Origin of the sequence: Paenibacillus sp. FSL H8-0457 (genome assembly GCF_038051935.1) — a bacterium.
Taxonomy (GTDB): Bacteria; Bacillota; Bacilli; order Paenibacillales; family Paenibacillaceae; genus Paenibacillus_AQ; species Paenibacillus_AQ lautus_A.
On sequence record NZ_CP150293.1, the window covers coordinates 1,812,501 to 2,043,186 of the forward strand.

A 230,686-nucleotide genomic window follows, 5' to 3' on the forward strand; every position below is an offset into this window, starting at 1 on the left:
ATCCTTGAAAACTAGATAACGAAACGAATTTGCGCAATTAGAAATATCCTTTTAGCTGAACTTGTGTCAAAACAAGTTTTAATAAAAGTAGCAGCGAAGGTTTTGGGATCATCGATCCTTTGGAAGTTTCGTTTCTACCTATTGACTCGTTTAATAGATCAGGAAACAAACGAACAACAGAGCGATGAGCGCAATAACCGGAGCAGTTGGTTAAGCTACTAAGAGCACACGGAGGATGCCTAGGCGCTAGGAGCCGAAGAAGGACGTGGCGAACAACGATACTGCCTCGGGGAGCTGTAAGCAAGCTTCGATCCGGGGATGTCCGAATGGGGAAACCCAGCTAGTGTAATAGCTAGTTACCCGTATCTGAATACATAGGATGCGAGGAGGCATACCCAGGGAACTGAAACATCTAAGTACCTGGAGGAAGAGAAAACAAGAGTGATTCCGTCAGTAGCGGCGAGCGAACGCGGAACAGCCTAAACCAGAGAGCTTGCTCTCTGGGGTTGTGGGACGTCTCACATGGAGTTACAAAGGAACATATTAGGCGAAGAGGTCTGGAAAGGCCCGCTATAAGAGGTAAAAGCCCTGTAGCCGAAAGTATATTCCCTCCGAGACGGATCCCGAGTAGTGCGGGGCACGTGAAACCCCGTATGAATCCAGCAGGACCATCTGCTAAGGCTAAATACTCCCTAGCGACCGATAGTGAAGCAGTACCGTGAGGGAAAGGTGAAAAGCACCCCGGAAGGGGAGTGAAATAGAACCTGAAACCGTGTGCTTACAAGAAGTCAGAGCCCTATTTATGGGTGATGGCGTGCCTTTTGTAGAATGAACCGGCGAGTTACGTTCCCATGCAAGGTTAAGGCGAGAAGCCGTAGCCGCAGCGAAAGCGAGTCTGAATAGGGCGACTTAGTATGTGGGCGTAGACCCGAAACCGTGTGATCTACCCCTGTCCAGGGTGAAGGTGCGGTAACACGCACTGGAGGCCCGAACCCACGTATGTTGAAAAATGCGGGGATGAGGTGGGGGTAGCGGAGAAATTCCAATCGAACTCGGAGATAGCTGGTTCTCCCCGAAATAGCTTTAGGGCTAGCCTCGGAATGAAGAGTCGTGGAGGTAGAGCACTGATTGGGTGCGGGGCCCGCAAGGGTTACCAAGCTCAGTCAAACTCCGAATGCCATAGACTTATATCCGGGAGTCAGACAGTGAGTGCTAAGATCCATTGTCAAAAGGGAAACAGCCCAGACCATCAGCTAAGGTCCCCAAGTGTGTGTTAAGTGGGAAAGGATGTGGAGTTGCACAGACAACCAGGATGTTGGCTTAGAAGCAGCCACCATTTAAAGAGTGCGTAATAGCTCACTGGTCGAGTGACTCTGCGCCGAAAATGTAACGGGGCTAAACACACCACCGAAGCTATGGCTTGATGCGTATGCATCAGGGGTAGGGGAGCGTTGTATGTAGGTTGAAGGTGTACCGTAAGGAGCGCTGGACAGCATACAAGTGAGAATGCCGGTATGAGTAACGAAAAGATCAGTGAGAATCTGATCCGCCGAAAGCCCAAGGTTTCCTGAGGAAGGCTCGTCCGCTCAGGGTAAGTCGGGACCTAAGGTGAGGCCGAAAGGCGTAATCGAAGGACAACAGGTTGAAATTCCTGTACCACCGTAAACCGTTATGAACGATGGGGTGACGCAGGAGGGTAGTGACGCGGACTGATGGATGTCCGTCCAAGCAGTGAGGCTGATGTGTAGGCAAATCCGCACATCGATAAGGCTGGGCTGTGATGGGGAGTGAAAATTACAGTAGCGAAGGTCATGATCTCACACTGCCAAGAAAAGCCTCTAGTCAGGTGAAGGTGCCCGTACCGCAAACCGACACAGGTAGGCGAGAAGAGAATTCTAAGGCGCGCGGAAGAACTCTCGTTAAGGAACTCGGCAAAATGACCCCGTAACTTCGGGAGAAGGGGTGCCTCGGTAGGGTGAATAGCCCGAGGGGGCCGCAGTGAAAAGGCCCAAGCGACTGTTTAGCAAAAACACAGGTCTGTGCGAAGCCGTAAGGCGAAGTATACGGGCTGACGCCTGCCCGGTGCTGGAAGGTTAAGGGGAGCGGTTAGGGGTTAAACCCGAAGCTGTGAACCGAAGCCCCAGTAAACGGCGGCCGTAACTATAACGGTCCTAAGGTAGCGAAATTCCTTGTCAGGTAAATTCTGACCCGCACGAATGGCGTAACGACTTGGGCGCTGTCTCAACGAGAGATCCGGTGAAATTTTAATACCTGTGAAGATGCAGGTTACCCGCGACAAGACGGAAAGACCCCATGGAGCTTTACTGCAGCTTGATATTGGATTTGGGTACGATCTGTACAGGATAGGTGGGAGCCTAAGAAGCATGAGCGCCAGCTTGTGTGGAGGCGACGTTGGGATACCACCCTGATCGTATCTAGGTTCTAACCTGGTACCGTAATCCGGTACGGGGACAGTGTCAGGCGGGCAGTTTGACTGGGGCGGTCGCCTCCTAAAGAGTAACGGAGGCGCCCCAAGGTTCCCTCAGAATGGTTGGAAATCATTCGAAGAGTGCAAAGGCATAAGGGAGCTTGACTGCGAGACCTACAAGTCGAGCAGGGACGAAAGTCGGGCTTAGTGATCCGGTGGTACCGCATGGAAGGGCCATCGCTCAACGGATAAAAGCTACCCTGGGGATAACAGGCTTATCTCCCCCAAGAGTCCACATCGACGGGGAGGTTTGGCACCTCGATGTCGGCTCATCGCATCCTGGGGCTGAAGTAGGTCCCAAGGGTTGGGCTGTTCGCCCATTAAAGCGGTACGCGAGCTGGGTTCAGAACGTCGTGAGACAGTTCGGTCCCTATCTGTCGTGGGCGTAGGAAATTTGAGAGGAGCTGTCCTTAGTACGAGAGGACCGGGATGGACGTACCGCTGGTGCACCAGTTGTTCCGCCAGGAGCATGGCTGGGTAGCTACGTACGGACGGGATAAGCGCTGAAAGCATCTAAGCGTGAAGCCCCCCTCAAGATGAGATTTCCCAATTCGTAAGACCCCTTGAAGACGACGAGGTAGATAGGTTGGAGGTGGAAGTGCAGCAATGCATGGAGCTGACCAATACTAATCGGTCGAGGGCTTATCCAAAAACACCCCAAAAAGCGAAGCTTTGAAGCAACGCTGAATACTTTTCGGGGACCCCGATACCACATCGGGTAAATGCTACGGATTCTAATCAACGCAAATATCGTTTCGTATCTAGTTTTCAGGTGATCAAAACTGAATTGTAAGTGTACAAGCTATGCTTGCAAGGAGGATGGTCACGGCATTTGGCGATGCCGTATCCTGAATATACGTTTGGTGGCGATGGCGGAAGGGTTCCACGCGTTCCCATACCGAACACGACCGTTAAGCCTTCCAGCGCCGATGGTACTTGGACCGAAGGGTCCCGGGAGAGTAGGACGTCGCCAAGCGGTACATATTCCCTGATAGCTCAGTTGGTAGAGCACTCGACTGTTAATCGAGTTGTCACAGGTTCGAGTCCTGTTCGGGGAGCCATACGGAGAGGTGTCCGAGTTGGCCGAAGGAGCACGATTGGAAATCGTGTAGGCGCCAAAAGCGTCTCGAGGGTTCGAATCCCTCTCTCTCCGCCAGCAAGGACTTTATATACGGCCCGTTGGTCAAGGGGTTAAGACACCTCCCTTTCACGGAGGTAACAGGGGTTCGAATCCCCTACGGGTCACCACTTTCTTTAACGCATGTAACAATCCAGATGGAGGCTTAGCTCAGCTGGGAGAGCATCTGCCTTACAAGCAGAGGGTCGGGGGTTCGATCCCCTCAGCCTCCACCATATTTCATCCCCATAAAGTGAAGCTCACGCTTCGCAGGTAATTCCGATTACTTTTCGGGGACCCCATATAAGCAACCCTTTTAATGACGCGGGGTGGAGCAGTTCGGTAGCTCGTCGGGCTCATAACCCGAAGGTCGTAGGTTCAAATCCTGCCCCCGCAACCAATTTATATCGCAATTGCGATAATGCCTCTTGGAACTGTGGTGTAGAGGCCTAACATGCCTGCCTGTCACGCAGGAGATCGCGGGTTCGAATCCCGTCAGTTCCGCCATTCTTATTAGCTTCAGGGATGAGAATCCATATTGGGTTCGTCGGAGCTTAGCTTCGTTAGCATAGACTTCGCAGTCTCGAACGTAGTGAGAGTATCCCGTCAGTTCCGCCATTCTTTAACTCTTAGTAATAAGAGCCATTAGCTCAGTTGGTAGAGCACCTGACTTTTAATCAGGGTGTCGAAGGTTCGAGTCCTTCATGGCTCACCATCTTTACCAAGAGAGCTGGAAACGGAATACATATCATATTTGCGGACGTGGCTCAGCGGTAGAGCATCGCCTTGCCAAGGCGAGGGTCGCGGGTTCGATTCCCGTCGTCCGCTCCATTTTGCGCCCTTAGCTCAGCTGGATAGAGCGTTTGACTACGAATCAAAAGGTCGGGAGTTCGAATCTCTCAGGGCGTGCCATTTTTACAATCAGATGCTTAACTTATGAAATTTCTTTGTGCCGGTGTGGCGGAATTGGCAGACGCGCGCGACTCAAAATCGTGAGGGAAACCGTGGGGGTTCGAGTCCCTTCACCGGCATTAATTAACGGGATGTAGCTCAGCTTGGTAGAGCACCTGGTTTGGGACCAGGGGGTCGCATGTTCAAATCGTGTCATCCCGATTCAAACCGAAAGATCGCTTTCAGTATATCTGAAGGCGGTCTTTCTTTGTTATGGATAGAAATGATGCCAACGGCAAGAGCGGAACTGAATATTTTGACAGCATCCCGGTCACAATATGAAAAACATTGAATAGAAGGGGATAACCTTGAGTGTTTTTCATTTCTTCAAGAAACTGTTCAGAAAACGGTGGAGACGTTGGAGACGCGCGATTTGGTCTTGTTCGATCGTAGTGCTCGTAGGTGTCATGGTATGGTCCGGCCAGAATATAACCGATCAGATGAAGAGGCTGCTCACCGCTACTTTCGATGAAACGCCGCTGGCTGTTGAAACGATGCAATACCTGCAAATCGAGGATGATAAGCAGGAGGAACGCAGGCAGGATCAGAGGGAATTCATGCAGAAGCTGAATACCTCGAAGGGAAAGAAGCATGTTCATGTCCGCATCACGTATGTCTGCGGCATTGAAGAGCAGGATATGGGAAAGCTTACGGCGGACGGCATTTATGAACTGATGAATAAAAATCCTTTATGGCAGGGACGGTTGGATAATAAAGGGAATGTCTGGCTCGAGCAAACCGTATCCGACCTTTCACCCGCCTGCAAGCGGCAAGCCTATATGAGCATCGATGCCAACGGGAACTTAACGTTGTTTGACGGCCCGCCGGAAGAAGAGAAGGTCATGCGCACCTTCTTCCAACTGGATGTCGGCTCGATGGAATCCTCTTTGCCTAAAGACGTGATTCAGCAGCTTGAAGAAGGTATTCGAATTCAAGATATGGAAGAGTACAACAGTGTACTGTCAACCTTTAGCGACTATGCACGGGATATGGCCGAAAATGTCATGAGCCCTAGCCCTTGAAACATCCATGCTTGTCGCTTCATCACCAAAGCCGCAGCTGCCCGGAATTTTCCGGGCGGTTTTTTGGTGTTTAGCCGTTCCATCGGCGGTGCCGTCAGGGAAGATATAGAACTGTAGCTTATGGGATCAAAGTTTTTCCTCAATTGAGGCCGAACTTTTGTTATAATGGGAGAACGATACATATGTTCGCTTCATCAGAGGAGAGATTGGTTTGCGCATTTTAGGAATCGACCCGGGGATTGCGATTGTGGGCTTCGGGTTTGTCGATAAGGTTGGAAGCAAAGTCACGCCGGTCCAGTATGGCTGCATCCAGACGGAAGCCCATACACCGGATGAAGAGAGGCTGCATCACGTGTATGAAGGCATGCTGCAGCTTATCGATAAATATGAGCCGGAGGCCGTTGCGTTCGAGAAATTATTTTTTAACCGCAACGTCACCACCGCGATGTCCGTATCCCAGGCGAGAGGAGTTCTCATACTGGCGGCGGTCCAGCGCGGACTCCCGATTGCAGAATATACGCCTATGCAGGTTAAGCAGGCCATCGTCGGCTATGGCAAGGCGGAGAAGAAGCAGGTACAGGAAATGGTCAGGATGTTCCTGAAGCTTCAGAGCATCCCAAAGCCCGACGATGTGGCGGATGCTCTAGCCGTGGCAATCTGCCACGCCCATTCCTACACACTTAATTCCAAATTAAATGAGGTATTGCGAAAATGATCGATTTTTTACGGGGACAGGTTGTCCACTTAGAGAGTGAATATATTGTGCTGGATGTTCAAGGCGTAGGATACCGGGTGTTTTGTCCGAATCCGTATGCTTTTGCCAAAACGGAAGGAACCGTGACGGTCTTCACCCATCATCACGTTCGTGAGGATGCCATTCTGCTGTTTGGGTTTCCGACGCGGGAGGAGCAGAAGCTGTTCCGTAAGCTGATCGAGGTCTCGGGAATCGGCCCGCGCGTGGCGCTCGGCATACTCGGCGGAGGATCTCCGGATCATGTGGTTTCCGCGATCTATCAAGAGAATATATCCTTCTTGATCAAACTTCCGGGAATCGGCAAGAAAACAGCGCAGCGCATGATTTTGGATCTTAAGGATAAGCTTGAGGGCTTCGGGAATGCGAGCATGATGACCGGTCTTTTTGCCATCCAGGAGCCGGAAGCGGATGATGGCGGCTCGGCATGGTCCGAGGCTCGCGAGGGCCTGAAGGCGCTTGGTTATACGGATAGCGAGCTGGATAAAGTCTGGCTGAAGATCAAGGATTCCGGCGCAAGCGGCGAATCCGTCGATGTGCTCATGAAACGGGCACTGCAGCAGCTATTCGCTGGATAGATAGAGCATCGCTGCAAGAGAGGAGTTATATAGATGGATGATCGAATTATTTCTGCCAATCTGATGATGGACGAACAGGCTGTCGAACTTAGTCTGCGTCCTCGTTATTTGGCTGAATATATAGGACAGAATCAAGTAAAGGAAAATTTGAAGGTATATATCGAGGCTGCAAAAATGCGTAACGAGGCGCTTGACCACGTGCTGCTGTACGGTCCTCCGGGACTAGGCAAAACGACGCTGGCCAATATTATCGCCAATGAGCTTGGCGTTAATCTGCGGACGACGTCCGGCCCGGCCATCGAACGGCCTGGCGATCTGGCGGCGCTTTTGACCAATCTGCAGGAAGGAGACGTCCTGTTTATTGACGAGATCCACCGGCTGCACCGGACGGTGGAGGAAGTGATGTATCCGGCCATGGAGGATTTTGCGCTGGATATTATGATCGGGAAAGGGCCAAGCGCACGCTCCGTTCGCCTGGATCTCCCGCCGTTCACCCTAATTGGCGCGACAACCCGGGCTGGCCTGCTCTCAGCGCCGCTGAGGGACCGTTTTGGTGTGGTAAGCCGTCTGGAATTCTATACGGTAGATGAGCTGAGCTACATTGTGTCACGCAATGCCGATCTTTTGGGGATCGAGATATTGGGAGAGGCTGCAGAAGAGATTGCCCTAAGATCTCGGGGGACACCGCGCATTGCGAACCGCCTGTTGAAGCGGGTACGCGATTATGCGCAGGTTCGGGGCGACGGCATGATCACGCCAAGCATCGCGCAGGAAGCGCTGAAGATGCTCCAAATCGATCCGATGGGCCTGGATTTTATCGATCACAAAATGCTGAACGCCATGATCAAGAGCTTCCGCGGGGGACCTGTGGGACTGGATACCATTGCCGCAACCATCGGGGAAGAAAGCCAAACCATAGAGGATGTTTATGAACCGTATCTTCTACAGATCGGTTATTTGCAGCGTACGCCGCGGGGACGCGTCGTTACGCCTACAGCTTATCAGCATTTAGGCATTCCCTTTCCGGAGGATCGCCGCTAGCTGAAGGAATCATGACATTTATGCCATATACCATATCCTATTAGTTACGGGAGGAAAGACATACATGGATAGGAACTGGACGAAATCATTATTCGGTTGGACCACCAAAGGACTCTTGTCGCTGGCTGTTGCCGGAAGCTTATGGAGCGCGCCCGCCGTGCAAGCAGCCGCCCCTTCGTTAGATACGATTCGGGTTGCGATGTTCCTGGATCTGGGAAGCCAGTATAAATCGACGACGAATGCCGTGACGCTGAAATCCGCCGAGGCTCTGACCGCATCGCTGCTTGCCTCCAGTATTCATCAGACTCTGATGAGTATCCCTGCGAACCAGCAGGTCCGGATGAGCGTGGATACATACCGCGTTAAGGTGCTTGAGACAACGGATTGGAAAGCCGCTTCGGAAGCAGCGAAAAAGCTGCAGGCGACAAGTGACAAACCGATGCTGTTTGCGGATGGCAAGGTGTACAAGCTGTACGCCGGCATGTACGGTACAGAAAAAGCGGCCGCGGATGCGGCTGCGCGTACAGCGAAGACAGCGGCTGCATATTTGAATGGGCAAACGCCAGCCGTTAAAGGCGCGCTGCATCTGTCTGCCGGATCGTACGGATCGGAGACAGAGGCCGAGACCGTGCGTAAGGCGTACGCCGATGCCGGTCTGGATGCATTCAATGTTATGGTGCCGTCCGGGGAAACTTCGGCTTATGAGGTGTGGGTAGGCGAAGCGGCGAACACAGCCGATCTCGCTGCCGTCAAGAAAGAAGCTGCCAAAGTATCCGGCGGCCTGGTTGAACAGAACGCCAACACGCCGGGTCTTATCATAAGAAGTGACGTAAGCCTGAATCTGGCGGCTCCCCAAGAGGTGACGCATTACATGCTGTCAGGTAATCAATCCGTTCTGCGGGTTGACGGGAAATCAGGAGCGGGAACGAATGTGAAGGAGCGATCCGATCGCTCCTATCGGGGCGCTTTGGAGATCGGGCAAAAGAGCGGTCAATTATACCTCGTCAACGAATTGCCGTTCCAGCAGTACCTTTATTCCGTCGTGGGGGCGGAGGTGCCGTCTTCTTGGGGAACCGAGGCTCTGAAGGCACAGGCCGTGGCAGCGCGCAGCTATGCGCTCTTCCAAGGAAATAAGTTCGAAGTAGCGCATGTCGTGGACACCACGCTGAGCCAGGCCTACTATGGGACGGCTTATGAGTATCCAAGCATTATTCAGGCAGTGGATGCAACCGACGGCGAAGTCGTCATGAAAGACGGCAAAATCGTGGAAACCGTGTTTTCCTCCAACAGCGGCGGGATGACGGCGGACTCCACCGAGGTCTGGGGCAACCGTAACGATCTGTTTGCTGCGGTGGAAAGCCCTGGCGACTCCTCATCCCAGGCCGCGCTTAAAGCTTGGTATCATGTGCTTCTTCCGAGTGGCGTTACGGGTTACGTGCGTGAGGATAATGTAAAGGAAACCGGCAATGCAACATCGGCAGGGCTTCCTTATATGACCGTTACCGCGAAGGATACCAACGTGCGTCCGCTGCCGCTGATCCAATCGAACGTTGAGCCCGTAAGCAAGATGAATCCGGGAGAAACGGCCGTCGTCCTGGACAAAGTCGCGGAATCCAACAGCTTCGAATGGGTTCGTGGGCCTTATACTTCGGATCAATTGCTGGCCACTTTAAAAGGAAAAACCGCCAATAGCCTACCGGCCTCCATCACTTCGCTGGATGTAACGGAACGAGGCCCATCGGGGCGGGCTCTTACGGTGAAAGCCAACGGTCAAGTTCTGGACGTAAAATATCCGGATATGTTCCGGTCGGCTTTTAACGGTCTGCCAAGCACTTTGTTTGATATTGAATCGACCGGAAGTTATACTGTATTGAGCGCGAATGGTGCGGTATCAACGGTTTCGAGCGGTCAAACGGTATCCGTCATTTCCGGAAGCGGAAACGGAAACGTCAAAGGCTCCGGTACCGTGGTGATGAATGGAACGGGGACAGCACGCGTAATCGAAAGCTCTCCGGGCTTTAAATTTACCGGTAAAGGCTTCGGCCACGGACTGGGCATGTCGCAATGGGGTGCCAAAGGAATGGCTGACGAAGGGTATGATTATAAGCAGATACTCCAACACTATTACCGCAACACGACTATAACGAAGGACTGACCGACATGAATGTGGATTTGTATGATTTTGAATTACCCGAACACTTAATTGCGCAGACGCCGCTTCTGGATCGAAGTTCTTCCAGGCTTCTCACGCTTAACAAAAAGAGCGGACAGATCAGCCACCAGACGTTTGCGGATATCATAGACAGCCTGAATCCGGGCGATACGCTCGTTTTAAACGATACGAAGGTAATCCCGGCTCGATTGTTCGGCGAAAAGGAGGATACAGGCGCGAAAGCCGAGGTCCTTCTGCTGAAGAATATGGGAGAAGATCGCTGGGAAGCACTCGTAAAACCCGGCAAGAAGCTGAAAAAGGGAAACGTGATCTCCTTTGGCGAGGGGAAACTAAAGGCGGTCATCGAGGAGGAAGGAGAAATGGGTGCTCGCACCTTATCCTTCTCGTATAAGGGGATTTTCCAAGAAATCCTGGATGAACTGGGCCAAATGCCGCTCCCGCCTTATATTAAGGAAAAGCTGGATGATCGCGATCGTTATCAGACCGTATACGCGAAGCATGAAGGATCCGCAGCCGCGCCGACGGCCGGCCTTCATTTCACGGAGGCTCTCCTGGAACAAATACGTGCCAAGGGAGTCGACATCGCTTTTATTACATTACATGTGGGACTGGGAACTTTCCGCCCGATGTCCGTGGACCAGGTCGAGGACCATGTCATGCATGAAGAGTACTATTCCCTATCCCAGGAAACGGCAGACCTGCTAAACGAAACGAAGCGGCGCGGCGGCCGGGTTATCGCCGTAGGGACTACCTCCTGCAGAACGCTGGAGACGGTAGGCTCACAGTTAAAGGGCGAGCCTCTGCGCGAGAGCAGCGGCTGGACAAGCATTTTCATTTATCCGGGATACTCTTTTACCGTGGTGGATGCGCTGATTACGAATTTTCATCTGCCGAAATCCACGCTGGTCATGCTGGTCAGCGCGCTGGCCGGACGCGAACACATCATGCATGCGTACAAGGAAGCCGTAGACAAAGAATACCGTTTCTTCAGCTTTGGCGACGCGATGTTTATCTATTAATTTCGGAGGTTGGTTATTACCATGGCAGCAGCTGTTACTTACGAACATATTAAAACGTGCAAACAATCGGGCGCCAGGCTCGGCAGAGTGCACACCCCCCACGGCGTAATCGATACGCCGACATTCATGCCTGTAGGAACGTTGGCAACCGTAAAAACGATGAGCCCGGAAGAGCTTAAAGCGATGGATGCCCACATTATTTTGAGCAACACCTATCACCTCTTCCTGCGACCGGGACATGATATTGTGAAGGAAGCAGGCGGACTGCACAAATTCATGAACTGGGACCGGCCGATTTTGACCGATAGCGGCGGTTTCCAGGTATTCAGCTTGGCGGAAATGAGAAAAATATCGGAAGAAGGCGTACATTTCCGTTCGCATCTGAACGGAGATAAACTGTTCATCTCTCCGGAGGTCGCAATGGAGATTCAGAACGCGCTGGGATCTGATATTATGATGGCCTTTGATGAATGCCCGCCTTATCCTGCGGAGTATGAATACGTCAAACAATCCACCGAGCGGACTTCCCGCTGGGCTGAACGCTGCCTGAAGAGTCATGCCAGACCGGAAGACCAAGCCCTGTTCGCCATCGTGCAGGGAGGCATGCATGAGGATCTTCGCCGTCAGAGCGCCCGTGATTTGACTTCCATGGATTTCCCGGGTTATGCTATTGGTGGACTTAGTGTGGGAGAATCGAAGCAGCTAATGTATGAAGTGCTGGATTACACGGTACCCCTGCTGCCGAACAATAAGCCTCGCTATTTGATGGGAGTCGGATCACCGGATGCGTTGATCGAGGGCTCGATTCGTGGTGTGGACATGTTCGATTGCGTGCTTCCGACGCGGATCGCCCGCAACGGGACAACGATGACAAGTCAAGGCCGTCTTGTCGTTCGAAATGCTCAATATGCCAGGGATTACGGACCGCTGGATCCGGAATGCGACTGCTATACCTGCCGTAACTACTCGCGTGCTTATCTGCGCCATCTGATCAAGAGCGACGAAACGTTCGGACTGCGATTGACGACGTATCATAATCTGCATTTCCTGATCAATTTGATGCGGGGCGTGCGTCAGAGTATTATGGAAGACCGTCTGCTTGATTTCCGCGATGAGTTTTTTGATAAGTACGGCCTACACGATAATGAAAAAGGGTTCTAAAGCAAGATCATGGCCATCATGATAAGTTTGTGAAAGGGGGGAAAGAAATGTTTGGTTCATTTGAACTCGCAGCAGCGCAAGGTCAGGGCGGAGGCATTTTGGGATTGATTTTGCCTTTCGTTCTGATGTTCGTCATCTTTTATTTTCTGCTTATCCGTCCACAGCAGAAGAAACAGAAAACAAGAAACGCAATGCTTAGCGCCTTGTCCAAAGGCGATAAAGTGGTAACGATCGGAGGCCTTCACGGGACGATCGTGGAGATTACCGACGACATCGTGGTTTTGAAAGTGAACGACGTAACGAAGTTGACGTTCGACCGCAACTCGGTAAGCCATAGCGTGAATACGGATGCATAATCTCGTTTCACCTACATATGGAAAGTCATCGCTATAAACAAAGGCCGACTCCTTTTAGGAATCGGCCTTTGTTTTTTTATCACTGAGCGTGAAGTGCACCAAAGTCGTTGCAAGGTTTTATTTTTTTAAGTTAACCCCAAACATTCCCCCGATGGCGCCGGCAGCAAAAACCGTGGCAATCAGCGTCAAATCTCCGAGTGACAAGGAACTATCCAAGGCTAGAAAGCCGATGACGAGCAGCGTAATCCCATATACCAGCCCGGTCAGGCAGCCATAATACCAGCCTTTGTTACCTGCGCGTTTGCCGCTCACACAGCCCCCAATAAAGGCCGCGACGGCATGTACCAGAAACGTGTAGAACGATAAATCATCCTCGGCCAGTCCGCTGCCCCACAGCAGCAGGGATAGCGCCAATGCGCCAAGAAACATCCAGAAATAAGAATACAAGAGTCCTGAAAGAATCGGATTAGTGATCCTGAAAGTGAATACTCGCCGGATCGGTTCCATGAATCATCCCCCTTAACAAATCTTGATAATTCCATTGTATGGCCAAGCCTGTACATATAGTACAAACTGAACATTTTGCATCGGGTTTTGCAGGATTACCATTAATTAATCAATTGTAATCGAATGGGAAGACCTGCGGCAGGCCAGAATAGCTGTACATGAGAATGTTCGACAAGCTAGGGAGGGATTGTTTATGTCTCATATGACTATTCTGATTCTGCGGACCGTTCTGATGTATGTGGTCATCTTTGTTACCATGAGAATCATGGGCAAACGGGAAATCGGAAAGCTGTCTATCTTCGATTTGGTCATATCCGTCATGATCGCAGAGATTGCCGTTTTTGTCCTCGAAGATGTCCATAAACCGATTTGGGACGGACTAGCTCCTATCGCCGTGTTGGTTGCCATTCAGGTAGGACTTGCCTACATCGGCCTGAAAAATCGAAGCATCCGGCTGTTTGCGGACGGAAAACCCAGCATACTGGTATCCCGAGGCAAGCTTCACCGCAAAGAGATGTCAAAGCTTCGCTACAATCTGGATGATCTGATGCAGCAATTAAGGGGAAAGGACATCGACAGTTTGGCAGACGTGGAATTTGCGATTCTCGAAACTTCCGGCCAGCTCACCGTTATTCCAAAAGATGCGGATAACGGTTCGAACCGCTCGAATAGTTCATCAAGTTCTTCAAACGCCTCAAGCTCCACTCATTCTTCAGGTGCTTTATCCAAGGCCAAATCCGAAACAGGAAACCCTACCGTTGTTGATATTCCATACGATAAAATTACGTACGAAGGACTGCCCATTCCGCTTATATTGGATGGAAAGGTGCAGGACGAAAACCTTGAACTAATTGAAAAAACAAGGTTCTGGCTGAAAAACGAGATTCAAAACCACGGAGCCAAGGATTTTAAAGATATCTTCCTATGCTCCATCGACCATAAAGGACGTATTTACATCGACCGCAAAGACAGGGACTAGCGGCGGCTAAACTTGTTGAACCAGGTACCGACGACAGGGACGCGTTCCAGATCCCGGGGCGTTACCAGCTTGGTCATGAAAATCATGATGAAATAGACCAGAATGCCAACAACGATCGAGGTCCAAAACTGCAGCCAGGGGGTCGTCGAGAACGGAAGATGTCTATACCCGTAAAGAACGCAGGCACCCATAATGATCATGACGGCAGCGATTTTGACATAATCGAGCAGGCGGAAGCGAAAGCCGATCAGCTTGGAGAGACTAAAACCGTGAAGCAATGTAACCGCGATGCTGTTTACGATGATGGCAATGACGGCCCCCTTGATGCCGAAGGCGGGGTTGGATGCCAAATATACGATAAGGCTCATCTTGATGATCGCACCGAATAAGGTATTCAACAATGCCCGTCCCGGGCGGTCCAATGCTTGCAAGGCAGCTTGAAGCGGGGACTGCACATACAGAAACAAGGCAAAGGGCGCCATGATTTTGAGCATATCGCTAATCTCGGCGTTGTCGTAGAGCAGCAGGCACAGCGGCTCAGCCAGGACAAACATAATGATGGCAAACGGAGCTCCCGAGACAAGAGCCAGCCGAAGGGATTGATTCATTCGCTTATGGATGGTAGGCCGGTCGTTGCGGGCCGCTGCCTCCGATAGGGAAGGCACCAGGGAGATGGCCAGGGAAACGGTCAACGCACCGGGCAATAGCAGGAGCGGGATGATCATGCCTTGCAGAGCGCCGTATTGGGCGGTGGCCACGGATGTCGCGATACCTGCCATGGCGAGGCTGCGATTGGTCAGTATCGTTTCCAGCAGGTAGGAGAAGGACCCTACCATCTTTCCGCCCGTTACAGGCAATGCAATGCCGAATAACCGCTTCAGGATGCCTTTATTCGAAGAAGAGTCCGGCGCTTTTTTTTCAGATACGGCTTCTTGCGGCTTAGGTAAAAGTTTGTTCGTTCTTCGGCCCTCGCCGGAATATTGCAGCAGCAGCGCAATCATGCCAATCAGCTCGCCCACGGCTGTTCCAAGCATGGCCCCGGCTGCCCCGTAAGCGATGCCTTTGGGCATCAGGAGATGCGCAAACCACAACATGCATATAATTCGGACTATCGTCTCGATAACGGAGGAACTTGCAGAGGGGATCATATTTTGTTTGCCCTGGAAATATCCCCGGTAGACCGACGAAACGGCAATGATGATCATCATGGGCGTCATGCTGATGAAGGTTTGATATACACGCTCGTCCGGCAAAAGCACGCCGGTTACCCAAGGAGCAAGCAGCAGGCTGAGTCCAGTGAAGAGGGCTCCTGCCGTAATCGTCAGCATCAGGCTGACATGCAGAATTTGCTTGGAAGCATCAGGCTTCCCGGCACCTTCCGCTTCGGCGACCATTTTGGCAATAGCTAGCGGAATACCGCCCGTGATGATGGTCACGAGCACGATAAAGAAGGGGTACCCCAATTGGTAAATTCCGACACCCTCAGGTCCGATGATCCGGGGAAGGGCGATCCGGGGAATAAAACCGAGTAGGCGGTTTAATATGCCGGCTGCAAGTAAAATCAGCGTTCCTTTAATAAACGATTGCTTGTTCACTGTCCATCCCACTCCCTGGTTAAGGCTGAATACGTTGACACGACATGGCTATTCTTATGGATATGCCCTACCTGTCCCATCTGATGACTTTACTTTTTTTTCTGGACATGGTAGGAATAGAAGGAAAGCCATATGTCATGTCGAATGTAACTTAGGGACAACAGGGAGTCAGTGAGGAGGCCATATGCATGGAACTCGAGCAAATGAGCGAGGAAGAATTGATGAGCACCATTGAGATGGTATGCTTGAGCAAGGTTGAGGAAATGCATTTGATTGGGTACGAGTACGTGACGAGCAACGATATTTGGAACTGTGTCAGCAGCAAGTACGAAAAGGAAGGCGTTCCGTCCCTCCACCAATTGGTCAATGACATTCTGTCCTTGAAAGCAACAGCTTTGATGAACTATATGACAATATCAGCATATAAGGGATCTTCTTTCGATTAATCGAAGAGGTCCCTTTTGCCTTGCGGATATAAGGGTTCATCCATAAGCCCGACAAATTTTGATAAATTGACTGGGTTTTATGACATCGCTATAATAGGAATATTGAGTAAAAAGGGGGAACAAGGGACGGCATGAAGAGAATTATCAGTTTCGTCGGAACCGTGCTCGTGATCACTATTTTAATGGCCGTTACAACTCCAGGCTTGCTGAAAGACGTCCGTCTAGGTTTGGATCTAAAGGGTGGATTCGAAATCCTTTATGAAGCAGAACCGTTGATGGAAGGGCAGCAGGTTACCAAAGAAGCGCTGCAGGAAACCGCAAAGAGCTTGCAAAAGCGTGCGGATGCGATGGGAACATCGGAGCCTGAGGTTACGCCGGAAGGGGCGAATCGGATTCGCTTGAAGGTGGCGGGCGTAACGGATGAGGCCGAAGTTCGAAAAACAATGAAAGAACCTGCGAACCTCACATTCCGAAGCAATGACGGCTGTAAAGAAGGCGAGGAGTTCTGTAAAATAGAGCTCCGCGGCGACGATTTCGTCGAGAACGGCGCATCGGTAGCCTATGACCAGCTTAATCAGCCTATGATAGATATTAAAGTGAAGGACAAAGGGAAGTTTGCTGAAATTACAGAACGTCTTCTCGGTCAAGAGCTGGCTATCTTCATGGACGACCAATTGCTGTCAGCTCCGACGGTACGAGCCGTATTAACGGACGGTACCGCGCAAATTACAGGGAACTACTCGCTGGATGAAGCGAAACAGATCCGGGATACGATCAATCTCGGCGCCCTGCCGCTGAAGCTGGTCGAGAAATATTCGCAGAGCGTAGGGGCTACGCTTGGCATGCAATCTCTTACAAAAACTTTAGAAGCCGGTCTGATCGCTTCCGTCGCGATTTTGCTGTTCATGATTATCCGATATCGCGTACCGGGCTTGCTGGCAAGTTTCGCACTTATTTTGCACACATGGCTGCTGATCCTTATTTTCGTATGGGCTGACTTTACGTTGACGCTTCCAGGCATTGCGGCATTTATATTAGGTATTGGTATGGCGGTGGATGCCAACATTATCACCTATGAACGCATTCGGGAAGAGATCAAGACAGGCAAAAGCGTGCCATCTGCAGTGAAATCAGGCGGTAAATCCTCCCTGCGCGCCATTATGGACTCCAACTTGACGACGATTCTCGTTGCCGCTGTCATGTTCGGATTCGGTACCGGTGCGGTAAAAGGTTTTGCCCTTGTATTGATTTTGGAGATCATCGTTAGTATTGCCACGAACGTTTATTTCTCCCGTTTCCTGCTCAATCTGCTTGTGAATATCGGTTGGGCCCGCAAACCGAGCCATTATGGCGTAAAGGAGCGTGACATTCGTGAGCTTTAAGAACTTCGATTTCGTAGGCAAAAGCAGAATTTTCTACGTACTATCCATTGTAATTACGATTTTGGGCTTAGTTTTTCTCCTGACTCGCGGTCTTAACTATGGAGTTGATTTCCAATCCGGCTCGAACGTGGACATTTCACTCTCCAAACCGTTGACTACGGAGCAAATCAATACCGTATTAGAGGATGCCGGAATCGGGGAGGATGCGAGCGTTACTCCGGGTAATGACCGCGTCAACATCCGATTCAGCGAGGTGCTGACCGAGGATCAGGATCAGAAGCTTCGTTCCGGCATCGAGAAGCTGGACGAGAAGGCAACCTTCGAAATTAATACGGTTGACCCCGAGATGGCCAAAGAGCTGGGACGAAACGCAATTTATGCCGTATTGATTTCCTGTATCGGGATTATCATCTATGTCAGCATTCGCTTTGAATGGCGGTTTGCGATTGCAGCGATCGTAGCGCTCCTGCATGATGCCTTCGTTGTCATCAGTATCTTCTCCATCCTTGGATTAGAGGTGGACCTGACATTCATCATCGCCGTCCTGACCATCATTGGTTATTCGATCAACGATACCATCGTTATCTTTGACCGTATCCGGGAAAACCTGCGGTTTGCGAAGATTAAGAGGGTCTCGGATCTCAAGGATCTGGTTAACAAAAGTTTGTCGCAGACGATCGGGCGCTCGATCTATACGGCCTTGTCCGTATTCATCGCTGCATTCTTCATGCTCCTCTTGGGCGGCGAGTCGATCCAAATGTTCTCGCTGGCCATTTGTATCGGTTTGGCATTCGGCGCGTACTCTTCGATCTTTATCGCAAGTCCGTTGTGGCTCCTTCTTAAAGGCCGCAATGTGAGCAATAAACCGAATTCGCCGAAGCCAAGCAAAGATAAAATCGAAATTTAATTAAACCGCTGAAGGGCGTTTGCAGTCCAGATATCAGAAGATCCTATACAAGTGAAAGCCGCGTCGCAGGCGACGCGGCTTTCTAAAGTTAGCAGCAGGCAGCATGACGAGTACAGGATCGACAGTGACATTGAGGGGGGCCTCAAGTGAGCAATGAACGCTTGAATCATACGGAGACTGTCCTATGGACAGGCATTGTAACGGATTTGGCATTAGCCTTGTGCAAAGGGATAGCCGGTTACTTATCCGGCAGCAAGGCTCTCATCGGAGATGCCCTGCATTCTGCGGCGAATGCCGTAACTTTATTGGTGGACCGGTTGCCAAGCCTTGGCATATTCGGCACGAAAAGTCCGATGCGGGACAAACGGAACGTTTCGAGTACGACGGAGCCCGTCATATCGATCTTATTTGCCGTGTTATTGATCATGGGCGGCATTCAAATTGCGGTATCCGCGATCCAGACCATGGCATCGGATAACCTCGAGCCGCCGGCCACATCGGCGCTCCTTGCAATTTTCATATCGATGGCGGTGAACGAAGCGGTATTCCAATATCAAAGCTGGCAGATGAAAAGACTGCATGATCCCCGGTACGAAATGTTATCGGCTGATCATCGGTTTGCCTTATATTCATCGCTAACGGTATTGATCGGCGTGTCGCTATCCATGGCAGGCTCCTATTTTGAATGGTCGCCTCTATTCTACATGGATTCCATAGCGGCTCTTATCGTGGCTTGTCTCGTGGTCCGGAAAGGATATATACTCATCGTTCATTCCGTTTACGGCACGCTTGCGGAGGAGAAACGCCATGAACACGAAGCCGAATTCATGGATACGATTCAGCGGGTGCACGGCGTGATCACGATCGAGGAGCTGAAGGTTCAAGAATACGGACAGATTCGCCACGTGAACATCGAAGTGAAAATCACCGTGAATCCGAGAACGTCCGTATTGGAAGCTCAGGAAATTGCCGAGCGAATCCGGAAGCTGTTGACCCATCGATTTATTCAGGTTACGGATGCCAAGGTTCACGTTGTGCCTTATGAACCCGGTTACCCGTATAAATCGAACTATGACTTGATGGACAACGATATGCCGACACTGCCGCAATAAGGGCGGAGCTTTTAAGACAGCAGGAAATAGGCAGGAAAAGGAAGGTGAATCCCTGTGCTGTATTCCAAATATGAATGGAGAATACGAGAGGCAGCGTCAACGATCACCGAACGGCTGGCCCATGATTTGTCGCTGCCACCCATCGTGGCTTCACTCATGGCGTCCCGGGGGATACAATCAGCCGAGGCTGGCCGGGAATTTTTATATGGAACGTTTGAGCTGACGCACGACCCTTATCTCATGCAGGGAATGCGGGAGGCCGTGCCGCGCATCCGCAAAGCGCTGGAGGATCGGGAGCATATTCTGATCTACGGCGATTATGACGCGGACGGGGTTTCCAGCACATCATTGATGATTCATCTGATGCGTTATTTGGGAGCATCTTATGATATTTATATCCCTCACCGATCCAATGAAGGTTATGGCTTACATAATCATGCGCTGGATTGGGCCCATCAGCAAGGGGTCAGTCTGGTGATTACCGTAGATACCGGGATTAGTGCGGTCGAGCAAATCGCGTATGCCAACAGCCTTGGCATCGACGTCATCGTCACCGACCATCATGAACCGCCTGAGGTGCTGCCTGAGGCATATGCATTGATTAATCCGAAGATCCCGACATGCCCGTATCCCTTTAAGGGGCTGGCCGGCGTAGGCGTGGCTTACAAATTGGCACAGGCTCTCGTGGGTGACCCGCCGGAGGAATGGCTCCAGATCGTTTCGATCGGAACGATCGCTGACTTGATGCCGCTCACGGGGGAGAATCGGGTGCTTGTGAAGCACGGTATCGAATCGATGCGAAAAACGCGGTATGAAGGCATCCGCAGCTTGCTTGAGGTATCGGGAATTCATGTAGAGCAGGTGACGGCCGTTAACGTGGCCTTCTCCATGGCACCACGGATTAACGCCAGCGGCCGCTTGGACCATGCAGGCCGTGCCGTTACGCTGCTTACAACGGAGCACAGGGAAGAGGCAGAGCGCCTTGCTTGGGAGCTGGACGGGCTGAACAAGGATCGGCAGCAAGTGGTCGAAAACATCGTCCAGGAAGCGCTGGGGATGGTTCAAGACCGCTGGAGAGGGCAGGAGATCCCGCCTGTTATCGTACTGGCGGGCGAGGGCTGGAATGTCGGCGTGGTCGGCATCGTGGCTTCCAAAATCCTGGAGCGCTTTTACCGCCCCGTTGTAATTCTCGGGATTGATCCCGAAACGGGAAACTGTAAAGGCTCTGCCCGTTCGATTCCGGGATTCGATATCTATGCGGCTTTGCTTTCTTGCAAAGACGTCATGGACCACTTTGGCGGCCATCCTTCCGCAGCCGGCATGAGCCTCCATCGAGACCGCTTGGCGGCATTCGAACAGGGACTTCATCGATATGCGGAGGATGCGCTCGAAGCAGAGCATCTGATTGCCGTTTGCGAAGCGGACCTGGAAGCCAGTTTGTCGGAGGTATCCGTACCCATTCTGGAACAGATGGAACAGTTAGGCCCGTTCGGCATGGCGAATGCCGTACCGAAGATTGTTTTTCGGGACGTTGTCATCAAGGACGTCCGCAAGATCGGCAAAGAAGGGAAACATCTGAAGCTTCGTTTGCAGCAAAAGCGGGAGGTTATCGATGCGATCTCATTCGGCTGGGGCCATCTTGCCGATATTCTGCCGGTGGGTTCGGTTGTGGATGTGCTTGGCGAGCTTTCCGTCAATGAATGGAACGGGAGCCGTAAAGTGCAGCTCATGATTCAGGATATCTGCGCCCCTTATCAGCAGGTGTTTGATTACCGCGGGATCAAAGAACCGATCCGGGAGATCCAGAGGTGGAGAGCTGAACTGGAGCCGCATCTGCGGTGCCCGGCTGTCCGTTCCGCGGTGGTGTACGCAAAAGATTCACATCCGGAAATAAAAAGTCAATTGTATGATATGTGCCTTTGGGTATATGATAGGAATGCTGGCATCATGCCGGATAATGAAATCGCCGCGAGCGGCAGTCAAGAAGACATTTCCGTTTTGTTCGTACTGGATGTACCGGAGACGGCTGAGCAACTCGCTGCATTCATGTCAGCCTTCCATTCCGTTCCCAATATATTTATGTTACATCCGACCCGGAACCTGCGCGAACGGCTGCAAATTCCGGACCGGGAACAGTTTAAGAAGCTGTACGTATCACTCGCTGGACTGACGTCCGCTCCCATGCCGGAAAAAGAGGTCGTAACACGTCTACAGAAGCAGACTTCGTTGTCATCGCGCATGCTGGTCAAAGTACTGGATGTCTTTGAGGAATTGGCATTCATTCAGCGTGACCAGGGACAAATTACCTTTGTACCGAAGCCGGAGAAAAAACCGCTCGACGCATCCCGTCACTTCCGGGAATTAAGCGACTTGGCGGATATGGAGCAGCATCTGCTGCATGCCGGTACCGAACAGTTAACCCAGTGGATGACGTCCCGTACAAAAGGCGTATCTTAACCGCAACTATACAGGAGGAGATTATTTTGGATTTTAAAGATTATATTCGTGTCATTCCCGATTTTCCGCAAGCGGGGATCAGCTTCAAGGATATTACCACACTGCTGAAGAATGGTGAGGTATATCGCAAAGCCATCGAGGAACTGAAGGTCTTGGTTTCCGATCTCAAAATTGATGTGATAGCTGGTCCCGAAGCCCGTGGATTCGTCGTGGGTGCTCCGCTGGCTTACGCGCTTGGCGTGGGATTCGCGCCCATTCGCAAAAGCGGCAAGCTGCCTTACGAAACGATTGAAGTGGGATATGACCTCGAATACGGTAAAGATCGCTTGGCGATGCATACCGATGCAATCGAGAAAGGGCAAAATGTATTGATTGCGGATGATCTTCTTGCAACAGGCGGTACGATTGCGACTTCGGTTAACCTCATCCGTCAATTGGGCGGGAACGTTGTTGGCGCTGCTTTCATGATCGAGCTGACGGATTTGAACGGCCGCTCGAAGCTGGATGACATCGATGTATTTACGTTGATGCAGTACGAGTAAACGACACTATTCTTCCTGATTTTCCCGGGAAATAATAAATGCCCTGAGCAATCAGCTCAGGGCATTTTTCTGTTTAGCAATAAAGTTGTCGGTTCAATCCGGCGTTTTTTCCACGAGCGGTTCATCATTCTTTTCATTGGAAAGCCCGGTAATTTCGAAGAGTTTGAAGAGGACAGCCATTATGACACCTACGATGGTCGCCAATGCCATACCCTTCAGCTCGACCGTGTTAATCTTCAAGGTTACGCCGCTGATTCCTGTTACCAATACGATTGTAGCCAAGATCATGTTGCTTGCTTTGGAGAAATCCACCTTCTGCTCCACGAAGATCCGAAGGCCGGAAGCTGCGATTACCCCGAACAGCAAGAGAGACACGCCGCCCATAACCGGTGTTGGAATGTTCGCTACAACGGCGGAAAATGTTCCTGAGAAGGAAAGAATAATGGCAATAATGGCGGCGCCTCCGATGACAAACACGGAGTACACCTTCGTCAAAGCCATGACCCCGATATTTTCACCGTACGTTGTATTCGGCGTGGAACCAACAAATCCGGACAAGATGGTGGAAATACCGTTGCCAAGCAGGGAGCGGTGAAGGCCAGGATCCTTGGAAAGGTCTTTGCCCACGATATTGCTGGTTACCAGCAGGTGGCCGATGTGCTCCACGATAACTACGAGCGAAACCAGAATGATGGTCCAGATCGCCCCGCTATCAAAAACCGGGGTTGTCAGCTCCGGAGCCGACAGGAACTTCGCGTTAGCAATTTTCTCCGTGTCCACGACCCCAAGCGCGAAGGAAAGCGCATATCCGACAACGATCCCGATCAGGATGTGGATAATTTTGGCGAAGCCGCGGAACAAGATGGAACCCAACACCGTAACTCCGAGGGTAACGAGCGAGATGGTAATGATTTTAGGATCGATGGACTGCCCTTCTTCCGGCAAAAAACCAGCCATGCCTGCGGCAACCGGAACCAGCTCAAGCCCGATCATCGCAATAATGGCACCCATTACTGCTGGCGGGAATACGAAGTCGATCCATTTGGTTCCCGCATATTTGACAATGAACGCCACAATACAGAAGATGATACCCGTCACGATAAAGGCGCCCAAAGCTTTGCCGTAGTTGGCTTCCGGATCGCCTGCCAGTACGATCAGCACCGGTGAGATAAAGGCGAAGCTGGAGCCGAGGTAGGCCGGAATCTTTCCTTTACATAAAAAAATGTAGAGCAGCGTGCCGATACCATTCATCAGCAGGATCATGCCGGGATCCACGCCGAATATGTTCGGTACAAGCACCGTGCTTCCGAACATGGCGAACAAATGCTGCAGGCTCAGAAGGAACCCTGGACCAAACGGAAGCTTCTCATCTACTTGAATTTCACGTTGCAAACCATTTCACTCCTCTATAGGACTTTAAATATAGGACCGTTCGCGTACGATCTTTAATAGATTAAATACAATCGTTCGTTTTTTCAACAATAATTTTTACAGTTCGTCAAAATATTCAATTCATGTCATGTTTTGATGTCCCCGTGCAGGAAAAGGGCATACTATAAGTGACCGAACGCTCCACATGTTGACGTATAACGCCGCAAGCGTCATAATGATAGGAAAACAATCACGAGGGAACCTGCACGTTTTGACAAGGGCGGGTTCCATTTTATATAGAAAGGGAAGAGAAGGACTCCAAAATGGGCATAGAGCGATTACTCGAAAAGGCCAGCGCCTATATAAAAGAACCCGATCTTCTCCGCATCCAGGAAGCTTATGAATTTGCGGAGCAAGCCCACCACGGACAAGTGCGGAAATCGGGAGAACCTTATATTCTTCATCCGCTTGCGGTTGCAGACATCGTGGTGAACATGCAGATGGACACATTGTCCATTATTGCTGCATTGCTTCACGATGTCGTTGAGGATACAACCGTATCGCTCGAGCAGATCCGCGAGCGTTTCGGGGATACCTGCGCAATGCTGGTGGATGGTTTAACGAAGTTGGAACGCATCCAATTCCGATCCAAAGAAGAGCAGCAAAACGAAAATTATCGCAAGATGTTTATCGCCATGGCACGGGATATCCGCGTAATCGTCATCAAGCTGGCGGACCGGCTTCATAATATGCGTACTCTTAAGTACCAGTCCGAGGAGAGCCAGCGCCGCATTTCCTATGAAACCTTGGAAATCTTTTGTCCGATAGCCCATCGTCTCGGTATTTCCGCGATTAAATGGGAGATGGAGGACATTGCGCTTCGTTACTTGAATCCGCAGCAGTATTACCGCATTGCGAATTTGATGCACAAGAAGCGTGCGGAGCGGGAGCAGTACATCGACAACGTCATCGTCTGCATCCGCGAGAAGCTTGACGAGATGGGCATTCAAGCCGATTTGTCAGGCCGACCTAAGCATATCTACAGCGTGTTCAAGAAAATGACGGTGAAAAACAAGCAGTTCAACGAAATTTACGATCTCCTTGCAATCCGCATTATTGTGGACAATATCAAGGATTGTTATGCCACGCTCGGCATCATCCACACCCTGTGGAAGCCGATGCCTGGCCGCTTCAAAGATTATATCGCCATGCCAAAAACGAATATGTACCAGTCCCTCCACACAACGGTGGTAGGGCCTAACGGGGAGCCGACGGAGGTTCAGATCCGCACCTGGGAGATGCATCGAACGGCAGAGTTCGGTATCGCGGCACACTGGGCGTATAAAGAAGGCTCCGCAGGCAACGGGGGCAGCTTCGACAACAAGATGACGTTTTTCCGCGAGATATTGGAGCTGCAGCATGAAACGAAGGATGCGTCGGAATTTGTAGAATCTTTGAAAATGGACTTTTTCTCGGATTTGGTGTTTGTGTTTACGCCAAAAGGCGAGGTGATCGAGCTGCCTTCCGGCTCCGTTCCCCTCGACTTTGCCTACCGAATTCATACCGAAGTAGGAAACCGCACCATTGGTGCCAAGGTCAACGGAAGAATCGTTCCGCTGGATCATCAGCTCAAAACCGGCGATATCGTGGAAATTTTGACGTCGAAGCATTCCTACGGTCCAAGCCAGGACTGGCTGAAGATTGCCCAATCCTCGCATGCCCGAAGTAAAATCAAGCAGTGGTTCAAGAAAGAAAAGCGCGAAGAGAATGTCGAGAAGGGCCGCGAGATGCTGGAGCGCGAAATCAAGCGCCTCGGTCTTGACGTGTCCGAGTGGACGACGGACGATAAATTAATGGAAGCGGCCAAGAAATTCGCTTTTAATGATATCGAGGATATGCTATCGGCGGTCGGCTTCGGCGGGATCACTGCCGCGCAGATCTGTACGAAGGTGACCGAGAAGCTGCGCAAGGAGCAGGAGGAAGCCAACCAGCTTGAATTAACCTCCGAGATGAAGGAAATCAAGCCGGCCGAGAAACGCAGCCGCCCGACCAACGGCGTCCGCGTCAAAGGGATTGATAACCTGCTCGTGCGTTTCGCAAGATGCTGCAACCCCGTACCCGGCGATGATATTGTAGGTTATGTAACCCGCGGCCGCGGCGTATCGGTCCATCGTTCAGATTGTGCGAATCTGCCGACAACGGATGAGGGCGAGGATGCGGCACGCGTGATTGAGGTGGAATGGGAAACGGCCGTCGAGGCAAATTACAGCGTCGATATCGAAGTGACGGGACACGATCGCAACGGATTGCTGAACGAAGTCCTTCAGGCCGTCTCCGAGAGCAAGACGAACATTTCCGCCGTCACGGGGCGATCCGACAAGAACAAAATGGCCATGATCCACATGACCATCCTGATTCGCAATACGGATCATCTCCAATCCGTAGTGGAACGGATCAAGCGGGTGAAGGATGTGTATACCGTTCATCGGATCATGCAGTGACGGCACGATGCGCTAAGGGAATGGTCCCGGGGTTCTGACGAATCCCGGAGGATGATACAAATGCGGTCTGTTATCCTGAGGGAGACAGGCCGTTTTATTTTTGGAAGATGAAGGAGCTAAGCCTATGAGAGTGGTCATTCAACGATGCAAGAATGCGCAAGTCGCAGTGGATAATGAAATCGTCGGCAAGATTGAAGCGGGATTGATGGTGCTGGTCGGCGTGACGCATGAGGATGAAGAGAAGGATGCCAAATACCTTGCCGAAAAGGTAGCGGGGCTGCGGATTTTTGAGGATGAGCAGGGGAAAATGAATTTCAGCGTCCAGGACGTGGGCGGAGCGATTCTGTCGGTGTCCCAATTTACCCTCTATGGAGACACCCGCAAAGGAAAGCGGCCGAACTTTATGGCTGCCGCAAAACCGGACGAAGCGAATGCATTGTATGAGTCGTTTAACCGCGAGCTTTCGGCGAAGGGATTGCAGGTGGAGACCGGGGTGTTCGGAGCGATGATGGACGTGTCGTTGACCAACTGGGGACCGGTGACGCTAATTATCGACAGCCGGTCCTAACCTGCCTAAAAAGGACGGCAGCATGCATCATATTGGAGAGATGGGGCATCCTGAGTGAATAATCGAAGGTTGTTATTCGCAAATAAAGGAGCCGTACGATATGCGTCAATCCCCCAAATTTTCGATATGGAGCAGTTTGCCTGCGACGGTCGGAACCGGAGGCGTCAGGGAAGCAGCCAGCACGGAACGCATGGTTTCGGCGCCGGAAGAATCTGCACAGCTCATCAGCATCAAGGGAAATATGCGGAAGCAGCTGCCCCGATCGTAGATTCGGCACAGTTTCGTGTCATGAAAGCGGCTTTTTATAAGCGGAGCCTGAGATGATCTCAGGCTCTTTTTGGCGTTCGCGGATCATCGTCATACTCAAGCTTCCTTCGGGACAGACATCTGTTGCAGGCAAGCGCCGTTCTTTGGCCTTTTTCATGAATTCCGCTGTTATAAAAAAGAGATTCCAGGGTAATAACAAATCGAGGACATTTCAGGAAGGAGACATGCCAGATGAGTAAAGTAGCATTTCTACTAGCCGACCAATTCGAAGATTCCGAGATGAAAACTCCTTACGATGCCGTGAAGGAAGCGGGGCATCAGGCTGATATTATTGGATTGAAACAAGGACAAGAGGTAAAGGGCAAACAGGGCAAGGCTTCCTACACAACCGATAAAGCCATTGCGGACGTCAACATAAACGATTATGATGCGGTGGTTATTCCAGGCGGTTCTTCTCCGGAAAACTTGCGTCTGGATTCCCATATATTGCAGTTTGTTGCAGCAGCGGACAAGGCGGGTAAACCGATTGCCTCGATATGCCACGGGCCGCAAATTTTGGCAAGCGCCGACCTGCTGAAGGGGCGTACGATCACTTCCTATCCTCCGCTTCAGGATGATATGGTAAACGCCGGCGCCAACTTTAAGGATGAGGAAGTCGTCGTGGATCGGAATTTCATTACGTCCCGGACTCCGAAAGACGAGCCGGCCTTCGTGCGCGAGCTGTTAAAAGCGCTGTAGGCGCTAAATTAGCTGTATGGTTGTCCATGTAATACCGATCTTTCAAACACACGGGTTGAAAAAAAGGAGGAATGGACATGTCTAGACAAATTCAAGCTTATTTCAGGACGGAAGACGACGCTGAAGGCGCAAGGACGAGGCTGCTGACGTACAACACGGAACAGCTGGAGGTAGGACAGCTTCAGGATTCGGTCCGAAACGGAGGGAATATCCTGGTGCCGCTGGTGCCATGGGGCAATGCCGGCACGGGCGGTGCTACGGCAGGGGCAACAACGATGGGGGCTCCCGGCGGCGTAATCGGGGCTCCCGGGGTGATTGTGGGGGCAAGGGATACCGGCCGCGACATCGCCCAGGACCGGCCGGACAGCGATGATCTGCCCGGCGACGGATGGCGGGAAGCGGACGTGACCGACGGGGACTATGACGATCTCAGGTACACCTTGTCCGTTAAGGTAAGGGATGAGGACTATGATCAGATCGTGCATGAGTTGCGGGCGAATAACGCTTATGTGGAGCGATTTGATTAATGTCTGATTAGCGAAGAGACGCGGCAGGCGATGAGCTGCTAAGAGGGAGCTTATCATTTGCAGGGCTTAACCGCCGAAACGCAAAAAAAGGGCTGTTCCTTTGGTGGAGCAGCCCTTTTCAACTCTATGACATAAAAGCGCTTTCTTGCTTGTAATATAACTGTAATGTTTGTTCAATGTTTCTTTAATATTCCCTGTTTATAATAACAGCATGACCCCCTTTTTTATATAATATATGTTTTGGACCTACAACAGTGGTTTGTAGGTCTTTTTCTTTTTTCGGGAAATTTCTACAAAGTTTCTTGACTTTAGTGCGGCGGTTCATTAGAATCTAAAAATATAATGTTTTGGGTATACTATATTTATGAATAACGGATTTCATGACGGGAACAAGTACTCCATCCCCACAAGACCAGAGAAGAATCCCTTGGCTGTAAGGATTCGCTTGATGAGTGGACGAATGACCTCCCCGAGAACAGACGGCGAAGCAAGCACCGGTTAACCGGTGGGATAGACAGTAGCCGAACTGCGCGGCCGGGCGTTATACGGATGAAGCGGATGGTTGAACACATGTTAGGATGTGTCGCCGCCGGAATGTGGGTGGTACCACGGGTGATAAATTAAACATCTCTCGTCCCTGTTGTCTTAGGACAGCGGGACGGGAGATTTTTTAGTTTCACGGCTTGTTGAGAAATGACTCCCTAGGAGTTTTTCCATAGTTAAACAGATCTAGGCAATGGACATGTTCAAAAGGTGAGTATGTCATAGGACGCGGAGGGATGAAGATGGCAAACGAGAAATTCGAGAAACCGACAGGCACGCAGGACATCCTGCCAGGAGCCGTCGAGAAATGGCAGTTTATCGAGGAGAAGGCACGGGATCTATGCCGGAGGTACAACTACCGCGAAATTCGCACACCGATCTTCGAACAGACCGAATTGTTCGAACGCGGGGTCGGCGAAACGACGGATATCGTTGAGAAGGAAATGTACACGTTCAAGGACAAAGGGGATCGCAGCATGACACTTCGTCCGGAAGGGACGGCAGGCGTCGTTCGGGCTTACGTGCAAAACAAGCTGTATGGAGAGCCCGATGTCACGAAGCTGTACTATATGGGGCCCATGTTTCGCTATGAGCGGCCGCAGGCGGGCCGATACCGCCAGTTCCACCAGTTCGGCGTAGAGGTGTTCGGCACCGCGGATCCGGCTATCGATGCCGAGGTCATTGCGCTGGGGTACAGCTTCTACAAGGAACTTGGATTGAACGGGGTAAAAGCAGAGATTAACTCCGTGGGAACGCCCGAGGTAAGGGCAGCTTACCGCAGCGCGCTGCTTGCTTTCCTGGAACCGATGAAAGACAGCCTTTGCTCGGACTGCCAGTCGCGCATGGAACGCAACCCGCTTCGCGTGCTGGATTGCAAGAAGGACCAAGGGAAGTTCGGTGATGCGCCTTCGATCCTGGACAGCCTGGACGAGGAGTGCAGCACGCATTTCGAGAAAGTCAAAGGGTACCTGGACGCCATGGGCATCGAGTATGAAATCAATCCAAGACTGGTTCGGGGATTGGACTATTACACGCATACCGCCTTCGAATTCAAGGCCCAGGGCATCGGCGCGATTGATACGGTAGGCGGCGGCGGACGCTTCAACGGTCTCGTCGGCCAGATCGGCGGACCGGATCAGCCGGGCATCGGGTTCGGCATCGGCCTTGAGCGTATCCAATTGATTCTGGAGCATCAAGGCGTCAATCTGTCGGCCTCGAAGCCGCTGGACGTTTATCTGGTGGCGCTGGGTGAAGCCGCCGAACGGGAATTGGCGAAATTGATCTACGATCTCCGCAGCAAAGGCGTGTCCGCGGAGCGCGATTATCTCGGCCGGAAAATGAAAGCCCAGATGAAATCGGCTGATCGTCTGCAAGCCCGTTATACCGCCATTCTGGGCGACGACGAGCTGGCACGCGGCGAAATCGCGTTGAAGTCGATGGAGACCGGCGAGCAGCGAACCGTTAGGCTGGATAGCCTGGTCCAGGAATTTGTTTAATCGCCGTAAAGCGGCTTAATTATACTAAAGGGGAATGATAACCGATGAAAAGGACGCATCATTGCGGTCACCTGACAACCGCGAACATTGGAGAAACTGTAACACTGAATGGATGGGTACAAACCCGCCGCGACTTGGGCGGCGTGCTGTTCATCGATCTGCGCGATCGCAGCGGCATCATGCAAATCGTATTTAACCCGGATTTCTCCGGCGAGGCATTGGCCGTTGCCGATAAAGTCCGCAGCGAATTCGTGGTGGCCGTATCCGGGAAAGTTGTAAAGCGCGATCCGGAAACGTTCAACCCGAACCTGCCGACAGGCGAAATCGAAGTACAAGTAACCAGCATCGAAGTGCTGAACGCAGCCAAAACGCCTCCGTTCTTTATCGAAGACGGCGTGGAAGTGGACGAGCAGCTCCGCCTGAAGTATCGTTATCTGGACCTTCGCCGTCCGGAGATGCAAAAAACGCTGATGCTGCGCTCCAAAGCGTCGAAAGTATTCCGCGACTTCCTCGACGATGAGGGCTTCGTGGATGTGGAGACGCCAATTCTGACCAAGAGCTCGCCGGAAGGCGCACGCGACTATCTCGTGCCGAGCCGAGTACACGCAGGCGAATTCTTTGCGCTTCCGCAATCCCCGCAAATCTACAAGCAGCTCCTTATGGTGAGCGGGCTTGAGCGTTACTACCAAATTGCGCGCTGCTTCCGTGACGAAGACTTGCGGGCCGACCGTCAGCCGGAGTTTACCCAGGTCGACATCGAGACGTCCTTCATGGATCGGGAAGACCTGCTGAACATGATGGAGCAGCTGATGGTGAAGCTGTTCAAGGAAACCATCGGCGTTGAGCTGGCGACGCCGTTCCAGCGTATCAGTTATGCCGACGCCATGGGCAAATACGGCTCTGATAAGCCGGATCTCCGCTTCGGCATGGAACTGATCAAAATGAACGACATCGTTGCAAGCAGCGGCGTCAAAGTATTCTCTTCCGTCATTGAAAAAGGCGGCGAAGTGAAGTGTTTGAACGCTAAAGGCTGCGGCACCTGGACCCGTAAGGAAATTGACGATCTGGGACCGTATGCAGCCCGTTACGGAGCGAAGGGTCTTGCCTGGATTCAAGTGAAAGAGGGCGAATTCAAAGGGCCTATCGTGAAATTCTTCAGCGAGCAGGAAATTGAAGCGGTAAGAGAACGCACGGGAGCCGAAGACGGAGACCTGCTGCTGTTCTCCGCAGACAACAAAAAAGTGGTTGCCGACGTGCTTGGCGCGCTCCGTTTGAAAATCGGACGCCAGCTAGGCTTGATCAACGACAACGAATACAAGTTCGCTTGGGTGCTCGACTTCCCGCTGTTCAGCTATGACGAAGAGGCGAAGCGCTATGTGGCCGAGCATCATCCGTTCACCCGTCCAAAAGACGAGGATCTGGAATTGATGGATACGGATCCGCTTGCCGTACGCGCTGAAGCTTACGACATCGTTCTGAATGGATACGAAGTAGGCGGCGGTTCCATGCGGATTTACAAACGCGAGATCCAAGAGAAAATGTTTGCGGCTCTTGGCATGTCGCCGGAAGTGGCGCACGACAAATTCGGCTATCTTATGGACGCCTTTGAGTACGGCACGCCTCCGCACGGCGGAATCGCCTTCGGGTTGGACCGTTTGGTCATGCTGCTTGCCGGACGCACCAATCTGCGTGAAACGATTGCGTTCCCAAAAACGGCAAGCGCAACGGACCTGTTGATGGACGCTCCTTCCCAGGTGGACGGAGGACAGCTGGAGCAGCTGCATATCAAACTCGCCAAGAAGCCGGGCGACGAGAAAAAATAAGCCTGTTGTTCTTGATAAAGGAGGTTGCTTGAATTATGCTGCACCAATTTTCCCGAACGGAATTAGCCATCGGTCCCGAAGGCCTTGAAGTGATGAAGAACAGCACCGTGGCGGTGCTCGGTATCGGCGGCGTGGGTTCCATTGCGGTGGAGGCCCTCGCCCGAACCGGAGTCGGCCGCATCATTCTGATCGACAAAGACGTGGTGGACATCACGAACATCAATCGGCAGATCCACGCGTTAACGACGACGGTGGGTCAGAAGAAAGCGGATTTGATGGTCGATCGGGTCAAACTGATCAATCCGGAATGTGAAGCGATCGCCCTGAACATGTTCTACACCGAAGAAACGTATGAAGAGCTGTTTAAGTACGAGCTGGATTATGTGATCGATGCCTCGGATACGATTATTTATAAAGTGCATTTAATCAAGGAGTGCCTGCGTCGCGGCATTCCGATCATCTCGAGCATGGGCGCGGCCAACAAAATGGACCCGACGAAGTTCCAGGTGGCCGACATCTCCAAAACCTCCATGGATCCGATTGCCCGAATCGTGCGCACCAAGCTGCGCAAGGACGGCATCAAGAAAGGGGTCAAGGTCGTGTTCTCTCTGGAAGAGCCGATGAAGCCCCGCCAGGACGTGACGGAGAAAATCGTGCCCGAGAATGCTCCGGAAATCCGGAAGGCGAAGCAGCCGCCGGCAAGCAATGCATTCGTGCCGCCTGTGGCGGGACTGATCATGGTCAGCGTGACGGTGAAAGAGCTGCTCGAAAAAGGCGGCGTCTCGTTGTAACGGGGTGTCCGGACACATTTAAACTCGGATCAAGAAAACGATAGACAAAAGGAAGGCAGAAAGAAAGAACAGCCTTTCGGCAAAATTGAGCGTGGTTAACCAAACGCAGTGTCCAGCAATGGACGCTGCGTTTTTTGCTGCGGTGGACAAGCGATTCGAACAGCAAACCCAAACAATAAAATTCCTGTGACAGCGCTTTGCTAGTATATCCCGGCGAGTTGTGCTACAATGGAACTCCTTTTTGTGTCACGGCCCTAAAGCCAGACTTCGATACGAAAAAATATGTTCTTAGGAGGTAACTGAAAGTGTCAGAATCTTTTCAAAGTGCCTATCAAGAAGAAGAGTCAAGGCTAAACGAGGTTATCGTTGAAATTGACCGTCAGCTTGAACGGCTGCGCGGTATTCCGGTATACACGGGCCATGATTTTACGGAGCAGGTGCTCGAGGCAGGCCGGGAAGAGAAACGGCAGGCCCTCGCCAAAAGCTTGCCGGAGCCTTATTTCGGAAGGCTGGATTTTCAAGAGAACGGAACGGGGGCGAAGAAACCGCTCTACATCGGGAAGATAGGCTTCGACAAGGCGGACGCTGGTGATCACCCGATGGTGATTGATTGGCGGGCTCCGGTCGCGAGTCTATTCTACTCCTTTACGGGCGGTACCGATCCGGCTTCATTCGAAGCGCCCGAAGGAATCATCGAGGGGCTTGTGTATTTAAAACGAAACGTCGTGATCCGCAAGCAAATTTTGGAGCGGGTATCGGACACGTACAATCGGGAAAGCGGCGGACCTGCCGTATCCGATGAGTTTTTGGTCTACCGTCTCGGAGAGAACAAGGATAACCGGCTGCGGGATATCGTGTCCACGATCCAAGCGGAGCAGGATAAAATCATCCGGGCGGCCAAGAACACCGCCCTCATCATCCAAGGGGTGGCGGGAAGCGGAAAAACGACGGTGGCGCTGCATCGGCTGGCTTATTTGCTCTACCAGTACAAGGAGCAGGTAACGGCCGAGAAAATGATCATATTCGCGCCAAACCTCATGTTCCTGGATTACATATCCGATGTGCTGCCCGAGCTCGGAGTTGGTGATATTCAGCAGCGGACCTTTGGCGATTGGGCGGCGAAGCTGCTTGATATTCAGCTGTCCTCGGAGGATCATGCACAGACGCTTCATCAGTGGTTCGAGACGGAACCGGGCCAAGGGACGCCGGATATCGACGATAATGTGAGCGGGCGCTATAAAGGCTCCTTAAGGCTGATGGATATCGTGCGGCGGTGCGTGGAGTCCATCGAAGCCGCAGCCCTACCGGACGGGGATTTCTCTCCATGGGATGGAGCCGTGCTGAAACAGGAGACGATGGCGGAATGGTTTTACCAGGAATATAAGCCCTATCCGCTGGCGAAACGGAAGGAACGGCTGCTCGCCAGATTGCATCGCTGGGCCTTAATGGAGCTGAAGAAATCGCCATCGGCGGCCGTGCTGAAAGAACGGAAGAAAAAAGCGGCACAACGAGAAAAGGCTTATGCCAATCGCTGGCCGAAATTTGAACCGATTTCCCTATATAAGCAATTGTTTGGAGCGGTCAAGGCGGCTGGCTCCTGGGTCGAAGAGCTCTCCGCTCTTATTCCGCCGGAGGTACTGGCCGCAACGCGCAAAGATCTGAAGAAGAATGTGGTCCGGGAAGAGGATTTGCCTGCCCTGCTGTATTTCCACTGCTTGCTGAACGATATTTCCTCAGAGCAGCGGTTTGACCACATCGTCATCGATGAAGCCCAGGATTTCTCTCCGTTTCAGGTGGCTGTGCTGGATCTGTTCGTAAGAGGACATTCCTTCACCATACTAGGCGATCTGTCGCAGGGCATTCATGCGTATCGCGGCGTGCATGCGTGGGAAGAAATGAGCTCCCTGTTCAAGGAAGAGGAAACGGCTTATTTTGCGCTGACGCGCAGCTACCGTTCCACGATGGAGATCATTGAATTTGCCAATGGGATACTGGAGAAGGGGGTCGCAAGCGACCTGCTGGCCGTGCCCGTATTCCGTAGCGGCGATGCCGTTCGCCTCATTCCTTATGATGCCGCGAACGCCAGAAGGAAGGATTTGGAGCGGGCCATGGGTGCGCTCATTGCCAAGGAATACCGGACGGTAGCCATTCTCACCCGCACCTTGCGGGAAGCGAAAGAGCTGCATGAGGAGTTAAGCCCGTCCTGGCCGATGCTGAATCTGATCGATGGCAGCAAAGGAACGTATCAGGGCGGATATTCCGTGCTCCCCGTGTACTTGTCCAAAGGGCTTGAGTTCGATGCCGTTGTGGTGGCAGATGCGGACCGGGCGCATTACGCGGAGAAAGCTTGGGATGCCAAGCTGATGTATGTAGGCTGTACGCGTGCACTGCATGAGCTGTGGCTGTTGCACGGGGAGCCGCTGCCTTCGTATATCATGGCAGAGACATCAGAGATCATGGCGAGCGGTTGGCCAGCGGAGTAATCGTGCGATTGCGCAACGGCTGTCGGTTCCCGGAATGTCAATAGAGAGAATCGGAAGTCCCGCAGGGATTCACATGGCAGCATGTGTTAGCCTCTGCGGGACTTTTTTGTTGTGCAGGGGCTTGCTAGGGGTTTAACCAATCATTTGGTAGGAGGAGCCCAGATTTTCGATAAACCGGATCAAAGTCCAGACAGCAAGGATGGAACAGGCAGCGGCCAGAAGGATGAAGAGGGCCATTTTTCGCATAGGCTTTCGTTTCAATTCCATAGTCTCCCTTCGTGCATAGTGGTTAAGCGACACGCTTCATAACAAGACCTCGTCGTCGTCCTCACTCCGGATTCCCTGCCTGTACTCGTAAAGCATGATGGCTGAACGTATGAAGACATACAAGCCGAGCAGGAACTGCAGGATGAGGACGGCATACAGCAGGTTCATCGCGAGTCGCTCATCGTCGAAATATCCGGGACCGAATGTTTCTTTCAAAAGATGATGGGTACTGACATGAAGGTAGAGCCCCAGTATACTGATCGCCATATTTATTGCCGCGTTATACAATTTGCGTACGGATTTTTTGCGAGTCGTCATCACATTCTCCCCAGATCAGGCTTTTCAAACGTTTCCCTATTATATGAAACGCTTCCGGTTCGATAAAAGTTGGATATGATCAAAATCAGATGCAATATCCGAGCCATGGGACGAATGAAGCGTAGGAGAGGAACTTACCGCAGCGCAGGCACGGCGAATTCGAATATGATATGATAGAGCGTGATGGATTGGATTGAAACGACTTATTTTTGCATTGATATCAGACAAGGAAGTGTTGTCATGGATTTATTCAGTATCGGGCGTGAAGGGGACCGGGATTCCCGGCTGCTGGCCGATCGGATGCGCCCTTCGTCGCTGGATGAATATATAGGACAAGAGCATATAATCGGACCGGGCAAACTGCTCCGGCGGGCCATAGAGGCGGACCAGGTTTCGTCGATTTTATTGTACGGCCCGCCTGGTTGCGGCAAAACAACGCTTGCGCATATCATTTCCCAGCAAACGAAAGGGTATTTCGTTCGCCTTAACGCGGTGGAAGCCTCGGTAAAGGACGTCAGGGAAGTCATTGAGCAAGCCCAGAGCAACCGCAGCCTGTACGGCACCAAAACAATCCTGTTTTTGGATGAGGTGCACCGGTTCAACAGCTCCAGACAGGATGCGCTGCTGCCTGCCGTGGAGAACGGCACGATCATATTTATCGGCGCGACGACCGAGAACCCCTTTCATTACGTCAACGGAGCTTTAATGAGCCGTTCTACCTTGTTTCAGCTTCAGCCGCTGACCAAGGACCATTCCATGATTGCGATGCGGCGCGCGCTGATCGATCAAGACAAGGGTCTTGGATTCATGGATCTCATGGCCGATGAGGAAGCGCTGGAGCACATTGCAGCCATGGCGAACGGGGATATCCGGCGTGCACTCAATGCGCTGGAGCTGGCAGCGATGACGACGCCTCCGGATTCCACCGGTACGGTTCATATTACGCTCGAGGTGGCCGAGGAATCGATTCGCCGACCTACCGTGCGTGCGGACGAGTCCACGCAGTACGATGTGCTGTCCGCCTTTCACAAGAGCATTCGGGGCTCCAGCGATGCGGCGCTGTTCTGGTTTTTGTATGCGGTCGAAAAGCTCGGCATGGACCCGATGGTGTTCATCCGCCGCCTGATTGCTGCCAGCAGCGAGGATATCGGGCTTGCCAATCCCCAAGCCATGGTGCAGGCGGTAAGCGCATTGGATGCCTACCGGAACAACGGCTGGCCGGAAGCCAAGCTGAACATCGCTCAGGCGATCCTGTTCGCCGTGGAGAGCCCGAAATCCGATGGCGTTGTATCCGCTATATCCCGCGCGATGTCCGCCATGGATGAAGTGAAATCGGCGGAGGTTCCGCTGCATCTGCGCGATGCGCATTACTCGGGGGCGGTTAAGCTGGGACATGTCGGCTACAAGTACCCGCACGATTATCCGGGCCATTACGTGAAGCAGGAGTATTTGCCGAAGGAGCTCTCCCACCGGGTGTTCTATCAGGCCACGGAGCAGGGGAACGAAGCCAAGATCGCCCACAACCAGCGATTACGACGCGAAGAATAGGGTCGTACGGCGATAACGGGAATTACGGCCGCTAGCTTAATTAAATGGAGGAAATGAATGATGAAAACAGGGAAACAACGGTTTGTCATCCTGCTGCTGTCCGCCGGCCTTATGCTGAGCGGCTGTTCGGGAAAAAGCGCCCAGGAGCAGGTCGCAGGTGGACAGGCAGCCGAGGCGGCGCATGAGCACGGACATCAGACGCAGTTGTCCAACGGGGATATCCAGGAGGCGACGTCTTCGATCGATGAGCTGCCGACCTTTTTGAAGAGCCAGACCAGCGAGCTCCAAACGATTTATGCTTTGTCCGCGCAGGTGAGTGATGTCCTGAAATACATTCCTTGTTACTGCGGCTGCGGGGAAAGTGCCGGTCATGAGAGCAACCTGAACTGTTTTATCGATGAGATTCAGGAGGACGGCACGGTGGTGTGGGACGATCACGGCACCCGCTGCGGGGTGTGTTTGGACATTGCCGTGGAATCTGCCAAAATGAGCAGCGAGGGCATGAGCGTAACGGATATCCGGACCGCGATCGACGAGAAATACAGCACCGGCTATGCCAAGCCGACGCCAACCCCGATGCCGCCTGTGGAAAGTTAAATTGTTATCGGTCAAACAAGAAGGTACCCGATGGTGATCCAAGGATCGCCCGAGGTGCCTTTTTTTGTAGGGCACTATCCCCTTCGGGGTTAAGCGTAAGTGCAGCCCTATTCGATTTTAAAGACCGACCATCGTGACCTATATCACAGCATGAAACTATATATGGATGTAAATTAATGAAACAAAACTATATATAGTGTGTTAACGATAAGAAGAAGAGGAGTTGTTCCTATTCATGAAGGTCATGAAGAGAGACGGATGCCTGGTAAAATTTGAGACAAGCCGGATCGTGGAGGCGGTGGATAGAGCTTTTATGGCGGTGGAGGGTGTTTCCCGCAAGGATGCTTCCTTGCGGATTGGAGATGAGGTTGCCACTGCCACTGCGGGGATGGAACAAGTTAGCGTGGAGGAGATTCAAGATATCGTTGTGGAGCATTTGCAAAGCACGGGTTATCCCGAGGTAGCGGCTGCCTATCAACATTACAGGGAGGCCCGCGATCTGGAGCGGATGCGGCGGGGAGAGCTTTATAAGATCAGCAGGGATGTGATCGGGGTAACCGATTTGGACCTGCTGCGGGAGAACGCGAATCTGAACGGGGAATCCTTCAGCGGAAAAATGAGCCGGATCGGCTCCGAATACGCCAAATGGATGGCAAGCAAATTCATCCTGCCCACAGAGCTCTCGAGAGCGGTGAGGGATGGGTATGTATACGTTCATGACCTGGACCAGTATGCGCTGGGAACGACGAACTGCATCTTCATCCCGTTCGGCCGGTTGCTGGCCAAGGGCTTCAATACCGGTAACGGATCGGTCAGGCCGCCGCAGAGCATCATGACCGCCATGGCGCTGGTAGCCATCATCTTTCAATCCCAGCAGAACAGCCAATTCGGCGGCGTGTCCGGCAGCAAAATCGATTGGGATCTCGCGCCGTATGTCGGCAAATCGTTTCGTCGGCATTTTCGCAAAGGGCTGGCCTACTTCGGAGAAGCGGGGCTGGGAGAGGATCGGCCGTATGAACGAGCTCTTGAGGATCACGAAATATACATAGACAATGAGCAGCTGAAGGACACATATCCGCGAATATACCATTATGCCTATAATGAAACGGTGAATGAAGCAAAGCAGGCCGCGGAATCCTTGATCCATAATTTGAATACGATGAGCAGCCGGGCCGGCGGACAAATTCCTTTCACTTCGTTGAATTACGGCATGTGCACGTCAACCGAAGGAAGGCTGGTTTCCCACGCCCTGCTGGATGCCACAATGAAGGGGCTCGGCGGGGGAGAGACGCCGATATTTCCGCAGCATATTTTCCAGTGCAAGCAGGGGGTCAACCAGGCGGAAGGCGAGCCGAATTACGACCTGTTCCTGAAAGCCGTCGAGTGCTCCAGCCGCAGGCTCTACCCGAATTTCGTCAACGTGGACGCGTCGTTTAATCTCGTCTATTATAACCCGGGCGAGCCGGACACGATTATTGCCACCATGGGCTGCAGGACCCGCACGATTTCGGATCGCTTTGGGCGAAACCGCCTAAGCGGCAAGGGCAACCTGTCCTTTAATACGATCAATTTGGTCCGGCTCGGGATTGAACATGGCATCGTCCAAGGGAAGCGGGAAGTGACGGACCTGAACCGTTTCTATCAACAGCTGGATCATTATATGAGAATTGCGGTGGAGGGCTTGATTCACCGTTACGAGCTGCAGGCCGACCAACCGGCCAAAGCGTCCGATTTCATGATGAGGGAGGGCGTTTGGGAAGGCGGCGAGGCGCTGGCACCGGAGGATAAGGTGCGCGAGCTGCTCAAGCACGGCACCCTGGCGCTTGGATTTATCGGGCTGGCCGAATGCCTGAAGGCGTTGACAGGACGGCATCACGGCGAGGATGAGAACAGCCGCGGGCTGGGGATCGAAATCATCCGACATATGCGTCAATTCTGCGATGCGGCCAGTGAAAAATACGACCTGAACATTACGCTGTTTGCCACGCCGGCAGAAGGGTTATCCGGGAAATTCACGAAGCTCGACCGGCAGACCTTCGGGGTGATCGAGGGAGTGACTGACCGCGAATATTACACGAACTCTTTTCATATACCCGTGTACTATCCGATGGCCGCCTACCGCAAAATCCGTTCCGAAGCTCCTTTTCATGAGCTGTGCAACGCCGGAGCGATTTCGTATGTGGAGCTGGACGGCAACGCAAGGCAGAATACGGCTGCTTTCCGGGACATCGTGCAGTTTGCCCTGCAGCAGAACATCGGATATTTCTCCGTTAACCATCCCGTCGACCGGTGCCCGGCATGCAACTACGAAGGCATTATCGGAAGTGCGTGCCCTGGATGCGGCGCCTTGGAGGCGAATGGAAACTTCCAGCGGCTGCGGAGGGTAACGGGATATTTAACGGGCAATTATACGGAGCGCTTCAATTCGGCCAAGCAGGCCGAGGTTCGGGATCGGGTGAAGCATTTGTGAATGTGTGCGGATACATCCCCGAGAGCATCAATGAAGGCCCCGGACTTCGTGCGGTTCTATTCGTGAGCGGCTGCCGCCATGCCTGCGCCGGATGTTTTAATACGGATTCCTGGGACTTTGAAGCGGGGGAGCCCTTTACCGAAGAAATGTCAGCGGCGATACTGCAGGATATCCTGGACAATCCTTTGCTGGATGGCGTGACCTTATGCGGTGGAGACCCCTTCTTCTCCCCGGAAGAATGTGCGGCATTCGTACGCAGGCTCAGGACCCTCTGTCCCGCAAAAAACGTATGGGCCTACACAGGGTTCACCTTCGAAGCGCTGATGAGGCAGCCGAAGCTGCGCGAATTGGCCCTGCTGTGCGACGTCATCGTTGACGGCAAATTCGAGTTGGAGCGCAGGGATGTCTCGCTTCCTTTCAGGGGCAGCTCGAATCAGCGTTTCATCGATGTAGCCGCCAGCATGGAGCAGGGAATTGCCGTGGAGTATATTCTTCGCTAGCACGCAAAAAAAAGAGCACACGCTTTACGGAACATTCCGTATCAAGTGTGTGCTCTTCGCGTATCATTCAGCGGATTAATAAGGAACTTTATCCGCCGTTTCGATCGTTCCCCCGCCAAGGCATTCGTCCCCTTGATAGAAGACGACGGCTTGTCCCGGCGTGATCGCTTTTTGCGGCTTCGCAAACGCGACATGAACGGTTCCGTCTTCGCGCGGGGTTATGGTTACTTCCTGGTCCGGCTGACGGTAGCGGAATTTGGCGGTGCAGGTGTAGGCGTCTTTGGGCATAGCGTCTTGTCCTGCAATCCAATTTATTCCGGAGGCAACGAGTCCGGTCGAATATAAGCTCGGATGATCGCCTTGAACTACGTACAAAATATTGTTGGTCAAATCTTTGTCGGCTACGAACCAAGGCTCCCCGGAGCCGGATCCGCCGATCCCGAGGCCTTGGCGTTGCCCCAGCGTGTAGTACATCAAGCCGTCATGGCGGCCCTTTACTTCACCGGTGACAATGTCCACCATATCGCCGGATTGGGCGGGAAGGTATTGTCCAAGGAACTCCTTGAAATTCCGCTCGCCGATGAAGCAAACGCCGGTGCTGTCTTTTTTCTTGGCAGTATACAGCCCGGCCTCCTCAGCTAGTCGGCGGACTTCCGGTTTCGGCAGATGCCCGATCGGGAACATCGCCTTGGCAAGCTGCTCTTGGCTCAGCGCATTGAGGAAGTAGGTTTGGTCTTTGTTGCTGTCCACACCCCGCAGCAGCCGGTACTGTCCGTCCTCCTCGATGACGCGGGCGTAATGGCCGGTAGCGACGTAGTCGGCTCCCAAGTCCATGGCCTTGTTCAGAAATTCGCCGAATTTGATCTCGCGGTTGCACATGACATCGGGGTTCGGCGTTCTCCCGGCTTTATATTCATCGAGGAAATAGGAAAATACTTTATCGAAGTATTCCTTCTCGAAATTGACGGTATAGTAGGGAATGTCGAGCTGCTCGCACACGCGGCGCACGTCTTCAGCGTCCGCTTCGGCTGTGCAGTAGCCAAGCTCATCGGTATCATCCCAGTTTTTCATAAAGATGCCGATCACTTCATAGCCCTGCTGTTTGAGCAGGAGCGCTGTTACGGAGGAGTCGACTCCTCCCGACATGCCGACAACGATACGAGTGTTATGTTTTTCTTTTGACATCGTTATCACCATTTTCATATTGAATTGTGCCCATGGAGGTATTTTAACATATTGGAACAAGGTTCACACGCTTCATTTTGTCCACTCAGGGTGAACATTTTTCGAGTTTCCAGCTGGAATATTACCCATTGGGGTCCAGGATATGTTACGATAAGCTGAGGGTAATGATCGGAATACGGAGAAAAATACAGGATAAGCTGCTTTACTCATGGATTACGACGTATTTATCGCTCGCCCGCCACCTACAACTCATGTACAGGATGGACATAATATACAAATTACCGAAAGAGGTGTCACCTTTGAAGATATCAACAAAAGGAAGATACGGATTAACGATTATGATGGAGCTGGCCGCCAAGTTCGGCGAAGGGCCGACTTCGCTGAAGAGCATAGCCGAGAAGAACCAGCTGTCGGAACATTATCTTGAGCAGTTGATCGCGCCGCTGCGGAATGCGGGCTTGGTAAAGAGCATCCGCGGTGCATACGGCGGATACATCCTTTCCCGGGACCCGGCATCCATCACAGCAGGGGACGTCATCCGCGTGCTGGAAGGGCCGATCTCGCCCGTCGATTTTACGGAAGAGGACGATCCGGCGAAGCGTGACCTCTGGCTCCGGATCCGCGACAGCATCGCTGAAGTGCTGGATTCCACGACGCTGGACTACCTGATCAATTACCATGAACAGTCTGCTGCAGACAACTATATGTTTTATATTTAAGGGTGACGACGGAGATGAAATCAGTATACTTGGATCATGCCGCATCAACCCCGGTTCATCCGGAGGTCGCGGAGCGGATGATGAATGTCATGACGAGCCAATACGGCAATGCTTCGAGCGTCCATGCTTTTGGACGGGAAGCGAAGAAGATCGTGAACGGGGCGCGTGATCGAATAGCGTCTTTGTTAGGATGCCATTCGGACGAGCTGGTGTTTACCGCAGGCGGGACCGAGAGCGATAACCTGGCTGTTCTGGGACTGCTGGAGTCCTTGGGCGTGGAAGGCAGACATGTGATTACGTCAGCGGTGGAGCACCATGCGGTGCTCCACACTTGCCATGAGCTGGAACGGCGGGGCTGCCAGGTTACCTATGTCCCGGTGGACCCTACAGGGCGTGTTTCTGTAGAGGACATTGCGGGCGCGATTCAGGACAACACGGCGCTGGTGACCATCATGTACGGCAACAATGAAGTAGGCACCGTTCAGCCGATCGCCGAAATCGGCGAGTTATGCCGGAGCCGCGGAATCGTATTCCATACCGATGCCGTTCAGGCATTGGGCTCGGAGGCGATCAACTGCCGCGAGCTGCCGGTGGATATGTGGAGCTTCTCCGCCCACAAAATCAACGGGCCGCAGGGCGTAGGCGCTTTGGTCGTCCGCAGGGGACTCAGCGTATCTCCCCGTCTGTTCGGAGGGCTGCAGGAGAAAAAGCGCCGGGCCGGAACAGAGAATATGGCCGGAATCGCCGGTTTTGCGGCGGCAGTGGAATGGACCGTGCAGAATATGGAGACGCGGATCCAGCATTATCGCGAACTGAGATCGACCCTCCTTGACGGGCTTCGTCAGGAGATTGGCGAGAATTCTTTTGTGATCAATGGAAACCCGGAACATCACCTACCTCACATCCTGAATCTCAGCTTTCCCGGTGCCAATACGGAGACGATGCTGATGAACCTCGATATGGAAGGAATTGCGGCGGCAAGCGGCTCGGCTTGTACGTCGGGATCCCTGGAAATATCCCATGTACTCCGAGCAATGAAACTTTCTGACCCTGTTTTGCGCTCCGCGATTCGTTTTAGTTTCGGTTTGGGTAATACTACTCAAGAAATGGAGTACACTGCCCAAAAAATTGGAACCATCCTTAATCGGTTACGTAAATAGATGTTAAGGGATTTCTCCTTCTACGGATAGGGGGTATGCGTTCGTCCATTTCATCCTTGGAAATTGCCCGTCGGTCAGCTTTTTTTGGGAACCGCGGTTGATTTCAAACCATGAAGGATGAGGAGGTGTCCACGGTTATGAAACTTCAAGAAATGATCGGACTGGCTGTATTCGACGTGGAGAACGGTAAGGAAATCGGCAAAATCCACGATTTTATACTAGATGAGAACTGGTTGATTACCGGATTGGAGCTTGAAGGCAAGGCTTTGTTTTCCTCTCATGTGAAAAGCGTCTCATGGGAAGATATCGTAGCCTACGGGGAAGATGCCGTCATGATCCGGAGCCAAGAGGCTGTCCGCAAATTGGGCGCCAACGATATACCGCTTACGTACCTTTTGGGCAAACGCAAATTGAAAGAGATGCAGGTCCTGACAGAGGATGGTGTCCTGCTCGGTCGTATATCGGATGTTTATTTTGAGCAGGAACAGGGCAATACAATACTAGGGTTGGAAATATCCGATGGATTTGTCTCGGATTTGATCGAAGGTCGCAAATGGCTGCCTTGCACAGCTGAAATGGCTATCGGCGAGAGTGCCGTCATGGTACCCCCGATGAGCGAACAGCGTCTGGAAAAAGCCATTAATTCTGTGAACGGATAGGGTGAGGTAGGATGAAATGTCCAAACTGTAGTTCCAAAGATATCGGAAAAATCGGCTCCCACCAGTTTTATTGCTGGGGTTGCTTTATCGAATTGACGGTTAACGGAGAGAAAATGTCCGTATACCAGGTAGAAGAGGACGGCACGCTGAGCTCGCTGGATGATTTGTTCTTCGGCGATGACATGCAGCCGGATTTTCCTCAGATGCACGCGTCTTCCTGAAGAACGCGTACATAGCGTAAGATCAACGACTCCTTGCGTAAGGCCTGTGCGGCTGAATAGCAGGAGTCTTTTTCATTTTGGCCGGCGGAAATGTTAGTTTATTTCTGGAAGCTTGTACATATACTACAGGGTAGCTTTCGAAAAAAGGAGGGTGCCTGTGTGGAACAGCTGACCGAGAACAAATGGTTTCGGTTGTTGGTTTGGTTGATGCTTGGACTCATCTCCCTTTATTTTGTCTGGCTGCTGCGCCCGCTGTTTCTGGATGTCTATCGCTTTCTTAAGGCCGTACTGGCGCCATTTTTGGTTGCCATGATCATATCGTATGTGTTGAATCCGATTGTATGCACGCTCTCTGACCGCAAAGTTCCGCGGAGCATTGCGGTGCTGCTCATTTATGCCGTCTTCCTGACTTCGCTGGCCGTCATTCTGATCAATATGATTCCGATGCTGATCCGGCAGCTGGAGGAGCTCAACGAGCACTTGCCTGAATTATCGATGAACGCCCAAAGCCTGATGACCAATCTGGACAGCAGGCTGCTGCCCCCGGGAGTAAGGACAGGCGTCAACAGCTGGTTCCTGCAGATGGAGTCGAGGCTGGCCGGTGGAATTTCGGATTTCATGGACAATATCGGCAACACCATCAACATCCTGTTTAATGTGTTAATTGTTCCGTTCCTGATCTTCTACATATTAAAAGATTTTGAGGTGTTCCAGCGAACCGCCGTATCCTATCTGCCGCGGAGCCGCCGGAAGTCGATTGTCACGCTGCTGAAAGAGATCGACACGGCCCTCGGGAATTATGTCCGCGGACAATTTCTGGTATGCTTGATCATCGGCGTTCTCGCTTATGTGGGGTACATGATCGTGGGCATGCCGTACGCGCTGCTGCTGGCCAGCATCGTGGCGGTGTTTAACATCATCCCGTATCTAGGCCCCTTTCTCGGGGCGGCTCCTGCGCTTGTGATGGCATCCACGATTTCCTGGAGGATGGTGCTGCTGGTGGCGGTGGTCAATATGGTCTGCCAGACGCTGGAGAGCAATGTCATCTCGCCGCAAGTGGTCGGCAAGAAGCTGCATATGCATCCGCTTCTGATCATATTTGCGCTCCTTGTCGGCGGACAGGTGGCAGGAACCGTGGGTCTGATTCTGGCCGTACCGGTCTTTGCCGTCATCAAAGTGCTGCTGCAGCATGTTTTCGCTTATTATGTCAGGAAGAAATCCGGTTGACCCCTTCGGCCGATAACCAGGCATGTTCATGCATTGACAGATGGATTCCCCCTATATATACTTGAAATGATAAACCTATAACCGTTAAAATCGATGACAAAATCGAGTAGGCTTTGTGCACCTTGCCCAGAGAACAGGTTCCTGCCCGGAGAATTTCCGGCTGGCTGCGAGAACCTGGAAGCGTCCCTAGCCGAATGCTAATTTTCGAGTGTGATTCAAAATTCACCGGGCGGCTCCCGTTATCAAGCTGTTACGAGGCGATCGTCGTATTCGTTATCCAAGGAAGACATGCTGGAGGATGAATGGACGATAACCAGGGTGGTACCGCGAGAACATTCGTCCCTGAATTATATTCAGGGGCGTTTTTTGTGTTCGGATACAAATGATTGTATCCCTATATTACGACTGAAGGAAGTGTAGAGATGAAAGCTAGTGAGATCCGTTCCAAATGGCTAGAGTTTTTTGCAGAGAAAGGCCACAATATTGAGCCGAGTGCATCGCTTGTACCGCATAATGACCCGTCCCTGCTCTGGATTAATGCAGGCATGGCTCCGCTCAAGCCTTACTTCGACGGGCGCGTGAAGCCGGAAAATCCGAGAATTGCCAACTCGCAGAAATGCATTCGTACCAACGATATCGAGAATGTCGGCAAGACCCGCCGGCACCATACATTCTTCGAAATGCTGGGCAACTTCTCCATCGGCGACTATTTTAAAGAAGAAGTGATCACCTGGGCCTGGGAATTCCTGACGGACAAAAAGTGGATCGGCTTCGATCCGGAGAAGCTGTCCGTAACCGTGTATCCGGAGGACGAGGAGGCCTATAAACTGTGGAACGAGAAAATCGGTCTCCCGAAGGAGCGCATCATCAAGCTGCAGGATAACTTCTGGGATATCGGCGAAGGACCATGCGGACCTTGCACCGAGATTTTCTATGACCGCGGTAAAGGATACGACACGGAGGCACCCGAATCCGAAATGTTCCCCGGCGGCGAGAATGAACGCTGGCTTGAAGTTTGGAACCTCGTGTTCTCCCAGTTCAACCACAACAAGGACGGCAGCTATACACCGCTTCCGAACAAGAACATCGATACGGGCGCGGGTCTGGAGCGCTTTGCTTCCATTCTGCAAAACGTGGCTTCCAATTTCGATACCGACCTGTTCCAGCCGATCATTCAGAAGACGGCAGAACTTGCCGGCGTAAAATACAACGAGAAGACGGAATACGATATCGCTTTGAAAGTCATTGCAGACCACATCCGTACGGTTGCATTCGCGGTAGGCGATGGCGTGCTGCCTTCCAACGAAGGCCGCGGCTATGTCATCCGTCGTTTGCTCCGCCGCGCGGTTCGTTACGGAAAGGTGCTCGGACTGGACAAACCGTTCATGTATACTTTGACCGGAACCGTAGGCGATATTATGGGAGTATACTACCCAGAGGTCGTTGAGAAGCGCGCCTTTATCGAGAAGGTCATTGCGACGGAAGAGGAACAGTTCCATAAAACGCTCTCGGACGGCTTGAACATCCTGGCTGACGTCAGCGCCGAAGCGAAGAAGCAGGGCAAATCCGTCATCAGCGGCAGCGATGCGTTCAAATTGTATGATACGTACGGCTTCCCGTTTGATTTAACGGAGGATTATGCGTCCGAACACGGATTGACCGTGGACCGCGAGGGCTTTGATGCCGCGATGAAGGAACAGCGTGACCGTGCGCGCGCAGCCCGTCATGAAACGGAAAGCATGAAGGTCCAAGGCGGCGTTCTTTCCGATTATACGGTTAAAAGTGAATTTGTTGGATATAATGACACCGTCAGCGAGGCGAAAGTGCTCGCCATTGTGTCCGGTGACAGCTTTGCGGACAGCGTCAGTGAAGGCGAGACCTGTCAGGTCATTCTGGACGTTACCCCGTTCTATGCGGAAAGCGGCGGCCAGGTCAGCGATCAGGGGATTTTGGAAGGCGGATCCGTGCGTGCCCGGGTGGAAGGCCTCTTCAAGGCTCCGCATGGACAGCATGTGCATTTCGTAACCGTCGAGCTCGGCGAGCTCAAAGTGGGCGATACGGTCAAGGCGCAGGTCGACTCGGCCATGCGCAATGACATCGTCAAGAACCATACAGCGACTCACCTTTTGCATAAAGCGTTGAAGGAAGTGCTTGGCGATCATGTCAATCAGGCAGGTTCCCTTGTCGAACCGCAGCGTCTGCGCTTCGACTTCTCCCACTTCGGCAGCATTACGCAGGAGGAACTGGCCGATATTGAGCGCCGCGTGAATGAACAGGTATGGAAGAGCGTTCCGGTCGTTATCGAGCGCAAGGCCATTGATGAAGCGAAGGCGATGGGCGCCATGGCCTTGTTCGGCGAGAAATACGGCGATATCGTCCGTGTCGTTCAGGTCGGGGATTACAGCATCGAGCTGTGCGGCGGATGCCATGTGGACAACACGTCCCAGATCGGAATCTTCAAGCTGCTTGGCGAGAGCGGCATCGGCTCCGGCGTTCGCCGCATTGAAGCCGTAACGGGACGTTACGCTTATGAGCATCTGGAGGGCCAAATGGACCTGCTCAAGCAGGCTGCCGGCTTGCTGAAGAGCAATCTTGCGGACGTGCCGAAGCGGATCGAAGGCCTGAACCAACAGGTGAAGGATCTTGCCCGGGAGAACGAGTCCCTGCAAGGGAAGCTGGGAGCCATTGAAGCCAGCCAGCTGACCGACAAAGTGAAGCAGGTCGGCAACACGTCGCTGCTGGCAGCCGAAGTACAGGCCGGCAGCATGGACGGACTCCGCGGCATCGCTGACGAATTGAAGGGCAAGCTGCCCGAGACCATTCTTGTGCTCGGCTCCAAAGCAGGCGACAAGGTGAATTTCGTCGTAGCGGTTCCGCAGGAGCTGGTGAAGCAGGGCTATCATGCCGGCAAGCTGGTTAAGGAAGTCGCGTCGGTATGCGGCGGGGGCGGCGGAGGCCGTCCGGATATGGCCCAAGCCGGGGGCAAGGATGCTTCCAAGCTTGCCCAGGCGCTGCAGCATGCGGCGGACCTCGTAGCCCGGGGCGTGTAAACATGATTTGTCCGGATTGTGTACGGCAGGCGACCGTAAGCGGGAAGCGGCATTTGCTGTACACAATCCCGAATTTTTTGGAACACTCTCTAAATATTTCGCTTTGGATTTCCGTAGAGACTTAGGATTATGTTATGATATAACTAGATCAAGCTGGTAAATATTTATTCGACGAAGCATGGTAAACATGTTCTTTGAAGAAGCGAGGTGTGTCACACATGGACTCCATGGATAAGACAGTCAAGTTCAATGTAAAAGGTGATGAAAAGGAGGCTTCCGCCCAGGACATTCTACTTTCGGTATACGATTCGCTGGTAGAGAAGGAGTACAATCCGATTAACCAAATCGTAGGGTATCTTTTGTCCGGGGATCCCGCTTATATACCTCGGCACAATAATGCCAGAAGTTTGATCCGGAAAAAAGAGCGAGATGAATTGATTGAAGAACTGGTCCGGTTCTACTTAGCCAGTCACCGTTAGGAGCACACAGGGATGAAGAAGATCATGGGATTAGATTACGGGGACCGCAGAATCGGTGTTGCCATCAGCGACGCGTTCGGATGGACGGCCCAAGGGGTTGAAGTTATCGAACGCCGCCGCGACGAAGGCGAGCTGGACAGAATTGCCGCACTCGTCAAAGACAACGAGGTCGGCGAGATTGTGGTCGGCCTGCCTAAGAATATGAACGGCACGATTGGTCCGCGGGGCGAAATCTGCATGGAATTCGCAAACACGTTGCGAGAGTCCCTATCCTTACCCGTTCACCTTTGGGATGAACGGCTATCAACAGTATCCGCTGAAAGGACATTGCTTGAAGCCGATGTCAGCCGAAAGAAGCGAAAACAGGTTGTAGATAAAATGGCGGCAAGCTTGATTTTGCAAAACTACTTGGATTCTAAAAGGTAAAGGTGAGGGTGATTACAATGGCTAATGAGCATATTGGTATGGAAGAAGAACCGGAAATTATTTATATTCCCGACGATGAAGGCAACGAGGAAGAGTTCGAAGTCATCATGAAATTCGAAGTGGATGGCTCGGATGCCAAATATATGATGGTCGTACCAAGGGAGTCTGCAGAAGAAGAGACCGACGAGGTTTACGCCTTCCGTTATGAGGAAGACGGAGAAGACCTGAAACTGTTTATGATCGAAGACGATGAAGAATGGGCCATTGTTGAAGAAACCTTCAATACGCTCGTGGAAGAGCTGGACGGGAGAGACGAATGATGTCTGATTTTTCGGTTGAGAATATCGTATGGACCCAAGCCCTTAAGGAATCATTCGGTGAGAGTGTTGAGCTTGAGGACGATAAAGGCCATCTCGAGGTTTATGATATTGCCGCCGAATTTGAAGTGGATGGTCAAGGGTATGCCATTCTGGTTCAGCCGGACCGCACCGATGAGGAGTACGAGGTTCTCCGGATCGTGAAGAATGCGGATGGCGGATTGGAGCTGGCCACCATTGATGACGACGAGGAATGGGAGAATGTGTCCGAGCTCTACGATGAGCTGACGTTTCCCGAGGGAGACGAGGACTAAGCTCTCTCCTGCAGGAGCACATGCTTAATTTTCAAATGAAAGTTCAGGAAGGGGCGGAGCTGTCCGCCCCTTTTGGTGTGAAGGGATGAGTAGATTGAAGAAACTGGCAATAGCAGCACTGGTTCTGATCCTCATAGCAGGCGGGGCCGTATTCTACGTATGGAATGGTTTGCAACCCGTTCAGAGCTCGGAAACTCCCGTCGAATTCACCGTGGAGTCCGGCATGAGCACATCCTCTATCGCCGATCTGCTTGAGGAAAAGGGACTGATCAAAAATGCTCTCATACTTAAAGGTTATCTGAAGCTTAGCGGCGAAGGCAGCCGTCTCATGGCGGGCACCTATGAAGCAACGCCGGGCACTCCCTTCCAGGAGCTGTTATCCAAGATGAACAACGGCGAAGTGAAGCCTGAGGAAATGGTCCGTTTCACGATCCCCGAGGGATATACGATCCTTCAGATGGCGGAAACCATCGCTCGCGAGAGCGGCATCGACGAGAAGGAGTTCCTGGAGGTTGTGGACCAGCCATCCGGCTGGAATGTGCCCATAGCGGAAGAGATTCCCGCAGAAGCAAATCTGAGGCATCATCTGGAGGGCTACTTATTCCCGGCGACCTATGAACTGCCGAAGAAGGATCTAACGGCAAAAGGGATCGCAGAGACCATGCTGAAGGAAACCGAGAAGCGTTTGGCTGAAATTCCGGATTGGGAGAGCCAGCTGGAGGCGCGAGGCGTGACGTTCCATGAGCTCATGACCATCGCTTCGCTGGTGGAGCGGGAAGTGGTTGCGGACCAGGAGCGAGCCCTGGTAGCCGGCGTGATTTATAACCGGCTGGACGAGGATATGAGGCTTGAAATCGATGCGACCGTTCAATATCTGTTAGATAAGCCGAAGGAGCGGCTGCTTTACGCCGACCTGGAGGTCGAGAGCCCGTATAACACTTATCGTCAAAAGGGACTTCCGCCGGGGCCTATCTCGAGCCCGAGCCTGAAATCCATTCAGGCAGCCCTGAACCCGGAGAAATCCGATTATTTATTCTATGTGACGAAGAAGGACGGTACGCAGGAGCATCTCTTTGCCAAAACGTACAAAGAGCATTTAAAAAACATCGAGGCCAGCAAAAAGATGGCACAACAATAATATGACGTGTTCAGCAAGTCCGATTGCGGCAGGCAGGCGACGCCTCAATACTACGGCATGAAAGAGGCTTGTTGAACAACCTCTAATAGGGAGGAAATCATCATGAGTATCAAACCTGAATTATTGGCGGCAGCCGGCTCCGTGGCCGATGCTGCAGCTTACTTGGAAGCCGGAGCCGATGCGCTGCTTGTCGGCGAAGACCGCTTCGGCATGAGATTGCCCGGGAGTTTGACCCTGGACGAAATTGCGCAAGTCGTGCAGCTTGCTCACGGGCAAGGGAGCAAAGTGTACGTAAGCTTGAACAACTTAATGACCAATGATTTGCTGCCGGAGCTTCCCGCTTATGTTAAAGCGGTCGGAGACATCGGAGTGGATGCGGTGGAATTTAATGATCCCTCGGTGCTAACCACCGTAAAAGACTTGGCTCCGCAGGTAAAGCTCCACTGGAATGCGGAAATGACCGCCACCAACTATTCAACGGCCAATTACTGGGGAAGCAAGGGCGCCTCCCGGGTTATTCTGGCGCGTGAATTGAATATGGACGAAGTCACGGACATGAAGCCGCAGCTTCAGCTGGAAGCGCAGGTCCAGGTCCACGGCATGACCAACATCTATCACTCCAAGCGGCGCCTGGTGAACAGTTACATGCAGCAGCAGGGCAGACCGGTCAATGACGGCAGCCTGGGCAAAGAGCGAGGCCTGTTTCTCATCGAGGCCGAACGCCAGGACGAGAAGTATCCGATCTATGAGGATATCAATGGCACCCATATCATGAGTTCGGAGGATATCTGCATTCTGGAGGATCTGCATCTGCTGATGGCAGCAGGCGTGGACAGCTTTAAGGTGGAAACACTGCTGAAGCCGCGCCATTACAATGAGGTTGTAATTCGAACGTATCGTAAAGCGATCGATCTCTATGCTGCAGACGCTTCAGCTTATGCATTTCAGGAAGAGTGGATGGACGGAATCCGCGCGATTCAGGATCCGGAACGCGAATTGTCGTTTGGATTTTTCTACAAGGAACAAGTTTATTAAGGAGTGGACAGCATGGAAGCAATGGCACAGCCAAAATACAAAGGCAAACGCTATCGCCTGGACAAGCCGGAATTGCTCGCCCCGGCCGGTAATTTGGAAAAACTGAAATTTGCGGTGCATTATGGTGCCGATGCGGTATATATCGGAGGGCAGAAATACGGCCTTCGTTCGAATGCGGACAACTTCAGCTTCGAAGAAATGAAAGAAGGCGTGGAATTCGCCAAGAAATACGGCGCGAAGGTGTTTGTGGCCACCAACATTTATGCGCATAACGAGGACATCGAAGGCATCGAATCCTACCTGCGAAGCCTGGAAGAAGCAGGCATTGCAGCGATCATCGCTGCCGATCCGGCGATTATCGAGGTTGCCAAGCGCGCTGCGCCTAAACTTGAAGTACATCTGAGCACGCAGCAGTCCACGCTCAATTGGCAGGCCGTGAAATTCTGGAAGGACGAAGGATTGCCGCGGGTCGTACTGGGACGGGAGGCAAGCCTGGAGGAAATCGCAGCGATTAAAGAGCATGTTGACATTGAGATCGAAGCCTTTATCCATGGAGCAATGTGCTCCTCGTTCTCCGGTCGCTGCGTATTGTCCAACCATTTTACGGACCGTGATTCGAACCGGGGCGGATGCTGCCAATCCTGCCGTTGGAAATATGATTTGTTCGAGGATGGACGAGAAGAGCAGGGACATTGGGTGTCGGAAGAGCAGCAGCTGATGGAACAGCCTGCCCCTGCTCCATCCCCGTTCAAACCGGGCGTTACCCAGATCCCGCTGTTCCAGCCGGAAGATAATCAGTTTACGATGGGGTCGAAGGATCTCTGCATGTTGGAGCATATTCCGGATCTGATCGAGGTCGGAATCGACAGCTTCAAGATTGAGGGACGGATGAAATCGATCCATTACGTTGCGACCGTGGTCAATGTGTATAGACAGGCGATTGATTCTTACATGGCCGACCCTGACCATTATGTATTGAAGCCGGAATGGATCGAGGAAATTAATAAAGCGGCCAACCGACCGCTGAATACTGGATTTTTCTATGATACGCCGGACCATGAGGATCATATTTATGAACCGGAAGAGAAGGCGGTGCCTTATGATTTCGCCGGATTGGTGATGGAATATGACGAACACTCGGGAACGGCCGTCATCCAGCAGCGGAACCACTTTAAGCCGGGGGATCAAATCGAATTTTTCGGGCCGGAAGGGACCTTCTTTAAGCAGACGGTTGGGCCTATCCAGGATGAGAATGGAAGCGAACTGGATGCAGCTCGCCATCCCCTTCAGCTCATTCGCATGAAGGTGGATCAGCCGGTGCGTCATTTTGATATGATGCGAAAACGCAAAGGATAATAAAATATAGTTCTTAAGAACTACACAATTGAGAATCCGGGTCTGTGGATGGACCTTGGATTCTTTTTGTTTACAAAAAAATTAGGATTTAAGAATTATTTTTTTGCGAAAACCCAAAGGAAAACACCCCCAATTGTCGAAATAAAGAGTAACGAATACGTTTCAGGGGATTGGACCGACGTATTAATAATATGATTGTGGTAGGTGAACAGCTAATGTCAGAAGTTGAGCAGCATGATAAGAAACCGAAAAAGGACAAGAAGCCCGGGGGAAACAAAGAGAAAAAGAAAACGCCTTCGGCATCATCAGGGATACATACTGCCAAGTCGTTCGTTTCCAACATGGGAACGGCCATAAGCCGCATGCCGATGAACCCGGCAAAATCCGTCGGAATCCGGTTGTTCCTGATCTTTTTGTCAGCCATTGTATTTTTTGTGATCGTCCTGGGGTATCTGTCTTACAACAAGGCAAAGGACACGATTGAGAAGAATGCTGCAAACGGCAATCAGCAGACGATTATCCAAACCTCCGAGAAAATCGACATCATTCTGGATAAGTACGAGAATGCCGGCAGACAAATCTTCTATGACATTGAATTGCAGAAGTTGTTGTCCGAGTACACGGATAAGAAGTTAAGCGAGTACGATGCGTTTACGGTAGAGCGGACCATCCGCGATAAACTATCCAATCAGATTACGTCGGACTCGGCCATCAGAGCCATTTATTTGATCCCTTCCAAGGGAGAGAAGATCATATCCGCAGGACAATCCTCGGAATCCTCCAAAACCGTCCTTGAGCAAAGCTGGTATGCCGAACTGAAGGAAGGCGACAAGAAGATTATGTGGCTGCCAACGATGCAGAACAGCGGTGCTCCGTATTTCACGATTGCCCGCTCCTTGGGTTCCATGAACGACCTGACGTCTACGTATGTCGTCATGTTTGAACTGAACGCCTCGGTGCTGGATGCCCAGCTGAAGGGAATTAACCTTGGCGAGAACGGTCAACTGCAATTGATCAGTCCGGAAGGCATCGTTGTTTCCTCCAGCGATTCCTCCATCGTGGGTTCGGAAACCGCTTGGACGTTTGCGAAAGAGTTTCCGGCCGACACCAAAACGGATGACGTAAGAACGAAGGATGAGGAAGGAAGAAATGTACTGGCGGTTTACAATACGCTGAGCACGAACGATTGGAAGCTCGTAGGTTCTGTCCAAACCAGCGAGCTCACGAAGGATGCCTCCAGCATACTGGTCATCACGCTGATCGTGGCTGCGATCGACGTTATTTTTGCCATTCTGATCGGGATTTGGATGGTAAGGATGATTGCCCGTCCGATAGGCAAGCTGAACCTGCTGATGAAGGAAGGCGCTAAAGGGAATTTGAATGTTCGTACAGACCATAAGAGCCAGGACGAAATCGGTCAGCTCTCGGCCAGCTTCAACGATATGATGGAGCAGATTACCGGACTCGTGCAGCAAACGAGCAATACCGCCCAGGAAGTGCTTCGAACGGCTGCCGAATTAAGCGATGCCTCGAAGAAGACTGCGATTTCGGCCAAAGAAATTGCCGTGGCTACCGAGGAAATTGCGAACGGAGCCAGCAGTCTGGCAGTTGAAGCAGAGCGCGGCAGCGATCTGACCAACAACATCTCGAAGCAGATGCAAATCGTTGTTACGGCTAACGAAGAGATGGGCAAATCGGCCCGTCACGTAGAAAGCTCCAGTGAGCTGGGAACAAAGCATTTGAGCGACTTGCTGGATAAGACCCATCAGACCGAGGATATGACCCGCTCGATGATGCATAAGGTTGATGGCTTGAAGGAAACGACATCTTCGGTTGCCAAAGTGCTTGATGTGCTTCAGAACATCACCAAGCAAACGAACATCCTCTCCTTGAATGCAACGATCGAAGCGGCCCGTGCCGGAGCAGCCGGTAAAGGCTTCATGGTCGTGGCCGATGAAATCCGCCAATTGGCAGACCAATCCAGGCAATCCATCGATATGGTCAGCCAAATTACGGACCGCATCATGGCCGAGATGAACGAAACCGTGCAGGTACTGCTCGATGCGAACCCGCTCTTCAAGGGTCAGATGGATGCCGTTAAGGAAACGAACGATATCTTCGTATCCGTTCAACAGCAGATGGTAGAATTTATCGATCGCTTGGATTCCGTTACGCATTCGATTGATGAGCTGAATGAATCTCAAAATGTACTTTCGGAAGCGATGAGCAATGTGAGCGCGGTAGCCGAAGAATCCTCCGCAACTTCGGAAGAGGTGGCTTCTCTCTCCACAGAGCAGCAAAGCGTCAGCAGTCAGCTGGTTAATCTGTCAACACAGCTTGAGAATGTATCGAATGAGCTGAAAGAGACCTTGTCTCGTTTTAGATTATAGAAAGTTGTTTCATAGGCTGTTCCATCCGTTAAGCGGGTAGGAGCAGCCTTTTTTCTGTTACGGATAAAAATGGATTTCAGAGGGTATCATAACGGAGAATATGGTTGAAGGAGTCGAGGTCACATGAAGACGAAGCAGCCTGGCCAAACGCCTGAATTCCTGTCAACGCACCTAAAGGAAAACCTGGAAACATTAAGTCTGTTGCTCAATGACCCCAGCGACCTCACCACCAAAGTGCTTCAGGTTGGGGGCGTTTCATATACCTCAGCCATTGTCAGCTTGGAAGGATTATCCGATCAGTTGTTGATTAAGGAGCAGATTATCCAGCCGATTCAGCATAACCCGGAGCAATACGCGTCATCCATGAAGGATGTGCGGCATGTTCTCCATGAAATCGAGAATCGGATGATATCCCTGCAGATCACCAACCGAACGAGACGCTGGGATGAAGTCATTCCGGTCATTCTTTCGGGCGATACGATTCTTATGCTGGAGGGTACGGATGAGGTCCTGCTGATCAAAACCCGCAAATGGCCGGGACGGAGCATTGAGGAACCTCAAACCGAAGCGCTGGTGCGCGGCCCGAGAGTAGGATTTACGGAAAGCATCTACACCAACATCTCCCTGCTGCGAAGACATATTCGCGAGCCGAATCTGACGATCGACCCCCATACCATCGGCAGGCGATCGAACCAGTCGCTTGCGGTCGTCTATATTAAAGGATTGACGAATCCGGAGCTGATCGAAGAAGTCAACCGCCGGCTGAAGTCGCTGGATCTCGACTATGCCCCTGAATCCGGAACGGTGGAGCAATGGATCGAGGACAGCTTTTTATCGCCGTTTCCGCAGATCCTCAATACGGAGCGACCGGATAAGGCCACTTCCGCCCTGCTGCAGGGAAAAGTAGCGATTTTGCTGGACGGTACCCCTTTTGTGCTTCTGCTTCCGTTTACTTTCATTTCCCTGTTACATTCCCCGGAGGATTATTACGAACGATGGAGCATTGGCTCGCTGATACGTTTGCTGCGTCTTGTGGCCATCGGAATTACCTTGTTTCTTCCCGCGCTGTATATTGCCATCCTGTCTTTCCATCCCGGCATGATCCCGTTTAAGCTCGTATTCTCGATTGCTGCTTCACGGGAAGGGGTGCCCTTTCCTGCAGTGATCGAAGCCTTACTGATGGAAGTTACACTGGAATTGCTGCGCGAGGCGGGAATTCGGCTGCCGAAACCGATAGGTCAAACGATCGGTATTGTCGGAGGACTTGTAATCGGGGAGGCTGCGGTTCAGGCGGGGATCGTGAGCCCGATTATGGTCATCATCGTGGCACTGACAGCAATATCCTCCTTTGCCATTCCGTCTTACAGCGCAGGTATTTCTTTTCGAATGCTCCGCTTTGCGATCATGATTGCTGCAAGCTTTCTGGGACTGTATGGGATCGTGCTGACCTTTATCATGATCTGTATCCACTTGATGAGGCTGCATAGTTTCGGAATCCCTTATCTGAGTCCCATTGCCCCCTCTGTTCAGCACGATTGGAAGGATATGTTTATCCGCGTGCCGGTGACTTGGCTTACGCTCAGACCTTTATTTATGAAGCCCCAGGATATCCATCGGGCAAAAAAGCGGTGATTCGTAATGAACCTTAACCAACGAAGCAGTCAAACGATCGGCAGAAAAGAGATTGTCTACTCTGTCAGCAATATGATGATTGGACTCGGAATCCTCACGCTCCCCCATACGATTGCGAAGAAGACCCAGTTCTCGGATGGCTGGATGCCGATCGTTCTCGGCGGCATGATCGCATTTGTATTTGCTTGGGCCATCGGCGTATTGGCTTCGAGGTTTCCCGGTAAAAACTATCATGCAATGGCCTCGATGATTTTGAGCCGAAAAGCAGCCCATGTGCTGACGCTGTTAATGAGTCTTTACTTTCTGTTATTTGTCAGTTACCAAGTGCGCGGCGTTTCCACGATAACGAGGCTGTATTTATTCGATAACACGCCGGAGGAAATCATCGGGCTGGTTTACTTGCTGGTATTAATCTATGCCGTTGCCGGGCCAAGCATCGCTTTGGTGCGTTTGAACCTGATTTTCTTTCCCATCGTTGTCACGATTTTGCTGCTGATCGTCCTCTTGAATCTTGGAAGCTTAAACATGCACTTTCTGCTGCCTGTGTTTAAAACCGATTGGAGAAGAATCGTTGCCTCTTCGAAGGATACGGTATTCTCCTACCTCGGACTGGAGATCATGCTGTTCTACAACATCTATGTCGCTAGGAAAAGCAAGCTTCCAGGATCTATTTTACGCGGGTTGATGATACCGATCTGCATATACTTTGTTGTTTTTGTGTTTGTCATTGGCGTTTTTGGACCGGTGGTGGTCTCCAATACGCTGTATCCGTTAGCCGAATTGGCCAAAGAGGTTGAAGTCCCGGGAGGGATATTCGAACGGTTTGAATTTTTCTTTTTTGTCATCTGGCTGATGACGTTGTTCAGCACGAATGCGATGGCGTTTGACGTGGCATTATTGGCGCTGGAATCCGTATTCCCTAAACATCAAAGATTTACGATGATCCTTGTTCTGGCCCCGATCCTGTTCATCCTCGGTTTATTGCCGAGCTCGCTCCGAGAACTCAACGTATTTGCCGAATGGATCAGTTATATGGGGGTCGGATTCGCATGGGTGCTTCCGGCACTGCTGCTCTTGATCGCTAAAGTTCGGGGGGTGAAGGGGGATGGCTAGAAAACTCAGGATGTTATTGGCGCTCATGCTGTTATGGCCGACAGCCGGCTGCTGGGACCGCATCGAAATCGAGGAGCGCGGATTTGTAGTCGGCACGGCTCTTGACGCGGCAGAGGAAGGACAAATTAAGCTTACTTTTCAAATTGTCGTGCCTACGCAGATGAAAGGCTCCAGCGGCCAAAAGAGTGAGGGGGGGAGCCCTTTTATCAATCTGTCCTCGACCGCGAGCAGCGTATTCAAAGCCGCACGGAAGATGTCGAATGAGATCAGCCGCTCTCCTTACCTGGCCCATAATCAAGTGATCATTATCTCTGAAGCGCTGGCCGGAACGGAGCACATAGGCGATGTACTGGATTTGTTTGTCCGGGATCCGGAGAACCGGCGAGCTTCCAATATTATGGTCGCTGAGGGAGAGGCAAGCAAGATCCTGGAGATCCATTCAAAGATTGAAACCTTGCCTGTGCAGTACATTCGTTCGACGCAAGAAAATAAGGACAAAAGCGAATCCATCACGCCTCCAACGAATATGGGGGAACTGCATCATTTCCTGTTGTCCAAGTCGAGTTATGCGCTGCCCCGGGTATCGATCACGCAAGACGACAGAGTATCCACCAGCGGCGCGGCTGTGTTTAACGGCGAGAACTACAGGTTCATAGGATTCCTGGACAACGATGAAACCACGGGCCGGAACATGATGCAGGGAACGGTAAAAACCGCATCCCTGGAACTGGTCGTTCACGGCAAACAGCTCGTTTTTGAAGTCAGGGAATTCAACCGGATCATTCGAGTCCATCTGGACGATCGCGGACGTCCCGAGTTTGACGTTGAAATTTCGGTCAGAGGCAATATTGGGGAAGCTGAGCTGGAAGAGAGCGAAATCGTTCGCGAACTAAACGGGGAGATCAAACGCAAGGCGGAGGAACGGATCAAGGAAATCGCAATGGATGTCATTCAAAAGGCCCAGAACGATTATAAATCGGACTTTTTGGGCTTCTGGAAGAAATGCCAAGAGCAGGAGTACGAAACTTGGAACCGTTACAAGGACGACTGGGACCGAGGTCAAAACATTTTTTCGCAATGCAAGATCCATGTGCACGCAGACGCGAGAGTCCGAACCATTGGAACCATTACCGGGACGGAATAAGGAAGGAAGGTTGATGGAATTCATGGATCTTCGCTACGATATTTTGTTAAATCCGCTTGTCGTGATTGGTATACTGCTGCTCATCCTCGTACCGTTGACCTTATTCCAAACGAACCGGTATCTGCACAAATACGGGGATCCGCCCTGGAAGCAGCCGGAGAAACCGGATGATGGTGCAGAGAGAAGCGAACATGATTGAGTCAGGTTCCATATGGAAATAATGAGGAAACAAAGACTCAATTGGAGGAGCGGAACCATGAGGCTAATCCGCAATAAACGAATTACATACGGATGGCTGATTTTGACGATATTGATTGCTATTTTGACGATGCGCCTTGCCTGGGTGCAGCTCGTGATGAAGCATCAACGGGTCCCCGGAAGCCGGCATACAATGGTTGAGGCATCGCTTATCCAGCGGGAACGGGGCATCGTGCTGGATTCGGGCCGCGGACATTTTACGGATCGCAACGGAAAACCGCTCACAGGCAATTTGATCTGGACAGCCGTATTGTTTCCGGCCGGCGAGAAGGAGCTGAGGAGCGCCCATCATCAGGTTGCCAAGCTGGCCCGCATCTTGGGAACGGACACGAATCAGTTGCTGCAAATCTGGGGCAAGCTAAAGGAGCCGCAGCTATGGCATGGAGCGGATTCCCGCATTCCGCGTTCCTTGTCCAAGGAGCAGATCAAGCAGATTCGCGAGCTTGAGCTCCCCAAACTCAAGGTTCTTCCTTATGAGCAGCGGTACGGTAATCGCCAATCGGGCATGCAGTGGCTTGGTTTTGTATCCGGCCAGCGTAAGGAAAGCCTGTTCTTTCAGGATTATCCGGAGATTTCGGGAACCAGCGGCCTGGAGAAGACGATGGATTCGCTGATCCGGGGTGAAGGACCTACGGTCGTCTATTTTCCGGTAAACAGCACGAATGAAGTGATTCAGGATATGAAGCCGATGGTGAAGGCGCCGGACAATCGGTACTATCCGTTACGGGTATCCACAACGATCGATATCGATATTCAGCGGGGGATCGAGACCATCACGGAAAAAGCGGGCATGAAAGAAGGGGCGGTTGTCGTGCTGGATGCACGCAATGCCGATATCGTGGCGATGGTATCCAGACCGTTTTACAATCCGGAGCAGATACATCCGAAAGACGGTCAGTGGGAGAATCGCGGATTGAAAGCGGCCACGCCAGGCTCCGTGTTCAAGCTTGTCACGGCAGCGGCCATTTTGGAGAATGGTCTCAGCTCGCCAAACGAACATTTTCATTGCGATGGGGAATTCGGCAAGTTCGGATTGTCCTGCTGGAAAAAGGGCGGGCATGGAACGATTGATCTTCGCGAGGGCTTTGCGGAATCCTGCAACGTCGTATTTGCCACGCTTGCGGAAAGATTAACCCCACAGCAAATGACCTCAGCGGCATCCGCGCTGGGCTTTGGTCAAAGCGTAGGCTGGCAATCACAGCAGTTTTTAGGGCTTCGCTCATTTGCACCGTTGGATCATGAAGAGAAGGGGACGGTCTTTTCCGGCTCCGCAGATGCCTCCGATGCAGGCGTAAGAGTGCAGACAGGCATAGGCCAAAGAGACGCTGCCGTATCTCCGCTCCAAGCCGCTAATGCGATGGTGACGCTGCTTCATGGCGGGGTGAAGACCAAGCCGCGTATTGTGAAGCAGATTCGGTACGCGAACGGCCAGTTGCTTCAGGATACGAATCCGCTGTACGAACGCCCAGCAGGAAACGGTATTTCCCGGGAAACCTCTTCGATCCTGCTCGAATGGATGGAGGATGTCGTTCAAGAGGGAACAGGAAGCGCTTTGAATCATCGCAAATGGACCCTTGCAGGCAAATCGGGAACCGCTCAGGTCAAAGTAAAGGGCCGTGCCCGAAACAATCAGTGGTTTGTCGGGTACGGCCCGGTGGAGAAGCCACGTTATGCGGTGGCAGTATTGGTGGAGAATCGGAGCACGAACAGCAGCAATCAGGCAACCGAAATATTCGGTCAGGTCTCCGATTTCTTGGCCTCGGTTGAAGCGGGCTCCGGCTCCGCGTAAGAGCGGGACATATCCCAAGGGGACACATCGAATTCTTCGCTCGGCAGATGGATCCACTGCTTCAGATATCCCTGCGCAAGCAATTCCTTGATGAGAATCAGCAGGATGGGAGCCAGAATCAAACCGGCAACCCCAAATATCGACAGGGAGATCATCATAAAGGACAGCATCAGAAAGGCGGAGGATACGCCGATCGAGTTTCCCGTAATTTTAGGCTCGAGCAGCTGTCTGGAAATGACCACCACGGCAAGCAGAACGATCAAGCCGATTGCAAGCCCGGTGTTGCCTACAATGAACAAATAGGTGATCCACGGAATAAGAATAACGGGAACCCCAAGCAGCGGCAATACATCAAATACGGCGCAGATAAGCGCGACGGACAGGGAATTGCCCGTACCTAATATCAAGAGTCCTATGTATACAATGACAAAGGTGATGCTGACCAGCTTCATCTGGGCTTTAATATAAGAGCCGATTGCCTTGAATACATTGTCCTTCAGGAAAACAAAAGCCGTCTTAAGCGTCTTCGGCGTCTTGTCCTTGGCGATTCTCCGCCAGCTGCCGATTTCCGTGCTCAGGAAGAAAGCGAGGATAATCGCAACCCCGAAATTCGCGATGAACGAGGAGAACGACCCCATGAATCCAACGATGTAACGGAAGAACGACTCGGCAGCGCCCTGGGCAAAGGTGGTAATGTCTTGGAAGTAACCGTTCAGGCGGTCCGTCAGATCCGGCGGCAGCGCGTCGAGCTTCGTCTGCAGGAACATCAGGGTTTCCGAGAAATGTTTCTGGATCGTTTGGGTGTAAGCCGGCAAATTGTCCTGCAGGTTCATGAATTGCGATACGATGAGCGCTCCGGCTCCAAACAGGATGCCAAGGATGACGAGCAGGAAGAGCAGAACGGATATCGCGGCGGCGAAGGGCTTCGGAAGCCCCCTGCGGTGCAGGAATTTGGAGAAAGGCTCAATAATCAGGAAAACGAGGAAAGATAAAAACACCGGAGCCGCAATCTGGTAAAGCTTGCTGAATATGAGCATGATCAAGTAAACCGTAAGCACGATTAAACCTATATCGAAGGCGGTTCTCCAATATTTTTTATACAAGGGAAGCATAGTGGGATATCGGCTCCTTTATACTTTATTGATAGATATCATTGTACACGATTTGCGAAAAAAAAGCCTATTTCTTTAAGTGCTATGATAAAATAATAATAGTGTCTTCATTAGAAAAAGAAATAAAAAGCGGGGAGTTAGCATGCAAACGTTACTGCTATGGTTGTTTTACCTTTCATCTTTTTATGCATTCATTCCCGGCATCCTGACCCGGATATTCGGTTTTCGAGTATTTCGCAGGGGAACAGGCTTGGAAGACTTCGCCTTAACCTTTGATGATGGTCCTGATCCGTTCTATACACCAAGACTGCTGGATCTATTGAAGCGGTATAATATGAAAGCGACTTTTTTTCTGGTCGGTTCCCATGCCGAGAAGCATCCGGAGGTCGTCAAACGCATTCATAGCGAGGGTCATCTGATCGGGATTCACAACTATGTTCACAAGAGCAATTGGTTAATGCGACCCGTGACCGTCCGCAAGCAAGTCAAACGCACGGACGATATCATCTACGCCATAACCGGCGAGCGCTCGAGATATTACAGACCGCCTTGGGGAATCGTGAATCTATTCGATTTTGCCAAGAATACCGGCTGCCGCATCATCTTATGGTCCTCGATGTTTAATGATTGGCGAAGCAAGATCGGCGCTGACAAGCTGACTCAGCGTATGCTGGCCAAGCTGAACGGCGGCGAGGTTATGCTCCTCCATGACTGCGGTACGACGATGGGAGCGAACCCCGATGCGCCGGAGCAAATGCTGATTGCCTTGGAACGCGTACTGAAAGTCGCAGAGCAGAAGGGAATGAGAAGCATCCGAATCGACGACATGATGGCTAAGGAAAGCAAAGCGAAAGCGAAGAAGCTGTCTCCTCTCAAGCGGTTGATCGTCTCGTTGTGGCTCTTGTGGGAAAAAGCATTTCATGCGGTGTTCGCGCTTGAAACGGTTAATCCGGAGGATCCGATGCTGCATTTCCGAAAGCGTGCTTTCACCGGCAAAACGGTCGTGATGGAAGACGGCAGCCGGCTTGAGAAGGGAGACCAGGTGCTCGAGCTCCACTTTGACAACAAAAAATTGTTCGAGATCGGCAGCCGCTCCCGCTCGGAAGTGCAGCTTGCCATCAAAATGATTCGTGCCGTGCAGAAGGATTTGCCTTCTCTGGCGAACATGGTGCTGGACCGGCCCGAGTTTAAGGATATCAAAGGGTTGTATGCCGTAACCATGATTTCGCGTGGCCCCGAGCAATTCGGATTCCATGTGATGGATTTGCCTCGGGGGCTGTTCGCAAGCTCGTCCAGACTGTATCTGAAACTGCTGCTCAGCGTCATTCACCCGAAAGGGCAGGCCCGCCTGAAGGAGGGCACCCAGATGATGGAGCCGAAAATGCTCGTCATGCCGGTGGATGTTCTGATCGGACGTTATACGGAGAAGAAAACGCAGGTTTTGCCTCCATCGGAGGAACAGCAGGAAGTTCAACAGGAGCATGCGGGTGATCTGGCGGTTGCCAGTGTCTCGCAAGGCATGTAGTTCATCGAATCGATGGTTTCCGCCATTATGCATGGATTATCTCTTAGATGGTTTTGGTTATAAAAAAGGGGTTATCCCCGCAGGCTGCTGCAAATGCCTGCGCGGGATAACCCCTTTGCTTTATTAAGGATTAGATTTTCAATACGCCGCCAGAGCTGGCGTTGGTCACAAGCTTCGAGTAGCGGGCAAGGTAACCGGTTTTCACTTTCGGTTCGAACTCAACCCATTTGCTGCGGCGTACAGCCATTTCCTCTTCGGAAACGTCCAGCAATTGAATCGTCCGTTTATTCAGGTCCAGCTCGATGATATCCCCGTCTTCAACGAAAGCGATAGGTCCGCCTTCAGCCGCTTCCGGCGAGATGTGTCCGATGCTGATGCCGCGGGAAGCGCCGGAGAAGCGTCCGTCCGTGATCAGACCGACTTTGGCTCCAAGCCCCATGCCTGCAATCTGCGAGGTCGGCGCCAGCATTTCCGGCATGCCCGGTCCGCCCTTCGGCCCTTCGTATCGAATGACAACCACATGGCCTTCCTTGACCTTGCCGTTGGCAATGCCGCTAAGCGCCTCGTCCTGGGAGTCAAAGCAGATGGCAGGTCCTTTATGGTATCCGCCAACCGACGGATCGACCGCACCGACTTTGATGATGGAGCCTTCAGGAGCCAGATTGCCGTACAGTACCGCGAGTCCGCCGCGCTCGGAATACGGGGAATCGATCGGATGGATGACGTTCTCATCCTGGATTTCGCAGCCCTCTACGTTCTCGGCCAGCGTTTTGCCGGTTACGGTAATGCAATCCCCGTGCAATGCGCCCGGCTTCTTCAGAAGCTCGTGCAGAACCGCGCTTACTCCGCCTGCCAAATGCACGTCCTCGATGAAGTAATCCGAAGCCGGAGCCAGCTTGGAGATGTGAGGAACGCGGTCAGCGACTTCGTTGATCCGCTCCAGCGGGTAATCAAGGCCGGCTTCTTGGGCAAGCGCCAATGTATGAAGCACCGTGTTGGTGGAGCCGCCCATCGCCATATCGAGCGCAAACGCATTGTCGATAGCTTCCAGGGTTACGATGTCACGCGGCTTCAGGTCCATTTTGACAAGTTCCATCAATTGTTTGGCCGATTGTTTAACAAACTCTCTGCGCTCTTCGGCGATGGCAAGAATGGTGCCGTTGCCCGGCAGAGCCAGACCCAGCGCTTCGGCGAGGCAGTTCATGGAGTTGGCGGTGAACATGCCGGAGCAGGATCCGCAGGTTGGACATCCGTATTGTTCCAATTCCAGGAGCTCATCGTCATTGATTTTGCCGACCTGGTGAGCGCCGACGCCTTCGAATACGGAAGTCAGGGACAATTTGCGGCCTTTGCTGTCCACGCCGGCCTTCATCGGTCCGCCGCTGACAAACACCGTCGGGATGTTAACGCGCAGGGCGCCCATCAGCATGCCTGGCGTAATTTTGTCGCAGTTCGGGATGCACACCATGCCGTCGAACCAGTGGGCGGATACAACGGTTTCCAGGGAATCCGCAATGATCTCGCGGCTTGGCAGCGAGTAGCGCATGCCGATATGTCCCATGGCAATTCCGTCATCCACGCCGATGGTGTTGAACTCGAACGGAACGCCGCCGGCTTCACGGATCGCATCCTTCACGATCTTGCCGAATTCCTGAAGATGCACGTGACCCGGAACGATATCGATGTAAGAGTTGCACACGGCGATGAACGGTTTGCCGAAATCCTCTTCCTTAACGCCTGCTGCACGCAGCAAGCTGCGGTGCGGCGCCCGGTCAAAACCTTTCTTGATCATGTCTGAACGCATTTTTTTGGTTGTCATGATGTCGATTTCCCCCCAGATCTATTATAAAATTGTTACGCTTTAGCGCGGTCTTCCGGCAAAGCAGCCGGGTACCTGTAAACAGCGAATAGGTTTTAAATGAGTCTATCACAAAAAGGTAGGTTTTTCTACATGATATTAATAGGAAGCGATGGAAGGAAGGCTGTCGTGACGGCCAAGAAAAAGCCTGTCCCCCTTGGTCGGGAACAGGCTTCCTACTGAAAAGGTATGCTATTTCTTGCCGCCTTTGCGGCCAATTTCCTGATAGAATTCGCGATTATGATTCCGCGAGGTGGCTTCGCCGCCCTTTTGACCGATTTCCTGGTAAAACTCGCGGCTATGGTTTTTGGACGTCGCTTTGCCGCCTTTTTTGCCGATTTCCTGATAGAATTCGCGGCTGTGTTTTTTGGCCGTGGCTTCGCCGCCAAGACGTCCGGCTTCTTCGCGGGTCATCTTTCGATTGCTGTTGGTGGCCATGAACAAATCACTCCTTTACCGTCGTATTTGCTATGCGTATATGTTACTTACCACGGTCCATTTGTCATGAATCAAAACATTCGACTAAAGATTGGTAAATTTTCAAGTCGGAGCGATTTCTTGATCCCATGCGCCAATAACGCTTAAATCAGAGTTTATTTCATGGTTTAATAAGAGTATGATCAAGAATAGGATAGGGAGGTTTTGAACCGTTGCCGTTTGTTCAAGTGAAAGGACGAACCGTTCCCTGCCAAGGGATCTTGTTTGATAAAGACGGTACGCTGCTTCATTTCATGGCGCTGTGGGGAGGATGGGCCGATTATGTGCTCGAGTTCATGGAGGAACGGCTGGAGCTGATGGGATCCGGCTTTACGCTGCCGAAAGAGAAGGTGCTGGGGACCAAGCACGATGCCGGCGGACGCGTATCGGGGTATGATCTGCGGGGTCCGCTCGCCATGGGCACCGTGGAGGAGACCAACGGGCTTCTGGCCTGGCAATTGTACGCAGCCGGGATGCCATGGAACGAGGCGATTGTACAGGTCCATCAGATTACGAAAAATGCCATGTACGAAGTCCGTCAGCGAAAGCCGGCATTCCCGATGCCCGGACTGGAACATTTCCTGGAAAAATGCAGCTTGGCCTCCGTGAAGATGGCAGTGGTGACTTCGGATCAAACCTCAGGTGCCGTGGAGCAGTTGGAATGGATGGGGCTTCGCTCGTACTTTACGGTCATTATGGGAAGAGATCAGGTTCGAAATGGCAAGCCGCACCCCGAAATGACCGAGGCGGCATGCCGCCGGCTCGGAATCAAACCGGAGGAAGCGGTTGTCATCGGCGACAGCAACGCGGATATGCAGATGGCGAAGCAAGCAGGCGCTGCGCTGGCCGTAGGTTTAATGACGGATGAAGGGGAGCCGGCGCATCTGACAGATGCCGATGTTGTCATATCCGATTATAATGAATTAGACGTGCACAGGTAGACGTGTTATTTTAAGGGCTGTACGGAGGTGTATAAGAGTGGAGAACAGGGAAAAGATCGAGCAGTTGGCAACATGGATCGAAGCGAGCGACTACATTGTTTTTTTCGGGGGAGCCGGTACCTCCACCGAGAGCGGAATACCAGACTTCCGTTCGGCAGCCGGACTGTACCAGAGCGAGCACCAGTCTCCGTATCCGCCGGAGGTCATGCTCAGCCATACTTTTTTTATGCAGCATCCGGAAGTGTTTTACGACTTCTACCGGAGCAAGATGCTGCACCCGCATGCGCAGCCGAACGGCTGTCACCGCCTATTGTCGAGACTCGAGCATGACGGGAAGCTAAAGGCGGTCATCACGCAGAATATCGATGGCCTGCATCAGTCGGCGGGATGTTCCGAGGTGCTGGAGCTTCACGGTTCCGTGCACCGCAATTATTGCATGGATTGCTCCCGATTCTACAGCCTTCAGGATATTCTGGACATTAAGGAAACCGTCCCGCGCTGCAAGGATTGCGGGGGGCTGGTTCGGCCGGACGTCGTGCTGTATGAAGAGGAATTGGACCAGAACGTCATCATGCGCTCGATCCAGGAAATATCGACGGCCGACTTGTTGATTATTGGGGGGACTTCCCTGACGGTACACCCCGCTGCGAGTTTGATCTCCTATTTTCATGGAAGCAAGGTAGCTTTGCTGAATGCAGATCCAACCCCATACGATCATCGGGCAGGCCTCCTGATTGCGGATCGGATCGGTCAAGTCATGACGCAGGTGGATAAACTGATCAGCACGTGAGGGGACAAAAGGCGGCGTATTGCCGTACCTGTCCCTGTAATCGTTTTCTTGTCAAAGGAAGACCAAACGCGATAAGATGGAATTTAGCAATGGACCTATTCACTTAGAGAGGCAGGGATTGCAAGTGACCTATGTGGCTAGCGAAGACCGCTATGAAGGAATGAAGTATAACCGCGTGGGGCGGTCCGGGCTGAAACTTCCCGCGATCTCCCTTGGATTATGGCATAATTTCGGTGGCGTCGACACGTACGAGAACGGGCGGAACATGATTACGCGCTCCTTCGATCTGGGCATCACCCACTTCGATCTGGCGAACAATTACGGACCTCCTGCAGGCTCTGCCGAGGAGACTTTCGGTAAAGTGCTTTCCAGAGACCTTAAGGCATATCGTGACGAAATCGTCGTTTCGTCCAAAGCCGGCTATTATATGTGGCCCGGTCCTTACGGCGATTTCGGATCGCGTAAATATCTGGTATCAAGCCTCGACCAGAGCTTGAAGCGAATGGGCCTGGACTATGTGGATATTTTCTATCATCATCGGATGGATCCGGAAACGCCGCTCGAGGAAACCATGGCAGCGCTGGATCATCTCGTTCGTTCCGGCAAGGCGCTGTATGTCGGAGTCTCCAACTATTCGCCGGAGAAGACCCGGGAAGCGATATCGATCCTGAAAAGCCTGGGTACCCCGCTGCTCATCCATCAACCGAGCTACTCCATGCTGGACCGTTGGGTGGAGAACGGATTGCTTGACGTCCTGGAAGAGAACGGGGTCGGAAGCATCGCATTCACGCCGCTTGCCCAAGGGCTCTTGACGAACAAATATTTGAACGGCGTGCCTGTCGATTCCCGTGCCGCAAGCGCATCCGTGTTCCTGAACGAAAGCAATATCACGCCTGAGGCGCTGCGCAAGATCAGAGCCTTGAACCAAATCGCCCAAGCCCGGAACCAGAGTCTGGCTCAATTCGCGCTCGCCTGGGTTCTGCGCGGCGGCCGGGTGACGTCTGCCCTGATCGGAGCTAGCAAAGTAAGCCAGATTGAAGACAACGTGGCTGCCTTGAACAATCTGGAGTTCTCGAAGGAAGAGCTGGATCGCATAGAAGCGATTCTCAAAACGGAGAATGCATCTTCTTCGGAAGGATAGATACTGGCGAAAACATGGTGGCATTGAAATAGATACATGAAAAGGAGCGCCTTTAGGATGATAACCGGCCTGAAGGACGCTCCTTTTTTTGCCAAGGGATGGCTTGGGCGCAATCTTTAAGTAAGCGCGGATGAAGAGATGATGTCCTTGCGGTACCGCGACGGGGATCGGCCGACGAGCCGCTTGAATTGGCGCGAGAAATAGAGCGGATCGGTCAGTCCGACCGATGCGGAAACCTGCTCGATGGACAAATCGGGACGTTCGCGCAGCAGCCGTTTGGATTGGTCGATTCTTAATTTAAGCAGATACGTGATCGGAGTCATGCCCGTTTCCTGCTTGAAGATCCGTGACAGGTATGCGCGGTTGTAGCCCAGGCTCGTACACATCTGTTCGATCGAGACGGGATGGGCGTATTGGGAAGCCATGTAACTGATCATCTGCTTCACCGTGCGCTGGACCTGGGGTTCTGACAGCGTCAATCGGGACGGCCGGTCGCTCTGATTCATGATCTCGGCCCAGATTAAATGCAGGTAACCGATGGCGGCCATGTGAGAGCTTTCTTCCCTGGATTGAAAATGGCCCTGGATGAGGGATACATAGCCGGGAATGGGGTTGTTCTCCACGAGGTGGAGGACAGGCTTTTCGGGCGTGAGCCCCAAACGGGATATCTCTTCATCGGCGTGTTCTCCGTCAAAGGCGACCCAGCGGTAGCGCCACGGCTGGCTCGCATCGGATACATAGCTGACAATCTGGCCGGGATGAATCAGGAAGCAATCGCCGGGCCCGAGCTGGTATCTGTCGGTTTCGGTCCGAAATACGCCATGGCCCGATTCGATGATGTGCAAGAGGTAATGATCGAATATTTTGGGCCCCAACGCATGCTCCGGAAGGGTCTGGCTCTCGCCGGCGAATCGCACGTGGAGCCAGCCGCCGCCTTGCTGTGCTGGGTTGGAAGCAACAGAATAGGTTGGTTTCATCATTCATTTTCCTTTACAATGAGTTTGGGAAAAAGAGGAACTATAGGGATTTCGTGATCATGAATTTATTGTACCTCCATAAGTCACATAAATCCATATGTAACACACAAGATTTCATTATCGGTTAACGAGATTTCCATTATACTGAAGACAGTAAAACTACCATATGTACAGGATGGAGTGATAGGCAGTGACGACGCAACAGCTTATGGAAAGATTTATGGACAAGCACGGTGAGAGCCAGCATAAGGTTCGCCTATTTAATGCGCCAGGGCGCGTGAACCTGATCGGGGAGCATCTGGATTACAACGGGGGCTATGTGCTTCCGGCAGCCCTGGAGTTTGGCACAACCTTAATTATCCGACCGCGTGACGATAACAAGGTGAGCTTTTCATCCACCAATATCCCCTATGAATTAACGATCAGTCTGGACGAGGATTATGGCTACAAAATCGATCAATGGACGGATTACCCGGTCGGCGTCATTACCGAGCTGAATAAAATCGGCTGCGGGCTCAGCAGCGGCTATGACCTGCTGTACCACGGGGATATCCCGAACGGGGCAGGCCTCTCGTCCTCGGCGTCCATCGAAGTGGTCACGGCTTACGCCTTCTTGAAGATGGAGGGCAAGGAGACGGATACGGTGGAGATCGCAAAGCTTTCGCAGCGGGTGGAAAACCTGTTCGTCGGCGTCAACTCCGGCATCATGGATCAATTCGCCGTAGCCAACGGCAAGCAGGATCATGCCATTCTGTTAATGTGCGATACGCTGGAGTATGAGCTGGTGCCTTTCCGGACCGGAGCATACAAAATCGTGATTTCGAATACCAACAAACGGCGCGGACTCGTCGATTCCAAATATAATGAACGCCGCAGCGAATGTGACCGCGCTTTGGAAATTTTGCAAAAGGAGCTCCCGGCGTTATCGTATCTCGCCCAGCTGAATCCGGATCAATTCGCAACCTTGCGGGATAGCATCCAGGATGAGACCGTCAGAAGACGCGCCCAGCATGTCGTTGAGGAGAACCAGCGCGTGCTTGATTCCGTGAAGGCTTTGAAAGAGGGAAATCTGGAAGTTTTCGGACAGTACATGAATCAGTCCCATGACTCTTTGCGTTATCTGTACGAAGTCACGGGCGACGAGTTGGATGCTCTGGTGGAAGAAGCCCAGCGGATTCCGGGTACGCTCGGTTCCAGAATGACGGGAGCCGGCTTTGGCGGCTGCACGGTATCCCTCGTGCACGAGGACGCGGTGGAACGTTTCATCGCGGAAGTGGGACAGCAGTATGAGGCCAGAACGGGACTGAAGGCGGACTTCTACGTATGCGGCGTAGGTCAAGGCGTGCATGAAGTGAAGGAGGGCGAATAATATGGCTATTTTAGTGACTGGCGGAGCGGGTTATATCGGTTCACATACCGTGGCGGAGCTGCTGGAGCAAGGGGAAGACGTTGTAGTCATCGACAGCCTGGAGACGGGTCATCGCGAAGCGCTGCTGGGCGGAAAGCTGTATGTCGGCGATCTGCGCGACAAGGCGCTGCTGAAGCAGCTGTTCTCGGACAACGATATTGATGCCGTTATCCATTTTGCCGCGAATTCTCTGGTCGGCGAGAGCATGAAGGATCCGGTGAAATATTACGATAACAACGTGTACGGCACGCTGTGCCTGCTGGAAGCCATGAATGAGGCGGGCGTTCGAAAGATCGTCTTCTCTTCAACGGCCGCGACCTACGGTGAGCCCGAGAAGGTGCCGATCGAGGAAACGGACCGGACCCAGCCGACGAACGTGTACGGGGAAACCAAGCTGATGATGGAACGGATGATGTCCTGGTTCGATACCGTGCTCGGGGTGAAATATGTCTCCCTTCGTTACTTCAACGCGGCCGGCTCGCATGCCAGCGGCAAGATCGGCGAGGATCACCGGCCGGAGAGCCACTTGATTCCGCTCGTTCTGCAAACCGCTTTGAAGCAGCGCGCCAGCATCTCGGTGTTTGGCGACGATTACGCAACTCCCGATGGCACGTGCGTCCGCGATTACATTCACGTCAGCGATCTGGCGAATGCGCATCTGCGCGCGGTTGAATACCTTCGTCGCGGCGAGTCCAGCAATGTGTTCAATCTCGGCAACGGACTCGGGTTCTCGGTCAAGGAAGTGATCGAGACATCGAAGCGGGTAACGGGTGCCGACATTCCGGTTGTCATGGAAGCCCGCCGTGCGGGTGACCCTGCGGTATTGGTGGCGTCTTCGGACAAAGCGCGCACGGTTCTCGGATGGACGCCGTCCAGAACGACGCTGGAGGAGATTATCGAGAGCGCATGGAAGTGGCACAGCAGCCGTCCGGACGGTTACGGCGACAATTAATCCAAGGGGGACGATGAACATGAATGCTGCAACATCAAGTACTCCCGAATCCAAGCAGGTTCTGCATGCCATTGAAATGCTGGTGCGATTCGCGCTTCATAAAGGCCTGATCCAGGCAGCGGATGCGGATTACAGCCGCAACCTGCTGCTGGAGGATTTCGGGTTCAGCGAGCCGTACGGCGACGAAGTGAACGACCTGATGCCGGATGGGCCCCAGGCTATGCTCGACATCCTGATCGATTACGGTGCGGCGCATGGCATGATCCCGGAGAATACCGATACGTACCGGGATTTGCTGGACGCCAAAATCATGGGCCGCCTCATGGCAAGACCTTCGGAAGTAACCGCTCGGTTTCGGACGGTAGAGCAGGAGCAGGGGATCATCGAGGCTACCCGGCAATTTTACAACCTGTGCATCGACTCCAACTACATTCGGATGGATCGCGTAGCCAAAAACGAATACTGGCGGCATGCCAGCGCGTACGGCGATATTGAGATTACGATCAATCTATCCAAGCCGGAGAAGAGTCCGAAGGAAATCGCCATGGCCAAACTGCTGCCTCCGCCGATTTATCCGAAATGCCAGCTCTGCCGGGAGAACGTGGGTTATGCAGGCAGGGTCAATCACCCGGCACGGCAAAACCTGCGCATTATCCCGCTGGAGTTGAACGGTGAGCCATGGTTCTTCCAATACTCGCCGTATGTTTACTATAACGAGCACTGCATCGTGTTCCACCACGATCACGTGCCGATGAAGCTGACCAAGGCGACGCTTGCCCGCCTCTTGAGTTTTGTTGATGCTTATCCGCATTATTTTCTCGGATCGAACGCGGATCTTCCGATTGTCGGGGGCTCCATTCTCACACATGATCATTTCCAGGGGGGGCGGCATACCTTCCCGATCCAGAAAGCGCCGAAGGTGGCCGGGTTTACGCACGGGGATTATCCGGGGGTATCCGTTGCCATCGTGAAATGGCCGATGTCGGTGATCCGGCTATCCTCAAGCGATCGGGATTCGCTGCTTGAATGCGCGAACGGCATTTACGAGGGCTGGAAAACCTACAGCGACCCTTCGGCAGACATTGAGGCCTTCAGCGAAGCGGACGGCGAACGGGTCCGCCATAATACGGTGACTCCGATTGCCCGCCGTAATGACGAGGGCATCTATGAGATGGATCTGGTTCTGCGGAACAATCGCACCAACGAGCAGCATCCCGAAGGGATCTTTCATCCTCATCGGGAGATGTTCCACATCAAGAAGGAAAACATCGGCTTGATCGAAGTGATGGGGCTGGCGATCCTGCCGGGCAGGCTCAAGGAAGAGCTGGATCAGATCGCCGAGATTCTGGCGGGGAACGAGGCACTGTATGCGGACAGCCAGGCCGCTGACCATCCGCTCGCCGTCCACGGCGAATGGATCGAGGAGCTGCGGGGCCGGGGCATAACCGCATCCGATAAAGCCGGGGCCACCCAGCTGGTACGCCGGGAGGTCGGCAGCAAATTCACGACGATTTTGGAGCATGCCGGGGTATACAAACAGACGGCGGAAGGGCAGCAGGCATTTCAGCGATTCCTGAGCCATATGGGATACGTCCCTGACAGCATTTAGATATTCATGGTGGATATATGATGTTTTGAAGTTAACGATAACTAGGATTCATTCAAACAGCCGATCTTCCGAAAGAAGGACGGCTGTTTGTTTTGCTTAATGGGAATGGTATAGAATGAAAAAGCACGCATGAATGAATTAGATGCAAACCAGATGCGATGGAGGTAATGTGACATGAGACCTTTTGTCTTTCATAATCCGACTCAGTTGATTTTTGGCAAGGGCAAGCTGAGTGCTTTAAGCGGTGAAGTGGCCAAATACGGCCGGAACGTTTTGCTGGTGTACGGCGGCGGCAGCATCAAGCGCAGCGGCCTTTACGATCAGGTCATCGCCTTGCTGAAAGAAGCGAATGCGGTGGTGACGGAGCTTGGCGGGGTGGAACCGAACCCGCGCCTGTCAACGGTACATAAAGGAGTGGAATTGTGCCGGGAGCATCACATCGACCTTATTTTGGCCGTTGGCGGCGGAAGCGTTCTCGACTGCTCCAAAGCGATTGCCGTAGGGGCCAAGTATGACGGAGATATGTGGGATTTCGTAGAGCGCAAAGCCGTGCCGCAAGCGGGTCTGCCGCTTGGAACGGTGCTTACGATGGCCGCAACGGGATCGGAGATGAACGGCGGCTCCGTCATCACCAATGAAGTGACCCAAGAGAAGATGGGCTGGGGCAGCCCGCATGCTTATCCCGCCTTTTCGATTCTGGACCCTGTGCATACCTTCTCCCTTCCCCGGGATCAAACGGTGTACGGCATCGTGGATATCATGTCCCACGTACTGGAGCACTACTTCCATCAGGATACCAATACGCCGGTGCAGGACGGTTTCTGCGAAACGATTCTTCGAACCGTTATCGATACGGCGCCGAAGCTGGTTGAGGACCTGGAGAACTATGAGCACCGCGAGACGATCATGTACTGCGGTACGATGGCGCTGAACGGCATGATCAACATGGGAATGGCCGGCGACTGGGGAACCCATAACATCGAGCATGCGGTGTCTGCCGTATACGACATTCCGCACGGCGGCGGCCTGGCGATCTTGTTCCCGAACTGGATGAAATATAATCTGAACGCGGATCCTCAGCGCTTCAAGTCGCTTGCCGTGAATGTATTCGGTGTTGATTCGGCCGGGAAAAGCGATGAAGCGACCGGACTGGAAGGAATCGAGGCGCTTCGCCGCTTCTGGACTTCCATCGGTGCGCCGAGCACGCTGGGAGATTACGATATCGACGACCGCGAGATCGGGTCCATGGCCGATAAAGCGATGCGCTTCGGTCCTTTTGGCAACTTCCGCAAGCTGCAGCGCGAGGACGTCGTTGAAATCTATCGGATGTCGTTATAGGGGTTGTCCTGTCGTTAGCTGACAAGGAATAAAAATGGTTTTAAAGCCTGCCGGTTCAAGCCGTGCAGGCTTTTTTGCTGGGGCGTCGAATATAGATATGAAGAGATTTTCATACGTTTGAGGCAAATAATTGAAACTTTAGCAAACATTTTGCCGTATTACTTGTTATACACAGTAAGGAATTCCAGAGGGGGCAATCAACATGGAAGCGTTATATTGGGGCTGTCTGATCGGAGGCGTGATCTTCGCCATCGTAACCGTGGTGCTAGGCGACATACTTAGCTCGGCGCTTGACGGATTGTTGGACTTTTTGTCAGTGGATTTTTTCAATCCGGTTGTGATCGCCGGGGGAATCACCGTATTCGGCGGAACCGGAATCATGCTGACGAAATACACGGAATTGGCGGCAGGTGCCCATGTAACGCTATCTGTCTTGGCGGCCATCGTCATTTCGATTCTCGTCTACTTCGGGTACGTGAAACCGATGGAGAACAGCGAGAACTCGACGGGCTTTTCCATCAAGGAGCTTGCGGGCAGGATCGGCGTAGTCACGGTGCCGCTTCCTGCAGAAGGATTCGGGGAAGTGATGGTCAAGGTCGGCGCAGGCAACACGATGCACATTGCCTCAAGCTTTGATCGCCAAACGCTTCCGGCAGGTGTCCGCGTGGTGGTTGTCGACATTGTTGATGGCGTCCTAAGGGTGTCCGAACTGGAAGAACGAAAAGGAGAGGATTGATTCAATGCCAGAGTACTTAGTAATTCCGTCGATTGTTGTAGGCGTCATTGTCGTGTTAGGACTTGCGTTCTGGGCCCGCTACAAAACGGTGAGCCCGGATGAAGCGATGATTGTCACCGGTTCTTTTTTGGGAAGCAAAAATTTGTCGGAGGACGAATCCGGCCGCAAAATCAAAATCGTTCGCGGCGGCGGCGCTTTTATACTCCCCGTGTTTCAGCGATCCGAATTCGTATCGCTCTTATCTCATAAACTGGATGTCATGACGCCGGAAGTGTACACGGAGCAAGGCGTGCCGGTTATGGCGGACGGGGTGGCCATCATTAAAGTGGGAAGCTCGATCGAAGATGTGGCGACCGCAGCCGAGCAATTCATGGGCAAGCCCATTGAAGCGCTGAAGGGTGAAGCCCAGGAGGTGCTGGAAGGCCATCTTCGTGCCATTCTCGGTTCCATGACCGTAGAGGAAGTATATCGTAACCGCGACAAGTTCGCGCAGGAAGTTCAGGGGGTTGCAGCAAGAGACCTGAAGAAGATGGGTCTGCAGATCGTCTCCTTTACCATTAAGGACGTTCGCGATAAGCACGGATATCTGGAAGCGCTTGGTAAACCGCGGATCGCTACGGTCAAACGGGATGCGGAGATTGCCGAAGCCGAAGCGATGCGGGATGCGCGGATTCAGAAGGCGCGCGCCGAAGAAGAAGGACAGAAGGCCGAGGTCGTACGCGATACCAATATCGCGGAAGCCGAGAAGGAACGTGAGCTGAAAGTCGCGTCCTTTAAGAAGGAGCAGGATACGGCGAAGGCCGAAGCGGACCAAGCTTATCATATTCAGGAAGCCCGAGCCAGACAAACGGTGGTTGAGGAGCAGATGAAGGTTGAGCTCGTTCGAAAGGAACGCGAAATCGACCTGCAGGAAAAAGAAATCATGGTTCGCGAGAAGCAGTATGATGCGGACGTGAAGAAAAAAGCCGAAGCGGATCGCTATGCCGTTGAGCAGGCCGCCGAAGCGGATAAAGCCCGGAAGATGCGCGAAGCGGATGCTGTGCAATACTCCATCGAAACGCAGGCCAAAGCGTCTGCCGAGCAGAAGCGCCTAGATGGTATGGCGGTTGCGGATGCCGAGCGCGCGAAAGGTACGGCCGAAGCCGAAGTCATCCGTCTGCGCGGTATTGCCGAAGCCGATGCCAAAGAGAAGCTGGCCGAAGCGTTCCAGAAGTTCGGCGAGGCTGCTGTGCTCGATATCATCGTGAAAATGCTGCCTGAGCTTGCCGGCAAGATTGCTCAGCCGATCTCGTCCATCGACAAGCTGACGGTTGTCGATACGGGCAAAGGCGAAGGAGCGGCTCGCGTGAGCAATTATGTGACCGAGCTGATGTCCACGGCGCCTGAGATGCTGAAGAGTGTGTCCGGGATTGACGTGGAGGATCTCATTAAGGGATTAACAACGAAGAAATCCGCCACGGCTCAAAAGCCGGTGTCAATCGAGCAGGAACTTGTACCGGTCCCTGTAGAGACAAGTGCCGCTAAGGAAGAGTGGATCAAGCCCTAGGCAGGGCCGGAATACATGGTGGCAGGCAGCGGTACGGCACCTTGAAGACTTTGGCAACCACAAATGATTTTGCCGCGCTCTTATATTTCTGATAAGATATCCGAGTATACGCGTATGAATCAAAAAGAGGTGCGAACGTGAGCAGCTTACAAGTGGCTAAAGTGTTGAACAATAATGTAATCATAGCGAAACATCCTCAACATGGCGAGGTTGTTGTTATCGGCAAGGGCATCGGCTTTAACCGGAAGAATAAAGACCGTATCCCTGCCGCCGCTGCCGAGAAGATGTTCATTTTGACCAAACCGGAGGAGCAGGAGCAGTATAAGCAGCTGGTGCCTCACATCGATGAGAAGCTGATTGAGGCGATGAATGATATTATTATGAATGCCGCCAAGTCCAGCGACGCTCCTCTGAATGAGCATATCCACATTGCCTTGACGGATCATATCGCATTTGCCATTAAACGCCATGCCCAAGGTCTCTATATCCACAATCCTTTTTTATACGAAACCAAAGAGATGTACCCAGAAGAGTACGAGATGGCTGAATATGCCGTCCGTACCATTCGGGAGAAGCTCGGTGTTGACTTAGGCCAAGAAGAAATCGGATTCATTGCCCTGCATTTTCACGGTGCCCTTACGAACCAGCATATCTCCGAGGTCCGCAAGCACTCGGAACTGATCGCGGACCTGGTTTATACCGTCGAGCAGCAGCTGGAGTACGCCATCCCGAGGGATACGCTGGATTATTCCCGATTGCTGACGCACCTCCGGTTTGCCTTGGAGCGGATACGGCGGGGAGAAGCGGTGAACGAGACGAGTTCGCTTGACGGCCTTCTGAAGCGTGAATATCCCGAGACCTATTCCTTGGCATGGAAGTTGACCAAGATGATGGAGCAGCGGCTGAAGAAACCCGTCTATCCCGCTGAGGCCGGTTATTTGACCATTCATTTGGAACGGTTGGTCCAGCGTAAAGAGCAGGGCGGGCAAATGTGAAGATTTTATTAAGTCCATTACCATGTGGTTGCAACGATAAATGAACGGTGTTACAATACGAACAGTTATGAACCATAAAACTTCAAATCCAACGTGTAACTGATTCGATCAGGCATGAGTATTGCAGGAATTTGGTTGTTATTACCCATTTTTGGGTAATCTAATCCATGAGATTAGCCATCCATTTACCTGTGGTTGCTCATGCCTTTTTTTGATTTGATGGTTTTATGATGATGCTACCTACAGCTTGTGATAACAACTAGAGACAGAGGGTGAGAATTTTCATGTTTAAGCGGCTTTTTGGCGTACTGCAAAGGGTCGGTAAAGCTCTGATGCTGCCAGTGGCCATATTGCCGGCGGCCGGACTATTGCTCGGTCTTGGAAATATGCTGGTCAACCCCGATTTCCTGCAATATGCACCTTGGCTGGATGCGGCCTGGGTTCAAGCGGCTGCCACGGTCATGATGAATGCGGGACAAATCGTATTCACGAACCTATCCTTGCTGTTTGCAGTGGGGGTTGCGGTCGGTTTGGCCGGAGGCGAGGGCGTTGCGGGACTGGCCGCGATCATCGGTTACCTTGTCATGAACGTCACCATGGGCAGCGTGATCGGCGTGACGCCGGCCATGGTCGGCACGAATTACGAATATGCCAGCGTGCTTGGCATTCCGACGTTGGCTACCGGGGTATTCGGCGGAATCATCGTCGGTATATTGGCAGCCAGCATGTACCGGCGGTTTTTCAAAATCGAGCTTCCATCCTATCTGGGCTTTTTTGCAGGAAAACGTTTTGTTCCGATTATGACGGCCGCAACGTCCGTTTTGCTTGGTCTGTTGATGGTGTTTATATGGCCGCCGATCCAGTCGGCGCTTAACACGGCGTCGCATTTCATGCTGGAACAAAACCTGACGCTGTCCGCTTTTGTGTTCGGCGTCGTGGAACGCGGATTGATTCCGTTCGGCCTGCACCACATTTTCTATTCCCCGTTCTGGTTTGAATTCGGGGAATATCTGAACCAGGCAGGACAATTGGTTCGAGGGGACCAGAACATATTCATGGCCCAGCTTCGGGACGGCGTCGAGTTTACGGCAGGCACATTCATGACGGGTAAGTATCCATTCATGATGTTCGGTCTCCCTGCGGCAGCGCTTGCCATCTATCATGAGGCAAGACCGGAGAACAAAAAGTTCGTGGCCGGCATCATGGGGTCTGCGGCGCTGACTTCCTTCTTGACCGGGATCACGGAACCGCTTGAGTTCTCGTTCCTGTTCGTAGCACCGATCCTGTTCGCCGTGCATGCGCTGTTTGCCGGTCTGTCCTTCATGACCATGCATATTTTGGGCACCAAAATCGGCATGACCTTCTCCGGCGGCCTGATCGACTACATGATCTTCGGTATCATTCCGAACCGGACGCCATGGTGGAATGTTCTCATCGTGGGTGCTATTATGGCTGTAATCTATTACTTCGGCTTCCGGTTTGTCATTCGGAAATTCAATCTGAGGACGCCGGGGCGCGAGGAAGCTTCGACGACCGAGCCGGAATCAGACACCGGGGCAGCGGGCGGCGGCAGTAAAAATGATCTGCCCCTTCATATCCTGACTGCACTGGGCGGCCAGCCTAACATCGCGCATCTGGATGCATGCATCACTCGTCTTCGCGTAGAGGTAAAAGACAAGGGCCATGTCGATAAGGCAAGGCTGAAGCAGCTGGGTGCGTCAGGCGTGCTGGAGGTGGGGAATAATATCCAGGCGATATTCGGAACCCGTTCCGATACGATCAAATCGCAGATTCAAGACATCATGTCGGGAATCACGCCGACCACTGCACCTCAAGCAGCGGCTTTGGAGACGATGCCGACGGCTCAAGAGGAACTGCAGGCCGGACAGGACGGGGAAACGCTCGTTAAGGAGGAAATCGTATCCCCGGCCGATGGAGAGCTTATGGATATTTCCCATGTGCCTGACCCCGTGTTTGCCGAACGGATGACTGGGGACGGATTTGCGATCGTGCCTCATAACGGAACGATTGTATCTCCCGTTAACGGCACCGTGTTCAATGTGTTCCCCAGCAAGCATGCCGTCGGCATTATGTCGGATGGCGGCAAGGAAGTGCTTGTCCATATCGGCGTCAATACCGTTAAGCTGAAAGGGCAAGGATTTGAAGTCCTTGTGCAAGAGGGGGACCTGGTCTCCACGGGTCAACCGATCATGCAAGTGGATCTGGATTATGTGAAGGAGAATGCCAAATCGATCATTTCTCCTATTATCTTCTCGAATCTGCCGGAGGGAGCTTCCGTGAAGCTGAACAAGACCGGTGAAGTAAAAAGCGGCGAGGAAGGGATCATTACCCTATTGAAACCTTAACCTCGCGATGGTTTCCAGGATTCTAAAAATTAAAATATACGAAAGTAGGATGATGAACATGCAACAAACATTCAGAATTATTGACGAAGATGGAATTCACGCACGCCCGGCAACCGCATTGGTGAATACGGCTAACAAATTCCAGGATACCAACTCTTTTGCCGAAGCTAACGGCAAAAAAGTAACGCTGAAGTCGATTCTGGGCGTTCTGTCCCTCGGATTGGAGCAAGGCGACACATTGACACTGATCACGGAAGGCGGCAATGAAAGCGAGGCGCTGACAGCATTGCAAGAAGTGATGGTGAACGAAGGGCTAGGCGAGCTTCATGAATAATTTGAAAGGTATCGCGGCTTCCGCAGGTATTGCGATAGCACGTGCTTTTACGCTGGAGCATCCCGATTATTCCGTCACGGAGAAGCAAGTGACGGACACGGATGCGGAGCTCGCGAAGCTGGATGCGGCGCTGGCCCAGTCACAGGCTGAGCTGGAAGCGATCAAAGCCCGCACGCTTCAGGAACTCGGGGAGAAGAAGGCTGAGATTTTCGAATCTCACCTTCTCATCCTGAATGATCCCGAATTGATTGAACCGGTCAAGGCGAAAATCGCTTCCGAATCGGTTAACGCGGAATATGCTCTGAACGAAACGGCAACCCAGTTCATTCAAATGTTCGAGAACATGAAGAGCGCTTACTTGCAGGAGCGAGCAGCGGATATGCGCGACGTCACCAAACGCATCCTGAAGCATCTGCTCGGCTTGAATTATGTCAGCCCTTCGGAGATCAGCGAAGAAGTGATCGTGGTTGCAGAGGATTTGACTCCGTCGGATACGGCGCAGCTGAACCGGAACTACGTTAAGGGCTTCACGACGAATATCGGCGGACGTACCTCGCACTCCGCCATCATGGCCCGTTCCCTTGAAATTCCGGCTGTCGTCGGGACGAAGAACGTGCTCTCTGCGGTCAAAAACGGGGATATGATCATCGTTGACGGATTGGAAGGGGATGTCATCGTTAATCCTACGGAAGCCATCGTAGAACAATACCGTGCGAAGCAAGACGCCTATGCCAAGCAGGTGGAGGAGTGGAAGAAGCTGCGCTCCGAACCGACGGTTTCCAAGGACGGAATCCATGTGGAGCTGGCTGCCAACATCGGGACGCCGAATGATGTGGCCGGCGTGCTGGAGAACGGCGGAGAAGCCGTAGGATTGTACCGTACGGAATTCCTGTACATGGGCAGAGACAAACTTCCTTCCGAAGAGATCCAGTATGTTGCTTACAAATCGGTTCTGGAGAAAATGGAAGGCAAGCCGGTTGTTGTTCGCACGCTTGATATCGGCGGGGATAAGGAGCTGCCGTATCTGGATCTTCCCAAGGAAATGAATCCGTTCCTCGGATTCCGTGCCGTCAGATTGTGCCTGGACCGCCAGGATATTTTCAGAACACAGCTTCGGGCACTGCTGCGTGCAAGCGTCCACGGCAACCTGCGTATCATGTTTCCCATGATAGCGACACTGGGCGAGTTCCGCGAAGCCAAAGCGCTTCTGGAGGAAGAAAAGGCTAAGCTTATAAGCGAAGGCATTTCGGTTTCCGAAGACATCCAGCTGGGCATCATGGTGGAGATTCCATCCACTGCCGTGCTTGCCGATCAATTTGCCAAAGAGGTGGATTTCTTCAGCATCGGAACCAATGACCTGATTCAATACACGATGGCCGCCGACCGCATGAATGAACGGGTGGCGTATCTATACCAGCCATACAATCCGGCGATTCTGCGACTGGTTAAAATGGTCATCGATGCCGCCCATCGCGAAGGCCGCTGGGTAGGCATGTGCGGCGAAATGGCCGGCGACGCGACTGCTATTCCGATTCTGCTCGGTCTGGGGTTGGATGAGTTCAGCATGAGCGCCACCTCCATTCTGCCGGCTCGCAGCCAGATCGGGAAGCTGTCCCGCAGCGATATGCAGGCACTTGCAGCCAAAGCGCTTGAAATGGGTACCGCAGAGGAAGTAGTGGCTCTGGTGGAATCCATTGAGGCTGCAGCCGAGTAAGAAGGAAGACAACGTACAACTTGATCGATCCCTGCAGTCGTATTACGTTTGTTTCTGGGGACTCTACCAATCTTTTTCCACGATAGCATCACATTGACAACATCTGTCCATAGCGGACAGATGTTTTTTTGTCAAAAGAAAGACACCGGGCATATTTGCTAGTATAATAGCCTAAATATATAGTGAATTGGCTTGGAACCCAAACCAATTCAGGGCTTTTGGCATACCATGATATATGAAAGCGTTCTAAATTCATGTGCTAGAGGTCTGTCTTATGATTCAGGCGCCCATACTAGGAAGTAAATCTACTATAAGTGACGGTGACGATGAGTATGGACATGATCAAGAGCTGCACAAGCGTTAAGCTGGGAGCGACCTACCGAAGAGAGGGAACGGCCTTTCAGGTATGGGCTCCGGATGCGGTTAATGTAAAGCTGGCTTTATATGAGGGTCCGGGAGAGTATAACGAGCAGGGTCTTGTGACGGATCACGAGGGCGGTACGCTGTATGCGATGGTCCGGAATGAGGACGGCGTATGGTCGGCTCAGGTAAACCGTGATCTCCATAGAACTTATTATATGTACCGAATCGAGTCTGCGGAGGGGGGCGTCTGTTATGCCGTTGACCCTTATGCAACCGCTGTGTCCGCGAATGGCTGCCGCGGCGCGGTGGTCGACCTGGCGAAGAGCAATCCGCCGGGGTGGGAGCAGGATGTTAGACCGAACCTGCTAAAGCCTACGGATTCGGTGCTCTATGAGCTGCATGTACGCGATTTCTCGATCCACACGGATTCGGGAATGAAATATAGAGGAAAATACAAGGCATTTACGGAGGGCGGTCTGCGAGACTCCGAAGGAAACGCCCTTGGTCTGGATCATCTTGAAGAATTGGGTGTGACCCATGTGCATCTGCTGCCGGTATTTGATTTCCGGACGGTCAATGAGCTGGACGGATATGCAAGCGGGCGCTTAAGCCGCGAGTATAATTGGGGCTACGATCCGCAGAATTACAATGTGCCTGAAGGTTCGTATGCAACAGATCCCATGGATCCGATCGTGCGCATCCGGGAGCTGAAGGAGATGGTTTTGGCCCTCCATGCAAGGGGAATCCGCGTCGTCATGGATGTGGTTTATAACCATACGTATACGGTGGACGACGGCCCGTTCGAACGATTGGCGCCGGGGTACTTCTATCGCAAGGACGGATACGGGAATCTATCGAACGGTTCGGGCGTAGGGAATGAGCTGGCCACGGAGAAGCCGATGGTGCGCAAATACATCAAGGATTCGTTAAAATACTGGGCCGAGGAATATCATATCGACGGATTTCGGTTCGATCTGATGGCACTGATCGATACAACGACGATGAAAGAGATCGTAAGCGAGCTGCGCCGAGAGGTCGACCGTTCTCTCTTGTTCTATGGTGAGCCATGGACGGGAGGAATGAGCCCGTTAACGGAACAAACCGTCAAGGGAAGCCAGAAGGGCCAAGGCTTCGCCGTATTTAATGATCATTTCCGGCATGCCATTAAGGGGGACAATGACGGGCGCGGCCGAGGGTTTGCTACGGGCGAGCCATGGTACGAAGGGGCCGTCGTTGAAGGAATGATGGGCTCGATCCATGATTTTGCGCTCCACCCGGAGGAAACGGTGAATTATGTCACCGTGCACGACAATTTGAATCTGTGGGACAAAATTTTAGTGGCGCAAGGCATGGAAGAGCAGGCAGGGCTTCTCCGTTTGACGGATGGGAAGTTGGTTAACGAAGGAGATGTATGGCAGGCAACCGCTGCGTCCACACCCTATGCCGGCATACCCGATGAAGATGTGATGTCGGCTGCGGCCGTGCGCCGGAGCTTGCTGGCTAACGGCATCGTGCTGCTCTCCCAGGGGATTCCGCTGCTGCATGCGGGCGATGAGCTGCTACGCACGAAATACGGCGATCATAACAGCTACCGCAGCGGGGACGCCATCAATGCCATTCGCTGGTCCAATAAGCGGCGTTTCAAACCGGTGTTCGATTATTACAGAGGTCTTATCGCCATGCGAAAAGCCCATCCGGCGTTCCGGATGGCGTCAAGAGAAGAGATCGAAGGCCATATGGAAGTGCTGCGAAGCAGCGATCGGATCATCGCTTACCGCCTTACGAAGCCAGCCGAACAAGGCAGCTGGGGCCAAATCGTCGTCATCGTTAACGGCAATGAACATGAAATGCCGGTGGATCTGCCGCCTACCCCTTACCGCTGGAACATCGTGGTGAATGATCGTCAGGCGGGGACGGATACGATCCAGACGCTGGATCAAGGGAAGGCAGTCATTCCAGGTCTGTCGCTGATGGTGTTATATGAGGATCTGGCCCATATGAAACAGGGGCTGACGGCCGTTGAGATCGAATATGAGAGACGCGACCAAGCATACGAGGGATGGAACGTATGGGTATGGGGAACGGGCGTGCAGGATGGCAGCATTCCATTCTCCCGCACGGACAGCGGCAGGGCACGGGCCGTCTTCTACGCGGCTTCCGGAACCGATCGGATCGGCTGTATCGTCAGGCTGAATGAATGGGAGGACCGGGAAGGCGAGAACGATTGGTTTATCGATATTCCGCCGGATGAAGCAGAGGTTCGGATTGCGCTGCGAAGCGGCCAAAACGAAGACAGCGACACTAAAGAGCAGCGGGATATCGCCAGTTAGAATAGGATGAAACAACAAGGAGCCCTTTCCATGGTGGAAAGGGCTCCTATTTACATATTTTCAAAAGGGGTACTCTTTATTACCCGCTGCATTGTCATTTAAAACATCGAAATTCCATGATTAGTTAGCAGGTAAATAGGGTAATAATGAGATAGACTTTGTTTTCGATAAAGGAGGATGTCACTCATGTCAAAAGGAAACACAGTTCAACTGAAAGCCAATGTGCGTGATGAATTTACCCGGGCTTCTCGCCGAGAGCTTCGCGAAAGCGGCGGACTTCCCGGTGTTGTATACGGTGCGGGCGAGGAAAGCATCCCCGTAGCTGTTGATTTCAAGGATACGGCGAAGCTGTTCCACACCGGGCGTTCCGAGGTGTTTCAGCTAGATATTCCGGGCTCTGGCAAAGTGCCGGTGTTGATTAAGGATATTCAGAAGAGACGCGGCAACGTATCCCATGTGGACTTCCTGCGCATCTCCATGAACAAGCCGGTTCGTGTCAGCATCCCGGTGGATTATCAGGGCACTGCTGCCGGAACGAAGTCCGGGGGCATCCTGCAAACCCAGGTCACGGAAATCGAAGTGGAGGGTTTGCCGGGCGATCTGCCTACTACCCTGGAAGCGGATGTATCCGCGCTGGAGATTGGGGACAAGCTCACGGTAGCTGATCTTAAGGTGCCGGAGGGTATCACATTACACGCTTCGGAAGAGGAAATTCTCGCCACGGTCATCGTGCCTCGCGCGGTGGAGGCGACGGAGACCGAGAGTGAAGCGGACGCTGAGGAAGCGAATGCGGAAGAGGCCACAACCGAAGAATCATAATAAGCATGATAAAAAGGCGCTTGCTTTGCTGGTATCCAGCAGAGCAAGCGCCTTTTTTTGGCGCAAGGTAGGAATGGCTTTATTTAACCTTGCGGTCATGAATGCCTTTGTAACTGATCGGAGCGTCCCCGAAGTATTTGTTCCATATGGTCAAATACGTTCCGTCCTGCTGCATGGTAGCCAGGGCATTATCCACGGCCGCCACGAGATCCGGATTCCCTTTGACGAAGGCCGCGGAAATCTCGGATACTTGATCGGCGGATTCGGCGGCAGCGACCGGTATATCCGGGAACTGCTGCTTTAGGTTGGTGACGGATAGCTGGTCCGAAATGACGGCATCCAGGTCTCCATTTGCGAGCTTGTTAGCGGCGTCGGATATATATTTAATCGGGACCACTTCCGCTCCGTACCGCTTGGCCATATCCTTATAGATTCCGGTTGGGTTCAGGCCGACGCGCTTGCCCTTGATATCCGAAAAGGTACGGATCTGAGCTTTGCCCGAGGAATGAACCAGGAGGACGGGGGTAGAGGATAAGTAAGCGACGGAAAAATCATAGAGTGCCCGCCGGTCCGGCCGGTCTTCGATCTGGTTGAAGACGGCGTCGTATTTGCCTTCCGTCAGCCCAGGCAGCAGATTCTCCCACCCGGTCTCAACGAATTCGGCCTTTAGCTCCATATGACGGGCAACCTCTTCAGCGATTTCCACATCGAATCCCGTAAGTATTCCGCCTGTACCATGGTAACTGAAAGGGGGATAATCCCGTTCCGTGGCGATTCGCAGGGTTCCGCGTTCCACGGCATTCCGAAGCAGGAAGCCGGTGTTCACCCGGTATGGATTAACGCCCATGTTCGGGGACGGGACCCGGTCGTTGCTGTTCACCGTACATCCGCTAAGCACAATGGAACCGAAGAGAGAAAGCAAGCAGGCAAGACTGACATAACGTATCGATTTTGTTCCGCGCATGACTCCAAAAACCATCCTTTCTTTATTCACGGTCCTTCGAGGCCCATTTCGTAAAGTTAGCATGTCCCAAAGGATGGTTCGTATATTCGCGAAATGTCAGTGCCCGGCCATAATAAAGTGTACTAATTCAACGTAAGAGTAAACGAACAAAAAGAGGCCATGCCTCCTCCGGCTGCAGCAGCAGAAAGCGCAAGGCCTCTTATCGCTAGAATCGGTTGGAGCTCACTCCGGCAAGACTTAAAGCTAACGCCGTTTCTTGGTTAACGGGCCATCCATCCGCCGTCCACGCATAACACATGCCCGTTCATGTAATCCGAAGCGGCGGAAGCGAGGAACACGGCAGGGCCTCCGATATCCTCGGGCTTGCCCCAGCGTCCGGCCGGAATGCGGTCCGTAATGGATGTACGGCGATCCTCGTCCTGACGGATGGCTGCCGTGTTATCGGTTTCGATGTAACCGGGAGCAATGCCGTTCACCTGGATGCCGCTGGCTGCCCATTCGTTGGCCAAAGCCTTGGTTAAGCCGGCAACGCCATGCTTGCTCGCCGTGTAACCAGGCACATTGATTCCGCCTTGGTAGGACAGCATGGAGCAAATGTTAATGATCTTGCCGCTGCCGCGTTCAATCATATGTCTTCCGGCCAGTTGGGACAGCAAAAAGACGGTGTTCAAATTCAAGTCGATCACGTCAAGCCAATCCTGCACGCCGTGATCCTTGGCCGGGGTCCGGCGGATAATGCCGGCATTATTTACCAGAATGTCCACATGCCCGGTCAGCTCCAGCGCTTGATCAAAGGTCTGCTGAAGTTTGCTTTGGTCGCTTAAATCGACCCGAATCTCGGAGGCTTTTCTGCCGAATCCCTTGATGGCTTCAATCGTTTCGGCGCTTGTATTCATGGACACGGCAACGATATCCGCGCCGGCCTCGGCCAGCGCTATGGCGATGCCTTGCCCCAGTCCGCGGGCCGAGCCGGTGACGATCGCCGTTTTGCCTGATAAATCAAACCTGTTCATGCTCCGTTATCCCCTCTCATATGTTCGCTAAATGGATGCAGTACGAAACTAGGCCGTTCGTTATAGAGGTAAGAGTCTCAAGCGGGCGGTTACAGTAGGGTAACGCCGGCTCCCTCGTATTGCTTTACCGTCTCGGGAGACAGTCCCGCATCGGTCATGATGCCGCTGATCTCCTGCAAGGATGAAAAAGTCCGTAAGGCCGTCTGACCGAATTTATGATGATCGACGACGGCATAAACCTCCGCCGAGGTTTCGATTAAGGCCCGTTTGAACGGAATCAAATCCCCGGTATAGATGGACAACCCATGGTCAAGATGGACGCCCGTGGCGGATATGAAGGCTTTTTGAATGTTCAGCTGCGTTACGTACGCTACGCCTTCCGGGCCTGCGAGCATGTTCCGCACCCGGTAGCCCCCCGGAACGACCAGCCGGATATGATTCTTGGTTGCCAGCTCGCTGATGATATAGACATCGTTCGTAATGACCGTTAACGGCATATCCTCCAGCCTGCGGGCGATCTCCAGCGTGGTGCTGCCGCCGTCAAGGGCAATGATGTCGTCCGTGTTGATATGCTTCAGTGCCTTCTGCGCGATTTCGGTCTTCTCATCCGGGTGCTTGGCCAGCGGTTCTTTTGAGGGCAGGATGCCGAATTGGTCGCTGTGTGCCAGCACGGCTCCGCCGTGCACGCGGACGATCAGACCCTGCTCCTCGAGCTTGGTCAAATCCTCGCGTATGGTTTTTCCGGTTACCTGAAGCTGCTGGCTCAAATCGGCGACGGTCACTTCTTTATGGGTTAGAAGGTACTCCATTATTTTTTCATAACGTCGTAACGGGTTCATATGGTTCTCAACTCTTCCGTGGGTTAATGGATATTCCCCTCTATTTTAAATCCTTCATGGACACGGGGTCCATATCATCATAACGTTTGTTGTCCCCGGCCATGCCCCAGATAAAGGTATAGTTGCTTGTGCCCACTCCGCTGTGGATCGACCAGCTCGGCGAAATCACGGCCTGTTCGTTGCGCATGACGATGTGGCGCGTTTCGCTTGGTTCACCCATCAGATGGATGGCGACCGCATCCTCCGGCAAGTCAAAATACAGATATGCCTCCATGCGTCTTGGATGCGTATGGGCAGGCATCGTGTTCCACATGTTCCCTTCCTTCAGCAGGGTCATGCCCATGACAAGCTGGGCACTTTGAATGCCTTTTTGATGAATGAAGCGATAGATCACGCGATCATTGGAATTTTTAATGTCGCCCAAAGCGCTGGAATCGGCTTCTTCAAGGGTGGCTTTGGCCGTCGGGAACGATTGGTGGGCCGGGGCCGAATTCAAATAGAATTTGGCAGGATTGGCCGGATCGGTGCTTTGGAAAACGACCTCTTCGGTCCCCATGCCAACGTACAGGCATTCTTTGTTGTTCAGCTCATGCTCCGTCCCGTCAACCAGGACGGTACCGTGTCCGCCGATATTGATGATGCCAAGCTCACGGCGCTCAAGGAAAGAGGAAACGCCCAGCTCTTTAAGGTCGGTATCCAGCTTGACCTGCTCCCGTACGGGTGCGGCACCCCCGATAATCAAACGGTCTTCATGCGTCAGGACCAGCTCCAGCTTGTCGGGCGTAAACAGGACGGGAATATGGAATTCCTTGCGAAGCCGTTCCGTGTCAAATTGTTTCACTTCATTCGGATGTGAGGCATAACGTCTTTCCATTGCATGTCATCTCCTTAAGAGTCATTTTATAATCCATTCATAATGTTCATATAAGTACAAATTACTCCATTTACGTTCATATTACAATAGCCAAAATTCAAAATGAACGAATTGTTGAGTCTTGAAAAGCCGTTTTCCTCCATTTTTACCGACTGAAAAGGGGGAGGAAAGGGAAGAATTAGCTTGAGAAGACATGACAAAGGATGAGCGGACGAACGCTAGTTAGGAAGTTATAAAGCGAACAAAGCAGGACTAGGAGATGGGAAGCCCTATGAAAAGAATGATGGTTATCTTTGCTGCTCTACTGGCAGTAACCGGTTCCCAAACGGCAGCCGACGTGCCTCATTATCCATTTCATCATGCCAGGGAACGAGAGACCTGGATCAGGTCCGGGGATGAACGCGACGAGTCCTGGGTCAATATCGCCCATCGGGGGGCGTCGGGTTATGCGCCTGAGAATACGATGGCTTCGTTTGTCAAAGCGTTTGACATGGGAGCGGATATGCTGGAGCTGGATGTTCAGCTGAGCAAGGATGGAGAGGTCGTGGTGATCCATGATTCCACGGTTGAGCGAACCACCGACGGGCAAGGTGAAGTGGGCGGCCTAACCTTGGAGGAGCTGCGGCGGCTGGATGCGGGTTCGTGGTACGATTCGTCGTTCAAAGGAGAAGTCATTCCGACATTGGCGGAAGTGCTTGAGCATTTCGGGGGACGGATCGGATTGCTGATCGAATTGAAATCGCCCTCCCGGTCCCCGGGCATCGAGCAAAAGGTTGCTGGCGATTTGAGAAGATATGCCGCCCAGACTGATGGATTAAGGTACAAGGACCTGATTATCGTTCAGTCTGCCGATACGGACTCGCTGGTTCGGTTCCGCCAACTGATGCCCGATATCCCGCTTGGCGTGGTTATCACCAGTGCGGGCGACTTATCCAAGCAGCGGCTGGATAATATGAAGGCGTACGCGGACTACGTGAGTATATCGATGAGGCTCGTCTCCAAGGGTCTGGTCCAAAAGATCCATCAATCGGGGATGAAAACGATGGTGTGGACCATTCGGGATATGCTGCAAATACCTTACGTGCTTCAAATTAACGTGGACGGTATCATTACGGATTATCCGGACCGGGTGCCGATTACGATTTCGAACAGGAACATGACCAGATGAATAATGAACGACGGCAGTCTCTTGAGAAATCAAGGGCTGTTTTTTATTTTACGTCAATAAAAATAACACATCACAAAGAAAATTCATTCTATCATGATATAATCACAAACTTAATGTTATTTTATATGACACAAAATAAGGGATTCACACGTCGATTTTACTAAAAATGAAAAAATGAAATAAAATTATGTAAGAATTATTGACACAGGAAATATAAGGCAACTATAATGTGGAATAACGAACAGAGTAGAGAGGTTATAGACGGATTGTTCGGAAACGGAAAAAGGGAGTGGGGAACCAATGAAAAAACAAAGCGTAATCGTTAAAGGATGGGCCTCGTTTGTATTATGCGCCATTTTAATGTCAGGCTGCGTGACGGAAAAGGAAACCGCTCCAACCGCCGGAGCGGGTAACGGGAGCCCGCCGGTAGAAGCCGCAGGCGATTCGATCAAGGTCGGCATTCTTCACTCGCTCAGCGGAACGATGGCGATCAGCGAGGTATCCGTTAAGGATGCCGAGATGCTTGCGATCGAAGAGATCAATGCGGCCGGCGGCGTGCTCGGCAAGCAAATCGAACCGGTGATCGAGGATGGTGCCTCGGATTGGCCGACCTTCGCGGAGAAGGCGGGCAAATTGCTGCAGCAGGATAAGGTTGCCGCCGTGTTCGGAGGCTGGACCTCCGCCAGCCGGAAAGCCATGCTCCCTGTTTTCGAACAAAACCACGGTCTTTTGTTTTATCCGGTTCAATATGAAGGGCTGGAATCCTCCCCTAACATTTTCTATACGGGCGCAACAACCAATCAGCAAATCGTGCCTTCGGTGTCCTGGCTGCTCGAGAACCGCGGCAAAAAAATGTTTCTGCTCGGCTCCGATTATGTGTTCCCAAGAACGGCCAACAAGATCATTAAGGCCCAACTGACGGCCGAGGGCGGCGAGCTGGCGGGAGAGGAATACACGCCGCTGGGCCACACCGATTTCAGCACGATTATAGCCAAGATCAAAGAGGCGAAACCCGATATCGTCTATAACACGCTGAACGGCGATAGTAATGTGGCCTTCTTCAAGCAGCTGAAGGATGCGGGCATTACCTCCAAGGATATGACCACGCTGTCCGTAAGCGTAGCGGAGGAGGAAATCCGCGGCATCGGCGCCGATATCCTGGAGGGCCATCTGGCAGCCTGGAACTACTATCAGTCCACGGATACTCCGGAAAACAAAGCTTTTGTTGATAAATACAAAGCGAAATACGGCGCTGACCGGGTCACGGCCGACCCGATCGAGGCTGGTTATACCGCGGTGTATTTGTGGAAGGCTGCGGTAGAGAAGGCGGGAACCACGGACGTGGAGAAGGTGAAGGAAGCGGCCAAAGGCATTGAGTTCGCCGCCCCCGAAGGCAAAGTGACCATCGATGGCGACAATCAGCATATTCATAAAACGGTGCGCATCGGCGAAGTGCAGGCTGACGGACAGTTCAAGGAGCTCTGGAACTCGGGCGAACCCGTCAAACCGGACCCCTATCTGAAAACATACGATTGGGCAAAAGGTTTGAGCGGCGAATAAAACTTCATCTCATGCATGAAAGGCCTGCGGGCCTTTCGTGAAAGGAGGTTCACCCCGGATGGATATGACGATCCTGCAGGTGTTTAACGGACTGAGCGTCAGCTCGATATTATTATTGATCGCGCTCGGTTTGGCGGTAACGTTCGGCTTAATGAATGTCATTAATATGGCCCATGGCGAGCTGATTATGATCGGCGCTTATTCCACGTACGTTACCCAAGGTTTGTTCTCCGCTTATATGCCGAAATCGTGGTTCGATACCTATTTCATCGCCGCATTGTTAGTATCCTTCATGGTTGCCGCCGCGGTCGGCTGGCTGCTTGAAACGGTGCTTATCCGCCATTTGTACGGCAGACCGCTGGATAGTCTGCTCGCCACATGGGGCGTCGGGATGATGCTGCAGCAGATCGCAAGGTTCATCTTCGGCGCACCGAACGTGGCCGTAACCAGCCCTTCCTGGCTGAACGGCGGGCTTGCGATCACCTCAAGCATCATCCTTCCTTACAAGCGGCTGTTCATTGTATTGCTCGTGGCCTTCGTCCTGACGGCGATGTATCTCTATATTTACAGAACGGTTCAAGGCCGAAGAATGCGGGCGGTGATGCAGAACCGAAGCATGGCCGGTTGTCTCGGCATTTCGACCCGGCGCGTGGACGGACTGACGTTTGCGATCGGCTCGGGCATCGCCGGTATTGCGGGCTGCGCATTGACGCTGCTCGGCCCGATCGGACCCTCGATCGGAACCTACTATATCGTCGATGCTTTCATGGTGGTGGTGCTGGGCGGCGTCGGAAAGCTGGTCGGCACGGTTGCCGGAGCGCTGGGCATCGGCGTGTTCAACACGCTGTTTGAGACCTATACTTCGGCATCCATCGGCAAAGTGCTGGTGTTCGCCTGCATCGTGGCTTTCCTGCAGTGGAAGCCTCGCGGGCTCGTCGCGCTGCGAACGCGCAGTTTGGATTAGAGAGGAGGGGAATGCATGGTGCTGAAATGGTTGACAGGAAACCCCGGCGGCCGATCGAAACGGATTCTATGGAGCGCGGTGCTGCTCCTGATGTGTTTGGCCCCCTTGTTCACGACGCCTTTTCGCCTCGGATTGCTAACGAAATTTTTGGCTTTGGCGATCCTGGCGGTCGGGCTTGACCTGATCTGGGGATACGGCGGCATTCTGAGCCTTGGACATGGCGTGTTCTTCGGGCTGGGCGCTTATGCCATGGCCATGTACCTGAAGCTGGACGCCAGCGGCTCGGCCCTGCCTGATTTTATGGGATGGAGCGGGGTGGCGTCCCTGCCCTGGTTCTGGGAGCCGTTCCGATCGTTCCCGGCGGCCTTGATACTCGGGATGCTGCTGCCTGCCCTCTTAGCGTTGATACTCGGATTCTTTACGTTCCGCAACCGGATCGTCGGCGTGTATTTTACGATTCTGACGCAGGCCCTGGTCATGATCGTGGTTACACTGTTTGTCGGCAAGCAGGAGTGGACGGGGGGCACGAACGGGCTTACGGGCTACAGCTCCATTTTGGGATTTAACCTGAATGCGCCCTCCACGAAAATAGGATTGTATTTTATTACGCTGGCCGCTTTGGCAGGAGCCTATATTCTATGCAGAAGAATTGTGAACAGCCGCGTGGGCCAGGTGCTGGAAGCGTCGAGGGATGGGGAGAACCGGGTACGGTTTCTGGGATTTGATCCTTCCCGCTACAAAACCTTTGCGTTTGCCGTATCGGGGGGCCTGGCTGGGCTAGCAGGCATGCTGTTTGTCCTTCAGGTCGGCATTATTTCGCCGTCCATGATGGGCATCGTCCCGTCTATTGAAATGGTGCTCTGGGTCGCGCTTGGCGGCAGGGGAACGCTGATCGGCGCCATAATCGGCGCCGTGCTGCTGAACGCGGCCAAGACCGGGATCAGCGAAGCTTATCCCGAAGGGTGGCTGCTGGTATTGGGCGCTTTGTTTGTCATTGTTGTGGTCTTGATGCCGAAAGGATTGACCGGGTTGTGGAGCAAGGCGGCTTCGTCATTATCCAAAAGAGGAGGGACTGTCCATGCAGCCGTACGCAAAGAGAGCTGATGTTTCGCTAGCCGCACATGGGGAGGTCAGGGGCATCGGCATGTCGCCCACCGTGCTGTCCGCGGAAAATATAACGGTGGCCTTTGGCGGGTTTGTAGCGGTAAACGGCATGAATCTGGCGCTTCGCCAGCATGAGCTGCATTTTCTGATCGGCCCGAACGGGGCAGGGAAGACGACGATGCTGGATGTGATCTGCGGAAAGACTAAGCCTGGGGCGGGGCGGGTGCTGCTCGGCGACGGTCTTGAGATTACGAGGAAGCGGGACTATGAAATCGCGGGTCTCGGCGTGGGCCGGAAATTCCAGGCACCATCGATATTCCCCAACCTGAGCGTCAAGGAAAACCTGGAGCTGACCGTCGACTCGGACCGAAGCGTGCTCCGGGCGCTGAAGGTCAGGAGAAATCGATGCACTACGTTTGAGATGAAGAAGGTGCTGGAATTGATCGGGCTTCCCGATCGGCTTCATGTTCGGGCAGGTTCCCTCTCCCATGGAGAGAAACAGTGGCTGGAGATCGGCATGCTGCTGCTTCAAAAGCCGCGGCTGCTGCTGCTGGATGAACCGGTAGCGGGAATGACGGACGAGGAAACGATGAAGACCGGCGAGCTCCTTCAAAGTATCGCTAAGGAATGCTCCGTCGTTGTGGTAGAACACGATATGGAGTTTGTACGTTCTTTTGCCGCCAAGGTTACCGTTATGCATGAAGGGAAACTGCTGAAGGAAGGTTCCATGCAGGAAATTCAGCGCGATCCGGTGGTAGCCGAGGTTTACCTTGGAAAAAGGAGGGAGGCGAATGCTCAAGCTGCAGGGCATTGAATCGGGTTATGGGGAGAGCGCCGTTCTGCGCGGCGTGTCCATGGTCGTGGACCCGGCAAAGGTCGTATGCCTGGTTGGGCGCAACGGGGTTGGGAAAACCACGCTGATGCGAACGTTAACCGGGCAATTGAAAATCCGGCAGGGGCGGATGAGCCTTGGCGAGCAGGAGGTTACCGGCTGGGATTCGGTAAAGAGAGCAAGAGGCGGGATCGGGTATGTCCCGCAAGGGCGCGAGATTTTCCCCCAACTCACTGTAAAAGAGAATCTGCTGCTCGGCCTTGAGCCATGCGTGCCTCGTACGAAGACATTCCCGGAGGATGTGTTAGCCTTGTTTCCTGTACTGCCGCAAATGTATCACCGCCAAGGCGGTGATCTAAGCGGAGGACAGCAGCAGCAGCTTGCTTTCGCGAGGGCGCTTGCCTCCCGGCCCAAGGTGCTGCTGCTCGACGAGCCGACCGAAGGAATCCAGCCTTCCATCGTGGAGGAAATTCAAGACGTCATCCGCGGGATCAAAGCCAAAGGAGAAACGTCGGTCATTCTGGTGGAGCAGAGCATCGAATTCGTCCGAAGCGTGGCCGATTATATCTATGTCATGGATAAAGGGACGATCGTAGCCGAAGGGGTGCAGGATGCCATCAATATAGAGCAGTTCGAGCATTATTTGACGGTCTAAAGAGTTTTCATGAAAGCTGGTTCGCATTTGGAGGTAGACCGTCAATGAGATTTGAATGATAGAGGTTGTCTCTATGGGTTCGTTGTTACCTATAGGGGCAGCTCTTTTTTTATTTTATTTTATTTTGATCTTGCTATTTTGGAGATGCGGGGGTAGAATGTGAGTGATTCAACTTGTACGTACATGTATTTGATTCACATTCATTTATATGTAAAGGTATGTACAAGTTAGTGAGCAATCATTCGTACAGGAGGCGTTATAATCATGAATTTGAAACCGCATTCTTTTTGGTTTGTCACCGGAAGCCAGCACTTGTATGGTCCCGAAACGCTGGAGCAGGTCGCCGAGCACTCCCGCATCGTGGCAACGGAGTTTGACAAAGATCCTGTATTTACGTACCCCATTGTATTCAAGCCGATCGTAACGACACCCGATGAAATATACAACCTGATTCTTGAGGCTAACAACGATGAGTCCTGCGCAGGCATCATGACGTGGATGCACACGTTCTCCCCGGCAAAAATGTGGATCGCGGGCCTATCCCAGTTGCAGAAGCCGCTTCTTCATTTCCATACCCAGTTCAACCGGGACATTCCTTGGGAAACGATTGATATGGACTTTATGAACCTGAACCAGTCCGCTCACGGCGACCGCGAGTATGGCCATATCGGTGCTCGTCTGGGCATCGCACGCAAGGTCGTCGTGGGCCACTGGGAAGACGGGGAGGTTCGCGGCAGCATTGCCGGCTGGATGCGGACTGCCGCGGCCTATGCCGAAAGCCGCAGGCTGAAGGTGGCCCGCTTCGGCGACAATATGCGTCAGGTAGCGGTAACCGAAGGGGACAAAGTGGAGGCGCAAATCAAGCTTGGCTGGTCCGTGAACGGTTACGGCATCGGCGACCTTGTGCAGTCCATGAACGAAGTCGGCGATGAAGAGGTCAAGGCGCTCCTGAACGAATACGCGGAGTCGTATTCGATTACCAAAGAAGGGCTTAGCGACGGTCCCGTGCGCGATTCGATTGCGTACCAAGCCCGGATCGAGATTGCGCTTCGCCGTTTCCTCGAGGAAGGCGGCTTCGGCGCATTCACGACGACCTTCGAGGATCTGCACGGAATGAAACAGCTCCCGGGACTCGCCGTGCAGCGCTTGATGGAGTCCGGTTACGGTTTCGGCGGGGAAGGCGATTGGAAAACAGCGGCCCTGACACGCGTGTTGAAGGTGCTTGCAGACAATAAAAGCACATCCTTCATGGAGGACTACACCTATCATTTCGAGCCGGGAAATCATATGATTCTCGGATCGCACATGCTGGAGGTATGCCCGACCATCGCGCTGGATAAACCCACGCTTGAGGTTCATCCGCTCGGGATTGGAGGCAAGGGGGATCCGGCGCGACTCGTGTTTAACGGCCAAGACGGCCCTGCCGTCAATGCTTCCCTGATTGATCTCGGGCACCGCTTCAGACTGCTGGTGAATGTGGTGGACGGCGTCAAGGTGGAGCAGCCGATGCCGAAGCTGCCGGTGGCCCGCGTGCTGTGGAAGCCGCAGCCATCCCTTCGCGAATCTGCGGAAGCGTGGATTTTGGCCGGCGGCGCGCACCATACCGTTCTCTCTTATGCCATGACGGCCGAACACTTAAGCGATTGGGCGGAGATGGCCGGCATTGAAGCGGTCATTATCGACAAGGATACAACGATACCGCGCTTCAAGAACGAGCTCCGCTGGAGCGAAGCCGCATACCGTCTGCGGTAACTGGTTCTGTCGGCATTCGCCTGGCCTGTGTTACAATAGCGAGATAGCTTAGGATTGCAGGGGATCCTAATATAATGAGTGCGTGAGGCTAGAGGTGAATGATGAATAATAGACGGATACCCAAATATATTGTATTAAAAAACGAACTGCTCTCGTGGTTTGAATCCGGCCGGCTTCAAGCAGGCAAACAGGTTCCTTCGGAGCATGAAATCGCGGACCAGTTCGGCGTAAGCCGCCAGACGGTCCGCCAAACCTTCGGCGAGCTGGAGAAGGAAGGCTGGCTCGAACGGATTCAAGGCAAAGGAACCTTTGCCCGCAATCCGGAGCGGCGGGAAAGCGAGCAGGTCAAGACGATCGGCATCATGACGACGTACATCTCGGATTATATTTTCCCGCATATCGTCAGGGGAGCGGAGGCGGAGCTGCGCAGCAAGGGATACCGCCTGCTGCTCTCCAGCACCGACAACAACAAGGAGAGGGAGATGGAGAGCCTTCAGCTCATGACCAGCCAGCCGCTGAGCGGGCTGATTATCGAGCCGACCAAGAGCGCGGAGGGCAATCCGAATCTGACATATTTCCTGTCCCTGCAGGAGAAGGGGATTCCGTTTCTGATGATCAACGAGAAGTATCGGGAACTGGAATGCCCTTGCCTTAAGCTGGACGATGAGCTTGGCGGTTACAAGGCCACGCGGCATTTGATCGAGAACGGCCATTCGGCGATTGCCGGATTCTTCAAGCGGGACGACCTTCAGGGCGTAAACCGGCTGAAGGGCTTCTTGCGGGCGCATCGGGAGGCGGGCATTCCCGTTTTGCCGGAACGGGTGGTTACGTATACAACGGAACAGAAGGGCCGTTTCCCTTATGAACAGGCCGTCCAATTGTTGAAGCAGCCGATCGGGCAGCGGCCGACGGGATTCGTATGTTATAACGACGAGCTGGCCGTGTCTTTGGCGGAGGCGGCCGGGGAATGCGGGCTGCAAATTCCGCAGGACGTGTCCATGGTCGGTTTCGATGATTCCACCCTAGCCGTTGCTTCCGGCGTGAAGCTGACGACGATGACCCACCCGAAGACGGAGATGGGGATCATGGCGGCCAGGCAGTTGATCAGCATGATCGAGCATCATACCGTATTTGAGGATACGGTATATCAACCGGAGCTTGTGGAGAGAGAATCGGTGGACAAACGATAGAGAATAGGGAGTTTAAGGTCCGATATTTCGGACCCTTGCTTGCCAACTTGTACGTACAACTATATTTTCAAAGGCTGGAGAGGAGCGGTTGTTCATGTTGGAGGATTTGAAGCAGCAGGTGCTTGAGGCGAATCTGGAGCTTCCGAAGTACGGGCTCGTCACCTTTACATGGGGAAACGTCAGCGGCATCGACCGTGAACGCGGACTGTTTGTCATTAAGCCGAGCGGCGTGCCGTACGAGGATTTAAAAGCGGACGACATGGTCGTGCTGGATTTGAAGGGGAATGTCGTTGAAGGGGATTTGCGCCCTTCCTCCGACACCCCGACTCATCTGGTGCTGTATCAGAACTTTAAGGAGATCGGCGGGATTGTGCACACCCACTCGCCATGGGGAACGAGCTGGGCTCAGGCGGGTCGCGCGCTGCCTGCTTACGGAACGACGCATGCCGACTATTTTTACGGGGAGATTCCGGTTACGCGGCCCATGACCCGGGAAGAAATCGAAGGGGCCTACGAGCTGGAGACGGGCAATGTCATCGTTGAACGATTCACGGATCTGGATCCGAACATGGTGCCCGGGGTGCTTGTTCATTCCCATGCGCCGTTCGTGTGGGGCAAGGATGCGCATAACGCCGTGCATAATGCGGTGGTGCTGGAGGAGTGCGCCAAGATTGCAGCCCGGATGCAGCAGATCAATCCCGAAACCGAACCGATGGATCAGACGCTGTTGGATCGCCATTTTTTGCGGAAGCATGGAGTTAATGCTTATTACGGTCAAAAGTAACGCATATATTCATCATTCATGATTTCATCGGTAGGAGGAAATGAGATGGGGAATAAATACACCATTGGTGTCGATTACGGAACGCAGTCCGGACGTGCGGTATTGGTTAATCTGGCGAACGGGCAGGAAGTGGCGGATCATGTAACGCCTTATCGGCACCATGTTATTGATGAGTTTCTGCCGGGTTCCGGAAAGCGGCTGGAGCATGACTGGGCGCTTCAGCATCCGGGGGATTATCTGGAGGTTCTGCAGGTATCGGTGCCTGCCGTCATCCGGCAATCCGGCATTGATCCGGCGGATGTGATCGGCATCGGCATCGATTTTACGGCTTGCACCATGCTGCCGGTTGACGAGCTTGGCGAACCGCTCTGCTTCCACCCGGAGCTGGCCGATCAGCCGCACAGCTGGGTTAAGCTGTGGAAGCATCACGCGGCCCAGCCGGAAGCAGACAAGATCAACGCGATCGCCGCTGAGCGCGGAGAAGCTTTTTTGCCCCGTTATGGCGGGAAGATCTCATCCGAATGGATGATAGCCAAAGTCTGGCAGATTCTTGACGAGGCACCGGCCATCTATGAACGCGCGGATCGGTTCCTGGAGGCCACGGATTGGGTCATCTCCCAAATGACCGGCCATATTGTCCGCAACAGCTGTACGGCTGGTTACAAGGCGATATGGCATAAGCAGGACGGATATCCAAGCAAGGATTACTTTAAAGCGCTGGATCCCAGATTGGAGGATCTGGCCGATACGAAGCTGCGCGGAGAGGTCCGTCCCCTCGGGAGCAGCGCCGGCGGCTTGACCGAGAAAATGGCGGAAATGATGGGCTTAACGCCTGGCATTGCCGTGGCCGTCGGCAACGTTGACGCGCATGCCGCGGTACCGGCGGTCGGCGTCGTAACACCGGGCAAGCTGGTCATGGCCATGGGGACCTCGATCTGCCATATGCTGCTCGGCACGGAAGAGAAGCAGGTCGAAGGGATGTGCGGCGTTGTCGAAGACGGCATCATTCCGGGATTATACGGTTATGAAGCCGGGCAATCGGCAGTAGGCGATATTTTTGAATGGTACGTCGAGGAAGCACTTCCCGCGTATGTAAAAGAAGCTGCGTCCGAGGAAGGAATCGGCGTGCATCAATGGCTTGAGCGAGAAGCGGCTGCCTATAAGCCGGGTCAAACCGGATTGCTTGCACTGGATTGGTGGAACGGCAACCGCTCGGTGCTGGTGGATACGGATCTGACCGGGTTGATGTTAGGGATGACGCTGTTGACGAAGCCGCAGGAAATCTATCGCGCCTTGCTGGAGGCGACGGCTTTCGGCACGCGCAAAATCGTGGACGCCTTTCACGAGAACGGCGTGGCTGTGGATGTTCTTTATGCATGCGGCGGACTGCCGCAAAAGAATCGTCTCCTGATGCAGATTTATGCGGACGTTACCAATCGCGAAATCTATGTGGCTGATTCCAAACAGACGCCGGCGCTTGGTGCCGCGATGTTCGCCGCAGTGGCGGCGGGTCAGGCGAAAGGCGGATATGATTCCATTATCGATGCGGCCGAGAAGATGGCACGGGTGAAGGAAGAGACCTTCAAGCCGATACCGGAGCATGTGGAAGTGTATGAGCAGCTGTATCAGGAATACAGCAAGCTGCATGATTATTTCGGCCGCGGGGAAAACGACGTCATGAAACGGCTGAAGCGGGTTAAGCAGACGGCAGAATAGGCTGGCGGGGCAAGCGCAAGACCAGAAGAGGACCGGACCGCCCAGCATATAGAGGGCGGGACGTCCTTCGAGACAAATATAGACCAGATGCTTGGATCGTCAACATGGGATGGGATGAAAGGGGAGGAGCTGCATGACGGATTATTTGAACGAAGCAAAAGGTTTAATGAGCCGAATGAGGGAAGTCCGGCCGGCGTTCCGCGGACTTGAAACGATGGTGCTGGAGCCCGGCGCTATTTCAGCTGTGCCCGCGTACCTTAAACGGCAGGGTCTCAATTCACCGATCGTGGTGGCCGATGCGAATACGTATGAAGCTGCGGGTCAAACGCTGATGGAGCGGCTGGAAGCGGAAGGTCTGGAACCCCGGCTGTGCTTGATCAAGCCTGATGAGTTAGGCGACGTGGTGGCGGATGAACGCTCGCTGACGCAGCTTTTCATCGAGGTGGAGCCAGAGCGGACAGGATGCCTCATCGCTGCCGGATCCGGTACCCTTCATGACATTACCCGCTTTGTCGCTCATCGGTGCGGGAAGCCTTTCGTCTCTGTACCTACGGCACCTTCGGTAGACGGCTTTACTTCGGCCGGCGCGCCGATCGTGGTTCGGGGGGTCAAGCAGACCTATGCGGCAACGGCTCCCATCGCCATATTCGCCGACCCGGATATCCTTGCGAAAGCGCCGCAGCCGCTTATAGCGGCGGGGTTTGGCGATATGCTCGGCAAATATACGTCGCTGCTGGATTGGAAATTCTCCTCGACCACGGCCGGCGAGCCCTATGATGACCAAGTGGCAGAAATCACGGAGCGGGCACTGGAATCTTGCATCCAGCACGTGGAGGCCATCGGCCAGCGCACGGAGGAAGGCATCCGCATTCTGATGACGGCTTTGATTGAATCCGGGATCGCGATGCTGCTGTTCGGGCAGTCCCATCCTGCCTCAGGGGCAGAGCATCATTTGTCGCATTACTGGGAGATGGAGTACTTGCGCCGCGGCAACCGGGCGCTGCTTCATGGCGCCAAGGTAGGGGTTGCCTGCAGCGAGATATCGAGCCTCTACCATGCTGCGGCTGATCAGGGAGTGTATCCTTATGCCGAGCCCAAGCTTTGGGAGACGTATAGAGAGCAGGTTCGGGAGTGGCTTCGGAAGGTTCCTTCGAAGGAGGAGATCGCCGGGCTGCTGCGGCAAGCGGGAGGTCCTTCCAGCCTGGAGGAGCTTGGCATTGATGAGGAGCTGTTCGGGGAGAGCCTGCGGGAGGCACATAAGCTGCGAAACCGTCATACCATCCTGAGGGCACTGAACGAGGCTGACGGGGTAGAACAACCTGTGACTTCATACAGATAGCAAAGCAGAGAGCGGGCCATGTCTGTCCTCCGCCATAAAGAGTGAACCTGCTGATAAGGTTATAGAAGGAATTCCGTTTTATTAAATAAAAAAGGCCTCTACATGATCGAATGATCATAGAGAGTCCTTTTTTGCGTTCGTTCTCTTATCCTTCCTTCACATCATACAGCACGCGGGCCAACAGATCTTGACTGTAGTTGCCGAAATGCTTGCCGTAAATGGTTAAGCCTCGTTTATTCACCGACTGCTCGTTAACGGCAATCCTGAAGGTAAGCTCGCTCTTGTAATCGAGCTGTATTTGGTCCAAACCGACATCCGAAATGCGGCACCCGTCGATAAAGCTGCCTTCTTTATTAATTCGGATGAGCTTCAGCATGCCGTATTGGTTCAAGTGGGGTGGCCACCATTCAGGGTTGAAGGTACCGCGTTTGTCCCCGAAATCCCCCGGACTTGTCCAGCTGCCGATTTCGATCCCGTTGACGTAAAAGAAAATATCCGACGGGTAATTATCGCAATGTCCCGGTGCTTCTGACCCCAGCTCCAAGGAGAATTGGATCTCGCGGAACGATTGGTTGGATTTCAAATAATTCGGGATCCGATATTCCAGGAAACCTTCGGTCAGCCAAATAATCTCCGAATTGATGCGCTCCGGATCGGCGAAATAGCGCGGATCGTCGAAATCCCCGATGATGCTGTCCTTGGTCGCAAGTCCGCAGGTCGGGATGGCTTGGTAGTCGCTGTAATGGCCGACCCGAATTTCCACCTCGTACAGATTATTAATATCCTTGCTTCGCAAATCGACCATCAAGGTGTCTTTATTCAGATAGCAGATCTTCTGGATGCCATGCTTCCCGCCCGTGGTATGGATTTCGATCAGGCCGCTTTCCTCCAGCTTCTTGATATGCATGGTAATGGCGCCATTGCTGAGGTTCAGCCTGTTTGCGAGATCATTCAGGTTCAGGCTTTGATTCTTGGCCAGCAGCTCCAAAATTTGAATGCGGATCTCGGAGCTGAGCGCTTTAAAGATATCAAGTCCGCTCATTAAATCTTTAATGTAGATCATCTTATTTCAAACCTTCTTCCGATTAAGGGATTTATAAGGATGGGGTGTTTGCAAACGTTTATTTCAAATAATTATAAATCAATATGAGCGTGAAATAAAGATGCGTTCAAAATCTTCAGAAAACTTGTGCTTGTAACAATAAAATCGATGCTGAAAACGCTTTTATTTGAGGATTATATTAAATTAGGATTGCGAAAAACAAGTAATTTCGGCTATTTCCGACAGAAAATGCACTGTTTTTTTTGATCATAAAAATTTATTTTTTATTTATATAAATCATTTTACATTTGTATATTTACAGAGACCCCCTCATATGATATTTTAAATCTGAAAACGAATTCATTTAATTATATTTGAATTGTTTTACAATTATATCAAACGGAAGGTGAAGAACTTGGCAGCTGAGAACATGAAAGCACGAATGATCGTGGATAAGTCGTTTCGGATCGCGCAAGTTGATAACCGCATTTATGGTTCATTCATTGAACACCTAGGCCGCGCAGTATATGGCGGGATTTACGAGCCAGGCCATGAAACCGCGGATGCGGACGGTTTTCGGAATGACGTAAAGGAATTGATCAAGGAGCTGGACGTCCCGATTATCAGGTATCCCGGCGGGAATTTCGTTTCGGGGTATAACTGGGAAGATGGCGTGGGGCCTGTTGCCGAACGGCCAAAACGGCTGGAGCTGGCTTGGAGAACGCTGGAGCCGAACGATGTCGGCACGAATGAGTTTATATCCTGGGCCAAGGAAGTAGGCTCGGATGTCATGATGGCCGTGAATCTGGGGACGCGGGGGATCGATGCCGCCAGAAACTTGCTGGAATACACCAACCATCCGGGAGGCTCGTATTGGAGCGACCTGCGTCGCCGCCATGGTTATGAACAGCCGCACAAGATCAAGACCTGGTGCCTCGGCAACGAGATGGACGGACCTTGGCAGATCGGACACAAGACGTCCGAAGAGTACGGCCGGCTTGCGCTCGAGACGGCAAAAGCCATGCGGCTCGTCGACCCGACCATCGAGCTGGTTTCCTGCGGAAGCTCGAGCACGGGCATGCCGACATTCCCTGAATGGGAAGCCGTAACGCTGGATCATACGTATGAGGCGGTCGATTACATATCCCTGCATCAATATTACGGCAACCGTAATAACGATACCGCCAATTACCTGGCACTTACGCTCGATATGGACCACTTTATTCATACGGTGAAATCCACCTGCGATTACATCAAGGCCAAGAAACGCAGCAAAAAGACGATGTATCTGAGCTTTGATGAGTGGAATGTTTGGTATCATTCCAATGACGCCGACAGGCAGATTGATCCATGGAGCATCGCTCCCCCTCAGCTGGAGGATGTGTACAACTTCGAGGATGCGATTCTTGTGGGCAGCATGCTGATCACGTTCCTGCGCCATGCGGACCGGGTCAAGATGGCTTGCCTGGCGCAGCTCGTGAACGTGATCGCTCCGATCATGACCGAGAACGGCGGACGATCTTGGAAGCAGACGATCTTTTATCCGTATCTTCATGCTTCCAAATTTGGCCGGGGCGTATCCCTGCAGCCGATCGTCGACTCGCCGAAATACGATTCCAAGGACTTTACCGACGTTCCTTATCTGGACAGCGCGGTCGTTCATAACGAAGAAGATGAAGAAATTACGATTTTTGCCGTGAACCGCCATCTGGAGGAAGCCTTGGAGCTCGAATGCGATGTTCGCAGTTTTGAAGGTTACCGTCTGTTGGAGCATATCGTGCTGGAGCATGAGGATCTGAAAGCGGTGAACACCGCATCCGAGGAAAAAGTAAAGCCTCATCATCAAGGGGGAGCGAAACTCGATAACGGTATGGTTAACGCAAGGCTTGCCAAGGCATCATGGAACGTCATCCGCTTGAAAAAAGCCTAATAACAGCAAGGGGGTGGTTCTCGATTTGGGCTGCCCCGTCTCCCAAACACTCATATCAAATTACACATAATATGAAAGCGCTTTATTTCTGAGGAATAGCAGAAGTACCGATGTTCGAAGTGTAGGTTTGTATGAACGAAAATTAAGGGAGGTCTAGTAAGATGATGAAAAGATGGATGATTGTATTCATGGTGTTATGTATGACGCTCTTCCTGTGGGGATGCGGCAAATCGAACAATGCCGGCGGCGAAACCTCGGTCCTGGACGGGGGGGCGGGAGAAAGCGCTACGGAGCTGTCGTATTGGACGTTTGTTGAGCTGCACGGCCAGCACTTCGAGAAAATGCTGGGCAAATGGAACACGGAGAATCCCGATCGCCAGATCAAGCTGAACGTAACGGTCATGCCTTATGACGACATGCATAACAAATTATCCATCGCGGTTCAATCGGGGACGGGTGCCCCCGACATTGCGGATATCGAGCTTGGGAAGTTTCCGGATTTCCTTGCCGGCACGCCGCAGCTTGAGCCGCTCAACGACGTCATTGATCCATACCGGGATACCATCGTGAAATCCCGTATCGACCTTTACAGCAAGGAGGATGTGAATTACGGCATCCCGACCCATGTCGGAGCTTCCGTCGCCTTCTACAATACCGAGATTTTGGAGGAGGCCGGGGTCAATTATCAGGATATCGTGACTTGGGAGGATTTTAAGCAGGCCGGTATCCAGGTGTATGAAAAAACCGGCAAGTATATGGGGACGGCCGATACAAGCGCGGCTTGGCAAGCTTCCATGCTGCTCGCGCAGCAAGGCGCGGATCTGACCGACGATTCCGGCAATCCGATCGTGAATTCGGAGCCGATGGTGAGGGCCATGACGCTGCTCAAGGATCTGCAGGACAGCAATGTCATCGCGACCATCGCCGGCGGTCAGCCTGACACCGAAGAGGCCTACGGCGAGTTTAATGCAGGAAATTATGCCACGGCTTTCATGCCGTTATGGCAAATGTCCAGATATACCAATTACATGTCCGATTTGTCGGGGAAAATAGCCATCGCGCCGATTCCGGTCATCGAAGAAGGAATGCCCCGGTCGGTTGGCGGCGGCGGAACCGGCACGGTCGTGACCAAGACGGCAAAAGACGTGCAGCTGGCAAAAGATTTTCTGGCCTTCGCCAAACTGTCCCTGGATGCCAATAAAGAAATTTGGAACACGCTTGGATTCGATCCGGTCAATATGGACGTCTGGGATATGAAGGATGTTACGCACAATGCCGAGAATCAGTTCGTGAAATATTTCGTCAATAACCCGTTCGATGTCCTGAATGAGATCCGGGATGAAATCCGGTTAATCAAATCGACCTCCGCATCGCCCACCATCAACAACGTCCTGTGCACAACCACCTTCAACGAGATTTTTGAGGACGGCAAGGACATTACCGAAGCCTTGAATGACGCCCAGAAGCAAATCGAACAGGAATTGAAATAACGTTCGCTTATACGGTACAAAAACGAAGAGCTGCTCATGGATCGTCGGTGAGCGGCTCTCATTCAAAGGAGTCGAATCATGATTAAAAAATTTCTGTACTCTCAAAAGGTTGCTCCTTACGTGTTTGTCCTGCCGTTTATTCTGGTATTCCTCGTATTCTGGGTGTTTCCGCTCGGCAGCTCATTCAGCATGAGCTTTCAGAAAACGCAGCTGGGGCAGGAAGCGGATTGGGTCGGCTTAGCTAATTACGGGAAGCTGATGGGGGACGGCGTCTTTTTGAAGGCAGTCACGAACAGCGCGATTTACATGGTGTTGACGCTTCTGATCCTGATTCCGTTTCCGATGCTGTTCGCGGTGCTGATCAACAACAAGTTCATGTGGGGGAGGGAGTTTTTCAAGTCGTCTTTTTTCTTCCCTGCACTGACGTCGGTCGTTGTGGCAGGCACCATTTTCCGGCTCATGTTCGGCGAGATGGAAGGATCCCTGATCAACAGCATCCTGGGGTGGTTCGGGATCGATCCGGTGAAGTTTCTGAAGGGACAGGTCACCGGCTTTATCGCCCTGGTGGCACTCGCCACTTGGCGGTGGACGGGGGTCAATATGCTTTATTTTTTATCGGGACTCAAGAACATTCCGGGTGAATATTACGAAGCGGCATCCATCGACGGGGCCTCGGCCTTTCAGAAGTTTACCAAAATCACGATGCCGTTATTGAAGCCGACCACGATTTATGTGTTAACGATCAGCATTTATGCGGGGCTTGCCATGTTTATCGAAAGCATGATGCTCTGGAACGGCAACAACTCTCCGAAGAATATCGGCCTCACGATCGTCGGTTACCTGTACCGTCAAGGCATCGAGAAGAACAATTTGGGTTATGCCGCCGCTGTAGGGATCGTGCTGCTGGCAATCACCATGATCATTAACCTGACGCAGCTGAAGCTCTCCGGCATGTTCAAGAAGGAGGATTGAGGATGAGAAGAGAAACGCTGGTCAAAATAATCCTCTTGATTTTGTTCTCCATACTGTGCTTTCTGATCCTGGTGCCATTTTATGCCGTCACCATCGCTTCCTTCAAACCCGGCGAGGATTTGATCCGGTATGGCCTGAATTTGAAATTTGATCTGTCGGTGATGAGCTTGGACAATTTCGCCTACCTGTTTACGGGCGATCACTCCTACTTCATGTGGTTTTTTAACTCCTTGCTCCTCACGGTGGTGCAGGTTACGTTAACCCTGTTAGTCAGCGCAACCGTTGCCTATGGGTTTGCAGCCTATGATTTCATCGGCAAGAACTTCTTGTTTATCTGCGTGCTTTTGATTATGATGGTTCCTTTTGAAATTCTTCTTCTTCCGTTATACTCCCTGACGTACAATCTGGGCCTCATGAATACGTACTCGGCGATTGTGCTGCCGGGGATCGCAAGCGCGGCCACGATTTTCTTCTTCAGGCAGTATTTAAGAGGGGTTCCAAAAGAAATGATTGCGGCAGGTCGGGTCGACGGGGCCAGCGAATACGGGATCTATGTACGGTTGATCCTGCCCGTGATGAAGCCGTCCTTTGCAGCCATGGCGATTCTGAACGGCATGAACAGCTGGAACAATTTCCTGTGGCCGTTCATGGTGCTCAGCGATGATCGCAAGTACACGCTTCCGATCGGGTTGAAAACGCTGTTGACTCCTTACGGGAACAACTATGATTTATTGATCGTCGGCTCCTTTTTCTCGATCATCCCGATTTTCATCTTGTTCATGGCCTTCCAGAAATATTTCATTGACGGGATGACAGCGGGGGCGGTGAAAGGCTGATCGTTCGGTCGGTATGACCGGTCCTGCCCTTGCTGTCGGCACCTCAAATCCATTATGATACAAGGAAACCTGCGTATTCTGATGAATGAGGTGACATATCGTGCATCCTGTGACAAAGGCTCTACTATGGATTGGCGGCGCTCTGATCGTGATCGGGCTGCTGTGGCCTGTCATCGGCCGATTCGTCGGCCGGCTGCCGGGCGACATCGTCGTGGATAAACCCAATGTCAAAATTTATTTTCCGATCGTAACCTGCCTCGTCATCAGCGTGGTGGGCTCGTTGATTCTGTTTCTGATCCAGCAGTTTCGCAAGTAGTCGGGATTTCATAAGAAAAACGTCTATCGACGTACTTTCTCAGAAGACAGACCGCGGTTAGGGGATGTTTTTCTTGCGATATCAGGAAGGCCTAAGCTTCGGAGTTTATACTTTCTGATATCAAAAAAAACAGGCCGGTTAGGGGAAACCCTTAACCGGCCTGTTTACGTGGAACAGCCGTTTTATTTTTGGATGATGGTGATTTCGGCATTCGGATCCAGGCTAAACACGATGGATTTGAACCTGGGCATTTCCAGAATGTGAACCCGGTAGACCAGCTGCTGCGAATGGGCGGCGTCACCTTGGTTCGCGCCTTCACCCTCGGCATGTGCCGATTGGGGATCATACCCCATGATGGCTTTCATGGTGTGCCGGATTTCCGCTTCGCTGATGCTTCGAATCCGTACCTCCCGTTTAAGGGGAAGGCTTGAAGTCGTAACGCGCCCCGTCTCCAGTGCCATCAGGCACGCGATGGCGGAATACATCGCCCGTTCCCAGCCGAGGAGGAGCCCCGCCAAAGTCAGTACCAACAGATTGATCATGATATGGACGTAGGGCAGCTTCAGCCGGGTCAGCAGCTGCGATAGCTGCTGGGGGATCTTCGGCATCTGGAGCGTATCCAGGACGACGCCGTAACGAAGGCCGATGCCGATGCCGAGACCGAGGAAAATGCCGCCGATGCCTGCGCTCCCGATCTTGCTGTCGATGAGAGCGGGGATCGGAAAGAACAGGATCGAGCATACGGAAAACGTAAGCAGTCCGACGGTTGCGATGACGGCTTTTTCCCGGTTCGACCGGCGATAGGCCAGCAGAAGCAAGGGCAGATTTAATGCAAACAAAAACATGCCCGTATGAAGTCCCGTCAGATGCGAAGCGAGCGCAGAGATTCCTGTTACGCCGCCCGCGATGATTCCGCTAGGAACAAGAAATAAATCCAAACCGAACGCTGCGATCAGGCCTCCGATGGCAGCCATGCTCAGTCTTCTTCGTGTACTTGCCTTGCTTGCGGCCTCTTGTGCACCGTTCGTTGTCCGAACCGGGGCTTGAACCATAGGCAATGTACCCTCCTTTATCCGCTGGCACTTTCATCCTTTAGCTTCGGTTTAACCGGTTTCTTCTCCTTATGATCTTTAAATTTAAATATTTTGTTCAAGAAGTTATAGACGTGCTTGGACTCCTTGGTCAGCAGCGGTCCGAGTATGGCGAGTATCAGTACATACAGGGCCGCGAACGGTTGAATGAAGGTTGCAAGCCCGCCGGCTTTCCCCATATTGGCGAGAATGATGGAAAACTCCCCGCGGGATACAATCGTCAGACCGATATTGGAGGATGCTTTCGAAGACAATCCGGCGCTGCGGCCGGCAAGCATGCCTGCAATGAAGTTGCCAAGAAGCGTGATGATCACGGCGATCAGCGATAACCACACAGCTCCGCCAAGCTCGGACGGTACTATCGTTAAACCGAAGCTAAAGAAGAATATGGCTCCAAAGAAATCGCGGAATGGTAATATCAAATGCTCAATGCGTTCACGATGCTCGGTCTCGGCCAGAACAAGCCCGACGAGCAGCGCGCCGATGGCCTCGGCAACATGAATCGTTTCAGCGAATCCTGCGAGAAGGAACAACGCGCCGAATACGACCAAGGCAAACAATTCGTTAGACCGTATATTCAATGCTTTATTCAGAAGCGGTACGGCTTTACGCCCGACAATAATGACTAGCAGCATAAATCCAAGAGCGATCACGGCAGATATCAGGACGCCGCCCAGCGACGAGGAGCCGCTCAATACGAGCCCGGAAAGAATCGAGATATATACAGCGAGGAATACATCCTCAAACATGATGATCCCGAGGATCATCTCGGTCTCCGGATTCGCCGTTCTTCTCAAGTCGACCAGCACCTTGGCCACGATAGCGCTCGAGGAGATGGTCGTTATGCCTGCGACAATGAGCGTCTCCGCCAAGGGAAATCCGGCAAAGATCCCGATCATCAGTCCAAGCGTAAAGTTAATGGCAATGTAGATGCTGCCACCCACCACGATGGATCTACCCGATTTGATCAATCGGCCGACCGAGAACTCGAGTCCGAGATAGAACAGAAGGAAGAGTACGCCGATCCGCCCCATAAAGTCGATGAGCGGAGCACTTTCTATAAAACGAAAATCGAAAGATCCAAAGTGAAAAGCATGAGGCCCAACCGCCATCCCCACCAAAATATAGAAAGGGACGACGGAAAACCGGAGTTTAGCTGATAGCAACCCCGCCAGGGCGATCAAGGCAATCGCCAATCCTACTTCTAAAACCAAATGATCCATTCATCAACCACGTCCGTTCATCAAGATTTGTTTAAATAGCCGCTGTTGTTGACGTTCACCCACGACGACGAGCGTCGAATCCGGTGTAATGATAACGTCAGGCCCGGGATTGATTTGTTTGCTGTTTTTGTCAACTCTTGCAATGATGGTTGCGCCTGAGGCTTGGCGTACGCCCAGATCGCCAATCGATTTACCTGCCCCGTAATAGTGGGGCTCGATGCGGTACCACTCGATGATCAATTCATCCAGCGCCATGTCGATCGTTTCGAGCGCCTTCGGTTTATACGTGAGACCGCCGACGATGGCCGCAATTTGACGGGCCTCGTCATCGTCCAGGGAAATCATGGAGATGCTTTCGTCCGGATCGTCATATTCATAATGGTACATTTCACGGCGGCCGTCGTCATGAATGATGATGACCAGTTTATCGCCACCGCGGGTATCAATTACGAATTTCTTACCGATTCCAGGCAAATCTGTTTCGCGAACATGCATAGATTAGAGTCCTCCTAAGAAAATACACTTTTTAGTTGTTTTGCACACCGATCACACGGATATCAAAAATACACGCAGCCAAATAAAACAATCCATTCACGATGAAATTGCACAGTCTTTAATAAACCCTGATGCACAGGTCAATCCGCACAGGCTTTATGTTGTTGCATGGGAAAAGAAAAATTGGCAAATTTAAGAAACCGCAGTCAGTTGGAATGCGAAAAAGTGTGGAGGACTAGACGAACTTCGATGTGTATTTAATGGGGAATAATACTAAAAGCCGGAGTCGAAGCGGAATAATCGGCCGATAGGGCAGACGTGTTTTGGGAGCCTGCTGCATCACAATGGCCGACATCAATAAGAACAGCACTATGGTATTGCCGGCTGCCTTAAGTTTGGAGAGAATTTGAGAGTGTTTCAGAACAGCCGCTTTCAGATGATGGTCATGCTTGTAAACATACCGCTCATCTTGGGTTTCGTTGCTGTAATACTCCTGGACGGGAATGTACAGGGCAAATGCCGTAACCAGAACAAGCACCAGCATCCATGCAATTCTTGCCGTTTTTAAGAAACAGTTCACGGTTACTCCCCCCTTCGTCCCAAGCTTCTATGTTAATCATAACATAAAAATAATCGTTCTCAAAATGAGAACGATAAATTATTTTTGAACACTTTTACAGATCGATTCAATTTTTTACATTATATAGAAGCGATGCTTCTTCTATTTTTTGCGAAGCTTATCATAGTTTTCCGTATCGGGCCCGATATCGGCTTTCGCTTGATCCTTGTCTTCCAAAACGCCGAGTACAAGATCGTCGAGTTTATCGGTTGCGGCCTGATCCGGACGGTCGGGCTCGGGAATTGGGTCCACGCCGGGGAATTGACCGTCAAATTCAGGTTTCTTTTTGCTCATTAGGCTCTCATTCCTTTCTGGCAATATTGTGGCACAAAAGGATCTGTTATATGTAACGAATAAACGCGGGAGATGGAAGTGAAACAATGCAGGAACGTCGGCCTGGTACAATTCATAACAATTCACCTTCTATATAATGTAACTCTATATATCAATCAGCTATATAAGAATATGCTAGAATAGTAGAGGAATATTATACCAGGGGGTTATTTAGGCATGAAGAAAAAATGGATAGGCTGCACCCTTGCTTTATTGCTTGTATCCGGCTCTGTCGTATCTGCGCATCCGGGACGAACGGATGCCAACGGAGGGCATACCTGCCGAACCAATTGCGAACGCTGGGGTCTGTCATATGGCGAGTATCATTATCATAACGGCGGTGGGAGCTCTTCCGGAAGCAAGTCGTCCCCATCCGCGCCTAAGTCGAAATCATCGCAAAAGAGCACGGTTAAGCCTGCAGCGCCGAAGCCCGCGGCTCCGGCTTATGCTAAGTCCGGCCTTAAGGTTTACGTCAACGGCAGCGTGGTGAAATTTGATAGCGAGCCATTGGTGTATAACAACATCAACCTGGTGCCGCTGCGGGAAATTGCGGAGGGCATGGGGGCTAAGGTCAACTGGAATCGCGATGCGGCCAGCATCGGCGTGCAGAGAGGCAATTATAAAGTCACGCTCACGATCGGAAGCAAAACCGTTTATTATAATGGCAAATCGGAAACCGTTGCGGTCGCTCCCAAAGTGATGGACGGCGTGACGTATGTTCCCGTTCAGGTGTTTGCACGGGGGCTGGGCGCTGGCGTGAACTATACCGAGCATGATAAAATTCTGAGAATATCGTTTAAGGAATAAAATAAACACGGGTTCCATTTTGCGAACAGAGAGGGGAAGAGTTTGCTTTGAGTTTTTTTGATAAATTTAAAGCCGGCGTATCGGACGCCGGAAACAAAGCTAAAACGCTGGTGGAGATCAATCGCTTAAAGCTGCAGAACAACGGCAAAAAAAGCGATATCGACGAACAGCTCCTGGAAATCGGCAAGGTTGTATTCGCTTCAACCGAAGCAGGGAAGTGGCCGCCTGATCAGGAGAGCATCCAAGACTACGTGGCCAAGATTCACCAATTGAATTTCGAAATCGAACAAAATCTGCTCCAGATTGCCAACCTTACGGATGAGAAAATATGCCGAGGGTGCGGGAACAGTTCAGCCGTGAATGCCAAATTTTGCGCCCACTGCGGCCGTACGTTCGAAGTGATTCAAGTTCAAACGGAAGAGCAGCGCAAAGAGGTTCCGCTGCTGGAGGATGGCGGCGACCAAGAGGAGCCGAAATAGAAGCTGTTTGCTTCATGAATAGCCGTACCCTGGTTCGCGAATGACCAGGGTCGGCTTTTTCTTTTTGTCCGGGGTGAAGGAAGCAGCGCTTTATTAGGAGAATGATTATTAAGGTGATCTTACTCACGACATCATCTTTATATAGTAATATTAGCTTACTAGCTGGAGGGAGTGAGGACATATGCCGAAGAACAAGGCCTGTAATGATGAATTTAGTCAACATGGGGATCGAGGGGTGTCAAGGCTGCTTAAAGGTAACGTTCTATTGCTTCCCGTATGCGTAATTTTGATGCTCCTTGCTGCCGGGTGCAACGGCCCGGGGTCTTCGGAGGAGGAGAATCCGCCGGAGAACCTCCCCAAGGGCGCATCCATCAACATCGTCATTTCCAGTCTGGGGATGACGTTCCCTGCAGGATTGGACGAGAATGACAATCCGTACCTGAATTACATTGAAGAGCGTACGGGGCTCGAGATCGGAGTCAATCTTCCTCCGCCCGAGGTATACAACGAGAAGCTCGACGTCATTATGTCCTCAGGCAATTTGCCGGATATGCTCCATACGTACGAGCCGGTGTGGTTCGACAATTACGTTAAGCAGAAGGCATTTATGCCGCTGGATGAATTAATCGACGAGTACGGCCCCCACCTGAAAGAAAAAATTCCGCCGGAGGTCTGGGATCGGGTCCGATACGGCGGTAAAATCTATGCGGTTCCGAGCTTGAATGAGGTGACGGGAGCCGAATTGATGTATGTCCGGAAGGACTGGCTCGATCGGCTCGGCTTACAGCCGCCCGAAACGCTGGAGGAATATTACGAAGTCATTCGTGCCTTCACCCTGGATGATCCTGACGGCAATGGCGTCCAGGATACGATCGGTTTAACCTTGACCTCGAGCCTGGGAAGGTCCTCGCCGTTTTTCGGCGCTTTCGGCACGCAGCGAAATACGTGGTTTGAACGGGACGGGCAGCTGGTGAACGGAAGCATTTTGCCGGAAACGAAGGAAGCCCTCGCCTTTTTTGCCAAGCTGTATCAGGAGAACCTGCTCGATCGGGAATTTCCTTTAAACCTGCAAAACAATCTGTTCGAAAAAATAGAAAACGGCACGGTCGGCCTGTTCTCCGCGGCTTGGTACGATACGCGCGGACCGATTGCGGCCAATATGAGCAAGGACCCCGAGGCCGAATGGATGCCGCTTCCGTATCCGACGGGACCGGACGGATTTAAAGGCGTTGAAGGGAAGGACATCATACGAGGTTATAACGTCATACCGGCCGAATCGGAGAAGGCTGCCGAAGTGATCCGGTTTCTGGACTTCATTGCCAGCGACTACAAGACGTTGAAGCTCGGCTTCGAGAACGAAATCTGGCGCTGGGAGGACGGGGCGATCGTTACGGATTTCGCGCTGCACGACAAGCATTTATACCGCGGCATTTACCAGTCCCTTGTCGACGTGCCGGATCAATTGCTGTTCAAGGAACGGCTTGACTCGCTCGGAGACTTCAATCTTTACAACAATCTGCAGCTGATCAATCAGCATATTATTCCGAATGCATTCTACGGAGTTCCTACCCCCGGGATGACGAAATACAACACGAAGCTTAAAAATCTGGAGGATGTGTTCACGAAAATCATCATGGGGCTAGAGCCGCTGGACGCATTCGACGACTATGTGAAGACCTGGAAGGAAGAAGGGGGAGATGAAATCACGAAGGAAGTGAATGAATGGTACTCCAAACAATAATGCTGGCGGCCAAGAGCGCGGGGGACAGAGTGATCGACTTGTTTCGCTGGATCCGGGATCGGTTTTCCCAGAACATTCAAACCCGCTTGACCGGTTATTTTCTGCTGATCCTGCTGCCGCTGGTCATTATCAGCCTCTTCGCCGTAGAGCGGTCCCGGGATATTCTCTACGAGCAGGCGGTGGGGAGGACGGAGATGGCGCTGTCGTCGGCGATGAATCATTTTGATCTGGCGCTGCAAAACGTGGAGGAGATATCGACCCTGATTGCAGGGGATCCAGGAATGAACGAGCTTCTTAACAAAAACAGCACCAACTTCTCCCCTCAATCGATCGTGGATTTCTCGCACATTTTGGAGCAGCTGTCGAATTCCGTATCGGTAAACCGGTTCGTATCCCAAATCACGGTGTATCATCGGGCTTCCAACATGTTCATTTCTACCCATTACGGCGGCAAAAAGCTGACGGGCGAGACGCAGCAGGAATGGCTGGTGGAAGCAGCGCGACGGAACGGAACGGGGATTTCCTACGTCATGTCGGAAGCCCCAGTGGCGGAGGGCATTACGTTTGGCCAGATGACCAATACGGACAGCATCTCCCTGATTCGGGCCATGGACCTGTACAACAGCGAACGGCAGTCGAACCTGCTGGTGGTGTCTTTTAATAAAAGCAAGCTGCTGAATATCATCAAGACGCTGCTTCCGTCCGAGAACAGCCGCATCGCCCTGCTGAACGAAAGGGGAGAAGTGGTGGTGGAGACCGGAAGAGTGTATGAGGAGGACATTACCGAGAAGGATATGACCGTCACGATTGATTCGGATTACTCCACATGGCGTCTTGAGCTGGTTCAGCCGAAAAGCGAGCTGTACAAAGAGACCGATCAGCTGCGCCTGTTCACGGTTGCGATCATCGGGCTGAGCATCCTGCTGGCCATTATCATTTCATGGGTGGTGTACAGCGGGATTGCCTCACCTGTGTTGAAATTGTCGCGCGGGATGAAGCGGCTCAGCAGCGGAGAGCTGAACATTCATGTCGACACCAAGCGGAAGGACGAATTCGGTTTTCTCATCCAGTCGTTTAATAAAATGGCTGTCGTGCAGAAGCATCTGATCGAGGATCATTACGAGCAGCAGCTGCGATTGACGACAACGGAGCTGAAGTTCCTGCAATCCCAGATCAATCCGCATTTTCTGTATAACACCCTCGATTCGATTTATTGGACGGCCAAAAACTACGATGCGGATGAGATCAGCGAGATGGTGATGAACCTGTCGAAGTTTTTCCGGTTGAGCCTGAACAAGGGCAGGCAGGTGTTTACGATTGAGGAGAGCATTACCCACCTGCACTACTATCTACGAATCCAGCAGCTTCGTTTCATGGACAATTTCATCGTGGATTATCAAATTTCGGAAGAGAGCAAGGGGGTTCCGATTCTCAAGCTCCTGCTTCAGCCTTTGGTGGAAAATGCCATCATTCACGGCATGGAGGGCAAATCCTCGGGAGGGAGCCTGGTCATCTCCAGCCGGATTGAAAAAGGGCATACGGTGGTTATCAGCGTACAGGATAACGGGCCGGGGATCAGCGAAGAGCGGCTGCGCTACATCCAGCATGAGCTGGAGATGATGGGCTCGCGCAGCGTGCCCGCGTCTTCCCAGGATGAAGAGCATGTGAAGGATCTGTTCGGTCTTCGGAACGTGCTTGGCCGAATGAAGCTGTATTATGGCAGAGAAGCGGATCTGACGGTACACAGCGTGGCAGGGGAAGGCACCACCGTCACGATTTCCATCCCGCTGGATCGCTGCAAGGAATTTAACCTGAAATAGACACTTATATAGAGATGCTCGAAAGGGGAACAAACCGAATGAATCTCATGATCGTGGAAGATGAACCCCGGCTGCGCAACGCACTGGCTTACAATATCCCATGGGACAAGCATGGGATTGAAGTTGTGGGCATGGCATCCAACGGCATCGAAGCCCTTGAGCTGGTAGGCCGAAAAAAACCCGATATGATGCTGATCGATGTGCAGATGCCTGAAATGGACGGGCTGACGCTCCTCGCCGAGCTGCGAAGTCGGCAGGACATCAGCCGATTGACAAAAATGATCATCCTGAGCGGACATGACAACTTTGAATTTGCGCAGCTGGCGCTGGAATACGGGGTGTCCAAATATTTATTGAAGCCCGCCGGCGAGGAAGACATTCTCGAAGCGGTGCTTGAAGCGAGGCAACAGCTGCGGGAGGACTTGGAGCAGTGGCAGCGCAAAGCGGCCTTGGAGCAGAAATGGAAGGACAATTTGCCACATCTGCAAAATCTCTTTTTTATCCAATGGGTCAGCGGCAAATATACAAAACAGGACGTCCTTACCAAGGGCAGGGAATTATATGTTTCATTGAAGGAAAATGACCGCATCGCCGTCGCCGTGGTGGATCTGGACCCCTTGCCGGAGAACGAGACCCGGTTTCAGCGGGGGGATGTCGAGCTGCTGCAGTTTACGATGCAGTGCCTGGCCAAGGAGCTGCTGCCCCATCCATCGCTCTGGATCACGACGGATTCAGGCAATATGCTCCTGATGGTCTTAATCCTGGAGGAAAGCCAGGATGCCAAGGAAGCCATGCTGCGGCTGAATGCGGACGTATCCAAGCTCCTCTCCCAAACGAGGGAGGTGCTGAAGATAACGGCCAGCGCAGGCATCTGTGCATCCACCGGGACGATCGAGGAGATGAGCCTATTGTATGCGCAGGCTTGCCGGGCGCTTCAGGAGCGCGTTGTGTATGGACACGACCTCGCGATTCCTTACCGGGAGCAGCTTCAGCGGGATATTCAGGGTGTGATCGTGCAGCAGAACCTGGAGAAGACGCTGGAGATCGCGCTGGAAACGGCGGATGAAACGAAGGCGCTGGAGGCGCTGAAGGGATTATGGGAGGAAGCCTTCTCGAGGTCCGAATCCTCGGACGAATTCCAGGAGGCGGTGCTTTACATGAACAGCTTCTTTACCCGCATGATCCAGAAGCAGGGCTGGACGGTAAAAAGAGTCGTCGGCGACGATATCGAATATTTCCACAACGTCAAGCTGCTGAGCACCAAAATGCAAACCTGGTCGCTCCTGGAGCGAACGGTGAAGCATATCATCACGTTTATGGGCGAACAGCGGAAAACGACAAGCAATCAAGTGGTAAAGGACATTCTGAACCTGCTCGAGGAAGAGATGGACCAGGAAATTACGCTGCATACGGTAGCGGACCGGCTTTACGTGAATTCTTCCTACCTCAGCCGGCTGTTCAAGCAGGAAATGGGGGTCGTCTTCTCCGCCTACGTGCTGGAACGCAAAATGGAGCGGGCCAAGTCGCTGCTGCAGGACGGTCTCAAGGTATACGACGCCGCCCGGCTGGTCGGGTACCGCGATGTCAGTTACTTCACCAAGGTGTTTCGGAAGTATTGGGGCGTGAACCCGGGGGAGTTCAAGGGATAAGGATATGGGAGAGGCCGTACGGCACTGCTGCACACATCTGAAAGCCCGCTGCGCGGCTGTATCGTTCCTCCAATCGCTGTTGTCGCCGAATTTCAGGAATGATGATGACAGAGGAAGAAATTCGGCTCCAAAGGCGACCGCTTCGCTTTTCCGGAATCGATTCGCCCTCTCCGCTGGTCCGCGTGGGGTCCAACCCCCTCCATATCCTCTCCCAATTGGTCGGGGAAGGGAGAGAGGTGGAAGCCCGCTGCGGGGCCGTATCGTTCCTCCAATCGCTGTTGTCGCCGAATTTCCTGGAATGATGATGACAGCGGAAGAAATTCGGCTCCAAAGGCGACCGCTAACGCTTTTCCGGAATCGATTCGCCCTCTCCGCTGGTCCGCGTGGGGCACCCCCCTCCATATCCTCTCCCAATTGGTCGGGGAAGGGAGAGATGTGGAAGCCCGCTGCGCGGCCGTATCGTTCCTCCAATCGCTGTTGTCGCCGAATTTCCTGGAATGAATGTTACAGCGGAAGAAATTCGGCTCCAGTCAATGCTTTCGATGGGAGTTTTCCGTTGGAAAACTTTCGGGCGAGCGCTAACGCTTTTCCGGAATCGATTCGTCCGCTCCGCTGATCCGCGTGGGTCCCCCATCCTCCCCCTATTAGGATGGGGGAGGGGACAAAGCGCAGCGCAGCAGTGCGTGCGCAGTTACATAAACCATGCAAACGAGCCGTTCGGGGCATACATCCCGAACGGCTCGTTTGCATTTACCCCCAGCCCCAACCATCGGCAGGGCGGAAGTAATCACCCGCGCGAATGGTTGAGGCTATGGAGGCCACGCTCGCGGAGCAGAGGAGGCCTCGCTTGACGACGAAGCACGGCATTGCCGTGTTTCGAATGCCAACGCCATGATTGAATCAGCTTCAACGGAGCAGGCGGAATTGTTCTGGAGAAGCGGCAGCGGTCCCCTTTATCCCCGGATTTCCACATTGTCTATCCATTCGGATGAAATCCGGGGGTAACAGGGATCGGAAGAACAATCCGCATGCGGAGTGATGTACAACCCTCTTTTTTGGCAGTGTATACTTTGAATTTCAGTTATGAATTTCGATGGCAACGGTTCGCCGATCATCACAAGTTAACATCCCATGAAACACCCACCGCAACCCCATGGCATAATTACTGACGTCCGTGCCCCAACACAACATCAGATTACCATAAATAGTAATGATCCTCGCCTACTCAGTCCCTGCGCAGGGAATTACAATTTGTAGTAACCAAGGAGATTGAATCAATAGAAAGGGGGAGACGAGTCGATGAAACCCACGTTAGAACCATCGCCCGCACCGCATAGAGAGATGAAGCCAAAACGAGGGTATTGGGGGCGTTTAGGGTCCGATATATGGAAAGAGTGGGATCTTTATCTGCTGCTCGTGCCGGGCATTTTGTTCATTTTACTGTTCAAGTACACGCCGATGTACGGGATCACGATCGCATTTAAGGATTTCAACATCTTCACCGGATTTGCCGACAGCCCGTGGGTAGGATGGAAGCATTTCGAGAAGCTGTTCACGTCGCCGGATTTTGCTCAGGTATTCAAAAATACGGTCATCATCAGCTTCCTGAAAATCGTGATCTTGTTTCCGCTCCCTATCATTATCGCACTGATGCTCAATGAGCTGAGGCATATGGTATTTAAACGCACGGTGCAAACCGTCATCTATCTTCCGCATTTCCTGTCCTGGGTCATCGTTGGCGGATTGTTTATCGATTTGCTCTCAACGAATGGAGGAATCGTCAACAAATTGCTGGTGTCGCTGGGCATGGAGCAGATTGCGTTCTTCCTGGATAACAGCGTGTTCCGCAGTGTGCTGATCACGTCGGCCGGCTGGAAGGAAACAGGCTGGAGCACCATCGTATACTTGGCAGCGTTTACAATGATCGATCCGATGCTGTATGAAGCGGCGAAGATCGACGGGGCCGGACGATGGAAGCAGCTGTGGCATATCACACTGCCGGGGATTGCTCCAATCATTGTCCTGATGTTTATCCTGCGGCTGGGGAATGTGCTGGAAGCGGGAACCGAGCAGATTCTGGTCATGTACAATCCTGTGGTGTACCAGGTGTCGGATGTCATTGGTACCTATGTTTACCGGCAAGGCCTAGGCAACCAGGATTACAGCTTCTCGACCGCGGTCGGCTTGTTCGAAGCGGTGATATCGTTCACGTTAGTCATCATCGGCAATGCCATGAGCAGAAAATACTTACAGCGCGGGATCTGGTAAAGAAAGGGTGGCACAAATGGATCACAAAAAAGCTTTGGAAGGAACTAACACCACCCGAGGTGTCATCAAAACGTCGTTCTCGGAAAAATGCTTCTCGGTATTCAATTATACGTTCTTTATCGTGATGGGTTTAACGACCCTGCTGCCTTTCCTGAACCTGATCGCCAAATCCTTGAGCAGCGAGGGGGCCGTCATATCGGGGAAGGTGGGGCTGCTTCCGGTCGGGGTTCAATTCGAAACGTACAAGTACGTGCTGCAGGATTCCATGTTCTTGAATTCGCTCAAGGTGTCCATCTTTCTGACGATCATCGGAACGGCTTGCAGCTTGTTTTTGACCACGCTGACGGCTTATCCGTTGTCCAAATACCGGCTGCGCGGACGGAAAGGCCTTCTGTTGATCTTCGTATTCACGATGCTCTTCAGCGGCGGACTGATTCCGACTTACCTGCTCATGCAGAATTTGAATCTGGTGAACTCCTTCCCGGTGTTATTCCTGCCGGCGATGGTGAACGTGTACAACATGCTGATCATCAAAAACTATTTCGAGGGTCTTCCGGATGAGCTGGAGGAATCCGCCAAGCTGGACGGCGCGGGGAATATCCGGATCTTGGTATCGGTCATCGTGCCGCTCTCGCTCCCCGTCATGGCAACGATCGGATTGTTCTTTGCGGTCGCTTTCTGGAACGACTATTTTGCAGCGATGATCTACATTACCGATCCGGCGATCAAGCCGATGCAGCTGTACCTGAAGGAACTGTTGGTTTCGTCCAGCGGGGATTTCCTGAAGGATAATGTAGACGCCGCGATCAACGCTACTCCGCAGTCCATACAAGCTTCCTCGATCCTGCTGGCAACGATCCCGATTTTGCTGGTGTATCCGTTCCTGCAAAAGTATTTTGTCAAAGGCGTGCTGGTGGGTTCGGTAAAAGGCTAGATTCATCAGGTTTTCTGAAGATATCAGAAAGTATAAACTTTGGAGGATCTGCCGCTTGAATATCGCAAGAAAAACTACCGCTAAACGCGGTCTATCTTCTTAGAGTACGTCGATAGACGTTTTTCTTAACATTATTATAATTTCCGGGGTCCCCGCAAAGTACCTGAATGGACTTCGGAGCAAGGCCCCGCTTTGTGGGGTTATCTTATAAAGGTGGTGATGCGCTTCGTATTGCTCAGATGGCAGAATTCATTGAATTTCTCAATCACAAGGAGGGTTATCCATGATCAAGATTAAAAAATCCGCGGTACTGGCCGGGATTCTCGGATTCACGCTGGCGCTGTCCGGATGCGGCGGCGGGGGAGGCGGCACAACGAACACGCCGGCGGCTCAACCATCGGACACACCGGCAAGCACCCCGAAAGACGACGGGAACAAAGACACAACGGCTGAAAAACCGGGGCTGCGCATGATCATGCAATATGGATTGTTTGATCCGAAGACCGAATACGTGGCCAAGTACATCCAGGAAAGAACCGGGTTCAACGTGGAATACGAGCTGCTGCCGGCCGAGAACGCGGACGAGAAGCTGAACCTGCTCGTATCCAGCAAAGATAACTATGACCTGGTGAAATTGAATGCGGCCCAGTTCTACAATCTGGCCTCTGCGGGAGCACTCGAGCCAATCGATGAGCTGTTGGAATCCCACGGCAACTATATTAAGCAGTCCATTAAACAGGAATCCTTCGGCAGTGCAACGATCGACGGCAAGATCTACGGCATTCCCGAAACCGGAGCCGGCGTAAGCATCGGGGAGGAGCTTGTGGTCAGACAGGATTGGATGGACGAATTGGGGCTGGCCACGCCTACGACCGCCGATGAGCTGTACAACGTGCTTAAAACGATCAAAGAGAAGAAAAAAGTCATTCCTCTCACCATGAGCAAGGACTCCCTGTATGGGGACATCGCAACGACATTCGGCATTTTGACCGATTGGAAAGAGGTTGACGGCAAGCTGGTGCATCGTGCCGAGCAGCCGGAAATGAAAGAATACATCACCTTTATGAACAAACTGTACAAAGAGGGTCTGCTAGACACCGAAACGCCGATCAATACCGCGCAAAAGTCCATCGAGAAATTCTCGGGCGGCAATGCGGCGATGTATAAGCTGGCATGGTGGAACGCAGGCACGACGATTGCCGCACTGGAGAAAAACTTCCCGGATGCCAAAACGTCCATCATTCCTTATCTGAAAGGCAAGGACGGCAAAGCCGTGGTCGGAGCGAAAGCGAACACCACTTGGTATGTAGCCATCCTGAAATCCTCGAAGAACAAGGAAGCCGCCATGGAGTTCCTGAACGCGAAGATGGAGCCGGAGACCTTCAAAGGCATCGCGCTGGGTAAAGAAGGCGTCCACTATGAAGTGAAAGACGAAAAATACTATCCGATTCTGCCGATTTTCAATGATGAATTGAGTAATGCAAGCAGCTTCCTGACAGGGGTAGACGAAGAGAAATACCCGATCTACTGGCAGGCACGCGTACGTAAAGATCCGATTCTGCAAGCGCATTTCGAAGCCTTCCAGAAGAATGCCGAAGGCATCATCGTTGTGGATCCGATGTCAACGGCACCGCCGATTGAAGCCGTATCCAAAAACCTGCTGAAATTGACGACCATGCTCGATGACAATGTGCTGCAATTCATTTCCGGAGCGAAGCCGATTGATGCTTACGATCAATTCCTGGCTCAATGGAGAGCCGAAGGTGGAGCCGATATGGTGACCGCAGCAAATGAATGGTTTCAATCCACGAAGTAAATGACCTAAACGAAAAAGCAGTCTGCGCAAGCAGCTGCTTTTTCAAAATTCGTAAAGGGGGTGACTGTTGAATTTATATTCACGTGATCGTTCATTCTGAATAAAAGAAGGGTGGTATTCCTTGATGTATCGTTTATTTCGCAGGCGGATCGCGCTGCTCCTCAGTTTGTCGTTGATCGTATCGCTCATCGTGCCGATTGGTTCTTCCGCGTTCGCGGATAACGAAATTCCCCCGGCTCAAAGCGCGGTTCCCGAACCGGTTACGCTGGTCTCCCAAGGCGGAACCGGTCTGGAATTCACGGATATCAACGTGGCAGGCGACGCGCTGGAGAGCAAAAATGACTACTTGGCGCTGTACACGAGCGGTGCTTCGGTTACGGGCTCCGTGTACACCAATGAGGTATGGGTGCCTACGCTTCATGTCGCGGTCTCGGTGGATGCCGGCGGTCAAGTGCTGGACATTCTCGGACCGGACGCCGATCCTCCGACTGCCTGGGATCCGGGCACGCTGCTGCCGATTCCGGCCGGCGGTTATGTCGTCGTGGCAGGCGGCACGCTTCCGTGGGAGCAATCCGCTTTTCAAAAGCCTCTCTTTAATCAAAACCAAACGGGAGATTCGGTGAAGCTGATGCGCGCGGGCGTCGAAGTGAAAGCAGCCGATTTCCTGCCGGATCAGCCGGGGCCAGGGCCGGATCCGCTGCCGCCGGAGCTGCATCTGCTTACGCCAAACGATGCGACCGTGGATATCCCGGTCATTGAGATTGCGGGTTTTGTGGCGAACTATGCCGCGGACCTGGATTTAAGCGTGACCGTCAATGGCGATGAAACAGCGCTTACGGCGGATGGCGTGTTCCGCACGAATGTGTATTTGGAGCCGGGTCCGAACGCGGCTGAGGTAAAGCTGTTTAAGGGAGACGGCGAATTGGCCGCCCAAACGCTGAACATCGTGTACGAACCGATCGAGAACCAGGATTATATTGAAGTAGAAGCGGCACCGAAGGATATTACGATCGACATCGAAGGTCCGCGCAAGAAGCTGGATTACGTCGATAAGGATGTCACGGGCGTGCCGAACATCGTGGCGGTATTTACGAGAGATTACGGCAGCTCCATCACGATTCCAAAGACCAATGTGGCCGTGCAGGTGGATGCCAACAACCGCGTATTGCTGGTGGTCAATCCTTCGATCAACGGCAAGCCTCCGGTGTGGACCGGTCCGACCGATCTTGAAATACCCGAAGGCGGTTATGTGCTGATGGCACAGGACAACAGCTATGCAGGCAACAACATCAAACGGTATTTGGCCGAGAACTTCAAGGTCGGCGACATGATCAAGCTGCGCAAGAACGGGGAAGTGGTTCAGGTGCGCGACATCATGAGCGGCAACGGCCTTATTGCACGGCTCACGCTCGATAATCAGACGATGTACACCGTAACGGAAGGCAGCACTGCCATCACGGGGCGCATTGACAACATAGACGATGTTGCGGCGATCAAGCTGCTGGTGAACGGGAACGAGATTCCGTTTGAAGCGGATGGCACCTTCACTCATAATTATACGTTAACGAACGGTACCAACTATATCGAAGTGAAAGTGATGAAGAATGACATCGAGCAGGATGTGCGTCATTTGGCCGTGTTTGCCAGACCTGGTTTTTCTCCGGAAAAAGAAGTCATTCTCTGGGTGGACCAGGCATCCAATGCAAGAAAGTTCAAAACCAGCGAGGATGTTTTGGCATTTCTGCAAAAAGCCAAGGAAACGGGCGTGACTTCGGTCGCGTTTGACGTGAAGGGCGTTGAAGGCTATGTTTCGTACAAAAAGAACGATTTGACGGGCAGACCTTACGTCAGCGAGATCAAGGCACCCGAAAAGGCGGGGGCAAGTCCGGATCTGGACCTGCTGCAGGAGTTCATTGACCATGGTCATGCCCTGGGATTAGAGATCCATGCGGCGATCAACGTGTTTGCCGAAGGATCGATCGCCCATAACGAGTATGCGGTTCTGAACGACCACCTCGACTGGGAAGAACGCGTGTATTTCCCTGAAAACAACGGCGAGATCAAGCGTCTGCGCGAAAGCAAAAAGCAGGGCCTGGTAGCTTTCGTCAACCCGTCCAATGACGAGGTCCGCGATTACCAGCTTAGAACGTTCGAGGAAATCATCAAGAATTACGACGTGGACGGGGTTGTACATGACCGCAGCCGGTATGACAACGAAGGGGCCGATTTCAGCGACGAAACCCGCGTGAAATTCGAGCAGTTTTTGCAGGCCCGGGGCAAGCAGCTTGTCAATTGGCCAAACGATATCTTCTCCTATGAAAACAATGTAAGGGTATACGGCCCGCTGATTCAGGACTGGTGGGAATTCCGCTCGGGCACGATTCAGAGCTTCTTCGGCGAAGTGAAGGCGCTGGTGGATTCCTATGAAGTCTCAGAAGGCAGAAAGATCGAGGTATCCTCTTATGTAGGATCCTGGTATGAGACGTATTATCTAAACGGCGTCAACTGGGGCAGCAAGAACTTCCGGTTCAATCCCGCACTCGGCATGCCGGACGAGTCGGTGTATACGGAGGAATATTACCAAACCGGATACATCGAGTATTTGGATTTTCTGATGATCGGGGCTTATCAAACGACCAGTCAGGAAATCCAGAAATACATTACGCTTGGCAATATCGTAACGAACGGGGAAATTCCGCTGTATGCAGGCATTGCCATGAACAACGTGCAGGCGCCGGCCGTCCAACGCGAAGTATTCCAGGCGGGGCTGAAGTCCACGAACGGCCTGATGCTGTTTGACGCATCCCAGGTCAACTGGCCGATCGCGGCTGCCGCTCTCCAAGATAAGGAGTGGGTGAAGGACTACCAGCTCGGCATGAGCTTGCCGGGAAGCCCGAATTCGTTCCTTGAAGGCAATTTCTATAATATCAACCGGATCGAGGGCAACGTTAACGTGATGACGGAAGCCTTTGGATACTCCACGGGCACGAACCGCTTCGGGGTTGAAGTGGTTGTGGATAACTCGGGTCACGTGACGCGCGTAGTCAACCGGAACCAAGCGATCAACTGGAGCTGGGGAGCCCCGGAAGAGAATAACAGCGTCATACCTGCGGGAGGTTTTGTCATTTCTGCTCTGGATCCGTCAGGCACAAGAACGCTCCGCCAGCTCGTGGCCAATGCTTACAATACGGGCGACCAGGTTCGTTCGGCCGTATTAAGCGGGCTGATGGACGACGAAGGCAAGGAAACGCGCGCCAGCCAGCTTGCGTTGACAGGGCTGGTCGAAGTTCTCGGACCCGGCCAAGCGGCCGTGAAGGTGAACGGTGCCGATGCGACCCTGTCGGCGAAAGGTGAATTTACAGCGAACGTGCCGCTGCAAACGGGGGCCAATTCGATCACCGTGGACGTATTCGTTGACGACTTCAAAACAAACAGCAAGACGTTTGAGGTCATCCGGACTTCTACGGGAGACGGCGGATCCGATCCGGGAACTCCGGGCGGAGGATCCGGTTCACCGGGTGGAGGAACGACGCCGCCACCTCCAAAACCGACCGAACCCGAGCGCTTGAACATCAAGAAAGAGACGGCACCGGACGGCAGGACGGTCATCATAGCGGATGCAAACGAGAAGTCTTTGCTCGATGATGTGGCACGGCTTAGCAAGCTGCCGGCGGCTTCACGCTTGCTTACGTATACGGTAACCGACGCTTCGGATTCCGTCGTTCTTCACTTGCCGGTTCAAGGGCTGAGCGCCGCCGTGAAAGACCTGCCGGGGGGCTCCATCGTGTTGGAATCCTCCCAAGGCCGATTGGAAATTCCGCTCCAGTCGCTGACGGAAGCTATGCAGCAGCGAGGGACGGCGGAAAGCTTGCAGATCCGCGTCGGGTTTGCTTCGAAAGAAGAAGAGGACCGGATGAAGGCAGCACTGGAGGATGGAGCCTCCATGCTGGATGCATCGCTTGCCATAACCTTGGCGTGGAAGCAAGGTGACAAGTTGTCGACACTTCCGGCACTGAAAGGACCTTACGCTAAGTTTACGAAGGTTCTATCCCGTGTCGCCAGTCCATCCCAAACGACGGTGCTGCGGATGGATCCGGCATCCGGCAAGCTGGTCTTCGTACCGGCGCTCATTCGCACATCGAACGGTACCTCCCAAGCGGAGTTCAAATGGAGGGAGAGCGGGGTTTATTCCGTTGTCTCCCATGCGAAGACATTTGAGGATTTAAGCAGTCATTGGGCCCGCGAGGATGTATCGCTGCTGGCCTCGAAAAAATTGATTGAAGGACTGAGCGATACGCGTTTTGGTCCGAACGAGCCGATCACGAGAGCACAGTTCACGGCCATGCTCGTCCGTGCGCTCGGGTTGAAGGATCAGGGAGCCGACACGGGCTTCCAGGACGTGAAGGCAAACGATTGGTTTGCGTCCGCTGTCGCTACGGCTGTGGAGAATGGGCTGATCGAAGGCTTCAGCAATGGCACATTCCGTCCGGACGAGGAGATTACCCGTGAGCAGATGAGTGTCTTGCTGCTCCGGGCGCTGATGCTTGCCGGCAAGGATCTGGAGACAGGAGACTCCGGCTCCATATTGGAAGGGTTCAAGGATCGTGACCGCATCGCATCCTGGTCCGAAGAGGCCGTGTCGGCCATCGTCCATTCAGGTCTGATGGAGGGACGTTCTTCTGACAAGTTCGTTCCAAAGGCACATTCCACCCGTGCTGAAGGTGCGGTCGTATTAACCAGAATGCTGCAAATGGCAGAATTTATTAACCGTTAAAGCCAAAGACCCGTTCGATCCTATCGAACGGGTCTTTGTTATGTACCAGGGAGTCGCACATAAGTAACGACCTATTAAATACGGATAGATTATCCATCCGTATCGGTAGTGATTATTTTTTATTCTTTATTCTTAAGTAAACCCATCTAACAATCAACAGTATCAGGAAGGAGGTTGTTACGTACCAAGGAGTTGCGTTACCAACAAATCTGCCGAGCAAGAAAACACCGATAAATAGAAGGATGAATATAACAACGGCCAGAGACTTAACCATTATGATCGTTAATTTATCCATAAGAAACTCTCCTAGAAGAACCAATTAAATCTAATTCCAACAGCCATAAATAATATGATCCAACCCCACAGAATCAATAAACGAAAAGGACGCGGGATAATTAAATATTCCGAATACAGTTTGAGTATAAGCTTCAACCGATTCCCCCCTGTTTGATCGTGAGATTTAATAGACTTTCTAAATCTAAGTGGGGTATAAGTGCATCGCGGCGGCTATCGACCCAGCCATCAGTTGAAAAGCTTCATCATCAGTCGCGGGATATATAACACGGTATCAGATATGAGGGTAACGATGTTTGCCCAGTTTTCTATACGGGATCTTCCAAACCTGAATTTTTTCATATTAAGCACCTCGCTTCAGAATCAGATCAGCTTCTTAAAGTAAATAGTACGCTGGAATCTGTACAAAGTTCCAATAAATAGGAGGTGAGCGGATGTACCGAAACCTGCTTCGTGCATGCAGGAGGCTTGGCATGGTATGCCATGGATATTGGACTAATGCACATTCTGATCATCATTGCCGAAATGCCCTGTCTAAGGGCATCCGTTTACATAAACTGTACCATACCATCACACAAGGAGGTTTATATCGATGAGCTACGACAAATGCTGCTACGGCGGCGGGTACGGATCTTCGGTGGGCATTGTTCTGGTATTGTTTATCCTGTTGGTGATTGTATTAAGCACCTTTTGGATTTAAGTCATGGTGAGCATCCTCGTCAATCATAATGCCTTTCGGATTCGCTCCAGCATGTCGCCGGCAAACGCGACGAGTCCATCCGGTGCGGATTCCGCGGGTTTCCCGGCTCCGCCGGTATATTGATGCAGGGCATGCTCGATCATCGGGTGATACTGCGAGGGAAGTGCGCGAAGCCCCCATTCGCCTCCTTCTTTTTTGGAGGACACCACGCCTTCCCTCAGATAGTACAGCACCCGGCAAAGGTTCAGCGTGTAATACACAGGAGAGGCGGTAATATCCTGTACCGCACTCTCTACATCCTCGAGGACGGCTTGGACGTAATAGGAACGGTCCACGGGCGGGAAGACCTCGCGAACGGGTTTGCCGTACAGTGCAATGCCCCGATGATAGATCACGGTGTAATGGGCGGCCAGGTCCGCGTCTTGGAATCCGCCGCATAGGTAATCGTCATCGGCCAGATACCTCTCGCGATGGAAGGCGGAGTAGTGGAATTCGAATGGTGGCGGATAAACGAGCTCCCGGAGACTGGACTCCAGGACCAGGCTCAGTTCCAATCCCTGCTGATTGGCCATTCCATCGTGGAGGGCTATGAGTTTGTTGGCAAGCCGCCTTAATTGATCCCGGGACGGCTGCCTTGCTGCCACGACCAGCAGATCCACGTCGCTTGCTTCCGGGTTGAAACAGCCCATAGCCAAGGAACCATGCAAGTAAACGCCGACCAAATGGCTGCCCAGCTCCTCCGTAAACAAGTCCACCGCTTGATCCAAAACCGATTGCGTGTCCAATCGAACCCCCACCTTCATTTAAACGATATTTTTATCCATTATGGTAGGGTGGTCTTTCCGTTGTCAATGATCATTCCTTCCCCCGTATATGAGGAAAAGGCAGCAGGAGGGCGGAAAGAAGCAGGGGAACGGAACGTACATATCGAAGTGAACACGGGACTATGTTTAGAGAAAGGGCGGAGTTATGGGCACTTTTAATGAGAATCATACAAGCGCTGTGGAGGTATACGCGATCCGGAATTCGGATCATATCCGCGACGAAACGTTTCGGGCCTTATTCCAGACGCTGTCCCCTGACCGACAGGAGTATGTGTCCAAGTTCAGAAGGGCGAGCGATTACCAGCGTTCGGTGCTTGGCGATGCCTTAGCCCATCGCATGCTTCGGGATAAGCTGGGACGGGAACGGATGAATATGGAAATCATCAGAAACGCTTACGGCAAACCATTCTTGAAGGATCATGATAACCTGCATTTTAACGTCTCCCATTCCGGGCAGTGGGTCGTGTGCGCCGTCGGCTATGAGCCGGTCGGGATCGACGTCGAGAAAATGGAGAACATCGATATGGATATCGCCAAACGCTATTTCCATAAAACCGAGTTTAACGCGCTGCTAAACTGCCCTCCATCCGAACGGCTTTTCCGCTTCTTTGATTTATGGACGCTAAAAGAAAGCTACATCAAGGCCGTTGGCAAAGGCCTGCATTTGCCGTTGGATTCTTTTGTAATGGAGCGGCAAGGCGGTGAATGGGAGTGGGCACCCGTGGCTGGCGAGAACGGAGGAACCTACTACTTTAAGCAGTATGCGCTGGAAGAAGGGTACAAGCTGTCGGTGTGCAGCATGGACCGCCATTTCCCCGAGCAGATTCAATACATAACGGCTGATGAGTTATAAAAGGGAAGGAAACACCAAAACCAGCTCAGGGCGTAGTCCTTGAGCTGGTTTTTGCAGCGGTTCTATAGCGGCGGCGAATCAGACGGGCCGGAGTGCCGGCCATGCCAGCTCGATGCCTTCGCTTACGAGCTTCTGCTGGAAGCTGGCGAGTCTATCTTCGTCGTTCCGAACGTCCGTCGGCAGAATGTCATGATCCAGGCAATGGCTGATGCAGTATCCGGCGGCCTCGCCGATGTTCCATTCTACAGGATGCAGCCGGTAGCAGCCGTTCGTAATGTGGGTGACCCCGATGTTTTTGCTGGCCGCCAGCACATTCTTTATCCGCTTCGGTATTAAGCTGCCCAGCGGAATTTGGAATGGCAGGGAAGAGATATCAATGTAAGGACGCTCACCCGTGCTCGGGTGCAAATCGATCCGGTAACAGCCGATGCCGACGGAATCGTGGAACGTTTCGGCAAGGCCGTCAGGGCGCGATTCGGTTGCCACATGCTGTTCCAGGACCGTGAACTCGGCCTGAATTCTTCTCGACTCACGGATGTAAGGATACATGGCCATTCCGTCTTCCGTTCCAACCACATCGGGACGCAGACGCAGTCCGGGATAACCCTGTCCGCCATCCGGCCGGGGCACCTCGGTTTGAAGCCAGTACAGCAGGGACAAGCTGAGCTGTTTGGCTTGATCAATATGATGGTCGGCCACTTCCTTCGGCACATCGATAATGGAACCCAGCCAGTAGTCGTTCTGCGGCCAGTTCACAAGCGACACCGAACTGTCGAACGTACCTTCGGCAAAATGCTTCGGGTCCAGGATTTGACGGTATTGATAAAGCGGGAACTTGCCGTGTCCCGGGAAAATCTCATACTCGATCGGCTCATTCGTCGACGGCTTGACGGCGCTCAGGCTTAACAGCTTATCCGGCCAGAAATCGGGTTTATACTCCCGCCAAAAATCATAAAGCTCAGGCTTCTCAATCGTATGGTCTTCACCCTCCAGATAGTCGACGGCAAAACAATACGTAAAGCCCTGCATGTCCTGCGGCAGCGGATCGCCGTCGACGGCATGCGGCTCCCCTGTCTGGGATTTGGACTCCGCACCGGTGACATATTCGATGCCTGCCAGCGGAAGCAGATCCCCGAGCTCGGTGGCATCCACGAAGAACGGGGCGCGGAGGACGATTTGATCCTCGGTTTCAAGATGACGCACGGTTACGCTGTCCACGCGATCCCCTGAAACGTCGGCAGACTCCGCCGCATATTGATACAGGATCGTCAGCCGCCCGCTGTGAATGTACGGGGCCAGCATTTGGTGCAGCACGGCGAGAGCCGTGCGGGGCTCATGGCACAGCCGGCTGACGATGCCGCTGCCGGGATTCAGCTGCACGTTGGATCTGGCCTTTTGCGTCATGGGAAAATTATCGCGATAGTACTGGCGGACGCCTTCGCGGAACTGCCGGTAGCTGCGCGTGCAGCCAAAGGATTCAATCCACGGATGCTCGTCGGGCGGAACCGCCTGGCTGGTCAGCTGTCCCCCGATCCAAGTCGTTTCCTCGGTCATGATGACGGATTTTCCTGATTTGGCGGCGGCAAGCGCAGCGGCTGTTCCTCCTGTCCCGCCGCCGAGAATGACGATATCGGCCTGCATTTCTCGTATCATGGCACAGATTCTCCTTTTGGGATGGTTTCGTAAATGATCAACAATCAGCACAAAAAGTGACTATTCTAATTGTAGATGCTCATCCTCAGGAAAAGTACGGGACACAGGTGACCTTTTTTGGTAATCTGATGCCGTTTTACAAGGCTTATGGTCCGGTTTTGTATTTGCTGCGATATTGCCCGGGCGTCATCCCCTCCAGCTTGCGGAAGGACCGGATAAAGTTCTGCGAATTGTTGTAACTCAGCTTCTCCGCAATATCCTTAATGGGCATATCGGTTTCGACAAGCCATTTCTTGGACATCTTGAAGCGGTATTGGGACAGGTATTCGCTGAAGGACATGTTGGTTTCTTTCTTGAACACGCTGCTTAGATAAAAATTGTTGTAATGGAGGCGCGAAGCACATTCCTCAAGCGTAATGTTGCGGTCGAATTCCTTGCGGATCATCTCGATCATCTGCTCGGAGAGATTCTGGTATTGAGAGTCCTGGCGATCCCGGAAAACACTCACCATCGGCCGGATGATCCGCGATTTGAACCAGCTCTCGATATCGGGATTGGTATAGAGCCGAAGAAGCTCCTCCACGAGGGAGCTGTCCCGGATGTCGAGCTGCTCCAGCATGATCCCGTTCTCCTGCATCACGATCATCAGGTCATTCAACAGCCGGATGAGCGAGATTTGATACTCATGCGGCGTCCGGTCCTTGCGAAACACCTCGTCCAGCCACTGCCTCAGAAGCTCCACGGCCCTTTCCTCGTCAGCCAGCTTGATGGCATCGATCAGCTCGTTCTCCACCTGCATCGGGTAGAAGTAGACCCGGGTATGCTTGCCGGAGTTCAGGCTGAAATAAGGGACGATGACGCCGGTTCCCAGCTTGATGCGGTGTTTCAGGGCTTCAAGCCCTTCCTGGTAGGCGCGCGACGTTTTGGACAGGTTGTCGTAAGGCAGGCTGATGCCGATGCTGACCTCCAGGTCCAGGAAACTTCGCGTCGTCTTCTGGATCTCCTCCGATAGGGTATACACATAATCGTTGAATGCCTCAGGCGTGATGTCGCCTCGTCCGATGAGCGTAACCTGCGTAAGGTCGATAATGACGGAGGGGAGCCGGTGGGAGGAGGGGATCATCTCCTCGATGATATTGTTCACGGCAAACAGCAGCAAATCCCGGTCTTTGCGTTCATAGCGGGTTTCGTCCAGCATGTCGATCTGGAGGGTGAAGACCGCCAGCTGTTCCCATGCGGATACTTGCTCCTTGAAGCCGAACATCTCGATTTGTTCCATCGCTTCGGGCGGATTGATCTTGCCCAGGAACAGTTTATGGAGGAAAAAGGTGCGCACCTGCTGGCTCGTCTGCCGAAGCTCGCTGCGGAGCTTGGTATTCGAATTGAACATATCCCGGATATGTTCGTCGATGACTTGCAGCTCGTTCTTTTTATTCGCTTGGATTTCCGGGAGACGCTCCACGATATTTTCGAAAATGTGACGGATGGGCGTATACATCTTCCGCGTTCCAAGCCATACAATCAGGACGCTGAAACCGATCATCAGCAGGCAGATATACAGCGTGAACCAGCCGATGGAACGGGACTCCTTCGTGATGGCGGACATTTCGGTGAAGGAGGCATACAGCCAGCCGTTAAAATCCGAACGCACGTACGTCACCGACACTTGCCTGTTGTCGATCTTCGTCTCGAACTGCCCCGATTTGCTGTCAAAATGGTCCAGCTCCGCCTCCGCATACCCGGTATCGGTCAGATATAGTCCTAGTTTCCTTTGCTCCGGATGCACAACGATCCGGTAATTGTGGTCCAGCACCATGACCTCCCGGGATTCGGAAGGACTGTCCATCATGGCGGCAAGACTGCAGCTGGGAATGGTGGCAAGCGCGACGCCCCGGGCGCTGGAGGAGGAGAGCGGCATTTTCTTCACAAGGGCGATCGTATAAGGGCAGGCATAACTGAGCGTATCGCTGGAGCCGAGGGATTCGGTCTCCAGCATCATCCAATTGGAGTTTCCTTGCAGCTCGAGAAGCTTCAGGAGCGTCTCTTTGGAAGCGTATTCATTAAATTCGTACATGCCCCGGTTATTGATCAGCCAGTTGCTTGTCGCATTCGCAAGAATGACGTCCGTTACTTTGGTTTCGGGAGACTGCAGCAGACTCATCTCTTCTCTCAGTTTGTTATACAGCTGGAAGTCATAATAGGACAGGGGACGATATAAGGCGCTTTGCAGCATGTTGGAATTGATGACGTAATTCAGTGTATAGTCTACGGTCCTCAGCACCTGTTCAAGATTGCTGTTCGTTTGATTCATGATCTGGATGTTGCTGCTGTTGACATGGTTTTGCACGGAGGTGGATGATTTCATGAACGAGAAGAAGCCGAGGGCCACAAGAGGAATGATGCTGATGAAGCAGCCGAACAGGACCATTTTAGAATAAAAGCTACTTTTTGGATGCAATAGGTACACCTTCCTGTTTAACAAAGTGTATAATCATTGTATGGGCAACCCCCGTTACATTCAATAATCATTTCAAAATGAATAATCACTGGATTTGATCATCCTGGTTTGTCATGAAAAAAGATGTACATATGATATGATCGTCTCAGTCACTTGGGATCCGCAAGAAACATGGGGGAACGGAGGTAGAACGGATTGATGACCCGTCTGTCAAGCTATGTTATGCTTACGCTCGCTATCCTATTGGTATCGGCTGCTTGCATCACCATGGCCCGCTCATCGGGGGCGGATGGCGGAAATGCGTCTTTTGAACGCAGTACCCGCATTTCGATGATGGCCAACCTGCACACCACCGAGATTCCATCCGATCGGATCGAGAAAGAGATCGAGGAAAAAACGGGCGTTCAGCTGGACATCCAGTGGGTGCCGGACGGCAGTTATGATGAAAAAGTGTTTGCAGCGCTTGCGACAGGGACCTTGCCGCAAGTCCTCTATCTCAAGAATGCCGCATCCTTGTCCTACTTCAGGGATGAAATACGAAGCGGGCTGTTCTGGGAAATCGGCCCGTACCTTGACGGCTATCCGAATTTAAAGCGATTGAAGCCCGAGGTTTTAAGGAATACCGCTATTGACGGGAAGCTGTACAGCCTGTATCAGGAGCGTGCCTTGGCCCGCTCGGGCATCATTTACCGGAAGGATTGGGCGGATCGGCTGGGGCTTCCGGCGCCGGAAACGCTTGACGATTTATACGAAATGCTGAAAGGGTTTACACTTAACGATCCGGACAACAACGGCATCGATGATACCATCGGCTTAACGGACCGCAACGACTTGATTTACGGGGCTTTCAAGACGATCAGTTCCTATTACGGAACGCCGAATCATTGGGGATGGTACAACGATTCGTTGCAGCCGGAATTCGTCTTTCCCCAGTATATGGAAACGATGAGATTCTTTAAGAAGCTGCATAGCGAAGGACTGGTGAATGAAGATTTTCCGATTACCAGCAAGACGGACCAGCAGGAGCTGTTCATTACGGGGAAAGCCGGGGTCTATATCGGCGCGATGGGGGACGTCCTGTCCCTGCAGTCGAGGCTGCTGGCGAATGACCCTGAGGCCGTACTCGATGTTCAGAATCGGGTTCGCGGGCCGGAAGGGTTCGGGATATGGGCTTCGCAGGGATACGGAACGGTTATCTTGTTTCCGAAGTCCGCGATCGCCACGGAAGAGGAATTGAAGAATGTGCTCTCCTTCTATGATGCGCTAATGAGTCCCGAGCTTGCCAACCTGATGTATTGGGGAATCGAGGGCACCCACTATACCGTACAGGATGGCAAAGCGGTGGCGGTGGATGCTTTTGAACTGAGGGAGAAGGACGTGAAGCCTTACCAGGCTTTGATGGCGGGAAGCTTCAGTACCATCCCGGGCATGCTGGAGCCGGTTAACACGAATAAGGTCAAGGATAAAGCCGAGCGGCTGATTTATGATAATGAAAGCTTCCTCATCTATGATCCTACCGCACCGCTGGAATCTCCGCTGTATAACGAGATCGGCGTCCGATTGAATGAACGCATGCGTGACGCCACCTATCAATTCATGCTGGGAATGATCGATGAGAAGGGGTTCGAGGCGGAGATCGACCGTTGGCTTGAAGAAGGGGGCAGCCAGATTATCGAGGAATATGAAACTTCGTATCGAAGCACGGTGGGACCGTATCTGCATGAGAAATACCGCTAGGGGATTGATTTCCCCGGCGGTTTTTTTGTTGCCGTGCCTTGCCTGGTGATCCCATTGCCTATGTAATCATTAGATTTGATTCCCCCGGCTCCTTATGCCGGGCGCGGCCGAACTCCCCATATCCAATCGAAGGATTATATACGCACCGAGCTTCCGTCATCTAAGCTGTTTCTTGTCAGTCCCTAACCCAATTATAACGGAGGTCAGATGATGAAGAAGAAAAAAGCCAGTACCATCCTGGCAATTGTAACCGCTTTATCCGTGTTGGCGGGCTGTGGAGGCGGCTCCGCCCCTGCAGCAACCGGCAGCACAAATGGAGGTCCGGCGCAAGGCGAGAAACCAAGCGAACCGGTTGCCATCTCTATCATGGCCAACCTCCACACCCCTGAAGTTCCTTCCGACATGATTGAGAAGCTGCTCGAAGAGAAAACGGGCACCAAGCTTGACATTCAGTGGGTGCCGGACGGCACTTACGACGAAAAGGTCAATGCATCCTTCGCAACCGGAACGCTGCCGCAGGTGACGTATCTGAAGAATGCCGCTTCGCTAGTGAATATGCGGGACGCGATCCGCAACGGGCAATTCTGGGAAATCGGGCCGCTGCTGGATCAATACCCGAACCTCAGCAAGCTGAAACCCGATGTGTTAAAAAACACGGCGGTGGACGGCAAAATCTATGCGTTATACCGTGAAGTGCCTTTGTCGCGCCAAGGCATCATTTATCGCAAGGATTGGGCCGACAAGCTTGGGCTCAGCGCTCCGACCAATATTGACGAGTTCTATAATATGCTGAAGCAGTTCAAGGAAAAGGATCCTGACGGCAACGGCCAAGACGACACGATTCCGTTGACGGACCGGAACGACCTGATCTACGGGGCATTCAAAACGGTAAGCTCATGGCTCGGGACACCGAATAACTGGGGCGAGAAGGACGGCAAGCTGGCCCCCGAGTTCATGTTCCCCGAATATATGGAGACGATGAAATTCTTCAAGAAACTTCATCAGGAAGGGTTGATCAATCAGGATTTCCCGGTAACCAGCAAAACCGATCAGCAAAATTTGTTCATTACCGGCAAATCGGGCGTTTATATCGGAGCGATGGGAGACGTATCGAGCCTTCATCCCAAGGTCGTCGAAGTGAATCCGGATGCGGAGCTCGATGTTCAGAATAAAATCGAGGGAGGACCGAACGGTTTTGGAATCTGGTCGGTTCCCGGCTACGGCTCGGTGATACTCTTTCCGAAAACAGCCATCAAATCGGAGGAAGAACTGAAAGGAGTGCTTGCCTTCATGGATCAGCTGATGAGCCCTGAGCTCGGCAACCTGATCTATTGGGGAGTGGAAGGACAGCACCACCAGCTGGAGGAAGGCAAGGTCGTTCCTTCGGAGGACACCAAGCTGACCGATCGTGAAGTGAAGCCTTATCAAGCGATGCAGGTAGGCGGGCCGCTAACGATCGAAGGATTCTATGAGCCGAAGCACATGCTGCCTGTTAAAGCGAAGGCCGAGGAAATGATCGTGGAGAACAATGAATACCTCATAGAGGATCCTTCGGCTTCCCTGGACTCCAAGACGTTTAACGAAAAGGGCGTGCAGCTGCAGGAGATGATCAAGGACGGCACGTATCGGTTCATGCTCGGAGATCTGGACGAGGCCGGATTCCAAGCCGTCGTGGACAACTGGCTAAAGAGCGGCGGTCAGCAAATCATCGATGAGTTCAACGTTTCCTACGAATCTTCCAAATAACGAACATGCCAGCATCCCGAACGGCCGGAGACTGCAATGCTGCATTCTCCGGCAGGCTTCGGGGCAGAAAGGAAGTCTGAGATCATGAGCGAAACCGCAGTGAAGACCGGGATGCGCAAGGACGCCCCCACAATACCGGAGTCCGGTCGAATGAGAAGAATCGTTAAAAACCGGGCGATTTATCTCATGATACTTCCGGGATTTTTATACTTCCTGATCTTTAAATACATCCCGATGTCGGGACTGATCATCGCCTTCCAAGATTATCAGGCTTATCTCGGCGTAACGGGCAGCCCCTGGGTGGGGCTCAAGCACTTTGAGCGGCTGTTTACCGAGCCGATGTTCTTCACGATATTAGGCAACACGCTGCTGCTGTTTTTCTTGAACCTGGCATTTTATTTCCCCGTACCGATTATCCTGGCCTTGATGCTAAACGAGGTGCGGCGCGAAGCGTTTAAGCGTTTTATCCAGACGCTGGTGTACATTCCCCATTTCATGTCTTGGGTCATTATCGTATCCATTTCGTTTGTCATGCTCTCGATGGATCGCGGCATCATCAATGAGCTGCTGGTTATGGCCGGATTCGAAAAAATCAATTTCCTCATGAGCAGCGATTGGTTCAGGCCGATGTATGTCCTGCAGATCATCTGGCGTGAGGCCGGCTGGGGGACCATCATTTATTTGGCCGCCATGGCCGCAATTGATCCGGGTTTATACGAAGCGTCCCGAATTGACGGGGCCAGCCGCTTTCGGCAAATGTGGCATATCACGCTCCCTTCGATTCGAAGCGTGATCGTCGTTTTATTGATTTTGAAAATCGGCGACGTGCTGGAACTTGGGTTCGAACATATCTATCTCCTCTTAAACTCGATGAACCGGGATGTTGCGGAGATTTTCGATACGTATGTGTACACCGCGGGTCTGAAGCAAGGACAGTTCAGCTTCAGCACGGCGGTCGGGTTCTTTAAATCGCTGATCGGTCTCATTCTGGTGATGCTGGCCAATTGGCTGGCCAAAAAGGCCGGAGAAGAAGGCATCTATTAATTATGAGAAAGGTGGACCGCTATGGTACAAGATAAAACGATATCAAGCCGAATCTTCGATATCGTGAACTATACGCTGCTGTCGATCATCGGCCTCGTTACCATTCTGCCTTTCCTTCACGTCATCGCCGGATCGTTCACGACGGTGACGGAGCTGGCGCAGAAGCAGTTTGTCCTGTTTCCGACCGTATGGTCCCTTGACGCTTACAAGTACGTGTTTTCGACCAATACGGTTTTTCGTTCGCTTGGCGTTTCCATAGGCGTCACCTTCCTGGGCACATTGTTCAGCATGCTGTTAACCTGCCTGATGGCCTACGGGCTGTCGCGCAGGGATTTGGATGGCCGAAATTTCATCATGTTCATGGTCTTGTTCACGATGCTGTTCAGCGGGGGGATGATACCGACCTTTCTCGTGGTGAAGGAAATGGGGCTCATCGATACGTATGCGGCCTTGATTGTCCCGACGGCGATCAATGCCTTCAACCTCATCATCATGCGAAACTTTTTTCAGAACCTGCCCGAAGGTCTGGAGGAATCCGCAAAAATCGACGGAGCCGGCGATTGGGGCATCCTGTTCCGAATCGTGATCCCGCTGTCGATGCCTGCCATTGCAACCATATCGCTCTTTTATGCGGTTACCTACTGGAATACGTATATGTCGGCGATTCTGTACCTGAATGACGCTGCCAAATGGCCAGTGCAGGTCATTCTGCGGCAGATCGTCATTCTTGCCAGCGGCTTGGCGGCCGATACCTCCGGCATGGACGAATTCGTCCGCCCGCCGGAGCAGACGGTGAAAATGGCGGTCATCGTCATTGCCACGCTGCCGATACTGTGCGTATATCCGTTCCTGCAGAAGCATTTTGCGAAGGGCGCGCTGCTGGGATCCATCAAGGGATAGAGAGGAGCGAAGGAGCGTGTTGGAAAAGAAACGGTGTGTACCGATCATGGCCGGCAATTATGCGGACCCGTCGATCATCCGGGTCGGCGAAGATTATTACATGACGCATTCATCCTACAAGCTGACGCCCGGGCTCGTCATCTGGCATTCGCGTGATTTGCTGAATTGGAGCCGGATCGGGGCCGCACTGCCCCATTACGAGGGAGATGTGTGGGCGCCGGATTTCGTCGCGCATAACGGGAGGTATTACATCTATTATCCGGCAGGGCGGACGAATTGGGTCGTTACGGCAGCCAGTCCGGCGGGACCGTGGAGCAAGCCGATCAATCTGGGGATCAAGGGAATTGATCCGGGGCATACGGCAGGACCGGACGGAAAGCGTTATTTGCATATGTCGGGCGGTGATTTTGTAGAGCTTACGGCAGACGGGCTCGCGGTCGCGGGCGAAGTGAGGCATGTGTATAACGGCTGGCGGTATCCGGAGGATTGGGTCGTAGAGGCATACAGCCTGGAAGGGCCGAAGATGACCGTTCGCGACGGATATTATTATCTGACGGTAGCTGTCGGGGGGACGGCAGGACCGCCTACAAGCCATATGGCCGTATCGTCAAGATCCCGAACGCCATGGGGGCCGTGGGAGCATTCGCCTTATAACCCGGTCGTTCATACGGAATCCAAGGAGGAGCCCTGGTGGTCCAAGGGACATGCCTCGCTGATCGACAGTCCTGACGGCCAGTGGTGGATGGTCTACCATGCATATGCGGGCGGATTCCATTCTCTCGGTCGGCAGACGTTGCTCGAACCGATCGAATGGACCTCGGACGGGTGGTTTCATGCTGCGGAAGGCCATGAGAGGCTTGACCGGCATGTTGGGTCGCACGACGAAGAAGAAATCGATGTGGTAAATCAAAGCGTTTCATTCAGGGATACCTTTGCCGGATCTGAACTGGGCCTTCATTGGCAGTGCGAAGGCGTGGAGCCTTCCACCCGGTTCCGTCCGGGGAATCATGAGTTGGCAGCCGAAGCAGCACCCGAGGAAGCCAAAGCTTCTCCGCTGCTCTACATGGCGGGCCATAAGCGTTATTCAGCAGAGGTCGAGATTATCGTGGAGGGTCCGGCGGAGGGCCGACTGCTGCTCTATTACAACGATGCGGCATATCTCGGCATGGGAGTCAACGAGCGCGGAGTCCGGCATTTCCGGTCATTCAAGGGATACGGTACGATGTCGAACCATACTCGCAGGGCATTTCTGCGGTTGGTTAACGATGCGCATATCGTTTCGTTCTATTACAGCTTCGAGGGGACGCAGTGGATCCGGTACGACAAGGTCGCGGATGTTTCAGGGTTCCATCATAACACGTTTGGCGGATTTCAGAGTCTCCGCGTCGGATTGGATGCCATCGGTAAAGGCAGGGTGATTTTCCGGAATTTTTCATATAACGTCATAAGCAGCTGAAAGAAGGGGTAGAAATGGCACAGGAATTAGAGGATATTCTGGCAGGCGGCGACAGGCTGTTCGAAGGCTTCTTCGAATGGCTCGAGGGGCAATACGACGCGGCTTCCGGCGGTTTCTATTATGCCCGCAGTTCACGGGATTCCGGGGCGTTCGTTCCGGACATCGAGTCGACCGCGCAGGCATTGGGCATTATCGAGCGATGCGGGCTTCTGCAAAGACTGTCCGATGGCATCAAGGCGGGGCTCGTTCGGTTTTTTCAGTCCAAACAAGACCCCGCGACGGGTTACTTTTACGATGCCGATCCCAACATGAGAACAGACGATGTGATGGTGGGACGAGCGCTTGGGTACAGCGTGGGAGCACTCCGCAAGTTGGGTGCAGCCCCCTTGCACCCGCTGCCGGGCCATCGGCATATGGCTCCGGCATATTGCCGCTCTCCCGAGGAATACGCGGAGTGGCTGCGCTCGATCAGTCTGGTGAACAGCTGGCGCGGCTGCGATCGTCTGTGTAATTCGGCCCCTTATTTATCCCAAATGCCGAAGGAAGAGAGGGAGCCGTTTTTGCGTGAGGCGCTGTCGTATTTTGCGAGCATACAAGATCCGGCGACGGGGCTGTGGGGCGAAGGCACGCCTTATGTCCGAATATCGGGAACCTTCAAGCTGCTGACGTTCTATAATCGGTTTCAAGCTCCCTTGCCGCGGATATCGGAAATATACCATTCGTTGATGCGTGCGCTGCAAAGCGAGAAGGCCGTTGATATGTGTTATATCCGGAACCCGATCAGTCTCCTCACATCGATGAAGCTGCGCATCCCGGAGCAGGATGTTCGGATCATCACTGAAATCACCTTGCAGAATATGGCGCGTCTCAAACGCGCGGACGGCGGATTTTCACGGGAAATCGATCATTCCCCGCCGGCGCCGAATGTGGCCCAGGTAAAGCCGGGAGAGTATTATCCTGACATGCCGGAGGCGGTTCCGCTGGGCAATGGAGAGATAGAGGGGGATATGAATGCGGGAACCCAGGCGATTCTGATCCGCTATTCGCTGCGGGAGCTGGGCGGGCTGCAGGAGCGAAAGCTGGATGCCGCCGATTCCGCATTCTCCAATCTTCGGGTAGCTGCAGATATATAGTTGCGGGTTTGAAGGCAAGGACCTTCTCATTAAGAAAGATCCATCTTCGTGCGGACATTTCGATTTTTTTGGTGATGGCCATAGGAAAATCCATGCCCTTCGCCGAAGAAGTAGAAAGCTCGTTTACGGAAGAATCGATGGTGCGAAAATAAGGCGCTTGGCACAGGAGAGGAGAAAGAGGATGGCGGAGATCGGGGTTTGGGAGCAGGCGGAGCCCGGTGTGACGAGGAAGGTATTTAAACCTGGGGCCGGTCTGATGATGATGGAGGTTCACTTTGAAGCAGGAGCGGAAGGGGCACTCCACAGTCATCCCCATGAGCAGATGAGTTATTGCCTGAAGGGAGCCATTGAATTCTATATCAACGGCGAGACAACCCTTGTACGTCAGGGAGACACCATCGTCATTCCCGGCGGAGCGGAGCATGGCGTGAAAGCACTCGAGCCATCCGTTCTTTTGGATGCGTTTACACCGTTGAGGCTTGATTTGCTTGGACCCGAAGAGAGTTGCAGCTGAAAGAAATCGATTCAAAGGACAACGACAACATATGAAGTCGGAAAGGAATGGATAGAATGAAGCTTTGGGAACAGGATACACCAGGATATGCGTCGGTGGAAGAGTCGTTCACGCCTTATATGACACCTTATCTTCTACAAAAAGAAACACCACACGGAGCCGTGCTCGTTCTGCCGGGCGGCGGATATGGACGGCGGGCAGATCATGAGGGCGATCCGGTTGCCCTGTGGCTGAATTCGATCGGCTTATCGGCATTCGTCGTTCATTATCGGGTTGCCCCGTACCGGCATCCTTATCCGCTGTATGATGCCCAGAGGGCGATTCGGCTCGTAAGGCATCATGCCAAGGAATGGAACATCGATCCGGAACGCATCGGAATTCTCGGATTCTCTGCCGGCGGACATCTCGCGGCCAGTGCAAGCACCTATTTTGATGAAGGAAATCCGGAGGCCGAAGATCACGTTGAGAGGCAGGGCTGCCGTCCGAACGCATCCATTCTCTGTTACCCGGTCATTTCATTTAAGGACTACTACCATGAGGGCTCCATTATCAATTTGTTGGGGGAGAATCCGGCGGAAGACTTAAGGAATGCAATGTCGCTCGAATGGGCAGTAAAACCGGATACCCCGCCTTCCTTTCTGTGGCATACCGCGGATGACGGCGCGGTCCCGGTCGAGAACAGCCTGATGTATGCCGGATCGCTGAGCAAGCAGCAAATTCCGTTCGAACTGCATGTTTTCCCGGAAGGCCGGCATGGCCTTGGCCTTGCGGAAGAAGATGCCAGTGTTTCGCAATGGACGCGCCTGTGCGAGGGTTGGCTGCAGAAGATTGGGTTCCTGTCGCAAGCCGTCGTGCAAGGAAGGTAGAACAAATCATATAACTTGAGAACGCTTGAACGCTCGATAAAAAAACAAGCTCATCTGAAGAATCCTTCAGATGAGCTTGTTCGTATAGCCTGAAGATCAGGACCGGCCTCGAATCTCCTGGCGGAGGAACAGGACGTAGGAGATGGCAAAGCAGATTAGCGTGGCTGCGGCCAGCCCGATAATTTGCGGCCAGACGAGCAGCAGGCTTTGGCCGAACGGCAGCGGACTGGCAATGGCTCCATACACCTGCTCCTGCGTGAGCGGACCGAGATTGCGGATGGATGGCATCAGCAGGGTGGTCGTCGCTTCATTGAACAGGGTATACGGCGACAGCCGGCCTAGCCACAGCATCAGATTCTGATAGCTCATGACATCTTGGACCGTCGCCGAGGCAGTACTGGGAGCCAGTCCCCGCGACAGCAGCTGCAGGATCATGTCAAAGAAAAAGCTGAAGAACAGCCAGACGGCGATGCTCGACAAGGCGGAGGTGGCCGGCTGTCGGAACCTTACGGAGAACGTAATGGACAGATTCAGCCAGAAGCCGACGTAACAGATCGTCACGACCAGAAAACTGATGATCCGTAAAAATTCCTCAAAGGTAGGCGGAATGCCGATAATCAGGGTGCCCAGTGCCATGGTCAACAGCCCGAGCGTGATAAACATGATGCTGATGACGATCAGGGAAGCCGCGAATTTCGCATTGAGCAGATCGTCGCGATGAATCGGCTGGGCCATGATTCGGCTGAGCGTGCCTTTGTTCCGTTCACTGTTGATGGCATCAAAACCCATGCCGATTCCGAGCAACGGACCCAGGAAACCGACAAACCCGATGAAGGTCGGAAGGGTGCCGTCCGAGATGGTGAACAGCTTCAGAATGACAAAATCATGGACCCCGTTCTCCGATCCGAGGGCTTCCCGTATGCTGTTCATGGCGGTATACAGCGAGGCTACGCAGGTTAAGGCAATGATGCCTAGCAGCAGGATGAAGCGCCAGCTGCGGATATGGTCCGCTATTTCTTTGCGGACAAGCACGCCGAATGCCGAGGGCATGGAGGGTTGGGCGGATTTTTCGGCTGCCGTTTCTCCGGGGGCCCGGGCGGGCTTGGCAGATCCCTTTTTCCTGTTTTCGAATAAGGCTTGCAGCCGGCGGCCCATGCCGGTCAGCTTAGCCGGTATGCTTGGCGTCGTTCGTTCTGCCATGCTCTTCACCTCCTGCAAAATAACGGTGGTAGATTTCGTCCAGGCCGTGCTGCTGGCGATTCAGCGAGAACAGCCGAACGCCTGCATTTACGACCGTTCGGGCAATCTCCGGACTGCAATCCCTACCGGCCCGAATCAGTACCTTAATTGGCAGGTCTCTGGTCAGCGTGTCGTTTGATTCAGCCGGACCGCTCTCGGCAGGCGGAACTTCGATTTGGTGAACCCCTGGGATGCTGCCGATGGCATCCCGCAGTTCGGGCACAAGCTCATCCAGCTCCGCCGTGATCATAATGGGATCATCCGCAAACAGAGTTCGGGACAGACTCCCGACATCGCCTTCGGCGAGGAGCCGTCCCCGCACGAACAAGCCGACGCGGTCGCAAATCTGCTGAACCTGGTGGAGCTGATGGGACGATAACAGCACGGTCAATCCTTGCTCGCGGCTGAGCTTCCGTATCAACCGCAGCAGCTCTTCCATACCTGTCGGATCGATGCCCAGGGTCGGTTCGTCAAGAATGATGATTTCCGGGGATTTCATTAAGACGTCGGCAAGTCCGAGCCGCTGCCGCATCCCGCGGGAATAAGCCCCCGTCTTCTTGTGGGCAGCATGCGTGAGCCCTACCTGCTCCAGCAGCTCCAATGCCCTTTCGCGGGCTTGGTTATCCGAAATTCGATTCAACCGCGCGGTTAGCATCAGGTTTTCGATTCCGGTATGGTCCTCGTAAAAGCCGACGTCATCCGGAAGGTACCCAACCCGCCGCTTCACGGGGATCGGCTCTCTTGTCGGATTGATGCCAAGCACGCTTATCGATCCCGAATCCGGTTCGCTCAGCCCCAACAGCATCAGGATCGTGGTGGATTTGCCCGCACCGTTCGGACCGAGCAGGCCGAAGATCTCACCCCGCCTAATTTGAAGGGATAAACGGTCCACCGCTCTCGTGTCGTGGTAACTCTTCGTCAGTTCCTGAATGTCAATGACCGTATCCATCAGGGTCATCTCCTTCCGTATTTGCGAATGAGGACATAAATGCCTCCCAGAATGGCTAATATGACAAGCACGCCGATCCAGCCCCATAGCATGGAACCTTTGACGGCTACGCGGAATTGGGCGTCGGAGCTTGCTTCGGCCGCAGCGGCTTTCAGGCTTGTGACATAATCGCCGGCGATGGCTTTGTCGCTTGAAGTCAGCTTGGCTTCTACCGTTGTGGATTTGCCTGCAGGCAGATTCTCGATCGTTTTCGGATTAAAGCTGACCTCCCAGTCCACCGGCGTATCGGCGCTGAGATTAATGTCCGAGAGTGGTGCGGTGCCCGTATTCTTCACCAGCAGCTCAATGGTTTTGCTTCCGCCTGCATTGACATTCGTGCTGAGCAAGCCGCTTGGCGTTGTAAGCTCCAGTCCGTAAGACCCTGTAATGACGGCTTCCAGCGCAAGCTCGGAGGACGTCGATGAATTGGAGGCGCGGATCGGTATGGAAAAGGAGCCTTCCGTCACCTCCGCAGGCGGCTTGACATCGACGGTAATGGATTGGCTTGCGCCTGCCTCGATTTCGACGGAGGATACCTGCTTGCCGCCTGACGTGAACGTAACGTCCCAACCCGCCTGGGCATCGGCGCTCAGGGCATAGTTTTGCTTATTGGCCGTTCGGTTTTGCAGATTCACCGTGTAGGTGAACGTGGAATCGGCGTGGCCCTCCAGATTGGCCTGATCGGTTGTGAGCTCGGTTTGATAGGTCCCTTTTTCCGTGATATCCACGGTTAACTGCAGACTGGCCATCGAACCCGCGGATAATTGAAACCGGTAGGAGCCTTTATCTACCTTAAGCGGCACGGTTACCTCCAGGGTCACCGATTCGGATTCGCCGGGCTTCACCGATACCTCCTTCAGCTGCCAGCCTCCACCGTTTAGCTTGGTGCTCCAGCCGCTCGGGAGGCTGTTGATTTGCAGCGGAACCGTAATGACGCTATTCGTATTGTTTTTGACCTCTAGCGGGTAATTGATGACTTCTCCAGGCGGAACGGAAATCGACGTATATGGCGTGTATAACGTGATTTCTCCGGCCGCTAACGCGGTGTTCCCCCCGCCGTACAAGCAAGCACCCAGGATGAACAAGAGCATCAGGCTCAGTTGCTTGGCTCGTTGTTTACATGATTTCATGACACTACCCCTCCTAAATTTTTTTGTCACAAAGAGTACGTTGGAACGGCCGGGATTGGATTTATCGGAAAGATTAAAATTACCTAAAAAATTCATTAAAGGAACATGAAAAGCGTCCCGGTTTATTCAAAAGCCAAGGACGGTTTGCTAAAATATTGAATCGAAAACGGCCGTATGCAGGCGAGCCATCCTTCATTTTTGGAGAGGAGATCAGGTTAGGGGGGAGTTGTGGGAATGAACGATCATTCCGCGTTATGGTTGGAGGAGATTGCCGAGGGCTCCGCCGCAGCATTCAGACGCTTCTATGATGCCTATGCCCGTCTGGTGTACCGGTTGGCTTTACAGATGACGAAGGACCCGGCCGAGGCGGAGGATGTATGCCAGGATATCTTCATGGAGGTGCTGCATAAGGCGGATCAGTACGATCCCGCCCGCGGAAGCGTCGAGGCTTGGCTGGCGGTGAGAACAAGGTGCAGGGCGATGGATCGCCTGCGCAAGCGGCAGCGCATCGCTGCGGCCGAATGGAACGGGGAGGCGCTGCCGGAGACGGTATGGAGCGAAGAGCAGGAGTCGGTTGAGCTGGCAGCCTTGCGACGGGTGGAGCTGGAGCAGGTAAAGGAGGCGCTGCAAGGCATTCCGCCCCTTCAGCGGATGGCGGTTTACGGAAGCTACGTCGAGCAGCGGTCCCACCGGGAAATGGCGGAATTGTTAAACCGGCCGGTCGGCACCGTCAAATCCTTAATCCGGTACGGGATCCTCAATGTCAGGCGGCGGCTCGATGCGATGAACGGGAAGGAAGGGGGAAGCGCGCAGCATGAAACTTTCAAAGCATAACCTTGAACATCTTGTTCAAGGTGACATCGGCTGCACGGCCTATCCCGAGGAGAAGCTTGTCGATTACGTGATGAAGCGTTTGCCGTACGCGGAGAGCAGGAATCTGGAGCTCCATCTCAAGGAATGCGAGGCGTGCTCCGGCACGGCGGCGGAATGGGCCGACCTTATGGGAGCAGAAGATCTCGCAATGCCATTCCATGAATCCGATGTCTTCGGGCAGGAGCTGTTTCGAAGCCGTGATATGGACGGCGAACAGCTCGGATCGACTCAGCCGGCAGGTACGGAGCCGGCCATACGGGGGGCCGTGCAGGATCAGGCTCTGAAGGATGGACCCGTGCCTCCCGATCGGCTGCGCCACAGGCTCATGCGAGCGGCTTATATCCGGTCCTTCCGAAGCAAGCTCCGAATCAGGAAGCATGCTGCCATGCAGGCGATATCCGGAGCGCTGCTCATCCTGTTGATAGCCGGTTTATTCACCTTGAAAGGGAACGACGTCCAGACCCAGGCGGCCTTCGAACATACCGTGAGCCAGCGGATTGCCGATATGCAGAGCGAAGATACCGAGCGGTACGTCATACAGCCCGTAGAGCCGTTTTACGGCAGCGGCTCGGTATGGCTCAAACGCGGTTCGGGAGAAATGCTGATCGTTGTGAACGGCCTGCATTCCTTGCAGGAAAAAGACTATCAGGTATGGCTGCAGGATGAGGAGCGGATGTCGAGCGCCGGCTTTATGCTGGTTCAGGGTCCGCAGGGAAAGAGTTATTATTACGGATTCGGCGCGGAGAACGCGAAGCGGATCGTGGTCAGCATGGAACCCAAAGGGGGGAGCCAGAGTCCGACCGGGCCCGAAGCCGTCCTGGTGAATATGGGGCCTTGATGCCCTGAGGTCGAGGTGCAGGGAAATGAGATGATCCAAGGAAGCACCTGGTCTACAATAGTGACTTTATCGAAGGGGGTGAGTTTTCGGATGTGGCGTGCAGATGCTTTTCTGGAATCCATGTATAACGAGGCTGTGAAAAAAACGAAAGACAGTCAGGCTGCCATGAGCGCCGAAGAGCGCAATCGGTATTTGAAGCATGCGCTTCGGCGATTGATCGGCGAGTTCGAAACCAACGAAAACCACAAGCCTGTCCTGCTCGAACGGGAATCATGCGACGGTTATATTCGCGAAAGGGTAGAATTATCAGCCGTACCGGGCGTATCCTTTGCGGCATATATCCTAATCCCGGAAGAGCAGGGGAAGCCGATGCCCGCAGCCGTCGCCGTTCATGGCCATGGATATGGAAGCCGGGAGATCGTAGGGCTGAGACAGGACGGATCCAGTGATCCGGATCCACCGGGTATTCATCGGCATTTCGCGGTTCAGTTGGTACAGCGGGGCATGGTGGTGATCGCTCCGGATGTGGCCGGTTTCGGAGAACGTCGCCTAGCCGCGGATCTTGCACGAAACGCGGAAGCCGCGAATTCCTGCCACCGGCTGTCCACCCAGCTGCTGATGCATGGCAAGACGCTCGCCGGTCTCCGCGTGGCCGAGACGCTAAGGGCATTGGACTATCTGGCTGAACGTCCCGAAGTCCAGCCGGACAGAATCGGTATCATGGGTTTTTCGGGAGGCGGCCTGATTTCGTTCCTGTGCGCGGCGCTGGATGAACGGATACGGGCTGCGGTGCTTGCAGGTTATCCCAACACCTTCAAGGACAGCATTATGGCGGTGCAGCACTGTATATGCAATTACATTCCGGGTATGCTGAATCATGCCGAGCTGCCGGAATGGATAGGCCTGATCGCTCCCAGACCCTTGTATCTGGAGTCGGGAGCCGATGATCGGATATTTCCGGCTGCGGGTTTTAACTCGGCGGTTGAACAGCTCAGGGAGGCCTATCGGCGCGCCGGCGCGGAGGAGAAGCTTCAAGCCGACCTGTTCCCAGGAGCACATGAAATTAGCGGCCGGTATTCGTATGATTGGCTGTTCGAACGGTTAAGCAGACCGGAGAATTGAGGATTTTCCCTGCTGGCCGCTGATCAGCACAGAAATAGAGCTCGATCTTGCATTTATTGAGGTCTGAACTTGGAAGAGTGGCGCATGCGCAGGAAATAAAAGCCGAAAAAGATGACTCCCGTGTGATCGGGAGTCATCTTTTTTACATGTCATCAGGGGGGTTAAGCGCTTCCGGTTTACTCCAAGTCATCCTGCCAATCCTGGATCAGAAAGTCGGCATCCGTATTCAACACCGCCTTGGCTTGGTCGCTGACATGGCGTCCCATAGCCTCTTTATTCAGGTGCTTGGCAAAATTCTGCATATGTTTCGCGGCCTGATCCCGTCTTCCCTTATCCAGATGATGCTGGGCTTGATTAAGGGCATTGCTCAGCTGGGGAATGAGTGGACCGCGTACATCGCCTGAATCCGCGAATCGCTCGACTAATTGTTTCATGGAATTCACGCTGGTAATGACCCGGAACCGGAGGTTTTTCTGAAGCTTGTTTCCTGAGCGGTCCTCGGTCGTAATCGTGGCGGTTTTATCGCCCAAGTTGCCGGCCAAATCAATGTCGATAGGATCCATGGTCATCGGATCGAGGGTGTATGCCTTTCCGTCGATGGTGATTTCGGCAAAACGAATGGAAGAGTCCAGGATTTTAAAACGGAGGGGCGTATAATCCTCCATGGAATCGCCGTCTTGCAAGCTCTTGCCATTCACAGTCAGAGAGAAGGCAGGCGAGTCGGTTACCTCGAGGGTGATCCCCTGCGAAACATTGCCGGATAGATCCTTGGACCGGATGAAAAGCGAATAATCCTTGCCCGCTTCGATTCCTTGTATTACTGCTGTTTGAATTCCGCGATTGACCTCGATGACGTCTCCGACCTGCTGCCCATCGCTCAGCAGCGTAATTTGCACTTTTTGAGCATCGATATCGTAAGGACCGTCCCAATACAGCGTCATACTGCCCTCTCCGCGCTTCACCTGCACGTTCTCTACTTCGCCCGGAGCAACGTCGTCTTCTTCGGGTATGGTAGGAGGGGCAGGCTCCGTGAATACGGCCGGATCGCCAAAGGTGAATTTATCGAAGTTGTATAACCAGTCTCCGCCTTTAAAAGACATGAATACAATGTGTTTTCCCGTTACGGGAGTCGTTACGTCCGCCGAGAAAACCTTGAAATTTTGCCAGCCCCCGGTTCCCGAGACGGTTCCGGCAGCAATAACCGGCCCGTTAAGGCTATCCAGTCGGACTTCAATTGTCCCGCCGCTAGTGTCGCTGGCCGCATTGACATGGAACTGGGTTGGGCTTTCGCTGCCGAAATCGATGTAATTGTACATGGCATAAGGATTATTCGGTCCAAACATGCCGGCCAGGTAGGTTTCCCCTCCCCCGGTTTCGTTGCCGAAGCCTACTCCGTTCGTATAGTTTTCGGCCTCCAGCTTGCCGTAAGCATCCCTGGCTTTTCCTTTCATGGTTGTAAAGGTGAACCACTCCAGATTAAGGGGATAGTCACTGCCGTTCGCTCCCTTGAAAACCAGGTAAACATCGTGCACCCCTACGGCCAGGGTGTCATCGATATTCGCCATAATATCGACCCAACGATCCCAGCTTCCAAGCGCCGGAATTGGGATTACGCCTGCGGTAGGTCCATCCAGGCCGTCCAACCTGACTTCGATCGTGCCGCCCTGATTGCCGCTCGCCACATGGACGGTCACGCCTGCCGCGCCCGATCCAAAGTCGATTCCTTCATAAGCCGCATAAGCATTGTGATGGATACCGTCTAAGTACCCAAGCTCGGCATGTTTGCTGAGACCTTCGCTGCTGTCGTAATTTCCCGCTTTAAGCTTGGCATAGGCATCGGTTTCGGTCGGATCGGTCGTCGTGAATTTAATCCAGTTCAAATTGAACAAATAATCGTCATTCGTTTTGGTGAAGACAAGATACACATCATGGACGCCGGTAATGGAGCTTGGCGATCCCTGGTCGTCCTTAAGTAGGGTGACGGCATCGATATAATTATTCCAGCCGCCCGTTCCCTCTACGTTTAAGGTCCCGACCTTGGGGCCGTCTTTGGAGTCGAGCCGGATTTCGATATGGCCTCCGCCCGTTCCGCTGGACGCCCTGGCGATGAAGCCGATAGCCCCTTCTGATCCGAAATCCACATTTTTATATGCGGCATAAGAGCCGTGCTGAATTCCGCCCAGTTGGAGCGAGCCTTCAAACGCACCCTCGAGCACGAATCCGGAACCGATATTATAGCGTTCCGCCTCGATTTTATCGAAGGGATTCTTAACGCCATAATGAAGGTCGGCTTCCATCGGCTTGATGACGTTCAGAGCTTGAACGGCAGCAGCCGAGGACCAGGACTCATAGGTTCCGGACAGCAGCTGTCCTGCCCAGTTTCCATCCACGATCTGATTCGGATTGCGGTGGCTCCAGGCCATTTCGGTATTGAAGGCAAGCCATTCGTCGAAATCAGCGCTGAACTCCGGGTGCTGCCCGGTCTCATCCAGTGTTTTTTGCAGGTGGGCCAAATTGCGCATCAGGATCGTTTTGCCGCCCTTCAGATCCCCGTTGGGACCTTCATAGTTCAACACGCCGTTTGCATCCACCAGACGGCTCTTGGTAAACTTCGCGGCTTTGACCGCGTCGTCGAGGTAAACCGCATTCCCGGTCGCTTTATACAATCCGACGGCCGCTCCGATGTATGTACCCTGGTTGTAGTGAGTGGCGTCCGGAACCGCGCCGCGTTCGAGCTCGATCCGGTCGAATACTTTTCCGTTTCCGTCCGTCAGCATCGTTTTGCCCCATCTGAATATTTGGGTTGCCGCGTTTAGATAATGCTCATCCTTCGTAATATCGTAAAGATACAATGCCGCTTGAGCGGCCGGGAAATTGATGCACGCGTTCTTGGTGTTATGGTCGCTGTTCAGCCACCAAATGCCGCCGCTCGCGAATTCTTCGTCCCACTGCGTGTCGTACACGAAATCGAAATGATGCCTCGCTGCCTCCAAGTATCTTGGGTTCCCGGTGATTTGATAGGCTCTGGCGCTGCCCATCGCCCACCACATGATATCGTCATTGAACGGATTATTCGTCCAATCTTCGCCATACTTGGCTACGGTGCCGTCATAAACATCGTCGATCTGTGTTCTGAGCTCAGCCTTCAAAGCAGGATCGGAGGTGTGCTGATACGCATCCATGACCAATTCCCACAGCTCGGCCTCCACCCAGAAGTCCTGATGCTTGTCGCGTTTGGTATCCTTCCAGAACATCTTGGCGTTCGGATCCCAGAATGTTTCGTTATAAGCTTTCATCGCCGTATCCCCATCCGATGCGGTATAGGCATAGGCTTTGGAAGATCCGATCCCCGGCATGGAGCCAAGCAAGAAAGAGAGGGCCAAAGGCACCGCCAAAAACCTGAACCATTTGCCTGATCTTCGTGACATGAATATTCCTCCTTCATTTTCAATTGGAAGCCGATCCGGGCAGATTCGCGATCGGCTTCATGAGCGCTTGATGCTTCCGGTTATTTGCCGGTAGTGATCACGTTATTGATTTTTTCAGCCATCACATCCAGTTCGGTGATCGGGGCTTTGCCCATCACTATGTTTTTCCATGATGCTTCGATGAACGGGTACGCTTTGCCCGCCCACGTCGACAGGAAACGAACCGGCTGCGTATTCGGGGATTTCAGAATATGATCGAGGCCTTCTCCTACTTCGGGATGGCCCGCCGCTTTCAGCGCATCGTAATAAGCTGCGGAAGAAGCCTGGTAGGCTGCAGGAGCGACCGGGGTCGATGGGAGGACCTCTTCATACATTTTGGAATCCAGGTACTTGAGCACTTTCCATACCGCCTCGGGATTTTTGAGCGTTGCCGGGCTGGACCAGCCTACGGCGTCATAAATCTCGGTCTGGCTGTTCACCACCGGCATCGGCGCGTAGCCCCATTCCAATTCCTTGGGAGCCGTGCGGATCAGATCGTCCGCTACCCACTGTCCTTGCAGGGTCATCGGAACTTTGCCTTGTTTGAACGAGCTCATGGCATTCGTTAAATCAAAGGTAGGGGGATTCATGTAGCCGTTTGCAATCGCGGACTTGTACTTTTCGACGCCTTCCCGGAATTGGTCGCTGATTTCCACCTTCGTCGGGTTGATAATGGCGTCGGCAAAGGGAGCACCGCCCGCGGAAACCGAATAGAGTGAGACGTGGAAGGGATCAAGGGGGGCATAATAACCGAATTGCTGCACGCCGCCTTGATTGCTCGAAAGCTTCTCCATCGCCGCAAAGAATTCGTCATAGGTCCAGCCGATTTTCGGTTCAGGAAGGCCTGCCTCCTGGAAGGACTTTTTATTGTAAAAAATGCCGTACGTGTTCAAGAGACCCGGTAAGCCAACGAGCTTGCCCTCATAGTACCAGCTGTCCACCACGCCTTCGTAAAAGCCCTCCATGAACGCTTTGTCCTGGGTGGCAAGCTCCGTCCAGTCGTAGAGAAGTCCCTTGCCGGCATTATCGAGCAGCATGTCGTTGCCGGTCATGAAGATGTCCGGCGCTTTCTTGGCCGTGATCATCCCGTTGATCTTGACACCGTAATTGTCCAATGGCGTAGGGATGAGTTTTACTTTGATGTCGGGGTTTTCCTCTTCGAATTTTTTCATGGATGCCATGATTTTTTCGTTCATGGCCGCCGACTCCCAAGTAATCATCGTGACTTCGACGGGTTTGCCGGATCCCGCGTTATCTTGTCCGGACGGCGCGTTCCCGGTGTCTGCCGAACCGGAGCCTCCGCCGCCGTTCCCGCCGCAAGCGGCCAGCAGACTTGAGAAGAACAATAAAGCGATGATAGCGCTGGCCCACCCTTTTGCACCCTGTCTCATTGAAAGACCTCCCCAAAGGTAAATTTAATGATCTGAACATCACCTTGTTTTCGCTTCAGCCAACCCGGTCTGCATCACCTCCCATCCGTGAGGACGACTTACTTCAAGCCTGCGGAATTCATGGAGCCGAGCCCCTGCATAAAAAATTTCTGGCCAAAGAAGAAGAGCAGCAGCATCGGCAGGATATAAATCAGATCCGCGGCCATGAACAAATTCCAGGCTGTCGCATAGGTGCCCGTATAGGTAGCCATTGCCAGAGACAGCGTCCATTTGCTAGGGTCGATAATATAGAGCAGGGGTTCCAAATATTGATTCCATGCGCCTTGGAACGCAAAGATCACCATGGTCATGATCACCGGCATCGACATGGGCGCCAATACTTTAAGCAGCACATACAGGTCCGAAGCCCCGTCGATTTTGGCCGCCTCGTCAAACGAAACGGAAATCGTTCTTAAATACTGGACGAACAGGAACGAGAACGTGGCGTTTCCAAAAAAAGCGGGCACGATGATGGGCAGCCACGAATCGTACCATCCGATGCTGGTGTACAGATTAAACATGGGAATCATGCCTACGAATCCGGGAAGCATGAGGCTTCCTATAAATAGCGAGAACCACAGCTTCCGGCCCGGGAACTTCAGCCGTGCGAGCCCGTACCCGACCAGCACCGAGCTGATAATCTGCCCGATCGTGCAGGTGATGGCAATGAACAGGGAGTTCCCGAATGTTTGCCAAAAGTTGATTTCCTTCGTTCCGGTCACGAAATTGGACCAATGAAATTCCCGCGGAAACCATTCGGGCGGAATTTTGAACACGTCATTGTTGCTCTTCAGCGCAATGGTGACCATCCAGAAGAGAGGGAACAGCATTGCTATGGCGCCGATGGCCAAGATCATAAATCGAAAGGCGTCAATCCAATTGAACCTTGCTCTCCGCTTCACGCGAATGTCCGCTGGATTCAGGTTTCCTCTTAGTTCCGGCCGTACTTCCGCTTGCATCGCTTCTTACCCCCTTATTTGTCGCTTTCGTAATAAACGAACCGGTTGGAGTACCGGTATGAAATAACGGTAAAAATCATGATGATAACGAACAGAACCCATACCTCCGCGATAGCATATCCAAACATTCTTCCGTTGAAGGCATCGGTATAGATTTTGTAATTCAGCAGGGAAGTGGAAAAATTCGGCCCGCCTCCCGTCAGCACCTGAACCTGGTTAAACGCCTGGAATGCGCCGATGATGCCGAGTATAAGCTGCAGAAACAGGATGGGCGTAATCATCGGAAGGGTAATGTTGATCGACATTCGCCATCTGGAGGCGCCGTCGACTTCGGCGGCTTCATACATGTCCTGCGGAACCGACTGCAGCCCGCTCAGAAAGATGATGACGCTGGAACCGACCTGCCATAAACCGATCAACACAATGGATGGAAGCGCTGTCGTTTCGCTCGTCAGCCATGTGCCCGGCGGCAGCCCGAACTCCCTTAGCAGCGAATTCGCCAGCCCGTATTGCGGCTCATATATGAATTGCCACAACGTGAGCGTAGCGATGGAGGGAACGACGACCGGAAGATAAAAGATGGTGCGGAACCATTTGATGCCGGTCAGGTTTTTGTTCAGCATCATCGCCAACAACAAACCTAGGACCAGCGATAACGGAACACTCAGGATCACGAAATAAAACGTCGCGCGGATCGATGGCCAGAAAGCCGGATCCTCCGTGAACAGGTATCTAAAGTTCTCGAAGCCGATAAAACGGGGGGTGTCGTATCCGCTCCATTCCGTCAAGGCATAATACATGGACGAAAGCAGGGGATATCCGACAAAAACACTGAAACCGATAATGGACGGCAAAATGAACAGATAGCCGATGACCCAGCCGCGCAGCTTTCTATTGGTTCCCATGATGATCCCGATGACCTCCTAGGCGTTCATTCGCTTTGACCCGAATGCCGTTATAGTCCATGATCAGCTCGCAGAACATCATATTTGCCCAAGAAAACCATGGGCGGGTATAACGGGCAGGGTCGTCGACCAGAAATCCCTCATGCATCATGCCGGTGCCAGCATCGGTATCCGCCATTAACCGAAGCAGCCGAAGCTTCTCCTCTTGATCGGTGGTCGTCAAGCCCTGAATGGCCAGCCCAATCGGCCATATATAACGAGCCGGCGTATGGGGGCTACCGATGCCGGAGGCGGCAGTGCCCTGGTAATAATACGGATTGGCCTGGCTCAGCACGAACCTGCGGGTATTTTGATAGACCGGGTCATCGGCGCTTGCATAACCCAAATAGGGGATGGACAGCAGGCTGGGGACGTTGGCGTCATCCATTAGCAGGTGGTTTCCCATTCCGTCCGTCTCATAGGCGTAAATTCTTCCGTATTCGGGATGGTCGAGCACGCCGTACATCTCGATGCCATGCCGGATTTCATCCGCCAGTTTCGCCGCTTCCGCCTCCATCTCGGGATCTCGCAGGACGTCTCGGCAAATTTCCGCCAGATAACCGAGCACGACGACGGCGAACATATTCGACGGAATCAGGTATCCATAGGCGCAGGCGTCGTCGCTCGGACGGAAGCCGGACCAGGTCATTCCGGTATAAGCCACTTCCGTGCCTTTACCGCCGCGGGGCAGCGTGTCGCTTGGAGGACAGTTAAAGCGTTCGAAATAATACGGCGATTTCGATTCATGATGCTGTTCGGTTCGCCAAAGGGCCAGAATCGCCTTGGCAGCTGAATGGAATGTGTGATCGAGGTGAGAGGTTCTGCCGGTTTCTTTCCACAACAGGTAAGCAAGTTGGAGGGGGTAACACAATGAATCGACCTCATATTTGCGCTCCCAAAGCCAGGGGTTCATGGCGGTGCGATCGTTCTGATGGCCTTGACCGGAAGGCGAATCGTTAAACGCATTAGCGTAAGGATCCAGCAGGATGAATGCCGACTGCCTCCGTACGAGCCCTTCGATCAGATCGGCCAGTCTGGGGTCTTGGCCTGCCGGAACGAGGAACGGCCGGATTTGCGCCGCCGAATCCCTCAGCCACATGGCCGGAATATCGCCGGTAATGACAAAGGTGGTGCCGTCTGGCTGTCTTCGGATGGTCGATCCCAGCGTGTTGTCCAGCATGCTCCTGAACATATGTCCAAGTTTCGGATCATCCGGGGTGCCTTCGGATACCGTGCGGTGCAAATCGTGCAAAACAGCAAAATAGTCCAACGTAAACATGTTAGCTCTTCTCCCTTCCATAGTTCCGGGTGTCGATCGTTGCTGTCATGCCCATATATAAAACGCTTACATTCAATATAATTACATACCAATTTAATGTCAATATATTATATTTAATAAATTTTATGCTGTTATATTATTTTGTTGTTCTGCGCGAGTTAATGGTGGTTCTTTGGATCGTTTACTTTGGTTTGAAGTGAGATCTCTTTGTTTTAAAGATTTGAATTCTGCATATTCTTATATTTATATCATGTTATATTGATATGGGTCATGCCACTGGATTTTCGGTGTTTCGGATCGTTTATGTTTGGCAGCCGGATCCATTAGATCCGCAGAAACTCCATTGGCCCAAGACTGCGACTGGCGTTTGAAATTTACGGGAAAGCGATAGCGCATTTAACGATTTTGCGCATCAGTTTCCCCCGTACAGGCACTTCTGGGCCGCTGCCTACATACAATGAGAAGACCGAGAAACCGAGCGCGATAAGGGCCGGTTGCATTGTAACTTCGCAGGAGGTGTCCTAAAGTGCCTGGATTGTTTACCGCAATTGCTTTGTTCATTAAAGAGTTGACCCTGCTCGTTTCGTATGTGAAAAACAACGCGTTTCCCCAGCCTCTGACCGAGGAGGAGGAAGCTAAACATCTGCAGCGAATGGCCGAAGGCGATCCTCAGTCGCGGAATAAACTGATTGAGCATAATCTTCGGCTGGTCGCGCACATCGTCAAAAAGTTCGATAACACCGGCGAGGATCTGGAAGATCTCATATCCATCGGCACCATCGGTCTGATCAAAGCCATTGAAAGCTTTCGGCCCAACAAGGGGACGAAGCTGGCGACGTTTGCTGCCCGTTGTATAGAAAACGAAATATTGATGCACTTGCGTTCGCTTAAGAAAACGCGCAAGGACGTATCCCTGCATGATCCGATCGGAACGGATAAAGAGGGGAATGAAATTACTCTAATCGATATCCTCGGGACGGAAGCGGATGACATTGTGGATGCGGTGCAGTTGAAAATCGAGAAGAGCAAAATTTATCGAAATCTGGACATATTGGACGACCGGGAGAAGGAAGTTGTCATAGGACGTTTTGGATTGGAAGCCGGGGGAGAAGAACGAACGCAGCGGGAAATCGCCAAGGAACTGGGAATTTCGCGCAGCTACGTGTCGCGCATTGAGAAGCGGGCGCTGATGAAGCTGTATCATGAGTTTTATAAGCAGAAACGATAAGAAGCGGCTGTTCTCACATCAAAAGGATCGAAGAGGATTGTCTATATAAAGAAAGATAAAGCCACTTCCACATGATGGAAGTGGCTTTATCTTAGTTGTTTCAGTTAGAAAAAACGATGCTCGGCAAGAGGCTTCGGAAATTAGGAGTGCTCAGTCAAAACCATCATGATGCACGGTGTTATGTAGGGTTCGGCGCGCTCTGCTTGAAGAGTGAGCGCAGATCCAGGTGCGCATGACGCCCGGATTTGAGCTGCTGCCATTGCAGCACGCGGCGGATCGCCATCGGGGCGATGATGCTGCCGATCATGCCGAGCAGATCGGATTGAAGCGCTCTTTGAGCGATGATGTAACCGCAAGAACCGCCGATAAATTCGATGGACATGTAGCGCTTGACGCTCGATAACGTGACGACATAAATCACGAATTCATCCTTCTCTTTCTTAATGGGCATGGTATATTCCCCCGCTCCCTCATGTCTTTTAACACTGCAGCCAACGGTGTTTCTTCCTGGGGATCGTGTGTTAGATGCGCGTTTTTCACATGCCATTTTATGTATTTTTATAGGCCATTATGCATTCGGTGTCGGGTGAATACAAGCCCTGTTACGACAAAAACCAACCGTCTTGTCCAAAGAACGACGGTTGGATATAAACTCCTACTCAGGTTTCTTTTGTCCCGGATCTGCTTGCATGCTCTCGTCTTCGCCGGGATACTCCCGCTCGATGCCCATGTGCAGATTGCGATCCTCGTAATCGAACCGATTCGGAGGCCGCTGATCCTTGCGCCATGGCGTGCTCTTGCCGAGGGAATCGCTGCGAAGATCGGAACCGTAGGGTCCCTCGGGAAATTCCTCTGCCACCAGATCGTTCCGTTGGGATTCAACGGTAGACAAATCCGTGGACTCCGCTCGTTTTTCCTTCTCAAATCCGTTCATGCTAAAGACCTCCCGAAAAGGTACTTAACGTACCCTTTCAGTGTGCCCTGTATTAGAGGAATCATTCCGATATGTGCGCGGCACCGACTGTGCAAACTAAATATTACAGACCTGCAGCGCCGAATACGCTGTTGAAGGCTTGGCGCGATTTGGCAGCCAGCTCCTCTGGAGTACCCTCCGGTGTGGAAGGCGTCAAAATTTCTTGCGTTACCGGGCCCTTATAGCCGATATCGTTCAGCGCTTGAAGGAAGCCTGGCAAATCAATCACGCCCTCACCCGGATAAAGACGGTCATTATCGAGTACGTCCCGGATTGGAATGTCCTTGGCATCGTTGATGTGGACATGAACAATCTGGTCTGCGCGCAGCTGCCGGATATCGTCGGTTGTCATCTCGTTGGTGTACCAGTGATAGGCATCATACAGCAGCCCGACATTCGGCTCCCCGATGGCATCGATCCAATCCAACGTCTCTTGTACCGTCCATATGAACGGGTTCTTCCATTGGGTGCGAAGATGGTGCGGACCGACGAACTCCAGGCCCAATCGGATTCCGTATGCTCCCAGAATGCTGGCGCAGGCCCGCAGCCTGGAAGTGGCCAGCGCCATGAAATGGGCTGCAGGCGCGTCCGTGGAAGGAAGAATGTATGTACAGCAGCGGGTGCTGCCAAGCGCCTTGGCGGCGGCCGCGGCGGCCGGCAGCTTCTCGAGTCCGCTTAGGAACTGCTCGTTCGACCCTCTCCATTCCACCGGGAGACCGATCGCCCCGATTTCCAGTTGGCGGGATTGCAGCATTTCGGCAGCCGCTTCCGCGCCAAGCCGGTCCACAAGACCTTTGGCATCGATATCGACGCTTTGGAATTCATATTTGGCCGCAAGCTCGATAAACTGTAAATCGCTTTCAAGTTTTCCGAGCCCTGCGCTTGTTAAACCTTGCAGCATATTCATCGTCTCCATTCGCTATATGATGTCGTATTGCTAGAGCCGGGTGCTTGTTTATATCAACCCGGTTGGCATTTCATAGTTTCTATTATGATATGTTCAACTCTATAAATCTATGATCGCTTTTTAATTTTTTGAAGAAAGATAACGATGGTGGCCGCAGTCGGTTCGTTATTTTGGGAGGTTTTGTAATAAATCGGCATGATTTCTTACCGTTTCGAAGGGGATACAGGACGTGATGCCGAAATAACCATGTCATGTGAACTTCCATCTAACACGCGAAAAGGAGTTTTGACACAGAATGAATACCATTGAGCAGCGTAAGAAAGAGCTTGGCAACTTGCGTCCGGAACCAACGATCGACGAGCAGGTATTGAATATTTTTTGGGGGGGAGTGCTAAAGTCGCATGGGGACAGACCTCTTCAGATGGTTAGTAAACCGGAAGCTACGCCATATCCCCATATGGAGGTATCTCGGGTAACCTATCATGGATATGATGATACTCCTATCAACGCTTGGCATATAGCGCCGGCTAATCATTCATCGAAAGCAGAGGCCAGTCCGTGTATCGTAACCTTCCCGGGTTATACCGGAGACCGCGGATTTCCTGAACGGTATGCTCATTGGCTGATGCTGGGGTATACGGTGTTTGCCGTCGACGTCAGGGGTCAGGGCGGGGAGACGGGGAATTTGCTGCCGCTGGACAGCGGCGTGGTTAAAGGCTGGGTGTCGCAGGGGATTACGGATATCCATCGCTCCTATTACATGGCCATTGCCATGGATGCCGTGAGAGCCGTGGATGCGGCATCACGGCAGCCGGGAGTAGACCCTGCAAAAATCGCCGTGGTGGGCGGGAGCCAGGGCGGCGGCCTGTCGATGCTGGCAGGGGCGCTGAATCCCAAGGTTGCGGCCATCGTAGCCGACATTCCCAACATGTGCAGGATGGATTACGGCATTTTGTATTCGGTCAGCTCGCTGAACGAAATCGCCCAATACATAAAGCGGTACCCGGAGCAGCTGGATCAGATTTTGGCACATCTCGCGCATTTTGACATGCTGAATCTCGCGCCGAGAATCCAGGCGCCGATCATGGTGTCCGTCGGATGGAAGGATACGGTTTGCATGCCCGAGACTATCTATGCGGCTTACAACCGGATTGAGGCGGTAAAAGAAATCAGGGATTATCCGTTCTCCGGCCATGAAGTCAGTGAGTACCAGAAGCGGGAGGGTGTCTTGTTCCTGGAACGGGTATTTAACCGGAGATAGACAAATGAACGGAACGTGAAGATGGGAAGATGGGGCTTTTGTTCCGGTCAAGCAAGTGTAAAGGTGTGAAAAGAGCTTGGCACGAACGGTATAACACAGGCTTTAGCGTTATATATATGTTATATAAATTAACATAAAACTAAATACTGTTAACTTTTTTAACGTCAATGTATTGACAATCCTCTGTGTTTGCCTATAATTAAACCCAAGGACACAACGAACTCGATAAACACCCTATACCTACCCCGGTCAATGTAATAATAATTTACACAAAGGGATGTTGAGCCATGATGACAGCAGGCGAACTCAAACAGGATCTTTTGAGGGTTTACAACGCGATAAATAAGAAAATATTTAACGTGGGTGTAAAGCAGCAAAAAGTCGATTTCGTTGGCAACAAAATCATCATTGTGTCGAGGAATAGTAGAGTCCCCGTCCTAAAACTGCTGGATGAGAATTACCCCCTCTCTACCCGGCAGTTGGACCACCTTTTATTCCAGGTGTTCAAGCAGGAGATTAAAACCAGCCTGGAAGAGAAGTTTCCGTTTAAAATCATCTCCATTCTTAAAGATTATGATGCAGAGACCGAGTTTTCCGGTACCATCGTATTCTTGGAGAAGGAGATAGAAACATATCTGAACGACATGCCGGAACTCGGGTAGAGAGCGGGCCGATCGTCAGTTTGGTACCAAGGTACACGTTGGTGTGCGGCTTGGGGCTGGACTGGCGATTTTTTGTTACATCCGCTTTTGAAAATAAATGTGTGTTGTTACTGAAAAAACATGAAAAACAAAGAAGAGGAGGAAGGGCCATGACTCACAAAATCGAAATTTCGGGCGTCAGCAAATGGTTTCGCAGAAACGGGGAAGAGATTCCGGCCATGCGGGAGACGAGTCTGGCGATCGAGGAGGGGCGTTTTGTCAGCATAATCGGTCCCAGCGGTTGCGGCAAATCCACCCTGTTCAACATTATCGCCGGCCTGATGCCTCCATCCACGGGCAAAGTGATGGCCGACGGAAAGGATATCGTCGGTACGACCGGTTATGTGGGCTATATGCTGCAAAAGGACATGCTTCTGCCATGGCGCACCATTCTCGATAACATCATTCTGGGCATGGAGGTTCGGGGCGTTCCCTACAAGGAAGCCGTGGAGAGGGCGCTGCCCTTGATGGAAAAATACGGTCTGAAGGGCTTTGACAAGCATTATCCGAAGGAACTCTCTGGGGGGATGAAACAGCGTGCCGCGCTGCTGCGGACGCTGCTCTACGACAGGGACATCATTTTGCTGGACGAGCCGTTCGGTGCGCTTGATGCACAGACCCGGTTGACCATGCAGAACTGGCTGCTGCAGATCTGGGAGGACTTTGGCAAAACGGTGCTGTTTGTCACCCACGACATCGATGAAGCGATTTACCTGTCGGATGACATCTACGTATTCTCATCCAGGCCCGGCCGGATCAAGTCCAAAATCACCGTGACGATGGAGCGTCCACGCAAAACGGAAGACATGACGTCGCCGGCATTCATGGAGCTGAAGCATCATCTCATGGACCTGCTGTCGGCTGGGCATGAGGAAGAGCAAATATCGTAAAGCGAGAAGAACGAAAGGAGAGGGAGCCTGATGGAAACTGCACGCAAAGAGGCTTTTATCGTACATGCCGTGACACCCGCGGAGTCTGCCGCGGGTTCGTCCAAGCGGCCGGAGGTCGTGCCGTACATATTGGATGAAGAGGGACTGGAGCGCCGCAGGAGCCGGCGGATCGTTTGGGGAAGGGCCGCTGTAGCCGTGCTTGTTTTTCTGGTATGGGAAGTGTTCACCCGAATCGGCCTGCTGGACTCCTATTATTGGAGCAGCCCCAGTGCGATCCTTCGCACAACCTGGACCCAAATCACCGAGGGGACCTTGTTAAGGGACATTACGTACACGTCCGGTTCAACCATACTCGGGTTTGTGTTCGGCACCTTCCTCGGTGCACTGCTCGGGCTATCATTCTGGTGGTCGAAATCGTATGCAGGGATCAGCGAGCCGTACCTAATCATACTGAATGCATTGCCCAAACTCGCCTTAGCGCCCGTACTCGTCATTCTGCTCGGAATCGGATTCTTCTCGAAGGTGGCTCTGGCGTTCTCCATGACGGTTGTCGTGTCGGCCCTGTCGGCATACAGCGGCGTAAAGAGCGTGGACCCGGATATGGAAAAGCTGATGTACTCCCTGGGCGCCAAGCGGCATCAGGTCTTTACCAAGGTCGTTGTACCGTGGTCCATGCCCTGGATCATCAGCAGTTTACGGATCAATATCGCCCTTGCGCTGGCAGGTGCCATCGTGGGCGAGTTCATCGCCTCAAGCCAGGGCGTCGGCCGGATGATTATGTATGCAGGAACGATATTGGATATCAACCTCGTGTGGGTGGGCGTCGTCGTCCTGTCGATGCTGTCCATGGTGATGTACTGGGGCGTCGTCGTACTGGAGAAGTGGTTATCCAAGGGCTTGACCAAGCAATAGCACTAGACACATCCACCCAAAACGAACTATTTCTATTAAAAGGGGAATTCATATGAACAAAAAAATGAGGAAACGTTCACTGTTGTTCGCACTGGTCATGGTCACCGCCCTGCTTGGCGCCTGCGGCAACGAGAAAAGCGACGGCAGCACCGTCTCCGCTTCCGGCGACGGGAAGCTCAAGAAAATCGTGATCGCCGAGCCGCTCCACTCCACGGGCTATCTTCCCCTGTACGTCGCACAGCGCGAAGGCTACTTCGAGAAAAGAGGGCTGGATGTCGAGGTTATCCAAGCGGCAGGGGGAGCGCACGTAACCGCCGTGGTCAGCGGTGATGCCTGGGGCGTTATCGGCGGGACGGAGTCCAATGCCTTGGCCAACAACAACAATTCCGACCCGATCATCTCGGTCGTCAATGTCGTCAATCGGGCGAACGTGTATTTAATGGCTAAGAAGGGCACCGCGCCTGCGAGCGATTCCCCCGAGGACCTGAAGGCATTTTTGCAAGGAAAAAAGATTAACGCCGGCCGCCATGGCGGTACGCCGAATCTCTTAACCCGCTATCTGCTGATTCAGTTGGGGCTCGATCCGGAGAAGGATGTGCAGCTGCTGGAGCCGGCCGACGGCTCCACGGTGGTGACGATGGTTCAACAGGGCGCAGCCGATATCGCCAATGGAGCCGAGCCGCAAATCAGCGACGGAATTTCGAAGAACGTGTGGGAGGAGCCGTTTTACAAATTTCATGATCTCGGGGATTTCTCGTATTCGGTGCTCAGTGTGAAGAAGTCTACCATCGAGAAAGATCCGGAAGCCGTTCAAAGCTTTACCGATGCCATCATCGAAGCGCTTGAAGTCGTCCAGTCGGATAAGGAGCTGGCCAAGAAGAATCTGAAAGCCGAATTCCCCACATTATCCGAGGATGCGATACAAGCTGCGCTGGACCGTGCCTATGCAGACAATCTGTGGAGCTTGGACGGGATGATTTCGGAAGAAGCGTTGAAGCATGATATGGATGTCATGATAGAGACTGGAATTTTTAAGGGGGATTATACCTATGATGCCCTGGTGGATATGCAGTTTGTGAACCAATCCAAGAAGTAAGCATTAGAACATGATTCCAAATATACGGGCCTGAAGGGGAGAGTTACGATGAAATCTTTGAATCAACTGATGCTGGGAAGCAAAGCGGCGGTGATCGTGGTGGATGTGCAAAACGATTATTGCCATCCGGACGGGGCATTGCCTAGAGCGGGCTGCGATGTTAGCGGGGTGGCAGAGATGATGCCGCAGCTGCATAAGCTGCTTCATTCCGCCAGGGAGCTGAATGTGCCGATTATCTTCATCCAAACGCTGCATGAGAGAGCGACGGATTCCGAGGCCTGGACGACCAGGTCCTCCGGACGCTCGGCTCATGTGTGCCGGAGGGGAAGCTGGGGAGCGGAATTTTACGAGATCACGCCCGAGGCGGACGATATCATTGTCAATAAACATCGATACAGCGCATTTGTGAATACTAGACTGGATTCGGTATTAAAGACGCTGAAGATCGAGACCTTGATCATGACGGGAGTCAGCACCAATGTGTGCGTGGAATCGACGGCCCGGGACGGCTTCATGCTGGATTATCATATCGTGCTTGCTGCGGATGCCTGCGCGTCGTATTCGCAAAAGGCCCATGACATGACACTCGAGAATATCGAGGGTTATTTCGGGAAAGTTAGTGAGGTGGCGCATCTTATCGATATTTGGATGGATAAAAAACCCGAGGAACCGGTGCTGCCGAAATCGGCGGCGCAGCCGGCCATCAGTTAGCTTGCAAGGTATTCTGGTTCAAGCAGAGTGAAGCTCTCCGCATGGGGGAGCTTTTTCTCTGAGCGGCACCGAAATTCATGAATAAAGCGGGTGAGTCCTGCATGAACAGCAAATCAAGGATGATCGTTCAATACACCATATGTTTAGGAGCATTTCTGTCCAATCTGTCGGCCGGCATGTTCAACATCGCGCTTGTAGATATCGCAAGAACATTCGATTCCTCTATCCCCGCGGCACAGTGGATCGTGACCGCATATTTGCTCGTCATCTCCATCCTGCTCCCGGTCATGGGTAAGCTGGGGGACATGCTGGGCAGGCGGAAGATCCACAATATCGGCTATTTCGTGTTTATGGCCGGTGCGCTATGCTGCGCATTGTCTCCTTCCTTAAACGGTCTGATATCTTCCCGGATTCTTCAAGGCATCGGAGCGGCCATGTATCAAGCCACGAATATGGCGCTCATCATCTCCGTGTTTCCGAAGGAACAGCGCGGTAAAGCGCTGGGATTAATCAGCACGTTCGTGGCTGCGGGCTCCATGATCGGTCCGAGCCTTGGCGGAATCTTGATTCAATGGTTTTCGTGGCGGAGCAATTTTTGGCTGCTTACGGCGATCTCGCTGGTTGCATGGATATTCGCGCAGCGTTTCATTCCGAAGGACGAGCCGGATCAAGGCGTGAGCCGGCTGGACGTGCCGGGGGCTGCCTTTTTTGCGATATCCTTGACCGGACTGGTTACGGCCGTGAATTTGGGGGCTCAGTGGGGATGGGGTTCCTGGCAGGTTACGCTGCTGTTCATGATGTTCGGGGCAGGAGCCGCCGCATTCATCGGGTGGTGCCTGTCTTCGCGCTGGGAGCGAAAAGGGAAGGGCCATCTTCCGTTTATGAAGCTGGATCTGTTTCGGGATGCAGGCGTTAGCGTCGGAATCATCATTACCATCATCACCTATATGGCCGCTTTCTCCGCGCAGCTTGTGCTGCCGGTGTTTTTGCTCAGCGAGCTGGGCATCGAACCTGCGACGGCAGGGCTGATCATGATGGGGTACCCGCTGTCGTTGATCATATTCTCCCCCTTAAGCGGAAGCTTGTCGGACAAGCTGGGGACGTTCCCGTTATTGTCTGCCGGCTTGCTGGCCATGACGGCGGCGCTAATCGTGCTGGGCTTTGTATCGCCTGCGTATCCGATCTTCTTCCTGATTCTGCTTATCGTCCTGCTCGGCGGTTCCATGGGCTTGATCACGCCGCCGAACAATTCCCTGGTGATGGGTAGGACGTCCAAAACGGACCTCGGACTGATCAGCAGCATTTTGGCGCTGTCGCGAAATCTGGGGATGATGTTTGGTACGGCGGCGGGAGGTGCCATGCTGGCGCTTCCGGGTCAAGCGGCAGGGGGGCTTATCGGTTTTCGCATGATATTTGTGCTGAATACGGCGTTGGTTGCCATCGTTTATGTCACGATGCTCATATCGTTTCGCTTCGCCAGGCATAAGGAAACGTTATCTTCGTAAATGCAGAAAGAAAAAAAGGGTATCCCGCGGTCTGTTCAAGACCTGCAGGATACCCCTTTCCATTTCCGTTTGGCTTACGCGCGGTCCAGGATCGTCTGGAGCGTCGTGCGGTCCAAGCCCTTGACGAGCTTGATCAGAAGCTCTTTGGCTGCCTCGTAGTCGTCCGTGTGGATGATGGACGAAGAGGTGTGGATATACCGGGAGCAAATGCCGATGATGGTGGACGGAACGCCGATGCCGCTTAAATGCACTTGGCCAGCGTCCGTGCCGCCCGGCGACACAAAGTATTGGTATTTGATTTTGTTTGTCTCCGCCGTATCCTGAACGTACTCGACCATGCCGCGATGGGTCAGCATCGTCGGATCGAAGATGCGAAGCAGCGCGCCTTGACCCAATTGGCCGAACTGGCTCTTGTCGCCCATCATGTCGTTCGCTGCGCTGGCGTCCAGACCGAAGAAAATATCCGGCTGAATCAGGTTTGCCGAAGTGCGGGCTCCGCGAAGGCCCAGCTCTTCCTGCACGGTCGCACCGGCGTATACCGTGTTGGGAAGCTTCTCGCCATGGAGCGCCTGGACCAGCTCGATGGCAAGGCCTACGCCGTAGCGGTTATCCCATGCCTTGGCCATGATTTTTTTCGGATTGGCCAGCGGCGTGAATTCGCAGATCGGAACGACTTGCAAGCCGGGACGAATGCCGAACGACTCCGCTTCGGCCTTGTTGTCGGCGCCGATATCGATATACATCGTTTTGATGTCGACCGGTTTGCTGCGCTGCGCTTCATCCAGCAGATGCGTAGGAATGGAGCCGACAACCCCGACGACCGGGCCGTTGTCCGTGATGATCTGCAGGCGCTGGGCAAGCACGGCTTGGCTCCACCAGCCGCCGAGCGGCTGGAAACGAACCATGCCCGCTTCGGTAATGCCGGTTACCATGAAGCCGACTTCATCCATGTGTCCGGCCACCATGACTTTCGGACCTTCATCGTTACCGCGAAGGACGGCGAACAAACTGCCCAGCCGATCCTGCACGAACTCATCTGTATATGGAGAGAGGGCATCCTTCACCCAAGAACGGAGTTCCCTCTCAAAGCCCGGTGCAGCAGGGAATTCCGTTAATGTGCGGAATAATTCCAGTGTTGATTCATTCATGACGAAATCGCTCCTTTAGAAAAGGTATGTAAGAGTTTTTCCTTTTCTAGTATGCCCCTATACATCCGAAAAGTCTACAAAGCCGGCATCGTCAGGCTGCGTTATATAAATGTAACTGGAACAAGCACCCCCTATCCTGGACGGGAATACGATATAGAAAAACATGTGGATGTTTGTTGTCAGCGGGAAGGGGCAGAATATGAACCGCCATGGGATTGATGGATACGACTATCATGCCGAAGTCCGAGAACTTCTGCTCATTATGGTCTTGTTCATCCTACTCGTCATTTTATTGAAATACATTCTTATATAACGGCCGGCTCCAAACGAATCAAGTCAGCGAGTTTGAAAATCAGCTTTCAGGATGCTCCTGGAAGCTGATTTTCGCGTTGACGTCACTATGGCTGGACAAGCCATGATGCGTGGGCGAGAAGGATGATTTTCCAAACATAAAGGGAGATCATTCAAAGCATAATGATATGTGAGTGATATCCATAGCGGCTTTTCAGCGTTTGTTCAAGGGATTCCATACTTAACCAATTGCGGAGGTGTATTGAAATGTCAGGCTCCAACCAAAAGCCTAAGTCTGATATCACCACAATGAGCTCGGCGGAATATCAGACGATTGCCAAAAAGCATGAGCCTCCCCGCGCCGTGCTTAAAAATTGCTTGCGCGCTTTTTTGGTGGGAGGCCTCATCTGTTTGATCGGCCAATGCATTCAGCGTTTTTTTATGTCCGTATTCGATATGAGCACCACCGAAGCGAGCAATCCTACGGTCGCCGTATTGATCATCCTCTCCGTCATTCTGACGAGCTTCGGCGTATATGACAAAATCGCGCAATGGGCCGGAGCGGGCAGCGCCGTGCCGGTCACGGGGTTTGCGAACTCCATGTGTTCCGCTGCGCTTGAACATCGTGCAGAGGGATTGGTCCTCGGGGTCGGAGCCAGCATGTTTAAGCTGGCGGGCTCCGTGATCGTATTTGGTACCGTGGCTGCGTTCATTATCGGTATCATTTACGCTATTTTCGGCATCGAGGGGAGGTAACGCGATCATGAAGGTGATCGGTCAAACATGGCAGTTCGAGAACAAACCCGTCATCATCGGCACGGGAACGATCGTTGGCCCTGAAGAAGGGGAAGGTCCGTTGGCTAACGATTTCGACTATGTCTACGACAATATTGAGATCAACGAAAAAACATGGGAAAAGGCGGAACGGAAGCTGCTGGAGGACGCGTCGAGAAAAGCCGTCGAAAAGGCGGGCATCAAGGAAGACCAGCTGCAGTTTTTCGTGGGTGGGGACTTGATGAACCAGATCATCAGCAGTTCGTTTGCCGCCAGACAGATGGGCGTGCCGTATATCGGCGTGTTCGGTGCTTGCTCCACATCGATGGAGAGCCTTGCGGTCGCCTCCATGCTTGTCGATTCGGGCGGAGCCCAGTATGTCATGGCTGGTACGGCCAGCCATAACTGTACCGTCGAGAAGCAGTTCCGGTATCCGACGGAATACGGATCGCAGAAACCGCCTTATGCGCAATATACGATCACGGGAGCTGGCTGCTCCGTCGTTTCGGACAAGGGAGACGGACCTGCCGTGACGTATGCCACCATCGGCAAGGTGGTCGATCTGGGCATCAAGGATCCGTTCAACATGGGGGCGGCGATGGCTCCGGCGGCGGCCGACACGATCACAAAGCACTTTAAGGACACAGGCCGGCAGGCGAAGGACTATGATCTGATCGTGACGGGCGATCTTGCCTCGGTCGGGCTTCCCATTGCCAAGGACCTCCTGCAGCAGAACGATGTCATCATGGACGGCACGGTATTTGCCGATTGCGGCTTAATGATCTACGACATGGAAAAACAGAAATACGTCAACGCAGGGGGCAGCGGCTGCGGCTGCTCGGCGGTTGTCACCTACGGCCATATTTTGAAACGGATGCGCAAAGGCGAATTGAAAAAGGTGCTGGTCGTTGCTACCGGTGCCTTGCTGTCGCCCCTTTCTTACCAGCAGGGTGAGAGCATTCCGTGTATCGCTCACGCCGTAGCCTTAGAGATGGGAGGATAACAAGATGCAGTTTTTATGGGCGTTTATTATTGGCGGATTGATTTGCGTCATTGGGCAAATTATGATGGACGTTATTAAACTGACGCCGGCGCATACGATGAGTACGCTGGTGGTTGCAGGGGCCATCGCGGACGGCTTCGGATTGTACGAGCCGCTGGTGAAATTCGCGGGAGCGGGAGCCTCCGTGCCGATCACGAGTTTTGGCAACTCGCTTGTGCACGGCGCGTTGACGGAGCTGGGGAGGGACGGCTGGATCGGGGTCGTAACGGGGATATTCGAAGTAACCAGCGCGGGGATATCCTCGGCGATCATTTTCTCCTTCCTGGCAGCGCTGTTCGTACGTCCGAAGGGATAACATCGTGAACATCCAGAAGCAAAAGATCTCGGCTTTATGCCGGGGTCTTTTTTTTTCTGCCTAAAGGGCCTGTAAGAAGGAGAACAACCAAAATATCTCTACGAATGTACTCCGGGACTTCGATCATGTACAATAGTACTAAATTAAGTATTTATTCCCTTACAGGAGGTTAGTCATACATGCCCGTAAGCCAAGAATCCATGAAAATCATTACCTCGGTACGAACCAATCTGGAGTCGTGCCTGCTAGGCAAAGAATTTGAGATCCAATTGCTCCTTACGGCGCTGCTCGCTGGCGGACATGTACTGATCGAAGATGTGCCCGGCACGGGAAAGACCCAACTGATCAAAGCACTAGCGAAATCCATGCAGGGGGATTACCGCCGCATTCAATGCAACCCGGATATCCTCCCGAGTGATATAACAGGCGTTTCCGTATTCCACCCTCGAGACGAAATGTTTTACTTCCGACCGGGTCCGGTCATGACCAATATTTTGCTGGCGGACGAAATCAACCGAGCTACAACCAAAACGCAGTCGGCCCTGCTGGAAGTGATGGAGGAGCGCAGCGTAACGGTGGACGGGGCTACCCATGAACTCCCGCATCCTTTCATGCTGTGTGCGACCCAGAACCCGATTGATTTTGAAGGCACCTATATGCTTCCGGAAGCGCAGCTGGACCGGTTCATGCTGAAGCTGAGCCTGGGTTACCCTGATGCCGCCACGGAGAAGCAGCTGATGTACCGTTCGCGCGACGGGCAGCTGTCGGACAAGCTTCAGCCTGTGACGCATATGGATAAGATTTCATCCATTCAGCGCGAGATCCGCGAGGTATTCATCGGCGAGCCCGTTGCCGATTACCTGCTGAATATCACCCGCTCCACCCGTGAGCACCCTTCCGTTATGCTGGGCGCAAGTCCACGGGCCACCCTCTCCTTCATGAATGCGGTTAAAGCCTATGCCTTCCTGCAAGAGCGGGATTACGTTCTGCCAGACGACGTGAAGACGCTTGCTCCCTACGTACTTTCGCACCGGATCATGCTGCGTCCGGAAGCCAGGCTCGACAATGCGAGTCCGGAGTCGGTGCTTGAGTTTATACTCCGTCAGGTTAAAGTGCCTGTTCAGATGGGGAGATAGGCATGCGCCGCGCGGTTTCGTTATTTTTGAATGGCATGCAGCCGTCCAGACTGGCAGCGGTATTGGCGGTATGGTGCCTATGTCTTTTGTATGTTTTATTCCAGGGAGGGAAAACCTCGCTCATGCTCTTCTCCATGGTCAGCCTTCTGACGGTCTATCTGATCGGCGCGGGTTTTGGCGGGGTCAATCGCGTCAAAGCGCACCGGGTCGTCCTTGGGGGAACGGAGCGCGGTGGAGAACAGCTTCATGCCGGCGAGCAGGTGCGCGTTAAGCTCGAGGTCCATGTCCCGGGGCTGCTGCCGATGCCCTATATGATCGTGCGTGAAGTGCTGCAGAGGCATAACGGCGACTCCTGGTCCTTTGAAGACAGCGTCATTCCGAACCTCCGGGGGGCAGGCAAGCTTGTATTCCAGACTCCTCCTCTCGAACGCGGGCGATATGCTTTTTCCAAGACGGAATGCATAAGCGAAGATATCTTCGGATTGATGGAGCATAAGGGACGCATCGAGGTTCAAACGGATTTCCGCGTTCTGCCGAGAACCATTTATATTCCAAAGTGGCAGCGGAACATACGGAACTCCAGATTGGGCGGAACGCAAACCACGGTGTCGGCTGCAAGGCGGGAAACCACGCAGATTAACGGCGTCCGCGATTATGTGTATGGCGACCGGATCTCCCGGATTCACTGGAATGCAACGGCGAAGACCGGCTCTTGGAAATCGAAGGAATTCGAGCATGAGTCCTTCCCCAGAACGATGATCGTTCTGGATTGCGCCGCCGACGGATACGACAATGCCCAGCAATTCGAGCTTGCCGTATCGGCAGCCGCTTCGCTGATCGAATACGGGGCCAAGGAGCATGCGGGGACGGGGCTGTTCACGGCTGCCCAGGAAACCCAAATGTTCGCCCCGGCCGATCACGCCGGGGAACGGATGCGCATGATTCAGCATTTGGTTGACGTGGATTATAACCGGAAGAGCAAGCTGATTGCTGCCCTTGAGAAATCCTATCGCCATTTCCCAAAAGGAGCCTTGTTCCTGCTGATCAGCCCGATGAGCGGCAAAGAGGCTTCAGAGATCATGCGCTGGGTGGAGACCAGAGGAATGAACCCTTGCTTCTTGCAAATCGCTCCTTCCAAAGAAACAGCAAAACGCGATGAATCGATTTCGCTCCTGCAATCCCGAGGGATCTCAAGTTATTCGGTTGCTTCCCTCGACGAGCTTCCGGCTGCGCTGGGAGGTGGTGCATGATGAAGTTATGGCTGGACAAACTATCGACGACCTTCTTCAGCACGTTAACGATGCTGTGGATCTGGATCATGGGGATGCAGTGGGTATCCTTCACGGAAACGATATGGCTGTCGGAAACGACCGCCATCGTGATCGCGGCTTTAACGATTACGGCGGTTACCGAAGCGCTGCTGCCGATCAAGCAGGGTTACCGAGTAATTCTCCAGTTTCTATTGATCGTGTATTGCGTATACAGTTTGCTGAAAACTTCCGGCAATCCGGTTCCTGTCTTCGGAGCGGAAAGTTTCCTGACCGAAGAACTCCTGTATCTCTTTCCTTATTTATGGTTTGCTATCGCTGCTTGGGCCATGTTCCTCTTTCTTGCCCGCTGGGCCAAAACCAAGGGACGCGTCCTTCTTGTAGTCGGGATCCACGTCATTAGTTTTGCCATTTTGGATTCCTTCACGAAAATCGTGCTGTGGGATGAGATTGCTTGGGTCGTCGGGGCCGGAATGGGCTGGCTCGTATCCAGCCACTTCAACCGGTTCCGCAGACGCTTTCCTCAAGGATGGGTCAATCTGTCGAAGTATCCGTTTAAGATTATCGCCAATATTCTGGTCATTTTCTCATTGATTATCGTGGCCGGCGTGAACATGCCCCACGTGAAGCCGACACTGACCGATCCTTATACGGCATGGAGAGAGTGGAACGGGGTACCGTTATCCGGCGTCGGCACATCGGGGACCGGAACCCTTATCGAGTCGGCGTCCGAAAGCATGTCCGGTTACGGAAGAGAGGATAACGATCTTGGCGGCGGTTTTAATTTTGATTATTCGCCGGTGATGTCGATCACCTCGGAAGAACGCAGCTATTGGCGCGGCGAAACCAGAGCCGTGTACTCGGGCACGGGCTGGGCTGACGGAGCCAGCAGCCGTCGATCCGGGACGGGAGTCGACATCGGCGACTCCTTGCCGGGAGAAGCCGGCACATCCGTACCTACCAAAAAGCTGGAACAATCGGTAACGATGCTGAGCGACACGGTGTATCCGGTCTTGTTCGGGGCCTACAGCGTTCGTCAGCTGGAAAGCCTGGATGAGGACATCGATCCGGGCCGGCTCAGCTGGGTGACCGAAGGCGCGGAGATGCATTTGGACGACGTTCGCGATGCGGAATATCCGAAGAGTTATACCTTGACGTCGGAAGTTCCCGTCATCCCGATCGATGAGCTGAGCGCCAGAACTTATGATGAACTGTATTCCGGCTCGTTCGACGAAGCCTATGTCCAGATGCCGAGAAATTTCCCGGACCGCGTATCGGATCTGGCCGAAGAAATTACGGCGGACGGAGACACGCCGTATGAGAAGGTTATGCTTTTGCAACAATATTTAACGAGCAACTATACCTATACCAACACCCCCGACCTTTCGCTCAAAAAGAGCGACGATTTCGTAGATGCCTTTTTGTTCGAAATTATGGAAGGGTATTGCGATTACTTCTCCACGTCCATGGTGATGATGACTCGGTCGCTGGATATCCCTGCACGCTGGGTCAAGGGTTACGCCCCCGGCAGGATGACGGCTTCGGAATACGTTCCGGTCGACGGTCAAACCTCGATCGAGCCTGATAACTATACCGTTACAAACGCTGACGCCCATTCCTGGGTTGAAGTTTACTTCGGCGAGTACGGCTGGGTTCCGATCGAAGCGACTCCGGGATTCAGCATGCCGATTCTGACGGCCGACGCCGACGCTGAGCCCGTCATCGAAGAGGAAGTCGAAGAGGAAGAGAAGGCCGAGGACGAGGCAGCTCCTGCCCCAACTTCTGATAATCCATCATCCGGATGGGTTAAAATCATAGTAACGGCAGCGGTGGTTGTCATCGTGCTGTGGATTCTGTATATCTTGTGGAGAATGCGCATCAGCCTGCGCTTCGCCGGGGCACGGATTCGAGCAGGCAAGCCGCTGACGGCAGCGGATAAGGTGATTGCCGAGACGGAACGCTGGATCCGTTCCGTGCAGCGCAAGGGATTGGTAAGGCAAGAACATGAAACGCTCCGTGAATCGGTTCGCCGCTGGGCATATGCACATCCTGAACTGGAAGCAGAGCTGAGACCGCTGCTGCAGCAGTTTGAGGCTGCCCGTTACAGCCCTGCGGAAGTGAAGGAAGAGCAGTGGCGCTCGGTCCAACAGGATGCCGAGAAGCTGAAGAAGTCCATCAAGAAGGTCCGCATTGTGCCGGACAAACGTCTATCAACGTAATCCAAGAAGACAGACCGCGTCACAAGTGGTTGTTCTTGCGATATCAGGATAGCTTGATATGAATACGTTCTGATATCGGTCATTTCAAGACCGCCCGGTCCGCTTCGACGGCTGCCGGGTGGTCTTTTGCTGGTAAAGATTGCAATCCGGAAAGAAGGAAGGCGCCGGCCGTGATTATTTTTACTAAGGAACCGGAATATGGTATAGTTTTTCGTATGAAATTGAGGTGACGAATTTGTTTGAAATGTTAATCCCAAAGCTCCGTGTCAACACGGTTTTTGATATTAACCTGGAGGAATTATATGAGCAGGGGTATCGTGGAATCATTACCGATTTGGACAATACCCTTGTTGGGGCCAAGGCGCCGCTGGCCACGCCGGAATTGGTCGTTTGGTTCAAAAGAGTGAAGGAGATCGGTTTCCAGCTCATTATCGTCTCGAATAATCAGCTCGAGCGCGTATCTAAATTCGCGACGCCGCTGGACATCCAGTATGTGCATGAAGCCCGCAAGCCAAGCAATACTCCGTTTCGCAAAGCGATGAACATGATGGAGCTCACTCCGGAGAAAACGGTTGTTGTCGGCGACCAGATGCTGACCGACGTATACGGCGGGAATCGGCTCGGCTTGTATACGGTTCTGGTTATGCCCATCGCCATCAACGATGAAGGATGGTTTACCCGCCTTGTCAATCGTCGGGTGGAACGCATCGCCTTGACCCGTTTGCGCAAAAAAGGATTATGGATGGAGGAGGAACCGAAATCATGACGTTGCCTACAGGCGGAGATGACATCAAGAAGTGCAGCGGCTGCGGCATACCGCTTCAGAGCGCTGCACAGGACAAGCCGGGCTATTTGCCGGAGAAGGCTTGGGACCGAGACCCGGTTATTTGCCAGCGCTGTTTCCGTATCAAGAATTACAACGAGGCTTCTTCGGTCGCCGTAGACCAGGATGAATTTTTACGGCTGCTCGGACAGATCGGCGGCAAGAATGCGCTGGTCATTCACATCGTGGATCTTTTCGATTTTGAAGGAAGCCTGATTTCAGGGCTGCAGCGGTTTGTCGGCAACAATCCGGTGATTCTGGCGGTTAACAAAACCGATCTTCTGCCGAAGGTGACCAATTGGAACAAGGTTCTGAATTGGGTGCAGAAGCAGTGCAAGGAGCATGGCCTGAGAACGGAAGACATCGTGCTCTGCAGCGCGAAGAAGAACCAAGGCTTTGAGCGGCTGCTGGAGACGGTTGCGCATTACAGGGGCGACCGGGACGTCTATGTGGTCGGCGCCACGAACGTGGGGAAATCCAGCTTGATCAATCGCCTGATCCGCGACTACAGCGATCTGGACCAGGAGCTGACCGTTTCCCGTTATCCCGGAACGACGCTCGATATGGTCAATATTCCGCTGGATGACGGCCGGTATATTATTGATACGCCGGGCATCGTGTACCCATGGCGCTACAGCGAGCTCGTGAGCCGTGAGGATCTGGGGACGGTCATGCCGGAGAATCCGCTGAAGCCGATGGTATACCAGCTGAACGAAGGGCAGACCCTCTTCTTCGGAGGTTTCAGCCGCTTTGATTTTCTGCAAGGGGAGCATCAATCCTTTACTTGCTTCATCAGCGGCAGGCTCGGCATTCATCGGACCAAGCTGGAACGGGCGGATTCGCTATTTGCGGAGCATGCCGGGGAGCTGCTGTCCCCGCCGACCAAGGAACGGCTTGAAGAGCTTCCGGAATGGACGAGACACGAAATTCGTATTCCTAAGGGTGCGCGCCAAGACGTGTTTATCTCGGGACTCGGCTGGATCAAGATCAACGGTGAGCAGGGAGCGCTTGTAGCGGTTCATGTACCTAAAGGAATCAAAGTCCTGTCGCGTCCATCCCTGATATAAGTGATATATCCCAATGGTAACCGTCCGGCTATCATGGGAGAGGCAGAGGAGAAATGAAAGTGAATCCAATGAACGAGCGTGATTATTTGCTCCTTGGCGTAATGGGGGATCCGATCGGCCACTCGAAATCGCCGGCCATGCATGATGCGGCGATTAACGCCCTCGGTTTGTCAGGAGCGTACGTCCCCCTTCATATTCGTCCGCAGGGCCTGGGCGACGCCATCCAGGCCGTCAAAGCACTGGGATTTCGAGGGGTGAACGTAACGATCCCGCACAAGGTGGAAGTCATGAAGTATTTGGACGTCGTCGATGAAGGGGCGCAGCGCATCGGTGCCGTGAACACCATCGTCAATGACAACGGCAAATTGACGGGTTACAATACGGACGGCATCGGATATGTTCGTTCATTAAAGGATGAAGCCTGTCCCGACCTGAAGGGAAAGCGAATCGTTGTCATCGGTGCGGGCGGTGCCGCAAGAGGCATCATCTATGCCCTCATCGGCGAAGGGCCCGAGAAGATATCCATTGTAAATCGGACGTCCGCCAAAGCATTGGCGCTTGCCGAGGAGTGGGGCTCGCTTGCGGACTTGAGAGGGTACGGAGAGGAACAGGCCGGAGAGGCGTTGTCGGATGCCGATGTAATCATTAACACGACCTCGGTGGGCATGTTTCCCCGGGTTTCGGAGCTTCCCATTCCGCCGGAGTCCATACGTGAAGGGATCGTTGTCAGCGATTTGATCTACAATCCGTTGAAGACCGAGCTGCTGCGGCAAGGGGAGCTTCGGCGATGCACCATACACGGCGGGCTTGGAATGTTCATTAATCAAGGTGCCTATGCATTCGAATATTGGACGGGTCTGACGGCACCCGTGCAGGCCATGAAGGAAGCCGTTCTGACCAGCTTCCAATCCGAGTCTTAATATCTTTGTTTATTGATTAATGCTTATGCAAAAGCTACAATATAGCTTTCGACAAGCGCCAGGTTTTAATAATTGAATGTTTAAGGAGTAATGACCAAGCATGTTAACAGGAAAGCAAAAACGACATTTACGCTCGCTCGCCCATCATCTGGATCCGCTGTTCCAGGTAGGCAAGGGAGGCAGCAACGAGCATCTGATCCGTCATATTTCCGAGGCGATCGAGAAGCGGGAACTTATGAAGGTATCCGTGCTCAACAACTGTCTTGAAGACCCGCGCGAAATCGCCCAGGAGCTTGCTGAAGGAGCCGGAGCCGAGCTGGTGCAGGTGATCGGCAAGACGATCGTGCTTTATAAAGAATCGAAAGACCACAAAACCATCGAACTGCCGTAGGGGGGCCGGACGGCTCCAGCTTAGCGGATATTAATAACTCTCTAATTAGGGGAGGTGAACCCGGATGAAGGTAGGGATAATGGGCGGAACCTTCGATCCCATTCATATCGGGCATATGCTCGCAGCCGAATGCGCGCGGGACGCTTACGATCTGGAAGAGGTGTGGTTTATGCCAAGCCACATTCCGCCGCACAAGGAAGATGCCGGCGTAACGGGCCTGATGAGGCTGGAGATGACCGCTGAAGCCGTAGCCGGTCATCCGTCGTTTCGCACGTTGGATTGGGAAGTGAAACGCGGCGGCGTCTCCTACACGGTAGATACGGTCAGAGAGCTGCGCGATGCGTACCCCGAGCATGACTTCTACTTCATTATCGGTGCGGATATGGTTGCGTATCTTCCCAAGTGGAACCGGATCGGCGAACTGGCGGGAATGCTGACTTTTATCGGGCTTAACCGTCCCGGAACCGAACTATCGGTGGATGATCTGCCTGATTTTCTGCAAAAGGCGGTTGTCACGGCCGAGATGCCGCTGATCGAAATCTCCTCCACCATCATTCGGAGCCGGGCGGCATCAGGTTCGTCCATCCGTTATATGGTGCCGGACCGAGTATACGATTATATTGTTAGGAGCGGTATTTATGGATTACAGCCGTGATGAACTCATAGAAGCCGTATCCTCCCAGATGCCGCCCAAGCGCTGGGAGCATACCAAAGGCGTCATGGAAACCGCGGTCATCCTTGCCGGCAGGTTCGGAGCCGACCCGGTTAAGGCGGACTTGGCCGCCATCCTTCATGACGTGGCCAAATACTGGCCCGTGCAGAAGCTTCATCAGATGATGGTGGAGCATAAGCTCTCCGAAGAGCTGCTCCATTACGACAAACAGCTTTGGCATGCTGAAGTCGGGGCATTCGTAGCGGAGCACGAATATGGCGTAACGGATGCCGAAGTGCTTGATGCCATCCGGTACCATACGTCGGGGCGCATCGGCATGACGCTCCTTGACAAGGTGGTCTGCCTGGCGGATTATATGGAACCGGGAAGGGATTTCCCCGGCGTGAATAATATTCGCGAACTGGCCAACCATAGCCTTGAAGAGGCGCTTGCAGCCGGTTTTGATTCGACGATTGGACATCTGCTCTCGCGCAGACAAATCATTTTTCCGTTGACGGTGCTAGCCCGCAACGATCTAATTAAGCAATTGGAGGCGAATTCATGACGTTGAAACCGAATGAATTGTTAAATGTGGCAGTAGCTGCCGCTGAAGATAAAAAAGCGATGGATATCGTGGTCCTGGATCTCAGAGGGATTTCCCTGATCGCCGATTATTTTGTCATTTGCCACGGTAACTCGGATACCCAGGTTCAAGCGATCGCAACCGAGGTCCGCAAACGGGCTCATGACGAGGGCGTGGCATTGCGCGGACTGGAAGGAATGGACGCTGCCCGTTGGGTGCTGATGGACCTTGGCGACGTGATCGTTCATATTTTCCACCGCGATGAGCGGGAATACTATAACATTGAGCGCCTGTGGTCGGATGCCAAAGTGGTGGAGAACGTATGAGCCTGATTGCCGGCACATTAACGAAACTCGTTGTATCCAGGGAAGTGTCCCCTTACGGTTATTTTCTGGATGGCGGAGATCGGGATGTGCTTCTTCACTATTCGGAGCTTACGGGTAAAATCGAGCCGGGGGATACGATAGAGGTCTTTATATTCTTCGATACGGAAGACCGCCTGGCCGCAACGATGAAGAAGCCGTACCTAACGCTGGGCGAAACGGCGAAGCTTGAAGTGGCCGACGTCCATCCGCGCCTCGGCTGTTTCCTTGAGATGGGACTTGGCAGGCAGCTGTTGCTTCCGATCCGGGAATTGCCGGAGCTGCGGGAGCTTCACCCGCAAGTGGGAGACCACGTGTTTGTGATCATGGAGCATGATAAGCAAGGCCGGCTGCGAGCGAAACTCGCCGGGGAACAAGAGCTAGCTCCGCTTGCGTTCCATGCGCCGGATTCGTGGAAAGGCCAATGGTTTACTGCCCTGGTGTATAAACCGCTCCAGATGGGCACGTTTGTCATCATCGACGGCGGCGTGGTCGGCTTCGGCGCGATCGGCATGATCCATTCCTCGGAACGGACGCGGATGCTGCGTCTTGGCGAAGAGGTAAAGGTTCGGGTCAGCCATATCCGGGAGGATGGCAGGGTCAACCTGTCCATGGTTCCGCAAAAAGAGATCGGACGGACCGATGATGCAGACCGGCTGCTGGCTTTTCTGAAGGAGCGTCCGGGCCATGCGATGCCGTATTCGGATGAAACGCCGCCCGACATCATCAAGCAGCGGTTCGGCATTAGCAAATCCGCCTTTAAACGCGCGCTTGGCAAGTTGATGAAGGACGGTTTGGTTACGCAAAAGGACAGCTGGACGTATATGGTCAATCAAGAGGAGAACTCCGGTTCAAACGAATAACCCGGCAAGGTAGGGGAAGCTTCTAAGGAAAGTGGTGTCATCATGTTGTCTTACCGCAAGTTTGCTTACGTATATGATCAACTCATGGAAGACATGCCGTACCCGGACTGGATCCGCTTTGCGAGAACCGCCTGGGAGAAGCACGGAATGCCAAAAAGCGTCGTCGAGCTCGGATGCGGGACAGGCAGCATCACCATACCGCTCGTCAACTCCGGTTTTGAAGTAACGGGGATTGACCTGTCAGCGGATATGCTGTCGGTTGCCAGGCGCAAGCTGGAGGGCACGCCCCAGGGACATCGCTTGTTCCGGGAAGGGAGCGTCCGCTGGGTGCAGCAGGACATGCGTTCCTGGGAGCTGCCCGAGCAGGTGGATTCCGTCATTTCATTTTGTGATTGTGTGAACTACCTGCTGGAGGAGAAGGACATCCGCTCCGCTTTTGCAAGGACCTACAACGGTCTCAAGGAAGGCGGCACGTTCCTGTTTGACGTGCATCACCCCAATACGCTGCTGCGATACGACGAAGAGCAGCCATTTGTTCTGGATGAACGGGAAGTGTCCTATATATGGACATGCGACCTGGACGAACGCCGGATGGAGATTGAACACCATCTCTCCATTTTTGCACGGGATGACCAAGACCGAACGATCTACCGCCGCTTTGAAGAAACGCATGTCCAGCGGGGATACGACCCGGAATGGATGAAGGTTGAGCTGATTAAGGCCGGATTCCGGGACGTGAAATGCTATGCCGATTTTGAGTGGACGGAAGCGGGTCAGGATGCATCCAGGCTGTTCTACGTTGCCGTAAAATAAACGAATACCCTAAGGAGAAGGCACGCTTCTTCGTCTATTCAGGACGGAGGAGGTGCCTTTTTTGGTTATATAAGAGTGCCTATACTTTGAGTCCGGGATTTTTCAAAAATCGCTGCGGATGCGACGGCTCATCGCGGTCTGTTCTCAAGAGAAACACGTCGATAGACTCAGTTCTTGCGTCAACGGGCGATTCATTATATTCAAAGACATTTCTTTTCGGCTTTATTTGACTGTGGTTAAGGTTCATAGGAAGGGATATGGGTTTGCTTTCGGGACTGTGCTACGATGGGGGATAGATAGGATGGGCAGATATGAGAGCGCTATCTTTCGGGAGGCTTTTAACCATCCGGAACGCACTGAATGACATCATATGAGTTCAACGTTGGTCAAATGATGCATAAGCTAATAAATTTGGTCGAGAGAGGATGAATGATTATGAAACTGTCCGTATTTACGGTCGCCACCCCTGATTTACTGCCGGAGGAATTGGCCCAAGCGGCGGCAGATGCCGGTATCGAAGGGATCGAGTGGCGCTTCAAGGAGATTCCGGCGGAGGCTGCCGGAGAGAAGCCTTCCTTCTGGCGGCATAACCGCTGCTCCATCGATCCGAACGGCACGCAGGAAGATTGGCTCAGATTTAAGCAGGCAGCCGACAAGCATGGCCGGCGCAGTCTTGCGGTCGTTCCTTATCTGACCTGCGGCGACGTGGAAGCGACGGAGAAGGTCATGCAAGCGGCCAAGCTGATCGGAGCCTCTTTCATTCGTGTGGGGATTCCGGGATATAACCGAACGCGCAATTACAACGAACTGTACGACCAGGCGGTTCGTTACCTTCATGAGGTGCAGGATCTTGCTGCCGCTTACGGGGTTAAAGCCGTGGTGGAAACCCATCATCTTACGATCACTCCGAGCGCCGGACTGACGCACCGGCTCGTATCCCACTTCAATCCGCAGCATATCGGCGTGCTGTATGATCCGGGCAACATGGTCCATGAAGGTTACGAGAACTACCGGATGGGCTTGGAGCTTCTCGGTCCCTACGTGGCTCATGTCCATGTGAAAAACGGGGGTTATCGAAAAACGCCTTCCGAGGATGGAAGCTCGGCATCCTGGTCCGGAGAATGGGTCTCGCTTGACCAAGGGGCCGTCCCATGGAAGCAGGTCATTCAGGATTTGCAGTCGGTCGGCTATGAAGGTTACTACGGAATCGAGGATTTTAGCGGGACGTTTGAATCCAGGGAGATGCTGCTTCGTTTTGCCGAGCAGATGAACATGTGGGCAGACCATAAACAAAGCGTATAGGACACTTATGAAGGAGGCGATAGATATGGAACAGGTAAGAGTAGGGGTTATCGGACTGGGGATGGGTTTTTCGCATGCCAAATCGCTTGCCGCGGGGCGGATTGCGGGGGCGCGGCTTAGCGCCATATGCGACCTCAACCCGGCCAAGCAGGAAGAAGCGAGGGCTACGCTCCCTTCGGACGTGAAAATTTGGAGTGACACGGACGCTATGATCTCTTCGGGAGAGATCGATGCGGTGATTATTGCAACGCCCCATTATGCCCATCCTCAAGTGGCCATCGCGTGCCTGAACCAAGGACTCCACGTCCTGATTGAGAAGCCGGCGGGCGTGTATACGAAGCAGGTGCGGGAAATGAACCGCGCGGCCGAAGCAAGCGGCAAAGTGTTCTCGATCATGTACAATCAGCGCTGCAATCCGCTGTATAAAAAGCTTAGAGAGCTCATCGCGGCCGGCGAGCTCGGCGAGGTGCGGCGGATGAATTGGATCGTCACGAATTGGTACCGCTCACAGAGTTATTACGATTCAGGCGGGTGGCGCGCTACCTGGGCGGGAGAAGGCGGAGGCGTCCTGATTAACCAATCTCCGCACCAGCTGGATCTGTGGCAGTGGACAACCGGCATGATGCCGAAAAGAATCCGCGCATTTTGTTCGTTCGGCAAGTACCGGAACATTGAAGTGGAAGACGACGTGACGGCTTATGCGGAATACGAGAACGGCGCCACGGCCGTCTTCATTACGACAACGGGGGAAGCGCCGGGCACGAATCGGTATGAAGTGACGGGAGACCGCGGTAAAATCGTCATCGAGGACGGCAAGCTTACCTTCTGGCGTCTCCGGGTGCCTGAACCGGAGTTCAATCAGCAGTATACCGGGGGCTTCGGCGAACCGGAATGCTGGAAATGCGAGGTGCCGATTTCGGGGGACAATCCGCAGCATAACGGCATCATCCAGAACTTTGCGGACGCCATTTTGCACGGAACGCCATTGATTGCGCCGGGCGAAGAGGGAATCCACGGATTGACCCTGTCCAATGCCATGCATTTGTCCACCTGGACCGACAATTGGGTCGACCTGCCGTTGGACGAAGATCTGTATTACGAGATGCTGCAAGAACGGATAGCGAATTCGTCCACCCGGAAAACGGTCAAGGAGATCGGGCCGGTGGATATGAGCAAGACGTTTGGCGCTTATTAAATTACAATCGGGGAGGCTCTTGGTATGGACCGCAGCAATGGAATGCTCTATGCGCCGGTGGGCAAGGCCCAGCCGGTGTGCAAGCCCGGAGAATTTATTTTTGCAGCCATGTCGCTGGAGCATGGCCATATATACGGCATGTGCAACGGCTTGATTGAGGCCGGGGCGACGCTGAAGTGGGTGTATGACCCAGACCCCGCCAAGGTTGCTGCTTTTTGCAAGGCATACCCGGAGGCAGCCGTGGCTTCCTCCGAGGCCCAGGTGCTGGAAGATGCCGAAGTTCATCTGGTGGCGGCTGCCGCCATTCCTTCGGAGAGATGCGAGCTTGGCCTGAAGGTCATGTCGCACGGCAAGGATTATTTCACGGATAAAACGCCGTTCACCACGCTGGAGCAGGTGAACGCTGCACGCGCGAAAGCCGCGGAGACGGGCAAGAAATACATGGTCTATTACAGTGAACGGCTGCATGTGGAGAGTGCCGTCCATGCCGGGAAGCTGATTCAGGACGGGGCGATCGGGCGAGTGGTGCAAGTGATGGGAACCGGACCGCACCGTTTGAATGCGTCCTCCCGCCCGGACTGGTTTTTCCGTCATCAACAGTACGGGGGCATCCTGTGTGACATCGGCTCCCACCAGATCGAACAATTTTTGTTTTATGCGGGATGCCGCGATGCCAAGGTGCTCAGCAGCAAGGTGGGCAATTATGCGAATCCGGAATACCCCGAGCTGGAGGATTTCGGAGATGCAACGCTGGTGGGAGACAATGGAGCCACCAATTATTTCCGCGTCGATTGGCTGACGCCCGGAGGACTTGGCACTTGGGGCGACGGCAGAACCTTTATTCTGGGAACGGAAGGATACATCGAGCTTCGCAAATACATCGATATCGCAAGGCATCCGCAGGGGGATCATCTGTACTTGGTTAACGGTGAAGGAGAGTTTCATATGGAACTCCAGGGGAAAGTGGGCTATCCGTTTTTCGGGGAGCTTATCCTGGACTGCCTGGAACGCACGGAACATGCCATGTCCCAGGAGCATGCCTTCAAGGCCGGAGAATTGTGCGTGATTGCCCAAAATGAAGCCGTGCGCATTCCCTAAAATCATTTATAATAGAGAAAACCCCGTTACGTTGAGGGTTGGGGGTTAGACGACTCCAAAATCGCTAAAGGGGCGATTCTCTAAATGACCTCATCTGTCGATATGATGCCAGGCTTTGACCGCATGCAGCTTCAAGCGCCGTTCGATCTGACCTATTACAATGAACAGCCGCTGTCGGGAGGGCAGTTTCACTCGCATGCTTTTTATGAAATTTATTATTTCCATGAGGGACGCTGCACGTATTTGATCGGCGATTCCGTGTTCACCCTGAAACCGGGGGATCTGCTCCTGATGAACGGGCTTACGCTGCACTGTCCGAACGTTGAACCCGATTCCAGATATGTCAGGAGCATTCTGCATTTTGATCCGGCCTGGATCTGCAGGGGGCTTTCGGAGACGGCCAAATCGATATTGCTGGACCCCTTCGAAACGCTGCGGAATCATCGCATGACGCTGACGGGGGAGAACCGGGAAGAATTCGAAGGGATGCTGGCCGATATACACCGCTTGTCGTCCTCCACGGCCGGCTTTCGCCAAGAGCGGATGACCCTTCGAATCCAGGAGATGATGTACGTCATCGCCGACTGGTGCCAGGCCGCCGTGCAGGATCACGACTCGATCTCGGAGAAGGAGCGGCATGTCCAGCATGTCGTGTCGTTTGTCGAGGAAAATTATATGCTGGATCTGACGCTGGAGGGAATCGCCCGCGACATGCATATCACGAAACACTATTTATCCTCCTTATTCAAGGAAGTAACCGGAACGACGGTGTTCAAATATGTGTATCACCGGCGGATCAACCAGGCAAAAATCATGCTCAGGCTCCACCCCCATCTGAGCATAACGGAGATCAGCCAGGCGTCCGGTTTCAAGCATTTGGCCCATTTCAGCCGGATGTTCAAGGCCATGGTCGGGACCACGCCGGAACATTACCGCAAAAGCGGAGAAGAGCTTTCGTTGACTTGATCGCGCTTTTTGGGTATAATAGCCACATTAAAACGGTAATATGAACGCGATGATGAGGATCAATCGTTCCAATTTCGATCATGCAGAGAGCCGGTGTCTGGTGAAAACCGGTTGACGATAGGGATGAACTCGCCTCGGAGCAATGGTGTTAACCCGGCCGTCGGAGGGCTGTATTCCGGCAGAATCGGCCGATGAAGCATCGTCGTCTTATCCGCGATAAGGATGCAAAGGGAGCGAAAGGCAAAGCATGCCTTTGGCTAACTAGGGTGGTACCACGGGAATCAAACCTCTCGTCCCTAGCGATCAACGCTATGGATGATGAGGTTTTTTTGTTTTTTTGGGCAATGGCGCAGGCCTTGCCTCTCGACTGTGAAGGAGGAGCAATGAAGTATGACGGACAATCAACCAACCGGCCACGGCTACCAGCCGCAGGCCATCGAACCGAAGTGGCAGCAATACTGGGATGAGAACAAAACCTTTAAAACGGAAGAAACCTCGTCCAAACCGAAATTTTACGCGCTGGATATGTTTCCGTACCCATCGGGCGCAGGCCTGCACGTAGGTCACCCGGAGGGGTACACGGCAACGGACATCGTGTCCCGCTACAAGCGGATGCGCGGATACAACGTGCTTCACCCGATGGGATGGGACGCCTTCGGCCTGCCGGCAGAGCAGTATGCGATGGACACGGGCAAACATCCGCGGGAGTTCACCGTGCAGAATATCGATACGTTCCGCCGCCAGATCAAATCCCTCGGGTTCTCGTATGACTGGGACCGCGAGATCAGCACCACCGATCCGGAATATTACAAATGGACGCAGTGGATCTTTATCCAGCTCTATAAACGCGGCTTGGCCTATGTGGCCGAGGTTCCGGTGAACTGGTGCGAAGCGCTCGGCACCGTGCTGGCGAACGAAGAGGTCATCGACGGCAAGAGCGAACGCGGAGGCCATCCGGTCGTACGCAAGCCGATGCGCCAATGGATCCTGCGCATTACCGAATATGCGGATCGCCTGCTGGAGGATCTGGACGAGCTGGACTGGAGCGAAAGCCTGAAGGATATGCAGCGCAACTGGATCGGCAAATCCACGGGCGCCGAGGTCCGTTTTGACATCGAAGGGTATGATGGTCATCTGGAGGTGTTCACCACTCGTCCGGATACGCTGTTCGGGGCAAGCTACTGCGTCCTGGCACCGGAGCATGACCTCGTGGACAAAATTGCGACAGCCGATCAGCGTGAAGCGGTGAAGGCTTATCAGGATCAGGCAGCACGTAAAAGCGACCTGGAGCGGACGGATCTGGCCAAGGATAAAACCGGCGTATTCACGGGCGCGTATGCCGTCAATCCGGTAAACGGCGCCAAGGTACCGATCTGGATCGCGGATTACGTGCTTGCCGGCTACGGCACCGGTGCCATTATGGCGGTTCCGGGACATGACAGCCGGGACTGGGAGTTTGCGAAGCAATTCGGTCTTCCGATCATTGAAGTCGTTCAAGGCGGAAACGTCGAGGAGGAAGCATATACCGGCACCGGCGCGCACGTGAATTCCGGCTTCCTGAACGGGCTGGATAATGAAGCGGCTATTCAGGCGATGAATGAATGGCTGGAGAAAGAGGGCAAGGGCAAGAAGAAGGTAACCTACCGTCTGCGCGACTGGCTGTTCAGCCGTCAACGCTATTGGGGCGAGCCGATTCCGATTCTGCATCTGGAAGACGGAACGATGAAGACCGTGCCGGAAGATCAGCTTCCATTGCTTCTGCCGGATGTGGACCAGATTAAACCGTCCGGAACCGGCGAATCGCCGCTGGCCAACGTTACGGAGTGGGTGGAGACGGTTGATCCCGAAACGGGCATGAAAGCCCGCCGCGAAACCAATACGATGCCGCAATGGGCCGGCAGCTGCTGGTACTACCTGCGTTACATCGATCCGGATAACCATGACGAACTGTGCTCCAAGGAGAAACAGAAGGAATGGCTGCCGGTTGACCTGTACATCGGCGGCGTGGAGCATGCTGTGCTGCACTTGCTGTATGCGCGCTTCTGGCACAAAGTATTGTATGACCTGGGCGTCGTCGATACGAAGGAGCCTTTCCAGAAGCTGGTCAATCAGGGCATGATCTTGGGGAACAACAATGAGAAAATGAGTAAATCCCGCGGCAATGTCATCAATCCGGACGATATCGTGAACGAGTATGGCGCTGACACGCTGCGCGTATACGAAATGTTCATGGGGCCGCTGGAAGCGACGAAGCCATGGAACACCAACGGCGTTGAAGGAACGCACCGCTTCCTTTCCCGCGTATGGCGTCTGTTCATCGGAGACGACGGTCAATTGAATCCTAAAATCGTGGACGGCGAGGGTACGGACGAATTCAAACGCACGCTGCACAAAACGATTAAGAAAGTGACCGACGACTTTGAGCATCTGCGCTTTAACACAGCGATCAGCCAGTTGATGATATTCATCAACGAGGGGTACAAGAGCGAAGTGCTTCCTCGCAAGGCGATGGAGAACTTCGTCCAACTGCTTTCCCCGCTTGCCCCTCACCTGGCTGAAGAGCTGTGGAGCCGTTTAGGCTACACGGAGAGCGTAACTTACGTGCCATGGCCTGAGTTTGACGAGGCTTGGACCGTAGAGGCAGAAGTCGAGATCGTGGTGCAAGTCAACGGCAAAATCGTGGAACGCGCCAAAATCGCGAAAGACATGGACCAAGAAGCCATGCAACAACATAGCCTCTCCCTTCCAAATGTCAAGCAGGCGCTGGAAGGCAAGAGTATTCGCAAAATCATTGCCGTACCGGGTAAACTGGTCAATATCGTGGCCGGTTAATCGTAAAACCGAAGGCAGCATCCAGTTTGGCCAAATCCTCCTCATACTTGTCGTGTGTGGTTTGGATCAATTGGTAGAACAACCCGTTCAGGTTCGATTCCAGCAGTGCCAGAGCCTGGGCCGTGATGCCTCCGGGAACCGCCACCCGCTTTTGCAGCTCTTCGGGGGAGAAGCCCTCCTCCGTTAGCAGCTTGCCGGTGCCAAGCAGCATTTCGCCGGCTAGTGCATTGAGGGACCTGCGGTCGATTCCGGTCATTTCAACGGCAGCGTCGATCCATTTTTCCATGAATAAACTTAAAAAAGCAGGCCCGCAGCTGGAGAAATCGGAAGTGATTCGCGTGTGCGATTCCAGTATCTTGAGCGGCCTGCTGATATAAGACAGGAGGCTTTCTATAAGCTGCCTGTCTTCTTCTTTTATTCGGGAACCATACATGCATAACGATGCTCCGCCTCCGGTGATGTTAGTGATGCTCGGTATGATTTTCGCTACCTTGCAGGGCAGCGATGATTCCAGATGGATCAGTTGGACCGGACTTGTGATGGATATGGCGATTTGCCGGGTTTCGAGCCGATCCTTGATTTCGCCGATGACCGCTTTGAATTCCAACGGCTTGATACATAAAAATAGCAGGTCGCTTTGAGAAGCCGTCTCCGTGTTACAGCTGCATACCGTCAGACCGGGATGACGTTTTGCCAGCTGCAGCGGCTTTTCAGGGCTTCGGTTGCTGACCCGAATCTGCTCAGGCAGGAGTGCGCCCGATTGAATGAAGGCATCGATCAACAGACTACCCATGCTGCCCGTACCGATAAAACCGACCTTCATGTGTATGTTCCCTCCTTTCGCGCTTTACGGCAGAAATGTACCGTCCTTACGTCTAATGTATGCGGGGAAGATGCCGATTCATGACGGTTTTTCATGCGATTCCGGTGGGGAAGCCGAAGATTATTCCAGAGTTTGTACGAATTGAACTTTGAAGTTAAGGAGAGGTCTTGGATGAAACGGATATCTTTAGGTTGGAGTCTTGCCGCAACGCTTGCGGGCTGCGGACTCATCTTGTTTGCCGGCGGTACGGAACAGGGAATCGAGGGCTGGCAGCCGTTAAACGAACAGCTGGAGCAAGTCATGACCATGGAGGAGAGCGCCGGTGCGAAGGCGCTTGCTTCCGATTCCCGGGATAAGGATGCGGGAGGGGCTGCAGTCCCTGCTGACGCTCGAACGGATTCTGCTGATGCTGCAAAGACCGCTCAGGGTGGACAAGGCGAGCCCGCTACGAACGCGAAGGAACCGGTGCCAAGTCTGGACCCGGCTGCTGCGGCCGGGAATGGCCAAGGAGCGGAAGCCTCACCATCTTCAGCTTCTGATCAGGCAGCCGTTTCGCCGGCTTCATCCCCGCCGGAGGCTGTCGGTCAACCGGTCTCTGCCAATGAACCTCCAGCGCTGCCGCCGTCCATTCCGCTTCCGTCCGGATTGATCAATGTGAATACGGCGGATGCAGCCACGCTGATGGAGCTGCCCGGCATTGGCGAGGCCAAGGCCAAGGCCATTATCGATTACCGGAATCAGTTCGGCCCGTTTCGAACTCAGGCCGACTTGATGAACGTAAAGGGCATCGGGCCCAAAATGCTGGAGAAGATGAAGCCTTACGTAGGACTTTAGCTATGTGCTACAATAAAGGAGATATTGACAAGGAACAGGTGACAGATGATGAGTGCAGATCAACGTAAAGATTGGGATACTTATTTCATGGATATTGCCTTTATGGTATCTACCCGTTCTCAATGCCCTCGGCGTCATGTGGGAGCGGTGCTGGTGCAGGGCAAGAAGCTGCTCGGGACGGCTTATAACGGCGCGCCGATGGGGGTGCCGGATTGCTCGGAAGCAGGTTGTATGATCGCGGAGGATTATGAATTGGTCGTGCAGGACGGCAAGGAAAGCATGGTGAAGAAGCAGCGCTGCATCCGCACGATTCATGCCGAGCAGAATCTGCTGCTGTTCACGGACCGGATCGACAGGGAGGGCAGTACGGTGTACGTGACAGACGAGCCTTGCTGGACCTGTGCGAACATGCTTGCCAACAGCGGCATTGTCGAGGTTGTGTTCCATCGTCCTTATCCCAAGGACTCCGGCAAGGTGTCCCGCATGATGGAGCAGAAGGGGATTTCGTTTCGGCAGCTTGAAGCATACGAGCCGCCGCGCGAAACCTTGATGACGGTAGCGGAATAAATCATGCATTGACGATTGCGATTGATAGGAATAGAAAGTTATGGAGGAAGAACCTTTGACTGCGATTTGCAGGCAAGGGTTCTTTTTTTATTTCGTCAAGAAGGGGATGCATTCAATGATGAAACGAAGGCCATTACTTGTGTTTACCGTGTTATGGGTGATCGGCAGCGGTGCTGCATGCCTGTATGACGGATGGAAGCTCGCCGTGATCGCGGTCGGGCTAATTCTTCTATTATTAGCTGTATGCCAGTGGGTGGGCGCAGGGCGCCTGTTTACGATCTGCATGCTATGCTCATTGTGCGTATCGGGCTCGTACTGGGAATGGCATGATGAGGCGAATGTAAGTGATTTCGAGTCGGTCCTTGCATCGGAAGAGTCGACTGAACCCATTCCTGTTACTGCGTTCGGGGTGATTTCTTCTCCTGTCGAGGTGGATGGCGACCGGGCTGATTTCCAGGTAACCCTGCAGCGGGCTGATCTGATCCAATCCAAGCACCCGGCGGTGCAAAAACAAGCCGATCCGAATGGCAGCATGATGCTGAATACAGACGATATCGTTATGGTCCAAGTAAAACTGCTGGATAAAACGGAGCTGGAGATTGTGAACCAATGGCAGCGCGGGGACCGCATACAGCTGAGCGGGGAAATGCAAAGGCCTGGAGTGGCCCGCAATTTTGGCGGGTTTGATTACCTTCAGTATTTGCGTACTCAGAAGATTCATTGGATCGTCAAAGTGAAGGGCTCGGACCAAGCGGTGATCGAACCGCCAGACAGCTGGAAATTAAGCCATGTTCTCAGATGGAATGATGCCCTTCGCGACAAGCTTGGAAGCAAGCTGGATCAATTGTACGGCGGCATCCATGCGGGGTATATGAAGGGACTCGTCATTGGCAATAAGGATGACTTGGATCCCGATACATTCATGGAGTTCTCGCGTTTGGGATTGACTCATATTCTTGCGATATCGGGCATGCATGTGGCCGTGGTTGTAGGATGCCTGCTATTCGTATGCACAACCCTTCGAATGACGAGGGAGGCCTCGCTGACTGCGGTGATGTGGCTGATTCCCGTATATGTCCTGCTGACCGGGGCGAGTCCTTCCATAGTGCGCGCAGGCATCATGGGAATGATCGGTTTGTATGCTGCGCGGCGGCGGCTTTTGAAGGATGGGCTGCATATCCTCAGCGTGGCCGCGCTTGCCATGCTGGTGTGGAATCCGTATTTTCTCGTGAACGTCAGCTTTCAGCTCTCCTTCATCGTGACGGCGGGCTTGATGATATTCGTGCCGAAGCTGATGCCGCTGCTGGCATTCTTGCCCCGCTGGCTGGGGGGAACCGTCGGCATAACGGTCGTGGCGCAGCTGATTTCCTTTCCGCTCACCATCCATTACTTCAACCAGGTCTCGCTTATTTCCGTTTTCGCCAATCTGATCCTCGTTCCGGTCATTAGCCTGGTCGTCCTGCCTTTAGGCATGGTGTCTCTGTTGATGGGGTGGGTATGGATGCGCGGGGCGGGCTGGCTGGCCGCCGTGACCGAATGGTTAAACCATATCACGTTCCGGATCGTTGGATGGATGAATGGTTCCTCGGTTTTTATGACATTGTGGCCGTCCCCGTCGTTAGCCTGGATACTGTGTTATTTCGTTGTCCTGTATGCATTGCTGTCCATCCTGAACAAAAGATTTAAGAATCCCGAGGGAGGGCAGAACGCTTCGAATGATACGGAGCCATTGGACGGACGCCCGTCATGGGGCGGCAGAGCAGATTTGTCCGGCGTGGGCACGCTGCCGATCGTGGGCCGTTTGGCCGGTGCATTGCGATGGAGAGGCTTCCTTCGTGCCAGTCATCATATCGAACGGTATGCCCCGGGAGCTGCGATAGCCCTGCTGTCCGGGGTTTTGATTGTTCTGCTGTACAGCGGCTATCAATCGCCGTCTACGCAAGGGGCGGGACTGGTGCAATTCCTGGATGTGGGACAGGGAGATTCGATATTGGTCACAACGCCTTCGGGCAAGCATGTTCTCATTGACGGTGGCGGGACGGTGAATTTTCGCAAGGAGAAGGACGCCTGGAAGGAAAGGAAAGCTCCGTACGAGGTAGGAGCGAAAGTGGTGGTGCCTTTGTTGAAAAAACGGGGCGTGCACCAGCTTGAAGCCGTCATCATGACCCACGGGGATCAGGACCACATAGGGGGACTCCTGGCTGTTTTGCAGGAAATCCCCGTGAAATCCGTCGTGTTTAATGGGACCTTGGCCGAATCCGCTTCCTTCCGGAAGCTGATGTTATCCGCGGTTGAACAGCGCATTCCCGTATATCGGGCAGGAGCGGATTCCGTATGGAAACTTGACGGTCACACGGAGATCCGATTTTTATCCCCTCTTTTCCCAGAAAGTGGAGAAGTCATCAAAGCATTACCGTTGATTAAGGAGCAAAATCATGCTTCACTAGTATTTGTCCTTCAGATGAACGGCAGCCGCGTCTTATTTACCGGGGATACGGATCAAGCAGCCGAACGGAAAATACTGCAGCACCTGGAGGGGCAATCCCAAGATGACGCAGCCTCACGGCTTGCTGCCGAAGACCGGATCGACGTCATGAAGGTGGCCCATCATGGAAGCAAGACATCCACATCCGCGCCATGGCTGAATGCATGGAAGCCGACGGCTGCGGTAATTTCTGCCGGCGTCAACAATATGTACGGTCACCCTCATCCGGACGTGGTCGGCCGCTTGGAACGTTTTCGGTCCATCATCTATCAAACCAACCTTCATGGCGAAATCCAGATGAGGATCAAGAACGGGCATATTGAGACGCGAACGAAGATTCCATGAAGACGCCCGCTGTTCCTGGGACCTGGTTTCGTAGTATGATCTTTATAGGAAAATGCAGCGGATGACTATAATCTTTATATTTGGTATAGTTAGATGAAGTTTCCTGAAAAAATTAATAGGTTACATACTGCAACATTTTTTAATTCTATCCGTCTGTATGTATGCAGGGAGAGGGGGATCCACTGTGGTGGAGCAGGGACTCATAAGAGCCGCTCAATCGGGCGATCGCGACGCTCTAATCACCCTATTGCGAGAAATTGAGCAACATGTTTACCGAACTGCTTATTACATTTTAAACAATGAACAGGATGCCATGGATGCAGCCCAGGAAGCACTGATACGCGTATATACGAAGATCAACTCCTATGAGGAGAAAGCCCAGTTCAAGACTTGGGTCCAGCGGATCGTTACCAACATATGCATCGATAAATTCCGCAGAACGAAGCCGACGGTTTCCATCGATGAGCATGACATGGTGTTTCGGGATCATCTCGACGTGGAAAGGGAAGTGATGTCGGGCTATCTGGCCCAGGATATCCAGGAGGCCATTAACCAACTGCCGGATCATCATCGCACGGTCATTGTCTTAAGGTATTTGCAGGACCTGTCCTACAACGAAATCGCTGATTGTCTGAACCTTCCGCTCAATACGGTGAAATCCTATTTGTTCAGGGCCAGGCAGCAGCTGCAGAATATGCTCCAAGAGCATCAGAAAGGTGGTGTATCAGGATGAATTGCCAAGAGGTGGTGGAACGCATGCACCGCTATTTGGACCGGGACCTTACTTCCGATGAGACGGCCCAAATGTATCAGCATATTGCCGTGTGTCCCGAGTGTGCGGAGACCTTTAACATATTAAAGTCATTAAACAGAGAGCTTGAAGATCTTCCGGCCGTTACCCCGCCTGTCAGTCTGGTAGACGCTATCATGCCTAAACTGGATGCCATCGACCGTGATCGCGAGAGCCTTGTCGCACCTCCGGCCGTGAAAAGCCAGGAGCCTGCCGAAATGATGCCGGACATTCGGCGTCCGCGGCGTGCGGGCAGCTGGTGGAGCACGGTTGGCGGAAGAACGGCGATCGGGGCTGCCGCCGCTGTACTTATTCTCGGCGTCGCTATTTTTAATTATGAACCGAAGATGTTATCCGATGCGGAGATTCCGTATGAAGAGGCGAGCACGACCAGCGCGGGAGCAAATGAGGATTCGGCCGAGACGGAGATTCAGGATATGGTTCAGCCGTTTGCCGCCGATGGCGGCGCGGAGACTGGCGGTACGGCGAACGAGGGGAGCGATCCTTCCGCAGGTTTGCGGAGTTCGCCGCCGGAATCGTCGGAATCCGATCCGAATCCGGGCCCGAACGATGAATCAAAGGAGAAGACAGAGCCATCGGATGGGGCTAAAGACACCAGGGAAGATGCAGCAGCCCCCGATGCTCCGGTTCAGAAGAACAATGACGGGGAGCCTCAAGCACCAGACCAACCTGCAACAAGCAGCAATGAGGTACCCAAAAAAAATGACGCAAGCCCTTCGAATCCTCCGGCCGACGAGCCTGGGCAGAACTCGGAGAGCATGAGCATCCAGACTTCGCCTAATGATCATGAAGCAATGGACGTCCAAACCGAGAAGGTGCCGCCGATCAGCGACCCTGCCGGCGATGCAGGCGCTGGAAGCACGGAATCTTCCGACCGTTCCACCGGATCGTACCAAGGGCTGGCGATGGTGCCGGAACAATGGCCGTCCCCGGATGGTCTGTACAGAGCCTCCCTGGAGGCCGAATATCTGGTGATCTATCGCCTGCCGTCGGGAGACCAGACTTCAGCTGAAGCGGTCGAAACGGTCGAGAGGATTCCGCTTAGCGGAAGCTGGGTATCCGGTCAATGGTCCGAGGACGGCTTAACGTTCAAGTACAAGGTACAGACGAACAAAGAGCTGGTTGAATCCGTCTACTCCATAGAGAAGGCTCAGCCGCCGGCGTCTGCGGGGCAGAAGCAGCCTAAACCATAGAATTATACAGATATAAATACATTCGGCGCACCAATGCCGGGAGATATGAATACAATATATTAGAGAGAGCATTATACCAACTACCGTCGTATGACCGGCGGCGAGGTGTTTCTAGAGCATGCTTGCCGGCGTTTATATAGATGTGTTGGGACGAAGGGACCTTGCCGCTGCCTACAGCCGAGGTCTCTTTGTTTTCGCGTGGGCGATTTCGTTTTTTATGTTTGACGTCTATCGCATTCGGGCACTGTTTTTTGGTATAGTGTACAGAGTAGAAAGGGGGGACGCCGATGGATGCCAAAGCGGCGGCCAAGGCGGTCAAGCAGGGAGACGTGTCTTCCGTCTATTTGCTGTACGGCAGCGAGAAATTCCAGATGAAGGAGTTCGCCGAATTTCTGGAAGCCCAGCTGATCCCGAAAGAAGACCGGGATTTTGCGCTGGTTCACATGGATTTAGGGGAAGTTCCGATACAAACCGTGGTAGAGGAAGCCGAGACGGTTCCTTTTATGGTTCAGAAAAAACTGATATTCGTCCGGGATACGGCTTTTTTTACGGCTGCAAAAGATAACGGGAAAGTGGATCATCGTCCAGAGGCTTTGCTGGATTATTTGACCGATCCCGCAGATTATAGCGTGATTGTCTTTATGGTGGGGCAGGAAAAGCTGGATGAGCGCAAGAAGGTAGTCAAGGCGGTCAAGAAGTCGGGGGTTGCCCTCTCCTTCATGCCTTTGGGTGGGGATGAACTTCTTCGCTGGGTGGACAAGCAGGTGAAGAAAGGCGGCTGCACGCTGCGCACAGGCGCGGCGGAAGCGCTTGTTCGGAATGCGGGAACCAGTCTTCAGGCTTTATCGGGTGAAATCGAGAAGCTGTGTTTGTATGCGGGAGCCGACGGAGCCATCGATGTTGCAACCGTGGATATGCTGGTGGCGCGCAGCACGGAACAGAATGTGTTTGCGCTCGTGGAGGATATCGCCAATCTCCGATTGGACAAGGCGCTCGGGATCTATTATGAGCTGCTGAAGCAGCGTGAGGAGCCCATCAAAATTGCGGCCCTGATTACCAGGCAGTTCCGAATCATTCTGCAGGTGAAGACGTTATCCACCCAGAGCTACTCGCAGCAGCAGATTGCTTCCCAAATCGGGGTGCATCCTTATGCGGTGAAGATTGCTGGCGAGCAGGCCCGCAAGTTTCAGACGGCACGTCTTGAAGGCATATTGAACCATCTCGCCAATCTGGATTACCAGATGAAGACCGGGGCCGTGGATAAGGTGCTCGGAATCGAGTTGTTCCTGCTGCGGCTTGGCGCGTAAGCGAACCGAAATAACTCAAGAGCGTACAGGGACGCGCGAGCGGCCGTACGCTCTTTTTCATCTAGAGATCAGAAAGTATGACCTGCAAAGGTAAATCAACTTGATCTGGCCAGAAAAACATCCGCTATAAGCGGTCAATCCTCGGAAGAGTGTGCATCGATGAACGTTTTTCTAATCACAAAAAGCCCTGAGCAGCGTGAACTGTTCAGGGCTTTTTCCATGTCGTATTCAACAAACGTTTCTTACGCTTGGGACGTAAGAGCGTTTAGTCTTTTCGCCAGACGGGATTTCTTGCGGGCAGCTGCATTCTTATGGATCAGGCCCTTCGTTACGGCTTTATCAAGCTTCTTGGAAGCAGCTTGGAAAGCTACTTTAGCAGCTTCGATTTCTGTACCGTTCAACGCTACGTCAGCAGTTTTAACAGCTGTGCGAAGCGCGGATTTTTGAGAAATGTTAAGCGCGTGGCGTTTGTCATTTGTCTTTACACGTTTAATCGCGGATTTGATGTTTGGCATTACATTCACCTCCTGTAAGGCATTTCAATAGAGCGAAATGATTCACAACTTAAAATATTTTAGCATGGGGGTGGACAAAAAGCAATACTCATTCGGACTTCTGCATAATCTCTCCCATACTCTCGCACACTACTAACAATATGAGGAGGAGTGTGAATTTAGATGGATCTGGATCTGCAAAAATACTCGGTCCGAACGGATCTGGCCGTGGAATCAAGAGAACTGGCTGGAGGCACAGGAAGCGCGCCCATTCCCGGGGTTATGGAGGACGTGGTGCAGGAGGACGGAATCAAGATTACAAGGCTGGATGTGGAGAACGATGCTGCCTCTCAGCAAATCGGAAGGGTGAAGGGGCATTACGTCACGTTGGAGGTTCCCGATCTTCGCAAGGGCGATACGGGGCTTCAGGATCAGGTATCCGTTGTCTTCGCCCGCGAGTTTGAAGCGTTCATGTCCCGGATCGGGATTGGACCCAAGGCAAGCGTGCTCATTGTCGGGCTCGGCAACTGGAACGTGACGCCGGATTCGCTGGGACCGCTCGTGGTGGAGAACGTGATGGTGACCCGCCAGTATTTCGAGCTCATGCCGGATCGGGTGGCCCCGGGCTATCGCCAGGTAAGCGCCGTTGCTCCGGGTGTACTCGGCCTGACGGGGATTGAGTCGAGCGAAACGGTTCAAGGCATCGTGGAACAAACGCGCCCCGAGTTGATCATCGCCATCGACGCACTGGCTTCGCGTTCGCTGGAGCGGGTGAACACGACCATCCAGATTGCGGATATCGGCATCCATCCCGGCTCCGGCGTCGGCAACAAGCGCAAGGGATTGACCCAAGAAATTCTCGGGGTGCCGTGCATTGCGATCGGCGTTCCGACCGTCTGCTACGCTTCCACCATCGTCAATAATGCGATTGAGCTGATGAAATCCCACTTCGGGGAAGGCGCGCCGGAGACGGGCAAGATTATGGGAATGCTGCACGATATCCCCGAAGGCGAGCGCCTCGCCCTGGTGAAGGAGGTTCTGGAGCCGCTGGGCCATGACCTTATCGTAACGCCTAAGGAGATTGACGAATTTATAGAAGATATCGCCAACATCGTGGCGACCGGCCTGAACGCGGCGCTCCATGAAGCCGTGGATCCCGGCAATGTAGGCGCGTATACCCACTGACCCATAGTAAAAGCTCCGAATCTATCGGAGCTTTTATATTTTTCCAGGATCTAGTTCTATCGAATCTCCCCGGTTCATAGATTTGAAGTATAAGAGATTACAGAGTCGCGGGAACGGCTGGATGAGGTCGGCATCTCCCGGCGAACCGAGGAGGACATCGCTATGAACAATCGCAAGTTCCGCATCTGGAATATTGCCAGAATGAAACGGAAGGTCATGGAAGGTCTGAGCATGGGGCGTACGTTAATTATACTGATGCTAGGCTCTCTTATATTTTTTATTTTGCTAGGGATCGGGGGAATGGCGGAACAGCGGATGAATTCCTCGCCCGTGTCGTCGATGAAAGGATTGGCCGCTTCGTTATCCAGCCATTTTTTCATCGATATGATCGGCATGGAGATGCCGCATATGACGGCTTCCAAAGAGACCTCGAGCTTCTCCGGCGAGAAAATGTCCACGTTCGTCTTTGAGCTCCTGACGAGCGTAAACCCGAAGGATCCGAAGAGCCTCCTTGCGGGAGAGCTTCCCGGCATGAAGGCTAATCAACCGGTTCAGCTGTCGCACGGCTCCGGTAACGAGGATGGCGAGGCACCGGCCGATTACCGTCCGGATCCGGCGGAAGAGCAGGCGGAGGGAGAGCCCGCCGAGACCGGGGAAGAGCCGACGCAGGGCGAACAAGGGAACAGCGGCAATGAAGGAAAGGGCGAGGATGCTCCGGATCAGGGCGGGAAGGACGAGCCCGGCAGCAAGAATGAACCCGGAAGCACCTCCAAGGACGGAAAGACAACGAACGGGAAGAAATCCGTGCTCATCTATCATTCCCACCCGCAGGAAGCGTATAACCCGCTGCTCTCGCATCCATCCGATAATCCGGGGGCGGTATCACCGACCAAGAACGTCATGCTGGTGGGCAGCTTCCTGAGCAAAAGGCTTGAAGCCAACGGAATCGGCACCCTGCACGACAAGAGCGATTATCAATCTACCGTGGAAGGATATAACTATAACTATTCTTATAAATACTCGCGCCAGATGGCCATGGAGGCCATGTCCCAGAACGACGGCATCAACTATCTGATCGATATCCACCGGGATTCGCAGCGCTACAACAAAACGACGGCCACCGTAAACGGCGTCAATTACGCCAAGGTGTACTTCATCATCGGACATGCGAACGAGAACTGGAGACAGAACGAGGCGTTTGCAAGCAAAATCAATGCCAAGCTGGAGAAGTCCTATCCCGGCGTTTCCCGGGGCGTGTGGGGCAAATCGGCGGACCAAGGGAACGGAGAGTACAACCAATCCTTGTCCCCGAACAGCATCCTGATCGAAATCGGCGGCATCGACAATACGAAGGAAGAATTGCAGCGAACGGCCGAAGCGCTGGCGGACATCATCGCCGAAGTGTACTGGCAGGAACAAGAAGCCGAGAAGGCCAGTGTGAAAAAAGAGAGTGATCCAGCGAAGAAGCAGTCGGCTTCAGCAGCCAAGGACGGCAGCAAAAAAGGCACGGAGGATAAAGCGTCCAAAGCAAGTTGAAGCTAAGGGGTCATTAACGGAGCAGGAATGAAGGGGTAAATCAAGGAGGGGCTTATGATGTCGAGATTGGGAAAACGGTTTGTGGCGCTAATCATATGGACAGGCATCGGCATATTGGTCGGCATGCAGCTTGGAGGGGCCAAAGGGCCGGTGCCGGCCGACGGTACCGGGGGAACGCAGACCGTGGTGCAAGGCCATGCTCAGGATCCGCAAGGCGGAACTGCCCAGGGGAATGGATGGGGAGGGACGCGCAAGCATCCTCCCGCCCCTGAATCCGTCGACCAGGAACCAGACGCCCGTAAGACGGCAGTGCCCGAATACGAGCCGTCGCCCAGCGACATCCTGCTCCCCGAACGCTCCCAACCGCCTGCCGATGTGCTTGCCGACAAAACGGCCGGACTGCTCCAGCAGCTCTCTGACCAAAGCATCCGCTGGGTCGTGTCGATGTTCGGATCGATTACGGAATAAATTTCGCCTTTATTCTCAGCATTGCTGTGCATCCCCTCAACTGGTATAATAAGTTGATTCAAACATCTGGTGGTTGTTGGGGGTTAGGCATGACAGACGTACAAGTAAGACAACAAAAAATTCGTAATTTCTGTATCATTGCACATATAGACCATGGGAAATCGACGCTTGCCGACCGTATTTTGGAATTTACGGGCGCATTAACTTCGCGTGAAATGCAGGAGCAGGTACTGGATCAGATGGATCTGGAGCGAGAGCGCGGAATTACCATCAAGCTGCAGGCGGTTCGCCTGAACTACAAAGCCGATGACGGCGAGGAGTATATATTGAACCTGATCGATACTCCGGGACACGTCGACTTCACGTATGAGGTATCCCGAAGCCTGGCCGCTTGCGAAGGCGCGCTGCTCGTTGTCGATGCCGCGCAGGGAATCGAAGCGCAGACATTGGCCAACGTATATCTGGCATTGGACAACAATCTTGAAATTTTGCCTGTCATTAACAAAATCGACCTGCCGAGCGCCGATCCCGAACGGGTGAAGCAGGAGGTCGAGGATGTGATCGGGCTCGATGCCAGCGATGCCGTTTTGGCTTCCGCGAAAGCGGGCATCGGAATCAAGGAAATCCTGGAGCAGGTGGTTCAGAAAGTGCCTGCGCCAACGGGGAGTTCCGAAGAACCGCTGAAAGCGCTGATTTTCGACTCCCATTATGATCCTTACAAGGGCGTCATCGTATATGTTCGCGTCATTGACGGCAGCATCAAGGCCGGCTCCAAGATCAAGATGATGGCCACCGGCAAAACCTTCGAGGTGATCGAGGTGGGTGCCTTTAAGCCGCGCATGTCCATCGTGGACGAGCTTAACGTCGGCGATGTCGGTTTCATCGTGGCGGGCATCAAGAGCGTTGGCGATACGCAGGTCGGGGATACGGTAACGGATGCCAAGCGTCCGACGGCCGAGCCGCTCCCGGGTTACCGCAAAATCAATCCGATGGTGTTCTGCGGATTGTATCCAATCGAAACATCGGACTACAACGATCTGCGCGAGGCGCTCGAGAAGCTGCAGCTGAACGATGCATCGCTCAGCTTTGAGCCGGAGACGTCCAGCGCGCTCGGATTCGGCTTCCGCTGCGGATTCCTAGGCCTCCTTCATATGGACGTCATCCAGGAGCGGATCGAACGCGAGTTTAACATACCGCTGATTACGACCGCGCCGAGCGTGATTTACCGCATTACGCTGACGAACGGAGAGCAGATTCAAATCGATAACCCTTCCCATTATCCTGAGGTCGGCAAGGTCGATTATGTCGAAGAGCCTTATGTTAAAGCAGCCATTATCGTGCCGAATGATTATGTCGGAGCGATCATGGAGCTTTGCCAAAACAAACGCGGCGAATTCGTCAACATGGAATACCTGGACACGACGCGCGTCACCATTACCTATGAAATTCCGCTGTCGGAAATCGTGTACGATTTCTTCGATCAGTTGAAATCGAGCACCAAAGGATATGCTTCATTCGATTATGAGCTGTCCGGATACCGCCGGTCCAATCTGGTCAAAATGGACATTCTGCTTAATGCCGAGCAGGTGGATGCCCTGTCCTTTATCGTGCACAAGGACCGCGCCTACCACCGCGGCCGGGCGATTTGCGAGAAGCTGCGCGAGCTGATTCCTCGCCAAATGTTCGAGGTGCCGATTCAGGCATCGGTCGGTACCAAGGTTGTGGCCCGCGAAACGGTTAAAGCGATGCGCAAGAACGTGCTTGCCAAATGTTACGGCGGCGACATCTCCCGTAAACGGAAACTTCTGGAGAAGCAGAAGGAAGGTAAGAAGCGGATGAAGCAGGTGGGCAGCGTCGAAGTGCCGCAGGAAGCCTTCATGGCCGTTCTGAAAATCGACGACAAGTAATAGGAAGCCAATGGCAGGGGAAGGCCTTTGAGTTAAAGAGCCGCTCCTTGCGTGTATAGCCTTCACGATGTAAATGATGGGAAAGCCGATTCTCGGCTTTCCTTTCTTTCATTCCAAGAGGCATAGCGTTATAGTAGAGAAGGAACTTTCAAGAAGTTACTTAAAGTAAGTCATGCCAGAGCGGTATATGAGGGGGCAAGAAAAGAATGACGGCAAACGATCAACGGACGGAAGCGGTGTACATCCATATTCCGTTCTGTACCAATAAATGTTTTTACTGCGACTTCAATTCCTACGTGTTAAAGGATCAGCCGGTAATGGATTATCTGCGAGCGCTGGATAAGGAAATGGAGCTGACCGTTCAGGCTAATCCGCCGGGACGAATCAAGAGCATCTTTGTAGGCGGCGGGACTCCTACTGTACTAAAGCCGAACGAAATGGAATACTTCTTGCAGAGCGTGAAGCGCCATTTTCCGGAATGGTCCGATAGCATCGAGTTTTCAATGGAGGCGAATCCCGGCACCACGGATCTGGAGAAACTGTCCGTCATGCGCCAAGGCGGGGTGAACCGGATCAGCTTCGGGGTGCAGGCCTTCCAGAACACATTGTTGACCGGCATCGGCAGAATTCACGATACGGATGACGTATACCGGAGTCTCGATAACGCCAGAAGAGCAGGCTTTGACAACATGTCCATCGATCTGATGTTCGGTCTCCCGAATCAAACCTTGGACATGCTTGCGGAAAGCGTGGATAAGGCGTTGGAGCTCGAACTCCCGCATTATTCAATCTACAGCCTGAAGGTCGAAGAGAATACGCTGTTCCATACGATGTACCAGCGAAACCAGCTTCCGCTTCCGGATGAGGAGGACGAGCTGAATATGTACCTTCTTTTAATGGAACGGATGAAGGCTGCCGGATATAAGCAGTACGAAATCAGCAATTTTGCGAAACCCGGCTTCGAGAGCCGGCATAATATGACGTATTGGCGCAACGAGGACTATTACGGCCTAGGCGCGGGGGCGCACGGATATGTCGGCCGTCAGCGCCATGTGAACATCAAAGGGGTCAATCCCTATAATGAAGCAGCCAATAAAGGCCTTCCAAGATTGGAGAGCTTTGAGATATCTAAGGAAGAAGCGATGGAGGATTTCCTGATGGTCGGGCTGCGCGTGCTGGACGGCGTCTCGCGCAGCCGGTTCCGGGAGCAGTTCGGGATCTCCATGGAGGATGTTTTTGCCGGTCCGCTGAATAAAATGGTAGGCGCGGGCCTACTCGATGCAACCGAGGAAGGGTATAAGCTGAGCAGCAAAGGCATTTTGTTTGGCAACGATGTGTTTGGCGAATTCATAGGAAGCCTGACGACAAATTAATCTATTGAACTTATATGCGCTCTGTTGTATATTTATTCATAACATGACGGAGCGTGTAAAGGGGAGACGGACAACATGTCGGCGGTATGCAGAAAAGCAAAGTTAGAGGATGTCGAGCCGCTGTATCAGATGATTCAGGGTTATGCCGAGAAGGGGATTATGCTCCCCCGGTCCAAAAAAGTGCTGGAGAAACAAATCGGAGAATTCGTTGTAGCTGAATCCGAAGGGCACGTCATTGGCTGCGGTTCATTGTGTCAGCTGGGAAGCGATTTGGTCGAGATCCGTTCGCTCGGCATCTCGGAAGGATATAAAGGGCAAGGCATCGGCTCCATGCTGGTGGACACTCTTCTGGAAGAAGCGAAACGCCGCGAGCTTCCGAAAGTGATGGCCTTGACGTATGAGGTATCCTTTTTCATCAAAAACGGCTTTGCCGTCGTGGAGAAGGAGATTTTTCCGGAGAAGGTATGGACCGACTGCATCCACTGCAAGAAGCAGCATGCTTGTGACGAAATAGCTGTTCTTAAAGTACTGAACTGACTTGACAATCCTCAGGTCGGTTTGGTATTTTTGTTATATCGGTTAGCACTCGATGGCGATGAGTGCTAACGAAAGCGAAAATGAGCAGTCAGCAAGGAGGGAAGCGACATGTTAACAGATCGTCAGCGCATGATTTTGAATGCCATTGTGGATGACTATATCCGTTCTGCCGAGCCGGTTGGTTCAAGAAGCATTTCCAAGCGAGGGGACGTCGGCTACAGCCCGGCAACCATTCGTAATGAGATGGCTGATCTGGAGGAGCTCGGGTTTCTGGAGCAGCCCCATACCTCAGCTGGACGAATACCGTCGCATAAAGGATATCGATATTATGTTGATCATCTCACGTCGTCGTTTTCCTTGAACCCTGCGGAACTGCATATGATGAAATCATTTTTTGCAGAAAAGCTGAACGTGATGGAGCAGATGATACAGCATACAGCCGGCATTCTGTCTCAAATGACTAATTACACTTCCATCCTGCTGGGACCGGAAGTTTTTCATACGTCTTTGCGCCATTTCCAGCTTCTTCCTCTCCATGAGGATCAAGCGGTGGCCATCATCGTTACCAGCACAGGGCAAGTCGAGAACAAGGTTGTTTCGATTCCGCAGGGCGTGTCCGTATCGGAACTGGAGCAAGTGGTAAATCTTCTGAACAAGAAGCTGGTCAATGTGCCTCTATATAAACTCAAGACTCGTTTGTATTCGGAAATTGCCGAGGAAATGCAGCGGCATATTTCACATTATGAGGATCTGATGAGTATGCTGGATATCGCTCTCAACAACGAACCGGATCACCGGGGGGTCTATCTGAGCGGCACGACCCACATGCTGAACCAGCCGGAGTTCAAGGATGTTGATAAGGTTAGGGAAATATTCGAGCTTCTGGAGCAGACTCCCGCACTGATGAAGCTCATGGCACCTGCTCCCGGGGAGCACGGTGTCCAAGTGAAGATCGGCACGGAGAATACGCATGAGGCCATATCGAATTGCAGTTTGATCACTGCGACGTATTCGATCGACGGCAAAGCGCTTGGTTCGATCGGCATTCTCGGTCCTACAAGAATGGAATATGCACGGGTGATCGGCATCTTGAATGTGTTATCCCATGACCTGACGAAGCTGCTGTCACACTGGTACAAATAAAGGAGTGAGACAGATGAGCCAAGGACAACATAGCCAAGTGGACGGAGACGAGCGTTATTCCACGCTGCTGAACAACAGCAATGCCGTCCGCGCAGTTACGTCCGCCGTAGAAGGCACGCTTGGCCCCAAGGGGCTCGACGTCATGCTGGTTGGCCCGCGCGGCGAAGTGGTCATCACCAATGACGGAGTGACGATTCTGGACAAAATGGATGTCACCCATCCCGCCGCGCGCCTTCTGATTCAGGTGGCTCGGGCGCAGCAGGAGAAAATCGGCGACGGCACCACAACGGCAACCGTGCTCGCGGGCGCCCTCGTGCAGGAAGGGGTATCCCGCATCACGCGCGGGGTGCCCGCTTCCAAGGTGGTTGAGGGCCTGCGCCAGGGAGTCGAGAAGTCGATGCAGCTCTTGTCGAAGCGTGTCCGGCTGATCGGCGGATTGGATGATCCGCTGCTGGAACGGACGGTGCATGTCGCCGGCCGTGAACGGAAGGACATCGTGGAGCTGGTTATGCAAGCCGCGCGCAAAGCCGGAATCGGCCGTCTGCAGGATCCTTCCTACTCGCTCGCAGACAGTATAATTGCGCTGGAGAATGCCGAGAATGAAGTGTTCGAGGGGGTTCTGCTCCGGCAGCGGCCGATCTTCGCCAGGGAGTCCAAGTCCTACGACGATGCCAGAGTGCTGGTGCTGTATGATTCCCTGGAGCCCGACGACATCGACGAAGAGGCGCTTACAACCGAAGCCGGATTCGCGCAGTATATGGATCTGCGAAAAGTGTTCGCGTCGGATTTGGACAGATTGTCCGAACTATCCGTAAAACTCATCCTCCTCGAAAAGGGCATTCATCCGGATGCGGAGCAGTTTTGCCTGGATCACGGGATGATGGTGGTACCGCGCGTATCGCGTGCGGATCTCCGCAAGGTAAGCGACATGACGGGAGCTACACCGATACGCCGCAAGGCGTTACATAAAGACTCGAAAGAGCTTGCGGCCCTTCTGGGTCATACCCCGCGCGTCGCTTATGATGAAGGCATCGAAAAAATCCGCCTGTCCTGCGGCAGCAAGGACCGCATTGTGACGGTGATCGTCGGGGCAAGCACTTCGGAAGTGGTAGGGGAGGCCGCCAGGATTGCGGGCGATGCCGCTTCGGCACTGCAGGCTGCCGTATCCGGCGGGGTGCTTCCAGGCGGCGGGACAAGCGAACTGGCCGTGTCTTATGAACTGGAACGGATCCGGGAAGCCCAGAAAGGCATGGAAGCCTTCGGCATGGAGGCAGTTTCCGCCGCGCTGCGAAAGCCGATGTCGCAGATTCTTCTGAACGCAGGTTATAATCCGCTTGAGAAGATGGAGGAGGTTCGAGCCGCACAAATCCGAGCCGACTCCGACTGCATGGGGATTGACTGCGACAGCGGGCGGGTTGTCGACTATGAAGAGCTGGGCGTGCTGGATCCGGCCCCGGTCAAACTTCACGGCCTGCGGGCAGCCGGCGAGGTTGCGGCTGCCGTGCTGCGGATTCATCATGTGATCAAGATGAAGGAAATAGGCGAATAACGCTAAGATAGATGAGTTATAGACCGTCTGGTTTAGAATATGAAGGAGGTGAAGGCGTCTTGAATAATGAGCACAAGGATGCCGTTCAAGATACAGTTACAGAAGAAACGATCGAAGAAACTTTGGAAAACACGCCAAACACGGGTGAGAGCGGGTCTTCGGAGGAGGCCGTTAATCCCGAGCAGGAGATTCCCGTAACGGAATCGGCTGATGAAGCCGCAGGTTCGGCCGAGCTTGAGAAGCTTCAGGCCGAGCTGCAGGAGCAGCAGCAGCGTACCCTGCGGGTGCAGGCGGATTTCGATAATTTCCGCCGCCGCACGCAGAAAGAGAAAGAGGATCTGGGCAAATATGCTTCCTCCAAACTGATTACGGAGCTTCTGCCCGTCATCGACAACTTTGAGCGTGCCCTCCAGGCATCCGAGGAGAACCCGGAATTTGAATCCTTCTCCAAGGGCGTCAGCATGATCTTCCGTCAATTGGAATCCGTTCTTGCTACCGAAGGCTTGAGCGCAATGAAGAGTGTGGGCGAGCCGTTCAATCCGGAGTACCACCAAGCGATCATGCAGGTGGAGAGCGATGAGTACGAGGAAGGCATCGTGGTTGAGGAAGTGCAGAAAGGGTACATGTTAAAAGATAAAGTGTTGAGACCTGCCATGGTTAAAGTGAGCATGTAAACGACTTTCGATAGTCGTTTATCATATAAAAATGATGAATGTCATGCGGGGATTCGCATGAATGAATAAGGAGGAAAATTTTACATGAGCAAAGTTATTGGTATCGACTTAGGAACAACCAACTCCTGCGTAGCCGTCATGGAGGGTGGGGAAGCGGTAGTTATCCCGAATCCGGAGGGTGCCCGCACAACCCCGTCGGTTGTCGGATTTAAGAAAGACGGCGAGCGCATCGTTGGGGATACAGCTAAACGCCAAGCGATCACCAACCCGGATCGCACGATCATCTCCATTAAGCGCCATATGGGCACGAATCACAAAGAATCCATCGACGGCAAAGACTACACGCCGCAAGAAATCTCCGCCATCATTCTGCAGAAGCTGAAGTCCGATGCGGAAGCATACCTGGGCCAGCCTGTAACTCAGGCAGTTATCACGGTACCCGCATACTTTAATGACAGCCAGCGTCAGGCAACCAAGGATGCCGGCAAAATCGCGGGCCTTGAAGTTCTGCGTATCGTCAACGAGCCGACGGCTGCGGCATTAGCTTACGGCATGGAGAAATCCGAAGACCAAACCATCCTGGTATATGACCTTGGCGGCGGTACATTCGACGTTTCCATTCTGGAACTGGGCGACGGCTTCTTCGAAGTAAAAGCAACCAGCGGGGACAACCAACTGGGCGGCGACGACTTCGACCAAGTGATCATTGACTACCTGGTAGCCGAATTCAAGAAAGAGCAAGGCATCGATCTGAGCAAAGACAAAGCAGCCGTTCAACGTCTGAAAGACGCAGCGGAAAAAGCGAAAAAGGAATTGTCCGGAGTACTGACAACAACGATCTCGCTGCCGTTCATCACGGTTGCAGACGGCGTTCCTCAGCACCTTGAGATCAACCTGACTCGCGCCAAATTCGAAGAATTGTCCGCTTCCCTTGTAGAGCGTACGCTTGGACCGACTCGTCAAGCGCTCAGCGATGCAGGCTTGACAGCGAACGATATTCATAAAATCGTCCTTGTCGGCGGTTCCACTCGTATTCCTGCCGTGCAGGAAGCGATCAAAAAATTGACGGGCAAAGAGCCTCATAAAGGCGTAAACCCGGACGAAGTGGTTGCGCTTGGAGCAGCGGTTCAAGCCGGCGTATTGACCGGTGACGTTAAAGACGTCGTATTGCTCGACGTGACCCCGCTGTCCCTCGGTATCGAAACCGCAGGCGGCGTATTCACCAAAATGATCGACCGCAACACGACGATTCCTACAAGCAAATCCCAAGTGTTCTCCACTTATGCGGATAACCAGCCGAGCGTGGAAATTCACGTGCTGCAAGGCGAGCGCGAAATGGCAGCCGGCAACAAAACGCTGGGACGCTTCATGCTCGGAGACATTCCTCCTGCACCGCGCGGCGTTCCGCAAATCGAAGTTACCTTCGATATCGATGCCAACGGGATCGTAAACGTGTCGGCAACGGATAAAGGTACCGGCAAGAGCCAGAAGATCACCATCACGTCCTCCAGCGGCCTGAGCGACGCTGAAGTTGAACAAATGATGAAAGACGCTGAGCTTCATGCCGAAGAAGACCGTAAACGCAAAGAGCTGGTGGAGGCTCGCAACAATGCCGACCAACTCGTGTACACGACCGAGAAAACACTCAAGGACCTGGGCGACAAAGTCGATGCTTCCGAAGTGGAAAAAGCAAACGAAGCGAAAGACAAAGTGAAGAAGGCGCTTGAATCCGATAACCTGGAAGAGATTAACGCTTCGGTAGAGGAGCTTACTCAAATCGTACAGCAGCTGTCCGTGAAGCTGTATGAGCAAGCGGCACAAGAACAACAAGGTGCTGAAGGTGCCGAGTCCGGCGCTCCTAAGAAAGACAACGTCGTGGATGCAGATTACGAGGTTGTTGACGAAGATAAAAACAAAGGTTAATCTGAATAGATTGTATGGGAAGGTCAAAGCTGCGCATCTTCGCACTTTGGCTTTCCTTATGTAAAGAGTAATAAAGAGATTGGGGTGAAACCGTGGCTGATAAGCGTGATTATTATGAGGTGCTCGGTGTCGGCAAGGATGCATCGGACGATGAGATCAAGAAGGCGTACCGCAAAATGGCCCGCCAGTATCATCCGGACGTGAACAAAGCGGCGGACGCGGAAGCCAAATTCAAGGAAGTGAAAGAGGCTTACGATGTATTGAGCGATGGTCAGAAGCGTGCGCGTTATGACCAGTACGGTCATATAGATCCGAACCAAGGCATGGGCGGAGGCGGTTTCTCCGGTGATTTCGGCGGTTTTGGAGATATATTCGATATGTTCTTTGGCGGCAATGGACGCCGTGATCCGAACGCGCCTCAGCGGGGGAACGATCTGCAATACACGATGACGGTTGAATTCAAGGAAGCCGTATTCGGCAAGGAAACGGACATTACCATTCCGAGAACGGAGACATGCGATACATGTCACGGCTCAGGAGCGAAGCCGGGCACGCAGCCGCATACCTGCTCGGTGTGTAACGGAAGCGGGCAGCAGGAGGTCGTGCAAAATACGCCGTTTGGACGTATGGTGAACCGCCGCGCCTGCTCGAACTGTAACGGAACCGGAAAGATCATTAAAGACCGCTGTTCGACTTGTAACGGCAACGGCAAGGTGAAGAAACAGCGCAAGATTCATGTTCGTGTACCTGCAGGCGTGGATGACGGAGCTCAGCTGCGCATGACGGGCGAAGGCGAAGGCGGATTCCGCGGCGGTCCGGCCGGCGACCTGTATATCGTAATCCGCGTGAAGCCGCATGACTTCTTTGAACGCGAAGGGGACGACATTTATTGCGAAGTGCCGCTTACCTTTGCCCAAGCGGCGCTTGGCGACGAGATCGAGATTCCGACGCTCACCGAGAAAGTGAAGTTGAAGATTCCGGCCGGCACGCAGACGGGAACTTTCTTCCGCTTGAAAGGCAAAGGGGTGCCACGGCTGCGCGGTATGGGACAGGGTGACCAGCATGTCAAGGTTGTGGTCATTACGCCTAGCAAGCTCAGCGATGAACAGAAAGAGCTGCTTCGTCAATTCGCTTCGCTTGATGGCGAACAGACCCATGAACAGGAACAGTCCTTTTTTGACCGTGTAAAAAAAGCTTTCCGCGGTGATTAATCCACGATAGGGGTAATTCCCTCATAGCATAGCAAATAGCAAAAAGCAAAAAGCAGCAGGCTCTAAAGGTTTCCCTACCTTTGGCCTGCTGCTTTTTGGTTTGGGGCAGAAGAAGCAGCAGGGATATCCCACTGCTTTACAGGTTCGTATCGCTCAAGAATAAAAGGTTTGACAATGAAGCAACCTAGGATAGTTCCATCTCGGAAGATGCAATCTTGAATAGGAAATGCAGGTGAATGAAGTGGCAGAGAAAAACATTTTGGCCTATTTCAAAAGTCCGGAAGAAGCCCGGCATGCGGCCCGCAAATTGCAGTCGCTGCGCGTTGCCGATATGTCCATCGACCGGTTTAGCGCCGATCCCGGCGGGGAGCTCAACAATCCGATGAATCCGTTGACAGGCAACATCGCAAGCTTAACAACGATGACCTTAAATGCGGATATTTCGGGGCCGGGGGCCGGAATTCTCGGAGCTGCGGACCCATCGGCCAGCGGGATGAGCACCGGTGGTGAGGATGGAACCGAAGGCCGGGATATTTTGCTGACGGTTGTACTGGACGAAAGCGTCTTCCCGCAAGCCATGCGGTTAATCGAAGAATCCGGCGGCATGATTTAAGGTTCCAGGCACCGCTCTGAGTGTTGATATCGGAAAGGAGAATAACACCCATGATGAGACGCGTAAAAAAAGGGAAGATCTCGAGCAAAACCGAGAAGATGATTGCGCTGCAGTCCGCCAAGGCGGAGGATGTTGAGTTTTCGGCTATGGAAGCCGATCACGATGATGTGGAAGCGCTGCGTCGAAGCGAGGCAGCAGATGAACGCCAATTGAAGAAAATTTTGGATGAAACCAGTAAAAATGTAGATTAATCGCTACCGATGTGGAATGTGGAAAAGCCCGCTTGCCTTCTTTTAATGAGGTTGCAGCAGGGCTTTTTTGAATTTGATGAATGTCTTTGAAAAGTTATCATGGTATTTTAGTGCAAACTTTGTATCCGGGGTCCTCAATATAGTACAATGATACTTACGTATGAATGAGGAGGAACTATTGCACATGTTATGGCGTGAATTAACGATACATACCACGGAGGAAGCCGTGGAGATGATTACGAATTTCCTGCATGAAGCGGGAGCCGGAGGCGTTTCGATCGAGGAGTCCGGTACTACGAACAAAAAGCGGGACACCTCTCTGGGACAGTGGTTTGACGAGATCGTTCCGTTTAACGATATTCCTGAAGGTCAGGCCGTCATCAAAGGTTACTTCGACGAGACGGTGACGCTGGAAGCGATCCTCGATGAAATAACGCCGCGCGTCAACGAGCTGAAGGAATTCGGTATCGAAACGGGCGAAGTGCGGTATGAGATGAAGACGGTGGACGAGAATGATTGGGCTACGGCCTGGAAGCAGTATTTCAAACCGATCCGCGTCTCCGACAGGCTGACCATCAAACCGACGTGGGAAGAGTACACCCCGGAATCAGAGCACGAGTCCATCATCGAGCTGGACCCGGGCATGGCCTTCGGCACAGGAACGCATCCGACGACTTCGTTATGCTTGCGTACATTGGAGATGGTGATCAAGGGCGGAGAGGAAGTCATCGATGTCGGGACAGGCTCAGGCATTCTCTCCATCGGCGCAGCGCATCTGGGCGCTTCACGAATTCTGGCTCTCGACCTGGATCCGGTCGCGGTATCCAGCGCGACGGAGAACACCCGCCTTAACGGCCTGGAAGACCGGATTACGGTGAAGGAAAGCGACCTGCTCTCCGTACTCACGGATTCGTCCGATGACTCGGATCTGGGCGTGACGCTGCCGGTACAAATCGTGGTGGCAAACATCTTGGCCGAGGTCATTCTGCTGTTCGTGGACGACGTATACCAGGCTCTTCAACCGGGAGGGGCTTATATCGCTTCGGGCATTTACAAGAACAAGGAAGAGATCGTGGAGAAGGCTTTGATTGCTTCCGGTTTCGAAATTGCGGATATTTGCCGCGAGGATGATTGGGTTGCATTCGTGGCGAGGAAGAACTGATTATGGATTTTTTGGACCAACTGCTATTTTACCCGTTGGAGCAGCTTCCTTTTTACCTGATTGCTTTGATCATCGCATTTACCGTGCATGAGTTCTCGCATGCCTATTTTGCCAATAAATTCGGAGACCCGACGGCCAAGCTGCTGGGCAGGGTCACGCTGAATCCGGCGGTGCATTTCGATTTTCTGGGGATTCTTCTCCTGCTGATTGCAGGTTTCGGCTGGGCACGGCCGGTGCCGGTCAATCGAGAGAATTTTAGCAACCCCCGCCGCATGAGCATCATTGTTGCGGCGGTCGGTCCGCTTAGCAATCTGGTGCTGGGCTTAGTGGGGGCACTTGTTTACGCTATCCTCTATCAAACAGGGGTTATTCCTCCGGAGGGAATTACTAAAACGGATCAAGCGGTGCATTTATTTTTTAATATATTTATATTGCTCAATTTCTTTTTATGCCTGTTCAATCTGATACCATTGCCTCCGCTGGACGGTTATAGAGTTCTAGAGAATGCGCTCCCTCCACGGATAAGTGCGAAGATTCAGAAGTTTGAGCAATGGTCGATTCTTGTATTCTTGTTGATCATACTGTTGCCCGTATTTCAGAATTATACGATCAAACCTCTTTATGATGCGGCGTATGCACTGTCTTCCGAAATTTTGGACATGTTCATTATGATGACCGGCGGTTACCGGCTCTGATTTACTCTGGTCAGTTTGCGTGAAAAGTTGTATGATGGGGTTTGGCGATTTTTGAGTTAGGTGAGGTTAGAGATGCAGCGATATTTTGTGACTCCCGCGCAATTCGAGGGAGACCGTGTTGAGATTACGGGCGACGATGCCCGTCATATTGCCAAGGTCATGCGAGGCAGGCTTGGCGATAAATTGATCGTGAGCGACGGGGTATCCCGCGAGGCCTTGATGGAGATTGAGCGCATCGATGCAGGCAGCGTGTTTGCCGTTGTGATTGAACCCATGGAGATGTCGCAGGAACCGCTTCTGCAAGTGAGCATTGCCCAGAGTCTGCCGAAAGGCGACAAGATGGAGACCGTCATCCAAAAGTGCACCGAGATCGGCGCGGTGTCCTTTGTTCCCTTCCTGTCGGAAAGAACGATCGTTCAGTACGATGCGAAAAAGGAAGGGAAGCGGCTGGAGCGCTGGCGCAAAATCGCGAAGGAGGCGGCTGAACAGGCGCATCGCAACCGGATACCGTCTGTTGAACAGCCTCTGACGTGGAAGAATCTGCTTGCAGCGTTTTCCGGTTATGATGCCGTATATTTTTGTTATGAAAAAGAGCAGGGTTCCCAGCTGAGGGACGTGCTGAAGCCTTTTGCAGAGCAGGCGCTGCGTGAATCGGCCAAGCCTGCCAGCTTGCTGCTGGTCGTTGGACCCGAGGGCGGCTTTACGGAAGAGGAATGCCGAGCGGCCGAAGCTGCGGGAGCCGTAGCCGTGGGACTCGGAAGGCGGATCCTTCGCTGCGAGACCGCCGGCATGACGGCGCTGGCCTGCGCACTATACGAATCTGGAGAAATGGGGGGCGTTTGAACATGCCATCCGTAGCGTTTTATACGTTGGGTTGCAAAGTCAATTTTTACGATACCGAGGCCATCTGGCAATACTTCAAGAATGAAGGCTACGACCAGGTGGACTTCGAACAAACCGCAGATGTTTATTTGATTAACACCTGCCACGTTACCAACACAGGGGATAAGAAGAGCCGCCAGATGATCCGGCGCGCGGTTCGCCGAAATCCCGAGGCGATCGTGGCCGTAACGGGCTGTTATGCCCAAACCTCGCCGGCCGAAATTCTGGATATCCCGGGCGTGGATCTCGTCATCGGGAACCAGGATCGCGAGAAAATCATGGATTTCATTCATGACATCGAAAAGACGCGCCAGCCGATTAACGCCGTGCGTAATATCATGAAGACCCGGGTATTCGAGGAAATGGACGTACCGGATTTCGCGGAACGTACTCGCGCATTTCTGAAAATTCAGGACGGATGCAACAACTTCTGCACGTTCTGCATCATCCCTTGGTCCCGCGGTTTGTCGCGAAGCCGTGATCCGAAGAGCATCATCAAGCAGGCGCATCAGCTGGTCGGAGCGGGTTATAAGGAAATCGTGCTGACCGGTATCCACACCGGCGGATATGGGGATGATCTCGAGGATTACAGATTGTCCGATTTGCTGTGGGACCTTGATCGGGTTGACGGTTTGGAACGGATCCGCATCAGCTCCATTGAAGCAAGCCAGATCGATGAGAAGATGCTGGACGTGCTGAACCGCTCCAGTAAAATGTGCCGCCATCTTCACATTCCGCTCCAAGCGGGGGATGATACGGTACTGAAACGGATGCGCCGTAAATATACGACCGAAGAATTCTATAACAAGATGGGCCTGATTCGTCAAGCGATGCCGGATGTGGGCATTACGACGGACGTCATCGTCGGCTTCCCTGGCGAAACGGATGAGATGTTCCGGAACGGATATGACCTGATGAAGGCGATTCAATTTTCGGAAATGCATGTATTCCCGTATTCGAAGCGTACCGGCACGCCGGCGGCACGAATGGAGGATCAGGTGGACGAGGAAGTGAAGAATGCGCGTGTGCACGATCTGATCGACTTGTCGGAGCAGCTTCAGCTGGCTTATGCCGAGCGTTTCGTGGGCCAGATTCTGAACGTGATACCGGAGCGCGAATACAAGGGTGCTCCCAAAGGCGGTAAAATGCAGGGTTACAGCGACAACTACCTGCAGCTTGTATTCAACGGATCGCCTGATCTCGAAGGCAAGCTGTGCCGCGTAAAAGTAACCAAAGCCGGTGTAAATGAATGCGAGGGCGAACTCCTCAGCGTCATGGATCATGGATTAAAGGCAGCTGCCCAGTAATATTCCATAGCGGCCATACCAGACAAGGATTTCATTTCCTGGCTACCGGAAGTGGAGTCCTTGTTGTACATGAAGGAGGAACAGGACATGGCATATACACAAATTTCCGCGGGCGGCGTTGTATACCGTTATTATGAAGGGGCGCTTCAGATCCAACTCATCTTGGACCGTTATGGAAAAACCTCGCTTCCCAAAGGCAAGATGGAAGCCGGTGAAACCGTCGAGCAGACGGCTCTCCGAGAAATACGCGAGGAGACAGGTATAGTCGGATCCATCACTTCTCCAGTGGACATTATTGCATATAAATACCATCATCCCGAATTCGGCCAGGTCGACAAGGAAGTTCACTACTACCTCGTTAAGGCAGAAGGAGGCATCCTAAAACCCCAAATCGAGGAAATCAACGGGGTGGACTGGTTCGAGCCTCTTGCCGCATGGAGGAAGCAGCGGAGCAACGGGTACAATAACAACGATATCATCCTGCGTAAAGCGCTGATGCTGCTTGAAGTCGCTATTCCGGCGGATGAAGATATGAAATTTTAGGACGGCAACCGCTTGTTCCAGAAAGGCAGATAGCAAAGAGGAAGCGCGATCAGCGAGCATGCGATGTTAAACAGGGTTTGCGCATGGGCGATTTGCCCGGCCGGATCTGCGGCTAACCATCCGGATACGGCGGTTAATCCCGCTGTGAACGGAATAAAGAGCAGGACTCCGCCGATATTAAGCCCCAAATGGGACCAAGCCACGAATCGTCCGGCGCGGCTGCTGCCAATCGCTGCGATGAGCGCCGTCACGCAGGTGCCGACATTGGAGCCCAGCACGATCGCGACGCCGATCTCGGGAGGCAGCGCTCCGCTGGCGGCGAGCCCCATAGCCATGGCGATGACCGCGGCGCTGCTGTGCATCAAAGCCGTCAGGATCGCACCGGCTGCAATGCCCCAGAGGACGCTTTGCGAGGCGTGGTCAAGGAACCATTGGAACAACCCGAGGCTTTGAAGGGTCGGCCCAATGGATTGCATGATTTGTATCGCGAGCAGCACCAGTGAAAATCCGGCGACAGCGAGGCATAAAAATTGGCTGCGGATCAACTGGTTTTTTAACTTGTCGTGACTCGCAGGTACGCGTTCGCTGACAAGAACGGCCCCGACCCACAGCATCAGCGAGAGGACAAGCAGTGGCATGGCGGCTTGTCCGATCTGCAGGCTGATGAGTTCGGTCGTTACCGTCGTGCCGATGTTCGTGCCGAGAATAACGCCCAAGGTACCGGACAGGCTTAACAATCCGGCATTGGCAAAGCCTATCGCCAGCACGGTTACGGCGGTGCTGCTCTGCAGCAGGGCCGTAACCGCCGTGCTGGCAACCATGCCTTTCAGGGGCGTGGATGTCGCTTTGTGGAGCCACTTATGCAAGAGCGGTCCGGCCCAGCGCTGGAGGGCGACCTCCATGACCTTCATGCCGAACAGAAACAGGACAAGACCATAACAGACGGGAAACCAGAGCGTGGATAGCATGATGTTCTCCTTTTTGTAAAATAAGGTGGGAGCGGAGTTTCCAGCAAAGCCGAAAGTCATCGGTCATCGCAAGAAAACGATCTCTTCACTCGGTCGGGTAACTGTGAAAGCACGTCGGTCGACGTTTTTCTTAATTACGTATATGACCCTTGGCGGACATGCATACCTATTGCAATAAACCAGGGGATAATTTTAAGGAGTGAAATACAGTGCCATCGGTTATTTTGGAGCGCAGTCGAAAAAAGAGACTGGAGCAGGGGCACCCTTGGGTGTATAAAAGCGAGATTGCTTCTGTCGAGGGCGAGCCCGAGCCGGGCGATATCGTATCGGTGTTCAATCATCAAGGCCGTTTTCTTGCCTCCGGGTATTACAATCCGCAATCACAAATCACCGTGCGCACCGTTTCGTATGAACCGGTCGAAGCGATGGACAAGGCTTTTTTCGCAGCCAGATTTGAGGAATGCCTGAAACACCGGGAGCGGTTTATCGGAGACGAGAATGCTTACCGGCTGGTATATGGCGAGGCTGATTTTCTGCCGGGACTGATCGTGGACCGTTTTGCCGACGTGCTGGTCGTGCAGCTACTGACGCTGGGCATGGATCGATGCCGTGCGGACATCGTGGAGGCGCTTGTCGAAGTGGTACAGCCGAAAGGAATTTACGAGCGCAGCGACGTTTCCATCCGGGAACTGGAAGGGCTGGAACAGCGCAAGGGAACTCTTTACGGGGAGTGTCCCCGCCACGTCGTCGTGACGGAGAACGGCTTGAAGATCAAAGTGGATATCGAAGAGGGTCAGAAGACCGGATATTTCTTTGATCAGCGGGAGAACCGGGCATCCATCAAACCGTTAATGACCGGTTGGGGAAGCCGCAGCGGGATTACGCTTCAGGCCGTGGAGCGGGACGGTGAGACGAAGACCCTGCCGGTAAACAAAAGCGGAAAAGAAGTTACGTTCCCGTATTGGGACGGCGCAACGGTGCTGGAATGCTTTTCGCATACGGGCAGCTTCACGCTGCATGCATGCAAATACGGCGCCAAGAAAGTCACCTGCCTCGACATATCGGAGCATGCCATCGAAAGTGCCAAAGAGAACGTGGAATTGAACGGATTCCAGGATCGCGTGGAATTTGTGGTGGATGACGCCTTCCAATATTTGCGCAGCCAGGTAAAGGGTTTGGAAGAGCGCGAGCTACGTGCCCAAGGGGACCAGAAAGTGGATACCTCGAAACCGTTGACCGCGGGCGGAGGGCGATCCTGGGACGTGGTCATTCTGGACCCGCCGGCGTTTGCCAAAACCAGGTCGGCCGTCAAGGGGGCTTGCCGCGGGTACAAGGATATCAACCTCCACGGCATGAAGCTGGTCAACGAGGGCGGATATCTGGTTACGGCAAGCTGCTCGTACCATATGCGGCCGGATTTGTTCCTGGAGACGATCCAGGATGCGGCGAAGGATGCCGGCAAAATTCTGAGATTGGTGGAATGGCGTGCGGCCGGCAAGGACCATCCGCAAATTCTTGGGGTCGACGAGGGACATTATTTGAAATTCGCCGTCTTTGAAGTGCGCAGCAAATCAAAACTGTAAACACCCCAGCTTGGCGGTTCATATAGAGGATCTTGCAATGGTGGATAACCACGATGGCAGGGTCCTTTTTCATATGTCCGAAATCGTTGGGAATGGGAATGAAATCCAAACGTATGTTCCACCAATCAGGACTTATGTTATACTAGTAATCAGCATCTTTTTTGATAGAGCCGAACCATCACGCAAGATTTGACATACATTTTTGATCTTGAACTACTAGATTCAAAGGGCATGATTTCACCGGGTCAGCAGCTGGTTTTGAAGGTGAATGAGTCTCTTTCGGCAAGATGTAAAGGAGGCATAGCATGAGCGTTCAATTTGTTATCGGCAGGTCGGGCAGCGGCAAGAGCACGTCGATCCGCCAAGAGATGATCGAACGGTTGGAGCATAATCCCAAGGGGGATCCGATGATCTTGATCGTTCCGGAGCAAGGCTCCTATGAAGCGGAGCACGCGCTCGTCAATGCGGGAGGCATTCGCGGCATGATGCGCGCGCAGGTGCTTAGCTTCCGCCGTCTGGCTTACCGCGTCATGCAGGAAACCGGCGGAGCCGCGAAAGTGGCGATCAGCGAGGAAGGCAAGCGGATGCTGCTGTATAAAATTCTGCGGAGGCGCAAGGAAGAGCTCCACATGTTCGGCGCCTCGGGAGAGCAGCATGGCTTTGTCGGCAAGCTGAGCGAGCTGTACACGGAAATGAAGCGCTATTGCATTGACGCCTCATGCGTGGAGGAGCAGCTGGGACAGATGGTATCCGGCTCCGGGAATTCACCGATGCTGCGGCGGAAGCTGGAGGACATCGTAACGGTCTTTCGCGATTTCGAGGTTGAAATTTCACGGTTTTACATGGATGAGGAAGACACGCTGGCCTCATTGGCTGAGGGTGTGACCGAATCGGAATATATCAAGCGTGCCGACATCTGGATCGACGGCTTCCACGGCTTTACGCCGCAGGAGTTCCGGGTGCTGCGGGAGATCATCGCACACGCCAAGCGAGTGACGATCGCGCTGACGCTGGACAAGCCTTACAGGAACGGGACGGTTCCGCATGAGCTGGATCTCTTTCATCCTACTGCGGTGACGTACATAAAGCTCAAAGGGATTATCGATGAGATCGGGCTGGAAGCGGAGCACCGCATTCTTCATCCCGATGTTCTGCCGCGGTTTCAGGAATCTCCCATGCTTGCCCACCTTGAGCGCGGTTATGATCGGAAGAGACGCTGGGCGGAACCGGATGAAGGCCTGGACACAGCGAGCAGTCCAAACCGCGGGAGGAAAGGTCTGCTTTTACACGCTGCCAGCCATCGCCGGGCCGAAATCGAAGGAGCTCTGCGCGAAATGCTGCGGCTGGCACAGGAGGAAGGGGCAAGATACCGCGAAATGGCTGTTTTTGTCCGGAATATGGGGGACTATGAGCATCTGATGGGTCCTTTGTTCAGAGAATACGGCGTTCCTTATTTTCTCGATCAGAAGCGGAGCGAGCTTCACCATCCGCTGGTCGAGTTCATTCGCTCAGCGCTTGATGTCGTCGGACGCCGGTGGCGTTATGAGGACGTATTCCGCTGCGTGAAGACGGATCTGCTGCTGCCGCTGGACGGTTCGCTTACCCGTGAGGACATGGACCGTCTGGAGAACCATGTGCTGGCTTCCGGAATCCAGGGCACGCGCTGGACGGACGGCGGTCCCTGGAAGGGAGTTCCAAGCCTTTCTTTAGAAGATGGGGAAAGCGAGATCCGCAATCAGGACGGCATGGCGGCGATCGAGTACGCCAGGAAGGTGATAACGGAACCGCTGCATGCGTTCGAGAAGCGGATGAAAAAGGCTGCGAGTGCGATGGATCAGAGCACCGCTGTCTATCGGCTGCTGGAGGAGTGCGCTGTGCCCGAGAAGCTGGAGCTGTTAAGCCGGGCTGCACTGGATGCCGGGCGTCCTGAGGAAGCCCGGGAACATCGCCAGGTATGGGGAGCCGTGCTCGGCCTGCTCGACCAAATCGTCGAGATGATGGGCGCGGAGAAGCTAAGCACCGAATTGTTTACCGGCGTGCTGGGTACGGGACTTACGGAAATGAAAATGGCTCTTGTGCCTCCGTCTCTGGACCAGGTGCTCATCGGCAGCATGGACCGGACGCGGACGGGCGGGGTGAAATATGCTTTCCTTCTCGGCATTAACGACGGCGTGCTCCCGGCCCAGTTCCAGGATGACGGCATCCTGACGGAGCCGGATCGGGTTCATCTTGAAGACCGCGGGCTGGAGCTTGCCCCGAGCATATCCCGAAGACTGCTGGATGAACGGTTTCTGATCTATAATGCGCTGACTTCGGCCAGCAAACAGCTGTGGGTCAGCTACCCTGCAGCGGATGATGAAGGCAAGCCGTTACTGCCATCCGAGGTGGTGCGGCATCTGAAGCTGATGTTCCAGCTGGAAGAGGAGCCTTTGTTTCCAAGACCGCATGCCGGGCAATCGGCCCTTGAGCAGGAGGGTTATGCGGTCCGTCCAGACAAGACGCTTGCTTATTTAGCGGGCCGGCTTCGCGACTGGAGGAATGGGGAGGAGATCCCGGATTTGTGGTGGCATGTTTACAACTGGTATGCGGAGCAGCCGGGTTTGCGGCCCCGCCTCACGACCATGCTCTCCTCCTTGTCTTACCGGAATGAAGCTCGGCCTCTCAAGCTGGAAACCAGCAGACAGTTGTACGGAACGAAGCTGCGGACAAGCGTATCCCGGATGGAGCGCTTTGTTGCCTGCCCGTTCTCCCATTTTGCCTCCCATGGGTTGAAGCTGAGAGAGCGGCAGCTGTACAGGCTTCAGGCTCCCGACATCGGACAGCTGTTCCATGCTGCTTTGAGCAGCATGGCCGTCAAGTTCCAATCGCAGCATCGAAGCTGGGGAGACCTGACCGCTGAGGAATGCCTGCGCGAAGCGGAAGCGACCGTGGATCGGCTCGCACCGATGCTGCAGGGTGAAATCCTGCTCAGCTCCAAGCGGTACGGCTATATTTCGCGAAAGCTTAAAAACATCGTGGGCCGAGCGTCGGTCATATTGGGAGAGCAGGCGAGGCGCGGCAAATTCGAGCCGATCGGCCTTGAGCTTGATTTCGGTCCCGGAAAGCCGCTGCCTCCCCTGGCGTTTGAATTGCCGAACGGGACCAAGATGGAGATTGTCGGGCGCATAGACCGGGTCGACATGGCCCGAGGCGAGCATGGCATCATGCTTCGGGTCATCGATTATAAATCGAGCCAGAAGGATCTGCGGCTGCATGAGGTCTATTACGGCCTATCCCTGCAGATGCTGACCTATCTGGACGTGCTGCTGACGTTTGCGGAGGAATGGCTCGGCGAGCAGGCCCTGCCTGCGGGAACCTTGTACTTCCACGTGCATGATCCGGTATTGCAGTCCGCCAACGGCATGACGCCGGAGCAGGCGGCAGAGGAGCTGCTCAAGCGCTACAAAATGAAAGGTCTGCTCCTGGCAGACCGCGAAGCGGTGTCCCTCATGGATTCGTTCCTTGAAAAAGGGCACTCTGCCATCCTGCCCGTCGCCGTCAAAACGGACGGCAGCTTCTACAGCAGCGCGGCCGTGGCAACGCCTGACCAGTGGGAGACCCTGTTGTCCGCCGTGCGGGAGAACATGCTGAACATCGGCTCCCGCATCACAGGCGGCGATGTCGCGATTAAACCGTATCGGATACAGCAGGAGACCGCCTGCACGTTCTGTTCTTTCCGGCCCGTATGTCAGTTCGACGACGCGATTGAGGGCAGCGAATACCAGCTGCTGGGCAAACCGGGCAAAGATCAGGTGTGGGATATGCTTGGACATCCGAAGGGAGGAGAGAGCCGGTGAGAGAGATGATAGCAAAACCCGAGGGAAGCATGTGGAGCGACGACCAGTGGAAAGCCATTGCGCTGTCGGGCGACGATATGCTGGTTGCAGCTGCGGCAGGTTCAGGGAAAACCGCCGTGCTGGTTGAACGGATCATTCGCAAAATCCTGGACGATGCCGCCGGGTTCAGCGTAGATCGGCTGCTTGTGGCTACCTTTACGAAAGCCGCCGCTGCCGAAATGCGGGGACGGATCCGGGAAGCGCTGGACCGTGAGCTGGACCGGGATCCGGACAATGAGCATATCCGGCGTCAGCTCGCTTTGCTTGGCAGAGCGTCGATTACAACGCTGCACTCCTTCTGCATGGAAGTCATTCGGCGATATTATCAGTTAATACCGCTGGATCCGGGATTCCGCATCCTGAACGAACATGAGGCGGATTTAATGCGGCAGGATATGCTGGAGGAGCTGTTCGAAGAGAAATACGGTGAGGCGGAGGGGGACCCGGAAAGCCGGTTTCTGCGCTTGGCGGACTGGTTCAGCGGCGAGCGAACGGACGATGCGCTGTACCGTCTCGTGCAGCGTCTATACGATTTCTCCCGCAGCCATTCATGGCCGTCACACTGGCTTAGGGAGACAGCCGCCGGCTTTCAGGTGGCCGATACGGAAGCTCTCGGTAACACGCCATGGGTCCAGAGCATCTTGGCTGATGCACGTCTGGCTTTGAACGGAGCGGCAGGGCTGCTGCAGCAAGCCAAGGCCATTGCCATGCAGCCGGGAGGGCCAACACCGTATGCGGACAATCTCGATGAGGACTTGCGACTGGTGGCTTCCCTGCTGGAGGCCATCGATACTTCGCCGTGGGAATCGTTGTACGGCATTTTCCGCGAGGCGTCTTTCGGCAAGCTCAAATCCGTTCGGAAGGATGAGGTGCTGCCGGAGCTGCAGGAGCAGGTCAAGGAACTGCGCGACAACGTGAAGAAAATCGTAAATGAGCTGAAAAATGCATTGTTCGGCCGTCCGGCATCGGAGTTTTTGCGGGAGCTTCATACGGCAGCGCCGCTGATGATGGAGCTGGCCGAGACGGTGATCGCGTTTGGCGAGCGTTACAGGGAGGCCAAGGCGGCCAAAGGCATGGTCGACTTTAACGACCTTGAGCATTACTGCCTCCATATACTTCGCCATCCCGATTCCGTGCCGGGACATATGATGCCTTCCGATGCGGCGATGGAATACCGCGAGCAGTTTGATGAAGTGCTGCTGGATGAATATCAAGATACGAACAGCGTGCAGGAAGACATCGTACGATTGATTTCTCGGGAGATGCCGGGCAACCGGTTTATGGTCGGCGACGTGAAGCAGAGTATTTATCGGTTCCGTCTGGCGGAACCGGGACTGTTTCTCGATAAGTACAAGACGTTTTCTTCCGGGACAGGCACGTCCCAAACAGGCATCCGAATTGATCTGGCCCGTAATTTCCGCAGCCGGATGGAAGTGGTGGACGCCGTCAATTTGCTGTTCCGGCAGATCATGAACGAATCGGTAGCCGAGATTGCCTATGATGAACGGGCCGAGCTTGTATGCGGAGCTTCTTTTCCGGAACAGGAAACGAACGGAGGCGCGAATCCCTACATGCCCGAAATGCTGCTGATCGACCGTGCCGGAAAAGGTCCGGAGGAGCAGTCCGATGAATCGGCTTCCGAAGAGGACGGGGTTCAGCTTGAAGCTGAGGCGCTCGAAATGGAAACCGCCCAGCTGGAAGCCCGCGCCATCGCCCGCAAAATCCGCGAAATGACAGGCGAAAGCGGAAAGCCGCTCATGGTTTACGATAAAGGGTTGAAAACGATGCGGCCCGCCGGGTACGGAGACATGGTCATTTTGCTGCGCTCAGCCATGGTTTGGGCACCGTTAATTATTGAGGAGTTAAGGCTGGAGGGAATACCGGCATTCGGCGAGCAGAACAAGGGATACTTTCAGGCTACGGAAGTGGAAATCATCTTATCGCTGCTGCAGGTGATCGATAATCCGCGGCAGGACATTCCTTTGGCTTCGGTATTGCGCTCGCCCATTCTTGGATTATCCGAGGA

Annotated in this window: 195 protein-coding genes, 11 tRNA genes, 2 rRNA genes, 1 pseudogene and 1 other annotated feature (1 of these 210 running past the window's edge); of the genes and pseudogenes, 171 read left to right on the top strand and 38 right to left on the bottom strand. The window is 53.1% G+C overall.

Translation table 11 applies throughout. The features are described from left to right. Positions 1 to 208: 208 nt before the first annotated feature. The 21 genes from MHI43_RS07765 (at position 209) to yajC (ending at position 12,657) form a co-directional block, all read left to right on the top strand. A 23S ribosomal RNA gene (locus MHI43_RS07765) occupies positions 209 to 3,138 on the top strand. Positions 3,139 to 3,347: 209 nt separating this feature from the next. Next, positions 3,348 to 3,464 (top strand): 5S ribosomal RNA (gene rrf, locus MHI43_RS07770). Positions 3,465 to 3,473: 9 nt separating this feature from the next. Beyond that, positions 3,474 to 3,549: transfer RNA gene (locus tag MHI43_RS07775), tRNA-Asn, on the top strand. Positions 3,550 to 3,552: 3 nt separating this feature from the next. Further along, positions 3,553 to 3,644 (top strand) — tRNA-Ser (locus MHI43_RS07780). 17 nt (positions 3,645 to 3,661) lie between these two features. Then, positions 3,662 to 3,736, top strand: a tRNA-Glu gene (locus MHI43_RS07785). A gap of 29 nt (positions 3,737 to 3,765) precedes the next feature. Then, positions 3,766 to 3,841: transfer RNA gene (locus tag MHI43_RS07790), tRNA-Val, on the top strand. A gap of 87 nt (positions 3,842 to 3,928) precedes the next feature. Further along, positions 3,929 to 4,005, top strand: a tRNA-Met gene (locus tag MHI43_RS07795). A 30-nt stretch (positions 4,006 to 4,035) separates the two neighbouring features. Then, positions 4,036 to 4,112: transfer RNA gene (locus tag MHI43_RS07800), tRNA-Asp, on the top strand. A gap of 132 nt (positions 4,113 to 4,244) precedes the next feature. After that, positions 4,245 to 4,320: transfer RNA gene (locus MHI43_RS07805), tRNA-Lys, on the top strand. A gap of 41 nt (positions 4,321 to 4,361) precedes the next feature. Continuing rightward, positions 4,362 to 4,436: transfer RNA gene (locus MHI43_RS07810), tRNA-Gly, on the top strand. A 4-nt stretch (positions 4,437 to 4,440) separates the two neighbouring features. Further along, positions 4,441 to 4,517: transfer RNA gene (locus tag MHI43_RS07815), tRNA-Arg, on the top strand. Between the two features lie 39 nt (positions 4,518 to 4,556). Continuing rightward, positions 4,557 to 4,636 (top strand) — tRNA-Leu (locus MHI43_RS07820). An 8-nt stretch (positions 4,637 to 4,644) separates the two neighbouring features. After that, a tRNA-Pro gene (locus tag MHI43_RS07825) sits at positions 4,645 to 4,718 on the top strand. Between the two features lie 146 nt (positions 4,719 to 4,864). Continuing rightward, positions 4,865 to 5,578 (top strand): BofC C-terminal domain-containing protein, encoded by a 714-nt coding sequence (locus MHI43_RS07830; RefSeq protein ID WP_015734032.1) that lies wholly within the window; start codon positions 4,865 to 4,867, stop codon positions 5,576 to 5,578. A gap of 211 nt (positions 5,579 to 5,789) precedes the next feature. Beyond that, positions 5,790 to 6,293, top strand: coding sequence for a crossover junction endodeoxyribonuclease RuvC (gene ruvC / locus MHI43_RS07835; protein ID WP_009592782.1), 504 nt, complete (start codon positions 5,790 to 5,792; stop codon positions 6,291 to 6,293). Next, positions 6,290 to 6,907, top strand: a complete 618-nt coding sequence (gene ruvA, locus MHI43_RS07840) for a Holliday junction branch migration protein RuvA (RefSeq protein WP_015734033.1) — start codon at positions 6,290 to 6,292, stop codon at positions 6,905 to 6,907. Before ruvC ends, ruvA begins: the two co-directional genes overlap by 4 nt. A gap of 33 nt (positions 6,908 to 6,940) precedes the next feature. After that, positions 6,941 to 7,948, top strand: a complete 1,008-nt coding sequence (ruvB, locus tag MHI43_RS07845) for a Holliday junction branch migration DNA helicase RuvB (protein WP_009592741.1) — start codon at positions 6,941 to 6,943, stop codon at positions 7,946 to 7,948. Positions 7,949 to 8,012: 64 nt separating this feature from the next. After that, positions 8,013 to 10,103, top strand: coding sequence for a SpoIID/LytB domain-containing protein (locus tag MHI43_RS07850; protein ID WP_015734034.1), 2,091 nt, complete (start codon positions 8,013 to 8,015; stop codon positions 10,101 to 10,103). A gap of 5 nt (positions 10,104 to 10,108) precedes the next feature. After that, positions 10,109 to 11,140 (top strand): tRNA preQ1(34) S-adenosylmethionine ribosyltransferase-isomerase QueA, encoded by a 1,032-nt coding sequence (gene queA / locus MHI43_RS07855; RefSeq protein WP_036666285.1) that lies wholly within the window; start codon positions 10,109 to 10,111, stop codon positions 11,138 to 11,140. Positions 11,141 to 11,161: 21 nt separating this feature from the next. Continuing rightward, the gene (gene tgt / locus MHI43_RS07860) at positions 11,162 to 12,301 is read left to right on the top strand and encodes a tRNA guanosine(34) transglycosylase Tgt (protein WP_015734036.1); all 1,140 of its coding nucleotides are present in this window, start codon (positions 11,162 to 11,164) and stop codon (positions 12,299 to 12,301) included. A gap of 47 nt (positions 12,302 to 12,348) precedes the next feature. Beyond that, positions 12,349 to 12,657 (top strand): preprotein translocase subunit YajC, encoded by a 309-nt coding sequence (gene yajC / locus MHI43_RS07865; protein ID WP_015734037.1) that lies wholly within the window; start codon positions 12,349 to 12,351, stop codon positions 12,655 to 12,657. A 117-nt stretch (positions 12,658 to 12,774) separates the two neighbouring features. On the opposite strand, the gene MHI43_RS07870 is transcribed toward yajC, so the two are convergent. Next, positions 12,775 to 13,164 (bottom strand): TIGR04086 family membrane protein, encoded by a 390-nt coding sequence (locus MHI43_RS07870; protein WP_015734038.1) that lies wholly within the window; start codon positions 13,162 to 13,164, stop codon positions 12,775 to 12,777. Positions 13,165 to 13,357: 193 nt separating this feature from the next. Between MHI43_RS07870 and MHI43_RS07875 the strand changes: the two genes are divergently transcribed. Then, a complete protein-coding gene (locus MHI43_RS07875) occupies positions 13,358 to 14,143 on the top strand; it encodes a DUF421 domain-containing protein (protein WP_015734039.1) in 786 nt (261 codons plus the stop codon). Here MHI43_RS07875 and spoVB read toward each other — a convergent pair. Next, positions 14,140 to 15,738, bottom strand: a complete 1,599-nt coding sequence (spoVB, locus tag MHI43_RS07880; RefSeq protein WP_015734040.1) for a stage V sporulation protein B — start codon at positions 15,736 to 15,738, stop codon at positions 14,140 to 14,142. The genes MHI43_RS07875 and spoVB overlap by 4 nt on opposite strands. 188 nt (positions 15,739 to 15,926) lie before the next feature. On the opposite strand from spoVB, the gene MHI43_RS07885 reads away from it, so the two are divergent. The 6 genes from MHI43_RS07885 to MHI43_RS07910 all read left to right on the top strand — a co-directional run bounded on the left by MHI43_RS07885 (position 15,927) and on the right by MHI43_RS07910 (position 22,584). Further along, complete coding sequence (locus tag MHI43_RS07885) at positions 15,927 to 16,184, top strand: post-transcriptional regulator (protein WP_015734041.1); 258 nt, start codon at positions 15,927 to 15,929, stop codon at positions 16,182 to 16,184. Between the two features lie 131 nt (positions 16,185 to 16,315). Further along, a complete protein-coding gene (gene secD / locus MHI43_RS07890; RefSeq protein WP_009592810.1) occupies positions 16,316 to 17,566 on the top strand; it encodes a protein translocase subunit SecD in 1,251 nt (416 codons plus the stop codon). Continuing rightward, a complete protein-coding gene (gene secF / locus MHI43_RS07895) occupies positions 17,556 to 18,473 on the top strand; it encodes a protein translocase subunit SecF (protein WP_049788676.1) in 918 nt (305 codons plus the stop codon). Before secD ends, secF begins: the two co-directional genes overlap by 11 nt. Before the next feature lie 146 nt (positions 18,474 to 18,619). Next, positions 18,620 to 19,585, top strand: coding sequence for a cation diffusion facilitator family transporter (locus MHI43_RS07900; RefSeq protein WP_015734042.1), 966 nt, complete (start codon positions 18,620 to 18,622; stop codon positions 19,583 to 19,585). Positions 19,586 to 19,639: 54 nt separating this feature from the next. After that, positions 19,640 to 22,042 (top strand): single-stranded-DNA-specific exonuclease RecJ, encoded by a 2,403-nt coding sequence (recJ, locus tag MHI43_RS07905; RefSeq protein ID WP_036666283.1) that lies wholly within the window; start codon positions 19,640 to 19,642, stop codon positions 22,040 to 22,042. 26 nt (positions 22,043 to 22,068) lie between these two features. Continuing rightward, positions 22,069 to 22,584 carry an adenine phosphoribosyltransferase gene (locus MHI43_RS07910; RefSeq protein ID WP_009592753.1) on the top strand — a complete coding sequence of 172 codons (516 nt, stop codon included), beginning with the start codon at positions 22,069 to 22,071 and terminating at the stop codon, positions 22,582 to 22,584. 93 nt (positions 22,585 to 22,677) lie between these two features. On the opposite strand, the gene uraA is transcribed toward MHI43_RS07910, so the two are convergent. Further along, entirely contained in the window at positions 22,678 to 23,976 is a 1,299-nt protein-coding gene (gene uraA, locus MHI43_RS07915; RefSeq protein ID WP_015734044.1) for a uracil permease, read from the bottom strand. A gap of 302 nt (positions 23,977 to 24,278) precedes the next feature. Here uraA and MHI43_RS07920 point away from each other — a divergent pair, with 302 nt between their 5' ends. The 3 genes from MHI43_RS07920 to MHI43_RS07930 all read left to right on the top strand — a co-directional run bounded on the left by MHI43_RS07920 (position 24,279) and on the right by MHI43_RS07930 (position 27,292). Next, entirely contained in the window at positions 24,279 to 26,456 is a 2,178-nt protein-coding gene (locus tag MHI43_RS07920) for a bifunctional (p)ppGpp synthetase/guanosine-3',5'-bis(diphosphate) 3'-pyrophosphohydrolase (protein WP_009592739.1), read from the top strand. A 124-nt stretch (positions 26,457 to 26,580) separates the two neighbouring features. After that, positions 26,581 to 27,024, top strand: coding sequence for a D-aminoacyl-tRNA deacylase (gene dtd / locus MHI43_RS07925; RefSeq protein ID WP_036666281.1), 444 nt, complete (start codon positions 26,581 to 26,583; stop codon positions 27,022 to 27,024). Positions 27,025 to 27,124: 100 nt separating this feature from the next. Continuing rightward, on the top strand, positions 27,125 to 27,292 hold the full coding sequence (locus MHI43_RS07930; protein WP_009592793.1) for a hypothetical protein: 168 nt from the start codon (positions 27,125 to 27,127) through the stop codon (positions 27,290 to 27,292). Between the two features lie 18 nt (positions 27,293 to 27,310). Here MHI43_RS07930 and MHI43_RS07935 read toward each other — a convergent pair whose 3' ends face one another. Continuing rightward, positions 27,311 to 27,448 (bottom strand): hypothetical protein, encoded by a 138-nt coding sequence (locus MHI43_RS07935; protein ID WP_341283248.1) that lies wholly within the window; start codon positions 27,446 to 27,448, stop codon positions 27,311 to 27,313. A 74-nt stretch (positions 27,449 to 27,522) separates the two neighbouring features. On the opposite strand from MHI43_RS07935, the gene MHI43_RS07940 reads away from it, so the two are divergent. The 6 genes from MHI43_RS07940 (at position 27,523) to MHI43_RS07965 (ending at position 35,692) form a co-directional block, all read left to right on the top strand. Then, positions 27,523 to 28,029: a type 1 glutamine amidotransferase domain-containing protein gene (locus MHI43_RS07940; protein WP_009592768.1), complete on the top strand. Its 507-nt coding sequence runs from the start codon at positions 27,523 to 27,525 to the stop codon at positions 28,027 to 28,029. 77 nt (positions 28,030 to 28,106) lie between these two features. After that, on the top strand, positions 28,107 to 28,556 hold the full coding sequence (locus tag MHI43_RS07945; RefSeq protein ID WP_036666280.1) for a hypothetical protein: 450 nt from the start codon (positions 28,107 to 28,109) through the stop codon (positions 28,554 to 28,556). Between the two features lie 785 nt (positions 28,557 to 29,341). After that, positions 29,342 to 30,595 (top strand): histidine--tRNA ligase, encoded by a 1,254-nt coding sequence (gene hisS, locus MHI43_RS07950; protein WP_036666278.1) that lies wholly within the window; start codon positions 29,342 to 29,344, stop codon positions 30,593 to 30,595. Between the two features lie 44 nt (positions 30,596 to 30,639). Next, the gene (gene aspS, locus MHI43_RS07955; RefSeq protein ID WP_036666277.1) at positions 30,640 to 32,418 is read left to right on the top strand and encodes an aspartate--tRNA ligase; all 1,779 of its coding nucleotides are present in this window, start codon (positions 30,640 to 30,642) and stop codon (positions 32,416 to 32,418) included. A gap of 35 nt (positions 32,419 to 32,453) precedes the next feature. Then, positions 32,454 to 33,209: a tRNA threonylcarbamoyladenosine dehydratase gene (locus MHI43_RS07960; protein WP_009592791.1), complete on the top strand. Its 756-nt coding sequence runs from the start codon at positions 32,454 to 32,456 to the stop codon at positions 33,207 to 33,209. Between the two features lie 305 nt (positions 33,210 to 33,514). Continuing rightward, positions 33,515 to 35,692: a UvrD-helicase domain-containing protein gene (locus tag MHI43_RS07965; protein WP_036666275.1), complete on the top strand. Its 2,178-nt coding sequence runs from the start codon at positions 33,515 to 33,517 to the stop codon at positions 35,690 to 35,692. Between the two features lie 303 nt (positions 35,693 to 35,995). Here the strand turns inward: MHI43_RS07965 and MHI43_RS07970 are convergent, their stop codons facing one another. Then, positions 35,996 to 36,277 carry a hypothetical protein gene (locus tag MHI43_RS07970; protein WP_036666273.1) on the bottom strand — a complete coding sequence of 94 codons (282 nt, stop codon included), beginning with the start codon at positions 36,275 to 36,277 and terminating at the stop codon, positions 35,996 to 35,998. 240 nt (positions 36,278 to 36,517) lie between these two features. Here MHI43_RS07970 and MHI43_RS07975 point away from each other — a divergent pair, with 240 nt between their 5' ends. The 4 genes from MHI43_RS07975 to nrdG all read left to right on the top strand — a co-directional run bounded on the left by MHI43_RS07975 (position 36,518) and on the right by nrdG (position 41,392). Beyond that, positions 36,518 to 37,825 carry a replication-associated recombination protein A gene (locus MHI43_RS07975; RefSeq protein ID WP_036666272.1) on the top strand — a complete coding sequence of 436 codons (1,308 nt, stop codon included), beginning with the start codon at positions 36,518 to 36,520 and terminating at the stop codon, positions 37,823 to 37,825. A 57-nt stretch (positions 37,826 to 37,882) separates the two neighbouring features. Continuing rightward, a complete protein-coding gene (locus MHI43_RS07980; protein ID WP_036666270.1) occupies positions 37,883 to 38,422 on the top strand; it encodes a PCYCGC domain-containing protein in 540 nt (179 codons plus the stop codon). Between the two features lie 235 nt (positions 38,423 to 38,657). Continuing rightward, positions 38,658 to 40,892: an anaerobic ribonucleoside triphosphate reductase gene (locus MHI43_RS07985; RefSeq protein WP_081746372.1), complete on the top strand. Its 2,235-nt coding sequence runs from the start codon at positions 38,658 to 38,660 to the stop codon at positions 40,890 to 40,892. After that, a complete protein-coding gene (gene nrdG, locus MHI43_RS07990; RefSeq protein WP_036666269.1) occupies positions 40,889 to 41,392 on the top strand; it encodes an anaerobic ribonucleoside-triphosphate reductase activating protein in 504 nt (167 codons plus the stop codon). The genes MHI43_RS07985 and nrdG overlap by 4 nt, the downstream gene beginning before the upstream one ends. 75 nt (positions 41,393 to 41,467) lie before the next feature. Here the strand turns inward: nrdG and mnmA are convergent, their stop codons facing one another. Further along, positions 41,468 to 42,577, bottom strand: coding sequence for a tRNA 2-thiouridine(34) synthase MnmA (gene mnmA / locus MHI43_RS07995; RefSeq protein ID WP_186326400.1), 1,110 nt, complete (start codon positions 42,575 to 42,577; stop codon positions 41,468 to 41,470). Between the two features lie 299 nt (positions 42,578 to 42,876). Here mnmA and MHI43_RS08000 point away from each other — a divergent pair, with 299 nt between their 5' ends. The 19 genes from MHI43_RS08000 (at position 42,877) to MHI43_RS08090 (ending at position 63,004) form a co-directional block, all read left to right on the top strand. Continuing rightward, entirely contained in the window at positions 42,877 to 43,296 is a 420-nt protein-coding gene (locus tag MHI43_RS08000) for an Rrf2 family transcriptional regulator (protein WP_015734056.1), read from the top strand. 14 nt (positions 43,297 to 43,310) lie between these two features. Further along, positions 43,311 to 44,456, top strand: a complete 1,146-nt coding sequence (locus tag MHI43_RS08005) for a cysteine desulfurase family protein (protein ID WP_036666267.1) — start codon at positions 43,311 to 43,313, stop codon at positions 44,454 to 44,456. Positions 44,457 to 44,593: 137 nt separating this feature from the next. Further along, positions 44,594 to 45,115 carry a PRC-barrel domain-containing protein gene (locus MHI43_RS08010; RefSeq protein ID WP_009592754.1) on the top strand — a complete coding sequence of 174 codons (522 nt, stop codon included), beginning with the start codon at positions 44,594 to 44,596 and terminating at the stop codon, positions 45,113 to 45,115. 11 nt (positions 45,116 to 45,126) lie between these two features. After that, positions 45,127 to 45,336 (top strand): hypothetical protein, encoded by a 210-nt coding sequence (locus tag MHI43_RS08015; RefSeq protein ID WP_015734058.1) that lies wholly within the window; start codon positions 45,127 to 45,129, stop codon positions 45,334 to 45,336. Positions 45,337 to 45,495: 159 nt separating this feature from the next. Further along, positions 45,496 to 46,563, top strand: coding sequence for an AI-2E family transporter (locus MHI43_RS08020; RefSeq protein WP_009592785.1), 1,068 nt, complete (start codon positions 45,496 to 45,498; stop codon positions 46,561 to 46,563). 422 nt (positions 46,564 to 46,985) lie between these two features. Then, positions 46,986 to 49,613 (top strand): alanine--tRNA ligase, encoded by a 2,628-nt coding sequence (gene alaS / locus MHI43_RS08025; protein WP_036666265.1) that lies wholly within the window; start codon positions 46,986 to 46,988, stop codon positions 49,611 to 49,613. 218 nt (positions 49,614 to 49,831) lie between these two features. Continuing rightward, the gene (locus tag MHI43_RS08030; protein WP_006208869.1) at positions 49,832 to 50,092 is read left to right on the top strand and encodes an IreB family regulatory phosphoprotein; all 261 of its coding nucleotides are present in this window, start codon (positions 49,832 to 49,834) and stop codon (positions 50,090 to 50,092) included. Positions 50,093 to 50,104: 12 nt separating this feature from the next. Beyond that, complete coding sequence (gene ruvX / locus MHI43_RS08035) at positions 50,105 to 50,518, top strand: Holliday junction resolvase RuvX (RefSeq protein ID WP_015734060.1); 414 nt, start codon at positions 50,105 to 50,107, stop codon at positions 50,516 to 50,518. A 17-nt stretch (positions 50,519 to 50,535) separates the two neighbouring features. Then, positions 50,536 to 50,838 (top strand): DUF1292 domain-containing protein, encoded by a 303-nt coding sequence (locus MHI43_RS08040; protein ID WP_015734061.1) that lies wholly within the window; start codon positions 50,536 to 50,538, stop codon positions 50,836 to 50,838. Then, a complete protein-coding gene (locus MHI43_RS08045; protein WP_200868637.1) occupies positions 50,838 to 51,149 on the top strand; it encodes a DUF1292 domain-containing protein in 312 nt (103 codons plus the stop codon). Before MHI43_RS08040 ends, MHI43_RS08045 begins: the two co-directional genes overlap by 1 nt. 94 nt (positions 51,150 to 51,243) lie before the next feature. Beyond that, entirely contained in the window at positions 51,244 to 52,287 is a 1,044-nt protein-coding gene (mltG, locus tag MHI43_RS08050; RefSeq protein WP_036666263.1) for an endolytic transglycosylase MltG, read from the top strand. A gap of 102 nt (positions 52,288 to 52,389) precedes the next feature. After that, entirely contained in the window at positions 52,390 to 53,322 is a 933-nt protein-coding gene (locus MHI43_RS08055) for a peptidase U32 family protein (protein ID WP_015734063.1), read from the top strand. Between the two features lie 12 nt (positions 53,323 to 53,334). Next, positions 53,335 to 54,678 carry a U32 family peptidase gene (locus MHI43_RS08060; RefSeq protein ID WP_015734064.1) on the top strand — a complete coding sequence of 448 codons (1,344 nt, stop codon included), beginning with the start codon at positions 53,335 to 53,337 and terminating at the stop codon, positions 54,676 to 54,678. 215 nt (positions 54,679 to 54,893) lie between these two features. Continuing rightward, entirely contained in the window at positions 54,894 to 57,068 is a 2,175-nt protein-coding gene (locus tag MHI43_RS08065) for a methyl-accepting chemotaxis protein (RefSeq protein WP_009592774.1), read from the top strand. A 123-nt stretch (positions 57,069 to 57,191) separates the two neighbouring features. Beyond that, positions 57,192 to 58,700, top strand: coding sequence for a spore germination protein (locus MHI43_RS08070; protein ID WP_036666262.1), 1,509 nt, complete (start codon positions 57,192 to 57,194; stop codon positions 58,698 to 58,700). Positions 58,701 to 58,706: 6 nt separating this feature from the next. Continuing rightward, positions 58,707 to 59,813, top strand: coding sequence for an endospore germination permease (locus MHI43_RS08075; RefSeq protein WP_036666261.1), 1,107 nt, complete (start codon positions 58,707 to 58,709; stop codon positions 59,811 to 59,813). After that, entirely contained in the window at positions 59,806 to 60,957 is a 1,152-nt protein-coding gene (locus MHI43_RS08080) for a Ger(x)C family spore germination protein (RefSeq protein WP_015734067.1), read from the top strand. The genes MHI43_RS08075 and MHI43_RS08080 overlap by 8 nt, the downstream gene beginning before the upstream one ends. Before the next feature lie 13 nt (positions 60,958 to 60,970). Further along, complete coding sequence (locus tag MHI43_RS08085; protein WP_015734068.1) at positions 60,971 to 61,156, top strand: hypothetical protein; 186 nt, start codon at positions 60,971 to 60,973, stop codon at positions 61,154 to 61,156. Between the two features lie 57 nt (positions 61,157 to 61,213). Then, positions 61,214 to 63,004 carry a penicillin-binding protein 2 gene (locus MHI43_RS08090; RefSeq protein ID WP_036666258.1) on the top strand — a complete coding sequence of 597 codons (1,791 nt, stop codon included), beginning with the start codon at positions 61,214 to 61,216 and terminating at the stop codon, positions 63,002 to 63,004. Here MHI43_RS08090 and MHI43_RS08095 read toward each other — a convergent pair. Next, positions 62,953 to 64,116 (bottom strand): AI-2E family transporter, encoded by a 1,164-nt coding sequence (locus tag MHI43_RS08095; protein ID WP_015734070.1) that lies wholly within the window; start codon positions 64,114 to 64,116, stop codon positions 62,953 to 62,955. The genes MHI43_RS08090 and MHI43_RS08095 overlap by 52 nt on opposite strands. 142 nt (positions 64,117 to 64,258) lie before the next feature. Between MHI43_RS08095 and MHI43_RS08100 the strand changes: the two genes are divergently transcribed. Continuing rightward, positions 64,259 to 65,641 carry a polysaccharide deacetylase family protein gene (locus MHI43_RS08100; protein WP_036666256.1) on the top strand — a complete coding sequence of 461 codons (1,383 nt, stop codon included), beginning with the start codon at positions 64,259 to 64,261 and terminating at the stop codon, positions 65,639 to 65,641. 130 nt (positions 65,642 to 65,771) lie between these two features. Here MHI43_RS08100 and ilvD read toward each other — a convergent pair whose 3' ends face one another. Together ilvD and MHI43_RS08110 are read right to left on the bottom strand one after the other, a co-directional pair. Further along, the gene (ilvD, locus tag MHI43_RS08105) at positions 65,772 to 67,460 is read right to left on the bottom strand and encodes a dihydroxy-acid dehydratase (RefSeq protein WP_015734072.1); all 1,689 of its coding nucleotides are present in this window, start codon (positions 67,458 to 67,460) and stop codon (positions 65,772 to 65,774) included. 237 nt (positions 67,461 to 67,697) lie between these two features. Continuing rightward, positions 67,698 to 67,937 (bottom strand): annotated as a pseudogene (locus MHI43_RS08110) (general stress protein); the annotation flags it as partial. Between the two features lie 212 nt (positions 67,938 to 68,149). On the opposite strand from MHI43_RS08110, the gene MHI43_RS08115 reads away from it, so the two are divergent. The 3 genes from MHI43_RS08115 to mgrA all read left to right on the top strand — a co-directional run bounded on the left by MHI43_RS08115 (position 68,150) and on the right by mgrA (position 70,848). Continuing rightward, entirely contained in the window at positions 68,150 to 68,917 is a 768-nt protein-coding gene (locus MHI43_RS08115; protein ID WP_036666254.1) for an HAD family hydrolase, read from the top strand. 37 nt (positions 68,918 to 68,954) lie between these two features. Continuing rightward, a complete protein-coding gene (locus MHI43_RS08120; RefSeq protein WP_036666252.1) occupies positions 68,955 to 69,707 on the top strand; it encodes an NAD-dependent protein deacylase in 753 nt (250 codons plus the stop codon). 124 nt (positions 69,708 to 69,831) lie between these two features. Continuing rightward, complete coding sequence (mgrA, locus tag MHI43_RS08125; RefSeq protein ID WP_036666289.1) at positions 69,832 to 70,848, top strand: L-glyceraldehyde 3-phosphate reductase; 1,017 nt, start codon at positions 69,832 to 69,834, stop codon at positions 70,846 to 70,848. 116 nt (positions 70,849 to 70,964) lie between these two features. Here mgrA and MHI43_RS08130 read toward each other — a convergent pair whose 3' ends face one another. Further along, the gene (locus tag MHI43_RS08130; RefSeq protein WP_015734076.1) at positions 70,965 to 71,828 is read right to left on the bottom strand and encodes an AraC family transcriptional regulator; all 864 of its coding nucleotides are present in this window, start codon (positions 71,826 to 71,828) and stop codon (positions 70,965 to 70,967) included. Between the two features lie 187 nt (positions 71,829 to 72,015). Here MHI43_RS08130 and MHI43_RS08135 point away from each other — a divergent pair, with 187 nt between their 5' ends. The 12 genes from MHI43_RS08135 (at position 72,016) to MHI43_RS08190 (ending at position 88,335) form a co-directional block, all read left to right on the top strand. Then, positions 72,016 to 73,194, top strand: coding sequence for a galactokinase (locus MHI43_RS08135; RefSeq protein ID WP_036666250.1), 1,179 nt, complete (start codon positions 72,016 to 72,018; stop codon positions 73,192 to 73,194). 1 nt (position 73,195) lies between these two features. Beyond that, a complete protein-coding gene (galE, locus tag MHI43_RS08140) occupies positions 73,196 to 74,185 on the top strand; it encodes a UDP-glucose 4-epimerase GalE (protein WP_015734078.1) in 990 nt (329 codons plus the stop codon). A gap of 19 nt (positions 74,186 to 74,204) precedes the next feature. Next, positions 74,205 to 75,794: a UDP-glucose--hexose-1-phosphate uridylyltransferase gene (locus MHI43_RS08145; protein ID WP_036666248.1), complete on the top strand. Its 1,590-nt coding sequence runs from the start codon at positions 74,205 to 74,207 to the stop codon at positions 75,792 to 75,794. A 174-nt stretch (positions 75,795 to 75,968) separates the two neighbouring features. Continuing rightward, positions 75,969 to 77,132, top strand: a complete 1,164-nt coding sequence (locus MHI43_RS08150) for an iron-containing alcohol dehydrogenase (protein ID WP_036666246.1) — start codon at positions 75,969 to 75,971, stop codon at positions 77,130 to 77,132. A gap of 202 nt (positions 77,133 to 77,334) precedes the next feature. Next, positions 77,335 to 77,868: a hypothetical protein gene (locus MHI43_RS08155; protein ID WP_015734081.1), complete on the top strand. Its 534-nt coding sequence runs from the start codon at positions 77,335 to 77,337 to the stop codon at positions 77,866 to 77,868. Between the two features lie 4 nt (positions 77,869 to 77,872). After that, positions 77,873 to 79,414: a flotillin family protein gene (locus MHI43_RS08160; RefSeq protein WP_036666244.1), complete on the top strand. Its 1,542-nt coding sequence runs from the start codon at positions 77,873 to 77,875 to the stop codon at positions 79,412 to 79,414. A 137-nt stretch (positions 79,415 to 79,551) separates the two neighbouring features. Next, on the top strand, positions 79,552 to 80,409 hold the full coding sequence (locus tag MHI43_RS08165; protein WP_036666243.1) for a PRD domain-containing protein: 858 nt from the start codon (positions 79,552 to 79,554) through the stop codon (positions 80,407 to 80,409). A 284-nt stretch (positions 80,410 to 80,693) separates the two neighbouring features. Next, positions 80,694 to 82,775 carry a glucose-specific PTS transporter subunit IIBC gene (gene ptsG / locus MHI43_RS08170; RefSeq protein WP_036666241.1) on the top strand — a complete coding sequence of 694 codons (2,082 nt, stop codon included), beginning with the start codon at positions 80,694 to 80,696 and terminating at the stop codon, positions 82,773 to 82,775. Positions 82,776 to 82,833: 58 nt separating this feature from the next. Continuing rightward, positions 82,834 to 83,109 carry an HPr family phosphocarrier protein gene (locus tag MHI43_RS08175; RefSeq protein ID WP_009591829.1) on the top strand — a complete coding sequence of 92 codons (276 nt, stop codon included), beginning with the start codon at positions 82,834 to 82,836 and terminating at the stop codon, positions 83,107 to 83,109. Next, positions 83,102 to 84,823 (top strand): phosphoenolpyruvate--protein phosphotransferase, encoded by a 1,722-nt coding sequence (ptsP, locus tag MHI43_RS08180; RefSeq protein WP_036666239.1) that lies wholly within the window; start codon positions 83,102 to 83,104, stop codon positions 84,821 to 84,823. The genes MHI43_RS08175 and ptsP overlap by 8 nt, the downstream gene beginning before the upstream one ends. A gap of 332 nt (positions 84,824 to 85,155) precedes the next feature. Further along, the gene (gene pulA, locus MHI43_RS08185) at positions 85,156 to 87,516 is read left to right on the top strand and encodes a type I pullulanase (protein WP_036666238.1); all 2,361 of its coding nucleotides are present in this window, start codon (positions 85,156 to 85,158) and stop codon (positions 87,514 to 87,516) included. Between the two features lie 186 nt (positions 87,517 to 87,702). After that, positions 87,703 to 88,335, top strand: coding sequence for a 50S ribosomal protein L25 (locus tag MHI43_RS08190; protein WP_036666236.1), 633 nt, complete (start codon positions 87,703 to 87,705; stop codon positions 88,333 to 88,335). Positions 88,336 to 88,414: 79 nt separating this feature from the next. Here the strand turns inward: MHI43_RS08190 and MHI43_RS08195 are convergent, their stop codons facing one another. The 4 genes from MHI43_RS08195 to kduI all read right to left on the bottom strand — a co-directional run bounded on the left by MHI43_RS08195 (position 88,415) and on the right by kduI (position 92,025). Beyond that, a complete protein-coding gene (locus tag MHI43_RS08195) occupies positions 88,415 to 89,299 on the bottom strand; it encodes a transporter substrate-binding domain-containing protein (protein ID WP_015734087.1) in 885 nt (294 codons plus the stop codon). Between the two features lie 260 nt (positions 89,300 to 89,559). Next, a complete protein-coding gene (kduD, locus tag MHI43_RS08200; RefSeq protein WP_009591832.1) occupies positions 89,560 to 90,312 on the bottom strand; it encodes a 2-dehydro-3-deoxy-D-gluconate 5-dehydrogenase KduD in 753 nt (250 codons plus the stop codon). A gap of 89 nt (positions 90,313 to 90,401) precedes the next feature. Beyond that, a complete protein-coding gene (locus tag MHI43_RS08205) occupies positions 90,402 to 91,151 on the bottom strand; it encodes a DeoR/GlpR family DNA-binding transcription regulator (protein ID WP_015734088.1) in 750 nt (249 codons plus the stop codon). Positions 91,152 to 91,191: 40 nt separating this feature from the next. Beyond that, a complete protein-coding gene (kduI, locus tag MHI43_RS08210; protein WP_036666234.1) occupies positions 91,192 to 92,025 on the bottom strand; it encodes a 5-dehydro-4-deoxy-D-glucuronate isomerase in 834 nt (277 codons plus the stop codon). 271 nt (positions 92,026 to 92,296) lie between these two features. On the opposite strand from kduI, the gene MHI43_RS08215 reads away from it, so the two are divergent. The 11 genes from MHI43_RS08215 (at position 92,297) to MHI43_RS08265 (ending at position 105,089) form a co-directional block, all read left to right on the top strand. Further along, positions 92,297 to 93,193: a glycerophosphodiester phosphodiesterase family protein gene (locus MHI43_RS08215; protein WP_036666232.1), complete on the top strand. Its 897-nt coding sequence runs from the start codon at positions 92,297 to 92,299 to the stop codon at positions 93,191 to 93,193. A 300-nt stretch (positions 93,194 to 93,493) separates the two neighbouring features. Further along, on the top strand, positions 93,494 to 94,753 hold the full coding sequence (gene urtA / locus MHI43_RS08220; protein WP_036666230.1) for an urea ABC transporter substrate-binding protein: 1,260 nt from the start codon (positions 93,494 to 93,496) through the stop codon (positions 94,751 to 94,753). Between the two features lie 58 nt (positions 94,754 to 94,811). Next, a complete protein-coding gene (gene urtB / locus MHI43_RS08225; protein WP_036666229.1) occupies positions 94,812 to 95,717 on the top strand; it encodes an urea ABC transporter permease subunit UrtB in 906 nt (301 codons plus the stop codon). A 15-nt stretch (positions 95,718 to 95,732) separates the two neighbouring features. Beyond that, positions 95,733 to 96,821 carry an urea ABC transporter permease subunit UrtC gene (gene urtC / locus MHI43_RS08230; protein ID WP_015734092.1) on the top strand — a complete coding sequence of 363 codons (1,089 nt, stop codon included), beginning with the start codon at positions 95,733 to 95,735 and terminating at the stop codon, positions 96,819 to 96,821. Further along, positions 96,796 to 97,635: an urea ABC transporter ATP-binding protein UrtD gene (gene urtD / locus MHI43_RS08235; RefSeq protein ID WP_036666228.1), complete on the top strand. Its 840-nt coding sequence runs from the start codon at positions 96,796 to 96,798 to the stop codon at positions 97,633 to 97,635. Before urtC ends, urtD begins: the two co-directional genes overlap by 26 nt. Then, complete coding sequence (gene urtE, locus MHI43_RS08240; protein WP_036666227.1) at positions 97,613 to 98,308, top strand: urea ABC transporter ATP-binding subunit UrtE; 696 nt, start codon at positions 97,613 to 97,615, stop codon at positions 98,306 to 98,308. Before urtD ends, urtE begins: the two co-directional genes overlap by 23 nt. A 264-nt stretch (positions 98,309 to 98,572) precedes the next feature. After that, positions 98,573 to 100,060 carry an L-arabinose isomerase gene (gene araA / locus MHI43_RS08245; RefSeq protein ID WP_036666226.1) on the top strand — a complete coding sequence of 496 codons (1,488 nt, stop codon included), beginning with the start codon at positions 98,573 to 98,575 and terminating at the stop codon, positions 100,058 to 100,060. A 101-nt stretch (positions 100,061 to 100,161) separates the two neighbouring features. Then, positions 100,162 to 101,250 (top strand): GntR family transcriptional regulator, encoded by a 1,089-nt coding sequence (locus tag MHI43_RS08250; RefSeq protein WP_036666224.1) that lies wholly within the window; start codon positions 100,162 to 100,164, stop codon positions 101,248 to 101,250. A 94-nt stretch (positions 101,251 to 101,344) separates the two neighbouring features. Further along, on the top strand, positions 101,345 to 102,034 hold the full coding sequence (gene araD, locus MHI43_RS08255; RefSeq protein WP_015734097.1) for an L-ribulose-5-phosphate 4-epimerase: 690 nt from the start codon (positions 101,345 to 101,347) through the stop codon (positions 102,032 to 102,034). 45 nt (positions 102,035 to 102,079) lie between these two features. Beyond that, complete coding sequence (locus tag MHI43_RS08260; protein WP_036666222.1) at positions 102,080 to 103,750, top strand: ribulokinase; 1,671 nt, start codon at positions 102,080 to 102,082, stop codon at positions 103,748 to 103,750. A gap of 133 nt (positions 103,751 to 103,883) precedes the next feature. Then, the gene (locus MHI43_RS08265; protein ID WP_036666220.1) at positions 103,884 to 105,089 is read left to right on the top strand and encodes a sn-glycerol-1-phosphate dehydrogenase; all 1,206 of its coding nucleotides are present in this window, start codon (positions 103,884 to 103,886) and stop codon (positions 105,087 to 105,089) included. 145 nt (positions 105,090 to 105,234) lie between these two features. On the opposite strand, the gene MHI43_RS08270 is transcribed toward MHI43_RS08265, so the two are convergent. Next, positions 105,235 to 106,152, bottom strand: coding sequence for a winged helix-turn-helix transcriptional regulator (locus MHI43_RS08270; protein WP_009590874.1), 918 nt, complete (start codon positions 106,150 to 106,152; stop codon positions 105,235 to 105,237). A 409-nt stretch (positions 106,153 to 106,561) separates the two neighbouring features. Here MHI43_RS08270 and MHI43_RS08275 point away from each other — a divergent pair, with 409 nt between their 5' ends. The 5 genes from MHI43_RS08275 to MHI43_RS08295 all read left to right on the top strand — a co-directional run bounded on the left by MHI43_RS08275 (position 106,562) and on the right by MHI43_RS08295 (position 111,675). Then, positions 106,562 to 108,061, top strand: a complete 1,500-nt coding sequence (locus tag MHI43_RS08275) for an alpha-N-arabinofuranosidase (RefSeq protein WP_200868635.1) — start codon at positions 106,562 to 106,564, stop codon at positions 108,059 to 108,061. A gap of 161 nt (positions 108,062 to 108,222) precedes the next feature. Next, a complete protein-coding gene (locus MHI43_RS08280; protein WP_036666216.1) occupies positions 108,223 to 109,551 on the top strand; it encodes an extracellular solute-binding protein in 1,329 nt (442 codons plus the stop codon). A gap of 78 nt (positions 109,552 to 109,629) precedes the next feature. Then, on the top strand, positions 109,630 to 110,523 hold the full coding sequence (locus tag MHI43_RS08285; protein ID WP_036666213.1) for a sugar ABC transporter permease: 894 nt from the start codon (positions 109,630 to 109,632) through the stop codon (positions 110,521 to 110,523). A 2-nt stretch (positions 110,524 to 110,525) separates the two neighbouring features. Then, positions 110,526 to 111,359, top strand: coding sequence for a carbohydrate ABC transporter permease (locus MHI43_RS08290; RefSeq protein WP_015734103.1), 834 nt, complete (start codon positions 110,526 to 110,528; stop codon positions 111,357 to 111,359). A gap of 100 nt (positions 111,360 to 111,459) precedes the next feature. After that, positions 111,460 to 111,675, top strand: coding sequence for a DUF2905 domain-containing protein (locus tag MHI43_RS08295; RefSeq protein WP_009591958.1), 216 nt, complete (start codon positions 111,460 to 111,462; stop codon positions 111,673 to 111,675). 182 nt (positions 111,676 to 111,857) lie between these two features. On the opposite strand, the gene MHI43_RS08300 is transcribed toward MHI43_RS08295, so the two are convergent. From MHI43_RS08300 to MHI43_RS08320, 5 genes are all read right to left on the bottom strand, one after another. Then, positions 111,858 to 112,727, bottom strand: coding sequence for a YitT family protein (locus MHI43_RS08300; RefSeq protein WP_036666211.1), 870 nt, complete (start codon positions 112,725 to 112,727; stop codon positions 111,858 to 111,860). 17 nt (positions 112,728 to 112,744) lie between these two features. Next, complete coding sequence (locus MHI43_RS08305) at positions 112,745 to 113,989, bottom strand: cation:proton antiporter (RefSeq protein WP_015734105.1); 1,245 nt, start codon at positions 113,987 to 113,989, stop codon at positions 112,745 to 112,747. Between the two features lie 3 nt (positions 113,990 to 113,992). Further along, on the bottom strand, positions 113,993 to 114,484 hold the full coding sequence (locus MHI43_RS08310; RefSeq protein ID WP_009591954.1) for a cation:proton antiporter regulatory subunit: 492 nt from the start codon (positions 114,482 to 114,484) through the stop codon (positions 113,993 to 113,995). 235 nt (positions 114,485 to 114,719) lie between these two features. Beyond that, complete coding sequence (locus MHI43_RS08315; protein WP_036666209.1) at positions 114,720 to 115,064, bottom strand: hypothetical protein; 345 nt, start codon at positions 115,062 to 115,064, stop codon at positions 114,720 to 114,722. 141 nt (positions 115,065 to 115,205) lie between these two features. Then, positions 115,206 to 115,397 (bottom strand): hypothetical protein, encoded by a 192-nt coding sequence (locus MHI43_RS08320; protein WP_009591956.1) that lies wholly within the window; start codon positions 115,395 to 115,397, stop codon positions 115,206 to 115,208. A 216-nt stretch (positions 115,398 to 115,613) separates the two neighbouring features. Here MHI43_RS08320 and MHI43_RS08325 point away from each other — a divergent pair, with 216 nt between their 5' ends. The 11 genes from MHI43_RS08325 to MHI43_RS08375 all read left to right on the top strand — a co-directional run bounded on the left by MHI43_RS08325 (position 115,614) and on the right by MHI43_RS08375 (position 132,718). Next, the gene (locus MHI43_RS08325; RefSeq protein ID WP_036666207.1) at positions 115,614 to 116,243 is read left to right on the top strand and encodes a stalk domain-containing protein; all 630 of its coding nucleotides are present in this window, start codon (positions 115,614 to 115,616) and stop codon (positions 116,241 to 116,243) included. 47 nt (positions 116,244 to 116,290) lie between these two features. After that, the gene (locus MHI43_RS08330) at positions 116,291 to 116,722 is read left to right on the top strand and encodes a hypothetical protein (RefSeq protein ID WP_015734109.1); all 432 of its coding nucleotides are present in this window, start codon (positions 116,291 to 116,293) and stop codon (positions 116,720 to 116,722) included. Between the two features lie 181 nt (positions 116,723 to 116,903). After that, positions 116,904 to 118,463 (top strand): extracellular solute-binding protein, encoded by a 1,560-nt coding sequence (locus MHI43_RS08335; protein WP_015734110.1) that lies wholly within the window; start codon positions 116,904 to 116,906, stop codon positions 118,461 to 118,463. After that, complete coding sequence (locus MHI43_RS08340; protein WP_015734111.1) at positions 118,445 to 120,283, top strand: sensor histidine kinase; 1,839 nt, start codon at positions 118,445 to 118,447, stop codon at positions 120,281 to 120,283. The genes MHI43_RS08335 and MHI43_RS08340 overlap by 19 nt, the downstream gene beginning before the upstream one ends. Positions 120,284 to 120,321: 38 nt before the next feature. After that, complete coding sequence (locus MHI43_RS08345) at positions 120,322 to 121,932, top strand: response regulator (RefSeq protein WP_036666205.1); 1,611 nt, start codon at positions 120,322 to 120,324, stop codon at positions 121,930 to 121,932. Positions 121,933 to 122,036: 104 nt separating this feature from the next. After that, positions 122,037 to 122,234 (top strand): hypothetical protein, encoded by a 198-nt coding sequence (locus MHI43_RS08350; protein ID WP_036666204.1) that lies wholly within the window; start codon positions 122,037 to 122,039, stop codon positions 122,232 to 122,234. Between the two features lie 997 nt (positions 122,235 to 123,231). Next, positions 123,232 to 124,200, top strand: a complete 969-nt coding sequence (locus MHI43_RS08355) for an ABC transporter permease subunit (RefSeq protein ID WP_015734114.1) — start codon at positions 123,232 to 123,234, stop codon at positions 124,198 to 124,200. 16 nt (positions 124,201 to 124,216) lie between these two features. Beyond that, positions 124,217 to 125,134 carry a carbohydrate ABC transporter permease gene (locus tag MHI43_RS08360; protein WP_015734115.1) on the top strand — a complete coding sequence of 306 codons (918 nt, stop codon included), beginning with the start codon at positions 124,217 to 124,219 and terminating at the stop codon, positions 125,132 to 125,134. Between the two features lie 283 nt (positions 125,135 to 125,417). After that, a complete protein-coding gene (locus tag MHI43_RS08365) occupies positions 125,418 to 126,950 on the top strand; it encodes an extracellular solute-binding protein (RefSeq protein ID WP_036666153.1) in 1,533 nt (510 codons plus the stop codon). Between the two features lie 124 nt (positions 126,951 to 127,074). Continuing rightward, positions 127,075 to 131,724: an S-layer homology domain-containing protein gene (locus MHI43_RS08370; RefSeq protein WP_036666151.1), complete on the top strand. Its 4,650-nt coding sequence runs from the start codon at positions 127,075 to 127,077 to the stop codon at positions 131,722 to 131,724. Between the two features lie 886 nt (positions 131,725 to 132,610). After that, positions 132,611 to 132,718, top strand: coding sequence for a YjcZ family sporulation protein (locus MHI43_RS08375; RefSeq protein ID WP_139083963.1), 108 nt, complete (start codon positions 132,611 to 132,613; stop codon positions 132,716 to 132,718). Positions 132,719 to 132,741: 23 nt separating this feature from the next. Here the strand turns inward: MHI43_RS08375 and MHI43_RS08380 are convergent, their stop codons facing one another. Beyond that, positions 132,742 to 133,503, bottom strand: a complete 762-nt coding sequence (locus tag MHI43_RS08380; protein ID WP_036666148.1) for an aminoglycoside adenylyltransferase domain-containing protein — start codon at positions 133,501 to 133,503, stop codon at positions 132,742 to 132,744. A 184-nt stretch (positions 133,504 to 133,687) separates the two neighbouring features. On the opposite strand from MHI43_RS08380, the gene MHI43_RS08385 reads away from it, so the two are divergent. Then, on the top strand, positions 133,688 to 134,395 hold the full coding sequence (locus MHI43_RS08385; protein ID WP_081746368.1) for a 4'-phosphopantetheinyl transferase superfamily protein: 708 nt from the start codon (positions 133,688 to 133,690) through the stop codon (positions 134,393 to 134,395). Between the two features lie 78 nt (positions 134,396 to 134,473). Here MHI43_RS08385 and MHI43_RS08390 read toward each other — a convergent pair whose 3' ends face one another. Beyond that, positions 134,474 to 136,048 carry an FAD-dependent oxidoreductase gene (locus tag MHI43_RS08390; RefSeq protein WP_036666147.1) on the bottom strand — a complete coding sequence of 525 codons (1,575 nt, stop codon included), beginning with the start codon at positions 136,046 to 136,048 and terminating at the stop codon, positions 134,474 to 134,476. A gap of 145 nt (positions 136,049 to 136,193) precedes the next feature. Further along, a complete protein-coding gene (locus MHI43_RS08395; protein WP_200868633.1) occupies positions 136,194 to 138,506 on the bottom strand; it encodes an AraC family transcriptional regulator in 2,313 nt (770 codons plus the stop codon). Positions 138,507 to 138,704: 198 nt separating this feature from the next. Here MHI43_RS08395 and MHI43_RS08400 point away from each other — a divergent pair, with 198 nt between their 5' ends. From MHI43_RS08400 to MHI43_RS08435, 8 genes are all read left to right on the top strand, one after another. Then, positions 138,705 to 140,243 (top strand): extracellular solute-binding protein, encoded by a 1,539-nt coding sequence (locus tag MHI43_RS08400; RefSeq protein WP_036666146.1) that lies wholly within the window; start codon positions 138,705 to 138,707, stop codon positions 140,241 to 140,243. Positions 140,244 to 140,453: 210 nt separating this feature from the next. After that, positions 140,454 to 141,989: an extracellular solute-binding protein gene (locus MHI43_RS08405; RefSeq protein ID WP_036666144.1), complete on the top strand. Its 1,536-nt coding sequence runs from the start codon at positions 140,454 to 140,456 to the stop codon at positions 141,987 to 141,989. Positions 141,990 to 142,100: 111 nt separating this feature from the next. Continuing rightward, positions 142,101 to 143,033 carry a sugar ABC transporter permease gene (locus tag MHI43_RS08410; RefSeq protein WP_051425434.1) on the top strand — a complete coding sequence of 311 codons (933 nt, stop codon included), beginning with the start codon at positions 142,101 to 142,103 and terminating at the stop codon, positions 143,031 to 143,033. Positions 143,034 to 143,054: 21 nt separating this feature from the next. Continuing rightward, positions 143,055 to 143,933 carry a carbohydrate ABC transporter permease gene (locus tag MHI43_RS08415; RefSeq protein ID WP_015734127.1) on the top strand — a complete coding sequence of 293 codons (879 nt, stop codon included), beginning with the start codon at positions 143,055 to 143,057 and terminating at the stop codon, positions 143,931 to 143,933. A gap of 16 nt (positions 143,934 to 143,949) precedes the next feature. Further along, a complete protein-coding gene (locus MHI43_RS08420) occupies positions 143,950 to 145,389 on the top strand; it encodes a family 43 glycosylhydrolase (protein ID WP_036666141.1) in 1,440 nt (479 codons plus the stop codon). 14 nt (positions 145,390 to 145,403) lie between these two features. Then, positions 145,404 to 146,522, top strand: coding sequence for a hypothetical protein (locus MHI43_RS08425; RefSeq protein ID WP_036666139.1), 1,119 nt, complete (start codon positions 145,404 to 145,406; stop codon positions 146,520 to 146,522). Positions 146,523 to 146,703: 181 nt separating this feature from the next. After that, positions 146,704 to 147,036, top strand: coding sequence for a cupin domain-containing protein (locus MHI43_RS08430; RefSeq protein ID WP_036666137.1), 333 nt, complete (start codon positions 146,704 to 146,706; stop codon positions 147,034 to 147,036). A gap of 56 nt (positions 147,037 to 147,092) precedes the next feature. Continuing rightward, entirely contained in the window at positions 147,093 to 147,902 is an 810-nt protein-coding gene (locus MHI43_RS08435; RefSeq protein ID WP_036666135.1) for an alpha/beta hydrolase, read from the top strand. A gap of 96 nt (positions 147,903 to 147,998) precedes the next feature. On the opposite strand, the gene MHI43_RS08440 is transcribed toward MHI43_RS08435, so the two are convergent. The 3 genes from MHI43_RS08440 to MHI43_RS08450 are packed head-to-tail and all read right to left on the bottom strand — an operon-like array spanning position 147,999 to position 151,259. Further along, complete coding sequence (locus MHI43_RS08440; protein WP_145035255.1) at positions 147,999 to 149,102, bottom strand: ABC transporter permease; 1,104 nt, start codon at positions 149,100 to 149,102, stop codon at positions 147,999 to 148,001. Next, on the bottom strand, positions 149,068 to 150,090 hold the full coding sequence (locus MHI43_RS08445) for an ABC transporter ATP-binding protein (RefSeq protein ID WP_036666133.1): 1,023 nt from the start codon (positions 150,088 to 150,090) through the stop codon (positions 149,068 to 149,070). The genes MHI43_RS08440 and MHI43_RS08445 overlap by 35 nt, the downstream gene beginning before the upstream one ends. A gap of 5 nt (positions 150,091 to 150,095) precedes the next feature. Continuing rightward, positions 150,096 to 151,259 (bottom strand): NEW3 domain-containing protein, encoded by a 1,164-nt coding sequence (locus MHI43_RS08450; protein ID WP_036666131.1) that lies wholly within the window; start codon positions 151,257 to 151,259, stop codon positions 150,096 to 150,098. Between the two features lie 234 nt (positions 151,260 to 151,493). Here MHI43_RS08450 and MHI43_RS08455 point away from each other — a divergent pair, with 234 nt between their 5' ends. From MHI43_RS08455 to MHI43_RS08465, 3 genes are all read left to right on the top strand, one after another. Further along, a complete protein-coding gene (locus MHI43_RS08455) occupies positions 151,494 to 152,093 on the top strand; it encodes a sigma-70 family RNA polymerase sigma factor (RefSeq protein ID WP_015734135.1) in 600 nt (199 codons plus the stop codon). Further along, complete coding sequence (locus MHI43_RS08460) at positions 152,074 to 152,970, top strand: anti-sigma factor (RefSeq protein ID WP_036666130.1); 897 nt, start codon at positions 152,074 to 152,076, stop codon at positions 152,968 to 152,970. The genes MHI43_RS08455 and MHI43_RS08460 overlap by 20 nt, the downstream gene beginning before the upstream one ends. A 90-nt stretch (positions 152,971 to 153,060) precedes the next feature. Beyond that, on the top strand, positions 153,061 to 154,092 hold the full coding sequence (locus tag MHI43_RS08465; protein ID WP_036666129.1) for an alpha/beta hydrolase family protein: 1,032 nt from the start codon (positions 153,061 to 153,063) through the stop codon (positions 154,090 to 154,092). A 176-nt stretch (positions 154,093 to 154,268) separates the two neighbouring features. On the opposite strand, the gene MHI43_RS08470 is transcribed toward MHI43_RS08465, so the two are convergent. From MHI43_RS08470 to MHI43_RS08490, 5 genes are all read right to left on the bottom strand, one after another. Continuing rightward, the gene (locus tag MHI43_RS08470; RefSeq protein WP_036666128.1) at positions 154,269 to 157,520 is read right to left on the bottom strand and encodes a carbohydrate-binding protein; all 3,252 of its coding nucleotides are present in this window, start codon (positions 157,518 to 157,520) and stop codon (positions 154,269 to 154,271) included. A gap of 80 nt (positions 157,521 to 157,600) precedes the next feature. Next, positions 157,601 to 158,950 carry a sugar ABC transporter substrate-binding protein gene (locus tag MHI43_RS08475; RefSeq protein ID WP_036666127.1) on the bottom strand — a complete coding sequence of 450 codons (1,350 nt, stop codon included), beginning with the start codon at positions 158,948 to 158,950 and terminating at the stop codon, positions 157,601 to 157,603. Positions 158,951 to 159,048: 98 nt separating this feature from the next. Then, complete coding sequence (locus tag MHI43_RS08480; protein WP_036666125.1) at positions 159,049 to 159,948, bottom strand: carbohydrate ABC transporter permease; 900 nt, start codon at positions 159,946 to 159,948, stop codon at positions 159,049 to 159,051. Positions 159,949 to 159,962: 14 nt separating this feature from the next. Then, positions 159,963 to 160,853, bottom strand: a complete 891-nt coding sequence (locus tag MHI43_RS08485; RefSeq protein ID WP_036666123.1) for a sugar ABC transporter permease — start codon at positions 160,851 to 160,853, stop codon at positions 159,963 to 159,965. After that, positions 160,840 to 162,171, bottom strand: a complete 1,332-nt coding sequence (locus tag MHI43_RS08490) for a glycoside hydrolase family 125 protein (RefSeq protein ID WP_036666122.1) — start codon at positions 162,169 to 162,171, stop codon at positions 160,840 to 160,842. Before MHI43_RS08490 ends, MHI43_RS08485 begins: the two co-directional genes overlap by 14 nt. A gap of 526 nt (positions 162,172 to 162,697) precedes the next feature. Here MHI43_RS08490 and sigK point away from each other — a divergent pair. Next, positions 162,698 to 163,399, top strand: coding sequence for an RNA polymerase sporulation sigma factor SigK (sigK, locus tag MHI43_RS08495; RefSeq protein WP_006208952.1), 702 nt, complete (start codon positions 162,698 to 162,700; stop codon positions 163,397 to 163,399). Between the two features lie 178 nt (positions 163,400 to 163,577). On the opposite strand, the gene MHI43_RS08500 is transcribed toward sigK, so the two are convergent. From MHI43_RS08500 to MHI43_RS08510, 3 genes are all read right to left on the bottom strand, one after another. After that, a complete protein-coding gene (locus MHI43_RS08500; RefSeq protein WP_015734142.1) occupies positions 163,578 to 163,850 on the bottom strand; it encodes a hypothetical protein in 273 nt (90 codons plus the stop codon). A gap of 204 nt (positions 163,851 to 164,054) precedes the next feature. Then, positions 164,055 to 164,333 carry a hypothetical protein gene (locus tag MHI43_RS08505; RefSeq protein ID WP_015734143.1) on the bottom strand — a complete coding sequence of 93 codons (279 nt, stop codon included), beginning with the start codon at positions 164,331 to 164,333 and terminating at the stop codon, positions 164,055 to 164,057. Between the two features lie 103 nt (positions 164,334 to 164,436). Then, complete coding sequence (locus tag MHI43_RS08510; protein ID WP_015734144.1) at positions 164,437 to 165,273, bottom strand: sugar phosphate isomerase/epimerase family protein; 837 nt, start codon at positions 165,271 to 165,273, stop codon at positions 164,437 to 164,439. A gap of 301 nt (positions 165,274 to 165,574) precedes the next feature. Here MHI43_RS08510 and MHI43_RS08515 point away from each other — a divergent pair, with 301 nt between their 5' ends. From MHI43_RS08515 to MHI43_RS08545, 7 genes are all read left to right on the top strand, one after another. Beyond that, positions 165,575 to 166,540 carry an alpha/beta fold hydrolase gene (locus MHI43_RS08515; RefSeq protein WP_036666120.1) on the top strand — a complete coding sequence of 322 codons (966 nt, stop codon included), beginning with the start codon at positions 165,575 to 165,577 and terminating at the stop codon, positions 166,538 to 166,540. Positions 166,541 to 166,827: 287 nt separating this feature from the next. Further along, complete coding sequence (locus tag MHI43_RS08520) at positions 166,828 to 167,202, top strand: DUF2294 domain-containing protein (RefSeq protein ID WP_009592183.1); 375 nt, start codon at positions 166,828 to 166,830, stop codon at positions 167,200 to 167,202. A 149-nt stretch (positions 167,203 to 167,351) separates the two neighbouring features. Beyond that, complete coding sequence (locus tag MHI43_RS08525; RefSeq protein WP_009592193.1) at positions 167,352 to 168,131, top strand: ABC transporter ATP-binding protein; 780 nt, start codon at positions 167,352 to 167,354, stop codon at positions 168,129 to 168,131. Between the two features lie 30 nt (positions 168,132 to 168,161). After that, the gene (locus MHI43_RS08530; protein ID WP_036666118.1) at positions 168,162 to 169,043 is read left to right on the top strand and encodes an ABC transporter permease; all 882 of its coding nucleotides are present in this window, start codon (positions 168,162 to 168,164) and stop codon (positions 169,041 to 169,043) included. A 52-nt stretch (positions 169,044 to 169,095) separates the two neighbouring features. Further along, positions 169,096 to 170,139: an ABC transporter substrate-binding protein gene (locus MHI43_RS08535; protein ID WP_036666116.1), complete on the top strand. Its 1,044-nt coding sequence runs from the start codon at positions 169,096 to 169,098 to the stop codon at positions 170,137 to 170,139. Positions 170,140 to 170,187: 48 nt separating this feature from the next. Beyond that, entirely contained in the window at positions 170,188 to 170,850 is a 663-nt protein-coding gene (locus MHI43_RS08540) for a cysteine hydrolase (protein WP_036666115.1), read from the top strand. 77 nt (positions 170,851 to 170,927) lie between these two features. Beyond that, positions 170,928 to 172,355, top strand: a complete 1,428-nt coding sequence (locus MHI43_RS08545; RefSeq protein WP_341283249.1) for an MFS transporter — start codon at positions 170,928 to 170,930, stop codon at positions 172,353 to 172,355. Between the two features lie 74 nt (positions 172,356 to 172,429). On the opposite strand, the gene MHI43_RS08550 is transcribed toward MHI43_RS08545, so the two are convergent. Further along, positions 172,430 to 173,503, bottom strand: coding sequence for a M42 family metallopeptidase (locus MHI43_RS08550; protein WP_009592187.1), 1,074 nt, complete (start codon positions 173,501 to 173,503; stop codon positions 172,430 to 172,432). A 163-nt stretch (positions 173,504 to 173,666) separates the two neighbouring features. Between MHI43_RS08550 and MHI43_RS08555 the strand changes: the two genes are divergently transcribed. The 21 genes from MHI43_RS08555 to leuS all read left to right on the top strand — a co-directional run bounded on the left by MHI43_RS08555 (position 173,667) and on the right by leuS (position 194,416). Further along, positions 173,667 to 173,816 carry a hypothetical protein gene (locus MHI43_RS08555; RefSeq protein ID WP_341283250.1) on the top strand — a complete coding sequence of 50 codons (150 nt, stop codon included), beginning with the start codon at positions 173,667 to 173,669 and terminating at the stop codon, positions 173,814 to 173,816. 245 nt (positions 173,817 to 174,061) lie between these two features. Next, positions 174,062 to 174,550 carry a stage V sporulation protein AC gene (spoVAC, locus tag MHI43_RS08560; protein ID WP_015734151.1) on the top strand — a complete coding sequence of 163 codons (489 nt, stop codon included), beginning with the start codon at positions 174,062 to 174,064 and terminating at the stop codon, positions 174,548 to 174,550. Positions 174,551 to 174,557: 7 nt separating this feature from the next. After that, a complete protein-coding gene (gene spoVAD, locus MHI43_RS08565; RefSeq protein WP_009592199.1) occupies positions 174,558 to 175,571 on the top strand; it encodes a stage V sporulation protein AD in 1,014 nt (337 codons plus the stop codon). A 4-nt stretch (positions 175,572 to 175,575) separates the two neighbouring features. Next, positions 175,576 to 175,926 carry a stage V sporulation protein AE gene (gene spoVAE / locus MHI43_RS08570; RefSeq protein ID WP_015734153.1) on the top strand — a complete coding sequence of 117 codons (351 nt, stop codon included), beginning with the start codon at positions 175,576 to 175,578 and terminating at the stop codon, positions 175,924 to 175,926. Positions 175,927 to 176,105: 179 nt separating this feature from the next. Next, positions 176,106 to 177,062, top strand: coding sequence for a MoxR family ATPase (locus MHI43_RS08575; RefSeq protein ID WP_009592163.1), 957 nt, complete (start codon positions 176,106 to 176,108; stop codon positions 177,060 to 177,062). Between the two features lie 2 nt (positions 177,063 to 177,064). Next, on the top strand, positions 177,065 to 178,312 hold the full coding sequence (locus MHI43_RS08580) for a DUF58 domain-containing protein (protein ID WP_036666114.1): 1,248 nt from the start codon (positions 177,065 to 177,067) through the stop codon (positions 178,310 to 178,312). Beyond that, positions 178,309 to 180,549 (top strand): transglutaminase domain-containing protein, encoded by a 2,241-nt coding sequence (locus MHI43_RS08585; RefSeq protein WP_036666113.1) that lies wholly within the window; start codon positions 178,309 to 178,311, stop codon positions 180,547 to 180,549. The genes MHI43_RS08580 and MHI43_RS08585 overlap by 4 nt, the downstream gene beginning before the upstream one ends. Before the next feature lie 235 nt (positions 180,550 to 180,784). Further along, the gene (locus MHI43_RS08590; RefSeq protein ID WP_015734156.1) at positions 180,785 to 181,315 is read left to right on the top strand and encodes a YqeG family HAD IIIA-type phosphatase; all 531 of its coding nucleotides are present in this window, start codon (positions 180,785 to 180,787) and stop codon (positions 181,313 to 181,315) included. Next, positions 181,312 to 182,439, top strand: a complete 1,128-nt coding sequence (yqeH, locus tag MHI43_RS08595) for a ribosome biogenesis GTPase YqeH (RefSeq protein ID WP_036666111.1) — start codon at positions 181,312 to 181,314, stop codon at positions 182,437 to 182,439. Before MHI43_RS08590 ends, yqeH begins: the two co-directional genes overlap by 4 nt. A 53-nt stretch (positions 182,440 to 182,492) precedes the next feature. Continuing rightward, positions 182,493 to 183,359 (top strand): shikimate dehydrogenase, encoded by an 867-nt coding sequence (locus tag MHI43_RS08600; protein WP_036666109.1) that lies wholly within the window; start codon positions 182,493 to 182,495, stop codon positions 183,357 to 183,359. Between the two features lie 100 nt (positions 183,360 to 183,459). Further along, positions 183,460 to 183,750, top strand: a complete 291-nt coding sequence (gene yhbY / locus MHI43_RS08605) for a ribosome assembly RNA-binding protein YhbY (protein ID WP_009592173.1) — start codon at positions 183,460 to 183,462, stop codon at positions 183,748 to 183,750. Positions 183,751 to 183,814: 64 nt separating this feature from the next. Then, positions 183,815 to 184,405: a nicotinate-nucleotide adenylyltransferase gene (gene nadD / locus MHI43_RS08610; protein ID WP_036666107.1), complete on the top strand. Its 591-nt coding sequence runs from the start codon at positions 183,815 to 183,817 to the stop codon at positions 184,403 to 184,405. Then, the gene (gene yqeK / locus MHI43_RS08615) at positions 184,389 to 184,967 is read left to right on the top strand and encodes a bis(5'-nucleosyl)-tetraphosphatase (symmetrical) YqeK (protein WP_036666105.1); all 579 of its coding nucleotides are present in this window, start codon (positions 184,389 to 184,391) and stop codon (positions 184,965 to 184,967) included. Before nadD ends, yqeK begins: the two co-directional genes overlap by 17 nt. Further along, the gene (gene rsfS, locus MHI43_RS08620) at positions 184,964 to 185,311 is read left to right on the top strand and encodes a ribosome silencing factor (protein WP_009592160.1); all 348 of its coding nucleotides are present in this window, start codon (positions 184,964 to 184,966) and stop codon (positions 185,309 to 185,311) included. The genes yqeK and rsfS overlap by 4 nt, the downstream gene beginning before the upstream one ends. Continuing rightward, positions 185,308 to 186,210 (top strand): S1-like domain-containing RNA-binding protein, encoded by a 903-nt coding sequence (locus MHI43_RS08625; protein ID WP_036666103.1) that lies wholly within the window; start codon positions 185,308 to 185,310, stop codon positions 186,208 to 186,210. Before rsfS ends, MHI43_RS08625 begins: the two co-directional genes overlap by 4 nt. Positions 186,211 to 186,252: 42 nt before the next feature. Further along, positions 186,253 to 187,023 carry a class I SAM-dependent methyltransferase gene (locus tag MHI43_RS08630; protein ID WP_009589238.1) on the top strand — a complete coding sequence of 257 codons (771 nt, stop codon included), beginning with the start codon at positions 186,253 to 186,255 and terminating at the stop codon, positions 187,021 to 187,023. Between the two features lie 435 nt (positions 187,024 to 187,458). Continuing rightward, positions 187,459 to 188,325 (top strand): sugar phosphate isomerase/epimerase, encoded by an 867-nt coding sequence (locus MHI43_RS08635; RefSeq protein WP_036666102.1) that lies wholly within the window; start codon positions 187,459 to 187,461, stop codon positions 188,323 to 188,325. Positions 188,326 to 188,350: 25 nt separating this feature from the next. After that, the gene (locus tag MHI43_RS08640; protein ID WP_015734164.1) at positions 188,351 to 189,520 is read left to right on the top strand and encodes a Gfo/Idh/MocA family oxidoreductase; all 1,170 of its coding nucleotides are present in this window, start codon (positions 188,351 to 188,353) and stop codon (positions 189,518 to 189,520) included. Between the two features lie 24 nt (positions 189,521 to 189,544). Next, complete coding sequence (locus MHI43_RS08645) at positions 189,545 to 190,618, top strand: Gfo/Idh/MocA family oxidoreductase (RefSeq protein ID WP_015734165.1); 1,074 nt, start codon at positions 189,545 to 189,547, stop codon at positions 190,616 to 190,618. Positions 190,619 to 190,702: 84 nt separating this feature from the next. Then, positions 190,703 to 191,584 (top strand): AraC family transcriptional regulator, encoded by an 882-nt coding sequence (locus MHI43_RS08650; RefSeq protein ID WP_051425429.1) that lies wholly within the window; start codon positions 190,703 to 190,705, stop codon positions 191,582 to 191,584. Between the two features lie 40 nt (positions 191,585 to 191,624). Further along, positions 191,625 to 191,885: a binding site (T-box leader), on the top strand. An 89-nt stretch (positions 191,886 to 191,974) separates the two neighbouring features. Continuing rightward, positions 191,975 to 194,416 carry a leucine--tRNA ligase gene (gene leuS, locus MHI43_RS08655; RefSeq protein WP_015734167.1) on the top strand — a complete coding sequence of 814 codons (2,442 nt, stop codon included), beginning with the start codon at positions 191,975 to 191,977 and terminating at the stop codon, positions 194,414 to 194,416. Here the strand turns inward: leuS and comER are convergent. Further along, positions 194,397 to 195,239, bottom strand: coding sequence for a late competence protein ComER (gene comER / locus MHI43_RS08660; RefSeq protein WP_015734168.1), 843 nt, complete (start codon positions 195,237 to 195,239; stop codon positions 194,397 to 194,399). The genes leuS and comER overlap by 20 nt on opposite strands. Positions 195,240 to 195,410: 171 nt before the next feature. Here comER and MHI43_RS08665 point away from each other — a divergent pair, with 171 nt between their 5' ends. The 6 genes from MHI43_RS08665 to holA all read left to right on the top strand — a co-directional run bounded on the left by MHI43_RS08665 (position 195,411) and on the right by holA (position 202,781). Next, positions 195,411 to 196,073: a helix-hairpin-helix domain-containing protein gene (locus MHI43_RS08665; RefSeq protein WP_036666099.1), complete on the top strand. Its 663-nt coding sequence runs from the start codon at positions 195,411 to 195,413 to the stop codon at positions 196,071 to 196,073. Between the two features lie 48 nt (positions 196,074 to 196,121). Further along, positions 196,122 to 196,640, top strand: coding sequence for a dCMP deaminase family protein (locus tag MHI43_RS08670; RefSeq protein ID WP_009590851.1), 519 nt, complete (start codon positions 196,122 to 196,124; stop codon positions 196,638 to 196,640). Between the two features lie 115 nt (positions 196,641 to 196,755). Further along, positions 196,756 to 199,470 carry a ComEC/Rec2 family competence protein gene (locus MHI43_RS08675; RefSeq protein WP_051425432.1) on the top strand — a complete coding sequence of 905 codons (2,715 nt, stop codon included), beginning with the start codon at positions 196,756 to 196,758 and terminating at the stop codon, positions 199,468 to 199,470. Positions 199,471 to 199,654: 184 nt separating this feature from the next. Continuing rightward, positions 199,655 to 200,203, top strand: coding sequence for a sigma-70 family RNA polymerase sigma factor (locus MHI43_RS08680; protein ID WP_009590814.1), 549 nt, complete (start codon positions 199,655 to 199,657; stop codon positions 200,201 to 200,203). After that, the gene (locus tag MHI43_RS08685; protein WP_036666097.1) at positions 200,200 to 201,474 is read left to right on the top strand and encodes a zf-HC2 domain-containing protein; all 1,275 of its coding nucleotides are present in this window, start codon (positions 200,200 to 200,202) and stop codon (positions 201,472 to 201,474) included. Before MHI43_RS08680 ends, MHI43_RS08685 begins: the two co-directional genes overlap by 4 nt. Positions 201,475 to 201,761: 287 nt before the next feature. After that, a complete protein-coding gene (gene holA / locus MHI43_RS08690) occupies positions 201,762 to 202,781 on the top strand; it encodes a DNA polymerase III subunit delta (RefSeq protein WP_036666095.1) in 1,020 nt (339 codons plus the stop codon). A 242-nt stretch (positions 202,782 to 203,023) separates the two neighbouring features. On the opposite strand, the gene rpsT is transcribed toward holA, so the two are convergent. After that, complete coding sequence (gene rpsT / locus MHI43_RS08695; RefSeq protein ID WP_009590780.1) at positions 203,024 to 203,296, bottom strand: 30S ribosomal protein S20; 273 nt, start codon at positions 203,294 to 203,296, stop codon at positions 203,024 to 203,026. Between the two features lie 162 nt (positions 203,297 to 203,458). Here rpsT and gpr point away from each other — a divergent pair, with 162 nt between their 5' ends. From gpr to MHI43_RS08785, 18 genes are all read left to right on the top strand, one after another. Continuing rightward, complete coding sequence (gene gpr / locus MHI43_RS08700) at positions 203,459 to 204,460, top strand: GPR endopeptidase (protein ID WP_015734174.1); 1,002 nt, start codon at positions 203,459 to 203,461, stop codon at positions 204,458 to 204,460. Between the two features lie 162 nt (positions 204,461 to 204,622). Further along, positions 204,623 to 205,996 carry a stage II sporulation protein P gene (locus tag MHI43_RS08705; RefSeq protein ID WP_036666090.1) on the top strand — a complete coding sequence of 458 codons (1,374 nt, stop codon included), beginning with the start codon at positions 204,623 to 204,625 and terminating at the stop codon, positions 205,994 to 205,996. Positions 205,997 to 206,050: 54 nt separating this feature from the next. Next, the gene (locus tag MHI43_RS08710; RefSeq protein WP_036666089.1) at positions 206,051 to 206,464 is read left to right on the top strand and encodes a hypothetical protein; all 414 of its coding nucleotides are present in this window, start codon (positions 206,051 to 206,053) and stop codon (positions 206,462 to 206,464) included. Positions 206,465 to 206,553: 89 nt separating this feature from the next. Beyond that, entirely contained in the window at positions 206,554 to 208,371 is a 1,818-nt protein-coding gene (lepA, locus tag MHI43_RS08715) for a translation elongation factor 4 (RefSeq protein WP_036666087.1), read from the top strand. A gap of 206 nt (positions 208,372 to 208,577) precedes the next feature. Continuing rightward, positions 208,578 to 209,744, top strand: a complete 1,167-nt coding sequence (hemW, locus tag MHI43_RS08720) for a radical SAM family heme chaperone HemW (protein ID WP_015734178.1) — start codon at positions 208,578 to 208,580, stop codon at positions 209,742 to 209,744. A gap of 75 nt (positions 209,745 to 209,819) precedes the next feature. Beyond that, a complete protein-coding gene (locus MHI43_RS08725) occupies positions 209,820 to 210,281 on the top strand; it encodes an N-acetyltransferase (protein WP_036666086.1) in 462 nt (153 codons plus the stop codon). 108 nt (positions 210,282 to 210,389) lie between these two features. Further along, positions 210,390 to 211,424, top strand: a complete 1,035-nt coding sequence (gene hrcA / locus MHI43_RS08730; RefSeq protein WP_015734180.1) for a heat-inducible transcriptional repressor HrcA — start codon at positions 210,390 to 210,392, stop codon at positions 211,422 to 211,424. A 13-nt stretch (positions 211,425 to 211,437) separates the two neighbouring features. Further along, entirely contained in the window at positions 211,438 to 212,973 is a 1,536-nt protein-coding gene (locus MHI43_RS08735; RefSeq protein ID WP_036666085.1) for a TCP-1/cpn60 chaperonin family protein, read from the top strand. Positions 212,974 to 213,032: 59 nt separating this feature from the next. After that, complete coding sequence (grpE, locus tag MHI43_RS08740; RefSeq protein ID WP_009590786.1) at positions 213,033 to 213,647, top strand: nucleotide exchange factor GrpE; 615 nt, start codon at positions 213,033 to 213,035, stop codon at positions 213,645 to 213,647. A gap of 84 nt (positions 213,648 to 213,731) precedes the next feature. Further along, positions 213,732 to 215,570 (top strand): molecular chaperone DnaK, encoded by a 1,839-nt coding sequence (gene dnaK / locus MHI43_RS08745; RefSeq protein WP_009590812.1) that lies wholly within the window; start codon positions 213,732 to 213,734, stop codon positions 215,568 to 215,570. Positions 215,571 to 215,662: 92 nt separating this feature from the next. Further along, positions 215,663 to 216,781: a molecular chaperone DnaJ gene (gene dnaJ, locus MHI43_RS08750; protein ID WP_009590783.1), complete on the top strand. Its 1,119-nt coding sequence runs from the start codon at positions 215,663 to 215,665 to the stop codon at positions 216,779 to 216,781. A gap of 241 nt (positions 216,782 to 217,022) precedes the next feature. After that, on the top strand, positions 217,023 to 217,394 hold the full coding sequence (locus tag MHI43_RS08755) for a hypothetical protein (RefSeq protein WP_036666185.1): 372 nt from the start codon (positions 217,023 to 217,025) through the stop codon (positions 217,392 to 217,394). A gap of 50 nt (positions 217,395 to 217,444) precedes the next feature. Next, a complete protein-coding gene (locus tag MHI43_RS08760; protein WP_009590798.1) occupies positions 217,445 to 217,645 on the top strand; it encodes a YfhD family protein in 201 nt (66 codons plus the stop codon). A 184-nt stretch (positions 217,646 to 217,829) separates the two neighbouring features. Then, on the top strand, positions 217,830 to 218,807 hold the full coding sequence (gene prmA, locus MHI43_RS08765; protein WP_015734183.1) for a 50S ribosomal protein L11 methyltransferase: 978 nt from the start codon (positions 217,830 to 217,832) through the stop codon (positions 218,805 to 218,807). Between the two features lie 2 nt (positions 218,808 to 218,809). Then, positions 218,810 to 219,502: a site-2 protease family protein gene (locus MHI43_RS08770; RefSeq protein WP_015734184.1), complete on the top strand. Its 693-nt coding sequence runs from the start codon at positions 218,810 to 218,812 to the stop codon at positions 219,500 to 219,502. A 72-nt stretch (positions 219,503 to 219,574) separates the two neighbouring features. Beyond that, positions 219,575 to 220,345, top strand: a complete 771-nt coding sequence (locus tag MHI43_RS08775) for a 16S rRNA (uracil(1498)-N(3))-methyltransferase (protein ID WP_015734185.1) — start codon at positions 219,575 to 219,577, stop codon at positions 220,343 to 220,345. Between the two features lie 2 nt (positions 220,346 to 220,347). Further along, positions 220,348 to 221,691 carry a tRNA (N(6)-L-threonylcarbamoyladenosine(37)-C(2))-methylthiotransferase MtaB gene (gene mtaB / locus MHI43_RS08780; protein ID WP_015734186.1) on the top strand — a complete coding sequence of 448 codons (1,344 nt, stop codon included), beginning with the start codon at positions 220,348 to 220,350 and terminating at the stop codon, positions 221,689 to 221,691. Positions 221,692 to 221,778: 87 nt separating this feature from the next. Next, positions 221,779 to 222,234 (top strand): NUDIX domain-containing protein, encoded by a 456-nt coding sequence (locus MHI43_RS08785; RefSeq protein WP_015734187.1) that lies wholly within the window; start codon positions 221,779 to 221,781, stop codon positions 222,232 to 222,234. Here the strand turns inward: MHI43_RS08785 and MHI43_RS08790 are convergent. Continuing rightward, complete coding sequence (locus MHI43_RS08790) at positions 222,231 to 223,202, bottom strand: Na/Pi symporter (protein WP_015734188.1); 972 nt, start codon at positions 223,200 to 223,202, stop codon at positions 222,231 to 222,233. The two genes, MHI43_RS08785 and MHI43_RS08790, sit on opposite strands and share 4 nt — an antisense overlap. 209 nt (positions 223,203 to 223,411) lie before the next feature. On the opposite strand from MHI43_RS08790, the gene MHI43_RS08795 reads away from it, so the two are divergent. The 3 genes from MHI43_RS08795 to addA all read left to right on the top strand — a co-directional run. Next, complete coding sequence (locus MHI43_RS08795; protein ID WP_036666082.1) at positions 223,412 to 224,785, top strand: class I SAM-dependent rRNA methyltransferase; 1,374 nt, start codon at positions 223,412 to 223,414, stop codon at positions 224,783 to 224,785. Between the two features lie 305 nt (positions 224,786 to 225,090). After that, positions 225,091 to 228,621: a helicase-exonuclease AddAB subunit AddB gene (gene addB, locus MHI43_RS08800; protein WP_036666079.1), complete on the top strand. Its 3,531-nt coding sequence runs from the start codon at positions 225,091 to 225,093 to the stop codon at positions 228,619 to 228,621. Between the two features lie 5 nt (positions 228,622 to 228,626). Next, positions 228,627 to 230,686 carry the 5' portion of a helicase-exonuclease AddAB subunit AddA gene (gene addA, locus MHI43_RS08805; protein WP_036666183.1) on the top strand. The gene runs 2,053 nt beyond the window's last position, so 2,060 of the gene's 4,113 nt are visible here — the first part of the coding sequence; the start codon lies at positions 228,627 to 228,629; its stop codon lies beyond the right edge, outside the window.

Bases quoted from the DNA above. Each gene is read 5' to 3' on its own strand.
- ruvA (WP_015734033.1), top strand. From the start codon at position 6,290: ATGATCGATTTTTTACGGGGACAGGTTGTCCACTTAGAGAGTGAATAT.
- ruvB (WP_009592741.1), top strand. From the start codon at position 6,941: ATGGATGATCGAATTATTTCTGCCAATCTGATGATGGACGAACAGGCT.
- MHI43_RS07850 (WP_015734034.1), top strand. From the start codon at position 8,013: ATGGATAGGAACTGGACGAAATCATTATTCGGTTGGACCACCAAAGGA.
- queA (WP_036666285.1), top strand. From the start codon at position 10,109: ATGAATGTGGATTTGTATGATTTTGAATTACCCGAACACTTAATTGCG.
- tgt (WP_015734036.1), top strand. From the start codon at position 11,162: ATGGCAGCAGCTGTTACTTACGAACATATTAAAACGTGCAAACAATCG.
- yajC (WP_015734037.1), top strand. From the start codon at position 12,349: ATGTTTGGTTCATTTGAACTCGCAGCAGCGCAAGGTCAGGGCGGAGGC.
- MHI43_RS07870 (WP_015734038.1), bottom strand. From the start codon at position 13,164: ATGGAACCGATCCGGCGAGTATTCACTTTCAGGATCACTAATCCGATT.
- MHI43_RS07875 (WP_015734039.1), top strand. From the start codon at position 13,358: ATGTCTCATATGACTATTCTGATTCTGCGGACCGTTCTGATGTATGTG.
- MHI43_RS07885 (WP_015734041.1), top strand. From the start codon at position 15,927: ATGGAACTCGAGCAAATGAGCGAGGAAGAATTGATGAGCACCATTGAG.
- secD (WP_009592810.1), top strand. From the start codon at position 16,316: ATGAAGAGAATTATCAGTTTCGTCGGAACCGTGCTCGTGATCACTATT.
- MHI43_RS07920 (WP_009592739.1), top strand. From the start codon at position 24,279: ATGGGCATAGAGCGATTACTCGAAAAGGCCAGCGCCTATATAAAAGAA.
- dtd (WP_036666281.1), top strand. From the start codon at position 26,581: ATGAGAGTGGTCATTCAACGATGCAAGAATGCGCAAGTCGCAGTGGAT.
- MHI43_RS07930 (WP_009592793.1), top strand. From the start codon at position 27,125: ATGCGTCAATCCCCCAAATTTTCGATATGGAGCAGTTTGCCTGCGACG.
- MHI43_RS07935 (WP_341283248.1), bottom strand. From the start codon at position 27,448: ATGAAAAAGGCCAAAGAACGGCGCTTGCCTGCAACAGATGTCTGTCCC.
- MHI43_RS07940 (WP_009592768.1), top strand. From the start codon at position 27,523: ATGAGTAAAGTAGCATTTCTACTAGCCGACCAATTCGAAGATTCCGAG.
- MHI43_RS07945 (WP_036666280.1), top strand. From the start codon at position 28,107: ATGTCTAGACAAATTCAAGCTTATTTCAGGACGGAAGACGACGCTGAA.
- hisS (WP_036666278.1), top strand. From the start codon at position 29,342: ATGGCAAACGAGAAATTCGAGAAACCGACAGGCACGCAGGACATCCTG.
- aspS (WP_036666277.1), top strand. From the start codon at position 30,640: ATGAAAAGGACGCATCATTGCGGTCACCTGACAACCGCGAACATTGGA.
- MHI43_RS07960 (WP_009592791.1), top strand. From the start codon at position 32,454: ATGCTGCACCAATTTTCCCGAACGGAATTAGCCATCGGTCCCGAAGGC.
- MHI43_RS07970 (WP_036666273.1), bottom strand. From the start codon at position 36,277: ATGACGACTCGCAAAAAATCCGTACGCAAATTGTATAACGCGGCAATA.
- MHI43_RS07975 (WP_036666272.1), top strand. From the start codon at position 36,518: ATGGATTTATTCAGTATCGGGCGTGAAGGGGACCGGGATTCCCGGCTG.
- MHI43_RS07980 (WP_036666270.1), top strand. From the start codon at position 37,883: ATGATGAAAACAGGGAAACAACGGTTTGTCATCCTGCTGCTGTCCGCC.
- MHI43_RS07985 (WP_081746372.1), top strand. From the start codon at position 38,658: ATGAAGGTCATGAAGAGAGACGGATGCCTGGTAAAATTTGAGACAAGC.
- mnmA (WP_186326400.1), bottom strand. From the start codon at position 42,577: ATGTCAAAAGAAAAACATAACACTCGTATCGTTGTCGGCATGTCGGGA.
- MHI43_RS08005 (WP_036666267.1), top strand. From the start codon at position 43,311: ATGAAATCAGTATACTTGGATCATGCCGCATCAACCCCGGTTCATCCG.
- MHI43_RS08010 (WP_009592754.1), top strand. From the start codon at position 44,594: ATGAAACTTCAAGAAATGATCGGACTGGCTGTATTCGACGTGGAGAAC.
- MHI43_RS08015 (WP_015734058.1), top strand. From the start codon at position 45,127: ATGAAATGTCCAAACTGTAGTTCCAAAGATATCGGAAAAATCGGCTCC.
- alaS (WP_036666265.1), top strand. From the start codon at position 46,986: ATGAAAGCTAGTGAGATCCGTTCCAAATGGCTAGAGTTTTTTGCAGAG.
- MHI43_RS08030 (WP_006208869.1), top strand. From the start codon at position 49,832: ATGGACTCCATGGATAAGACAGTCAAGTTCAATGTAAAAGGTGATGAA.
- ruvX (WP_015734060.1), top strand. From the start codon at position 50,105: ATGAAGAAGATCATGGGATTAGATTACGGGGACCGCAGAATCGGTGTT.
- MHI43_RS08040 (WP_015734061.1), top strand. From the start codon at position 50,536: ATGGCTAATGAGCATATTGGTATGGAAGAAGAACCGGAAATTATTTAT.
- MHI43_RS08045 (WP_200868637.1), top strand. From the start codon at position 50,838: ATGTCTGATTTTTCGGTTGAGAATATCGTATGGACCCAAGCCCTTAAG.
- MHI43_RS08055 (WP_015734063.1), top strand. From the start codon at position 52,390: ATGAGTATCAAACCTGAATTATTGGCGGCAGCCGGCTCCGTGGCCGAT.
- MHI43_RS08060 (WP_015734064.1), top strand. From the start codon at position 53,335: ATGGAAGCAATGGCACAGCCAAAATACAAAGGCAAACGCTATCGCCTG.
- MHI43_RS08065 (WP_009592774.1), top strand. From the start codon at position 54,894: ATGTCAGAAGTTGAGCAGCATGATAAGAAACCGAAAAAGGACAAGAAG.
- MHI43_RS08070 (WP_036666262.1), top strand. From the start codon at position 57,192: ATGAAGACGAAGCAGCCTGGCCAAACGCCTGAATTCCTGTCAACGCAC.
- MHI43_RS08075 (WP_036666261.1), top strand. From the start codon at position 58,707: ATGAACCTTAACCAACGAAGCAGTCAAACGATCGGCAGAAAAGAGATT.
- MHI43_RS08080 (WP_015734067.1), top strand. From the start codon at position 59,806: ATGGCTAGAAAACTCAGGATGTTATTGGCGCTCATGCTGTTATGGCCG.
- MHI43_RS08085 (WP_015734068.1), top strand. From the start codon at position 60,971: ATGGAATTCATGGATCTTCGCTACGATATTTTGTTAAATCCGCTTGTC.
- MHI43_RS08090 (WP_036666258.1), top strand. From the start codon at position 61,214: ATGAGGCTAATCCGCAATAAACGAATTACATACGGATGGCTGATTTTG.
- MHI43_RS08095 (WP_015734070.1), bottom strand. From the start codon at position 64,116: ATGCTTCCCTTGTATAAAAAATATTGGAGAACCGCCTTCGATATAGGT.
- MHI43_RS08100 (WP_036666256.1), top strand. From the start codon at position 64,259: ATGCAAACGTTACTGCTATGGTTGTTTTACCTTTCATCTTTTTATGCA.
- ilvD (WP_015734072.1), bottom strand. From the start codon at position 67,460: ATGACAACCAAAAAAATGCGTTCAGACATGATCAAGAAAGGTTTTGAC.
- MHI43_RS08130 (WP_015734076.1), bottom strand. From the start codon at position 71,828: ATGATGAAACCAACCTATTCTGTTGCTTCCAACCCAGCACAGCAAGGC.
- galE (WP_015734078.1), top strand. From the start codon at position 73,196: ATGGCTATTTTAGTGACTGGCGGAGCGGGTTATATCGGTTCACATACC.
- MHI43_RS08145 (WP_036666248.1), top strand. From the start codon at position 74,205: ATGAATGCTGCAACATCAAGTACTCCCGAATCCAAGCAGGTTCTGCAT.
- MHI43_RS08150 (WP_036666246.1), top strand. From the start codon at position 75,969: ATGAGACCTTTTGTCTTTCATAATCCGACTCAGTTGATTTTTGGCAAG.
- MHI43_RS08155 (WP_015734081.1), top strand. From the start codon at position 77,335: ATGGAAGCGTTATATTGGGGCTGTCTGATCGGAGGCGTGATCTTCGCC.
- MHI43_RS08160 (WP_036666244.1), top strand. From the start codon at position 77,873: ATGCCAGAGTACTTAGTAATTCCGTCGATTGTTGTAGGCGTCATTGTC.
- ptsG (WP_036666241.1), top strand. From the start codon at position 80,694: ATGTTTAAGCGGCTTTTTGGCGTACTGCAAAGGGTCGGTAAAGCTCTG.
- MHI43_RS08175 (WP_009591829.1), top strand. From the start codon at position 82,834: ATGCAACAAACATTCAGAATTATTGACGAAGATGGAATTCACGCACGC.
- ptsP (WP_036666239.1), top strand. From the start codon at position 83,102: ATGAATAATTTGAAAGGTATCGCGGCTTCCGCAGGTATTGCGATAGCA.
- pulA (WP_036666238.1), top strand. From the start codon at position 85,156: ATGGACATGATCAAGAGCTGCACAAGCGTTAAGCTGGGAGCGACCTAC.
- MHI43_RS08190 (WP_036666236.1), top strand. From the start codon at position 87,703: ATGTCAAAAGGAAACACAGTTCAACTGAAAGCCAATGTGCGTGATGAA.
- MHI43_RS08195 (WP_015734087.1), bottom strand. From the start codon at position 89,299: ATGCGCGGAACAAAATCGATACGTTATGTCAGTCTTGCCTGCTTGCTT.
- kduD (WP_009591832.1), bottom strand. From the start codon at position 90,312: ATGAACAGGTTTGATTTATCAGGCAAAACGGCGATCGTCACCGGCTCG.
- MHI43_RS08205 (WP_015734088.1), bottom strand. From the start codon at position 91,151: ATGAACCCGTTACGACGTTATGAAAAAATAATGGAGTACCTTCTAACC.
- kduI (WP_036666234.1), bottom strand. From the start codon at position 92,025: ATGGAAAGACGTTATGCCTCACATCCGAATGAAGTGAAACAATTTGAC.
- MHI43_RS08215 (WP_036666232.1), top strand. From the start codon at position 92,297: ATGAAAAGAATGATGGTTATCTTTGCTGCTCTACTGGCAGTAACCGGT.
- urtA (WP_036666230.1), top strand. From the start codon at position 93,494: ATGAAAAAACAAAGCGTAATCGTTAAAGGATGGGCCTCGTTTGTATTA.
- urtB (WP_036666229.1), top strand. From the start codon at position 94,812: ATGGATATGACGATCCTGCAGGTGTTTAACGGACTGAGCGTCAGCTCG.
- urtC (WP_015734092.1), top strand. From the start codon at position 95,733: ATGGTGCTGAAATGGTTGACAGGAAACCCCGGCGGCCGATCGAAACGG.
- urtD (WP_036666228.1), top strand. From the start codon at position 96,796: ATGCAGCCGTACGCAAAGAGAGCTGATGTTTCGCTAGCCGCACATGGG.
- urtE (WP_036666227.1), top strand. From the start codon at position 97,613: ATGCTCAAGCTGCAGGGCATTGAATCGGGTTATGGGGAGAGCGCCGTT.
- araA (WP_036666226.1), top strand. From the start codon at position 98,573: ATGAATTTGAAACCGCATTCTTTTTGGTTTGTCACCGGAAGCCAGCAC.
- MHI43_RS08250 (WP_036666224.1), top strand. From the start codon at position 100,162: ATGAATAATAGACGGATACCCAAATATATTGTATTAAAAAACGAACTG.
- araD (WP_015734097.1), top strand. From the start codon at position 101,345: ATGTTGGAGGATTTGAAGCAGCAGGTGCTTGAGGCGAATCTGGAGCTT.
- MHI43_RS08260 (WP_036666222.1), top strand. From the start codon at position 102,080: ATGGGGAATAAATACACCATTGGTGTCGATTACGGAACGCAGTCCGGA.
- MHI43_RS08265 (WP_036666220.1), top strand. From the start codon at position 103,884: ATGACGGATTATTTGAACGAAGCAAAAGGTTTAATGAGCCGAATGAGG.
- MHI43_RS08270 (WP_009590874.1), bottom strand. From the start codon at position 106,152: ATGATCTACATTAAAGATTTAATGAGCGGACTTGATATCTTTAAAGCG.
- MHI43_RS08275 (WP_200868635.1), top strand. From the start codon at position 106,562: ATGAAAGCACGAATGATCGTGGATAAGTCGTTTCGGATCGCGCAAGTT.
- MHI43_RS08280 (WP_036666216.1), top strand. From the start codon at position 108,223: ATGATGAAAAGATGGATGATTGTATTCATGGTGTTATGTATGACGCTC.
- MHI43_RS08285 (WP_036666213.1), top strand. From the start codon at position 109,630: ATGATTAAAAAATTTCTGTACTCTCAAAAGGTTGCTCCTTACGTGTTT.
- MHI43_RS08290 (WP_015734103.1), top strand. From the start codon at position 110,526: ATGAGAAGAGAAACGCTGGTCAAAATAATCCTCTTGATTTTGTTCTCC.
- MHI43_RS08300 (WP_036666211.1), bottom strand. From the start codon at position 112,727: ATGGTTCAAGCCCCGGTTCGGACAACGAACGGTGCACAAGAGGCCGCA.
- MHI43_RS08305 (WP_015734105.1), bottom strand. From the start codon at position 113,989: ATGGATCATTTGGTTTTAGAAGTAGGATTGGCGATTGCCTTGATCGCC.
- MHI43_RS08310 (WP_009591954.1), bottom strand. From the start codon at position 114,484: ATGCATGTTCGCGAAACAGATTTGCCTGGAATCGGTAAGAAATTCGTA.
- MHI43_RS08320 (WP_009591956.1), bottom strand. From the start codon at position 115,397: ATGAGCAAAAAGAAACCTGAATTTGACGGTCAATTCCCCGGCGTGGAC.
- MHI43_RS08325 (WP_036666207.1), top strand. From the start codon at position 115,614: ATGAAGAAAAAATGGATAGGCTGCACCCTTGCTTTATTGCTTGTATCC.
- MHI43_RS08335 (WP_015734110.1), top strand. From the start codon at position 116,904: ATGCCGAAGAACAAGGCCTGTAATGATGAATTTAGTCAACATGGGGAT.
- MHI43_RS08340 (WP_015734111.1), top strand. From the start codon at position 118,445: ATGGTACTCCAAACAATAATGCTGGCGGCCAAGAGCGCGGGGGACAGA.
- MHI43_RS08345 (WP_036666205.1), top strand. From the start codon at position 120,322: ATGAATCTCATGATCGTGGAAGATGAACCCCGGCTGCGCAACGCACTG.
- MHI43_RS08350 (WP_036666204.1), top strand. From the start codon at position 122,037: ATGACAGAGGAAGAAATTCGGCTCCAAAGGCGACCGCTTCGCTTTTCC.
- MHI43_RS08355 (WP_015734114.1), top strand. From the start codon at position 123,232: ATGAAACCCACGTTAGAACCATCGCCCGCACCGCATAGAGAGATGAAG.
- MHI43_RS08360 (WP_015734115.1), top strand. From the start codon at position 124,217: ATGGATCACAAAAAAGCTTTGGAAGGAACTAACACCACCCGAGGTGTC.
- MHI43_RS08365 (WP_036666153.1), top strand. From the start codon at position 125,418: ATGATCAAGATTAAAAAATCCGCGGTACTGGCCGGGATTCTCGGATTC.
- MHI43_RS08370 (WP_036666151.1), top strand. From the start codon at position 127,075: ATGTATCGTTTATTTCGCAGGCGGATCGCGCTGCTCCTCAGTTTGTCG.
- MHI43_RS08375 (WP_139083963.1), top strand. From the start codon at position 132,611: ATGAGCTACGACAAATGCTGCTACGGCGGCGGGTACGGATCTTCGGTG.
- MHI43_RS08385 (WP_081746368.1), top strand. From the start codon at position 133,688: ATGGGCACTTTTAATGAGAATCATACAAGCGCTGTGGAGGTATACGCG.
- MHI43_RS08390 (WP_036666147.1), bottom strand. From the start codon at position 136,048: ATGATACGAGAAATGCAGGCCGATATCGTCATTCTCGGCGGCGGGACA.
- MHI43_RS08400 (WP_036666146.1), top strand. From the start codon at position 138,705: ATGACCCGTCTGTCAAGCTATGTTATGCTTACGCTCGCTATCCTATTG.
- MHI43_RS08405 (WP_036666144.1), top strand. From the start codon at position 140,454: ATGAAGAAGAAAAAAGCCAGTACCATCCTGGCAATTGTAACCGCTTTA.
- MHI43_RS08410 (WP_051425434.1), top strand. From the start codon at position 142,101: ATGCGCAAGGACGCCCCCACAATACCGGAGTCCGGTCGAATGAGAAGA.
- MHI43_RS08415 (WP_015734127.1), top strand. From the start codon at position 143,055: ATGGTACAAGATAAAACGATATCAAGCCGAATCTTCGATATCGTGAAC.
- MHI43_RS08425 (WP_036666139.1), top strand. From the start codon at position 145,404: ATGGCACAGGAATTAGAGGATATTCTGGCAGGCGGCGACAGGCTGTTC.
- MHI43_RS08430 (WP_036666137.1), top strand. From the start codon at position 146,704: ATGGCGGAGATCGGGGTTTGGGAGCAGGCGGAGCCCGGTGTGACGAGG.
- MHI43_RS08435 (WP_036666135.1), top strand. From the start codon at position 147,093: ATGAAGCTTTGGGAACAGGATACACCAGGATATGCGTCGGTGGAAGAG.
- MHI43_RS08440 (WP_145035255.1), bottom strand. From the start codon at position 149,102: ATGGCAGAACGAACGACGCCAAGCATACCGGCTAAGCTGACCGGCATG.
- MHI43_RS08445 (WP_036666133.1), bottom strand. From the start codon at position 150,090: ATGGATACGGTCATTGACATTCAGGAACTGACGAAGAGTTACCACGAC.
- MHI43_RS08450 (WP_036666131.1), bottom strand. From the start codon at position 151,259: ATGAAATCATGTAAACAACGAGCCAAGCAACTGAGCCTGATGCTCTTG.
- MHI43_RS08455 (WP_015734135.1), top strand. From the start codon at position 151,494: ATGAACGATCATTCCGCGTTATGGTTGGAGGAGATTGCCGAGGGCTCC.
- MHI43_RS08460 (WP_036666130.1), top strand. From the start codon at position 152,074: ATGAAACTTTCAAAGCATAACCTTGAACATCTTGTTCAAGGTGACATC.
- MHI43_RS08465 (WP_036666129.1), top strand. From the start codon at position 153,061: ATGTGGCGTGCAGATGCTTTTCTGGAATCCATGTATAACGAGGCTGTG.
- MHI43_RS08470 (WP_036666128.1), bottom strand. From the start codon at position 157,520: ATGTCACGAAGATCAGGCAAATGGTTCAGGTTTTTGGCGGTGCCTTTG.
- MHI43_RS08475 (WP_036666127.1), bottom strand. From the start codon at position 158,950: ATGAGACAGGGTGCAAAAGGGTGGGCCAGCGCTATCATCGCTTTATTG.
- MHI43_RS08480 (WP_036666125.1), bottom strand. From the start codon at position 159,948: ATGCAAGCGGAAGTACGGCCGGAACTAAGAGGAAACCTGAATCCAGCG.
- MHI43_RS08485 (WP_036666123.1), bottom strand. From the start codon at position 160,853: ATGGGAACCAATAGAAAGCTGCGCGGCTGGGTCATCGGCTATCTGTTC.
- MHI43_RS08490 (WP_036666122.1), bottom strand. From the start codon at position 162,171: ATGTTTACGTTGGACTATTTTGCTGTTTTGCACGATTTGCACCGCACG.
- MHI43_RS08500 (WP_015734142.1), bottom strand. From the start codon at position 163,850: ATGCCCATTAAGAAAGAGAAGGATGAATTCGTGATTTATGTCGTCACG.
- MHI43_RS08505 (WP_015734143.1), bottom strand. From the start codon at position 164,333: ATGAACGGATTTGAGAAGGAAAAACGAGCGGAGTCCACGGATTTGTCT.
- MHI43_RS08510 (WP_015734144.1), bottom strand. From the start codon at position 165,273: ATGCTGCAAGGTTTAACAAGCGCAGGGCTCGGAAAACTTGAAAGCGAT.
- MHI43_RS08515 (WP_036666120.1), top strand. From the start codon at position 165,575: ATGAATACCATTGAGCAGCGTAAGAAAGAGCTTGGCAACTTGCGTCCG.
- MHI43_RS08520 (WP_009592183.1), top strand. From the start codon at position 166,828: ATGATGACAGCAGGCGAACTCAAACAGGATCTTTTGAGGGTTTACAAC.
- MHI43_RS08525 (WP_009592193.1), top strand. From the start codon at position 167,352: ATGACTCACAAAATCGAAATTTCGGGCGTCAGCAAATGGTTTCGCAGA.
- MHI43_RS08530 (WP_036666118.1), top strand. From the start codon at position 168,162: ATGGAAACTGCACGCAAAGAGGCTTTTATCGTACATGCCGTGACACCC.
- MHI43_RS08535 (WP_036666116.1), top strand. From the start codon at position 169,096: ATGAACAAAAAAATGAGGAAACGTTCACTGTTGTTCGCACTGGTCATG.
- MHI43_RS08540 (WP_036666115.1), top strand. From the start codon at position 170,188: ATGAAATCTTTGAATCAACTGATGCTGGGAAGCAAAGCGGCGGTGATC.
- MHI43_RS08545 (WP_341283249.1), top strand. From the start codon at position 170,928: ATGAATAAAGCGGGTGAGTCCTGCATGAACAGCAAATCAAGGATGATC.
- MHI43_RS08550 (WP_009592187.1), bottom strand. From the start codon at position 173,503: ATGAATGAATCAACACTGGAATTATTCCGCACATTAACGGAATTCCCT.
- MHI43_RS08555 (WP_341283250.1), top strand. From the start codon at position 173,667: ATGTGGATGTTTGTTGTCAGCGGGAAGGGGCAGAATATGAACCGCCAT.
- spoVAC (WP_015734151.1), top strand. From the start codon at position 174,062: ATGTCAGGCTCCAACCAAAAGCCTAAGTCTGATATCACCACAATGAGC.
- spoVAD (WP_009592199.1), top strand. From the start codon at position 174,558: ATGAAGGTGATCGGTCAAACATGGCAGTTCGAGAACAAACCCGTCATC.
- spoVAE (WP_015734153.1), top strand. From the start codon at position 175,576: ATGCAGTTTTTATGGGCGTTTATTATTGGCGGATTGATTTGCGTCATT.
- MHI43_RS08575 (WP_009592163.1), top strand. From the start codon at position 176,106: ATGCCCGTAAGCCAAGAATCCATGAAAATCATTACCTCGGTACGAACC.
- MHI43_RS08580 (WP_036666114.1), top strand. From the start codon at position 177,065: ATGCGCCGCGCGGTTTCGTTATTTTTGAATGGCATGCAGCCGTCCAGA.
- MHI43_RS08585 (WP_036666113.1), top strand. From the start codon at position 178,309: ATGATGAAGTTATGGCTGGACAAACTATCGACGACCTTCTTCAGCACG.
- yqeH (WP_036666111.1), top strand. From the start codon at position 181,312: ATGACGTTGCCTACAGGCGGAGATGACATCAAGAAGTGCAGCGGCTGC.
- MHI43_RS08600 (WP_036666109.1), top strand. From the start codon at position 182,493: ATGAAAGTGAATCCAATGAACGAGCGTGATTATTTGCTCCTTGGCGTA.
- yhbY (WP_009592173.1), top strand. From the start codon at position 183,460: ATGTTAACAGGAAAGCAAAAACGACATTTACGCTCGCTCGCCCATCAT.
- nadD (WP_036666107.1), top strand. From the start codon at position 183,815: ATGAAGGTAGGGATAATGGGCGGAACCTTCGATCCCATTCATATCGGG.
- yqeK (WP_036666105.1), top strand. From the start codon at position 184,389: ATGGATTACAGCCGTGATGAACTCATAGAAGCCGTATCCTCCCAGATG.
- rsfS (WP_009592160.1), top strand. From the start codon at position 184,964: ATGACGTTGAAACCGAATGAATTGTTAAATGTGGCAGTAGCTGCCGCT.
- MHI43_RS08625 (WP_036666103.1), top strand. From the start codon at position 185,308: ATGAGCCTGATTGCCGGCACATTAACGAAACTCGTTGTATCCAGGGAA.
- MHI43_RS08630 (WP_009589238.1), top strand. From the start codon at position 186,253: ATGTTGTCTTACCGCAAGTTTGCTTACGTATATGATCAACTCATGGAA.
- MHI43_RS08635 (WP_036666102.1), top strand. From the start codon at position 187,459: ATGAAACTGTCCGTATTTACGGTCGCCACCCCTGATTTACTGCCGGAG.
- MHI43_RS08640 (WP_015734164.1), top strand. From the start codon at position 188,351: ATGGAACAGGTAAGAGTAGGGGTTATCGGACTGGGGATGGGTTTTTCG.
- MHI43_RS08645 (WP_015734165.1), top strand. From the start codon at position 189,545: ATGGACCGCAGCAATGGAATGCTCTATGCGCCGGTGGGCAAGGCCCAG.
- MHI43_RS08650 (WP_051425429.1), top strand. From the start codon at position 190,703: ATGACCTCATCTGTCGATATGATGCCAGGCTTTGACCGCATGCAGCTT.
- leuS (WP_015734167.1), top strand. From the start codon at position 191,975: ATGACGGACAATCAACCAACCGGCCACGGCTACCAGCCGCAGGCCATC.
- comER (WP_015734168.1), bottom strand. From the start codon at position 195,239: ATGAAGGTCGGTTTTATCGGTACGGGCAGCATGGGTAGTCTGTTGATC.
- MHI43_RS08665 (WP_036666099.1), top strand. From the start codon at position 195,411: ATGAAACGGATATCTTTAGGTTGGAGTCTTGCCGCAACGCTTGCGGGC.
- MHI43_RS08670 (WP_009590851.1), top strand. From the start codon at position 196,122: ATGAGTGCAGATCAACGTAAAGATTGGGATACTTATTTCATGGATATT.
- MHI43_RS08675 (WP_051425432.1), top strand. From the start codon at position 196,756: ATGATGAAACGAAGGCCATTACTTGTGTTTACCGTGTTATGGGTGATC.
- MHI43_RS08685 (WP_036666097.1), top strand. From the start codon at position 200,200: ATGAATTGCCAAGAGGTGGTGGAACGCATGCACCGCTATTTGGACCGG.
- holA (WP_036666095.1), top strand. From the start codon at position 201,762: ATGGATGCCAAAGCGGCGGCCAAGGCGGTCAAGCAGGGAGACGTGTCT.
- rpsT (WP_009590780.1), bottom strand. From the start codon at position 203,296: ATGCCAAACATCAAATCCGCGATTAAACGTGTAAAGACAAATGACAAA.
- gpr (WP_015734174.1), top strand. From the start codon at position 203,459: ATGGATCTGGATCTGCAAAAATACTCGGTCCGAACGGATCTGGCCGTG.
- MHI43_RS08705 (WP_036666090.1), top strand. From the start codon at position 204,623: ATGAACAATCGCAAGTTCCGCATCTGGAATATTGCCAGAATGAAACGG.
- MHI43_RS08710 (WP_036666089.1), top strand. From the start codon at position 206,051: ATGATGTCGAGATTGGGAAAACGGTTTGTGGCGCTAATCATATGGACA.
- lepA (WP_036666087.1), top strand. From the start codon at position 206,554: ATGACAGACGTACAAGTAAGACAACAAAAAATTCGTAATTTCTGTATC.
- hemW (WP_015734178.1), top strand. From the start codon at position 208,578: ATGACGGCAAACGATCAACGGACGGAAGCGGTGTACATCCATATTCCG.
- MHI43_RS08725 (WP_036666086.1), top strand. From the start codon at position 209,820: ATGTCGGCGGTATGCAGAAAAGCAAAGTTAGAGGATGTCGAGCCGCTG.
- hrcA (WP_015734180.1), top strand. From the start codon at position 210,390: ATGTTAACAGATCGTCAGCGCATGATTTTGAATGCCATTGTGGATGAC.
- MHI43_RS08735 (WP_036666085.1), top strand. From the start codon at position 211,438: ATGAGCCAAGGACAACATAGCCAAGTGGACGGAGACGAGCGTTATTCC.
- dnaK (WP_009590812.1), top strand. From the start codon at position 213,732: ATGAGCAAAGTTATTGGTATCGACTTAGGAACAACCAACTCCTGCGTA.
- MHI43_RS08760 (WP_009590798.1), top strand. From the start codon at position 217,445: ATGATGAGACGCGTAAAAAAAGGGAAGATCTCGAGCAAAACCGAGAAG.
- prmA (WP_015734183.1), top strand. From the start codon at position 217,830: ATGTTATGGCGTGAATTAACGATACATACCACGGAGGAAGCCGTGGAG.
- MHI43_RS08770 (WP_015734184.1), top strand. From the start codon at position 218,810: ATGGATTTTTTGGACCAACTGCTATTTTACCCGTTGGAGCAGCTTCCT.
- MHI43_RS08775 (WP_015734185.1), top strand. From the start codon at position 219,575: ATGCAGCGATATTTTGTGACTCCCGCGCAATTCGAGGGAGACCGTGTT.
- mtaB (WP_015734186.1), top strand. From the start codon at position 220,348: ATGCCATCCGTAGCGTTTTATACGTTGGGTTGCAAAGTCAATTTTTAC.
- MHI43_RS08785 (WP_015734187.1), top strand. From the start codon at position 221,779: ATGGCATATACACAAATTTCCGCGGGCGGCGTTGTATACCGTTATTAT.
- MHI43_RS08790 (WP_015734188.1), bottom strand. From the start codon at position 223,202: ATGCTATCCACGCTCTGGTTTCCCGTCTGTTATGGTCTTGTCCTGTTT.
- addB (WP_036666079.1), top strand. From the start codon at position 225,091: ATGAGCGTTCAATTTGTTATCGGCAGGTCGGGCAGCGGCAAGAGCACG.